The organism is Paraburkholderia steynii, assembly GCF_900100565.1.
GTDB classification, from domain to species: domain Bacteria; phylum Pseudomonadota; class Gammaproteobacteria; order Burkholderiales; family Burkholderiaceae; genus Paraburkholderia; species Paraburkholderia terrae.
In genome coordinates this window covers 154,364-319,055 of the sequence record NZ_FNDI01000009.1, presented here as the reverse complement: position 1 = coordinate 319,055, position 164,692 = coordinate 154,364, and the positions used below count along the sequence as shown (strand labels likewise).

At 62.1% G+C, this 164,692-nt stretch carries 140 protein-coding genes and 3 pseudogenes (1 of these 143 only partly in view); 85 read left to right on the top strand and 58 right to left on the bottom strand.

Annotated features, from left to right (window positions below):
• The 5 genes and pseudogenes from sdhB to BLT65_RS18840 form a co-directional block, all read left to right on the top strand.
• Positions 1–165 (top strand): annotated as a pseudogene (gene sdhB, locus BLT65_RS18860) (succinate dehydrogenase iron-sulfur subunit); the annotation flags it as partial.
• Between the two features lies 1 nt (position 166).
• Positions 167–436: an FAD assembly factor SdhE gene (locus BLT65_RS18855; RefSeq protein ID WP_091779836.1), complete on the top strand. Its 270-nt coding sequence runs from the start codon at positions 167–169 to the stop codon at positions 434–436.
• Between the two features lie 284 nt (positions 437–720).
• Entirely contained in the window at positions 721–2,280 is a 1,560-nt protein-coding gene (locus BLT65_RS18850; protein ID WP_091779834.1) for a methyl-accepting chemotaxis protein, read from the top strand.
• A 128-nt stretch (positions 2,281–2,408) separates the two neighbouring features.
• A complete protein-coding gene (locus BLT65_RS18845; RefSeq protein WP_091779833.1) occupies positions 2,409–2,696 on the top strand; it encodes a hypothetical protein in 288 nt (95 codons plus the stop codon).
• The gene (locus BLT65_RS18840) at positions 2,693–3,622 is read left to right on the top strand and encodes a YncE family protein (RefSeq protein WP_091779831.1); all 930 of its coding nucleotides are present in this window, start codon (positions 2,693–2,695) and stop codon (positions 3,620–3,622) included. The genes BLT65_RS18845 and BLT65_RS18840 overlap by 4 nt, the downstream gene beginning before the upstream one ends.
• Before the next feature lie 16 nt (positions 3,623–3,638).
• On the opposite strand, the gene BLT65_RS18835 is transcribed toward BLT65_RS18840, so the two are convergent.
• Positions 3,639–4,565: a LysR family transcriptional regulator gene (locus BLT65_RS18835; protein ID WP_091779829.1), complete on the bottom strand. Its 927-nt coding sequence runs from the start codon at positions 4,563–4,565 to the stop codon at positions 3,639–3,641.
• Between the two features lie 90 nt (positions 4,566–4,655).
• Complete coding sequence (locus BLT65_RS18830; protein ID WP_091779827.1) at positions 4,656–5,297, bottom strand: cysteine hydrolase family protein; 642 nt, start codon at positions 5,295–5,297, stop codon at positions 4,656–4,658.
• Between the two features lie 451 nt (positions 5,298–5,748).
• Between BLT65_RS18830 and BLT65_RS47635 the strand changes: the two genes are divergently transcribed.
• Together BLT65_RS47635 and BLT65_RS18820 are read left to right on the top strand one after the other, a co-directional pair.
• A complete protein-coding gene (locus tag BLT65_RS47635) occupies positions 5,749–6,033 on the top strand; it encodes a hypothetical protein (protein ID WP_091779825.1) in 285 nt (94 codons plus the stop codon).
• Between the two features lie 124 nt (positions 6,034–6,157).
• Positions 6,158–7,483 (top strand): epoxide hydrolase family protein, encoded by a 1,326-nt coding sequence (locus tag BLT65_RS18820; protein ID WP_091779823.1) that lies wholly within the window; start codon positions 6,158–6,160, stop codon positions 7,481–7,483.
• Between the two features lie 57 nt (positions 7,484–7,540).
• Here BLT65_RS18820 and BLT65_RS18815 read toward each other — a convergent pair whose 3' ends face one another.
• A complete protein-coding gene (locus BLT65_RS18815) occupies positions 7,541–8,524 on the bottom strand; it encodes an aldo/keto reductase (RefSeq protein WP_091779821.1) in 984 nt (327 codons plus the stop codon).
• Between the two features lie 102 nt (positions 8,525–8,626).
• Here BLT65_RS18815 and BLT65_RS18810 point away from each other — a divergent pair, with 102 nt between their 5' ends.
• A complete protein-coding gene (locus BLT65_RS18810) occupies positions 8,627–9,550 on the top strand; it encodes a LysR family transcriptional regulator (RefSeq protein WP_091779819.1) in 924 nt (307 codons plus the stop codon).
• Positions 9,551–9,584: 34 nt separating this feature from the next.
• Here BLT65_RS18810 and BLT65_RS18805 read toward each other — a convergent pair whose 3' ends face one another.
• The gene (locus BLT65_RS18805) at positions 9,585–9,932 is read right to left on the bottom strand and encodes a GFA family protein (protein WP_042313452.1); all 348 of its coding nucleotides are present in this window, start codon (positions 9,930–9,932) and stop codon (positions 9,585–9,587) included.
• A gap of 163 nt (positions 9,933–10,095) precedes the next feature.
• Here BLT65_RS18805 and BLT65_RS18800 point away from each other — a divergent pair, with 163 nt between their 5' ends.
• Positions 10,096–11,784 carry a methyl-accepting chemotaxis protein gene (locus BLT65_RS18800; RefSeq protein ID WP_091779817.1) on the top strand — a complete coding sequence of 563 codons (1,689 nt, stop codon included), beginning with the start codon at positions 10,096–10,098 and terminating at the stop codon, positions 11,782–11,784.
• 46 nt (positions 11,785–11,830) lie between these two features.
• On the top strand, positions 11,831–12,298 hold the full coding sequence (locus BLT65_RS18795) for a nucleoside deaminase (RefSeq protein ID WP_091779815.1): 468 nt from the start codon (positions 11,831–11,833) through the stop codon (positions 12,296–12,298).
• A gap of 80 nt (positions 12,299–12,378) precedes the next feature.
• Here the strand turns inward: BLT65_RS18795 and BLT65_RS18790 are convergent, their stop codons facing one another.
• On the bottom strand, positions 12,379–13,614 hold the full coding sequence (locus BLT65_RS18790) for a citrate/2-methylcitrate synthase (RefSeq protein WP_091779813.1): 1,236 nt from the start codon (positions 13,612–13,614) through the stop codon (positions 12,379–12,381).
• Positions 13,615–13,884: 270 nt separating this feature from the next.
• Here BLT65_RS18790 and BLT65_RS18785 point away from each other — a divergent pair, with 270 nt between their 5' ends.
• The 8 genes from BLT65_RS18785 to BLT65_RS18750 all read left to right on the top strand — a co-directional run bounded on the left by BLT65_RS18785 (position 13,885) and on the right by BLT65_RS18750 (position 22,051).
• The gene (locus BLT65_RS18785) at positions 13,885–15,012 is read left to right on the top strand and encodes a cupin domain-containing protein (protein WP_091779811.1); all 1,128 of its coding nucleotides are present in this window, start codon (positions 13,885–13,887) and stop codon (positions 15,010–15,012) included.
• Between the two features lie 28 nt (positions 15,013–15,040).
• Positions 15,041–15,934: a 4-hydroxy-tetrahydrodipicolinate synthase gene (gene dapA / locus BLT65_RS18780; RefSeq protein WP_091779809.1), complete on the top strand. Its 894-nt coding sequence runs from the start codon at positions 15,041–15,043 to the stop codon at positions 15,932–15,934.
• 41 nt (positions 15,935–15,975) lie between these two features.
• Positions 15,976–16,530: a carboxymuconolactone decarboxylase family protein gene (locus BLT65_RS18775; protein ID WP_091779807.1), complete on the top strand. Its 555-nt coding sequence runs from the start codon at positions 15,976–15,978 to the stop codon at positions 16,528–16,530.
• Positions 16,527–17,516: an ornithine cyclodeaminase family protein gene (locus BLT65_RS18770; protein WP_091779805.1), complete on the top strand. Its 990-nt coding sequence runs from the start codon at positions 16,527–16,529 to the stop codon at positions 17,514–17,516. The genes BLT65_RS18775 and BLT65_RS18770 overlap by 4 nt, the downstream gene beginning before the upstream one ends.
• Positions 17,517–17,655: 139 nt before the next feature.
• On the top strand, positions 17,656–18,717 hold the full coding sequence (locus BLT65_RS18765; protein WP_091779803.1) for a porin: 1,062 nt from the start codon (positions 17,656–17,658) through the stop codon (positions 18,715–18,717).
• A gap of 14 nt (positions 18,718–18,731) precedes the next feature.
• On the top strand, positions 18,732–20,093 hold the full coding sequence (locus BLT65_RS18760; protein WP_091779801.1) for an MFS transporter: 1,362 nt from the start codon (positions 18,732–18,734) through the stop codon (positions 20,091–20,093).
• Positions 20,094–20,127: 34 nt separating this feature from the next.
• Entirely contained in the window at positions 20,128–21,117 is a 990-nt protein-coding gene (locus BLT65_RS18755) for a substrate-binding domain-containing protein (protein ID WP_091779799.1), read from the top strand.
• A gap of 13 nt (positions 21,118–21,130) precedes the next feature.
• Positions 21,131–22,051, top strand: a complete 921-nt coding sequence (locus tag BLT65_RS18750) for an alpha/beta hydrolase (RefSeq protein WP_091779797.1) — start codon at positions 21,131–21,133, stop codon at positions 22,049–22,051.
• 48 nt (positions 22,052–22,099) lie between these two features.
• Here BLT65_RS18750 and BLT65_RS18745 read toward each other — a convergent pair whose 3' ends face one another.
• Positions 22,100–22,738 carry a GNAT family N-acetyltransferase gene (locus BLT65_RS18745; protein ID WP_042313411.1) on the bottom strand — a complete coding sequence of 213 codons (639 nt, stop codon included), beginning with the start codon at positions 22,736–22,738 and terminating at the stop codon, positions 22,100–22,102.
• A gap of 181 nt (positions 22,739–22,919) precedes the next feature.
• On the opposite strand from BLT65_RS18745, the gene BLT65_RS18740 reads away from it, so the two are divergent.
• Complete coding sequence (locus BLT65_RS18740; RefSeq protein WP_091779796.1) at positions 22,920–23,885, top strand: GlxA family transcriptional regulator; 966 nt, start codon at positions 22,920–22,922, stop codon at positions 23,883–23,885.
• A gap of 73 nt (positions 23,886–23,958) precedes the next feature.
• Here BLT65_RS18740 and BLT65_RS18735 read toward each other — a convergent pair whose 3' ends face one another.
• From BLT65_RS18735 to BLT65_RS18720, 4 genes are all read right to left on the bottom strand, one after another.
• Positions 23,959–24,900, bottom strand: coding sequence for an ABC transporter substrate-binding protein (locus BLT65_RS18735; protein WP_091779794.1), 942 nt, complete (start codon positions 24,898–24,900; stop codon positions 23,959–23,961).
• 94 nt (positions 24,901–24,994) lie between these two features.
• A complete protein-coding gene (locus BLT65_RS18730; RefSeq protein ID WP_042313403.1) occupies positions 24,995–26,020 on the bottom strand; it encodes an ABC transporter permease in 1,026 nt (341 codons plus the stop codon).
• 19 nt (positions 26,021–26,039) lie between these two features.
• Positions 26,040–27,551 carry a sugar ABC transporter ATP-binding protein gene (locus tag BLT65_RS18725; protein WP_091779792.1) on the bottom strand — a complete coding sequence of 504 codons (1,512 nt, stop codon included), beginning with the start codon at positions 27,549–27,551 and terminating at the stop codon, positions 26,040–26,042.
• A gap of 45 nt (positions 27,552–27,596) precedes the next feature.
• Positions 27,597–28,358 carry a GntR family transcriptional regulator gene (locus tag BLT65_RS18720; RefSeq protein ID WP_091779790.1) on the bottom strand — a complete coding sequence of 254 codons (762 nt, stop codon included), beginning with the start codon at positions 28,356–28,358 and terminating at the stop codon, positions 27,597–27,599.
• Positions 28,359–28,508: 150 nt separating this feature from the next.
• Between BLT65_RS18720 and BLT65_RS18715 the strand changes: the two genes are divergently transcribed.
• Positions 28,509–29,807 (top strand): L-fuconate dehydratase, encoded by a 1,299-nt coding sequence (locus BLT65_RS18715; RefSeq protein ID WP_091779788.1) that lies wholly within the window; start codon positions 28,509–28,511, stop codon positions 29,805–29,807.
• 31 nt (positions 29,808–29,838) lie between these two features.
• Positions 29,839–30,561: a haloacid dehalogenase type II gene (locus tag BLT65_RS18710; protein ID WP_091779871.1), complete on the top strand. Its 723-nt coding sequence runs from the start codon at positions 29,839–29,841 to the stop codon at positions 30,559–30,561.
• Between the two features lie 53 nt (positions 30,562–30,614).
• On the opposite strand, the gene BLT65_RS18705 is transcribed toward BLT65_RS18710, so the two are convergent.
• The 6 genes from BLT65_RS18705 to BLT65_RS18680 form a co-directional block, all read right to left on the bottom strand.
• Complete coding sequence (locus BLT65_RS18705; RefSeq protein WP_091779786.1) at positions 30,615–31,643, bottom strand: alpha/beta hydrolase; 1,029 nt, start codon at positions 31,641–31,643, stop codon at positions 30,615–30,617.
• Positions 31,644–31,683: 40 nt separating this feature from the next.
• Positions 31,684–32,109: an organic hydroperoxide resistance protein gene (locus tag BLT65_RS18700; protein ID WP_091779784.1), complete on the bottom strand. Its 426-nt coding sequence runs from the start codon at positions 32,107–32,109 to the stop codon at positions 31,684–31,686.
• Positions 32,110–32,289: 180 nt separating this feature from the next.
• Positions 32,290–32,856, bottom strand: a complete 567-nt coding sequence (locus BLT65_RS18695; RefSeq protein ID WP_007739687.1) for a TetR/AcrR family transcriptional regulator — start codon at positions 32,854–32,856, stop codon at positions 32,290–32,292.
• 174 nt (positions 32,857–33,030) lie between these two features.
• A complete protein-coding gene (locus tag BLT65_RS18690; RefSeq protein ID WP_091779782.1) occupies positions 33,031–33,681 on the bottom strand; it encodes an ureidoglycolate lyase in 651 nt (216 codons plus the stop codon).
• Positions 33,682–33,862: 181 nt separating this feature from the next.
• On the bottom strand, positions 33,863–35,092 hold the full coding sequence (locus tag BLT65_RS18685; protein WP_091779780.1) for an MFS transporter: 1,230 nt from the start codon (positions 35,090–35,092) through the stop codon (positions 33,863–33,865).
• A 221-nt stretch (positions 35,093–35,313) separates the two neighbouring features.
• Positions 35,314–36,423: an alkene reductase gene (locus BLT65_RS18680; protein ID WP_091779778.1), complete on the bottom strand. Its 1,110-nt coding sequence runs from the start codon at positions 36,421–36,423 to the stop codon at positions 35,314–35,316.
• 324 nt (positions 36,424–36,747) lie between these two features.
• On the opposite strand from BLT65_RS18680, the gene BLT65_RS18675 reads away from it, so the two are divergent.
• The 14 genes from BLT65_RS18675 (at position 36,748) to BLT65_RS18610 (ending at position 55,083) form a co-directional block, all read left to right on the top strand.
• Positions 36,748–37,737 (top strand): zinc-dependent alcohol dehydrogenase family protein, encoded by a 990-nt coding sequence (locus BLT65_RS18675; protein WP_091779776.1) that lies wholly within the window; start codon positions 36,748–36,750, stop codon positions 37,735–37,737.
• Positions 37,738–37,782: 45 nt separating this feature from the next.
• The gene (locus tag BLT65_RS18670) at positions 37,783–38,901 is read left to right on the top strand and encodes a Gfo/Idh/MocA family protein (RefSeq protein WP_091779774.1); all 1,119 of its coding nucleotides are present in this window, start codon (positions 37,783–37,785) and stop codon (positions 38,899–38,901) included.
• 694 nt (positions 38,902–39,595) lie between these two features.
• Entirely contained in the window at positions 39,596–45,184 is a 5,589-nt protein-coding gene (locus BLT65_RS18665) for a discoidin domain-containing protein (RefSeq protein WP_244186527.1), read from the top strand.
• A gap of 71 nt (positions 45,185–45,255) precedes the next feature.
• On the top strand, positions 45,256–45,720 hold the full coding sequence (gene gspG, locus BLT65_RS18660) for a type II secretion system major pseudopilin GspG (RefSeq protein WP_091779769.1): 465 nt from the start codon (positions 45,256–45,258) through the stop codon (positions 45,718–45,720).
• Positions 45,721–45,784: 64 nt separating this feature from the next.
• Positions 45,785–46,972: a type II secretion system F family protein gene (locus tag BLT65_RS18655; protein WP_007739701.1), complete on the top strand. Its 1,188-nt coding sequence runs from the start codon at positions 45,785–45,787 to the stop codon at positions 46,970–46,972.
• Entirely contained in the window at positions 46,969–48,657 is a 1,689-nt protein-coding gene (locus BLT65_RS18650; RefSeq protein ID WP_091779768.1) for a GspE/PulE family protein, read from the top strand. The genes BLT65_RS18655 and BLT65_RS18650 overlap by 4 nt, the downstream gene beginning before the upstream one ends.
• Positions 48,650–49,447, top strand: a complete 798-nt coding sequence (locus BLT65_RS18645; RefSeq protein ID WP_091779766.1) for a hypothetical protein — start codon at positions 48,650–48,652, stop codon at positions 49,445–49,447. The genes BLT65_RS18650 and BLT65_RS18645 overlap by 8 nt, the downstream gene beginning before the upstream one ends.
• Positions 49,444–49,995 (top strand): PilN domain-containing protein, encoded by a 552-nt coding sequence (locus BLT65_RS18640; protein ID WP_244186526.1) that lies wholly within the window; start codon positions 49,444–49,446, stop codon positions 49,993–49,995. Before BLT65_RS18645 ends, BLT65_RS18640 begins: the two co-directional genes overlap by 4 nt.
• 2 nt (positions 49,996–49,997) lie before the next feature.
• On the top strand, positions 49,998–50,591 hold the full coding sequence (locus BLT65_RS18635; protein ID WP_244186528.1) for a hypothetical protein: 594 nt from the start codon (positions 49,998–50,000) through the stop codon (positions 50,589–50,591).
• Positions 50,588–51,112: a hypothetical protein gene (locus tag BLT65_RS18630; protein ID WP_091779762.1), complete on the top strand. Its 525-nt coding sequence runs from the start codon at positions 50,588–50,590 to the stop codon at positions 51,110–51,112. The genes BLT65_RS18635 and BLT65_RS18630 overlap by 4 nt, the downstream gene beginning before the upstream one ends.
• 26 nt (positions 51,113–51,138) lie before the next feature.
• Positions 51,139–53,661 (top strand): secretin N-terminal domain-containing protein, encoded by a 2,523-nt coding sequence (locus BLT65_RS18625; RefSeq protein WP_244186525.1) that lies wholly within the window; start codon positions 51,139–51,141, stop codon positions 53,659–53,661.
• 17 nt (positions 53,662–53,678) lie between these two features.
• A complete protein-coding gene (locus tag BLT65_RS18620) occupies positions 53,679–54,164 on the top strand; it encodes a type II secretion system protein (protein WP_229516629.1) in 486 nt (161 codons plus the stop codon).
• Complete coding sequence (locus BLT65_RS18615; protein ID WP_091779759.1) at positions 54,158–54,556, top strand: type II secretion system protein; 399 nt, start codon at positions 54,158–54,160, stop codon at positions 54,554–54,556. Before BLT65_RS18620 ends, BLT65_RS18615 begins: the two co-directional genes overlap by 7 nt.
• A 2-nt stretch (positions 54,557–54,558) precedes the next feature.
• Positions 54,559–55,083: a hypothetical protein gene (locus BLT65_RS18610; RefSeq protein ID WP_091779758.1), complete on the top strand. Its 525-nt coding sequence runs from the start codon at positions 54,559–54,561 to the stop codon at positions 55,081–55,083.
• Between the two features lie 41 nt (positions 55,084–55,124).
• On the opposite strand, the gene BLT65_RS18605 is transcribed toward BLT65_RS18610, so the two are convergent.
• From BLT65_RS18605 to BLT65_RS18590, 4 genes are all read right to left on the bottom strand, one after another.
• Positions 55,125–56,255 (bottom strand): amidohydrolase family protein, encoded by a 1,131-nt coding sequence (locus BLT65_RS18605; protein WP_091779756.1) that lies wholly within the window; start codon positions 56,253–56,255, stop codon positions 55,125–55,127.
• A complete protein-coding gene (locus tag BLT65_RS18600; protein ID WP_091779754.1) occupies positions 56,252–57,556 on the bottom strand; it encodes an MFS transporter in 1,305 nt (434 codons plus the stop codon). Before BLT65_RS18600 ends, BLT65_RS18605 begins: the two co-directional genes overlap by 4 nt.
• Positions 57,557–57,641: 85 nt before the next feature.
• Positions 57,642–58,916 (bottom strand): CaiB/BaiF CoA transferase family protein, encoded by a 1,275-nt coding sequence (locus BLT65_RS18595; RefSeq protein ID WP_091779753.1) that lies wholly within the window; start codon positions 58,914–58,916, stop codon positions 57,642–57,644.
• Complete coding sequence (locus BLT65_RS18590) at positions 58,913–59,899, bottom strand: hydroxymethylglutaryl-CoA lyase (RefSeq protein WP_091779751.1); 987 nt, start codon at positions 59,897–59,899, stop codon at positions 58,913–58,915. Before BLT65_RS18590 ends, BLT65_RS18595 begins: the two co-directional genes overlap by 4 nt.
• A gap of 193 nt (positions 59,900–60,092) precedes the next feature.
• Between BLT65_RS18590 and BLT65_RS18585 the strand changes: the two genes are divergently transcribed.
• Positions 60,093–60,869 carry an IclR family transcriptional regulator gene (locus BLT65_RS18585; protein WP_091779749.1) on the top strand — a complete coding sequence of 259 codons (777 nt, stop codon included), beginning with the start codon at positions 60,093–60,095 and terminating at the stop codon, positions 60,867–60,869.
• A 1,150-nt stretch (positions 60,870–62,019) separates the two neighbouring features.
• Here BLT65_RS18585 and BLT65_RS18580 read toward each other — a convergent pair.
• Positions 62,020–63,045: an AraC family transcriptional regulator gene (locus BLT65_RS18580; protein WP_091779865.1), complete on the bottom strand. Its 1,026-nt coding sequence runs from the start codon at positions 63,043–63,045 to the stop codon at positions 62,020–62,022.
• Positions 63,046–63,253: 208 nt separating this feature from the next.
• On the opposite strand from BLT65_RS18580, the gene kce reads away from it, so the two are divergent.
• Genes kce through BLT65_RS18560 form a run of 4 tightly spaced genes read left to right on the top strand, consistent with a single transcriptional unit; the run spans position 63,254 to position 67,190 of the window.
• Positions 63,254–64,192: a 3,5-dioxohexanoate:acetyl-CoA acetone transferase gene (gene kce / locus BLT65_RS18575; protein ID WP_091779747.1), complete on the top strand. Its 939-nt coding sequence runs from the start codon at positions 63,254–63,256 to the stop codon at positions 64,190–64,192.
• 53 nt (positions 64,193–64,245) lie between these two features.
• Positions 64,246–65,592 carry an MFS transporter gene (locus tag BLT65_RS18570; protein WP_042305346.1) on the top strand — a complete coding sequence of 449 codons (1,347 nt, stop codon included), beginning with the start codon at positions 64,246–64,248 and terminating at the stop codon, positions 65,590–65,592.
• Positions 65,593–65,627: 35 nt separating this feature from the next.
• Positions 65,628–66,368: a 3-oxoacyl-ACP reductase FabG gene (gene fabG / locus BLT65_RS18565; protein WP_091779745.1), complete on the top strand. Its 741-nt coding sequence runs from the start codon at positions 65,628–65,630 to the stop codon at positions 66,366–66,368.
• A gap of 30 nt (positions 66,369–66,398) precedes the next feature.
• Positions 66,399–67,190 (top strand): SDR family oxidoreductase, encoded by a 792-nt coding sequence (locus BLT65_RS18560; RefSeq protein ID WP_091779743.1) that lies wholly within the window; start codon positions 66,399–66,401, stop codon positions 67,188–67,190.
• A gap of 39 nt (positions 67,191–67,229) precedes the next feature.
• Here BLT65_RS18560 and BLT65_RS18555 read toward each other — a convergent pair whose 3' ends face one another.
• Positions 67,230–68,063 (bottom strand): oxidoreductase, encoded by an 834-nt coding sequence (locus BLT65_RS18555; RefSeq protein ID WP_091779741.1) that lies wholly within the window; start codon positions 68,061–68,063, stop codon positions 67,230–67,232.
• Positions 68,064–68,201: 138 nt separating this feature from the next.
• On the opposite strand from BLT65_RS18555, the gene BLT65_RS18550 reads away from it, so the two are divergent.
• Positions 68,202–69,113, top strand: coding sequence for an AraC family transcriptional regulator (locus BLT65_RS18550; RefSeq protein ID WP_091779862.1), 912 nt, complete (start codon positions 68,202–68,204; stop codon positions 69,111–69,113).
• 34 nt (positions 69,114–69,147) lie between these two features.
• Here the strand turns inward: BLT65_RS18550 and BLT65_RS18545 are convergent, their stop codons facing one another.
• From BLT65_RS18545 to BLT65_RS18495, 10 genes are all read right to left on the bottom strand, one after another.
• Complete coding sequence (locus tag BLT65_RS18545) at positions 69,148–69,609, bottom strand: ester cyclase (RefSeq protein WP_091779738.1); 462 nt, start codon at positions 69,607–69,609, stop codon at positions 69,148–69,150.
• A 69-nt stretch (positions 69,610–69,678) separates the two neighbouring features.
• Entirely contained in the window at positions 69,679–71,724 is a 2,046-nt protein-coding gene (locus BLT65_RS18540) for an FUSC family protein (protein ID WP_091779736.1), read from the bottom strand.
• Between the two features lie 94 nt (positions 71,725–71,818).
• Complete coding sequence (locus tag BLT65_RS18535) at positions 71,819–73,297, bottom strand: aldehyde dehydrogenase (protein ID WP_091779734.1); 1,479 nt, start codon at positions 73,295–73,297, stop codon at positions 71,819–71,821.
• 81 nt (positions 73,298–73,378) lie between these two features.
• Positions 73,379–73,747, bottom strand: coding sequence for a DUF4148 domain-containing protein (locus BLT65_RS18530; RefSeq protein WP_244186524.1), 369 nt, complete (start codon positions 73,745–73,747; stop codon positions 73,379–73,381).
• A 140-nt stretch (positions 73,748–73,887) separates the two neighbouring features.
• On the bottom strand, positions 73,888–74,742 hold the full coding sequence (locus BLT65_RS18525; protein ID WP_091779732.1) for a LysR family transcriptional regulator: 855 nt from the start codon (positions 74,740–74,742) through the stop codon (positions 73,888–73,890).
• Positions 74,743–74,975: 233 nt separating this feature from the next.
• Positions 74,976–75,974 (bottom strand): transketolase family protein, encoded by a 999-nt coding sequence (locus tag BLT65_RS18515; RefSeq protein ID WP_091779728.1) that lies wholly within the window; start codon positions 75,972–75,974, stop codon positions 74,976–74,978.
• Positions 75,971–76,816: a transketolase gene (locus tag BLT65_RS18510; RefSeq protein ID WP_091779726.1), complete on the bottom strand. Its 846-nt coding sequence runs from the start codon at positions 76,814–76,816 to the stop codon at positions 75,971–75,973. Before BLT65_RS18510 ends, BLT65_RS18515 begins: the two co-directional genes overlap by 4 nt.
• Positions 76,817–76,856: 40 nt before the next feature.
• On the bottom strand, positions 76,857–78,185 hold the full coding sequence (locus tag BLT65_RS18505) for an MFS transporter (RefSeq protein ID WP_091779724.1): 1,329 nt from the start codon (positions 78,183–78,185) through the stop codon (positions 76,857–76,859).
• A gap of 76 nt (positions 78,186–78,261) precedes the next feature.
• Positions 78,262–79,011: an SDR family NAD(P)-dependent oxidoreductase gene (locus tag BLT65_RS18500; RefSeq protein ID WP_042305335.1), complete on the bottom strand. Its 750-nt coding sequence runs from the start codon at positions 79,009–79,011 to the stop codon at positions 78,262–78,264.
• A 173-nt stretch (positions 79,012–79,184) separates the two neighbouring features.
• Complete coding sequence (locus tag BLT65_RS18495; protein WP_091779722.1) at positions 79,185–80,084, bottom strand: LysR substrate-binding domain-containing protein; 900 nt, start codon at positions 80,082–80,084, stop codon at positions 79,185–79,187.
• A 234-nt stretch (positions 80,085–80,318) separates the two neighbouring features.
• Between BLT65_RS18495 and BLT65_RS18490 the strand changes: the two genes are divergently transcribed.
• From BLT65_RS18490 to BLT65_RS18470, 4 genes and pseudogenes are all read left to right on the top strand, one after another.
• A complete protein-coding gene (locus BLT65_RS18490; protein WP_091779720.1) occupies positions 80,319–82,154 on the top strand; it encodes an ABC transporter ATP-binding protein in 1,836 nt (611 codons plus the stop codon).
• 179 nt (positions 82,155–82,333) lie between these two features.
• Positions 82,334–82,858, top strand: coding sequence for a VOC family protein (locus BLT65_RS18485; protein ID WP_042305375.1), 525 nt, complete (start codon positions 82,334–82,336; stop codon positions 82,856–82,858).
• A 53-nt stretch (positions 82,859–82,911) separates the two neighbouring features.
• Positions 82,912–83,139: pseudogene (locus BLT65_RS18480) on the top strand (enoyl-CoA hydratase/isomerase family protein); the annotation flags it as partial.
• A 970-nt stretch (positions 83,140–84,109) separates the two neighbouring features.
• On the top strand, positions 84,110–86,389 hold the full coding sequence (locus BLT65_RS18470) for a glycoside hydrolase family protein (RefSeq protein WP_143036526.1): 2,280 nt from the start codon (positions 84,110–84,112) through the stop codon (positions 86,387–86,389).
• A gap of 56 nt (positions 86,390–86,445) precedes the next feature.
• On the opposite strand, the gene BLT65_RS18465 is transcribed toward BLT65_RS18470, so the two are convergent.
• The 5 genes from BLT65_RS18465 to BLT65_RS18445 all read right to left on the bottom strand — a co-directional run bounded on the left by BLT65_RS18465 (position 86,446) and on the right by BLT65_RS18445 (position 92,806).
• Positions 86,446–87,318 carry an ATP-binding cassette domain-containing protein gene (locus tag BLT65_RS18465; RefSeq protein WP_091779719.1) on the bottom strand — a complete coding sequence of 291 codons (873 nt, stop codon included), beginning with the start codon at positions 87,316–87,318 and terminating at the stop codon, positions 86,446–86,448.
• Positions 87,319–87,329: 11 nt separating this feature from the next.
• A complete protein-coding gene (locus BLT65_RS18460) occupies positions 87,330–88,388 on the bottom strand; it encodes a FecCD family ABC transporter permease (RefSeq protein WP_167306503.1) in 1,059 nt (352 codons plus the stop codon).
• Positions 88,389–88,467: 79 nt separating this feature from the next.
• Entirely contained in the window at positions 88,468–89,364 is an 897-nt protein-coding gene (locus BLT65_RS18455; protein WP_091779715.1) for a heme/hemin ABC transporter substrate-binding protein, read from the bottom strand.
• Positions 89,361–90,464, bottom strand: coding sequence for a hemin-degrading factor (locus BLT65_RS18450; RefSeq protein ID WP_091779713.1), 1,104 nt, complete (start codon positions 90,462–90,464; stop codon positions 89,361–89,363). The genes BLT65_RS18455 and BLT65_RS18450 overlap by 4 nt, the downstream gene beginning before the upstream one ends.
• Positions 90,465–90,481: 17 nt before the next feature.
• Positions 90,482–92,806: a TonB-dependent hemoglobin/transferrin/lactoferrin family receptor gene (locus BLT65_RS18445; RefSeq protein WP_091779711.1), complete on the bottom strand. Its 2,325-nt coding sequence runs from the start codon at positions 92,804–92,806 to the stop codon at positions 90,482–90,484.
• A gap of 400 nt (positions 92,807–93,206) precedes the next feature.
• On the opposite strand from BLT65_RS18445, the gene BLT65_RS18440 reads away from it, so the two are divergent.
• The 3 genes from BLT65_RS18440 (at position 93,207) to BLT65_RS18430 (ending at position 96,347) form a co-directional block, all read left to right on the top strand.
• The gene (locus BLT65_RS18440) at positions 93,207–93,863 is read left to right on the top strand and encodes an O-methyltransferase (RefSeq protein ID WP_091779709.1); all 657 of its coding nucleotides are present in this window, start codon (positions 93,207–93,209) and stop codon (positions 93,861–93,863) included.
• 143 nt (positions 93,864–94,006) lie between these two features.
• Entirely contained in the window at positions 94,007–94,630 is a 624-nt protein-coding gene (locus BLT65_RS18435) for a glutathione S-transferase family protein (protein ID WP_091779707.1), read from the top strand.
• A 259-nt stretch (positions 94,631–94,889) separates the two neighbouring features.
• Positions 94,890–96,347, top strand: coding sequence for a sensor histidine kinase (locus tag BLT65_RS18430; protein ID WP_091779705.1), 1,458 nt, complete (start codon positions 94,890–94,892; stop codon positions 96,345–96,347).
• Here the strand turns inward: BLT65_RS18430 and BLT65_RS18425 are convergent.
• Positions 96,344–96,841 (bottom strand): acyl-CoA thioesterase, encoded by a 498-nt coding sequence (locus BLT65_RS18425; protein ID WP_007747667.1) that lies wholly within the window; start codon positions 96,839–96,841, stop codon positions 96,344–96,346. The two genes, BLT65_RS18430 and BLT65_RS18425, sit on opposite strands and share 4 nt — an antisense overlap.
• A gap of 202 nt (positions 96,842–97,043) precedes the next feature.
• Between BLT65_RS18425 and BLT65_RS18420 the strand changes: the two genes are divergently transcribed.
• The gene (locus BLT65_RS18420) at positions 97,044–97,499 is read left to right on the top strand and encodes a CBS domain-containing protein (RefSeq protein WP_091779703.1); all 456 of its coding nucleotides are present in this window, start codon (positions 97,044–97,046) and stop codon (positions 97,497–97,499) included.
• Between the two features lie 7 nt (positions 97,500–97,506).
• Here the strand turns inward: BLT65_RS18420 and BLT65_RS18415 are convergent, their stop codons facing one another.
• The 5 genes and pseudogenes from BLT65_RS18415 to BLT65_RS18395 form a co-directional block, all read right to left on the bottom strand.
• Positions 97,507–97,980 (bottom strand): helix-turn-helix transcriptional regulator, encoded by a 474-nt coding sequence (locus BLT65_RS18415; RefSeq protein ID WP_244186523.1) that lies wholly within the window; start codon positions 97,978–97,980, stop codon positions 97,507–97,509.
• 374 nt (positions 97,981–98,354) lie between these two features.
• Positions 98,355–100,649 (bottom strand): sigma-54-dependent transcriptional regulator, encoded by a 2,295-nt coding sequence (locus BLT65_RS18410; protein ID WP_091779699.1) that lies wholly within the window; start codon positions 100,647–100,649, stop codon positions 98,355–98,357.
• A 246-nt stretch (positions 100,650–100,895) separates the two neighbouring features.
• The gene (locus BLT65_RS18405) at positions 100,896–101,543 is read right to left on the bottom strand and encodes a glutathione S-transferase family protein (protein WP_091779697.1); all 648 of its coding nucleotides are present in this window, start codon (positions 101,541–101,543) and stop codon (positions 100,896–100,898) included.
• A 76-nt stretch (positions 101,544–101,619) separates the two neighbouring features.
• Positions 101,620–102,366, bottom strand: a complete 747-nt coding sequence (locus BLT65_RS18400; RefSeq protein ID WP_091779695.1) for an SDR family NAD(P)-dependent oxidoreductase — start codon at positions 102,364–102,366, stop codon at positions 101,620–101,622.
• Positions 102,367–102,526: 160 nt separating this feature from the next.
• A pseudogene (locus BLT65_RS18395) lies at positions 102,527–102,646 on the bottom strand (hypothetical protein); the annotation flags it as partial.
• A gap of 6 nt (positions 102,647–102,652) precedes the next feature.
• On the opposite strand from BLT65_RS18395, the gene BLT65_RS18390 reads away from it, so the two are divergent.
• Positions 102,653–103,054: a LysR substrate-binding domain-containing protein gene (locus BLT65_RS18390; RefSeq protein ID WP_244186522.1), complete on the top strand. Its 402-nt coding sequence runs from the start codon at positions 102,653–102,655 to the stop codon at positions 103,052–103,054.
• Between the two features lie 21 nt (positions 103,055–103,075).
• Here the strand turns inward: BLT65_RS18390 and BLT65_RS18385 are convergent, their stop codons facing one another.
• Entirely contained in the window at positions 103,076–103,822 is a 747-nt protein-coding gene (locus tag BLT65_RS18385) for an SDR family NAD(P)-dependent oxidoreductase (protein ID WP_091779693.1), read from the bottom strand.
• A 32-nt stretch (positions 103,823–103,854) separates the two neighbouring features.
• Positions 103,855–104,721 carry an alpha/beta fold hydrolase gene (locus tag BLT65_RS18380; RefSeq protein ID WP_091779691.1) on the bottom strand — a complete coding sequence of 289 codons (867 nt, stop codon included), beginning with the start codon at positions 104,719–104,721 and terminating at the stop codon, positions 103,855–103,857.
• Between the two features lie 529 nt (positions 104,722–105,250).
• On the opposite strand from BLT65_RS18380, the gene BLT65_RS18375 reads away from it, so the two are divergent.
• Positions 105,251–106,696 (top strand): DEAD/DEAH box helicase, encoded by a 1,446-nt coding sequence (locus tag BLT65_RS18375; RefSeq protein ID WP_091779689.1) that lies wholly within the window; start codon positions 105,251–105,253, stop codon positions 106,694–106,696.
• A 106-nt stretch (positions 106,697–106,802) separates the two neighbouring features.
• Here BLT65_RS18375 and BLT65_RS18370 read toward each other — a convergent pair whose 3' ends face one another.
• Together BLT65_RS18370 and BLT65_RS18365 are read right to left on the bottom strand one after the other, a co-directional pair.
• Positions 106,803–107,261 carry a DUF4437 domain-containing protein gene (locus BLT65_RS18370; RefSeq protein WP_091779687.1) on the bottom strand — a complete coding sequence of 153 codons (459 nt, stop codon included), beginning with the start codon at positions 107,259–107,261 and terminating at the stop codon, positions 106,803–106,805.
• 102 nt (positions 107,262–107,363) lie between these two features.
• Positions 107,364–108,068, bottom strand: a complete 705-nt coding sequence (locus BLT65_RS18365; protein WP_091779685.1) for a glutathione binding-like protein — start codon at positions 108,066–108,068, stop codon at positions 107,364–107,366.
• 431 nt (positions 108,069–108,499) lie between these two features.
• On the opposite strand from BLT65_RS18365, the gene BLT65_RS18360 reads away from it, so the two are divergent.
• On the top strand, positions 108,500–109,066 hold the full coding sequence (locus tag BLT65_RS18360; protein ID WP_091779683.1) for a cysteine hydrolase family protein: 567 nt from the start codon (positions 108,500–108,502) through the stop codon (positions 109,064–109,066).
• A gap of 147 nt (positions 109,067–109,213) precedes the next feature.
• On the opposite strand, the gene BLT65_RS18355 is transcribed toward BLT65_RS18360, so the two are convergent.
• From BLT65_RS18355 to BLT65_RS18340, 4 genes are all read right to left on the bottom strand, one after another.
• On the bottom strand, positions 109,214–110,119 hold the full coding sequence (locus BLT65_RS18355; protein WP_091779681.1) for a LysR family transcriptional regulator: 906 nt from the start codon (positions 110,117–110,119) through the stop codon (positions 109,214–109,216).
• Positions 110,120–110,313: 194 nt separating this feature from the next.
• Positions 110,314–110,709: a DUF427 domain-containing protein gene (locus BLT65_RS18350; RefSeq protein WP_091779678.1), complete on the bottom strand. Its 396-nt coding sequence runs from the start codon at positions 110,707–110,709 to the stop codon at positions 110,314–110,316.
• Between the two features lie 15 nt (positions 110,710–110,724).
• Positions 110,725–111,858 carry an alkene reductase gene (locus BLT65_RS18345; RefSeq protein ID WP_091779676.1) on the bottom strand — a complete coding sequence of 378 codons (1,134 nt, stop codon included), beginning with the start codon at positions 111,856–111,858 and terminating at the stop codon, positions 110,725–110,727.
• A gap of 56 nt (positions 111,859–111,914) precedes the next feature.
• A complete protein-coding gene (locus tag BLT65_RS18340; RefSeq protein WP_091779674.1) occupies positions 111,915–112,661 on the bottom strand; it encodes an SDR family NAD(P)-dependent oxidoreductase in 747 nt (248 codons plus the stop codon).
• Between the two features lie 216 nt (positions 112,662–112,877).
• Between BLT65_RS18340 and BLT65_RS18335 the strand changes: the two genes are divergently transcribed.
• Together BLT65_RS18335 and BLT65_RS18330 are read left to right on the top strand one after the other, a co-directional pair.
• Positions 112,878–113,762 carry a LysR family transcriptional regulator gene (locus tag BLT65_RS18335; RefSeq protein WP_086919437.1) on the top strand — a complete coding sequence of 295 codons (885 nt, stop codon included), beginning with the start codon at positions 112,878–112,880 and terminating at the stop codon, positions 113,760–113,762.
• 73 nt (positions 113,763–113,835) lie between these two features.
• The gene (locus tag BLT65_RS18330; protein ID WP_091779672.1) at positions 113,836–114,771 is read left to right on the top strand and encodes a LysR family transcriptional regulator; all 936 of its coding nucleotides are present in this window, start codon (positions 113,836–113,838) and stop codon (positions 114,769–114,771) included.
• A gap of 51 nt (positions 114,772–114,822) precedes the next feature.
• Here the strand turns inward: BLT65_RS18330 and BLT65_RS18325 are convergent, their stop codons facing one another.
• Both BLT65_RS18325 and BLT65_RS18320 read right to left on the bottom strand, forming a co-directional pair.
• Positions 114,823–115,947, bottom strand: a complete 1,125-nt coding sequence (locus BLT65_RS18325; RefSeq protein WP_091779670.1) for an alkene reductase — start codon at positions 115,945–115,947, stop codon at positions 114,823–114,825.
• A 155-nt stretch (positions 115,948–116,102) separates the two neighbouring features.
• Positions 116,103–117,653 (bottom strand): bifunctional AfsR/SARP family transcriptional regulator/alpha/beta hydrolase, encoded by a 1,551-nt coding sequence (locus BLT65_RS18320; RefSeq protein ID WP_091779668.1) that lies wholly within the window; start codon positions 117,651–117,653, stop codon positions 116,103–116,105.
• Positions 117,654–117,770: 117 nt separating this feature from the next.
• Between BLT65_RS18320 and BLT65_RS18315 the strand changes: the two genes are divergently transcribed.
• Both BLT65_RS18315 and BLT65_RS18310 read left to right on the top strand, forming a co-directional pair.
• Positions 117,771–119,153, top strand: a complete 1,383-nt coding sequence (locus BLT65_RS18315; RefSeq protein ID WP_091779666.1) for an FAD-dependent oxidoreductase — start codon at positions 117,771–117,773, stop codon at positions 119,151–119,153.
• A 289-nt stretch (positions 119,154–119,442) separates the two neighbouring features.
• The gene (locus BLT65_RS18310) at positions 119,443–122,181 is read left to right on the top strand and encodes an MGH1-like glycoside hydrolase domain-containing protein (RefSeq protein WP_091779664.1); all 2,739 of its coding nucleotides are present in this window, start codon (positions 119,443–119,445) and stop codon (positions 122,179–122,181) included.
• Positions 122,182–122,235: 54 nt separating this feature from the next.
• Here the strand turns inward: BLT65_RS18310 and BLT65_RS18305 are convergent, their stop codons facing one another.
• Positions 122,236–123,129 carry a LysR family transcriptional regulator gene (locus BLT65_RS18305; RefSeq protein ID WP_091779662.1) on the bottom strand — a complete coding sequence of 298 codons (894 nt, stop codon included), beginning with the start codon at positions 123,127–123,129 and terminating at the stop codon, positions 122,236–122,238.
• A 147-nt stretch (positions 123,130–123,276) separates the two neighbouring features.
• On the opposite strand from BLT65_RS18305, the gene BLT65_RS18300 reads away from it, so the two are divergent.
• The 5 genes from BLT65_RS18300 (at position 123,277) to BLT65_RS18280 (ending at position 128,701) form a co-directional block, all read left to right on the top strand.
• The gene (locus BLT65_RS18300) at positions 123,277–124,050 is read left to right on the top strand and encodes a glucose 1-dehydrogenase (protein WP_035540449.1); all 774 of its coding nucleotides are present in this window, start codon (positions 123,277–123,279) and stop codon (positions 124,048–124,050) included.
• A 51-nt stretch (positions 124,051–124,101) separates the two neighbouring features.
• A complete protein-coding gene (locus BLT65_RS18295) occupies positions 124,102–125,292 on the top strand; it encodes a beta-propeller fold lactonase family protein (RefSeq protein ID WP_091779660.1) in 1,191 nt (396 codons plus the stop codon).
• Positions 125,293–125,324: 32 nt separating this feature from the next.
• The gene (locus tag BLT65_RS18290) at positions 125,325–126,317 is read left to right on the top strand and encodes a 2-hydroxyacid dehydrogenase (RefSeq protein WP_091779658.1); all 993 of its coding nucleotides are present in this window, start codon (positions 125,325–125,327) and stop codon (positions 126,315–126,317) included.
• A 7-nt stretch (positions 126,318–126,324) separates the two neighbouring features.
• Positions 126,325–127,140 (top strand): shikimate dehydrogenase, encoded by an 816-nt coding sequence (aroE, locus tag BLT65_RS18285; RefSeq protein WP_091779656.1) that lies wholly within the window; start codon positions 126,325–126,327, stop codon positions 127,138–127,140.
• Positions 127,141–127,267: 127 nt separating this feature from the next.
• Positions 127,268–128,701 carry an MFS transporter gene (locus tag BLT65_RS18280; protein ID WP_081920777.1) on the top strand — a complete coding sequence of 478 codons (1,434 nt, stop codon included), beginning with the start codon at positions 127,268–127,270 and terminating at the stop codon, positions 128,699–128,701.
• Positions 128,702–128,784: 83 nt separating this feature from the next.
• On the opposite strand, the gene BLT65_RS18275 is transcribed toward BLT65_RS18280, so the two are convergent.
• Positions 128,785–128,976, bottom strand: coding sequence for a hypothetical protein (locus tag BLT65_RS18275; protein WP_007730741.1), 192 nt, complete (start codon positions 128,974–128,976; stop codon positions 128,785–128,787).
• Between the two features lie 455 nt (positions 128,977–129,431).
• On the opposite strand from BLT65_RS18275, the gene BLT65_RS18270 reads away from it, so the two are divergent.
• The 7 genes from BLT65_RS18270 (at position 129,432) to BLT65_RS18240 (ending at position 144,702) form a co-directional block, all read left to right on the top strand.
• On the top strand, positions 129,432–130,991 hold the full coding sequence (locus BLT65_RS18270) for a multicopper oxidase domain-containing protein (protein WP_042305297.1): 1,560 nt from the start codon (positions 129,432–129,434) through the stop codon (positions 130,989–130,991).
• 79 nt (positions 130,992–131,070) lie between these two features.
• Positions 131,071–132,660, top strand: coding sequence for a multicopper oxidase family protein (locus BLT65_RS18265; RefSeq protein WP_091779853.1), 1,590 nt, complete (start codon positions 131,071–131,073; stop codon positions 132,658–132,660).
• Positions 132,661–132,679: 19 nt separating this feature from the next.
• Entirely contained in the window at positions 132,680–140,851 is an 8,172-nt protein-coding gene (locus BLT65_RS18260) for an Ig-like domain-containing protein (protein ID WP_091779654.1), read from the top strand.
• The gene (locus tag BLT65_RS18255) at positions 140,848–141,336 is read left to right on the top strand and encodes a hypothetical protein (protein WP_091779652.1); all 489 of its coding nucleotides are present in this window, start codon (positions 140,848–140,850) and stop codon (positions 141,334–141,336) included. Before BLT65_RS18260 ends, BLT65_RS18255 begins: the two co-directional genes overlap by 4 nt.
• Before the next feature lie 34 nt (positions 141,337–141,370).
• On the top strand, positions 141,371–142,180 hold the full coding sequence (locus BLT65_RS18250; RefSeq protein ID WP_091779851.1) for a LolA-like protein: 810 nt from the start codon (positions 141,371–141,373) through the stop codon (positions 142,178–142,180).
• Between the two features lie 24 nt (positions 142,181–142,204).
• Complete coding sequence (locus BLT65_RS18245) at positions 142,205–143,038, top strand: LolA-like protein (protein WP_042305294.1); 834 nt, start codon at positions 142,205–142,207, stop codon at positions 143,036–143,038.
• Positions 143,039–143,043: 5 nt separating this feature from the next.
• Positions 143,044–144,702 carry a c-type cytochrome gene (locus BLT65_RS18240; protein ID WP_091779650.1) on the top strand — a complete coding sequence of 553 codons (1,659 nt, stop codon included), beginning with the start codon at positions 143,044–143,046 and terminating at the stop codon, positions 144,700–144,702.
• Positions 144,703–144,740: 38 nt separating this feature from the next.
• On the opposite strand, the gene BLT65_RS18235 is transcribed toward BLT65_RS18240, so the two are convergent.
• Positions 144,741–145,379, bottom strand: coding sequence for a lytic transglycosylase domain-containing protein (locus tag BLT65_RS18235; RefSeq protein WP_091779648.1), 639 nt, complete (start codon positions 145,377–145,379; stop codon positions 144,741–144,743).
• Positions 145,380–145,936: 557 nt separating this feature from the next.
• Between BLT65_RS18235 and BLT65_RS18230 the strand changes: the two genes are divergently transcribed.
• Positions 145,937–146,728 (top strand): response regulator, encoded by a 792-nt coding sequence (locus BLT65_RS18230; RefSeq protein ID WP_042305368.1) that lies wholly within the window; start codon positions 145,937–145,939, stop codon positions 146,726–146,728.
• A gap of 42 nt (positions 146,729–146,770) precedes the next feature.
• Here the strand turns inward: BLT65_RS18230 and BLT65_RS18225 are convergent, their stop codons facing one another.
• Complete coding sequence (locus tag BLT65_RS18225) at positions 146,771–147,904, bottom strand: sensor histidine kinase (protein ID WP_091779646.1); 1,134 nt, start codon at positions 147,902–147,904, stop codon at positions 146,771–146,773.
• 697 nt (positions 147,905–148,601) lie between these two features.
• On the opposite strand from BLT65_RS18225, the gene BLT65_RS48725 reads away from it, so the two are divergent.
• From BLT65_RS48725 to BLT65_RS18155, 14 genes are all read left to right on the top strand, one after another.
• On the top strand, positions 148,602–149,192 hold the full coding sequence (locus BLT65_RS48725) for an SCO family protein (RefSeq protein WP_416365640.1): 591 nt from the start codon (positions 148,602–148,604) through the stop codon (positions 149,190–149,192).
• A 23-nt stretch (positions 149,193–149,215) separates the two neighbouring features.
• Entirely contained in the window at positions 149,216–149,908 is a 693-nt protein-coding gene (locus BLT65_RS18215) for a response regulator (protein WP_167306502.1), read from the top strand.
• A gap of 138 nt (positions 149,909–150,046) precedes the next feature.
• The gene (gene gspG, locus BLT65_RS18210; protein WP_042305289.1) at positions 150,047–150,514 is read left to right on the top strand and encodes a type II secretion system major pseudopilin GspG; all 468 of its coding nucleotides are present in this window, start codon (positions 150,047–150,049) and stop codon (positions 150,512–150,514) included.
• Between the two features lie 20 nt (positions 150,515–150,534).
• The gene (locus BLT65_RS18205) at positions 150,535–151,737 is read left to right on the top strand and encodes a type II secretion system F family protein (protein WP_091779640.1); all 1,203 of its coding nucleotides are present in this window, start codon (positions 150,535–150,537) and stop codon (positions 151,735–151,737) included.
• Positions 151,738–151,751: 14 nt separating this feature from the next.
• On the top strand, positions 151,752–153,482 hold the full coding sequence (locus BLT65_RS18200; protein ID WP_042305287.1) for a GspE/PulE family protein: 1,731 nt from the start codon (positions 151,752–151,754) through the stop codon (positions 153,480–153,482).
• The gene (locus BLT65_RS18195) at positions 153,463–154,368 is read left to right on the top strand and encodes a hypothetical protein (RefSeq protein ID WP_091779638.1); all 906 of its coding nucleotides are present in this window, start codon (positions 153,463–153,465) and stop codon (positions 154,366–154,368) included. The genes BLT65_RS18200 and BLT65_RS18195 overlap by 20 nt, the downstream gene beginning before the upstream one ends.
• Entirely contained in the window at positions 154,365–154,895 is a 531-nt protein-coding gene (locus BLT65_RS18190) for a hypothetical protein (RefSeq protein ID WP_091779636.1), read from the top strand. Before BLT65_RS18195 ends, BLT65_RS18190 begins: the two co-directional genes overlap by 4 nt.
• Positions 154,892–155,458, top strand: coding sequence for a hypothetical protein (locus tag BLT65_RS18185; RefSeq protein ID WP_091779635.1), 567 nt, complete (start codon positions 154,892–154,894; stop codon positions 155,456–155,458). Before BLT65_RS18190 ends, BLT65_RS18185 begins: the two co-directional genes overlap by 4 nt.
• Positions 155,455–156,033 carry a hypothetical protein gene (locus BLT65_RS18180; protein ID WP_091779633.1) on the top strand — a complete coding sequence of 193 codons (579 nt, stop codon included), beginning with the start codon at positions 155,455–155,457 and terminating at the stop codon, positions 156,031–156,033. The genes BLT65_RS18185 and BLT65_RS18180 overlap by 4 nt, the downstream gene beginning before the upstream one ends.
• Before the next feature lie 14 nt (positions 156,034–156,047).
• A complete protein-coding gene (locus tag BLT65_RS18175; protein WP_244186520.1) occupies positions 156,048–158,333 on the top strand; it encodes a secretin N-terminal domain-containing protein in 2,286 nt (761 codons plus the stop codon).
• Positions 158,334–158,336: 3 nt separating this feature from the next.
• Positions 158,337–158,882 (top strand): type II secretion system protein, encoded by a 546-nt coding sequence (locus BLT65_RS18170; protein WP_091779631.1) that lies wholly within the window; start codon positions 158,337–158,339, stop codon positions 158,880–158,882.
• 8 nt (positions 158,883–158,890) lie between these two features.
• Entirely contained in the window at positions 158,891–159,283 is a 393-nt protein-coding gene (locus BLT65_RS18165; RefSeq protein ID WP_091779846.1) for a type II secretion system protein, read from the top strand.
• Positions 159,280–159,900, top strand: a complete 621-nt coding sequence (locus tag BLT65_RS18160) for a hypothetical protein (RefSeq protein ID WP_091779629.1) — start codon at positions 159,280–159,282, stop codon at positions 159,898–159,900. Before BLT65_RS18165 ends, BLT65_RS18160 begins: the two co-directional genes overlap by 4 nt.
• A gap of 294 nt (positions 159,901–160,194) precedes the next feature.
• Complete coding sequence (locus BLT65_RS18155; RefSeq protein WP_091779627.1) at positions 160,195–161,580, top strand: sigma-54 dependent transcriptional regulator; 1,386 nt, start codon at positions 160,195–160,197, stop codon at positions 161,578–161,580.
• A gap of 123 nt (positions 161,581–161,703) precedes the next feature.
• Here the strand turns inward: BLT65_RS18155 and BLT65_RS18150 are convergent, their stop codons facing one another.
• A complete protein-coding gene (locus BLT65_RS18150) occupies positions 161,704–162,831 on the bottom strand; it encodes a porin (RefSeq protein ID WP_091779625.1) in 1,128 nt (375 codons plus the stop codon).
• A 439-nt stretch (positions 162,832–163,270) separates the two neighbouring features.
• Between BLT65_RS18150 and BLT65_RS18145 the strand changes: the two genes are divergently transcribed.
• Positions 163,271–164,302, top strand: coding sequence for an ABC transporter substrate-binding protein (locus BLT65_RS18145; protein ID WP_042305278.1), 1,032 nt, complete (start codon positions 163,271–163,273; stop codon positions 164,300–164,302).
• Between the two features lie 3 nt (positions 164,303–164,305).
• Positions 164,306–164,692, top strand: partial view of an ABC transporter ATP-binding protein gene (locus tag BLT65_RS18140; protein WP_091779623.1) — the start only. It continues 447 nt past the right edge of the window; only the first 387 of its 834 coding nucleotides appear in the window; its start codon is at positions 164,306–164,308; its stop codon lies beyond the right edge, outside the window.

Genomic DNA, 164,692 nt, shown 5'->3' with positions numbered 1-164,692 from the left:
AGCCGCGACCAGGCGACGGGCGAGCGGCTGGACAACCTGGAAGATCCGTACCGTCTGTTCCGTTGCCATACGATCATGAACTGCGTCGACGTGTGCCCGAAGGGGCTCAACCCGACGAAGGCGATCGGCAAGATCAAGGAATTGATGGTCCGGCGTGCGGTCTGAGATGGACACGCCGCATCAGTCCGACCCGCTGCGTCGCGCGCGTCTTCGCTGGCGCGCCCGGCGCGGCCTGCTGGAAAACGATCTGATCTTCGAGCGTTTTTTTAGCCGATATGAGCATGATCTCAGTGATGCAGACGTAGGCGCGCTCACGCGCCTGCTCGAACTAAGCGATAACGACCTGATGGACTTGCTGCTCGCCCGCAAGGAACCGGAGGGCGACCTCGCCGACGCCGATGTCGTGCGGGTGCTGGAGATGCTGCGTAACGTGTGAACCACAGTCGCGCAGTAAGCTCTGGCAAAAGCAGCGCCTCTCTTCACGCATTGCTCGCTCGGGCGAGGTCAACCGCCTCCGCCCGACGCGAGATATCTCTCTGCGGCCTTTCACCAACATCGCAATTAACGCGCTCGCGCTGCAATAGCTGGTTCGCGCATCAACACGGATGCGACTGCTCCACTGAACCACTCGATATTTCCCGAATCTCCTAAAGCGTTCCCCGATACTGCCGTTAAGCTGTTGACTCAACTCTTCGCCGGCGCGTGCTGGCATCGATCAGCATGCGCAACATTACGGTACGGGCCAGCCTTCTTGCATTGCTCGTGGTATTCGCGACGATGATTCTGCTCGGCGGCGTGGTCGGCATCGGCGCGCTGAAGATCACCAACGGCAATGCGCAGAATCTGCGGGACATGGCGCGTCAGACCATTCTCGTCAACGATGCGTACAAGGACACGACCCGCACGCGTTCGGCGATGGTGCGCGCTTACTCCGCGCTGAAGGAGCGCAATGACACGGCTACGCGCGACTCGGCGCTGCAAAGCGCGCAACGCTCGCTCGACCTGTCCGTGCGCGAGACGCAGGCATTCGAGAAGTCGGATGCGTTCGACGGCATGGACGCTGCGCTCAAGCAGCAACTGCTCGATTCGGCGACGCAACTTGCCACGACACTCAACCGTGCCGCCGACGCATTGCGCAACGGCGACACGGCGACCTACGCGGCACTCAACGATCGCGACATCACCGCGTCGGGCGCGGCTTATTCGGCGAACGTCGAGAAATTCCAGAAACTCGCCAACCAGCTTTCCGAGGATGCGCTCGCGAGCGGCAATCAGCGTTATCAATGGATCGTCGGCACGGTGATGTTCGGCATCGCGATTGCGGTCGGCCTGATCGTGCTCGCGTACATCGCGTTGCAACGCACGGTCACCACGCCGCTCGCACAGGCGGCCGACGTGCTCGATCGCATTGCCTCCAACGATCTCACGGTGCGCGTGCCCGAAGCGAGCAAGAGCGAGATCGGTCAGTTATTTGCCGCGATGCACCGCATGCAGTCGGGTCTCACACGGACGGTTTCCGGCGTGCGCGAAAGCTGCGAAGCGATTCATACGGCGGCGCGCGAGATCGCGGCGGGCAACCTCGATCTGTCGAGCCGCACGGAAGAGCAGTCGGCGTCGCTCGAAGAAACGGCGGCGAGCATGGAGCAACTGACGTCGACCGTAAAGCAGAACGCCGAGCACGCACGCGAAGCAAACAGGCTCGCCACAAATGCGGCCGATCTCGCGCAGCAGGGCGGCGACGTGGTCGAGCGCGCGGTGCATACGATGGCCGAGATCAGCTCGAGTTCGAGCAAGATTGCGGACATCATCGGCATGATCGACAGCATCGCGTTCCAGACGAATATTCTCGCGCTGAATGCAGCCGTCGAGTCGGCGCGCGCGGGCGAGCAGGGGCGCGGGTTCGCCGTCGTCGCGGGCGAAGTGCGCACGCTCGCGCAGCGCAGCGCGGGCGCCGCACGCGAGATCAAGGCGCTGATCGGCACGTCCATCGATCACGTGCAGAACGGCAATGGACTCGTCGCGCAGGCGGGCGCGACGATGACCGAGATCGTGCGGTCGGTGCGCAATGTCGCGGGCATCATGGGTGAAATCACGATGGCGACAGCCGAGCAGAGCGACGGCATCGAGCAGGTCGGCCACGCGGTAAGCCAGATGGACCAGGTCACGCAGCAGAATGCGGCGCTCGTCGAACAGGCGGCCGCCGCGGCAAGCGCGCTGGAAAGCCAGGCGCAGACGATGCGAGAAGCCGTTTCGGCGTTCCGGCTTGCCAAGGCGTTTTGATCGGCCGCATGACCGCATTTTTCAGGTTCCGTAAAAGAGCCTTTTACGGAACGCCGTCTTTTTCCGCCTGAGCACGCTTCTTAGACTGCACGTGAGTTAAACAACACGTGAAAGTCGAAGGAGTTCTCATGCAATTTCTGTTTGCAATGCGCGTCAAGGAAGACGCCACGCCCGTCACGAACGAGCAGCGCGCGATGGAAGTCGCGTATGTCAAAGAGAAGTACGCGTTGGATACGATTCGTCAGGTCTGGACCCGCGCGGACCTGCCGGGCGCGTGCCTGCTGATCGAAGCGGTGGACGAAAGCGCAGCGCGTGCAACCGTCGAAGCACTGCCGCTGATGCAGGCCGGCAAGCTCGAAATCCAGATGTTCATTCCGCTGCTGCCCTATCGCGGCTTTGCCGTCGCGGGTCAATGATGGAGCACGCGCTTCTGGAAAAGCCCGGCGAGCAGACGGGCGCATCGGATGACATGCGTCTGTACTTTCTCGACCACGGCGGCAATCGCGTGCTTTCGGCGACGAGCGATGGCGGCGGCTTCGAAGTGCTGGTCGACGCTTGCTGTGCGGGGCCGGACGGCATCGCCATCGACACGGCGCGCGGTCATCTCTACTGGACCAACATGGGCGTGCCGTCGCGCAACGACGGTTTCATCATGCGTTGCGATCTCGACGGCGGCGACCTCACGACCATCGTACCGCCAGGATTAACGCACACGCCAAAGCAACTGCTCATCGAGCCACGCGGCGGCCATCTCTACTGGTGCGACCGCGAAGGCATGCGCGTGATGCGTTGCAGGCTCGACGGATCATCACTGGAGACGCTCGTGCAGACGGGCTACGGCGCACATCAACAGGCTGACGCGTGGAACTGGTGTGTCGGACTCGCGCTCGATGTCGAACGTGAGCAGATCTACTGGACGCAAAAGGGCGCGACGAAATCAAACACGGGACGCATCCTGCGCGCGCCGCTGAATCCGCGCCGCAAGAGTGTGTCGCCAGCATCGCGCGACGATATCGAAACTCTGTTCGACCACTTGCCGGAGCCCGTCGATCTCGAACTCGACGCTGCGACGATGACGCTTTACTGGACCGATCGCGGCGCGCCGCCGTTCGGCAACACGTTGAATCGCAGCCGGCTTGAGCAGCGTGGCGAGACGGGCTTGCATGCCGACGTGTTGCTCGACGGCTTCAACGAGGCAATAGGATTGTCCGTGCATCCTTATCGCAACGTCGCTTATGTTAGCGATCTGGGCGGCACAATCCGTCGCGTTTCGCTCGACGGCTCCGACACGCGCGTCGTGCTGCGCGACGCGGGTAATCTGACGGGAATCGTCGCGGTCTGAACGACGTCAAGCGTCCTTACGAAACCAAGGTGGCTTCCTGTGCCGCGAGTCGCGCGCTGAGTTCGTCCTTGAGGAAGTTGACGAACGTACGGATCTTTGCATCGACATAGCGGCGCGAAGCGTAAACCGAATAGACGTTGCGCGTTGGCAACTGGAATTGCGGCAGGACGCGAACCAGTGTGCCTTCGCGAAGATCGTCGATAGCGGAATAGACTGCGAGCGCGCCGATGCCCGCGCCCGCCCGCAGCGCCACGCGCAAAGCCTCGGGATCGTTGATCCTGTAACGTGCCGCCGACGCATTCAGCAGCACGTCGCCGTCCGCGCCTTCGAGTTGCCAGCCATCCGTCGGCGAGGCGGGCGACTGCAGCCGCACGAATGCGTGGCCGTCCAGATCGTCAGGCGAGCGCAGAGGCGCGTGCTTCTCCAGATACGACGGCGCGGCGACCAGCATGCTGTAACTCGTGCCCGTCACCTGGCTGACGTAACCCGAATCGGGCAGCGTTCGCGCCGTCACGACGGACACGTCGAATTGTTCCTCGACGAGCCGCGGCATCGTCGACGACAACACGAGTTCGATCTCGATGTTCGGATAGCGCGCCTGATAGCCGACGATGCACGCGGCGAGATGAGTTTGTCCAAGGCCCGGCATTGCATGTACGCGCAGCGTGCCGTGCGGCTCGTTCATCGCGTTGCCGGCTTCGGCGTCGGCGTAGTCGAGATCGGCGAGAATCTGCTGGCATCGCTCGTAATAGCGGGCGCCTGCATCGGTGAGCGTGATGCGCCGCGTCGTGCGATGAAAGAGCCGCACGCGCAGGTCGTCTTCGAGTTCCGAAACGGCACGCGAGACGCGCGCCACATTGCTGTCGAGTACATTGGCTACGGCAGTGAAACTACCGGTTTCGACGACCCGCGAAAAAACGCGCAGGCTGTGAATCTTGTCCATGAAGCGGTTTCCGTCTGTGGTGATGCGCCGGCATCGAGCCCGCGCTGGCGGGCACTTCCTGCGCGCCGATAAAGAGGCTGCCGGTGAGCGTCATGAGCGGGCTCCCTGTGCTTCAGCCAGCGCGGCGACCAGTTCTGCCGTTCTCAGTATTTCATGCGCGAAAGTAGGGCCGTTCAGTTCGTGGGCCGCGTGCATCATTTCCTTCGTGAAAGCGGCCGTTGCATCGCGCACGAGCGTGACGTGATAGCCCAGTTCCATCGCGAAGCGACACGTCGATTCCATGCAGGTATTCGCCAGCAGTCCGATCGCGATCACATGCGTGACGCCTTGCTGCTTGAGCTGAAAGTCGAGATCGGTGTTGGCGAAACCGCTTTGCGCCCAGTGTTCCTTGATGATGATGTCGCCGGCCTGCGGCTGGAAGTCGGGATGAAACTCGCCGCCCCACGTTCCCTTCTCGAACGTGTGACGTTGCTGCACGAGACGTTGCGTCGGGTTCGGATGATCCCAGTTGTCGTAGTCGCCTGGTTCCCAGCGGCGGTGCGGCACATAGAACACCTGGACGTTCGCCTTGCGTGCGGCAGCGACGGCCGCACGAAGGTTGTCCAGCAATCCGACTTCGGCGGCGATCTCCTTGATCATGGGGAAGACCTTACCGCCTTCCGACAGAAAATCGTTGTACGGATCGACCAGCAGCAAGCCGGTGCGGTCCGCGCGATAAACAGGATTGGACATTGCAGTTCTCCATTCGGAAAGGGTGCGAACTGGGCCACGTCTCGCGGTCGGCGCCGAGCTACTTTTGTCGAACGAATCGTGACGTCTCACAACGTGCATCGCGATGACAGAAAATAGCACTATGATAATCATAGTGTCAAGTGCTGTGTACTTCCTGACGTTGTTCCACGTTCGAATCGGAGCAGCGAGCCATGCTCGAAAGAAACGCCTTTGGAAGTGCCGCAAGCATACGACCGGCTATGAAGTGGCTGCATCGGAAGGGTCATGTGTGCGCATTGGCGCAGTATTCGGGTTATGCGAGGAGAGCGGTGGCGCAACAATCGAGCGCATTTTTTCTGTCGCGGAACAGGCTGCTGCTTGAAAACCGCTTTCAAACAGGCGGGCGAGATGCGAGTTTGCGACCTGGCCAGTTACGACGTGAACGCGGCACTATCGATGCATTCGCGTCACCTTGATTGGAACGCGTGTACTTGCGCTGCGTGACATCGGCAACGTCATTAAGATCACGCATGATCACGAACTCATCACCGTAGTTCAGTCTCCGGACCTTGCCATGTTTTGCACTACTGCCATTCCTGTGCATAGGCGCGGCATCGACTACGAGTTGTTCATCGCCGACACAAGTGTTGTGCCGCCGCTGGTATTTACGTCGAGTGTCCGCATTCACATAATCCGCTCATCTGTTGCGAATCACGAACAACGAATCCTGATTCGCAGCAAAGCGGTGACGATATGAGCTTTGCCGACTGGCTCGACATATGGGCTTCAGGACGGGCAGTGATAAGCGGTATGCCCGGGATATCAAACGCTGCGGCGCTCATCGCTCCACCTACTCGTGCTTATTGCCAACAGGAGCTTCCATGCAAAACGATATCCTTCCCCAAGCCCCGTCGCGTCGCCGCTTTATCGGCGTGGCCGCTGCCGCAATCGCCGCAGGTTCGTTGAGTCGATTCGCCTTTGCGCAAACCAGTCAGGCAGTCACTGAAATCACGCCGGCGGCCGGCGGCGACAAGACGGCCATTCGCAAACTTCGCGTTCACGTGCCGGAATCGCAACTGACCGATCTGCGCCGACGCATCAAGGCGACAAAGTGGCCCGAACGTGAGACCGTCACCGATGCATCACAAGGCGTGCAACTCGCGACGATGCAAAAGCTCGCCACCTACTGGTCGACTAACTACGACTGGCGCAAGGTGGAAGCGAGACTGAATGCGCTGCCGCAATACGTCACTGAAATTGACGGGCTCGACATTCACTTCATCCACGTGCGATCGAAGCAGAAAGATGCTTTGCCGATGATCATCACGCATGGATGGCCCGGCTCGATCATCGAGCAAATGAAGGTCATCGATCCTTTGACCAATCCAACAGCGCACGGCGGCAATGCATCGGATGCTTTCGATGTCGTGATTCCGTCGCTTCCCGGTTACGGGTTCTCCGGCAAGCCGACGACAACAGGTTGGGACCCTGCACGCATCGCACGCGCGTGGGTAGTGTTGATGCAGCGTCTCGGCTACACGCGATACGTCGCGCAAGGCGGCGATTGGGGCAATGCGGTCACCGAGCAGATGGCGCTTCTCACGCCGCCGGGACTGATCGGCATTCATACGAACATGCCCGCCACCGTACCCGACGACATTGCGAATGCGCTGAAGTACGGCAACCCGCCGCCCGCCGGTCTGTCGCCCGATGAACAACATGCGTTCGATCAACTCGACTATTTCTACAAGCACGGTCTGGGTTACGCGCAAGAGATGGCAGGCCGGCCGCAAACGCTGTATGGAATCGAAGATTCGCCTATTGGTCTTGCCGCGTGGATGCTCGATCACGACGCCGCGAGTCAGGCGATGATTGCGCGCGTGTTCAACGGTCAGACGGAAGGACTGTCGCGCGACGACGTACTCGACAACGTCACGCTGTATTGGGTGACGAATACGGGCATCTCGTCGGCGCGTCTCTACTGGGAGAACAAGCTCAACTTCTTTGCGCCGAAGCACGTCACCATTCCCGTCGCGGTCAGCGTGTTCCCGGATGAAATCTACTCGGCGCCCAAGAGCTGGACAGAGAAGGCGTATCCGAAACTGATTCACTACAACCGTTTGCCCAAAGGCGGGCACTTTGCCGCCTGGGAACAACCGCAAGAGTTCACGGACGAAGTACGCGTGAGTTTCCGCTCGCTGCGCTGAGATGAGATGAGGGCACGGACGACGCGATCTCCACGTCGTCCGTATTGCGCCAGCTACTTAGCGGTCAACGCGTTGCTGAAGATGCGCGGGATAACGCTCGCCGACAATCGCGATGCCACGCAACGCCGTATCGATCTGTTGGAGATCTTCCGCCGACAGCACGATCGAAGCCGCGCCGACGTTTTCTTCCAGTCGAGACAGCTTCGTGGTGCCGGGGATCGGCGCCATCCACGGCTTTTGTGCAAGCAACCACGCCAGCGCGATCTGCGCGCGCGTCACCCCTTTGCTATCGGCAATCGCGCCGAGCGCTTCGACGAGTGCCGCATTGGCCTTGCGGTTCTCTTCCGAGAATCGCGGCACGATGTTGCGGAAGTCCGTTTTGTCGAAGGTCGTGCTGGCGTCGATCGCTCCCGTCAGGAAGCCCTTGCCTAGCGGGCTGAACGGCACGAAGCCGATGCCGAGTTCTTCGAGCGTCGGCAGCACGGAGGCTTCCGGCTCGCGCCACCACAACGAGTACTCGCTTTGCACGGCGGCGACGGGTTGCACGGCGTGCGCGCGGCGGATCGTGCTTGCGCCTGCCTCGGACAAACCGAAGTGCAGCACCTTGCCTTCCTTGATGAGATCGCGCACGGTGCCTGCCACGTCTTCGATCGGCACGGCGGGATCGACACGATGCTGGTAAAGCAAATCGATGCGGTCCGTTTTCAGCCGCTTGAGCGATGCTTCGGTGACGGCCCGGATGGTTTCCGGACGGCTGTCGAGACCTTTAGGCGGCTGGCCGTCGATGAAGCCGAACTTGGTGGCGATGACGACCTTGTCGCGATTCGCCGACAGAGCGTTGCCGAGCAAGGTCTCGTTCGTGTGGGGGCCGTAGGCTTCGGCGGTGTCGAAGAAGGTGACGCCCTGGTCGAGCGCCGAGTGAAGCAGACGGATTGCCTGCTGCTCTTCCGTCGCGGGGCCGTATGCGAAACTCAGTCCCATACAGCCCAGTCCGATGGCGGATACCTTGAGACCGGACTTGCCCAGTTCGCGCTGCTGCATGATTTCCTCTTTGATAGTCAGGTGCGGACACACAGAATAGGCTCGATAATTGCGCTCAACAATCCGCCTGGGTTTGCAAGACCTTATGAGAGATTTTCACTAATGCCGCGTCCTGGTCTGTCGGAACTATCGGCCTTCGTTTCCATTGCACAGCACCGCAGCTTCAGCGCCGCTGCGCGCGCGATGGGCGTGACGCCGTCCGCGCTGAGTCACGCCATGCGCGCGTTGGAAGGACGTCTGAACGTGCGGCTGTTTACGCGCACGACGCGATCGATGGCACTGACCGAAGCCGGCGAGCAGTTGTTGCGCCGCGTGAGTCCCGCGATTCGCGATCTCGAAGACGCGGTGGATGAGGCCACGTCGGCGCAGCACCGGCCTTCGGGATCGATTCGTATCAATTGCTCGGAGAATGGCGCAAAAGAAGTGATCCAGCAGGTGCTGCCGACGTTCCTCGAGAAATATCCCGAGATTCATGTGGAGTTCGTGGTGGATACGCGGCTCGTCGATATCGTCGCGGGTGGTTTCGACGCGGGTATCCGCGTGATGGAAGACGTGCCGCGGGACATGATCGCGATCCGCTTCGGACCTGAGTTGCGCTTTTGCGCGGTTGCCTCACCTGAGTACATCGAGCGACATGGCATGCCGCAAAATCCGAACGATTTGCTCGATCACCGCTGCATCCGTTTTCGCTTCGAGAGCGGCGCGCTGTTCCGCTGGGATCTCGAACATCGCGGCCGACGCGTGTCGCTCGATGTCGGCGGTTCTGTCACCCTCGGCAATCTGAATCTGATGGTGTGGGCCGCGCTGTCGGGAGTCGGCATTGCGTGGGTGCCCGAGACGCTGGTGAGCGAGCTGCTTTCGGCAGGCGTGCTGATCGACCTGCTGCCGGCGGCGGGGCCTTCATTCGGGCAATGGTGCCTCTACTACCCGGCGAACCGGCATACGCCGCCCGCGCTGCATCTGTTCGCGAACGCGGTGCGCGAATGGTCGCGCGAGCAGAATGAGCGGACCCCCAATCCCGCCTGACCCTCGCGCGCACACAGCGCCCTGAGCGCGAACGTCAGTGCGAGCGCCCGTCGTAATGCGTGACGGGCAACGCATCGATATCAATATCTTCGAGACAGCGTACGTTGATGGCCGCCATCGGGCGGCCGTCGGGCGCGGTGCCTTCACCGTACGGATGCATGCCGCAAACGGGGCAGAAGCGGTGACGGATCACATGCTTGTTGAAGGTGTACGTGCTGGCGTTTTGCTCGGGTGTCGTGAGATGGAGGTGCTCGAAAGGAACGAACCACATCAACGCGCCTTTGCGCTGGCATATCGAACAGTTGCACGCCATGACGCTGGTTGGCTCGCCTTCGACCTCGAATGCGATGCGTCCGCAATGACAGCTTCCCTTGTGCGACATGGCGATCTCCTGATGTGGATCGAATGATGCCGTCACGCTTCGATGATGGCAACGTACGAACGTCCGTGTTCTATTCTCTTTACGCAGTGTGGCATAAAGCCACCTTCAGCCGCTCGTTGGTTTGCCGTAAACAAGTTGTAACCACCAACGAGGCACGACTGCAATGAACCTGCGCAACCTGAATGTCTCGACCCGCCTGCTTGCCGGATTCGGCTTGTTGACGGGCTTGCTGCTCGCTGTAGCGCTGATCGGTTTCTACGGGCTATGGGCATTGAACGGCAAGCTGGACGAGATCGCGCGCGTCAACGGCACGCAGGCACGTCTCGCCAACGAGCTTCGCGCATCGATTCAGGATCGCGCGATAGCGATGCGCAACATCGTGCTCTACACGACTGTCGCGGACAGGCGAGCCGAAGCCGAACGGATTGCGAAGCAGGGCGAACTCTATGCGGACGCGTATCAGAAGCTCGACCGCATGTTCGCGGAAGAAGCCGGAACCGAGCCGCGCGAGCGTTCGCTGATGGCTGCGCTCAAGCAGGAAGAGTCCGCCGCCGTGCCGCCGATGAGCAAGGTGGTCGAACTCGGTCTCGCGAACGACACGATCGCCGCGACGCAGTTGCTGCTCGAACGCGCCCGGCCGACGCAACGCACGTGGCTTGCGCGCGCGGCGGAGCTGGCGGACTTCGAAGACCAGTCGAATCTCGTCGCGCAGCAGGACGCAATCGCGACCTACTCGCGCATTCGCGTGCTGATCGCGGTGATCGTGGCGGCATCGATTGCGCTTGCGCTGGTCACGGCGACGCTGATTACCCGCAGCATTCTGCGACAGCTGGGCGGCGAGCCGCGCACCGCGCAGGATATCGCCGCGCAGATCGCGCAGGGCAATCTCGCCGTCAAGGTGGATCTCACGAACAGCGATCCCGACAGCCTGATGGGATCGCTGGACACGATGCGCGCGCGGCTCACGTCGATCGTCGCCGACATCAAAAAGTCGGCCGAGTCGATCTCGGTCGCGGCGAGTGAAATCGCGCAAGGCAATACCGATCTGTCGCAGCGCACGGAAGAACAGGCGGCTTCGCTGGAAGAAACGGCGGCGAGCATGGAAGAGCTTACGTCGACGGTCCGGCAGAACACTGAGAACGCTCGCCAGGGCAGCACGCTCGCGAGCAACGCGTCGCAGACGGCGACCACGGGCGGCGATGTGGTACGCAAGGTCGTCGCGACGATGGATGACATTTCATCGAGTTCGTCGCGCGTGTCCGAGATCATTTCGGTGATCGAAGGGATTGCGTTCCAGACGAACATTCTCGCGCTCAATGCCGCCGTCGAAGCGGCGCGCGCTGGCGAAGAGGGGCGCGGCTTCGCAGTCGTCGCGGGCGAGGTCCGCACGCTGGCGCAACGCAGCGCCGCTGCCGCGAAAGAGATCAAGGCGTTGATCGAAACATCCGCTGCACATGTATCGACGGGCTCGACGCTCGTGCATGACGCGGGTGAGACGATGAACGATGTGGTCCGCTCGGTGAAGCGCGTGACGGACATCATGAGCGAAATCGCGGCGGCATCGACGGAACAGTCGACGGGGATCGAGCAGGTCAATACGGCTGTCGCGCAGATGGATCAGGTGACGCAGCAGAATGCCGCGCTCGTCGAGCAGGCAACGGCGGCCGCGCAGGCGATGGCCGATCAGGCCGCGAGCCTCAAGGCGGCGGTGGCGATGTTCAGGCTCGATGGCGGGCAGCAGGGGATGTATGCGACGCCGTCGCCCGCTCGCTCGGTGGCTGCGAAAAAACCTGTCGTGCAACGCGAGCCAGCCGTTCAATCGCGGGCTGAAGTCGACTGGCAGACGTTTTGAATCGTCGTAGCGTAAACTCCTCAGACGTATTCAAGGAGTGACTACCATGACCCCGCAACAACGTTACCTCGCTGAGGCGATCGAACTGGCCTACGGCAATGTCGAAGGCGGCGGGCGGCCGTTTGGCGCCGTGATCGTCAAGGATGGCGAAGTCGTCGCGACAGGCGTGAACGAAATTCTGCATACGAACGATCCGACTTCGCATGCGGAATTGAACGCGATCCGCGCGGCGAGCCAGAAGCTCGGCTCGCCGAACCTCGCGGGATGCACGGTGTATGCGAGCGGTCATCCGTGTCCGATGTGTCTTGCCGCGATGCGGATGGCGGGCATCGGTGAAGTGTTTTATGCGTACTCCAACGAGGATGGCGCGCCTTATGGGCTGTCGACAGCGGCTGTCTATGCCGATCTGGCGAAGCCGTTTGCCGAACAAACCATCAAGATCCAATATGAGCCGGTTCGGCTGGAATCGCATGAGGATCTTTACGCTGACTGGAGGCAGCGGCAGGGCGAGTAGTAACAGCCCTGCTTTACTTCTTCACCCGGCCAGTAGATTGCGCAGCTACAGAGTCCCTCGCGCGTTCGACGCTACAGGCGCTACATCCGCAAAGCCGCAATGTACTTCGCCCGTGGCCGCAGCAGAAAAGCCTGCGCGCGCTGCTCCAGCACATGCGCGACCCAACCCGCGGTACGGCTGATGATCCATAAGGCCGTGGCCGTGCCATCCGGCAGGCCGAGCGCACGTGCAAGGACGACGAGCGCAATCGCCACGCCGGGATGCATCGACAGTTTGTCTCTGGCGAGCGCGAGAAATTCGAGTGTCGGGACCGTCTCCGGCGTCGCATGCTGCAGCGCGCGCACCTGTTCGAGGATCAGATTGGCGCGCACGTCGCCTTCCGGATACAGCGGATGGTTGAAACCGAACAGACTAGCGCCGACCTCGCGAACCATCTGCAGGCGCGGTGCCGTATCCGGATTGGCGACGTCGCGCAACAGCAGGGTTTCGACTTTCTCCGTCGCCGTGCCCGTCGAAAAGCCGACGTGCGAGCCGATTGCCGCCGCGACGCAGTTGTAGAGATCTGCATTCGTCGACGCCGCCACGCGCGCGGCGAAGGTGGCGGGCGCCAGTTCGTTGTCGGCGAGCACGGTCAGCGCGCCGTTGACGGCAAAGACGGCATCGGGCGTACACGTGCCGCCTGCCGCGCGCAGCAGATAGGACGCGAGACTCTCGCCGCGCTCGCGCATCACGAACGCGCGCTCTTTGCTCAGGAATCCGAGACATCCCGCCATCGTCTGCATGATGAGGCGCGCGGCCTGCACCGCGCTGCCATCGGAAATCTCCGCCGCGCCGCGCCCCTGCATGCCGAGCGCGAGCGGCACCATGCCAAGCAGGTTGGCGATATCGCCGCCGTCCAGCTTGCCCGCGTACGCGTCGAAAAGCGGCAGCACGGCTTGCGGCGTGTCGAGTGCGCCCCACGCGGTGACGCCGTCCTGCCAGACGCCCGTCATCAGCAATTGTGAAACCGATTCGAACGAAGAACCTGCCTTCGCCATCTCGACGGCCGACCGGTTGCGATACAGCGGACCTTGCGGCGTGATGTGCGTGATCGCGGAGGCGAGCACGGGCTCGCCCCAACGCATCGTCGATTCAGCCGATGCCGCCTTCGGCATGCGTCCGCGCTTGCGGCTGCCCACCCGTTCGACATCGGCGCGCACGTACAGACTGCGCCGGCCGTCGTCGTGCGGCGCCGTGCCGATCAGGCCGCGGCTTACGTACGAATAGAGGGTGGCCGGCTTGATGTTGAGCCGGGCCAGTACCTCTTCGCGCGTCATCAGATCTCGGGTCGTCATGAAATCAATCTAATCAATATAAATCAACCGAAAAAGGCGTGGCGCCTGAACAATCTGCAGTCTAGCAGAAAGGCTACGGATAATGAGTTTCAATGATTTTGCGTCGCCGCATCGAGCACTTTGAGTGTTTATATTGATTTGAAATATCAATCTTGATCGACAGAGCGCCGGCGAGTAATTTTCAGTCCTCGATTCCATTTTTTGCACCGCGCCGCGAACCGCTTCGGGCGGGTGCCTTGAGGAGACTTTCCGATGCATGACCTGAGACGCGAATTCGGGCCGGCGCAAGCGAGCTTCGTCGATCAGACGGGCCAGCGTCCCCGCGACAATCACTACTGGGCGCCCGTGATCGTGAGCCGCGAACAGATCGACGCGGAAGTGGAGCGCCTTGCCACACTGCCGAGGCCCGCGGACGGCCGCCGCCAATCGTTGATCGTTCATCCGTCCGCGCGCGCTGGCTCGCCCGGACTTGCGCCCGGCATTCAGGTGTCGCTGCAAGTCCTGTTGCCTGGCGAATCGACGGAGCCGATGCGCCACAACGCGACTGAAGTGAACTTCTGCATCCGGGGCGGCGGCTCGACGCGCGTCGCGGGGCGCACCATCGCGTTCCGTCAATACGACGTGTGGAATCACCCCGCCTTCGTCGCCTTCGCGCATACGAACGACACCGACGACATTCAGGTGCGGCTGGTCTACTCGAATACGCCGCTGCTGCAGCACATGGAAGTGTATGTGCCCGAGTTCGGCGTCGAACTGGAAGTGCCGACGCAAACGCTCACCGCGCATGCGAGCGACGACCCGAAGCGCCGCAGTCCGTTCGGCACGTTCCCGATCGGCGAAGACGGCGGTCTGCTGATGCCGTACGAAACGTTGATCAATCCGCAGGTGGTCGAGTCGCGCCCGCTGCACTTCTCGTGGCAACAGGTGAAGGCCGAACTCGACAAGCTCGAGGCGCTGGGCAGTGACTACGTCGGCCGCCGTCTGTACATGATGTACAACCCGGTGACGGGCCGCACCAACGGCATCACGCCGAACTTCTTCGCGACGATGACGATCCGTCCGCCGAAGATCGTCGACCGTCCGCATCGCCACGTATCCGCGGCCATCAACTACTACTTTTCGGGCTCGGGCTACAGCATGGTGGCGGGCAACCGCTACGAGTGGAAGGCCGGCGACCTGATGCTGTCGGCGCCCGGCTGGGCCGTACACAACCACGCGTCCTACGACGACTACGTCTACGAGCTGACCATCCAGGACCAGCCGCTCAACATCTACATGCAGTCGCTGCTGTGGCAGGAGAGCCTGAAGGAGCCGCCTGCGCTGCTTGGCACGCAGACCGGTTTTTCGACCAATCGCACGAATGCTGCCAAGGCTGCGTAAGCCGCTTCATCGACAAGGAATCCAGATCATGCGCGATATCTCCTGGCTGAAGGGGTCGATCACCCCGATCGTGACGCCTTTCCGCAACCAGGCCGTCGATTACGAAACGTATGCACGGCTCGTCGACTGGCAAATCGTCAACGGCGGCCACGGCGTGCTCGTGAACGGCACGACAGCCGAGCCGAGTCTGCTCACCGTAGCCGAGCGCAACCGCCTCGTCGACGTGGCCGTCGAGGCAGCGGCTGGCCGCGTTCCCGTGCTGGCCGCGACGGGCTCGCAATCGCACGCGGAGACGGTCGAACTGACGCAGCACGCCGACAAGGCCGGCGTCGATGCGATGCTGGTCGTCACGCCTTACTACATCCGTCCGCCGCAGCGCGGGCTGGTCGAGTACTACGCGGACATCGCCGCGCGCACCGATCGGCCGCTGCTGATCTATCACATCCCGGGGCGTGCGGCCGTCAGCATGGACCTTGCCACCGTCAAGTCGATCCGCGAGCGTGCGCCGAACCTCGTGGGCATGAAGCACGCGGTCAACGACATGGCTTTCGTCACGCACATGCTCGATGCGTTCGGGCCCGAGTGGCGCGTGTTCGTCGGTCTCGAAGAGTTGAGCTATCCGATGCTCGCAGTCGGCGCCTGCGGGCTGATGAACGCGGTCGGCAATCTGGCGCCGCGCAAGGTCGCCGATCTCGTCGAAGCCGTCGAACGCGGCGACTACGCGGCCGCGCGCAAGCTGCATTTCGCGCTGTTCGAACTGAATCAGTCCGTGTTCTACGACACGAATCCGATCCCCATCAAATACATGATGAAGCGCATGGGCCTGATCCCCGCGAACGAACATCGCTTGCCGATGATGCCCGCCACCCGCGAACTCGAAGCGCGGCTCGATGGCGTGCTGGATCGCGCGGGTCTGCTCTGAGCGCCCGCGACGATCCGAACGACAACGAAACGGAGACCCTGATGAGCGACAGGATTCCACGGCTGGAGATGGCCGACATGCGGACCGATCTGGCCGCCTATCTGACGCCGCGCGTCGAGCGCTTGCGCTATCTCGGCGAACTGTTCAAGTGCGCGGGCCATGCGCCCGATGTGCTCCTGCAATTCATGCATTTCACCGACGCGCTGAAGCACGCGTTGCCCGACCGTCTCACGGAACTCGGCGCGCTGACGGTGGCGAGTTTCATGGAGAACCGTTACGAGCGTCACCAGCATGAACGCCTGAGCGTGAAGCTTGGTTTTCCGCGCACCTGGATCGCGCAGGTCAACCGGCTCGATCCTGCTGCCGCGACGGAACTGAGCGACGCGGAGAAAGCCGCGCAAGCCTATGCGCTGAAGGCATTGCGTACGCGCGGCCTCGAAGCGCAGGCAGAGTTCGACGCGTTTGCGAGCCTCGTGACGCCCGCTGAAGCAATGGCTTTCGTGATGCTGATCGGCCGCTACGTCACGCATGCGATCGCCGTCAATACGCTGCGGCTCGAACCGCCCGTAGCGTCGATTTTCGAGGATGAGCAATGAACGCGGTCAGCACACCCGTGTGGATTTCCGAGCAGCAAATCGTCTCGCTGATGAATCTCTCGGGCGCCATCGAAGCGCTCGAAGCAGGCCTCGCCCAACAGGCGAGCGGCGCGGCGCGCAACATGGGCAAGACGCATGTCGCGTGGGGACACAGCAATCTGCACGCGATCGGCGCGGCGTTTCAGGATGCCGGCATCGTCGGGACCAAGACGTGGGCGCATACGGAAGGCGGCGCGTGTCCGCTGCTGATTCTGTTCGATAGCGCGAACGGCCATCTCAAGGCGATTCTCGAAGCGTTCGCGCTCGGCCAGATGCGCACGGGCGGCATCTCCGGCGTGGCGACGAAGTGGCTCGCGCGACCCGATGCGGACGTGCTCGCGCTGATCGGTACGGGCAAGCAGGCGCTCGCGCAACTCGCTGCCGTTGCTGCCGTGCGCCGCCTGAAGCTGGTGCGCGTGTACAGCCCGACGCCGGACAAGCGGCGTGCATTCGTCGAGCGGGCGCGCGAGAAGTTCGACATCGAGATCGTCGAGGCGCCGTCGGTGGAAGCCGCCGTCGCCGATGCGCCGATCGTCACGACCGTGACGCGCGCCACGGAAGCATTTCTGCCCGCATCCGCGCTGGCCTATGGCACGCACGTGAACGCGGTAGGCGCAATCACGGAAGAGCGAATCGAACTCGCCGACGATGTGTTCGTCCGTTGCACGCGCGCCGTGGTCGACGATCTCGGCGCGGCGAAACGCCTGTCGACCGAGTTCGTGCGTGCGTACGGCGCGCGCGATGCATGGAACGAGGTGACGCCCCTATGCGACGTGATTGCCGAGGGACGCGCCCGCACGGCATCCGACGACATCACGGTCTTCAAGGCAATGGGCATGGGCGTATCGGATCTCGCGCTCGGCTTGCGCCTGTATGCGCTCGCGAGCGAGGCAGGACTCGGCGCGCCCTTGCCGCAGCCTCGCCGTGAGCCGCCGCGCCTGAACTGATACGCAACTCATCGCAGCAGTATCGCCCGTGGCTTCACGGGCGGGTTTGTCCGCGCCCGGCACCGCGCGTGCCGCCATGCCGGGCGGACAAGCCGAATCAACACATACACACGAATACAAAAACTTTGGAGACACTCTAGTGAAGAGACGCCACACTCTCGCCGCGTTCGGTCTGACATGCGCCGCCACCTCTTGCGCGTATGCGCAAGGTTCGGTGACGCTCTATGGCATCACCGATGTCGGCGTCGAAGTCGCCAATCACGTGCCCGGTCCGAACGGCACGTCCGGCACGGTTGTACGCATGGAGTCCGGCAGCCTTGCCGGTTCGCGCTGGGGCTTGCGCGGCACGGAAGAACTCGGCGGCGGCCTGAAGGCCATCTTCGTGCTCGAGAACGGCTACTCGATCAATAACGGAACGCTCGGGCAGGGTGGTCGCCTGTTCGGACGCAAGGCATATGTCGGGCTGAGCACGCCGTACGGCGACGTGACGCTCGGCCGGCAATACAACCTGCTGTACGACCTGATGTACGTGTACGACGCGCTTCAGTTCAATCCGAGTTATTCGGCTCAAGGTTACGATGCAACACTCGTGGGACGTGCCGACAATGCGGTCCGCTACACGGCGCGTTTCTCCGGCGTGACTGTCGCGGCGCTGTATAGCACCGGGTTCGATTCGACGATCCCCAACGGCGCGCAGGTGCCGGGCCATTCGAAGGTCGGGCGCGAATACAGTTTCGCGCTGCAGTACGCAAACGGCTCTGCCAACGTCGGCGTTGCCTATGATCAGATGCAAGGGACTTCGATCGCCACGCAAGATGCCACGCAGATGCGCGTGGTCGGCGGTGCGACGTATACGTTCGGACCTGTGAGGGCGTATATCGGGACGCGCTGGCTCAACATCCGTAACACGACGGCGCTGCAAGGCTCGCTGCTGTACTGGCTGGGCGCGTCGTGGCAGGCCACCTCGCCGCTGATCTTTTCGCTTGGCGGGTATCAGGAGCGCATTCATGGCACGGGACAAAAGGCCACCAGCGGCGTGCTGCTGGCTGACTACTTTCTGTCCAAGCGCACGGATCTCTACGCCGAAGTATCGTACGTCACCAACTCGAACGGGCTGAACGTCGGTGTGCGCGCGACGGGCGACGTGACGACGGGCGGCAACCAGACGGGTGCCATGGTCGGCATCAAACATACCTTCTGACAGTGGAGAACATCATGGCCCAACACAAAGTGTCGATGCCTGCGGGGCGCATCGACGTTCGCCAGGAACTGGAGGAAGCGCCGCTTGGCGGCTTTCACATCCGGCTCGGCGTCCTGATCGCGATGATCCTGCTGTTCGACGGCTACGACCTGTACAACTCGGCGTATATCGTCCATTACGTGGCAGGTCCGTGGGGACTGTCGCCGACGCGCATCGGCATCATGCTGTCGAGCGGGCTGGCGGGTTTCGCCGCGGGGTCGGCCGTCAGCGGGCTGCTCGGCGATCGCTTCGGCCGTCGCAGCATTCTGCTGCTAGGCTGCTGGGGTTCCGGCGTGATGAGTCTGGCGATCGCGCTGTTCGCGCACAGTCTCGCGTCATACATCGCGTTGCGCGTGACGATGGGGCTGGCGCTCGGGCTGCTGATGCCGCTCGCGATCACCTATATCAACGAGATCGCGCCGAAGCGTTCGTCGAATGTGTTCACGAGCCTGTTCTTCTCGCTTGGCTGGGTGAGCGGCTCGTCGTCGGCAGGGTTGATCGCGGCATGGCTCACGCCGCATTACGGCTGGCAGAGTCTTTATTACGTCGGCGGCGTCGCGCTCGTGTTCGCGCTTGCGATCCAATTGTGGTTGCCCGAATCGCCGCGCTTTCTCGCCAGCCGCGGACGTTGGGAAGAGGTCAAGCCGTTGCTGTACCGCTTGCGTCCGGACCGCGCAGCAGCCTACGACGCGGGCCAGTTCGCCACGGGCGGCGCGATCTCGCACAGAAGTCCGCTCGGTCTGCTGCTGTCGCGCGACTACCGGCTGCGCACGTTGAGCTTCTGGGCCGCTGGCGCGTTGAGCCTGTTTTCGGCCTACGGCCTGTCGGGCTGGCTGCCGACCATCATGCTCAAGCGCGGCGAGAACCTGTCGTCGAGCTTTGCGTATGGCTCGCTGTTCGCCGGCATGGCCGTGGCGGGCGGATTGATCTCGGGCTTTATCGCTGATCGCGTGGGCGACCGCCGTCGCGTGATCTCGGCGTCGTACGTGCTCGGCGCAGCGATGGTCGCGCTGCTCGCCTGGGCGACCGACCGCACCACGACGCTGATTGCGGTCGCTGGCGCGGGCGCTTTCGTCGTCGGCTCGCAGATCGTGCTCAACAACCTGGTTGCAGCCACTTACCCGACTGAAATGCGCGGCACGGGGGTCGGCGTGTTCCTGGGGCTGTCGCGTGTCGGCGCGATGTTCGGGCCGGCCGTGGCGGGTGTTTTGCAGCAGTGGTCGGGCGGACCGGGCATCATGTTCGCAGCGATCGGCGCCGCGGTGCTGACGACAGCGATGCTGGTGCTGACCGTTGGTCCATCGCAGCCGCATGTGGTTGTCACCAATGCACACTGAAGCCCACTGAATTTCCGTTTCGAAGAGAACCATTATGTCGAGATTAACGCTCAGCCTCGCTGTCAGCGACTATGACCATGTGCGCGACCTGGTAAGCGGGCGCGTGCAACCCGAAGGCATCGAGTTGGTGCCGTCGGTGCTCAATGTCGAAGAGATCTTTTATCGCACGACGCATTTCCAGGAGTGGGACATTTCGGAAATGTCGTTCGGCAAGTATTCGTCGCTGCGCTCGCAGGGCGATGACCGGCTCGTCGGATTGCCAGTGTTTCCGTCGCGCTCGTTCCGCCAGTCCTCGCTCTATGTGCGACGCGATGGACGCGTCCAGCGTCCCGAGGATTTGCGCGGCAAACGCATTGGCATTCCCGAGTGGGCGCAAACGGCCGCGATCTACTCGCGCGGCTGGATTGCCCATTCGCTCGGCATTCCGCTGTCCGAAATCGAATGGGTGCAGGGCGGCGTGAATCAGGCGGGCCGCAAGGAGAAGGTGAAGGTGCGCGTGCCTGAGGGCGTGTCGTATCGTTCGGAGCCCGAGCGCTCGCTGACGTCGCTGCTGCTCGACGGCGAGATCGACGCAGTACTGAGCGCGCGTCCGCCCGAGCCGGGCCACGAACGCGCGGATGAGATCGTGCGGCTCTTTTCGCGCTTTGCCGATACGGAACGCGACTACTACGAGGCGACGCGCATCTTCCCCATCATGCATCTGATCGTGTTGCGCCGCGAGACGTTTGAAAAGCATCGGTGGATTGCGGGCAATCTGTTGAAGGCCTTCGAAGAAGCCAAGCGCAATAGCCTTCACCGGCTGAGCGATATCACGTGCTCGCACTTCCCGCTGCCGTGGATGCCGGCGCGTGTTGCCGAAGCACAGGCGCTCTTCGGCGCGGACATCTGGCCGTACGGACTGGAACCGAACCGCACGACGCTCGAGGCTTTCCTGAAGTTCGGCTATGAACAGGGCGTGTGCCATCGCCTGCTCAAGCCGGAGGAACTGTTTCCGGCCGAAACCCTCAGTGCGGTGCGCGTGTGATTAGGGATCGCCGATGATCACGCTTCGGAAGACAGGCAGTTTCTTCGTCGGCGGACGGCGCGTGAACGTCAGGGGCCAAGCGCCGTATCGCGTCACGCTTTCGTCGACGTCGACGCGTGACTACGATCCGAACGGCACGTACTGGATCGAAGCGGCCTACGTGCAGTACTTTCTGCAGGCCACGCCGCGCTATGCGGTGCCGCTCGTGCTGATGCATGGCGGCGGACTGACGGGCGCGATGTGGGAAGACACGCCGGACGGCAGGCCCGGCTGGCTTCAGCGGCTGCTCGAAGCGGGTGTGTCGGTGTATGTGGTGGACAATGTCGAACGCGGGCGTGCCGGCTTCTGCGCGCTCGACGGTATCTGGCCCGACCGTCCGTTATCGCGCAGCGATGAAGAGTCCGCGAAGATCTATCGCTTTGGTTATGCCGGTCACCGCTTTCCACTCGACGCGATGCAAGGCCTGTCGGCGCAAACCGTGCCGCGCTGGCCGGGTACGAGCGCGCTGCAAAGACAGGCGTTGATCGATGTGGTGCGGCGGATCGGCCCGTGCGCCTTGCTCGGTTTCAGTCAGGGCGGTGGTCTCGTTTTCGATGCAGCCGACGCGGTGCGCGATCTCGTGCGAGCGTGCATCGCGCTTGAACCGCACGGCGTGCCTGCTTCGTTCGATGCCGGTTTGCCGGGCACGTCCGCGCTCGTCGTGTTCGGCGATTTCATCGAGGAAGACCGAGCGTGGCGCGCGCATGCAACTCGCGCGAGTGCGTCGATTGACGCGTGGAATGCTGCAGGCGGAGAGGGCGAGCGTATCGATCTGCCAGCGCTCGGCATGCGCGGCAACACGCACATGATGATGATGGATGAGAACAGCGACGACGTATTGCGTGTCGTGCTCGACTGGCTGGATCGTTGCGCGGGGATGCGTTTGATGCGTTAAGCGACACAGCACGCAGCCAGCTACGACTCCGTTCTCCAAATATGATTTTCACGCCGCAAAGCGAACAAGGCGCGCGCCCGGCAACGCGATCTGATGCGTCCACGCGGCCAGCGTGCGCGCGACGACGGGCGCTTTGCTGAGAATTGCGCTGTCGTACACCTTGCCTGTGAAGCGGATCGCGTCAACGATGCGGAAGCCTTGTCCGCGATAGAAGGCAACGAGATGCGCAGCCGGATACGGCGTATCGAGCGCCAACTCCGCATAACCGCGCGTTGCGGCCCAGTGCTCGGCAAACGCCAACATAGATTTACCGATGCCGCGGTTCTGCCACGAAGGATCGATAGCCAGTTGGCGAATCGTCGCGACATCGTGCCGGTGATAATGCCCGCAGAGCGAGTCGCTGTCGCTCGCATAAAGCGTCATCGTGCCGATGATCTTTCCACCGCTGACCATCACGAAGCAGTCACCACTTTGAGCGCGTCTCATCGTGACAGCGACATCCTGATCCACACACGTGCAGTTCAACCCCATCATGCCGAGCCGTGCAAACGCGCGATGCAGCATTGTCGTGAGTTGCTCGTACGAGTCGCGCGACGGATCGAAGCGTCGTAGCACCACGCTGCCGGTGCTCCGCTCGCTATAAGCGTGGGGCGTGTGCTGTTCGATTGTCGCGCATCGTTTCGACATGTTGTCTCTCCGGGCTTCCTGACTTGTGTGAAGTCTAGAATTGGCCATTACGAGCCACAAGAAAAAATGTCGTAAAAATCGCGAGGTTCTCTTTATGCGTGCGCGCGGACACTGCGCGCAATAACGCTCATCGGGAAAATGCGGTATCGTCGCATATGACAACGTTAGGGTCATTTACGCCATGCGCATTACCGTGCTCGCACTCGATGGACTGTTCGATACAGGGCTCGCCGTTACGCTCGACGCGCTCGGCGCCGCGAACAAGCTCGCTTCCCGCATGATGGGCGGAACGCCGAAATTCAACGTGACGGTCGTAGGCGTGCGCAAGCGCGTACGCTCGGGGCAGGGCTTCACGATTCCCGTGCAGGCGATCACGCCGGACCTGAAGCCGGACTGGGTCATCGTCCCCGCGCTCGGCAAGACCACGCCGGATGAACTGATTCCCGCGCTGGATCGAGCGGACGTGAAGCAGGCCACCGCGCAGTTGCTGAAGTGGCGTGCTGAAGGCGCTTTAATCGCAGCTTCCTGCATCGGCACGTTTCTGCTCGCCGAAGCCGGTCTGCTCGACAATCGCGAAGCGACGTCGACCTGGTCGCTTGCGCCGCTCTTCAGGCAACGCTATCCGAAGGTCTCGCTCGACGAATCGCGCATGCTCGTCGCGACCGATATCGGCGTGACGGCGGGCGCCGCACTAGGGCATCTCGACCTCACGCTCTGGTTGATCCGCAAGGCAAGTCCGGAACTAGCGACGCTCGTTTCGCGTTACCTGCTCGCGGATATCCGCTCATTGCAGGCGCCGTACATCATCCCCAATCATCTGGCGCTGGCGGACCCGTTGATGCAGCGTTTCGAACGATGGGCGCGGGATCATCTGAAAGAGGGTTTCTCGCTGCAAGACGCCGCCGGCGCACTGGCGACGAGCGCGCGCACGTTGCAGCGCCGCTGCCAGGAAGTGCTCGGGAAATCGCCGCTCGCGTACTTTCAGGACTTGCGCGTCGAGCGCGCGCAATCGCTGCTTCACGGCAGCGGGCTCGATCTCGAAGCGATTGCGTCCGAAGTGGGTTATGTCGACGGCGCGACGTTGAGAACGCTGTTGCGGCAGCGTTTGGGACGCGGCGTGCGTGAGTTGCGCGCGGATTTGCGGTAATAGCGACGTGTGCGGCGTTCGATAAAAACGAAAGAGGAAAGGTCTCAACCCTTCCTCTTTCATCGCACGTTACTTAGTCATAGAGTACAGCAGCGATCTTCGGATCTTTTATATTCGTCTTGTCGTACCAGTAAAAGCCGGTATCGACTTTCTTCGGCAACTTCTCGCCCTTCAGTGCTTTCACGGCCGAATCGATCACGCATTTGCCGATGCCCACCGGGTTTTGCGTAATCGCGCCCGCCATCAGGCCGGACATGATGTCCTCTTTCTGTTCCTTGCCTGAGTCGTAGCCGATCAGCACCAGCTTCTTGCCCGATTCCTTCACGCCGATTGCCGCGCCTTCCGCCGAACCTTCGTTGGCGCCGAAAATGCCCTTGATGTTCGGATTGGCTTGAATCATCGCCTTGGCGATCTCCGCCGACTTCAGGTGATCGCCGCCACCGTATTGCACCGAAACGATCTTGACGTTCGGATGCTTCGACTTCATTTCGTTCAGGAAACCGTCGCGGCGGTCGATACCCGTGCGGCTCGTCTGGTCATGCACGATGACGCCGACTTCGCCCGAATTGCCGATCATCCCGGCCATCTTGTCCGCGGCGAGCGCAGCAGCTGCGAGATTATCCGTCGCGCACGTCGTCAGCGGAATATCGCTGTCGACGCCCGAGTCGAACGCGATGACGGGAATCTTGCTGGACTGTGCCCGCTTGAGCAACGGAATGGCCGCCTTGCTGTCGAGCGCGGCAATGCCGAGTGCCTGCGGTTTCTTCGCGAGTGCGGCCGACAACATGTCGATCTGTTTATCGACCATCGCCTCCGTTTCCGGGCCTTCGAACGTGATACGCACGTTGTTTTCCTTCGCGGATTGCTCCGCGCCCGATTTCACGGCCTGCCAGAACTGATGCTGGAAGCCTTTCGAAATGAGCGGAATGTACGGCTCGTCCGCGTACGCCAGACTGCTTGCACCGACGAGTGTGCCGACACCGATCGCGATACTGAGTACTTTTCTTTTCAACATGGTTTTCTCCTCCTAAGGTGGGCTATTGACCTCCAGCCGTTGAGAGAGCCTTTCGGTACTCTCCTTTCTTTGATTTCTATTGTCGTGTGCAGGCTCAGCGCTTTCGGCGTCGCAAGATATCGGCGTACACGGCGAGAATGATGATGAGACCTGTCACCACGATCTGCCATTCCTGTGCAACCGACATGATGCGCAAGCCGTTGGTCAGCACGCTCATGATGAACGCGCCGATGATGGTGCCGAGTATCGTGCCCGAGCCGCCGCTCAACGACGTGCCGCCAATCACCACAGCCGCAATCGCTTCGAGTTCATAGCCCTGGCCGAGGGCCGGTTGCGCCGAATTCAGACGCGATGCGATCAGCAATCCAGCGATGCCGCAAATCGCGCCACCCAGGCCGTAAATCGCGATCTTCCATCTGTCGACGTTCACGCCCGAAAGACGCACGGCTTCTTCATTGCTGCCGAGCGCGAACGTGTAGCGGCCGAGCGCCGTGCGATTCAGTGTGATCGAACTCACGATGGCGAGCACGAACAGAATAAGGACGGCATTTGGTACGGGCACGCCCGGCAAGAAATATGCAATCAGAGAATCCTGCGAGATCATGTAGAAGTTCTCTGTATCGGTGAAATAGATTGGCTTATCGACCGACACGACGAGCGAAAGCCCTTTGAGCAGCAGCATCATGCCAAGCGTGGCAATGAACGGCGGTATTTTCATTTTCGCCGTCAACGTGCCCGAAATCGTGCCGCACAGTGCGCCCGTCACGATGGCGGCAAGCACGCCCATCCACATCGGCAAATGCCAGTAGGTCAGGAACACGCCGCAGATGACAGCCGTAAACGTCATCAGCGTGCCGACGGACAAATCGATGCCGCCCGTGATAATGACGAAAGTACTGGCAATGGCCAGCACGCCATTGACGGCCGTCGCCTGCAGAATGCCGAGGATGTTGTCCATCTGCATGAATGCGGGCGACGCGAAGCTGAAAAAGATCAGCAGCAATATCAGGCTTGTGAACGCGAGCAGCTTTTGCAAAGCCGTTGGCGAAAAGAGACGGGCTCTGAAACCCGATAACCTTCCTTCGTTGGACAGTGCCGCTGTATCCGATTGCGATGTCATTGATCCGACCTCTTCAGGCTCATGCTGTTTTCAAGGATTCGCGCTGCGTCGCCAGATGCATGATGCTTTCCTGCGTGGCCTCGCTGGCGGAAAGCTCGCCAGTGATACGGCCTTCGCACATCACCACGATACGGTCGCTCATACGCAGAATTTCCGGCAATTCCGACGAGATCATCACGATCGCCTTGCCTTGCGCCGCGAGTGAGCGCAACAGTTTGTAGATCTCGCTCTTTGCGCCGACATCGATGCCCCGTGTCGGCTCGTCGAAGAACAGTACGTCGCAGTCGCGCTCCAGCCATTTCGCAATGACGATCTTCTGCTGGTTGCCGCCCGACAGCAGCCTGACAGGCTGTGTCGGTGAAGGCGTGCGGATCGCGAGCAGATTGATGAAATGCGAAGCTCGCTTGCGTATCTGCGCGCGGCGGAGAAACACACGCAGCGACAGGAACTTGCCGAGATCCGACATCACGATGTTCGATTCGACGTCCATACCCGTCGCGAGACCGAAGCGTTTGCGGTCCTCTGAGAGATAGCCGATGCTATGCGCGACGGCATTACAGGGTCTCTTGATGAGCGCCTTTACGCCTTTCACGAATATTTCGCCTGACTCGATCGGGTCCGCGCCGAATACCGCGCGCGCGACTTCCGTGCGGCCCGCGCCCATTAGGCCTGCAAAGCCCAATATCTCGCCTTTGCGCAGCGTAAAGCTCACGTCCTTGACGAGTGGGCCGGCGTTCAGATGCTTCACTTCGAGCGCGATGTCGCCCGTGCATTCGGCGCCTTGATACGGCGTGACGTCGGCGAGCGTGCGGCCCACCATCATGCCGATGATCACGGGCACGGTCGTATCGGCTGTCGACACGGTGGCCACATATTCACCATCGCGCATCACGGTGACGCGGTCGGAAATCTGCTTGAGCTCATCCATCTTGTGCGAGATGTAGATGATGCCGACACCGCGTTCCTTCAGTTGACGGATGATACGGAAAAGCTCGGCAATCTCCGCGTCGTTGAGCGCGGAGGTCGGTTCGTCCATGATGAGCACGCGCGAATCGAACGACAGCGCTTTCGCGATCTCGACCATCTGCTGGCTCGCGACCGTGAGCGACTCGACGACGGTACGCGGATCGAGATTCACATGCATGCGCGCGAGGATCTCGCGAGCTTGCGCGTTGAGTTTGTCTTCATCGAGAAACAGGCCCAGGCGTCCACGCGGCTCGCGGCCAATGAACATGTTCTGCGCGACGGTCAGATGATTCATCAGCTGAAGTTCCTGATGAATGATGCCGATGCCTGCCGCCTGTGCTTCGCGTGGGCTGGTGAAATCGACGGGCTTGCCGTCGTAGAGCATTTCGCCGGAATCGCGCGTGTAGACGCCGGCGAGAATCTTCATCAGCGTGGACTTGCCTGCGCCGTTCTCGCCCATCAACGCATGCACTTCACCCGCCATGAGCTCAAACTGCACTTCGTGCAGCGCCCTCACGCCCGGAAAGCTCTTGTTGAGCTTGCTGACGGAAATGAGTGGAGTCATGGCGCGGCAGTCATGCAAAGAGAAGCCAGAGACATTGCCTTGTCCTTAAGGTGCGAAAAGATCTGGTCTTTCTTTCGCGGACCGGTGCAGTTCGGCGACCACCTCGTCGAGATGATCGTGCATTGCTTTTGCAGCCGTATCGGCGTTTCCCACGCGGATAGCCGCGAAGATGCGCTCGTGCTCGTCGAGCGTATGCGCGAGCCGCTCCGGACTTGCTAACAGTTGTCTTGCGCGATCCAGTGCATTGCGCGATACAGCGACGATTTCCTTCACACGCGGCAAATTCACCGCGTCGAGCATGATTTCGTGAAAAGCCAGATCGAGTACATGAAACGTCAAACGCTCCCCGTTGCCGGCTACGTCGCGCTGCTGATCGAGATTGACGGCGAGCGCGTCGATTGTCGCGCTGTCACGCATCAGCGCGACGGCGCGCACGGTTTCGACTTCCAGCGCGCTGCGTATGAACAGATGCTGGCTTATGTCGTGAAGCGCAATGGGTTTGACGCGTGTGCCGCGCTGCGGCAAAACTTCGACGAGGCCTGCATGCTCGAGCCGCGCCAATGCAGCGGAAACCGGAAAGCGCGATACCCCCATGCGCTCGCACACGGCCAGCTTGTCGATCATCATTCCGGGTTCCAGCACCAATGTCACGATCGCTTCTCTCAGCGCCAGTTCCACCGCGTCGGTCAGGCTGCCACGCTCGCCGCCTTTGACCTTTTGCAGTGCGACATACGGATTACTGACGGCATTCGCTACATCTGACGAAGAGCTCACGGCACGCTTGATTTCCAGAAGACATGCTAGCATGCTAGGAAGTGGATTGAGCGTTGTCAACGCGTGCAAACGCCTGGTAGGTCTTATCAGGGTGTACCCGTATCTACCGTTTTGACGAACGCACCAGGCGGTTCCTCTTCGCTAGCAGGTCAATGCCGGTAGCCATCCCTGGAGGGTGCTCAGATGACCACGATTACGAGGCTGTCCGTTCGCGACATTCGTTTCCCCACTTCTCGTTCTCTCGATGGCTCCGACGCAATGAATGCCGCGCCGGACTATTCCGCCACTTATGTCACGCTCGAAACCGACTCGCCGCAAAAGCTCACCGGCCACGGATTGACCTTTACCATCGGGCGCGGGAATGAAATCTGTGTGACAGCGGTGAATGCGTTGACGCCGCTGATCGTCGGCAAGACCCTCGAAGATATCGTTGCGAATATGGGGGCATTCTGGCGCGCCTTTACTTCGGATAGTCAGTTGCGCTGGATCGGTCCCGACAAAGGTGCAATTCATCTGGCTACGGCCGCTGTGGTGAATGCCGTGTGGGATCTGTGGGCGAAATCGGTTGGCAAGCCTGTGTGGAAGCTGCTTGTCGACATGAGCCCGGAAGAACTCGTGCGCTGTCTGGACTTTCGTTACGTGACGGACGCGATCACGCCTTACGAAGCGCTAGCGCTGCTGAATCGCCACGCGAAGACAAAAGGTGAGCGTGAAAAGGAAATGCTCGCACAAGGCTATCCCGCGTATACGACATCGGCGGGATGGCTTGGTTATGACGACGACAAGATCCGCCGGCTTGCGCGCGAAGGCGTTGCGCAAGGGTGGACGCATTTCAAGCAGAAAGTTGGCGGCAATCTCGAAGAAGATGTAAGACGCGCCCGCATTTTGCGCGAGGAGATCGGCGAGAACCTGAAGCTGATGATGGATGCGAACCAGGTGTGGGACGTCGACGAAGCCGTCGCGAACATGCGGCGTCTTGCGGAGTTCGACCCATGGTGGATCGAAGAGCCCACAAGCCCCGACGATGTACTCGGTCACGCGGCTATTCGTCAGCGGCTGGGATCGATCGGTGTGGCGACGGGCGAGCACTGCCAGAACCGTGTGATGTTCAAGCAGTTGCTGCAAGCCAAGGCAATCGATTTCTGCCAGGTCGATAGTTGTCGTCTGGGCGGACTGAACGAAGTACTCGTCGTGCTGCTGATGGCGGCGAAGTTCGGCGTGCCCGTATGTCCGCATGCGGGCGGAGTCGGATTGTGCGAGTACGTGCAGCACATTTCGCTATTCGACTATATCTGCGTGTCGGCGTCGCTGGAAAATCGCGTGCTGGAATATGTCGATCATCTGCACGAGCATTTCGTCGATCCCGTTGTTATTCGCAATGGCCGCTATATGCCGCCGCAAAAGCCGGGATATAGCATCGAAATGAAAGCGCCGTCACTCGAAACGTATGTCTTCCCCGATGGCGAGGCATGGCAGCCTTGAGGCCGTCGAGTCACTGCAACAGGATTTCGACATGGCAACAACTGACGTAAAGGCCTGCGTATTCGATGTTTTCGGCACGCTCGTCGATTGGCGAGGCGGTGTCGCGCGTGAAGTGGCTGCATTTCTGCAGAGTCATGGACGAAACGCGCAGGAAGCCGACGCATTCGCGGATGCCTGGCGCGCGCAATATCAGCCCGCGATGCAACGGGTCCGCAGTGGCGAGCGTCCGTTCACGAAGCTCGATGTATTGCACCGTGAGAATCTCGAAGTGGTGCTGCGCGAGTTCGGTATCGACGCCGAACAGGTCCAGGCTTCAGAACTCGACGATCTCAATCTGGCGTGGCATCGGCTCGATCCATGGCCGGATACCGTCGATGGACTCGCGCGGCTCAAGTCGCAATACATCATTGCGCCACTGTCGAACGGCAATGTCAGGCTGATGATCGATATGGCAAAGCATGGCGGCTTGCCGTGGGACGCGATTCTCGGCGCGGAGGTCGCGCAAGCCTATAAGCCATCGCCTGAAGCGTATTTGCGCACGGCAGAGATTCTGGCGTTGTCGCCGGGAGAGGTGTGCATGGTCGCCGCGCACAATAGCGATCTTGCAGCGGCGCAGAAGTGCGGGTTGAGAACCGCGTTCATCCCACGTTCCCATGAACACGGCGCGTCGCAAACAACCGATCTACAGCCGGAAGGGAATTGGGATTGGGTCGCAAAGGACCTTGTGGATCTTGCGAAGCAACTTGGCGTGTAACTAAAACACGGCATGAAGGCGCAAGGCCATCATGCCGTTGAATGAAACTACGATTACTTCAGGCGCGTCTTGATCTCATTCGCGAGTTGCTTCGTCGCGGCCTGTGTCGGCGCGTCGGCAGCGAGGGCATTGAGCAGACCGAAATCGTGGATCGTGCCGTTGTAGCGCGTCGTCGTGACTTCGTTGCCCGCTGCATCGAGCTTGCGACCGTATGCCTCGCCTTCGTCGCGCAGCACGTCGAATTGCGCAACCTGGATCAACGCGGGCGGCAGACCCTTCAACTCTTCTTCAGACGCACGCAACGGCGATGCGTAAATCTGCGCGCGCTGTGCGGGGTCCTTCGTGTACGCGTCCCAGAACCATTGCATCATCGCGCGGGTCAGGAAATGCTTGTCGCGATACGCGAGGTACGAACCGTCGTTGAAGTTGGCATCCGTGACGGGCCACATCAAGCCCTGGAAGCGGATTTGCGGACCATGCTTGTCCTTCGCCATCAAGCTGACGACGGCGGCCATATTCCCGCCCACACTGTTGCCCACCACGGCGAGGCGGCTGCCGTCCACGCCGATGTCGTTGCCGTGCTCCGCGACCCACTTCGTCGCGGCATACGCCTGATTGATCGCGACAGGATAACGAGCCTCGGGCGACGGCGTGTAGTTCACGAACACGGCCACTGCGCCGGACTGCACGACGAGGTCGCGTACCAGGCGTTCGTGGGTCTGGAAGTCACCCAAGATCCAACCACCGCCGTGGAAAAACATGAACACCGGCAGCGTGCCCGTCGCGCCTTGCGGACGCACGATGGTAATCGGTACGCTGATACCGTCCTCTTCGATGGTGCGGTTCGACACGTCGATACCGGACAAGTCGACTTTCACGCCGTTCTGCGCATCGACCAGCACCTGACGCGCCTTCGCGGGCGGCAGCGTGTTGAGGGCGGGACCCGTGCCGCTGTTGAGCTGCTTGAGGAATCCCGTGGTGACGCGATCGGGCGTCGGTTGCGTAGCAGGCGTTGCGGCGGCGGCAATCACGGCGTTCGCTGCAAGAACGGCGGCAAGGACGAGTGGCTTCAGGGCTTTCATTTTTTTACGCTCCAGTGTTCTGTCTATGAGGCGAAGTCGATCAAACCAGCGTCAACGTGACGTCAATGTTGCCGCGCGTTGCATTCGAGTACGGGCACACGATGTGAGCCTTGTCGATCAGTGCCTGAGCGGCGTCGCGCGGCATGCCGGGCAGCGAAATCTTCAGTTCCACTTCAATGCCGAAGCCGTTCGGAATCGCGCCGATGCCAACGCCGCCGTCGATCGATACGTCCGCCGGAATCGCCGTCTTGTCGCGCGCCGCGACGAACTTCATCGCGCCGAGGAAACAGGCGCTGTAGCCCGCCGCGAACAGCTGTTCCGGATTCGCGCCTTCGCCGCCCGCGCCGCCGAGTTCACGCGGCGTGACCAGTTTGAAATCGAGCTTGCCTTCGGGGACGACGGCGCGGCCGTCGCGGCCTCCCGTGGCGTGAGCGTGGGCGCGGTACAGAACTTTTTCGATCGACATGATGTAACTCCTGACTGGCAATAGTTGAGTGAACTGCATTTTGCTATCTACTACTAGATAGACAGCCGGGCAAACCGCTGTGTTTCAACGACATCTCTCTCTACATCCGCTATTTATCTACTAGAAGATAGATAACCGGGTCCAACAAAAGGCGGTCTACAGCAACCGCCTCGAATACCGTTACTTCGAAACCTTCCATGAAGCCTCGACATCTTCCAGCCGAGCCTTCGTCCTGAACAGCCGGCTTGCCAGCACGCTGCCCTGGTAAGCGGCGTACAGCGCTCGCGCCGCGTTTTCGGGCTTGCCGTTGACGTGCAACGTGCGCTCCTTGACGCCTTGAGCCAGTACCTTCGCGAGCCAGCTTTCGTTGGCCTTGAAGAATGCCTGCACGGCTGTGCGCACGTTATCGGGCAATGCCTCGATATCCGCGGCGAGCATGCCGCACAGGCAGATCTGGTCGCCTTCGCCAAGGGTTCTGCCGAACAGCTTCGTGTACTTGCCGAGCTTCTGATCCGCCGGAAGAGAAGACTCAATGGAACCGAGCGCGCCGAGTATCTCGTTGCTGTACTGGCTGACGGCTTCGAGCACCAGGTCGTCTTTCGACGGGAAGTAATAATGGATGCTCGAAGTCTTCACCCCAACCAGCTCCGACAGATCGCGGTAGCTAAACCCGTTGTAGCCGCGCAGCATCATCAACGTGATGGCGTGCTCCAGAATCTGATCGCGAACGGTAGTGGTCGGTTCCATGGGTTGAACTTTATCTACTACTAGATAGACAGTCAAGCACTTTTTTAGCGGGTTCATGAAGGGTTCCGTCGACGTGCTGACGCGTTCGCTCCATCGACGTTGCGGGCGGTCGTCTGGTCTTCCAGTACACCGGTGGTTCGTCGCGAACCGCCCGCTCGATCTAGCGTTCAAGCCTTACGGATAGACGATAGGCGCTTCGAGCAGACAACCGAACTCTCGCGCGAACTCGACCGACACGCGTGCATGAACCGCGCCCTGCTCGTCGAAGAAGCGCTGTGTCCCGCCAAGTGTGAACACGCCTTCGTGCCAGATGTTCGGATGAATATAAAGCCCCTGCCGGCCATCGAAGCGAAAGCACACGAACTTCTCGGGTGTCACATCGTCGCCGGGCAAGGCCAGCGGAACATAGAACGGCCGGTGATCGAGAGGGAAGAACAACTGTCCGCCGTCCGGGTGGTAGTTCGCGTGCCAGAGCAGCATGCGTTCGGGCGGCGCGGCGTTGTCTTCGCGCGCTTCGTCAGGCTCTGTCGCGTACGCCAGGACATAGTGACCGCCCACCGCCTCGTTGCGACCGTAGAGGATGTCGCCGCGCCATTCGCTGACGAAGACGCCTTTCGTCGTCCCCGCCTCGTCGCCCGTGCCGGGATCGATCGGCCTCGATCCCATCGCGGGCCATTGCACGATTTCGACCTGGCATTCGTTCGGGTCGTCTACGAGCCTGCCATAGCCGTCGAGTGTCGCCGGGGTCGCGTCGACGACGGGCATGGTCACGCGCCGAAGCCCCTCAGGTAGCGCCGGGTTCAGATAGTCGATCGGTGTGGACATCGTCAAAGCCTTTCAGGAGTCGGAGTAGTGGGGCATTGCGCGAAGATGATACTCGAACACTGTTTCGCCTGATTCCTGGTGCAAGATTTCTTTGCGCGCAAACAGTCGTGATAGCCCCGACACACACACCTCATTCAAACGAGCGACCGGCCGAAGAACAATCGTGCGGCGGGAAAGGCACTCATTCTTCGAGCACGCTTACCAATGTGCGCCGTGTCGTTGCGAACGATGCGAGCACCGCAAGCCCCAATGCCGACAGCAGCACGCCAAGATGCATCGCGCCTGTTGCACCCGCGTGATCGACAGCCACGCCGCCCGCAAGCGAACCCGCGGCGATGGCGGTCTGCACGGCGCTGACGAACAGCGCCGATGCGGCTTCCGGTTGCTTCGGCGAAGTCATCTGCATCCACACGCTCAGGCCCAGCGGAATCGCGCCGTAGGCGATGCCCCAAGCGAGCACACCAGCGACGACCGCGCCGTGCGTGTGCGCAAACGCAGGGAGCGCTACGAGCGCCACCATCACGAGCGCAGTCATCGCGAACAGCGACAGCCGCGGATGCGATGTCACGAACGCCGACGCGACGAAGTTCGACATGAAGCCGACGATGCCGAAGCCGAGCAGCAGCGCCGTCACCCATGTTGCGCCGAGCGACGCGTTGTCTTCCAGAAAGGGCGCGATATACGTGTACGCGCAGAAGTGGGCACCAAACAGCAAGGCAACGAGCAGCAGGCTGCGCATCACCGTCCCGCGCGTGAGCATGCGGCCGAAGTCGGCGAGGCGAGCAGCCGCGCGCGGCGGCAGATCGGGCAGCAGCGTCGCCTGCATCAGCAGCGCTGCGAGCGCGAGTGCGGCCGTCGCGAAGAACGAGACGCGCCACGACGACAGTTCGGCAATGAATGTCCCGAGCGGCACGCCGATGACCGTCGCGAGCGTGATGCCCATGAAGATCGTCGCACTGGCTTTGGCGCTTTCTTCTTCCGCGACGATCTGTCCGGAGACGCCGAGTGCGACGGTCCAGAATCCGCCAAGGCTGATGCCGAGCAACGCGCGTCCAACAAGCATCGTCGCGAAGTTGGTTGCGAGCGCTGCGACGAGGTTAGACGCGACCAGCGCGACCGACAGCAACAGCAGAATCGAGCGCCGGTTCAGGCGACCCGCGGCGAGCAGCAGCATCGGCGCGGAGATGGCCGCGATGAGTCCGGGCGTGGTCGTCATCAGACCTGCCGTGCCGGGCGTGACGCCGAGGTCTGCGGCGATCTTCGGCAGTACGCCGACGGGCAGATATTCCGTCGTCACGAAAGCGAACGAGCCGAGCGCGATGGAGAACACCGCGAGCCAGCGTCGATGGCTCGTGGTGGATGATGACAATATGGGCGCATCGGCGAGCGACGCGGATTGATCGGTGCTCATGTGAAAAGCTCCAGCAAACGGGCAGCCATCGACGCGCGCGAAGCGGATCGTGCGTGGCGGCTGCGAAGTGCAATGAGAAGAAAACTGAGGAAATGAAGAGGCAGGGTCAATTGAGGCAATTGACGCGCACTATCGGTGGCGATTGACGCCGGAAGCGACCATGCGTGGACGCATGATCGCTTCCGGCTGCGCTACGAATCAGTTGTTACAGCCCCCACATCTCACGCTGCGACAGCGGCCTCGTCGTGGAATGCATAGTCGGTGTAACCCACGTCCGTGCCACCGAAAAACGTCGCGCGGTCGTACGGGGTCAGCGGCAGACCTTTGCGCAGCCGCTCCGGCAGGTCCGGATTCGCGATGAAATGGCGTCCGAATGCAACGAGATCGGCATCGCCCGATTGCAGGATTGCTTCGGCGCTTTTGCCGTCGAAGCCGCCCGCCGCGATGATCGGCCCATGAAAATGCGCACGCAGCGACTTCGCGGCGACGGGTTGCTGGTCTCGCGCTTCGTCCTCGACGTTGCCCGCGATGCGCGGCTCGATCAGATGCAGATACGCAATGCCAAGTTTGTCGAGTTCGTCGGCCACATACGTGAACAACGCTTCCGGGTTGCTGTCGGACATGTCGCCCCACGAGCCGCTCGGTCCGAGACGCACTGCAACCTTGTTCGCGCCCCACACGGAAATCACGGCACGCGTCGCATCGAGCAGCAAGCGAGCGCGGTTGGCGATCGAGCCGCCATACTCGTCCGTGCGCTTGTTGCTGCCGTCCTGCAGGAACTGATCGAACAGATAGCCGTTCGCGCCGTGCAATTCAACGCCGTCGAAGCCTGCCTTCACGCCGCGCTCGGCGGCCGCGCGGAAGCTCTCGACGATGCCCGCGATTTCAGCCGTTTCCAACGCGCGGTTCGGCGTGTTGGGGACCCAGCCCGCTTCCGTGTACGCGACGCCGCCGTGCGGCACTTCGGAAGGTCCGACGGGGCGGCCGCCATCGGGCTGCAACTGTGCATTCGATTGACGGCCCGCGTGATAAAGCTGAAGAAAGATCTTGCCGCCTTTCGCATGCACCGCATTGGTGACGGCTTTCCAGCCGGCGATCTGGCTGTCGTCGTACAGGCCGGGTGCGCCGAGATAGCCATTGCCGTTCGGCGCGGCGATCGTGGCTTCGCCGATCAGAAGCGCTCCCTGCGACGTACGCTGCGCATAGTATTCAGCCATCAGCGGGCCGGGGCGCGCGCCGCTTTCGGCACGCATGCGGGTGAGGGGGGCGAGGACCACGCGGTGCGCGATGTCGTGCGAACCGACCGTGACTTTCGAAAACAGTTTGGACATTTCAATCTCCACAATCCAGTGATTCAGGGAAGCTGCTGCGCAATGCCGGTGATCGGCGACGCTTGACGCTAATGTAGATGCGGGGATGCGCCAGAAAAACAGCCCATGGGTTCGCTCACTTTGGACACCTGTGTCCGCAATCGCTCGAGCGTTGCTGCACGGGGCTTCGCCCGTCGAAAAGGGGATTGTTGGCGGCAAAAGAACAGTGATGTCGGCGATGCCGCATTTATCCTGCAAAGGGCGATTCCGATAATCCGAACCACTTGAAGGGGCGTTTCGTTTCGAGGCGCCTGTAATGAATGGATTGAACGAAAGGAACGAGTCATGGCTAAAGTCATTACCTTCGCGCAGCACGGCGGTCCCGAGGTTTTCGAGTACACGGAAATCGGCACGCCCGAACCTGGCGCTAACGAAGTGCGTATTCGTGTGAAGGCCATCGGCCTGAATCGCGCGGAGTCGATGTGGCGACGCGGCGAGTATGTCGAGGCGGCGAAGCTTCCCGCGCGGGTCGGTTATGAAGCGTCCGGCGTGGTGGATGCCGTTGGTGCGAACGTCACGCATGTGGCCGTTGGCGATAACGTCAGTACGGTGCCTTCGTTTTCGATGAACGATTACGGCGTGTACGGCGAACTTGTGCTGGCGCCCGCGCACGCTGTCGTGAAGAGTCCCGCGTGGCTTTCGCACGAAGACGCGGTGGCGATCTGGAACGTGTTCATCACGCCCTACGCTGCATTCACGGAAAACGAACGAGTCAAACCTGGCGATGTCGTGCTGATTCCCGCGGCGTCGAGCGGGGTGGGCATCGGCGCGATTCAGGTGGCGAAGCGTCTGGGCGCGACGGCCGTCGCGCTCACCCGAACGCGTGAGAAACGCGACGCGCTTGTCGCGCTCGGAGCCGACCACATAATCGTCACCGACGAAGAAGATCTCGTCGAAGCAGTGCAACGCATCACCGAGGGACGCGGCGCGGACCTCGTATTTGATCCTGTCGGCGGCAAGACCTTTGCGCGTCTGATCGACGCGACGCGGCCCGGCGGCACGATCCTGCTCTATGGCGCGTTGAGTCCCGACGACACCGTATTGCCCGTGTTGCCGCTACTCTATAAGCGCATCACCGTGCATGGATACAACCTCTTTTCGACGACCACGGACGCGCAACGCCAGGCCGACGCAGCGGCGTTCATCTTCGACGGATTGCAGTCGGGCGCGCTCAAGACGGTAATCGCGCATCGCTTTGCGTTCGAGCAGATCGCGCAGGCGCATACGGTGCTCGAACGCAACGAGCACTTTGGACGCATCGTGGTGTCGGTGTGACACGCGTGCCATCACCGTCTGTCATTCACTGGAGAATTCAGAATCATGGAAGCATCGCTTAATGTGCCATTGCGCGTTGGCGTGATCGGCGTCGGCAACTGGGCGAGGCACGGTCATTTGCGCGTGCTCGATCTGTTGCCGCAATACACGCTGCAAGCTATCTATAGCCATCGGCGCGAAGCCGCCGAAGCAGCGGCACGCGAATATCGGATCGGCCGCGTGGCTGAGTCGATCGACGAACTCGTCGAAAGTCCCGACATCGATCTCGTGGTCGTGCTGAACACAGCGCCGCAGCATGCGCAGACGGTCAAGCGTGTGATCGCCGCGGGCAAGCATGTGTACTGCGAATGGCCGTTGACGACCACGCTCGCTGAATCAGAAGAACTTTTGCGACTGGCCGAGGAACGCGGCGTGCGTCATGTCGTCGGCTTGCAAAGGCGTCTTGCGCCGCATAACCGCTATGTGCGCGACCTGATTCAGCAAGGTTACGTCGGCGAACTGCGTTCGGTACGCATGCATGTGAGCATGAACTACTTTCAGGCGACGCGTTCGCGCGCGCTCGAATGGACCGTTCCGTTGGAGAACTTTTCATCTGTTGTTTCGATCTATGGCGGACACTTTCTCGACATGCTCTTTTCGGGAACCGGCTGGCCTGTTTCCATCGCGGCACTTACGCCTAACCAGTTTCCGTCGGTGACGATTCGGGAGACAGGTGTTTCGATACCGACATCGACACCCGATCAACTCGTACTCGCCGGCATGTTGAACGACAGGGCGGTGGTGTCCGTTCATATCGAAGGCGGCAAGCGCAACGGCTCAGGCGTGCAGATCGACATCACCGGGACCGAAGGCGATTTGCGGATCACGAACGCATCGGCTTTCGGCGATGTGGGCGACGACTATGCAATCTTCGGCGCGCACGGCGACAAGCAGCCGCTCGAACCGCTTGAAGTGCCTACAAGCTATTTGCGCCTTCCGGAATCGGATCTGCCTTCCGCCGTATTGGAGCTGGCCGAACTCTATTGGGCTTATGCGCACGACGTGACGAATGGCACGCGCACTGCACCGACTTTCGCGGATGCGGTGCATATGCATCATCTTATCGAGAGCGCACAGAGATCTTTTCTCTCGCGTGAGTTCGCGCAGTTGAATCCCACAATGTAGTTCGCGATTGAAACGGTCGGGTAATGTTGCCCACTATGCAACATGGTGTTGCCTACAATGTTCTTGCATTAGAAATTTGATGAATGTCTAATGCCCGACCGGATGAGTGGCTGTGAGCGGACTGAAAGCTTGTGCTAAATGGAAACTGATTTGAGAACTTTCCATTAGGTGACAGGCTTGGACTTTTGTTGCTCATTTGAAATTGTTCGTAACATCACCGTCATAAAACTAAAGAAAAATGCTGCGCCAACGCCAGGTTCGATCAGAGCACTAGCCATAGCACTGGAACGGGGAACCTCACATTCCATGCGATGCCGATCGGAATCGGGCACCAGGTACTAGAAGAAATAGATCACTACAACTATCACCTTAAGATGAAAAATTAAATAGTGGGATTGGGGCGTCTTTAGACGAGCGTAATCAAATCGAAGAGCAAACGTTTGCCTGGCATTTGAAACGTTCGGCAAAAAATTGAAAAGTGGCGAAGTCGTACTCACCGGTGCAGCAGGCGCATCTCGCGCTAAGGCACCGGCGAGCGCGCGTGCTCGCGCATCGATAACGTTGCGCGAAACGGCGCGAGCGTAAAGCCACATCTATTCAAAGAAAGACCGGGAAGAACGACAAGGAAACCATAATGCGCTATCGCGTTCGGTTGTTTACGGGGCAGCTTGCATGCTGTTTAGTAGTACTTTGGATGATGTTGCTTTGCGTTGCGACTCACGCTGTCGCGAGCGAAGCGCTTCCACCATCCAATCACATCAGGATCAATCTGGGCGCGACGCCCTGGAAGTACGTCAAGGACAATGACGACGCCAACGCGATGCAGCCGGGTTTCAACGACTCGGGCTGGGCGCAGGTTGGCGTCCCGCAGACGCCGTCGGACAACGACACCTTCCTTAACTGGAAGTCGGGTGGCGACCAGGGATATTTGACGGGCAACATCAACTGGTACCGCAAGCACTTCACGCTCGATCCGTCCTTTGCGAACCGCAAGATCTATATCGAGTTCGAGGGCGCGCATACGGGTGCGCAGGTCTATATCAACGGGACGTTGATTCGCGGCAATAGTCAGATCAACAAGGACGCGACGCACGTGCTCGGGTTCATTCCGTTCATCGTCGATATCACGAACTATGTGAAATTCGACGGCACGGACAATGTACTGGCCGTGAAGGTTGCGCGTGGCGACAAGTTCTTCGAGTCGCCCGATTTCGCGGGCGCATTCCGTTTCGGCCAGGACGATACGGGCCTGTTCCGCCCCGTGTGGATGCACATCACGGACCGGGTACACATTCCCGAGAACATCTACGCCGTGCTCAATACGTGGGGCACGTATGTCGCGACGGTCACGGCGAGCACGTCGTCGGCGACGATCCGTGTGCAGACCAATGTACTCAACGAGTACTCGACCGACCAGAAGGTGACGTTGACGACGCAGATCGTCGACGCGGGCGGCACCGTGGTGGTAACTGCGCAGGATACGCGCACCGTGCCCGCCAACGTGCAGCCGGGCTTGCAGCCCACCTTGTTCGATCAGGTGATGACGGTTCCCAATCCGAACCTCTGGTATCCGAACAACAGCATCTACGGCAAGCCGTATCTGTACCGCGTGATTCACTCCGTCAGCATCGACGGTGTGGTCGTCGATACGACGGAGAGCCCGCTCGGTATCCGCACGATCACGTGGGACCAGAACTTCCCGATCATCAACGGACACCCGCACTATCTGTGGGGCGCTTCGGGCCGTTACGACTATCCGGCGCTCGGCTCGGCCGTGCCGCCTGAACTCCAATGGAAAGACCTGAACCTGCTCGCACAGGCGGGCGGCAGTCTGTACCGTCCGGGCCATTCGAGCCAGGGCCGTGATTTTCTCGACGCCGCCGACGCCTACGGCGTGATGATGGTCCAGCCGAGCGGCGAAGGCGAGGGCGGCTTCGCCGTCATCTGCACGGCGGAGACGGCTGCCGGCGTCAAGTGCATGACGCAGAACAACGTCACGCTGAAGACCGAACTGCATCGCGACATGATCGTTCATGATCGCAACCATCCGTCCGTGCTCGCGTGGGAAGCCGATAACGGCGCAACCGACACGGCATTCGCGCAATCGCTGAAGGCGCTGTCGCAGGTGTGGGACCCGATCAATACGCGCGCCCAGGCCGACCGCACGCCGAATCCGAACAACGGCGACATTCTCGGCTGCAGCGGCAACGGCTGCGACATCAACGTCAAGAAGGACTACCCGAATTCACCCGCGTGGGGCTCGGAGTATTGGGGCGACGGCGTCGGTCGATGGAAATACGACTTCGAACTGGCGTTCGCCGTCAAATATCTGAAGACCTGGGTGGAGAGCGTAGCGGGCAAGTCGTTTGGTATTGCGCACTGGTATCTGGCCGATACGCCGGGCGAAATCAACACGCAGACCGACGGAATCGCGCCGGAGGCCGTGCGTGGCAATGGCGCGTCGATGATGGACGCGAACCGTCTTCCGCGCCTGATCTACTACATCTATCAGGCGGCGTGGACGCCGTTCGAGATCAAGCCCGTGGTCAAGCTCGCGCACACGTGGAACCGCGCCGGCACCGTGACCGTCAATGCGTTCAGCAACTGTCCGGCGGTGCGGCTGCGCCTCAATGGCGAACTGATTGGCGGCGACCAGGTGCCGAATCCGACGTCGATGGATCCGACCGATCTGACGCAGAACACGACGACCCTGCCGACGCAGGTTCACTGGGACAACATCAAGTGGGCGCCGGGCACGCTGACGGCGGAGTGTCTCGACAACAACCGCCAGGTTGCAGCGTATGACTCGCTGGTGACGGCAGGCCCGGCCGACCATATCCTGTTGACGGTCGAACCCGAACTCGTCAAGCCGAGCGGCGAATCGTTCGCGCTGACCGCGAACGGCACGGATGCCGCCGTCATCACGGCGACGGTCGTCGACGCGAACAACATTCGCGTGCCGGATGCATCGCAGACCCTGACGTTCAGCGTGAGCGGCCCCGGCACCTATCGCGGCGGCTCCGACCATGACGTGACGCCGAACCAGCCGCTGTCGTATCACGCGCCGGGCGACCCGAACCTGTCGGTCGAAGGCGGCGTGACGCGCATCGCGGTCAAGACGCAATTCACGCCTGGTGCTGTCACGGTCACGGCCACATCGCCCGGCCTCGGCAGCGGCACGGCGACGTTCAACGTCGTGCCGACCAACGCGCAGCAGACCTTCAACGGCAATGCGCTCGTGGTCGGTCCGCAGCCGCCCAGCGCGCTGAAGATCATCACGCAACCGGCCGATCAGATCGTCACGCAAGGGCAGAGCGGGCAGTTCTACGTGCTGTCGGCAGGCGCGGCGCCCATCAGCTATCAATGGATGAAGAACGGCGCGGCCATTCCGGGCGCGACCGGCTACACGTACACGACGCCCGCTGTGCAATCGGTCGACAACGGCGTCACCTACAGCGTCGCCGTGCGCAACGCCAACAGCAGCGTCACGTCACGTGAGGCAAACTTGAAGGTCGTGCAACCGGCTGCGCCGACCATCACCACGCAACCGCTGTCGCTGAGCATCACCAGCGGACAGAGCGCGGAATTCACCGTGGTCGCGGCCGGTTCGCCCGCGCTGTCGTATCAGTGGCTGAAGAATGACGTGGCCATTCCCGGCGCGAACCAGCCCGTGTATGACACGCCCGCGACGCAAACGTCGGATAGCGGCTCGGTCTACAAAGCCGTCGTGACCAACAGCGCGGGTACGGTCACGTCGGCGGACGCAACGCTGACGGTGAGCGTCGCGACGCCGCCCGTCATCGTGTCGCAACCGCACAGCCAGAGCGTGCCGTTTGGTCAGAGCGTGACCTTCAACGTGCTCGCGAGCGGCTCGGCTCCGCTGAAGTATCAATGGACCAAGGATGGCAAGCCGTACGGCACGAACTCGGCAAGCATCGTGATTGCGTCGGCGCAGGGCAGCGATGGCGGCAACTACGCCGTCACGATCACCAACAGCGCAGGCAGCGTCACCAGCGACCCGGCCACGTTGACGGTGAGCGGCGCGGACAACAGCAACCTCGCGCTCAACGCGAAGGCGATGTCGAGCAGCGACCAGAACGGCGGCCTGACGGCGCAGAACGCGGTGGACGGCTCGGTCGCGTCGCGCTGGTCGTCGGCGCCGGAGATCGATCCTTCGTGGATCACCGTCGATCTCGGCTCCATCCAGACCTTCAACAAGGTCGTGCTGATGTGGGAGAACGCGGCTGCGTCGGCCTACAAGCTTCAGGTATCGAACGACAACAGCAACTGGACGAACGTTCTGCCTAACGACCAGATCATCGCGGGTCACGGCGGCACGGAAACGACGGTGTTCCCGAGCACGTCGGCGCGCTATGTTCGCATGCTCGGCTTGCAACGCGCGACGCAGTACGGCTATTCGCTGTTCGAGTTCCAGGTGTTCGACGCGCCGCAATGCGGCAGCGAGACCGAGCGCTTCACGTTGCTGGGCGCGAAGCCGGGCACGTGGACTTCGACGATCGCAGGTCTGCCGTCGGGCCCGTATGTGCCGAACGTGAAGGACAACGTCAGCGGCCTTGTGTGGCAGCAGTACTACACGACGTTCCCGAACCAGGGCGCGCAGTTCACGCAGACGGTCGCGAAGCAGTATTGCGCTGCTATCGGCATGCGCCTGCCGACGCAGAACGAAGCATTGACGGTGGCTCGCTCGAACTTCGCGTCGTGCGCGTTCCCGGCTCCGTGGGGCACGTGGACCACGACGGGTGTGCCGAATGCGTCGACGCAGGCGTATCTCGCGTTCTCGTCGGGTCAGTCGGTTCCCGGCATCATCGACAACACGCCGGGCTGGTCGCTGTGCGTCTCGGGCAATTCGGCCGATGCGCCCATCATCTCGGCGCAACCGGCGAGCGTGAAGGTCAGCGAAGGGCAGGCAGCGCAGTTTTCGGTGGGCGTGACGGGCACGGGTCCGTTCAGCTTCCAGTGGATGCGCGGCACGACGGTGGTGGCGATCACGACCAACCCGACGTACACGACGCCGCCGACCACGGTGGCAGCCGACAACGGCGCCGCGTATAGCGTTGTCGTCAGCAACGGCGGCGGCAGCGCGACGAGCGCGACGGCGATCCTGACCGTGACCGCGGCAACAGGCGGCGACGGCGGTAACGGCGGCGATGGTGGTAACGGTGGTGATGGTGGCAATGGCGGCGACGGTGGCGATGGTGGCAATGGCGGCGTGCCGAGTGCCAACCTCGCGCGCGGCAAGGTCGCGACGTCGAGCGGCGTGCAGGACGACGGCTATGCACCCAAGAATGCTGTCGACGGCAACCTCGGCTCGCGCTGGTCGTCGGACTTCAATGACGACGCATGGATCACGGTCGATCTCGGCCAGCAGACGCAATTCGACCGCGTCGTGCTGAACTGGGAGAACGCTTACGGTAAGGCCTATCTGCTTCAGGCGTCGAACGATAACCAGACGTGGACGAACATCATCCCGCAACGTGCCGGCGCGGGCGGTGTCGAGGATATTTCGCTGCCTGTCACGAATGCACGCTATGTCCGCATGCAGGGTGTCAAGCGCGCGTCGCAGTACGGTTATTCGCTGTTCGAGTTCGAGGTCTACAACTCGGCGGCGACGCCGAAGCTGACGGTCACGGCGAGCAGCAGCGCCAACGGCACGATCAGCCCGTCGGGTGCAGTCGGCGTGATCCAGGGCGGCTCGCAGACCTTCACGGCGCTGCCGGCAGCCGGCTACGGCGTGGGTTCGATGACCGTGGATGGCAAGAACCTCGGCGTGCAGTCGACGTACACGTTCACCAACGTCATCGCGGAGCACAGCATCAGCGTGAACTTCGTGCCGTTGTCGGCAAGCGTGAATCTGGCGCAGAACCGGCCGGCCACGTCGAGCGGCGACGAGAACGACAACACGCCGCCCACGTTGGCTGTGGACGGCAACACGGGCACGCGCTGGTCGTCGAAGTTCATCGACCCGTCGTGGATCGCGATCGATCTCGGCTCGGAGCAGACCTTCAACCGCGTGGTGCTGAACTGGGAGAACGCGCACGCGATTGCGTATCAGATCCAGACCTCGCACGACAACGTCGACTGGTCGAACACCGTCTACACGACGACGGACAGCAAGGGCGGCGTGGAAGACCTGTCGTTCCCGGCTACGACCGCGCGTTACGTGCGTCTCTACGGCACGAAGCGCTCGACGGACTACGGCTACTCGCTGTTCGAGTTCGGCGTGTACAACAACGTCTCGTCGACGCAGCGCGCGCGTCAGTAACGCGCACGCCGTTTTAGCAACGTTGATGGACGCCCGCCTGGCGGGCGTCCAACTTTTTGAAGGAAGTGTCGATGCAGTCAGTCAACCATCGCCGCGCAGCCAACGCGAGAAGATCGCGGCGCGCGCGGCTCAAGAAACAGAGTGGCTTCACGCTGCTCGAACTGCTCGTGGTGCTCGTCATCATCGGCATGCTGGCGGCGCTCGTGGGGCCGCGCTATTTCTCGCAGCTCGGTAAGTCGCAGGCGACTATCGCGCGTGCGCAGATCGATGTCTTCACGAAGTCGATCGATAACTTCCGGCTCGACGTCGGCCGCTATCCGACCGCCGACGAAAACCTGGCCGCGCTTTTCGTCAAGCCCGCGAACGCGGACAAATGGGCCGGTCCGTATCTGAAGAAAGAAGCACCGCTCGATCCGTGGGGACATCCGTATGTGTATCAGGTGCCGGGCACGAAGGGCGACTATGCAGTGATCTCATACGGCCGCGACGGCCAGCCGGGCGGCACGGGAGAAGACGCCGATATCAGCAGTGAATGAAGCGCACATGTAGCGCGCGGCAACGGGGCAGCAGCAGACCACAACAAACCAGTAGCACAGCACTATGCCGTATGAAGTGAGGGCGCTTTCGCCCGACAACCAGATCGTCTCGCTCGTCGTCGATGCGCAGGATGAGGACGACGCGCGCCGCCAGGTCGAGGCGCGCGGCCTGCACGCGACCCAACTGCGCGCGTTGCGCACGCTGCGCTCGTCGAAGGCTTCGCGCGGCGGCATCTCGCTCGTGCTGTTCAGCCAGGAACTGCTCGCGCTATTGATGGCGGGACTGTCGATCGTCGAAGGGCTCGAAGCGCTGGTGGAGCGCGAAGGCAACGCAAGGCTGCGCGGCATTCTCGAACGGCTGCTGGCGGGCTTGCGCGAGGGCAAACGCTTTTCGAGCCTGCTCGCCGAACAGCCGGACGTGTTCCCGCCGCTTTACGTCGGCATCGTGCGCGCAGCGGAGGGCACAAGCGACCTGCCGCGCTCGCTGCAACGCTATGTCGATTACCAGGCGCGCATCGACATGGTGCGCAACAAGCTCATCAGCTCCGCGATCTATCCAAGCATTCTGTTTATCGTGGGCGGCGGTGTGTCGACCTTTCTGATCACCTTCGTGGTGCCGCGCTTCGCGACGATCTATGAAGGTACCGGTCGAAGCTTGCCGTGGATGTCGCAGGCACTGCTCGACTGGGGCAAGTTTGCGTCGGCGCATGGGCTGCCTTTGTTTGCCGCCGCCGTTGCAGTTGCAATCGCAGGCGGCGCGGCCGTGCGAGCCACGATTGCGCGCGTGGGACTCGTCAGTCTGCTGGGCCGCCTTCCGTTGCTCGGTCCGCACTTGCGCATCTATCAGCTTTCGCGGCTCTATCTGACGCTCGGCATGTTGCTCGAAGGCGGCATCCCGATCGTGTCGGCGATGGAGACGGCGGGGGGAACGATTTCGCCCGCGTTGCGCGATGGCTTGCTGCGAGCGCGCGCCGCCGTTCAGGCGGGTGCGCCGCTGTCCAGCTCTTTTCACGCCGAAAATCTCACCACGCCGATTTCGCTGCGCATGCTGCGCGTCGGCGAGCGCTCGGGTGAACTCGGCAACATGCTCACGCAATCTGCGGCGTTTTACGACGGCGAGATCAGCCGCTGGATCGACCGCTTCACGCGCATGTTCGAACCGCTGCTGATGTCGGCGATCGGGCTTGTTGTCGGGACCATCGTCGTGCTGCTCTACATGCCGATCTTCGATCTCGCGGAAGGACTGTCATGAACGCGCCCGAGACCATCGCGCCGTTGTTCGACGCCGATCTGCTGGCGCGCGCCCGCGCGGCAGCGTCAGCCACGCAGCGCCACATCGTCGCCGAACTGGAGACGCTGACGGGCGTCGAGCCGCGCCAGTTGCTGCAGGCGCTTGGGCAATTGCTGGACATGCGCGTCATCGAAACGGCGGACATGCTGGCGCTCAAGCCCGCCTTCGACCGCGTGCCGCTCTCACGCGCGATGCAGCGCCGCTGCGTGCTGCTGCGCGAAGAAGACGCGTCATTCGTCGGCGTCGTGACGAGTCCGTTCGATCTCGATCTGCAAACGTGGCTCGCCGCGCAGGCTAACGCCGCGATCGACATCCGGCTCGCGCTGCCGTCCGATCTTCAGGCGTATCACGCGCGCATGGAAGAATCGACGCGCGCCATCGACAGCCTCGTGACGGGCGGCGTCGAAGCGCAAGCCGAAGGGCGCACGGCGCAGGTGCTGTCGTTCGAGACCGTCAGCGAGGCAGCCAGCCCCGCAGTGAAGCTGGTGAACTCGACGCTCTACGACGCATTGAAAGCGGGCGCCTCCGATATCCACCTCGAAAGCACGCCGAGCGGCCTCGCGCTGAAGTACCGCGTGGACGGCGTGCTCGACGCGGCGGCCACGCTGAACGGCGTCGAGACGGCCGAACAGGTGATCTCGCGCCTCAAGGTGCTCGCTGAACTCGACATCGCCGAGCGGCGCGTGCCGCAGGACGGCAGCTTCCGCGTCGCGGCGGGCGGGCGCGACATCGATTTGCGCGTGTCGATCATGCCGAGCATTCACGGCGAAGATGCCGTGATCCGGATTCTCGACAAGCGCGCGATGATCGAAGCGTACGGCTCGCTGACGCTCGAAGCGCTCGGTTACGACAGCGAATCGCTGGTGGCACTGCGCGCGTTGGCGGAGGAGCCGTACGGCATGCTGCTCGTCACGGGACCGACAGGCTCGGGCAAGACGACGACGCTCTACGCCGCGCTCACGGAAATTCACAACGGCCGCGACAAGATCATCACGATCGAAGACCCCGTCGAATATCAGTTGCCCGGCATTCTGCAGATTCCCGTCAATGAGAAAAAAGGGCTGACGTTCGCGCGCGGCCTGCGCTCGATCCTGCGCCATGATCCGGACAAGATCATGGTCGGCGAGATACGCGACCGCGAAACCGCTGAGATCGCTGTGCAGTCGGCGCTGACGGGCCACCTCGTGCTGACGACTGTACACGCGAACAACGTGTTCGACGTGTTCGGCCGCTTCAGCCATATGGGCATCGATCCGTATGCCTTCGTGTCGGCGCTCAACGGCATCTGGGCGCAGCGTCTGATGCGCGTGAACTGCGCGCACTGCGCCGCGCCGTATATGCCCACCGACGCAGAACTCGCGCGTCTCGGATTGAGCCGCGCCGACGTCGCCGGTTTCGATTTCCGCCAAGGAACGGGTTGCGGCGACTGCCGCGGCACCGGCTACCGTGGACGCCGCGCGATTGCGGAAATCCTGATTCTCGACGACGAGATACGCGACATGGTGGTCGAAAAGCAGCCGATCCGCGCAATCAAGGACGTGGCGCGCAAGAACGGCACGCGCCGCCTGCGCGACGTCGCGTTGAATCTGGTGAAGCGCGGCGAGACGACGCTCGCGGAAGTGAAGCGGGTGACGCTCAATGCGTGACAGGCTGATGCGCATCTGGCCGCGCGGACATTGCCGGGTTCGGCTGTCGCGCGACGCGGTCTCTGTGCTGCGTGTGAGCGGCTCGCGCAAGGCGACGCCCGTTCTTGTCGAACGGCCGTTGCCCGCGCTTGCGGGCGCAGCGTCCGATACGCTCTCTGCGCCCATCGCGGCTGCGCTCGACGCAGCGGGCGGCGCTCGCGTGCCCGTGTACGTGACGATCGACGACGACCTCGTGCGCTACTTCGTCGTCACGCCGCCCGCCAATGGCGGGCGCATGCAGGACTTGCGCGCGGCTGCGGGTGTGCGCTTCCAGGTGTTGTATGGCGAGCCGCTGGCGGACTGGCATCTCGCCGCCGACTGGCAATGCGCTGCGCCGTTTCTGGCCTGCGCGGTTTCTCGACGTCTGCATGTGGCTTTGCGGCTCGCTGTGGATGCGCAGCGAGCAAGCCTCGCTTCGGTAACGCCGAACTTCGTCGCTGCGTGGAATCGCTCGCGCCGTCGCCTTGGAGCCGATACTTGGCTCGCGACGCTCGGCGAGCACGGGCTTACATTGGGTCTCGTCGCTGACGCAAAGAAGCCGCGTCTTGCCGCCGTGCGCACGCTGCCGCTGCCTAAAACGATTCCGTCGATGGCCTGGCTGCGCGATCAGTTGTCACGCGCGGCGCTGCTCGACAATGTGGCCGCGCCTTCCGTGCTGCATATCCACGGTCGTCCGCTTGATGAGTGGCAGCCCGATTCGGCTGCATCCTCTGATGTGGGTTTGAGCGTGCAATGGCATCCGCAACGATGAAACGTCTGCACATCGACCTTGCGCCGTTCGGCTGGCGTCGCACGCTGTATCGCACCCATGCTGTTGTGCGCGTGCTGGCACTCGCCGCGCTGCTGTTGTGCGTGCTCGCTGGCCTTCGCGCGTACAGGCTGGTCGCAAATCTCGATTCGCTCCAGGCCGAAACAGCGCGTCTCGCGTCGCGCACGGAACGTATGGCTCGCGCTTCGGGCGCGTCGTCCGGCGCGCCCATCGATGCGAAGCAGGCGGCAGCCGTCAATGCCGCCGTGACGCGCCTCAATCTGCCGTGGGGCAGCATCCTCGATGCTGTCGAATCCGCCACGCCTTCGCAGGTCGCGTTGCTGTCGATCACGCCCGAACCGGGTCGCGCGCAGCTCAAGATCGAAGCCGAGTGCGGCAGCAGCAAGGACATGATCGACTATCTGACACAGCTGGAGCAGCAACCCTTGTTCGAGCGCGTCACGCTGGTCAGGCACGAACGCATGCGCGACGGCATGGATGGCGTCATCCGCTTTCAGATCGAAGCGCAGTGGCGGAGGGCGCAACCGTGAGCATGCCAAATGTCGCGCGGATGCTGCTGCGTCTGCTGCTCGCGTCGCGTCGATCGGGCGTGGTCGCCGTGCTGGCAGGCGCGCTCGTGCTGGGTGCCGCCGCGTTGTGGTTCGCGCTGTTGCCGGCGCTCGCGTCGCGTATCGATCAGCAGGCGCATGCCGTTGCGCGCGCGCGCTCCGCGCCGCCGCCGAAGCCCATCGTCACCGCGCCGGCGATGGCCGCCGCGCGCCTGTCGGCTTTCTATGCGGCACTCGGCGATGCGGCGCATAGCGAGCAGATCGTCGCCCATCTGTTCGACGCCGCCGACGAGACGGGCGTCACGCTGGACAAAGCCGAGTACAAACCCGCTCGCGATACCGCCGGGCGCTTCGAGACCTACACGATCGTCCTGCCCGTGAAGGGCGACTACGTGCATCTGAGGCGCTTTTGCGAAAAGGTTCTGCTGACGGTTCCGTACGCCGCGCTCGATGACATGCGCTTCAGGCGCAGTTCGGCGAACGACACCGCCGTCGAGGCGAGCTTGCGCTTCACGGTGTTTCTGCGTCCCGCCGCGTTGTCGGATGCGCGTGTCGATGCCGGCGAGGTGCGGCGATGAAGCGCAAGCACATTGTTCTCGCACTGGTGTTTCTGCTCTGCGCGGGGCTGCTCGCATTCGGCCGCACGAATCCGGCGGATCAGGTCGTCGAAGCTGTGCCGCGCGCGAGTGCGCACGCGGCGACGCCATCCGCGCGAGCGGCGGGCGCAGAGACGGTTGGCATTGCGGCGCTGCGCGCGCGCACCGAACTCATCGGCTCGACAACGGGTGAACACCGCGAGCTATTCGGCAGCCGCTCGATGGCGCCGCCGCTACCCTCCGCGGCGCCCGCAGGTGCGGAGATACCGCCGCTGCCGTCGGAACCGGCTGTGCCCAGCCTGCCGTTCACCTATCTCGGCAAGCAGGGCGCCGACGGCAACTGGGAGGTGTATCTGACGCGCGGCGACGAAACGCTGATCGTGCGCGATCAGATGGTGATCGACGGATCGTATCGCGTCGACGCCATCAAGCCGCCGACCATGACGCTCGTCTACTTGCCGCTGAAACTGGTTCAGACGATAGATATCGGCAGCGCCGACTGATGAACGCAACCAAAGGAAGTGAACAGTTGGCTACGCCACTTGCAACATCATTCACGCGACGCGGTCTGTGCCGTTTCGCGGCGCGTCACGCGCGCAAGCTCGCGCTGCTCGTCGCCGTGCCGATCATGCTGACGGGCTGTGCAGCGGAGCGCGCGTATCGCGACGGTAAGGACCTCGTTGCACAGGGCAAGGTCGACGAAGGGCTCGCGAAGCTGCAGCAAGCCGTCACGCAAGATCCGCATGACGCGCATTACCGCGCAGCCTGGCTCGCGGAGCGCGAGAGTGCTGTCGCGCGCTTCGACGAGGAAGGTGACCGCCTCGCGGCAGGCGGCGCGCGCGCGGCGGCGCGCAAGTCGTATCAGCATGCACTGACCATCGACCCCGCCAACGAACGCGCGCTCTCCGGCATCGCCGCACTCGAAGGCGCGGCGCGGATCGATGGACTCGTCGAGCGCGCGGAAATGCTGGCCGCGAAGGATAGCGACAGCGCGCGCGGCCTGATTGCGAAGGTGTTGACGGAAGCGCCCGCGCATCCCCGCGCGCTGGCATTGCAGCGCAAGCTGAACGCCGACACGGGCTTTCTGCGCGTCGAAGCCGCGCTTGCAAGTGCCTATCGCAAGCCGGTCCGGATCGACTTCAAGGATGCGCCGCTCAAGCAGGTGTTCGAAGTGATCTCGCGCAGCGCGGGGCTCAACTTCCTGTTCGACAAGGACGTCAAGACCGATCAGCGTACGTCGATCTATCTGCGCAACAGCACGATCGAAGCAGCCGTGCGTTACGTGCTCGCGACGAATCAGCTTGCGCAGCAGGTGCTCGACGAAAACACGGTGCTGATCTATCCGAACACGCCCGCCAAGCTGAAGGACTATCAGGAACTGGCCGTGCGCACCTTCTTCCTGTCGAATGCGGACGCGAAGACGGTGGCCAACACGCTGAAGACGATCGTCAAGTCGCACGACGTCGTCGCCGATGAAAAGCTCAACGTCGTGATCGTGCGCGACACGCCCGACGCGATCCGGATGGCCGAAAAGCTCGTCGCGTTAGAAGACGTGCCCGAGCCGGAAGTGATGCTGGAAGTCGAAGTGCTGGAAGTGCAGCGCAACAGCATGCAGGATCTCGGCATCGCATGGCCGTCGTCCATCACGTTCACGCCGACGGCAGCGGGCAGCGCGTTCGGCGCGATCTCGTCGGGCGGCGGATCGTCCGGCTCGTCGTATGGTTCCTCGTCTTCCGGCGGCTCGGGTTCTTCGCCCGCGCTGTCATTGCACGATCTGCTGAATCAGACTTCGCGCACGGTCGGCGTCTCGTCGCTGCAGGCGACCGTGAACGCGAACCGCCAGGATTCGAACGCGAAGCTGTTGACCAACCCGCGCATCCGCGTGCGCAATCACGAGAAGGCGAAGATCCTGATCGGCGAGCGCGTGCCGAACATCACGTCGACGGCGACATCAACGGGCTTCGTCTCGCAGTCGATCAACTATCTCGACATCGGCCTGACGCTGAACGTCGAGCCGACCATCTATCTGGACGACACGGTCGGCATCAAGGTTGCGCTCGAAGTCAGCAGCCTGCTCAACCAGGTCACGGGTTCGTCGGGCACGACCGCTTACGAGATCGGCACGCGCACGGCCAGCACCGTGCTGCAGTTGAAGAACGGCGAGACGGATGTGCTGGCGGGTTTGATCGACAGTCAGGAACGCACTTCCGGCAACAAGATTCCTGGCCTCGGACAGATGCCCGTGCTGGGCCGCCTGTTCGGTGCGACTACCGATGACGACAAGAACACCGAAATCGTCCTATCGATCACGCCGCACCTGGTTCGCAATATCCGGCACCCGGATGCGTCGCTGGCGTACTTCACGTCCGGCACGGAGACGAACATGCAGAGCATGATCAAGTCGAACGGAATCGTTACGCCCGCGCCTTCCAACGGTTCATCGTCCAACACGCAGGCTGCGGACTTTGGCACGTCCGGCCAGCGCGGCGGATCGAACACGCCGCAAACGGGCGCGTATGGCGCTTATGGATCATCCGGCGCGTACGGCGCGGGATCGAACGCATACGGTGCAGGAGCGGGCGCCTATCTCGGCGGCGACACGACGCCGCTCGTCGGCGGCGCGGGCACGCCTGGCACGGCCGAAATGTCGATCCAGGGGCCGCCGCAGGTGAAGACGGGCGACTCGGTCACCGTCGCGTTGCTGATGCAGGCCGATCAGCCCGTGACGAGCGCGTCCGCGACCGTGAGCTACGACGTGTCGAAATTGCAGTTCACGGGCGTGACGGAAGGCGACTTCCTCAAACAGGGCGGCGCGCAGACGAGCTTCTCGAACCGCGTCGCGCAGGGCGGCCAGCTGATTCTGGCCGACTCGTCGCCGGGCGGCACGGGCGGCTCCGCACAGGCCACCTTCGCCGTGCTGAGCTTCAAGGCGCTGGCGCCCGCCGCGCAGACGTCGATCCAGGTCCAACCCGGCTCCGTGCTCGGCGTAAGCGGCCAGACAGTCACGATGCCGCCGCCGTCCGCGTACAGCCTGAGCGTGGGGGCGCGATGACGCACGACGTCGCGCGTATGACAGCACGTCGGAAGGCAACGGGCGGCTTCACGCTGATCGAGCTGCTCGTCACGCTTGCGATTCTCGGCGTGCTCGCCTGCATGACGGTGCCCGTTGCGCAAGTCATGCGTCAACGCGAGCGCGAGCAGGAACTGCGCGTCGCGCTGCACGAAATTCGCAACGCCATCGATGCGTACAAGTCCGCGAGCAAGGAAGGGCGCATCGCCAAAGAGGCGGGCGCGACGGGCTATCCGACGGGCCTCGATGTACTCGTCGACGGCGTGAAAGACCAGACCGATCCGAAAGGACACAAGCTGTACTTCCTGCGACGCATTCCGCGCGATCCGATGAACCCCGACGCGCAACTCGGCGACGCGGCCACGTGGGGCAAGCGCGCCTACGCGAGCGAAGCCGACGATCCGCAGGAAGGCGACGACGTGTACGACGTCTATTCGACTTCCACGGGCATCGGACTCAATGGCATTGCCTACCGCAAATGGTGACGTCGATGACCGCACGCGTGCGTATCGCAAAGGGCTTTACGCTGATCGAACTGCTGATCGTGCTGTCGGTGATCGCGTTGATGCTCACGATCGCGTTGCCGAACTACTTCCATTCGATCGACGCATCGAAAGAAAAGATCCTCGCGCAGAATCTGCTCGCGACGCGCGATGCGATCGACCGGTTTTATGGCGATGCCGGGCGTTATCCGGACTCGCTGGAAGAACTCGTCGAGAAACACTATTTGCGTTCGCTGCCCATCGATCCCATCACCGACAGCGCGACGACCTGGCACATCGTGCCACCCGACGAGCCGTTTCCCGGCAAGGTCTACGACATCAAAAGCGGCGCGCAGGGCGCGGATAGCAACGGCAAGCCATACGAGGCGCAATAGCGATGCGAAGGGGAAGAGTTCGCAGGCGGCGCAATGCGCAACAGGGTTACGCGTATCTCGCGCTGCTGATCCTGATCTCGATCATCGGCGTGGCGGCTGCCGCTACGGCGCAGCTTGGTGCCGTCTATCAGCGGCGCGTGGCCGAACAGGAACTGCTGTTCGTCGGCGGCGAGTTTCAGCGCGCGTTGCTGAGCTATGCATTGGCGACGCCCGTGGGTCAGCCGAACCAGCCGCGCACGCTCGACGACCTCGTGCGCGACCCGCGTTATCCCAACGTCGTGCGGCACCTGCGCAAGCTGTATGCGGACCCGATGACGGGCAAGGCCGACTGGGAACTCGTCAGGTCGCCGGATGGACAGACCATTGTCGGCGTTCATAGCGTGTCTCATGCGCGACCCATTCAGATCGCGCATTTTCCAGGTGAATTTCGCGGTTTCAACGACGCGAAAACCTATATGGATTGGGTGTTCGTCGCCCGTCTTCCCGTCGCGGTGCGGGACGGCGGGCCTTCGGCAGGTACGCCGTAGTCGCTCTGCGCGCCAAAGTCTGAATCGACTCGCGGCCACGATCAGCCAAGGCGATACACGTTGCTCACCGTACACCGGAACAACGCTTCGCGCTCGCCGTGGCTCGCCTGCGCTGTCAATCGTTTGAATGCGTTCCAGCCGTTGCTGTACGGGTACGAGCCCTTGTCGACCGGGAAGTTGCTCTCGAACATGCATCGATTCACGCCGAACAGTTCGATGCAAGTGTGCATCCACGGCTTCCACGCTTCGGCAAGTTGGATTGACGACGGTGGCCGCTCCCCCTTCTCGAAGTCAAAGCCGTTGATCCGCATCCCCAGCCCGCCGACCTTGACGTACACGTTAGGCAGTTGCGCCAGCTTGCGCATGGACTGGGACCAGCTTTCGAACACCTCTTTCTGCTTATCCTCGTAGCTGGCAATCCGCACGACGCCGCCGCAATGATTGATGATGACGGGCACGTCGGGATAAGCCTTCGCAAGGTCGAATAACTCGGGAAGCTGCGGGAAAAAAAGCCATGCGTCATACGACAGACCCAGCGGCCCCAACTGCGCCACGCCCGCGCGGTAGTCCCGGTCGAGCAGCAATCCACGCGGCGCCGCCGAGACAGGATTCACCAGTGTCTGGTCAGCGTCCCACGTCACGAGATGCCGTACGCCCCTGAACCGTCCCTGTCCGGCCTGGAGATGCGCTTCGAGCACATCGCGCACGGCAGCACCGCGACGAAGATCGGCATAGCCGACGATGCCCTTTGCGACCTGTGGCCGGCCGCCCTGCGTCGGCGCGGTTGCGGCTGTCACGTATTCCACCTCGCCGACCGGCCTCAATGCGTCGGGGCCCGACTGCCTGTAACGGGTGAGTGCCTGCATGTACACGGACGCCGTGATGTTATGCCCGGACTGTGCGTCGCGAAGGTACTCGTCGAGCAGATAGGTCCAGCCCGGACGATCATAGAAGTGATGATGCGCGTCGATGATCGGCATGTCCGGTTCAAGTGCCGCTTCCGTTCCCGAGGCGAGCCATTCGGATCGAACGGGCAGATAGTTGTTGGTCGGATTCATGGGACGCGTCTGTTCGTTGGCGATTGCATGTTTGGCCAGGACGGGGATGGCGATCGATGCAGCGGCGGCACGAAGCAACTGGCGGCGCATCGGCGAATCAATCGTTACTGTCATCGCTCACCCCGATTGAAGGCATAAAGGGAGAGCGTCAGCAACGTCGTCAACCCGAGCACGACAGCGAGACCAAACATCCCGGCCGTGTAGGTTCCAAAGCTGTCCTTCAGATAGCCGACCAGATAAGGACCCGCGAAGCCCCCAAGTGCGCCGATCGAATTGATCAGCGCGAGTCCGCCTGCCGCTGCCTGACCGGACAGGAATCGGGCCGGCAGCGTGTAGAAAATCGTGCGGCCAGCAATCGTGCCGATCAGTGCCAGCGTGATGCCGGTCATCGCGGGCAACAGTTGATGAAAGTATGTCGAGACACCGAGCGCGACCGCGCCGATCAGCAGACCCGCAGCGAGGTTTGCAATATGGCCGCCGCGACGATCGACCCGTTTCGCCCACCAGAGCAACGCGATGGTGGCAAAGAAGTACGGCACGGCAGAGACCCAGCCGGTTTGCGTCACACTCATGCCGTGCGCCTTGAGCATCTGGGGCAACCAGATGCCGATGCCGTAAGAGCCCATCGTAAAGCCAAACGAGATCATCGCCAGGAGATAGACGCGCACGTCCTTGAGCGCCGCGCGAAAATCCTTCTTCTTCTGACCGGATGAACCCTCGCGATCGAATGCGCTTTGCAGTGCGAGCCGCTCTTCCGGCGAAAGCCATGTGGCATCGGCGGGCTTGTCCGCAAGCATTTTCAGCACGAGGTATCCGAGCACGCACGCCGGGAGACCTTCGACGATGAACATCCACTTCCAGCCTGCCAGACCGAGTAAGCCATCCATGTGAAGCAGCCACGACGACAACGGACCGCCGACGAGCGAAGACAGCGGAGTCGAGACAGTGAACCATGCAAGCACACGGGTGCGGTAGCTGGCGGGGAACCAGACGGCAAGGAAGAATATGACGCCCGGAAAGAAGCCGGCTTCGCCGATGCCGAGCAGCAGACGGATCACGTAGAAGCTGGTCGGTCCGGCGGCGAGTGCCGTGGCTGCGGCCAACAGCCCCCACGTAATCATGATGCGGGCCAGCCAGCGCCGCGCGCCGAAGCGGTATAGCGCCAGATTGCTGGGCACCTCGCAGAGGCAATAGCCGGCAAACATGATCCCGGCTCCCCAGCCGAACTGCGTTGCAGTCAGCCCAAGGTCGCGGTTCATCGTCAGCGCGGCAAAACCGACGCTCGTACGATCCAGATAGTTGAAGAAGTAGGCGAGTGCGAGCAGCGGGATAAAGCGCCATGCAGCTTTTCTGACCGCCTGCTGTTCGAGGCTGGCGGGGGTGTCAGCCGTCATGCTCGATGAAATGGATGTCATTGTCGTCTCCAGACAATTCACTGGCCGGGCCTGACCGCAAGGCGGTCGGCGCGGTGCTGTGTTTCTGCGCGATGGGGGGCCGACGTCAGGCGCTGGCAAGCTCATTGGGCGAAGGACTCGACGCGTCGCCCGACGGGCGGTTCTGGCATCCGACGACACCGGCATCGACCAGTTGTCTGAGTTCGTCATCGGTATAGCCGAGCTGCGACAGCAGCGACTGTGTGTCCTGCCCGAGCGCGGGCGGCGCTGCGCGAAGCCGCAAGCGCTCACCCGCTAACGTCAGCGGCAGCAATGCAGTGCGCGTGGAGACCGGCTCACCCGCTCCGCTTGCATCGGGCGGCAACGTCACTTCGGCGAGGCCGCCCGTCGCGAGCAGATGGGGATCGTCGAACAGGTCTTGCGGCTTGGTAATCGGCGCATAGGGCAAGCCGATGCGTTCGAAAATGGCGCTGATCTCAGCCGCGCTGAACGCCTCCATGTGCTGGCGCAATCGCGGCAGCAACCAGTCGCGGGCCTGGACCCGTTGATTGTTGGTGGCAATCCGTTCGTCCGACTTCAGTTCGGCAAGACCAAATGCATCGCAGAACAGGGCCCATTGCGTGTCCGACACTACCGCCAGAAAAATCTGCTCGCCGTCCCTGACGGAAAAGACGTCGTACACGGCCCATGCGGATATACGGCTCGGCATCGGCGACGCAGCCTGCCCCGTCACTGCGTACTGCATCATGTGCTGCGCGACGAGGAACACGTTGTTTTCGAACAGTGCGCTCTGGACTTCCTGTCCCCTGCCTGTGCGCTCACGCTGCGCAAGTGCCGCCATCGCACCGATAGCGCCGAACATGCCGCCCATGATGTCGTTGACGCTGGTGCCCGCACGCAGCGGCCGCCCCTCGGGCCCCGTCATGTACGCGAGGCCACCCATCATCTGCACGACTTCGTCGAGCGCGGTTCGATGGTCGTACGGACCGGGAAGAAAGCCCTTGTGCGAGACATAGATCAAACGCGGATTGAGCTTCGACAGCGCTGCGTATCCGAGCCCGAGTCTGTCCATCGTGCCGCTCTTGAAGTTCTCGCTGAAGATGTCGGCGCTCGCGAGCAGCTTGTGGACGATTTCAATCCCGCGAGGATCTTTTACGTCGACGGCAATGCTTTTCTTGTTCCGGTTGAACGTGCTGAAAAAGCCTGCGCCTGATCCACGCAGGGAACGCGTGCTGTCGCCTGCAATCGGCTCGACCTTGATGACTTCCGCGCCAAGATCCGCCAGCACCATACCGCAGGTCGGTCCCATCACCATGTGCGTCATTTCGATCACGCGCACGCCGCTGTAGGGCAGGGATTGATTCGATTGATTCGAACTCATTGCGCAACTCCCAGCAAACATCCTTCTGGTTGCGGCGCGCTCGGTGTACGCCCATCTGCGTAGCCGAATCCCTTCGGCAACCCCGCGTCCGGCACATGCCCGTACAACGCTTCGCCCGGCAGCGCTTCCGCGAGAATTGCGCGGGCAGCGACGAGCGCGTCAATGTCGATACCCGTGTCGTAGCCCATTGCTTCGAGCAGGAAGGCAAGGTCTTCCGTGACGATGTTGCCGGTCGCGCCCGGCGCGTAGGGACAGCCGCCCAGACCCGCCTGGCTTGCGTCGATGGTTGTCACGCCTGCATCGAGCGCAGCGACGACGTTCGCCAGTCCCTGACCGCGCGTGTTGTGGAAGTGGGCGCCGCCTGCCCTGGTGCCAAGTTCGGTTTGCAAGCGCCGGAACAGACGGCGGACCTGCGTGGGGTTTGCATAGCCGCTGGTATCGGACAAGCCCACTTCGTCCACACCGCACGCGGCCATCGCGACACACATTCGCATTGTCTGGTCGTCGCTCACCGCGCCCGCGATCGTGCAACCGAACGCGACGGATACGCCCGCTTCGATCTGCACACCAGGGAACTGCGCGTTGCGTAACGCGACGATCTCGCGCACCTCGTCGATCATCTGTGCGGTCGTCTTGCGGATGTTGGCCATCGAATGCTCGTCGGTCACCGACACCGGCAACGTGAGCTTATGCACGCCGGCTTCGAAGGCGCTTTGCGATCCGCGAAGGTTTGGCGCAAGCACGGCGACGTGAAGACCGGGGATGGTGAGTGCATGAGCCACGACTTCACGAATGTCGGCCATCTGGGGAAGCAGTTTTGGCGGCACGAAAGAGCCGACCTCGATCTCCTTCAGCCCCGCGGCGGCCAGCGCGGAAATCCAGCGAAGCTTCGCAGCGGTCGGCATCACGCGCCTGATGCTCTGGAGGCCGTCGCGCGGGCCCACTTCGCTGACAAGGACCGTGGGAGCGGGGGAAGTGTTCAAGGTGAATTCCTTTCGAGTGTTCTGTTAGACGGAATGATGTTCTGTCAAATAGAACTATAGGAGCAAAAACAGGGCAATTTAAGGTGGGTAAACCCGGAAATTTGCGGATTTATGAAACTTGCGTTCTGCGTGATAGAACGATACAGTCGATTCAACGCAAAGACCTGATAAGGAAACGGCCGTGCCCAGCGAAATGCAGGAAGCGTCACCATCGGAGGCTGTCGCCCCAAACGACGGGTCCAGCGGTGTGGCGGTACTCGATCGCGCGTTCGCGATTCTCAACGCCTTCGGGCCGACCGATGACCGGTTGTCGCTCGCAGAACTCTCACGTCGCACCGATCTGTACAAGAGCACGGTACTGCGTCTGCTTGGCGCACTGGAACACGGTGGATTCATCCGCAGACTGAGCGACGGACAGTACGCGATTGGGCCGCAGCCATTGCGGCTCGCGGCGCTCTACCAGCGCTCGTTTCAGGTGGGACCGGTTATCGAGCCGATTCTTCAGCAACTGAGCCGGGACCTCGGGGAGACCGCGTCTTTGTATGTGCGGCAGGGCAACCGGAGGCTGGTGCTGTTCCGTGTTGAACCTGCGCGCGCAGTGCGCGTGTCGATTCGTGTCGGCGAAGAGTTTCCGATCGACAAGGGGGCGTCGGGCAAAGTTCTGCTGGCGTTCACGGATACGCTCGATCCTCGTTGGGAGGAGGTGCGTGAGCGGTTGTGGGCTGTCTCCCATGGAGAGCGTGATCCTGAAACGGCGTCGGTGTCGGTTCCTGTTTTTGGGGCATCGGGAGAATTGGTGGGAGCGCTGGCGTTGTCTGGGCCTAAAGCGCGGTTTGACATGGCGTCGACTATTACCGGGGCATTGGTTGCCTTGCTTGAATGCGCAAAGCGCGCGACGGTGGCGCTCGGTGGTATGGGCGGTCGGTATGATGTGACGATCGAGAAAACTTCTCGGGAAGGGTTTTTGTAGGGCGGGAAGTCGGGTGGTGCGGGACTTTTTCGCCGGCATCCGCGATTTGTCTTCGTGCTGAATGTGTTGCCGCTGTGCCGGGCGGTAGGTACTTTGTCTGCGACGGCCGGTTGGTTTGCTTCGGGTTTTCGCTGGCATCCGCGCTACGGTGTTTGCCGTTCAAGCGTCGCCCCTGTGCGGGGCGGCACCTACTTTTCTTTGCCGCCGCAAAGAAAAGTAGGCAAAAGAAAGCGGCTAACACCGCCAGTTCTAGTGTTTGCCTGAGGGCCCCCACAGGGTCTTACGCCTCACACGGCAACCTTTCTGTTTGCGTGCGTTGCCAACGCTTCGAATAAGCGCCTCACCCACTTCAAACACCTGCACAACGGCTAGCGGCAGCGAATGGTATGTGCCGCCCAGGTGGCAAACTGTGTGTAGGTTGTCGCGTCGTATAGCCTGACGCTCTTACAGGGTGGAACGCGTGCGTAATCGGGTCCGAAGTGAGGCGTGTGTGGCGCTACGGCCTACACACAGTTTGCCACCTGGGCGGCGTTGGCATAACTGACACGGCATGGTGAAGCGTGGGTGCGTGAAGCGGGTGAGGCGCACCCCAAGAGCGTTGGCAACGAATATGGGTCATGTGGTTGCCGAGTGAAGCGTAAGAACCTTTGGGGGCCCTCAGGCAAGAAGAAATGTTGGCGGTGTGAGCCGCTTTCTTTTGCCTACTTTTCTTTGCGGCGGCAAAGAAAAGTAGGTGCCGCCCCGCACAGGGGCGACGCATGAAGCACGAAGGCATAACGCGGATGCCAGCAAAACCCGAAGCAAACCAACCGGCCGTCGCAGACAAAGTAGTTGCCGCCCCGCACAGGGGCGACGCTTGAAGCACGCTAACGAATCGCGGATGCCAGCGAAACCGGAAGCAAACCAACCGGCCGTCGCAGGCAAAGTAGTTGCCGCCCCGCACAGGGGCGACGCTTGAAGCACGCTAACAAAACGCGGATGCCAGCGAAAACCCGAAGCAAACCAACCGGCCGTCGCAGACAAAGTACCTACCGCCCCGCACAGGGCCAACGCGTGCATCGCAAAGACCGTAACGCGGATGCCAGCGCAAAGCCCAGCACAATCAACCCAGCCGTCGCAGACAAAGACACGCCGGACAGCGCGCGAACAGCTACTTCCTCAACTCCCCCGGCCCTTTCCCCGTCCAGCGCTTCAACGCTCGGCGAAAATTAGCGGCATCGCTAAACCCTAGAAGCATTGCGACATCATCGGTGCTCATTTTCGTCGATTGCAGATACTCCAGCGCGAGCGAGCAACGCACATCATCGACGATTGCAACGAAAGAAGTTCCTTCCGCTTCAAGATGCCTCCGCAAGGTCCGGCTCGTCATGTTGAGCCGCGTTGCCACTTCTTCCATGCCGGGAAAAACGCCAGGCGTGCTCATGAGAACCTGATAGACCTCGCCAGACGTCCCGACGGAAGTCTTTGCCTGCCCGATCAAACGATCGCACGTATCCTGCAACAGCGTCGCCGTCAGCTTATGTGCAAGCTGCGGCTTCTGGTTCAGTATCGCGCTGTCGTAAACAAGCTCGCATTGCGGCGCATCGAAGAAACACGGACAGCCCAGATACTGCGGATAAAGATCAGCATGCGCAGGCGCCGGATAAGAAAAGCACGCCATGACCGGCGGACAGCTATGACCCGCGACATCCTGAAGATGCGTAACGTGCTGCGTGAATTGCTGCTCGATGATGAACTCGCGCAACTCGCGCGACGGGCTCGAAACGAACGCATCGGGAAACGACCACACGGCGCGATCCGGATACTCGGTCCAATCGATGGTCACCGTCGGCGTTGCAAGCCGATGATATTTGACGCCAAGCCGGAAGTAGTCGCGCAACGAAAGACACGACATCAGCGCATAGCCATACATGCCATACGCGGACAAATGCAGCCGCGAGCCGGTCTTGAACGGCGTGGCCGGATCGGTCGACAGCAGCACCGCGTTGCGGGCCACGATCGCGTATTGACGCACCGACGTCATCACCGAAGCGTCGTTGAGTTGATCGACGCTCAGGCCACTGCCCTTCAGGCTATCTTCGGGCGCAATGCCTTGCTCCGCGAGCACTTCAACCAGTGCGGCGATTTTGTACGGCGCGTAACTGCGCTCGTTGATCAGGGGGCGAGTCGATGCCAAGAATTGCTCCACAGAATGTCCTTCGAAGACATCCTCGTGTCCGTAAATGACCTTACGGGCGCCATCGTATCCCACTACTATCGGTATCACAAGCGCTGCGTCCGCGGACTGCCAGCGCATCGATACCACCTCGGAGACAGCGTGCGCGGCGTCCTTTCATGGCGCAGGGACGAAGCGCCGCGCACGCCGAACAGATCAGGATTTCCCAATGAGCGACACCAGCCGCAAGGTCATCATTTCGTGTGCGATCACGGGCGCAACCCATGTGCCGTCGATGTCCGAACATCTCCCCATCACGCCCGCGCAAATCCGGGACCAGGCCATCGAAGCAGCTGAAGCCGGGGCCGCGATCATCCATCTGCACGCACGTGATCCCAATGACGGCCGCCCCACGCCGAGCCCGGAGATCTTCAAGGCTTTCGTGCCTGCAATCGCCGAAGCGACGGACGCCGTCATCAACATCACGACAGGCGGCAGCACGCGCATGACGCTCGCAGAACGTCTCGCGTATCCGCGACTCGCAAAGCCCGAAATGTGTTCGTTGAACATGGGCTCGATGAACTTCTCGATTCATCCCGTTGCCGCGAAGATTTCGTCGTGGCGCTATGGCTGGGAGAAGGATTACGTCGAAGGCATGGAAGACATGATCTTCCGCAATACCTTCAAGGACATTCGCAACATTCTTCTGGAATTGGGAGACAACGGCACGCGCTTCGAATTCGAGTGCTATGACGTGGGGCATCTGTACAACCTTGCGCATTTCGTCGAGCAAGGGCTCGTTAAGCCGCCGTTCTTCATTCAATCGGTATTCGGCATTCTGGGCGGGTTGGGCACGGACCCGGAAAACATGGTCGTGATGCGCTCCACGGCAGACAGGTTGTTTGGCCGCGAGAACTATCAATTCTCGGTTCTCGGCGCGGGCCGTCACCAGATGCCGCTCGTGACCATGAGCGCGATCCTGGGCGGCAACGTACGCGTGGGTCTTGAAGACAGCGTGTATCTCTCGAAGGGTGTGAAGGCGGAGACCAACGCGCAACAGGTCCGTAAAATCCGCCGCATTCTCGAAGAACTGTCGTTCGAGATCGCGACGCCCACGGACGCGCGCAAGATGCTCGGACTGAAAGGCGCCGACCAGGTAACGCTCTAGGCTGACGCTAACAAAAGAACAGACCCGTTCAAAAAAATATTGGAGACGACGTCATGGACACTACTTCCATCGACCATCGCGTTGAACAGCTGCATCGCATTGCCACGCACAAGGCGATGCTCAGGCTGATCCCGCTGATGTGCGCGATCTACTTCATGTCCTTTCTCGATCGCACGAATGTTGCGCTCGCGAAGATGCAGCTCGCGGCAGATGTCGGCATCAGTGCCGCCGCCTACGGTTTCGGCTCGGGCATTTTCTTTCTCGGCTATGCATTGCTCGAAGTGCCGAGCAACCTGGCGGCACACCGTGTCGGCCCGCGACGCTGGATCGCGCGCATTGCGGTGACGTGGGGCATCCTGTCGACCGCGATGATGTTCGTGCAGGGCACGTCATCGTTCTATGTGTTGCGCGTTCTGCTGGGCATCGCGGAAGCGGGGCTTTTCCCCGCGCTGATGTATATGGTGACGCTGTGGTTCGCGCCGCATGACCGGCCTGTCGTGGTCGGCTGGATCTACATTGCGCCCGCGCTCGCACTGATGCTCGGCAATCCGCTCGGCGGCGCGCTGATGCAACTGGATGGATTCGGCGGACTGCATGGCTGGCAATGGATGTTCATGATCGAAGGCATTCCGAGCGTGATCGTTGGCATCGTGCTGTTCTTTGCGATGCCGGAGCGGCCGCGAGACGCACGGTGGCTGTCTGCGGCCGAGCGCGACGTGCTAGAAGCGCATGCTGTCATCGACGTACATGGAAGTGCGGAGTACTCGTCCGCAAACTGGATTGCCGCGCTCAAACGGCCCACTACCGTACTGATCGGTTTGATCTATTTTCTGAATCAGGTGGCGTTCGTGGGGCTGTACTTTTTTGCACCTGCCATCGTCCACCAGATGCATGTCGATTCGCCGCTTGTGATCGGCTTTCTGGCCGCAAGCGTCGGACTCGGCTTTCTGCTTGGCGTGCTGATTCTGCCGCGCATCCACCGGCGCGTGAATAGCGATTGCGTGTTTCTCGGCGTGCTCACGGCAGGGCTTGTCGTAGGCGCTTGCGTTTATCTCGCGGTGACGACTCCTGCTGCGCGTATCTGCCTGCTTACGGTGACTGCATTCTTCGGCGGCGGCGTGTTGCCGTCCTATTGGGCCATCGCGATGAAGCGTCTGCAAGGCATCCAGGCTGCAGCGGGTCTCGCGTTCATCAACACGATCGGTTTGATCGGCGGGTTTGTTGGACCGTATCTGTTCGGAATGGCGGAAACGTCGTCCGGCCGAAGCGATGCCGGCTTCACGGTGATCCTGGTCGCAGCAGTGCTCGGCCTTGCACTGGTGCCATTGCTGGCGAGAGCGATTCGCGGCGAGGATCGTGTAGAGTCGTCGCGCGAGCCGGCCGCACAGATGAAGTCATAGTCGGGTTTGCGTTTTCTGGAAGGAATAAACCAACAATGAAGTTGAACGGAAAAGTTGCGATCATCACGGGCGCGGGGCAGGGGATCGGTGCAGCAACCGCATTGAAGTTCGCGCGCGAAGGCGCCGTCGTGATCGCGTGCGACATGAATCTCGATGCTGTCGAGACTGTCGCGCATATGTGTCGGGAAGCGGGTGCCAAGGCGGGCGCTTTCGCCGTCGATGTCACGCAACGTGCGCAAGTCGATCAGATGGTTGCCAAAGTGCGCGACACATATGGCCGCGTCGACGTCGTCGTGAACAATGCGGGCATCACACGCGATGCGCGCTTGCAGAAGATGACGTTGCAGCAGTTCGAAGATGTGATCGACGTCAACCTTCGCGGTGTCTTTCATACCGCCCAGGCCGTCGTCGATTCGATGATCGCGCAAGGTTCCGGCGTCATCCTGAACGCAAGCTCTGTCGTGGGCATTTACGGTAACTACGGGCAGACGAACTATGCAGCGGCCAAGTTCGGCGTGATCGGTTTCACGAAAACGTGGAGTCGCGAGCTGGGTCCGAAGGGTATCCGTGTCAACGCGGTTGCGCCTGGCTTCATCGACACGCCTATTCTCAAGACCATTCCTGAAGACGTGCTCGCGAAGATGCGCGAAGACGTGCCGCTGCGCCGGCTCGGCAAGCCCGAAGAAATCGCGAATATTTACGCGTTTCTGGCAAGCGACGAAGCAAGCTATATCAACGGCGCAGTGATCGAAGCGACGGGCGGATTGACCTTGTGATCCGTTTGCAAATAGTGAAGAGGTAGCGGCATGAATATCATTGATCTCCTGAAACCTCGCGCCGGGCTGCGTGTATTTGTATCGGCGGGCGCGGCGGGAATTGGCGCGGCAATCTCCGAAGCATTCGTACAGGCGCAGGCGAAGGTTTATATCTGCGACGTGAATGCGGCGGCTGTCGCTAGCGTCAAATCCCGGTTGCCTGACCTTCACGCGGGTATCGCCGACGTGTCGGACCGGGCGCAAGTCGATGCCGTCATCGACGATGCGCGGCAGAAACTCGGTGGACTCGATGTGCTCGTCAATAACGCGGGCATTGCGGGACCGACGGGCGCAGTCGAAGATCTCGATCCTGCGCAGTGGGAAAACACTGTGTCCACCAATCTCAACAGCCAGTTCTATTTTCTGCGCAAGGCGGTGCCCGTTTTGAAGGAGACATCGGACTGCGCGAGCATCATCGCGATGTCTTCGGTGGCGGGACGTCTTGGCTATCCGTTTCGAACGCCGTATGCATCGACGAAATGGGCGATCGTAGGATTGGTGAAATCTTTGGCGGCCGAATTGGGCCCGAGCAATATTCGTGTGAACGCGATTTTGCCGGGCGTGGTGGAAGGCGAGCGGATGAGCAAGGTGATCGCCGCGCGCGCCGACGCGCTCGGTATTTCGTTCGATGCGATGCGCGACGAGTACCTGAAGAAGATTTCGTTGCGCCGGATGGTCACGGTCGATGATATTGCCGCGATGACCCTGTTCCTTGCGTCGCCGGCTGGCGGCAATATTACCGGGCAGGCGATCAGTGTCGACGGGAATGTCGAATACTTGTGAGATCGACACCTTGCGAGCAAGCCGGCACGACGACACACCCTAGCCGTCCGTCGATCGGCTGACAGCCTCCCACACGTCGATTTCCCCGCCGATGGTCGAGAGTTTCTCACGCACGAGGCCAAGCGCATCACTGCCTAGCAGCAGATGCGCCGGCGGATTGTCGCTATCAATCACCGATAGCATCGCGCGCGCCGCCTTCGCAGGATCGCCCAACTGCTTGCCGCTTTTTTCTTCGCGCGCTTTTCTGATTGGATCGAAGAGCGGGTCATAGTCCGGGATCGAACGCGGCGTCCGGACCATCGACCGGCCTGCCCAATCGGTCCGGAACGATCCCGGCGCGACGGCGGTGACGAAGATGCCCAAGGCCCGGACTTCCTTGCCGAGCGCCTCGGAGATGCCTTCCAGCGCAAACTTGCTGCCGCAGTAGTAGGTAATGCCGGGCATCGTGATGTGGCCGCCCATCGACGTGATGTTGAGAATATGGCCGCTCCGCCTTTTGCGCATGCCCGGGATCACAGCCTTCATCATCGCGACGGCGCCGAACACATTGACGTCGAACTGCCTTCGCATCTCGTCCAGCGACGATTCCTCCATCACGCCCTCGTGACCGTACCCGGCGTTGTTGACGAGTACGTCGATCGGCCCGACCGTTGCCTCGATTTCGGCGACGACGCCGTCGATAGCTTCAAAGGCGGTCACATCGAGCACACGACCCACGGATTGGCCTGGCGCCAGTGCTTCGAACGTATTCCTTGCCTGTTCGCTTCGGACCGTACCGATCACGCGGTGACCTGCGGCGAGTGCTTCTTCGGCCAGCGCGCGTCCGAAGCCGCTGCTGACACCGGTAATGAGGAGAGTTTTGACGGATGACATGCGCACCTCGAAAGAGAAGAGAGACGACTGCATAATATTCTTTCGCACTTGTACGATTCAGGTCTTATAGTCTCGACTTATTGCCTATTCCTATGACAACGGTGAAGCGTGGTGAGAAAGATCGACGGGCAGCAAACGATGATTGCGTTGTTGAAAGCGCTCGCGCCCAATGAGGGATACAACCTCACGGCGTTGCCGGATGTGCGCATTCTGCGGTCGGATCGCGCGTTGTCCCGCACGCCCGTTCTCTATGATCCCGGCATCGTGATTGTTTGCCAGGGAACCAAGCGAGGCTATTTCGGCGATCAGGTCTACGTGTACGACGAGCAGCAGTATCTCGCGGTCGCCGTGCCGGTGCCGTTCACGATGGAAACCGACGCTACGCCGCAACGCCCGCTGCTGGCTATTTACCTGCATCTGGATTTTGCGGTGGCGGCCGAACTGATGCTGGAGATCGACCGTCATCATGCTCCCGTTCACGAGTACACGCCGCAAAGCATGATGTCCAGTCCGATGGATCCCGCACTTCGGATGTCCGTGTTGCGGTTTCTGGAAGCGATGAGCCGGCCGCTCGACGCGTCCATCCTCGGGCCGGCGTTGAAGCGCGAACTGTACTTCCGCGTACTGACGGGCGCGCAAGGCAACGCGATGCGCGCGGCTTTGGCGATGCAAGGGCAGTTCGGCAAGATCGGCAAGGCGTTGCGTCGCATCCACGCGACCTATGCGCAGCCGCTCGACGTCTCGCAGCTTGCGAGCGACGCGGGTATGAGCGTGCCGACATTTCACAGCCACTTCAAGGCGATCACGCAAACATCGCCTATGCAATATGTGAAATCGGCGCGCCTGCACCAGGCTCGACTGTTGATGCTGCGTCAAGGCATCACTGCCGAAGCCGCGTGTCACGCTGTGGGCTACACAAGCGCGTCGCAGTTCAATCGCGAGTTCAAGCGTCTATTTGGCGCGACGCCCGCGGCGGAGACGAAGCGCATGCGCGAGACGTTTTCGATGCCGCCGGCGTTTGCTGATTCCGATTACGTGTCTTCGCACTGACATGTTCGAATGACTTTCGACAGTGCGCAAACGCTTATCGGCCTGACTCGCTTGACGCCGGCTCCGCCTGCACAACGATGCCATTTCGCGTAGCCACACTGCGCAGAACTTCCAGCGCACTACGTTCTACCCAGTTGTGCCGCAGCAGTCCGTCCTCGCCAACGTGCAGGACCGCCGTTCCCGTCATGTCGATCGGTAAGCCCGATGGTTCTGAACCCATGAAGCCGTTGTTCTTTCCCGTAACCCGCCATCGACTGACCACCCGGTCGCCTGTTTCGTTCTGAAACGTCTCGATCACATCGAACTTGAACTCAGCGATGCTGGCGAGGAATGCAGCAACCCACTTCTTGAACGTTTCGCGTGACTTGATCTCGACTCCGCCCGAGGTGACCGTGAAGTCGTCAGAGACCAGATGGTCTGCCGCGTGCGGATTGCGCAATTGCCACACTTCACGCCAAAACTTCTCGGCGAGCTGGACTGAATTCTGCCTTGCCATTTCAAATCTCCTGTTTATCTACAACAAAAAAATTCCAAGTGCTTGACCCTGTTCTGGCTTCGGGACGTTTCATTGCGCCGGTGCAATTCCCGCTGCAGCTACGTGTTTCAGCAACGAGACGATTTCAGCAATCCTCGCGCGCATTGCGAGTACTGTTTGATCTGTGTGCTGCGTGTGATGAAGTTCAGCATCGGCAGCGATGAGCCGCGCGTGCCACGCATGAGGCTCGATATCTCTGAGATCCGCGAGCAATTGGCCCAGTGTCTTTCGCGCGTCTGATGAAAGCGGTCCGGCATCGGTGTGCGAAGCATTGTGTAGTTCGAGCAGTTCCGCTCCTATCTCGATCCACGACATGCATTCATCCACTTCCTGCGCGGATGCTGCGGGCAAAGCGATCCGCACGAGCGCGTCGATGCTTCGGCTTTGCCACGCGTGATGCGTCACGGCCGTTCGCCGCCCGACGGGCGAAGCAATCAAGGTCCGAATCGTGTCAGCGATCCGTTTCAGACTGCGTTTGCGCCACCGGCTCTCGCGTCCACGTGATGGAACGAGATGGAATGCGAACGCGGCGAGCGCGGAGCCCGCGATCACACCTGTCGCATTGCCGCTCAGCGCGCTCGCCGTCATATGAGCAATGGCTGCCGGATCGGACACGACAAGGAACACCAGGCAGAAACCCGACGCCCAGAAACTATTCGAAAGCAGGGACGACAGCACAATGGCCAGAAAAACGACGCAGCCTTCCGCGAGCGCAACGCCCGCAGGATGCGCAATGTGCGACGCAACCGTTACGCAGAACAACAGCGCAGCGCCCGCGCCCACTGCGCCCGAAGTCAGAAAGTGAATTGCCGTATGTCGCGGGTTGGGCCGGATCGCGAAGAGGGCTATCGCGATAGCCGTGAATGCGACGAACAGCGGCCCGCCTTGCCAGCCGGTGTTCATCCAGACCGCTCCAGCGAGCAGCAATGCAATCGCAGCGCGTAACGCAGCGACTACCGCGTAAGTACGGTCGCGTGTATAGACGGGCGCGGGACAGCTTTCGGTGTCGTCATTTCGACTTTCATCGGCCCCTGTCAAACGGGCTGACACTCGCAGCGCCCCTTCCGTCGCACCGAGGAGCGCAGAGACGAGATCGATGCGTCGGCGTTCGACGACAGTTTTTGCCTGAATTGATGCAAGCGTGACGCGCAATGCGTGCAACTGCGAGCAAAAGACGGACGTCTTTCCGGGTTCGGTTGCGCAATCGCCACGCAGTTCGCGAGCGATCGACATAAGCAACCGCGATGCTTCGACAACGACCGCCCCGATCTCGTCTCTGATTGCATTCCCTTTGGACGTCGCTTCTTCCAAGTTCCGCTCGATGCCTCGCGATACCACAAGCAAACTGAGCAGCGCCGACACGACGCCGCGCAGACGGCCCGTACGGGTCCACAGCGCTGGCGATTCAGCAGCCGCGCTCAGCACCGCGCCGTCAAGCGCGAGGATATCGCTCAATTGCCGGCGCAGCCGTTGTGGGCCAGTGCCGTCGATGGCCCGTGGGCGCGGCAAACCTGCAAGCCGGTCTGCACTCCACGCGCATGCTGCGCCTATCGCATGTCGGATGCGCCGGGTTGCATGTCCGCTGTGCATAGCGTCGCGCGAAAAAACGATGACGAGCAACGCGCATGCAATACCGATGAGCACCCCGAAGCAGCGGTCCTTGCCGACCTCGAACAACTGTGCGGATTCGCCCGGCAACGACATCGCGATGATGACCGCGCTATAACCCGCCAGCACGGCACCATATGCGCGGTAATTGCGCAGTGAGGCGCCCGCATAGACACACGCCGCGAGCCATGCCGCCAGCAGGCCGACCAGCACCGGCTCGCTGCCGTGTGCAACCAGAACCAGCAGCACGCCGACGGGCGCGCCGACAGCCGTGCCGAGCGCGCGATCGAGCGATTTCAACAGACTGTCTCCGCGTGCCGGAATCGCCAGCGAGACGACTGTCCACGCCGCCCAATGCGGCTCATGAAGGCCAGCCAGGCTGGAGCAGAGCAGGCCGAGCGCAGCCGACAGCGCGGTGCGGCCAGCGAACATCACAAGGCCGCGAGAAGGTATCCACGTCGAACGCATAGTCTTGACTCGCCTGCTTGTTCACGAAGGTTAAGCGGTGAGCGATCGTCGGCGCCCCATCACGCCGACCATCGTCATCACCAGTCGCTGCTGCCTAGCCCAGCACGAACGGGTTGTCGACACCCGGCGTCGGATTGATGAACACGCTCTTTGCTTCGAGGTATTCATAAACCGCGCGAATCCCGTTTTCGCGGCCGATTCCCGAGGCCTTCACGCCGCCGAACGGTGCGAGATAGCTGACGAGGCGATAGGCATTGACCCACACGCTGCCCGCTTCCAGCCGCTTCGGCACCGTCATCGCGCGGCGAAGGTCGCGCGTCCAGACGCCGGCGGCGAGACCATAGTTGCTGTCGTTGGCAATGGCGATCGCTTCCTCTTCCGTGTCGAACTTGATGACGGCCACGACCGGTCCGAACACTTCTTCCTGGGCGATGCGCATGTCGTTACGCACGTCGACGAAAATGGTCGGCTCGACAAAGAGCCCTTTTTCCGTGCCAGGTCGCGTCGAACGATGACCGCCCAACACGAGACGTGCGCCTTCCTGTTTCGCCACATCGATGTAGTACAGCGTCTTTTCGAGTTGCGGCTGGGTCGATACGGGTCCGATGTTCGTATCCGGCGACATCGGATCGCCAAGCCGTACGTCCTTCATGAAATTCACCAGCCGTTCGACGAACTCGTCATGGATGCTCGAATGCACGAGCAGGCGCGATCCCGCCATGCAGCTTTGGCCTGTCGCCGAAAAAATGGCGGTGACGGCGCCTTTCACGGCATCGTCGAGGTTGGCATCCTCGAAGACGATGTTGGCCGACTTGCCGCCCAGTTCGAGCGAAACACGCTTGAACGAACGCGCCGCATTCTCGTAGACATGGCGGCCGCCGCCTTCGCTGCCGGTGAAAGCGACGCGCGCGACGAGCGGATGCCCGACCAGCGGTTCGCCGACTTCCTTGCCGAAGCCGGTCACGATATTGACGACGCCGTCCGGCACGCCCGCCTCTTCGCAGAGCTTTGCAAACAGGATGGAAGATGCCGACGAGAATTCGGATGGCTTGATGACGACCGTATTGCCGGCCGCGAGCGCCGGCGCGATTTTCCACACTGCGAGCAGCAGCGGAGAATTCCATGGTGCGATCGTCGCGACTACACCGAGCGGTTCGAACGTGCTGTAGTGAAAAATCCCGGCTTTATCGAACGGCGTGACATCGCCCTGGATCTTGTCGGCGAGACCGCCGTAGTAGTAGAACCATTGCGGCAGATATTGCATCTGCTTCAGCATTTCGGCTTTCAGCTTGCCGTTGTCCTTGACCTCCAGATCGGCGAGTTCCTCTGCATGCGCGGCGATCGCATCGCCGATCTTGTGAAGCGCCATGCCACGCTGGCTCGCGGTCATCGTGGTCCACGGGCCGCTCCTGAATGCAGCATGAGCCGCGCGCACGGCCGCATCGACATCGTCGGCCGTGCCGCGCGGCACCTCCGCCCAGACTTCGCCGTTGTAGGGGTTGGTACTTTCGAAGGTCCGGCCATCGCTCGCACCGCGCCACTCGCTGCCGATGCGCATCTTGAACTGTTCCATCACGGTACTCCTTGACTGTCTAACGTGTGCCGGCAGCGGCCTGGCTCTGCGGCGGCTGTCGGCGTAGTTTTGGATTGACGGTCATTGACCGAAATAGATGCTGTCCCGTGCTTCCGGCGCGGTCACGGTGCGGCGCCCGCTTTCCGAGCGGCCCGTCACGGCGCCGCCCACGGAAGAGGTGCCCGCGTTCCCGGCGTTCGTGTTGGCGTTCTGCAGCGCGGCGGCTGCGCGCAGTTGAGCGGTGGGGTAGGTGGCATCGGGCGCGTCGAACGCGCCTGCTTCGCGGGCCTGAACGAGTTCGGCCCGAACTTCTTCGCGGGTCTTGCCGTGCGTGGCCGGTTCGGCGAACACAGACGACGATACGATTGCGCCGGCAATCATGGCTGGGATCAGAAAGCGTTTCATTTCGTGCTCCTTGGGCGGATAGTTGAGAAGCTGTTCGACGATCAAGCGGCTAGTCTGCGATCTGCCGTTTGCCTGTTCGTCGATCGGTGAATGCATTATTGCCACCGGCCTTCTATCCGCCAATTCCCGAAATGTGCGTACCGTCCAGGAGAAAATGCACAAGCTGTTGCGGCGCGCTGTCTGCGTTATCCGTTGCCAGGAAAGCAGCTTGCAATGAACTGCATGACACTGCGGATCGCCGGAGCGTGCCGCAGATCGTTGTGAATGGAGAGCCATATCTCGCGCTGCAATGGCTGGCCCGGCCCTTCGACGATGCTCAGACTCTCGTCCCAATCCCCGAGGAAGTAGGGCAAGATGGCCACCCCGACACCCGCCCGCGCGGCGGCTGCCTGCACGTCGAGACTATTGCTGCGCAGAACGACGGGACGTGACTTCGCCTGCGTGTCCAGCCAGATCTGTTGAGCGGAGCCGTCGAGACTATCGTCATATCCGATGAATTCGTAGTCTTCGGGCGCATGAGACGCCAGATAGTCCGGTGACGCGTAAAACGCGAACGGAACCACGCCGATCTTGCGCGCGACGAGATCGGCCTCGGTTGGCCGGCTCAGGCGAACGGCAATATCCGCTTCCCTTCGTATCAACGACACATTGCGTGTGTCGGCGATCAGGCGGACGCGCAGCGCTGGATGCTGCACGCGCAGCTTGCCTAAGTGAGGTGCGATGACACTGCTCGACATCGACGGGGGCGCGCTGATCACCACCTCGCCGCTCACGACTTCCTGTCCGCCGACCGACATCCGCTCCACGGCAAACGACTCTTCCTGCATGCGCCGGCCCCGTTCGGCGATACGTTCGCCGTCCGCCGTCAGCACATAGGCGCGTGGGCGGCGATCAACCAGCTTCAGTTCCAGGGACTGTTCGAGCGACGCGATTCTGCGCGCGACGGTCGCATGATCGACCTTCAGATGCCGTGCGGCTTTCGCGAGCGATTGTTCCTGACTGAACGCAACGAAGTGGCGTAAATCCTCCCAGTCGAACATGATCTCTCTCCTTGTCGCTTTGGTCGTTGCAAATCCCGGGGTGGGACAACTGGACAAGGATATTAGAAGCGAACACGACAAACCTCACAGAAATTGCGTTGTGAAGGTTATGTGCATTGGTGCATATGGGCTCTGCATCTTTGCGGAATCGAATGACCGCATCCTCCAGGTTTGCGGTCATTCCGGGCAATAACGGTCGCCGTGCGGTTACGGGTCGATTGGAATTCGATCCGTTACCCGAGCCACGTCTTGATACTGGCGGCCATGGTGTCAGTCGAGATGCCATAACGGTCGTGCAGCGTCGGCAGGGCGCCGGCGGCGAGGAACTCGTCGGGCAGTGCGATCTGGCGGAACGGCGGCGTCACGCCCGCGCCCAGCAGCGTGCGCGCCACCGCTTCGCCGAGCCCGCCGATCACCGTATGGTTCTCCGCGACGATCACCATCCGTCCCGAGCGCTTTGCTTCGCGCAGGATCGTCGCCGTATCGAGCGGCTTGATGGTCGGCACGTGCAGCACGCCGACGCCGATGTTGTCCGCCTCCAGCGCCTTGGCCACTTCCAGAGAACGCATGGTCATGATCCCCGACGAGATCAGCAGCACGTCGTTGCCGTCGCGCAGCAGCTTCGCCTTGCCGAGTTCGAACTTGTAGTCGTATTCATCGAGCACGGCGGGCACGTTGCCACGCAACAGGCGTGCGTAGACGGGGCCTTTGTGAGCGGCGATCGCGGGCACCATCTGCTCGATATCGAGCGCATCGCACGGATCGATCACGGTCATATTCGGCATCGCGCGCATCAGCGCGAGGTCTTCGGCGGCCTGGTGGCTCGGGCCGTAGCCTGTCGTGAGACCGGGCAGTGCGGCGACGATCTTCACGTCGAGGTTGTCTTCGGCGATCGCCTGATGGATGAAGTCGTAGGCGCGACGCGTGGCGAACACCGCGTAGGTCGTGACAAAGGGCTGTGCGCCTTCATGCGCGAAACCTGCCGCTGCGCCCATTAGCAACTGTTCGGCCATGCCCATCTGGTAGTACCGATCGGGAAACTCTTTACCGAAGATGTGCAGGTCGGTGTACTTGCCGAGATCGGCCGTCATACCGATCACGTTGCTCTTCGAGCGTGCAAGTTCAACAAGTGCGTGGCCGAACGGCGCGGAACGGGTTACCTGACCTTCACCCGCGATCGACGCGATCATCGCGGACGTTTTCAGCTTCGGCTTCCTGGCGACGGTGCTCATGCTTGTCTCCCTGCTTTGAGTGCTTCGAGCGCGAGTTGCCACTCGTGCGCATCGACGCGGATGAAATGGTTCTTCTCGCGTTCTTCGAGGAACGGCACGCCGCAGCCCATCTTCGTATCGCAAACGATGATGCGCGGCTGCGGCTTGACGTGAGTGCGGGCATTGTCGAACGCCTGCTTGACGGCATCGATGTCGTTGCCGTTCACGCGTTGCGTGTACCAGCCGAATGCTTCGAGCTTTTCGACGAGCGGCTCAAAGGCCATGATCTGCGTCGACGGGCCATCGGCCTGCTGGTTGTTCACGTCGACGATTGCGATCAGGTTGTCGAGCTTCCAGTGCGCAGCGGACATCAGGCCTTCCCAGATCGCGCCTTCGTCGAGTTCGCCATCGGAGAAAAGCGTGTAGACGAATGCGTCCGAGTTCTTGCGCTTCAGTCCGAGGCAACGGCCGACGGCAATCGTCAGACCGTGGCCGAGCGACCCACCCGACATCTCCATGCCAGGCGTGTAGCTCGCCATGCCGGACATGGGCAGACGGCTTTCATCGCTGCCATAGGTTTCGAGTTCATCGGCGGGCAGGATGCCGGCTTCGAAGAGCGCGGCGTACAGCGCAATCGCGTAGTGACCGTTCGACAGCAGGAAGCGGTCGCGGCCTTCCCAGTCGGGGTCTTCGGGGCGGTAGCGCATGGCGCCGAAGTAGGCGACGGCGAGTGCGTCGGCAATGTCGAGCGCCTGGCCGATATAGCCCTGGCCTTGTACTTCGCCCATCAGCAGCGCGTTGCGGCGGATACGGTAGGCGCGCTCGGCGAGCGTGACCGTATCGTTGACGGTATCAGTGTCCATCGATAGCTCCAGTGTTCAAACGAAAAGGTTGCGAAGCGAATTAGCGGTTGACGGATCGGGCAGGCACCAGAAAAACGAGCGCTGCGCCGAGCGTGACCGCGACAGAGATGAAGATCAGCCCGGCCGTGGACTTGCCCGTCAGATCGTTCAGCCAGCCGACGATCGCCGGGGAGAAGAAGCCCGCCAGGTTGGCGAAGCAGTTCACGGCGGCGATGCCCGCTGCCGCCGACATGCCGCCCAGCAAGGCTGTCGGCAGCGACCAGAACTGCGACGACGACGCGAGAATGCCCGCAGCCGCAATGCTCAGACAGACGATCGACGCACCCACGCTGCCGAGCATCGGCAAGGTCGCAAAGCCTGCAGCGGCGACCAGCATCGGAATGGCGAGGTGAAAGCGGCGCTCGCGTCGACGGTCCGCGCTCATGCCGACCAGCGGCAACGCGATGATTGCGCACAGATACGGAATGGCCGTGAAGGCGCCCACCCACAGCGGATCGGCGACACCCGCCTTGCGGATGATGGTCGGCAGCCAGAAGGTCAGGCCGTATTGCCCCAGCACGACGCAGAAGTAGATGGAGGCCATCAGCCACAAACGGCGGTCGCCGATGAATGCTCGGATCGATACGTGCGCCGTTTTATGTTCGGCATCGGCGGCGACGTTGCGTGCGAGCAGCGCTTTTTCGGAATCGTTCAGCCACTTCGCCTGCTTGATGCCGTCGTCGAGATACAGCAGGATCGCGAAGCCGAGTACGAGCGACGGCAAGGCTTCGAGCAGGAACAGCCACTTCCAGCCGGCCATCGACATCGCGCCTTGCAGCGAGTGCATGATCCAGCCCGACAGCGGGCCGCCGATCATGCCTGCCAGCGGTATCGCCATGAAGAACAGCGACAGTGCCTTCGCGCGGCGCTCGGACGGAAACCAGTACGTGAGATAGAGAATCACGCCGGGCGCAAAGCCCGCTTCCGCGACGCCGAGTAAAAACCGCAGCGCGTAGAAGGCTGTCGGTGACTTGACGAACACGAAGCTCGCCGAGATGACGGCCCACGTCAGCATGATGCGCGCAAGCCATCGGCGCGCGCCGACGCGGTGCAGGATCACATTGCTCGGCACTTCGAACAGGAAGTAGCCAAGAAAGAAAATGCCCGCGCCCATGCCATAGACGGTTTCGCTGAAACGCAGATCACTGAGCATCTGCAGCTTCGCAAAGCCCACGTTGACCCGGTCCAGATAGGCGCCGAGATAGCACAGCATCAGAAAGGGGATCAGCCGGCGGCCGACCTTTGCGTACGTCTTCGCTTCAAAAGTCTGCGAATCGTTGCGCGGCAGTACATCACCCGTAACCGGGGACGTGGTGTACTTCGCTTTCATGGAATGTCTCCTGCCATGTTCGCCCCGGTTTTCCCGGGTGCGTCGATTGTGCCGCCTGCTGGCGGCGGCGCGGTTCTCAGTGGATCAGCATCCCGCCATTGACGTCGAGCGTGATGCCCGTCAGGTAGGTCGACAGATCGCTCAAGAGGAACAGGCACGCGTTGGCGACATCGGCGGCATCGCCGAGCCGGCCGAGCGGAATGCCCTTGATGATGTCTTCACGCATCGTGGGCGTCAGCTTGTCGCCCGTGATGTCGGTCTGGATCAGGCCCGGCGTGATCGAGTTGATGCGGATGCGGTTCGGGCCGAATTCGCGCGCCATCGCTTTCGCGAGGCCCAGCACGCCCGCTTTCGCGGCACTGTAGTGCGGGCCGCCGAAGATCCCGCCGCCGCGTTGCGCGGACACCGACGACATGCAGACGATGCTGCCACCGTTCTGTTCCTGCATCGCCGGAATCACCGCTTGCGACATGTACAGCGTGCCGCGCAGATTCACGTCGACGATCGCGTCGAAGTCCTTGCCTGTGATGTCCATCGTGCGAACCGGCTGTGTGATGCCGGCGTTGTTCACGAGTCCGTCGATGCGTCCATAGCGTTCGAGCGTGATGCGCGCGGCCGCGACGCAGGCGTCTTTGTCAGTGACGTTGCAGGCAAGGCCGAGGTGTCCGGCGCCGAGGTCGGCGGCGGCGGCTTCCGCGTCTTCCTTGCGCAGATCGAGGATCACGACGCGCGCGCCCTGCGCAACGAGTGCGTTGGCCGTCGCCCTGCCAATGCCTCGCGGCGAGGCCGCGCCCGTTACGATGACGATCCTGTTCTCGAGCAGCATGAGTTTGTCTCCTGTGTGTTGATGTGTGCCCAGAGTGTCGGCTGACGGGGCTCGCGCATCAACGCGGAAACGCTCAACAATGGCTGAGAAAAATTCAGATGAAGTTCGCAGGCGGGATGGCTGCGATTCGCTGCAGCGCAATAAAACCCTGCCGATGCGCTGCCTCACCGCGCCTACGACTGGCGCGGATGCTCCGTAGCGGCCTCGCGCTCGATCCACGCGAGAAAGCGCGCCACGCGTGGCAGCTCGGCGTTTTGCGCCGGATAGACGAGGTGATGCGCGCCGACTTCGACGGCATAGCTGTCATCGAAAACGGGCACCAGCAAGCCTTCGCGAATCTTCACCGACGCCAGCATCACGCTTTCGAGCGCAATGCCCAAGCCGAGCGCCGCCGTTTCTAGCGACATGTACGAGCGGTCGAACGAGAAATCGAAGGTTTTGTGCGCTGCGGATACGCCTGTTCTGCCGAACCATTGTTTCCATTGCACGAGCGGCGACTCCGAATAGATCAGCCGGTGCGCCAACAAATCCTCAGGCGTATTCACGGGATGACGCGCAAGGTACGCGGGAGAAGCGAGCGGTGCAATGAACTCGCCGCGCACGGTCTTCACTTCGACGTTGCTCCAGTTGCCGTAGCCGTGCCGCACGTCGATATCGTAGAAGCCATTCGAAAACGAGACATTCTCGTACGAACACGCGAGGTTCAACTGGATGTCGTCGTTCGCTTCCTGAAACGACGACAGCCTCGGCATCAGCCACATGAGGCCAAAGCTCGGGCTCGAATGCACGCGCAGGATGTCAACCTCGGTGCGGCTGGACGCGCGCTCAGTGGCGCGGCTCAGATCCGCGAGCGAACCCGTTACGTCGGACAGATAGCGCTCGCCCGTCGGCGTCAGCACGAGACCGCGGCCCGAGCGCTGGAAGAGCGGCTGCCCGATGATCGACTCGAGGTTGCTCAACTGATGGCTGACGGCGGATGCCGTCAAACCCAGCTCATCAGCCGCGCGATTCACGCTCCGGGTTCGGGCGACACTTTCGAACGCGATGATCGCCTTGAGCGGTGGAATACGCATAGTGAGTTTGTTTTCAGGTGTAGTTGAACGAAACCGCCTTGTTTATGGATTATCCGTTTTTCCCGCGCACCAGGACCATGCCTTGCTGCAAATCCCATTGTTTCGCCGCTCGTGCCAAGGCGCGGGAACAGCGTATGCTTGATCGATTCGTCGCCTGGTCGGCAAACGAGTCCTTTGACTGGTATTGCGTTCGACGATTCGTTTCATCGGGGCGAAACACCGGAGCGGTCACCAATGGGTATGCCGAGTTCAAAGGCTGCGGGCGCCGCGCCAGCCGGGCGCACGCGCGGGCGGCGCGCACAGGAACTTGCGGGTTACGCGTCCAGTCCCGTGAGCCTGTTGTTCCGCTATGTTCGCCTGCATCCGGCACAACACGCGGTGATTCTCTTCGGCATCGTTGCCGCTGTCGGGTGCTCGCTAGGGTCTCAGTTCGCGATCAGGAACCTGGTCGACGCGCTGCCCACCGGCCGCGCGCATCCCGCAAACGTCGTCCACGCGTTTCTTGTCATCATTGCGCTGCTGTTCGCCGACAATCTGTTCTGGCGCATCGCGGGCTGGGTAAGCGTGCGGACCTTCGTCGAGGTCACGGGCGACGTGCGGCGCGAACTGTTCGGGTATCTGGTCGGTCATTCGACGGACTATTTCTCGAACGTGCAGCCCGGCACGCTCGCAAGCCGTATCTCCGCGACGGCCAATGCCGTATTCACGATCGAGAATCTGACAGCGTGGAATGCGCTGCCGCCGCTGCTTTCGGTCATCGGGTCCGTTGTGCTGATTGGCTGGATCAGCGTGTGGATGGCGCTTGCGCTTGTCGTCATTTCCGTCTGCATGACTGCCTTCCTGTTCTGGCTCGCGAAGCGCGGCGGCGAGCGTCATGTGAACTTTGCGTCGCGCGCCGCGTCTGTCGACGGCGAGATGGTGGACGTGATAGGCAATATGTCGACTGTGCGGACCTTTGTGGCGACGGCGCGCGAGTGTCTGCGTATCGGGCGCTTCCTCGAGCAGGAAATGGCGTCCCGCGAAGCGAGTCTGCGGCACCTCGAAAAACTCAGACTGGTACACGCGGTCATTACGGTAGTGCTGTCGTGCTGCCTGCTCGGCTGGGTGTTGTGGCTCTGGTCGCAGGAGCGTGCGACGACGGGTGACGTGGTGCTGGTCAGCTCGCTCGGCTTCGCGATTCTGCATGGCACGCGTGATCTTGCCGTGGCGCTTGTTGGCATGATCCAGCATCTGGCGCGGCTGGCCGAGGCAGCGCAATCGCTGCTCGTGCCGCGCGAGATGGAAGAGGCGGTCGATGTCCCGAGCTTGCAGATCCGCGACGCGAATATCGACTTCGAGAACGTGACGTTCTCGTACCCCGGGCGCCGCCGCGTGCTGGATCATTTCAGTCTTCACGTCGACGCGGGCCAGCGTGTCGGTCTGGTCGGACCATCGGGTGCGGGCAAGACCACTATCCTGGCGTTACTGCAACGCTCATTCGATCCGCCGCCTGGCCTGGGAGCCGTGTGCATTTCGGGCCAGCGTCTTAGCGATATCAGTCTGGGCAGTCTGCACGATGCGGTCGGCGTCGTGCCGCAGGACATCTCACTGTTCAATCGTTCGTTGCTCGACAACCTGCGTTACGGCCGTCCCAACGCGACGGAAGACGAAGTGCTGCAAGCCTGTGAAAACGCGAATAGCCTCGACCTGATCCGCTCGTTGCCGGACGGCTTGCAAACCAATGTTGGCGAGCGCGGGATGCGGCTATCAGGCGGGCAGCGGCAGCGCATCGCGATTGCACGCGCGTTCCTGAAAAACGCGCCCATTCTGCTGCTCGACGAGGCAACGTCGGCGCTCGACAGCGAATCGGAAGCGAAGATTCAGGACGCGTTGGACCGGCTGATGAAGGGGCGCACCGTGGTGGCGATCGCGCATCGCTTGTCGACGTTGCAGAATTTCGATCGCATCGTGGTCATTCAGCACGGGCGGCTGGTCGATGATGGCGCGCCCCAGGAGCTTGCATGCCGGCCTGGCATTTACCGCGACGTACTGCTGCGTCAGGAGCGTCGCACGGTGGGTGTACACGCGTGATCGTGCCTATGCCCCCGTATCGCGCACGCCTGTCTCTGTCGATTCATTCCCCGCGAACAGTTCCGCCCGCCGCTAATACCATGGTATTAGCGACAAGCCGGTGCTTTGGCGACTACATTGCATTTCGATAGATCGCGCAATTCACGCCAACCGGTTTCAACATGTTCACGGAGCAAGCCATGAGCATCAGTTTCGACATGAAGATCGAAATCGTCGTCCTTCCCGTCTCTGATGTCGATCGCGCAAAGCGCTTCTATGGCGAGCTGGGCTGGCGGCTCGATCTCGACTTCACATCCAGCGAGGGTGACTATCGCGTGATCCAGTTCACGCCGCCCGGCTCCGGATGTTCGATCATGTTCGGCAAGAACATGACGGCGGCAACACCTGGCTCGGTACAAGGGATTCATCTCGTCGTGTCGGACATCGTGGCTGCGCGGAGCGAACTGATGGGTCGTGGCATCGAGGTCAGCCAGCCGTTTCATGACGTAGGCGGCGTGTTCCATCATGCCGACGGAAAATGCCAGGAGGCTGGGCTGAATCCAGACCGGAAGAGCTACGCATCGTACGCGTCGTTTAGCGATCCCGACGGCAACGGCTGGCTGCTGCAGGAAGTGACCGCGCGATTGTCGGCAGACCTCGAGTTGAACGACCCGAGATTCACCCGCGAGGTGCTCGCCGCCATTCATGGCGGAACGACGGCTTGAAGCGGACGGTCGTTGCGAGCGCAACGTCAATTTGCTGACCGATATGTCCGAGCGAAATCGGCGCGGGCTTCGTGCCGGGCGGCGGACCGATGGCGCGTCTTCCGCGCCTGATGGGGCGTGGCCGTGCGCTGGAAATACTGTTGAGCGGCAACGATATCAATGGCGATCTCGCGGAGCGATATGGCTATGTGAATCGCTCGCTGCCGGATGCGCAACTCGGGCCGTTCGTCGATACGTTGGCGCGGCGTATCGCATCGTTCGACAAGCAGTCGCTTGCAGCGTGTGCAGGAACCAGTGACGTCGCCTTTCGAACTTGCGCAAGCCCGGTATGGAAGAAAAGGAAACGATGAAAGCCTGCGCGCTCAGGCGCGCAATAATCAATGAGCCGGATGCGCCCCATTTAATCAGGGTGGTGCATTTTCATATAATCGGCCGATATTTCGATAATCGGGATCGATCATTTTCCCCATTATCGTGCGCACTGAAAATTAAAACGCATAAATGGCGCATTTGTATTACGAAAAAGCTAAAAAAATATCCATATCGATCATGAATTTACTTTTTCCGGGCGTTCACGGGTGAATCTTCCCTGATCAATCATGCTTCACGAAAGCATATCTCAAAATTTCTCCAAAATTACCGGCGACATTACCTTTTGGCTTTTTTTCGGGCGACGTTACACGAATGAAACGTTTATAATTCGTCTGCCTTGAAATGTTCTGTAATTAATACTTGGTAGGGATCGAGTAGAAGTAATTACTACCTAAGGCGCTTGCGCATAGAGGTGCTGTTTCGTCTCGTTCAGGCGCGTGCTCGCAGGTTACGCGTAGATATCTACCGCGGAAATGTGACGTTCGTTCGTGCCTGTATCACGTAGATGTACATCGATTTCGTCGAACCGAAAGGGTTCGCGGCGGCATGCTGCTGTCAAAACGCGCAAGACGACTCAGCCGTAGTTAAGGATTCCTGATCTGCAGGGATCGGCTCGACTCGTCTATCAATTCATCTGATCTGACATCAGATGCGTATTGGGAACTCTATCCGCGCTAGCGCGGGGTCTCTGCACGTTCCCGGTCATCGAAAGCGAGATTGCATGAATGCGTGTCCTGCTCATGCCCGGACACTATAGTAAGTAATCCGTAATAAATATCCGATGCCGGTTTCTTTATTCGAAAACGCCACAGCAAGACGATCTGTCAACGATCTTGCTGGACTTTCGGGGAAAACTGATTTCAGCGGGATCAACGAACAATGATGAGTTATTGGAAACTATTGGGAGTTGCCTCGGCAACCGTGCTGGCTTCGTTTGGTGCAGAGCAGGCGTACGCCCAGGCATCGACGATTACCGTCGCAGGACAGTCGTACACGCTGTGCGGCAAAGAGAATGGCAACTGCTCGTTCCTCGGAACGGGCTCTGTCGTGTTCGGCGCTGTGCCGCCTAACGCGCCGTCGGTGATGCTGACGGCGCCGCGTACGTTTACGAATGGCGTTGGCTGCTATGTCGGCGCGGTTTCGAATACGGACCCTGCGTACGGCTACGGAAAAGCATGTTGGGTGCGTGCGGTCGCGGCCGGTGCGCCGACGCCGACTCCGACGCCGACTCCTACACCGACGCCGACTCCTACACCGACGCCGACTCCCACGCCGACGCCGACTCCCACACCGACGCCGACCCCCACACCGACGCCGACCCCCACGCCGACGCCGACGCCGACCCCCACACCGACGCCCGCACCCGCACCGTCACCTTCGTCCAGCGCAGCGCTCTCATGCGGAACGCCGGTGCAAAAGGCTGGCGGCACGGCAAACGGTCTGATTACGGCCGACACGCCGACCACCGACGGCCTGCGCGTGTTCCAGAACAACGCACCGTTCAACCTCACGGTCACGACGAACGCGCCGAACGCGGATACCGTGATCTGGTCGATCGCCGATTCGAATGGCGCGATCAAGACGCAAGGCAGTTTCCCGGTCAGCGCTGGCGTGCAGACCAACACGATCTCGTGCAAGTCGACATGGTCGGGCTATGGCGCGATCACGGCCACGCTGCGCGCGAATGGCGGCACGCTGCCCCATAGCGGCACGCGCCCGACGGGTATCGCGACGTTCGGCGTGCTGCCGAATCTCACGTCGGCACTCGGCACGGTCACGTATGCGCACCAGGACCAGCACCGCTTCGGCATGCAAGGTTTCAACGGCAACATCGCGGCACTGCGCGCGCTGGGCATCACGTGGACGATCGACAATCGTCAGCAGTCGCAGATGGAGCCGAACGGTCCGAACACGTACACGCCCAACGTGAACGATCTCGATCCGTTCTATAAGGCCAATCCTGATCAGATGCGTATCGTGCGGCTCGACGGCATTCCTGCGTGGAATTCGAAGACGGGCCAGTTCACCGACAGCTATTACGCACCGAAGGATCTGACCGAGTACCAGAACTTCATGGCGAAGGTCGGTACGGACACGAGCCTGATCCGTGCGGCGAACTACCCGAACCAGCAGAAGAACTACTATCAGGTGACGTGGGAGCCGAGTCTCGGCTGGGCCGATAGCGATGCGAACTTCGTCGCGATGTACAAGGCTGCCTATGAAGGCATCCACTCGACCGATCCGAACGCGGTCGTGATGGGCACGGGCAATCCGTTCGCAGCGAACTGCACGACCTGCACGACGGGTTATCTGCAGAAGTTCGGCGCGCTCGGGCTGTGGAATTACATCGATGCCGTCTCGACTCACGGTTACTGGAATGCGGGTACGTACCCGGCGCATCCGCCGGAGCAATACGATTCGGACCCGAGTCCCGCGAACCAGGCCAATGCGCTCGACAATCAGATGACGCAGTTGCGTCAGGTGATGCAGAACGGCAAGCCGAACATGAAGCTGTTCTTCACGGAAGCCGGCACCAGCTACGATCCGGGTCTGGCGTATGGTCCCACCGTGCCGTCGCAGAACCAGCTGTTTGCGCATGCGGCCGTTGGGGTGCGCTCGCACATCATCGTGCTGGGCGGCGGCGCGCAACTCACGACGCTGTTCTACGGTGCCGACTATCCGGGCGAAGTGGGCTACGGTTCGTTCTTCGACCTGAACAATCCGCAGGGCGCGTTCGGTGCGTCGAACCTCTCGCCGAAGCCGGAAGCGATGGCGTTTGCCACGATGACGCGTGTGCTCGACGGCACCAATACGCTGGGCCGCGTGAAGAACACGCCTTCGGGCACGTTCGTATACGACTTCCAGCAGTTGAACAACGGCAAGGTCGTGACGGCCGCGTGGACGCACAACAACAGCCAGTGGCCCGCCAATGGCGTGTATAGCACGACCTATTCGACGAGCTATTCGCTGCAGGTCGATAACGCGGGTACGTCGGGCAACGTGACGAAGATCGACGGTTACGGCAACGTCACGACGCTTCCGTATTCGAACGGCCAGGTGTCATTGACGCTGACGGAAGTACCGCAGTACATCGTGTCGAACAACGCGACGGTCGCGAAGAACAATTCGACCGTGCCGGTTGGATACACGGGACAGTAAGCGTCGAAGCTAGCTGTCTGCAAAGGACCCAGGAGGGCAACTTCCTGGGTCTTTTTTTATGTCGGAAAAGACGTCGAATTCACAGCGGCCGTGGACTGTTCGCTCGGCACGACCAGAACACCACCGCGATTGGGATCGTGCAAGATATCGACCTTCACGCCATAGCACTGTTCCAGAAGATCGGAGCGTATGACTTCGTCCGCTGTACCTGCCGCGACGATCTTGCCATCCGCCAGTAGCACGAGCCGGTCGGCGTAACGAGCCGCGAGCGTGCAGTCGTGTGAAATCGCGAGTGCGCCGAGGTGCCATTCGCGTGTGAGTCGCGCGACAGTCGAAAAGAGACTGTGCTGGTGTACGAGATCCAGTGCTGCCGTCGGCTCGTCGAGCAATAGATAGCGAGGCGCGGCGCGTTGCGGTGAATGTCCGCTCGCTGATGGCCAGACCTGCGCGAGTGCGCGAGCGAACTGCACGCGCGCATACTCGCCACCCGATAACGTCGTGACATCGCGTTCTGCCAGACGAGCGGCGCCCGCCAGCGTGAGCGCGTGGCTCACTACGTCTTCCACGAATTGCGGACTCTCCGGTGCTCCCGCGTCAACGTGCGGATAGCGCCCGAGCCTGACGAGCTGCGCAGCATGAAGCGGATAGTTGTTGGCGGTGCTTTGCGAGTAGACCGCGCGCAGACGTGCGAGCCGCTTCGAATCCATTCCGTCCACACATTCGCCATTGATCGACAGATCTGCGCGATATGTAGCCCCCGTCTTGCCGTGCAACGCGAAGTCGCCCGCTAGCGCCTTGAGCAGCGTGCTTTTCCCCGCTCCGTTGCGACCGAGCACGACGACGAATTCGCCCGGTCGAATCGATAAGGACACGTCTTGAAGGATCGCGTTGTCGCGCCACGCGACCTGCAGGTTTTTTATCGACAGCATGTTGTTTTTGGTCAGTCGCCGAGCAGACGTCGTTGACGCACGATCAGCAGCAGGAAGAACGGCGCGCCGATCATCGCGGTCAGAATGCCGAGCGGCAACTCCGCGGGCGCCGCGATGGTGCGCGCAGCGAGATCGGCGAGTACTGTGAGAATGGCGCCCAGCAAGGCCGAGGCGGGCAGCACGCGTCGCTGGTCGGGACCCCATGCGAGCCGCACGCAGTGTGGCGCAACGAGACCAATGAAGCCGATTTGCCCCGCACAGGAAACAAGCGCGCCGACGACCAGCGCAGCCGCGAGCAACGTGATCCGCTTCACGCGACGCACGCGGACGCCGAGATAATGCGCTTCGCTTTCCCCAAGCTGCATCAGGTTGAGCGTCTGCGCGTTCATCGCGATCAACGCGATTCCGGCCGCCACGAACGGCGCGATTGCGCCGAGCGTTCGCCACTGGGCTGAGCCGAGGCTGCCGAGGCTCCAGAACGTGAGCGAGCGAAGCTGCGCATCGGAGGCAACGTAGCTCAACATGCCGATGATCGCGCCAGCCAGCGCGTTGGCCGCAATGCCCGAAAGCAGCAACACGGACAACTGCACGCGTCCTTGCGATGAACCAAGCCGATATACGAGCACCGTGACGGTCATTGCGCCGAGGAACGCCGCACACGCGATGGCCTCGTCAGCGCGCGTACCGAAGCGCGCAAACAGCGTCGATCCCGAGACGATCATCAGCGATGCACCGAGCGCCGCGCCGCTCGAAACACCGATCAATCCCGGGTCGGCGAGCGGGTTTCGAAACAGCGCCTGCAGCGCGCTGCCGACTGCGCCGAAGCCCGCTCCGACCATCACGGCGAGCGCGACGCGCGGCGCGCGCAACTGCACCAGCACCGCGACGGCGCGGTCCGTTGACGAAGACGCCGACAGGCTGTCCCACAGTATCGCGGGCGAGATCGGATAGGCGCCGAAGCAGAGCGCCGCGAGCACGGCAACAGCGAGCACGAGCAACAGCGCGGCCATGCCTGCATACGTGATGACGTGTGGCCTCGCGCGTCTGAACGTGGCGAATGCGCGGCGCATTCGATGGCCATGGGCATGTTGGAAATGCCTGTCGATTTCATGAGACATGGATGCTGCAGAGCGCTGTGGGCGGTTCGGTTCAGGAAGTGAACAATCGGCGATGGAGTTCGGCTACGGCATCAGGCAGACGTGGACCGAATCCCAGCAGGAACAGCGTATCGAGCGAAACGACGCAGCCGTTACGGCCTGCGGGCGTCAACTGGAACCCCGCGCCCGCCAGCAGATTCTGCTTGCCACCCGACGCCTGCAAGGTGTCGTCGGTGGTCAGCACCACGTCGGGCTGACATGCGGCGAGCGCTTCCGGCGACAAGGCCCGGTATCCGGCGAAGTCCTGGATCGCGTTGGTTGCGCCCGCATACGTCAGCATTGCATCGGCGGCTGTGTGCCGACCTGCGACCATCGGTTGATTGCCGCCTGGATTGAGCAGGAACAACACGCGCAAGGGCTTGCGCTGAGCCTGGGCGATGCGTTGCACCGTCTGCGTCCACTGGCTGTCGAAGCGTTCGAGCAAGGTCTGTCCGGCGGCTGCTGCATCGAGCGCACGCGCCGTGCCCTGGATCTTGTTACGCACGGACGCTACATCATGCGACTCGGCAAAGCTGACGATCCGCACACCCATCCTGCTCGCCTGATCGAGAGCCGATGGCGGCCCTGCCTCCGTCGACGCGAGAATCAGCGTCGGCTGGAAGGAGAGCAGTCCTTCGGCCGACAGCGTGCGCTGATAGCCGACCTTCGGCAGCGCCAGCGCCTGCGATGGAAACGTGCATGTCGTATCGGTGGCGACGAGCGTTTGTGCCTTGCCGAGCGCATAGATAACTTCCGCAATCGCGCCGCCAACGACGATCACGCGTTGCGCGCTGCTTCCCACGCGAGTCGTTTCAGCGGACCGCGCAGGTCGCGCGAACGATGCAAGCGTCAGCGCGCCGAGACCGGCCATCAGCTTTCGCCGGTCTGCGTTGAAGCGGTCGTTGCTCATGCTTCGCAGGCTCCCGCAGTCGCATCTGTCGTTTCGTCGCGCGTCAGTGTGTCGACGAGCGCGCGCCATGCGGGCAGTTCCGGATTGCCGGGTTTGCGCGCGCCGAACAGCAACGCGATGTTCTCGCCCTGCGCGTCGTAAAGCTCAACGGAGGTGACGATGCCGTCGCTGGTCGGCTTGCGCACGACCCAGATGCTGTCGATCAGATCGGTACGCAGATGCAGATTAAAGTCGGGGTCGAGCACATTGAGCCATGGGCCCATCGTGCGTATCGTCGAAACCGGGCCGGTGTGAATCTGGATCGTCCCGCCATTGCCGACGAACACCATGATGGGCAGCGACGTCTGCGCCGCCGACGTCAGCAGCGTGCCAATCGAATCCTTGCCGACGCGCCACGCGTAATCGGGCGGCGCGAACCGCAGCGCCTGCGTGCGTCCGACATTGAATTTGCGCAGCAGCGGAAAGAACTGATGCGTGTCCGTCATTGACGTCCACGCGTGGCGGAACGCGTCGACGTCGATCTGTTCGTCGGGCGTGGTCGCAGCGGGCGGTTGTGCCGGCGCGACCACGAGACCTGGCGTCTGCACGGAAGCCTTGTGCCGCTCGACGAGCGCATCGAACGCATGATGGTCGCTGTGCCCGCGCAAATAGATCTTCGTGACGGCGCGGCCCTGTGCATCGAAAACCTGGATGCTATGACGCGTGCCTTGTTCGAGCGGCTCGCGCACCGCGAATGCCGAGGCCCACTTGCTGTAGAACATCCGCAGATCGATCGCGCTGCCGAGCGCAAGTCCTGTCGGGCCTTCATGGCTCATCTTTTCGAAGGCGCCGTCCTTTTCGTGTACGGCGGCTTCGTTGCGCGTCAGGATCATCACGGCGCCGAGCGTCGGCATCGATTCGAATAGCTCGATCAATCTGTCGTCGAGGCGTACGACGTGTTCGCCGACGAAAGCGGCCAGCGCTTCGCCTTCGCTCACACCGAGCGCCGCAGCGGCTTCACGTTGACGCAGCTTCTGGGTCGCGCGAACGTGGAGGAAGTCGTGCCGAAGCGTGGCGAGCGAAGCGGCGTCGGTCGTATAGCGTTGCTGTGTAGCGTTCATTGTCGTGTCCTTGGTGTTCAGAAATCGATCTTCATGCCGACGTTGAAATTGCGGCCCGGCGCGGTGAGCGCGCTGATCTTCGCGTAGCCGTCGCTGTCGGCGAGGCCGCGCACGTCGTTCCAGATCCAGTATTTGCGGTCGAACAGGTTGTCGATGCCCGCAGTCACGCTCACGTGCTTCGTGATCTTGTAGCCCGCGTGAAGGTCGAAAATGGTGTAAGAGGGCGTCGAGTAATAGCTCGAGCTCGACATGTCCGACTTGTCCTTGCGCGAGTTGTAGATCATGTCCGCGCCGACGAACCAGCGCTCGCCATGCGTGTAGTTGACGCCTAGCACGACGGCGAGCGGTGGTACCGTGTCGAGGCCGGTGGTCGTGTCGTCGTTGGTTTCCGTGCCCTTGATCCAGGCCATCCCGCCTTTCACTTCGAGGCTGTCGTTGACGATCCAGTCCGCTTTCGCTTCGACGCCGTGAATCGACGCCTTCGAGTAGTTCACGTACTGCACGGTGTACGGATTGGTCGCCGACGTCATGCTGCCGCCAACCACCTTGGTATCGATGAAGTTCTTGTATCGACCTGCAAACGCGGCCGTGCTGTAGGTGACCTGGCCGTGGCCGACGCCGAGCTTGCCGCGCAGGCCGGCTTCGATGGAGTTGCTCGTTTCGGGCTTCAGGTTGGGATTGCCGACCTGCTGGTAATAGAGGCCATACGAGCCGACCGGGTTGTAATAGCTATTGACCTGATAGGCGGACGGCGCGCGGAATCCATGTGCGTATTGCACATACGGCACGAAGGCGGGCGTGACTTCATACAGCAGCGCGAGACGCGGCGAAACGGCATTGCCGCTCGACGTGGTGGTCGGTTCGGTCGAGCCTGCGCTGGCAGCGTCATACGTGGCGTCGGGATGCGGCGTCATCCGGTAATAGTCGAAGCGCAGGCCCGGCACGATGCTCAGCTTGTTCCAGCGTATTTCGTCTTGCGCAAAGATGCCGAGATTGGTTTGCGTCGTCTTCGGGAACGCTTCCGGATAACCATCCGTCGACGTCCATTCGGAGCCCGCGGAACTGGACGTGCTGTAGTGCGACACGCTGGCGTCGATGCCATACGTCAGGCGATGTTGCAGAACGCCCGTCCTGAATGCGCTATCCGCCGCGACGCTGCCGCCGACGATGTTGTCGCCATAGTTGTTGACGCGTGTGCGGCTTGCCGACGCGCCTGCCGTATTGGTGCCGTCGATGTCGAGCGTCTGCCGTGTGGCTGCGTTGCGGTAGTAGAGCGACGCGTGGAGCTGCTGGAACCACGGGTTCGTTGCATCGTGGTGATCGTAGTCGAGCTGAACGCGGTTGCTCGTCACCTCGTTTTCCGTGTAGTAACGGTTGGCGGTGTAGCCGCTCCAGGTGTAGGCGCCGTTCAGTTGCGAGAGGCCGTCGCTGGAGTTCGCGTTGTTGAGCGTTTCGGCCGTGAGCTTGAACGTGTCGCGGCTCGTCGGCTTGATGACGATCTTGCCGAGCGCGCTGCGATTGTTGTACGTCAGCGGATCGGGCGTCGAGCGGGTGGCGCCCAGCGTATTGCTGGTGCCCATGTTGTCGGTCTCGTGACCGTGGCGACCGCTCAGCGCGACGAGGCCCTGAATCGTCTCGCCGCCGAACGCGGCCATGGCCGTCGAACCCCAACTGCGGTCGGTCGAGTCGTAGCCCGACTTGAGCGAGAAGTAAGTCGGCTTGTTGTAGATGGAGAGCAGGTCATCGGGATCTTTGGTGACGAAGTTGACCGCGCCTGTCAGGCCGTCGCTGCCATAGAGCGCCGAAGTCGGGCCGCGCAACACTTCGATACGTTGATACAGGTCGGTGTTCAGATAGTCCGCGCGTCCCGCCGAGCCCGAGCCGAAGGCATACGATTGCGGCAGCGGAATGCCGTCTTCGAGCAGCAACACCTGGTTGCCTTCCAGGCCGCGGATGTTGATGCCTTCATTGCCCGCGCGCCCCGACGACCCGGTGATGCCCGATGGCCGATATGCCTGGCGCCGCACTTCGACGCCCGGCTCATACTTGAGTGCTTCCTTGACGTCCTTTGCGTTGGTGTCGTCGATATCGTCGCTGGTGATGACGGAAACAGTGGCGGCCGTCCGGTTCAGGTCCGCTGTGCCGAGGCGGTTCGCCGTGACGCTCACCGCCTTGAGGGCTTCGTCGCGGCGCGCCGCGCTGGTCTTGTCCGTGTTTTCGTTGTGCTGCGACGACGGGTCGGCCGTGGCCTGATCGGCGAGCGCGAGGCTTGCATAAGCCCCGCAGGTTTTGGCGATGACAGCCGGCACGACGTATTTGACGAGACATCGTTTGAAACGCATTCCATTCCCCGTGTTGGTTCGATGTTGGATGTTTGTTGCCAAACCGAAAGCGGGTGAATGCTATCTGTAGATGCGAATGATTCTCGATAACCATGCTAGTTGTAATTTTTTCGGTGTATTACGAAGGTGGAAGACCGAAGATCGCGAAGATTCGAGCGTACGAGGCGGTTTGTAGGGGGCGGCGGGCGCCAGATGGCGTGTCTGCGCGTGAATAGCGCCGCTTACGAGGTTGGATCGGATGACAGTGCGCCGTAAGGATCAGTAAGCCGCACGCGGGGAACAAGGCTCGAAAATCGAAGCCAGTCCACTGTGTGCGGAGTGCGCGCACGCTTCCCTATGCAATCCGATCGCGATGGCGCCGCCTGATGCGCGCTGCCGCGATCCATCAAGGAGCCGTTTCATGAGAGACATGCCTGTATCCACATCGCCCGTCAGTCCCATCAAGGACGAACGCGTCAATCAGGTGCTGCAGCGGTTGAACGCGTCGCGCCGCTTTCCTCGCAGCGAGGCGTTCGGCGGGCCGTCGGGCAACGATCCCGAGGCTTTCGCCGACTACGGCTTTTCGATTCATCCCGATCAGGGCGAGTTGATGTACGTGCTCTGTCGCGGGATGCGCGCCACGCGAGTCGTTGACTTTGCAACTTCAATCGGCATGTCCGCGCTGTATCTGGCGGCGGCCATGCGCGACAACGGCGGCGGGCTGGTGATCGGATCGGAGCTGGTTGCTTCGAAGGCGGAGATCGCGCGTCAGAATCTGACTGAGGCAGGGCTCGCGCAATATGCCGATATCCGTGTCGGCGATGCGCGGCAAACGCTGCGCGACGTCGGCGGTCCGATCGACTTCGCGTTGATCGACGGCTGGCCGCTGCCGGATGGGCCGTCGCTCGCGCGCACGGTGGTCGAACTGATCGCGCCGCAATTGCGCGTCGGCGGATACATCCTGAACGACAATGCCGAGCCCGATTTCCTCGAGTACATTCGTGACCCGGCCAACGGATTCATTTCGATTACTCTGCCGATCAAGCGCGGAACCGAACTGGCGCTGAAAATAAGTTGAGGCACCACGCTTCAAACTGTGGACGCGAAAGGCCGTGAGCGATGACAACGCAAAGTGGAACGGGGCTCGTTCATCAAACTGTGTCTTGAACCGTACATTGCACTGAGCCTAGACTCATCGCACTCAAACCCCTTTACTTTCGCATGCTCAAGATCCTTGGAAAGGCGTCATCCATTAACGTTCGAAAGGTGCTGTGGACTTGCGCCGAACTGAATCTTCCGTTCGAGCGGGAGGATTGGGGAACCGGGTTCCTGTCCACGCAGACCCCAGAGTTTCTCTCGTTGAACCCAAACGGTCTGGTGCCCGTCATCAAGGACGCAGACCTCGTTCTCTGGGAGTCGAACACCATCATCCGCTACCTCGCGTCGCGCTACGGCGGTGCGCATCTCTATCCGGCAGATCCACTGATGCGCGCGCCCGTCGATCAATGGATGGACTGGCAGGCAACGGATCTCAACCGCTCGTGGAGCTACGCGTTTCTCGCGCTGGTCCGGCAGTCGGCTGCGCATCAGGCGGAGAAGGAAGTCGCGACGTCGATCGCCAGCTGGACGGCGCACATGCGCATATTGAACGGGCAGTTGCTGGCAACCGGCGCATTCGTTGCCGGAACGCAGTTCTCGCTCGCTGACATTCCCGTGGGATTGTCCGTTAACCGCTGGTTCAGCACGCCTTTCGAACACGCGCAATTCCCGGCCGTATCGGAGTACTTCGAGCGTTTGAGCGACCGTCCGGGCTTCGAAGCCTATTGCGCAAACGGGTTGCCATAACCGGCGCGGAGCAGGGTAAATGTTGCGCTAAAATCGTGGCACCGCGGGAACGAAAAAGCGCCAGCGGTCTGGTACGAACACTGCTGCCAGTGCGACCGAGAACAACAACGCCGCTGTGCTGATGGGGAACGCGAGTCGCTTGACGACATTCAGGCAAACGTTGTCGGCCTGTTGGCTGAGCTTGCTAACTGAGCTTGTTTCAACCCGACCCGTCCAGCCTGCCGAGGAACAATCAGCGGCGAAACACACATAAGGCTTTATGTATTCGACCTTGCCAGCGTTCGTATCCGCGCTGTTCCTGGGCTTCGGTGTCTACGTCCTGTTGACTGAAGGCGTGACGCGTCTGTCGACGCCGTTCGCGCTGATGTGCATGGCGACCTTCGCGTGGCAGGGCACGTGGGCGTTCCTGTTTCAGACCACGAGCCCCGAAACGGCCGGCATACTGGTCAAGGCGGGCTACTTCTTCATCCTGTTCCTGCCAACCACGTTCTATCACTTCGTGACCGAACTCGTCGAACGGCGCGACGAGCGGCCTCTGCTGATGGCGTCGTATGCGTTGTGCGTAATCCTCGCGGTGTTGCTGGTGACGAGCGACGAGGTGGTCGCCGGTTTCGGCGTTCATTTCTTCGGCGACTATCCGCGTGCAGGGCGACTGCACCCAGTACACGTGATGCAGACCGTTCTGCTCGCCGCGCGCAGCGGATGGCTGCTGATCGTATCGAGGCGTCAGGCGCGTGCCCGTCACAGACGGCGCCTGCTGGGTCTCTGTCTCGTGAGCCTGTGCCTCTATTCTTTAGCGGCGAGCGACTATGCCGTCAATTACGGCTATGTGTTCTATCCGCCCGGCGTCATCTTTATTGCCATCAGTCTGGGTATTCTCGCCATCACCATTGTCCGGCATGGCTTGATGCGGCAGTACTTTCTCGCCGCGACGGTCGCGCAAGAAGTCGCGATGCCGCTCGAAGTGATCGGCATGCATGCCGATGAACTCGGCAACGCGCTGCCGGAATTGTTGCGCGGATATCAGCTGGCCGTGCGGCACCAGTTGCTCGTCAACGGGCTTTATCCGGGGCAGTCCGAGCGACTGCCCACGCTCACCCGGGCGATTCGCCGTCAGATCGACAGCACGAGTACCGTGGTCGAGATGTCGCTGGCGTCGTTCACACTGGACCGGCTCGATCGCCGGAGCTTCGGCCCGCAGTCGATCAGACACTGCGTCGAGTCGGCACTGGACCGCTATCCGTTCGTGCCGGGCGAGCGCGCTCGCGTCTCCGTTCTCCCGATCGACCCGCAGTTGCGTTTCTCCGGCACGGACTCGCTGTTCGTCTTCGTCATTTTCAACCTGTTGAAAAATGCGTTGTACTCGATCGAGTCGAGCGGCTCGGGCAGCATCACGATCAGCGCGGGGCGCGACGGAGGCTTTTGCGTCGTTCACTTCAACGATACCGGTCCGGGTATCGCGGCCGACGTGCTGCCGCATATCTTCGATCCGTTCTATTCGACCAAGCCGCATGGACACGCAGGCGGCATGGGACTCGATTTCTGCCGGCGCGTGTGCGACGCGTTCGGCGGCACGATCTCGTGTGCGTCGACACCGGGCGTGCTGACCACGTTCACGCTCAGATTGCCGGAGCCGGGTTCGGCGGCGGACCGCGCAATACACGATCCGCCGCCACGGGCCCGGCGCTCGCGCGCCGGGCAGGGTGGAATCAATTAGTTCGTGACGGACGGCAGGATCACTTCATATTCCTTGACCCGCTCGATGATTCCTTCCGGGAAACGCCGGATCCGCTTGTCCATTCCGGCAAACAGAATCTGCTGATATCCGTGCGACACAGGCCGTCCGTCCACGCAGAAACGGAACAGCAGATACGCCGAACATTGCCGAACCTGGAATGTGTTCAGGTAGCAGTCGACGCGCTGGAACGGAAACGTCTCCTGCACGTATTCCTGATGCGCGCGTTTCGTGACAAAGGTGCCCCCTGCGGCCAGCAGATTGTTGTGAATGCACTCATGGAACCAGCGTTCCCGACAGACGCCCTGCCACTCGAAGTAACGGGCGAAATACGTATTCATGAAGGCATTGGAATCCTTGAGATAGATGTCGATGACATGGTGAAAGGTTTTCTGGGGCGCTCCCTCCAGGTTATCGGCGGACAACAGTTCGGAAGTACGCGACAGAACTTGAGGGATGGCTTCGCGAGTCAACATGCATTGCTCCTTGGGATGCCGCTGGCGGCGGCCACGCATTCCTCCTGCATGAAGGAACGCCCCAATTCTGGCCCCTCGACTGGAGTTTCCATTTCGGCTGCCGTTAATCGACTAGTGGGACGGTACACCGGCGACAGTCGACTGGCGCGGGCGCGCGGTTCCATGCCGCATCCGTTTCCCCGCAATAACAGAGAGTTCAGCGATGAAAGTAGAAGATCTGATGACGAAGCGCGTCGTAACCGTCGGTTTCGACGACACGCTCGAAACCGTCAAGGACATATTTGAGCAATCCGGGTTTCATCATCTGCTTGTCGTTGAGGACAGGGAACTGCAAGGCGTGGTGTCCGACCGCGATCTGTTGCGCGCGTTGAGTCCGTTTATCGACAGTGTCGTCGAGACCCAGCGGGATATCGGCACGCTGAGCCGGCGCGTGCATCAGATCATGAGCCGCAAGCCCATTACGCTGCGCCCGGATGCCGACGTGAGCGAGGCTATCCAGTTGTTTCTGGCGCATCCCATTTCGTGTATTCCGATTGTCGACGGCGGGTCGAGGCCGGTGGGAATCGTCAGCTGGCGCGATGTACTGAAGGTCTGTTCGGAGATGCTGAAGTCGCCCGTCGATGAAGGCGGCGGCGTTGAGCCCGAAGCGCGCGCCTAGCCTTAATTCATTTGCAAGCCAAAGCGCGATATTCCTGCGGCGCCATCCCATAAGCGCGCCGGAACGCACGCGTAAAGACGGACGCGCTTTTGAAGCCCAGGCCGAAGGCAATCTCCAGCACCAGCGCGTGCGGATAGCGGATGAGGTCATCGGCCGCATGGCGCAGCCTGAGATCGCGGATGTAAGCGCCGAGGCCGCCCTCATGCTGAAACAGCCGATACAACGTCGAGCGCGGAAGCTGTAGCGCGCTCAATACGCTTTCGGGCGAGAGTTGATCGTCGCACAGATGCGCGTCGACATAGCGATGCACCCGCTTGACCATGGCGGCTTGCGATTCCGTGCAGGTGTCGTCGCGCGCCAGGCTTCGCGGCACGTAGCAAGCATCAAATGTGGTAGCGCAGTGGTCCATGCGGAATTGTTCTTTGCCGGAGCACCTCCGGAAGCTTCGGGGTGAAGCGACGCGCTTCTCTCTGGAAGCCATTCGTCGCCACCTGCATCTACAGCTACAACAACAGCACGGCCCTATCGATTGGGTGCTCGGACGCTGAAAATCAGCCCACCTTTTCAGCAAGCGTTGTGCCATGCAGCCAAAGCCAATGGCAGCGGGAAAACCCCCGTGCTCGATGCGAAGGAGTGGACGATTCCGGCCAGCGATCGAAATGGAGATGGACGATTTCGGCCAATGGGCGATCGTGGCCACGGTGATGCGTCGATATCGTCCATGCGCAAGGCGAGTCGGCAGGCGAGCGCCGTCAACCGGACGAAGCCGTCCGGCAGAGCGGGCAAGGAAAGGAGTCCGGCGGCACGGCCTACTGAGCTGTGCCGGATCGAAGCGCAGAGGCCGCAGCGCGCCGGTTACGCGTTGCCGAGAGAAACCTCGTGACGCAGTTCGGAAAGCAACGCCACCGCGCTGGCAATCCGGCTGGTCCGGTCCGTGGGCAACGCGCGCAATCCGCGTTCGAGCGTGTCGATTGCTTCCGCGCGGCGTCCCGTCGATCGAAGCAGGTCCGCAAGATAGCGCGCGGCATCGACGCGCGCCGGCACGGAGCCGAACGCGAGCGCCGTCGATAGCGCGGTGCGCAGACCCTGTTCCGCAGCCGTCAGATCGCCGAGCGCCCACTGCGCACGCGCCCGCGTGACCAGCAGTTCGCCGAGATAGACGCGTTCCTGGCGGGCCAGCGTTTCATCGACGGCGCCGGCGAGCATTGCCTCGCAGGATTGCGCGCGGCCCGCGCGCAGCAGCAGTTCGCCGTGCTGCCACGCCATGAACGAATAGAACAGCGCACCGCCATTGCAGACGACGTGATTGTCGTAACCGTCGAGCATGATGGTTTCCGCTTCATCCGAATGACCGAGCGTGCTGAGATGACAGGCACGCAGTATCTGGCCCACACCGCGATAGAACGCGAAGCCGTTTGCGATCGACACCGATTCGAGTTCGCTCGACAGACTCCCGAGCCGGTCCGCGTCATCGAACAGACACGCGAGCCACGAAGCGCCCTGCAGGTTGACGGCATGTGCGAACGCATGCGGACCCGGTTCCGACGAACGCAGGATCAGCATTTCCATCGCGCGCCGCGCCTGCCCGAATGCGCCGATCTGATACGCGGCGAGTCCTTCGAAAGTCAGCGCAAGACTGGCGAGGTCGATCCCCTGTGAGCCGGTGCGCGTGTCGTTGCGCCCCACACCGAGCAGATCGCCGCGCGCGAGACAGGCCAGCGCTTCCTCGCTGTCGCCGAGCCAGAACAGCGTGTTGGTCATCGCGACGTGGGCTTCGTCGAGCGAAACGCGGTCGCGGCTGTTCTGCGCACGCTGCAGCATGTCCTGCGCGGTGGCGCGCGCCTGTTTGAGTTGCAGCGTCGTCAGTTGCGTCGTCCAGACGCCGAACTGGATCGCGGCGATTTCGGCCGGTTCGCAGATGCCTTCGCCGATCGACAGCGCGGCCGCATAGCATGCGGTGGCTTCCGCATAGAGCCAGCCATGCACGCTGCGCAGACTCATGCCGAGCAGCCGGTAAGCATCGAACTGCAAGCGGCGCACCGAGTCCTGATCGGGGTTGGCCTGCAGCACGTCGAGGCAGCGGCGCAAAGGCGGAATGGCTTCCGCGAAGCGCGACTCCTCGATCAGCGCAGTCGCATGTTCGAGACACTTACGGGCCTCGCGATGATGCTCCTCACGCGATTTCAGTCGCCGCTCGATAGTCTTGCGGCCGACGCCGAGCAAAGCGGCGGCGGCGCTCTTGTTGCCCGCCGTCCTTTCGAGCGCGCGGTCGATCAGCAGATCTTCTGCGGCGGCCAGCTTGTCGCGTCCGTCGAGTTGCAGCAGCATGTCGGCGAGGCTCGCGCGCGAGACGGGCCCGGAGGCTTCGTTTGCGAGAAACGGTTCGAGCGTGTCGACGTCGATCAGGGTATTTTCGGCCAGCACACTCAACTGGCTGATCAGATTGCGCAACTGCCGGATGTGGCCGGGCCACGCGTGCTGGCTGAGCCGCCGCACTGCAGCGGGCGAAAACTCCAGATGCCGCGCCTGTTGCGAAGCGAAATGCGCAACGAGCGCGGGTATGTCCTCGACGCGCTGTTCGAGTCCGGGCACGGCGAGCACGAAGACGGCGAGCCGGTAGAACAGATCTTCGCGGAAACGACCTTCGCGCGAGAGTTCGCGCAGGTCGCGGTGAGTCGACGCGACGACGCGCCCTTCGAAACGAAGATTGGTCGAAGAACCAATCGGACGGAAGGTGCGCGTTTCGAGCACGCGCAACAGTTTCGGCTGAAGGGCGAGCGGCAACTCGCCAATTTCATCGAGCAGCAGCGTGCCTTTGCCGACCTGCTGAAAGAGTCCCTGACGGTTTTCCGCGGCGCCCGTGAAGGCGCCTTTCACATGCCCGAACAATTCTGCTTCGACGAGATGCTCGGGAATCGCGCCGCAGTTCACGTCGACGAACGGCTGGTCGTGACGCGCGCTGCGTATGTGTACGCGGCGTGCAACCAGTTCCTTGCCTGAACCTGTCGGGCCGAAGATGAGCAGCGCGTGATCGGTCGGTGCAACGCGATCGATCAGGCGGACCAGTTGGCGAAATGCAGGCGCGGCGCCGATGAACCCGCCGGAATTCGTCTTGTTTTGGGCGAACGGGATGACCGGGGAAGAACTCATTGGCAACTGGGCTCCAGATAAATCCGCGCATGGGGTGCCGGGACCGTCCGCGGCGAAGATGGAAGTATGACGGGTTGTTGGAGGTCTGGTGCTTTTGAAATTAAACGTTATGCCCGTGTGTGGCGGCGCGTTGCTGTTAACGGCATTGATTCGACTACGCTTTAGTGCCTGAGAATTAGCATGCTATGACGGTGCCTGAAAGCTCAGACACCGCCACTACGACCCGAAAAGTACTTACACAGTTCTCTAAGCTTTCGAAGAAGAACGTGTCGACACCTTGTCGTACCACGCCTGCAGCGCGTCGAATTCCGCGGGAATGGTCATCTTCATGCCGCCCGCCGCAAAGTCGATCGTCACGAGCGTCGTGATGTCGGCCGCCGAGAATTCGTCACCCGCGACGAACGGCACTTGCTTGAGACGATCGTTGAAGTCGGCAAAGAAGTTGGCAACACGCAGCTGGCTGCGTTCGACGATCTCAGGAATCTGCTCGTAAGCATGCGGACCTGACAACGCGCGACCTTTCAGGCCGGCCACGGCATTGCGCACACCTTCCATCACTGCCGTAAATCCGTCGAGTTCGGCGCGTCGTTCCCACATTGCAATCAGCGCTTTCTGTTGTGGTGTCGTACCAAGCAAAGCGGGCTTCGCAGGATACGCTTCTTCGACGTAGCGCCAGATTGCCGGGACTTCACCAATCGTCGTGCCGTCTTGCAGAACGAGCGCGGGAACCTGACGACGAGGATTGATCGCTACGTACGCAGCTGAGAATTGCTCTTTCTCGCCAAGGTTCACTGTTTTAGTCGGAATCTCGAGGCCCTTCTCGGCAAGAAAAATACGCACGCGGCGAGAGTTCGGAGAAGCCTTTGATTCGTAAAGCGTGAGTTCGGTATTCATGTTCTGTCCAATCAGATAGAAAGTACTGGACCCGCCCTCGAAGGTTTAAGCCTGAGGGCGAGTGACCTGGCGGAATTCAGCCCGCCGTTTTGCCGCCGTCGACGGTAAGGATCTGGCCGGTGACGAACGCGGCGCCTTCGGCTGCGAGATAGAGGACGGCTGCGGCGATGTCATCGGGTTTGCCGATGCGCGCAAGCGGCACCTTGGACGCGAGCGCGGCCTTGTTTTCCGGTGTGCTGGTGAAGCGGTCGAGCATGCCCGTGTCGGTTGGACCTGGCGCGACGGCATTCACACGAACGCCCGTCGAAGCAACCTCAAGCGCGGCCGACTTCGTGATGCCCTCGACCGCGTGCTTGCTGCCCGCATACACCGACGCGAACGCCGCGCCTTCGTGACCGTAGGTCGATGAAATATTGACGATGCTGCCTGCGCGCTGCGCCGTCATCACGCGCAACTCGTGCTTGAGGCTCAGCAGCGTGCCGAGGACGTTGGTGTCGAACGTGTCGGCATAACTGTCGGCCGTCTGCTCGACCACGGGACCCGGCCGACCTTCCGTTCCAGCATTGTTGACGGCTACATCCAGCCTGCCGTATCGCGCGACGGTCTGGTCGACCAGGTTGCGGACTTCTTCATCGTGGCGCACATCCGCCTTCACGAAGAGGGCTTCCGCGCCCGCTTCGCGCAATGCGGCTTCGAGCGCTGCGCCTTCTGCGGCGCGACGGCCCGACACGACGAGGCGCGCTCCGGCACGAGCGAACGCAAAGGCGGTTGCACGACCGATGCCCGTCAGGGCACCTGTGATAAGGACGACGGGTTGATTCATTTGAGGCTCCAGTCAGGTACGTGTACGACACAACGCTTGTGTCGTTCTGCTCGGTGAGCATGATGGAGCCAACTTTAGCCGTCGCTTGCGGCTATGAAAAAGACTTTCCAGGCTGGAGGGCATGCCTGTCGAGCATGCCGTGTCGAAGAGTCAGGCAGCTTCAGTCTGCCGCTTCGCGATACTTCGCAAACCTCGAAGTCTGCCCGATGCCTGGATTGAAGCAATTGCACGGATCGAGCTTTTGATAGAACGCCGCGAGCGCGGGCTTCGCGTAGACATGCTTGTCGTGCTGCCCGAAGGCCAGCGTCTGAACCGGCGGCGCGTCGATCTTGCGGATCTGGCCGGCGATCCGTTCATCATCTTTCCGCGAACGATTGGCCCCGATCTTTACGATTCGCTTATCGGCCCGTGTCATGCAACTGGTTTTGCGCCTTCGATCAGCATGGAGTCGCCGCAGATTTCGTCGGCGGCGAACCTGGTGTCAGCAGGGTTTGGTGTCGCGGTGGTGCCGTCTTCGATGCGACAGGTGCAGGTCGAAGGCGTCTCGTACCACGAGCTTCAGGGCAAGCCGCTCGCAACGGGTATTGCGTTGATCCATCGGCAGCGCGAAGGGTCGCCAGCCGTGACGAATTTCGTCAGGATCGTGCGGCAGTATCGTGCGGCGGCGCGGCGTTCGTCGGGACAATGACGATCGCCGCGAAAGGATCGATCAGAGCTTCGATCCGCCATCCACACGCAGCGTGTCGCCTGTGATCCAGCGTGCGTCGTCGGAGGCGAGGAACACGGCGGCGCCCGCGATATCGTCAGGCTGCGCGACGCGCTTGAGCGCCTGCATGCCCAACGTGAAGTCGCGGCCGGCGTCCGTCCTCGCGAAGTTCGACATATCCGTTTCGACGACACCCGGCGCGATCGCATTGACGCGAATGCCGCGTTCGCCGAGCGCGGACGCGAAGTGACGCACGAGCGTGTCGACAGCGCCTTTGGTCGCTGCGTACGCGGACAGGTTGTTGACGGACGCGCGCGCCGCAAGCGACGACAGCAACACGACGCTGCTGCCTTCACCCAGCACGGGCAGCAACTGCTGCACGAGGAAGAACGGCGCGCGCACGTTGACGGCGAACAGGTTGTCGAAATCTTCGACGGTCGTTTCTTCGATCGGCGCGGCCTTCGAGATGCCCGCATTCGCGACAAGGATGTCGAGACGATCGCCCGTCAGCGACCGCACGCGCTTCGCAAGTTCGTGCGGCCCGTTCGCGTCGCGCAGATCGGCGGCGACCTTGTCGGCCTGTCCGCCCGCTGAGCGGATCGCTTCGACCACGGCGTCGGCGGCCTGCTCTGCGCTGCTGTAGTGGACCAGCACGCGTGCGCCTGCTTGTGCGAGCGCGATGGCCGTGGCGCGGCCGATGCCGCGGGAAGCGCCTGTCACGAGCGCGGTCTTGCCTGTCAGCTTGTTCATGATGAGATTCCGTTGAATGTGATGAGAGCGCGTTACGCGTTGCGTGCGCCGGCTTCCGAGAGAAACTGATCGACGTGTGCGACGAAGCGTTCGGGGTACTGGTACAGCGAGCCGTGATTGGCGTCCGGATAGATGATCAGTTGCGCGTTCGGGATGTGCTGCTGCAGGATCCACGAGTTGATCGAATAGATGATCACGTCGTTGTCGCCGTTGATGACGAGCGTCGGCTGCCTGAGCGCGTCGAGATAGTCGTACGGGTTCTCGCGCGGCGCGCCCCACTTCGCGAGCGCGGCGAGTTGCGCGGGCGCGACCTGGTCGCTGGCTTCGGGGTCGCGGTTCTCCGTGCGCAGACGGAAGCGCTCGACGAAGCCACGGCCCGCTGCCTGGCTCGCTTCGGACGGTGCAAAGTGAACGCGCAGCCACAAGTCATCAGGATGCGCATACGATGCGCCGAAGATCTCCTGCGCTTCGGGCGTGAGCGACACCATGCCTTCGCCGCTGCGCGGACCTGTGCCGACGAGGATCACCTTGCGCACCAGTTGCGGCTTCGTAATCGCGAGTTCCTGCGCGATCAGGCCGCCCATCGAAAAGCCGAGCACGTCGACCTGCTTCAGCCCAAGCGCTTCGACGAACGCAGCAGCATTGGCGGCCATTTCTTCGATCGACTCCGGTACGGCGCCCGAGCTGCTGGAAATCCCGGCGTTGTTGAACAGGATCACTTCGCGGTTTTGCGCGAGGCCGTCGGTGACGGCAGGGTCCCAATGGTCCATCGTGCCCGTGAAGTGAATGTTCATCACGAGCGGCACAGTATTCGGGTTGCCGAAGCGGCGATATGCGAAACGGACGCCGTTGGCCTCGACGAACTGGGTCGGCGCGGTTTGATGAGTATGGCGGGTCATGGCGGTTGTCCTTTGGGAAATCCGTTGCAGTTCATTGCGGCGTGATATAGCTGAAACGTATGGGATACCGCTGGTGTGCTGCCGCTGTCCCGTCCGTATGCGCTTCGTGTATCGCCGTCCTGCAACGTAATGTAGGCGCGTCGAACTCTTTCGAAAAAGACTTTGTAGGCTGTGCGGCATGCCTAAAAAGCATGGCTCAGGGCGCTGTCCGGCCACCGTTCACGCGCAGCACCCGTCAGGCCTTCGCGACGGCATGCTTGCGGGCGTGATAGATGCCCGCTTTCGTTTTCACATACGAACTCGGAGATCAGTTATCCGTATCAGCCGGCGGCCAGGAATGGACGGTGACGGGCCGCCTGAGATCGTCGACAATGCCGACATTCCTGGATCGGTAGGTAGTAGAAAAATGCGCGTTATCGGCGGGCGAGGGTCCAGGGCGATGACGGTGAGTTGTATCCTGCGCAGCCTTGATCTGCGCGCCGCAATCAGGCGGAACCGCTAGAATTGCGGTTTTAGCCGGAATTCGCCCATGTCTTTTGCCTCGCTTGGCCTGATCGATCCCTTGCTGCGTAATGTGCAGGACCTCAATTACCAGACACCTACGCCGGTGCAGGCCAAGGCGATTCCTGCTGTGCTCAGTGGCAAGGACGTCATGGCTGGGGCACAGACGGGCACTGGCAAAACGGCGGGTTTTGCGCTGCCGCTGTTGCAACGGCTAGTGCAACACGGCCCGGCGGTGTCCAGCAACCGCGCACGTGTTCTGGTGCTGGTGCCCACGCGTGAACTGGCCGAACAGGTGCTGCAAAGCTTTATCGCTTACGGCAAAGGCCTCGACTTACGATTTCTGGCCGCCTACGGTGGTGTGAGTATCAACCCGCAGATGATGAAGTTGCGCAAAGGCGTGGATGTGCTCGTTGCCACGCCGGGCCGTTTGCTCGATCTCAATCGCCAGAACGCAGTGCAGTTTGACCAGGTGCAAACGCTGGTGCTGGATGAAGCCGACCGCATGCTGGATCTGGGTTTTGCGCGCGAACTCAACGCCGTCTTTGCTGCCTTGCCCGCTCAGCGCCAGACCCTGCTGTTCTCTGCCACGTTTTCCGACGATATCCGCGCCATGGCGGCGGGCATTCTGCGCGGCCCCGTCCATATCAGTGTCAGCCCGCCCAATGCCACGGCCAGCAAGATCAAGCAGTGGGTGGTGACGGTGGATAAAAAGAACAAGCCCGACCTCTTCATGCACCTTGTGGCTGAGAACAACTGGGAGCACGCGCTGGTGTTCGTCAAAACCCGCAATGGCGTGGATTACCTGGCGGCCATGCTGGATGAAGCGGGCTATGCGGTCGACACCATCCACGGCGACAAACCGCAACCCGCGCGCCTGCGTGCGCTGGAGCGCTTCAAGACGGGCGAAGTCAATATGCTGGTAGCCACCGATGTGGCTGCGCGCGGGCTGGATATCGACGACCTGCCGCTGGTGATCAACGTTGATCTGCCGATCGTGGCGCAAGACTATGTCCACCGTATTGGCCGTACCGGCCGCGCGGGCGCCAGCGGCGTGGCGGTGTCCCTTGTGTGTGCCGATGAAGCGCCGCAACTGGCCGCGATTGAAGCGCTGATCCGGCAAACGCTGCCGCGTGAAGAAGAGCCGGGTTTTGAAGCCGAACACCGCGTGCCGCAAACCAGCGCGACGGGCCAGATCATCAAGAAACCCAAAAAGCCCAAGAAGCCCAAAGTGCCGCAAGCTGCGCCGGGCGCGACGCAGGTGCCCAGCAAAAAACCGCGCCCGCAAAGTGGCGAAAACAGACACAAGCCTGCGGCGCAGCGCGCTGTGGCTGCGGGTAAGGGCACAAGCTTGTCTGGCGGTAACCCATTCAGCGCGCAAAAGCCACGCAGCAAACCCGCCAGCAAGCCTGCTGCGGGTTCGCGTAAGCCGGCTGGCAAACCCGCTGGCGGCCGCGGAAAACGTCAACCCTGATCCGTTGGGATAAGTAACGCCCGCCCTGGAACAGGCTAGTCAGTATGACTTCCGTGAGCCCGGGGCTGGCGCGCCCTGAGGAATCAAACAATCGACCGGTGTCGATTCACCTGGCGGGCAGATAATCGAATGCGCCCTTCGATGTCACGAAGAAGATGCACTCAGTCTGCGAAATGCACTTCGTGACGTGCTGCTCACCGCCCTTCTGGTACCAGTACGATCCTGCCGGCAGCGGGTGATCCTGCTTCGAACCCGGCGGTTCATTGGCAACGACGCCAGCAATGACGACGCCATAGTAGGAGTGGGTGTGCGTGTGTACGCCACTGGCTGTGCCGCCCGGCATCTTGATGTAATTGCTGTGCGCGCCGTTTGCCGGATCGCCCCAACCATTGGCGACCGTCAGGCCTTCCTTGTCCTGATAGAACTTCAGTTCAGTAACCGGCACGACCTTGGAGCTGTCCGCGTAGAGGTCCGGGTTTCCTCCGGCTGCGGCGGCGAGCACGGGGATCGTGGCCACAATCGCAGCGGCGATCGTCATGCGTTTGACCTTGTTCGTAAAAAACATTTTCAGTTCCTTTAAATCTAAGTCGAATAAAATCAGTATTACGAAATTGATGATTGGCAGAAAGATTTGGGCGCGTGTGTCATCCGTCTTATCTTTAGTGAATCATGCTGTCGGCTGCATCTGGGCGTACAACTGCTTGCGATGCTCATCTGTCAGTTGCGCGGGGCGTACTGCTTCAGCCAGCGCATAGGCGCGTTTGACGGCGGGTCGTTCGGCGACGCGTTCTAGCCAACGCGCGACATGTGGAAAGCGATCCATCGCGATTCCCTGCGCGGCATGCTGCGTTACCCATGGATAAACCGCCATATCCGCAATCGAATATTCCCCCGCAATGTACTCACGGTCGGCCAGTCGTTTGTTCAGAACGCCGTAGAGCCGCCCCGCCTCCCTGGTGAACCGTTCGATTGCCAAAGGCAGTTGTTCTGATGCGTACGTACGGAAGAAGACCGTTTGGCCCAAAATCGGCCCGAGACCGCCCATTTGCCAGAACAACCATTGCAGGACTTCGACGCGACCATTCGGGGTGGCAGGAATGAACTGCCCCGTCTTTTCCGCGAGATGCAACAAGATTGCACCGGATTCGAAAACCGATGCGTCGAGTTGACGGTCTACGATGGCCGGCATCCGGTTGTTTGGCGAAATCTTTTCGAAGTCGGCGGTTAGCTGTACTCCTTTGCCGATATCGACGGGGTGTATCTGGTAAGTCACACCGGTTTCTTCGAGGAAGATGGCGACTTTCTGACCGTTTGGCGTGGGCCAATAGTAAAAGTCGATCTCGGTCACGTTGGTGGTCGCTGCAGTAGTCATGGAAATCTCACTGGTGATATTCGAAATCACTTAGTTCGTGATTGATGGCGCCGAGTATGGGCGATCGCCAGGATTCGAGAAACGAGCTCGACCAGAAAAGACCATTCTCGTAACGCGAACGCTGACATGGGCGGGTGGCCGTGTTTTTTTCGGACGAAAGGAGGGCGTTGCTGGAATCTGACTGGCTACGTTCTGTGTCGCCTGTTTCGCACTTCCGACATTGCGGATTCGACAACGCCGATCCACTCATCTCGTTACGCGAACGGTGCATTCTTCATTCGTGTTATTCCGCCAGTTCGATGAATCGGGCAGTATCGGGTTCGTTGCGCCACGGTCACCTTCCATCTGGTCGGGGCTTACATGCGCTGCAGCTACGTATTCGGCCTCCTATGGAGCCCGAATCTTTGTTCACCGTTCGAGGTAGAGGAAACATGACGAAACAAGCACTGATAGTGGTCGATATTCAGAACGATTACTTCGCCGGAGGAAAGTGGATATTGGATGGCGTCGACGCCGCCGCGGATAACGCACGCAACATCATCGAGTCCGCAAGGACGAACTGCGATCTGGTCGTACATATCCGCCATGAAACGCTGTCAAAAGATGCGGCGTTCTTCGTTCCGGATACCGACGGTGCTCAACTTCATCCGAAGACTGCGAATCTGCCTGGCGAACTTGTGATCGTCAAACACCATATGAATCCGTTCCGCGAGACGGACCTGAGGAAGATTCTCGATGCTCAAGGTATCGAGACGGTGGTGGTAGTGGGAAATATGAGCCACATGTGTATCGACGCGGTTACCCGTGCTGCGGTGGACTTTGGCTACAGCACGACGGTGATCCACGATGCCTGCGCCACGCACGCTCTCGAGTTCAACGGGGTAAGTGTGCCGGCATTGCAGGTACATGCGGCGTTTATGGCAGCGTTGAGTTTCGGGTACGCGAAAGTCGTCTCAGCCGCGGACTTTTTGAATGCCGGGCGCCAACGCGCTAATTGACGCAGGCAACACGAGATACCGCACGCTTCCCGTGCGGTTCAATGGAGCCTCGGCTTGTACGAGTAGAAACAAGATGCCGCATCACCTGCGGCGTCGACCTCTGTGTCGATCTGCCGGCAGCCACTCGGCAAGTTCAACTGTGAACCGCTATGCGCGCCACAGGGAAGCCTTCGCCCTGAATGTTTCGATTGCGAGGTCGAGGAATGCGCGCACTTTCCGATTCGCACGTCTGCCTTCGCGGTGCAACACGTGTACGGGGAGCGTCGCAAGCTCATATTCTGGCAGCACGATCCGAAGCCGTCCTTCTGCCAGCTCGGATGAAATCTGACAAGACAGCAGGCACACGATGCCTAGTCCGGACATGGCGGCTGTCATCGCGGAGTCGTTTGTCGTGGTGATCAGGCGTGGCTGGATTGGCACGACAACGGGCTTCCCGTCCACGCGAAAGCGCCACTCAGGGGATGACGTTGAAGGCGTCGACTGGATAGCGACATGAGACATGAGGTCACTGGGACATTGCGGTTCCCCGTGTGCCTCCAGATAGGCGGGCGAGGCGCAGAGTACGCTCCGCACTTTGCCGATTGCGACAGCTTGAAGTGAAGAATTGGGCAGTTCCCCGATACGAATCGCGACATCGACACCTTCGTCGACGAGATTCACAGTTCGATCCAGAAACCAGCAACTCACAGTTACGGCCGGATAGCGCGTTAAATACTCTTGAACGATTGGCGTGACATAGTTCTTTCCGAAGACTACGGGGGCCGTCACTGTCAGTTGGCCGCGCGGTGTGCTGTGTGCGCTGACCGCGGCCAGCTCCGCCGCCTCCACTTTCGCAAGGATGCTACGACAATCTTCGAGAAATTTCTCGCCGGCATCGGTCATTCTGACGATACGGGTTGTGCGGTTCAGCAGGCGCACGCCGAGATGCGCTTCGAGTTCGTTGATCAAGCGACTGATGACGGATGGCGAGATTTTGAGCTTGCGTGCTGCAGAAGCGAAGCCTTCTGTTTCGACGACAGTCACGAACGTCGTCATTGCCTGAAGTCTGTCCATGTTCAAAGAGACTATCGCGAAAGGAAAAAGCGGAGCGTGCAGGTCCGCATCCGGTATCACGGTTTATCGTGACGCCTGCTTATTCGAGAGCGCAGTGTAGTCATACATTGGGCTGGTCAGAATCCCTCGGCAGGTCAATTCATACTTCGCGAAACGAGAACAGTCAGGAATTCTTCTGTCCAAACGTCGATTCCTTATTCACGTTCTTCGATCGAATCGACACGGTCGCTGTAGAACGCGAGGTGCTCGCGAATCGGCTCGACAGCGGGATATGGCAACTCGTAAGTCCAGATCGCGTTGACAGCGCGTTCGCCACCCGACGGGATCGAGAAGTACGCGGCGTCGCCCTTATATGGGCAGTACGTTGAATGTTCCGTGCGTTCGAGCAGCGCGATGTCGACATCCTTTCTCGGGACGTAGAACACGGGCGGATAGTGCGCTTCGCGCAGCGTCAGCGCGTCGCGTGTGTCGGCGATGATGCGGCCCGCGACCGTGACGACGACGCGCGAAGGATTGCGTTCGATGGTGATGGGGTGATCGGGACCGGGAATCTTCACGGTCCTTGTGTTCGGCGTGTTGTTGCTGGACATGTTTAGCTCCTTGAGTCAGACGGTTTCATCGTTCGATGCTTCGGCGGTGGTGTCGTCGTATGCGGGAAAATCGATGTACGCGCGTTCGCCGCCGCCCCAGAACGCGTCACGTTGATAAGGCGCGAGCGGCAGGTGGCGTCGCAGGCGCTCGGGCAAATCCGGATTCGACGAGAACCAGCGGCCGAACGCGACGAGATCGGCGTCGCCGCGTTGCAGGATCTGCTCGGCGCCTGTGCGGTCGAAGCCGCCCGCGGCGATGATCGGGCCGTTGAATATCTTGCGCAGGAACGACGACGCGACGGGCGCCTGGCCTTCGACGAGCGTTTCCGTGCCCATCACACGCGGCTCGATCACGTGCAGATACGCGAGGCCATATGCATTGAGCCGTTCGGCGAAATAGCCGAAGGTTGCTTCGGGGTTGCTGTCGGATATCGCGCCCCAACGGCCGCTCGGTGACACGCGCACGCCGACGCGGTCCGCGCCCCACACGGATGCAAATGCATCGACGAGTTCGAGCGAGAAGCGCGTGCGTTTTTCGATCGTGCCGCCATAGGCGTCCGTGCGCTTGTTGGTGCCGTCCTGAAGAAACGTGTCTGCGAGGTAGCCGTTCGCGTTGTGCAATTCGACGCCGTCGAAACCGGCTGCTTTCGTACGCTCTGCCGCACGTCTGAACGATTCGACGATGGCGGGAATCTCGTTGGTTTCCAACGCGCGATGCGGCGAATTGGGCACCCAGCCGTTCTGCGTGAACACGGTCGTTTCGTACGGCACGACAGACGGCGCAATGGGCGCATTGCCCCAGCTCAGGTCGACGTGCGACTGACGCCCGTCGTGCGCGATCTGCATGAAGATGTGCGCACCTTTCGCGTGAACGGCGTCGGTGATTTTCTTCCAGGCTTCGATATGTTCGTCGGTATAGATACCGGGCGCGCCGAGATAGCCGCGGCTGTCGTAGGAAGGATGCGCGCTTTCCGTGATCAGCAGGCCGCCTTGCGATGCGCGCTGCCGGTAGTACTCGATCATCATCGCGCTCGGGCTGTCGTCCGATTCGGAACGCAGACGCGTCATCGGCGCATGCACGATGCGGTGTGACAATTGTATCGGGCCTACGTTTGTCGGAGAGAACAGTTTCAGATTCTTGTCAGTCATTTTGGATGCCTTATCAATTAGTATGGATCGAATGCGTTGCGTGTGTTGCTTGCTTGTCAGAGCTTCGATCCGCCGTCGACGCGCAGCGTGTCGCCCGTGATCCAGTTCGCCTTGTCGGAAGCAAGGAATGTCACGGCGCCGGCGATGTCGTCGGGCTGCGCGACGCGCTTGAGCGCCTGCAGACTCAGCGTGTAGTCGCGGCCTGCATCGGTTGTCGCGAAGCTCGACATGTCGGTTGCGACGACGCCGGGCGCGATCGCATTCACGCGTACGCCGCGCTCGCCGAGCGCCGATGCGAAGTGCCGCACCAGCGTATCGACGGCACCTTTTGTTGCGGCATAGGCGGCCAGCTCGCCAACCGATGCACGTGCCGCCAGCGACGACAGCAGTACGACGCTGCTGCCTTTGCACAGCATCGGCAGGAGTTGCTGAACGAGGAAGAACGGCGCGCGCACGTTGACGGCAAAGAGTTCGTCGAAATCTTCGACCGTCGTGTCTTCGATGCTTGCAGCCTTGGCGATGCCCGCGTTCGCGACGAGCAAGTCGAGCCGTCCGCCGACGATGGCGCGCACGCGTTGGGCGAGCATGCGCGGGCCGTCGGCGGCGCGCAGGTCGGCGGCGATTTTCTGCGCGTGGCCGCCGGACGCGACGATCCCGGCGACGGTCGAGTCGGCGGCTGCTTCATTGCTGCTGTAATGCACGAGCACCTGCGCACCGGCGCGGCCGAGTGCAAGCGCGATGGCGCGGCCAATGCCACGGGAGGCGCCCGTGACAAGCGCGGTTTTTCCAGCGAGGTCGTTCATGGCAAAGCTCCGGTTAATTGATCGGCGGGATCGTCCCAAAATAACAGGCAGGCATGACTGCAAAACTGTCTCGCCGGCGTCCGCACTGCTCGATGTGACTGCTGGCATGTAATCTAGCCTTCGCTTGCGCAAAGAAAAAAGACTTTGTAGGCTGGCGGGCATGCTCTGGAAGCATGGCTTGTGAAGCGTGCAAAACGGACGAACCCAGGAGGAAGCATGGAGTTACGCCATCTGCGCTATTTCGTTGCCGTAGCGGAAACGGGCAGCCTGACGGTCGCCGCGGAGCAACGGCTGTTCACGTCGCAGCCATCGCTCAGCCGGCAGATCCGCGATCTCGAAGACGAGGTCAAGGCGGAGTTGTTCAGCCGCAGCGCGCGTGGCGTCGAGTTGACCGCGTCGGGCAAGGCGTTCCTCGATCACGCACGGCTTGCGCTCGCACAGGTCGACGCCGCCATCGAAGCCGCGCGTCGCGCGTCGCGTCCGGCCAAACAGGTCTTCGCGCTCGGCTTCCTGACGGGTCAGGAAATGACGTGGCTGCCGCGCGCCATGCAAGTGTTGCGCGACGAGTTGCCGAACATCGACGTGACGGTGTCGAGTGGCTACTCGCCCGATCTCGCCGACGCCGTGGCGCGCGGCAAGCTCGATCTTGCGTTTGTGCGCAGGGAGCCGGGGCTCGATCTCGAGTACCGCGTCGTCTATCGCGAGAAGCTTGTCGTGCTGATGCCGAGCGATCATCGGCTGACGGCGAAGCAGGCGATCCGTCCGTCGGATCTGAAAGGCGAGACGTTCATCATGGCGTCGAACAAGGCGCGCGTGCTGCACGATGTGGTCGCGCGATATCTGCAGGAGAATGGGCTCGATCCGAAGCCTGAGCATGGTGTCGATAACCTTGCGATGGCGATGTCGCTGGTTGCGTCGACGCGCGGACTTTCGTTGATGCCCGAGTACGCGAACAATCTGTTGCCGTGGTCGGTGGTCAGCCGTCCGCTGGTAGGCGAGGCGCCGACCGTCGATCTCGCGATCGGCTACAGTCGATCGAATGCGTCTCCTGTGCTGAAGCTGTTTTTGTCGAGGGCGGATGAACTGGTGGACGTTAGCTGAGCGAGCAGCGGACATATATTGGCAGGATGTGCCGGACATTCACCCGGCTTCGCACAGAACGGGAGTCAGCGCGATGGACCGCCTTGCGGCGATCGAAATCTTTATCCGTGTCGTCGATACAGGTTCTTTTTCGGCTGCGGCGCGACACTTCGATATCGGCCAGCCGGCCGCGTCGAAAGCTGTCGCACAGCTCGAAGAATGGCTCGGCGTCAAGTTGCTGCTGCGCTCGACGCGCGCGCTCACACCGACGGAAGCCGGTCAGAACTTCTATCAGCGCGCGAGACGCGCTGTCGAAGAAGCGGACGAGGCCGTGCTCGCGGCGCGAGGCACGGCAGCGGGGCTGACGGGCAAGCTGAGAGTCTCGGCGGCCGTATGCTTCGCGCGGCTGCACATCGTGCCGCGCTTGCCGGCCTTCCTCGAACAGCATCCGGAGCTCGATCTCGAACTCGTGCTCGACGATCGCAACATCGATCTCGTCGAAGAGGGCATCGACCTCGCGTTGCGCATGGGTGAACTGGCGGACTCGAACATGACGGCGCGCCGCATTGCCGTCGCGCGCCGGCGCGTGCTCGCGACGCCTGCCTATTTCGAACGGCACGGCATGCCGCAAGCGCCCGCCGACCTGCACGCGCATCGCGCTGTCGTCTATACGCGCGACTACGGTGGCGGAGAAGACTGGACCTTTCGCAGGGAAGCGGCGGAGTTGCCCGTGCGGCTGCAGGGCCGCGTACGAATCTCCGCGACAGAGGGTCTTCGTGCGGCCGTCTTTGCGGATATGGGCCTTGCCGTCGCGTCGGAATGGGCCTTTTGGCCTGAACTGAAATCGGGCGCTGTCGTTTCGGTGATGGATGACTGGATGCTGCCGGCCATTCCGTTGTCCGCTGTTTATCCGACGGGACGGCTGGCCAGCAGCAAGGCGCGTCAGTTCACTGCCTTCGTCGAGGAGTGCCTTGCGCCCGAGTTCGCGCCCGAACGCTTCATGGGCCGTGGCAACTCGCAGGCTGCGTGACGCATCCGTTTCGAACCGGGATGTGCGAATGCGTCAGCGTGCGCGGGTTGCTCAGGCGTTCTCTTCGGTACTTTCCAACGCTTGCGACTCTTCATGCGTGAGGAAGTCCGAGTAATCCGCTTCCGTGCCGCCCCAGAACGCTGCGCGCACATACGGCGTGAGCGGCAGGTCATGCTTCAGGCGATACGGCAGATCGGGATTCGATGAGAAGTGGCGGCCGAACGCGACGAGATCGGCATCGCCCGATTCGACCGTCGCAATGGCGCTCGCACGATCGAACCCACCCGCAGCGATGATCGGACCCGAGAAGTGCTTGCGCAGATACTTCGTCGCGACGAGGGGATGGTCGTGATGCAGCGTGTCGTCGCCTTTGACGCGCGGTTCGATCACGTGCAGATAGGCGATCTTGTACGAGTCGAGCAGCCGTGCCACGTAGCTGAACGTCGCTTCGGGATCGCTGTCGGAGATACCGCCCCATTCGCCCGAAGGCGAAATCCGTACGCCGACGCGCTCCGCGCCCCACACCGAGATCAGTACTTCGAGCGTTTCGCGCAGGAAGCGCACGCGGTTTTCGATCGGGCCGCCATATGCGTCCGTCCGCTGGTTGGTGCCGTCCTGGATGAACTGGTCGACGAGATAACCGTTCGCCGCGTGAAGTTCGACACCGTCGAAGCCGGCATCCTTTGCGCGTTGCGCGGCGGCGCGGAAATCCTCGACGATCGCGGGAATTTCTTCGATGCCGAGCGCCCGATGCGGCGAGGCGGGGACGAAACCGTCTTTCGTGAGCGCCACGCCATCGAACGGCACGACGGAAGGCGCCACGGGATCGACGCCGCCCGTCATCTCGACATGGCTTTGACGGCCGCCGTGAATCAGTTGCAGGAACACGCGTCCGCCCTTTGCGTGGACGGCTTTCGCAATGGCGCGCCAGCCTTCCATCTGCCCGTCGTGGTAGATGCTTGCCGCGCCGAGGTACGAGCGCGCCTGCACCGAGACGCTCGCGGCTTCGACGATTTCCAGGCCGCCTTCCGATGCGCGCTGTCCGTAGAAGTCGGCCATCATCGGGCTGGGGATGTCGTCGGGTTGAATGGTGCGCAGACGGGTCATCGGCGCGAGGACCACGCGGTGTGAGAGTGTGTATGCACCTACCTGGATCGGATTGAAGAGCTTCGCCATGATGTTTCCTTGAATGGATTGGAGCATCGGGGGTCCGGTGCTCTCGCGATTGCGTTGATCCGCAATGTATCCATTCCGGTCGGGCGCGGGAACGGGCGGAAAGGGATAGGGGTTATTCCAGACTGGGATAGGTGGCTGAATCGAACGCCTGTCAGCTACTTGGCGAGACTGCCGACAAATCGCCCGATGTGGTCCAGGACGGGCTGCTGATCGCCGGCAAAGGCCCAGTGATCGGCGCCATCGAGTTCGATGAATCGCGCCTGCGCGATGTGACTGGCGAGATGCCGGCCAGCACCGATGCGAACGGCGCGGTCGTCGTGACGATGCAGCACCAGGGTGGGCACGGAAACCCGGCCGAGGAGCTGCCGCACATCCATATCGCGCAACGCTTCGAGCACACCCTTGAGGGCTCCCGGGCTCGACGCGGCCCGAAGCAAGCCCGCCCACCATGCTCTCGCCTGTGGATCGCCAGACAGGCTCGGCGCGAATGTTTCGATGCCTGCAGGTCCGCCCCAGACTGCAATCAGCTGCTGTAGCCACAAGTCATACTGACCAGCCTGAAGTGCATGGGGATAGTCGTGCGTTGCGGTCCCCTTCGCCAACGAGGCGAACAGAATGAGGCCAGCGACACGAGCGGGGTGATCGACGGCAAATTTGATGCATGCCGGTCCGCCCTCGGACGCGCCGAACAGCACGACGCGGCGGCTGCACGCGGCGTCAAGCACGGTGCCGATGTCCTGCGCGGTCGCCTCGACGCTGGGATTGAACCCGACCCGGTCGGAAAGCCCGATGCCGCGACGGTCGAGCAGGATCAGACGGCCCATCCCGGCGAGCGAGGACAGGAACGCCCGGCACCGGGGCTCCTCCCACACCCGTTCGACGTGAGACACGAAACCGGGCAGCAGCAGAACATCGATATGGCCGGCACCGTAGGTCTGGAACGCGAGATGGACGCCGCCTCCGCTGACGTAGCGCGTCGGCGGCGGTGTCTCGATGGGCAAGGTTGCGCCGGCATCCAGCAGCGCGCGAGTCTCGGGCTCGGGTGCCACATCGAACTCGTCGCGAAGTCGCTGCGTCAGGGCCTCGAGATGCCGCTGGGCCCTGGCCCGGTCTCCGGCGAGCAGAAGGTTGCGGATGAGGTGCCGGCCGTACACTTCGCTGAGCGGATCGAGTTCAACGAGACGGCCGGCGTGCGCGGCCGCGGCCGCGTAGTCGCCGGCCGCATTCCTGTCGCGCACCACTCGTTCCAGCGCCTGGATCGCCCGGCCCCGCAGGGCCTCCCGGTGAAAAAAAGCCCATTCGTCGAACTGTGGGCAGTCGCCGGGCGAAAAACCTTCGAGGAAGTCGCCGGGATAATGGCGGCACGCCCGCTCGAACTCGCCGCGGTCGCAGGCTTGCTCGAACAGTTGGGAGTCCACCTCCAATTCGATCGCTGCCGACCATCGAATGGTTGTCCGGTCGGTGGTGAGAACGTCGTCGCCAAGTGTGATCTGGAGGCGATGCAACAGACGCCGCAGCCGCGCCCGTACGACATCTTCAGCGCCCTCCGGCCACAACATCGTAGCGACGGCATCGCGCCCGACGGGGCCCTTCGCTTCAGCCAGGTAGACCAGCAGCGCCACGCCTTTGCGCAAGGCCAGATGGCACAGCCGGCCGTCCTGACGGATCTCCGGAAATCCAAGCGTTCTCACGCTGAACAGAGCCATGGCGAGGCGGCCCTCGATGACGGCGTCCGGGGGACGCTCAGGGGACGAGGCAATCCTACCATTGCCTGCAAGCGATGGTCGCTGGACGCATTGCGATGGATTGAACGGAGGATTGCCATGAAGAAACTGGGTGAACATGCGATCGTGATCGGCGCCGGCATGGGTGGGCTTCTGGCCGCCCGGGTACTGTCGGATTTCTATACTGTCGTCACCGTGCTCGAACGCGATGCGTTTCCGGCAACAGATACGCCGCGCAAGGGCGTGCCGCAGGGTCGCCATACCCATGGGCTCCTTGCACGCGGCAGCGCGATACTCGAGGAATTCTTCCCTGGATACAACATGGAAGTCGTCGCGCAAAGCGGCGGCTTGATCGGCGATGTCGCCAACGATGTGATCTGGATTGGTCGCAACGTCAGGCTTGCTAACGGCACGAGTGACCTGACGGGGCTGCTTGCGAGCCGTCCCGTGCTCGAAGGCCATCTACGGCGGCGGCTGCTGGGCTTGCCGAACGTGCGCACCTTAGAAAGCTGCGCTGTGCGGGGACTTGCCACCGACCCCGTTCGCAAGAGCGTGACGGGTGTGCGTATGTGTGTCGAGGGCCAGCCGGAAGAGACCATCGACGCGGACCTTGTCGTCGATGCGACTGGCCGTGGCTCATCCAGTGCGGCGTGGCTTGAAGAACTCGGCTACCAACCTCCCGCCAATGAGAAGGTCGAGATCGGCATCAGCTACATGACCCGTTCCTATCGGCGCCGGTCGACTGATCTCGATGGCAAGCAGGGTATCGTTGTCGCCGGTAGTGCGCCGAACTGGCGCAACGGCGTCATGCTCGCGCAGGAAGGCGACAGCTGGATCGTCAGTGCCGGCGGTTTTCTTGGCGACGACGCGCCCGACAACGACGATGGCTTTCTCGCCTATCTGGCGACACTGCCGACCATGGAGATTCACGATGTGGTCGCAAGAGCCGAACCGCTAGGCGAATTCCGGCGCTACCGCTACGCTTCCAGCCTGCGCCGGCGGTACGAGAAGCTTGCCCGCTTCCCCGAGAATTACCTGGTTTTCGGTGACGCCATCTGCAGCTTCAATCCCGTCTACGGACAGGGCATGACCGTCGCGGCAGAGGAAGCGCTGACGCTGCAGCAGTGCCTGCGCACGGGCTCGAACGATCTTGCGCGGCGATTCTTCAGGGCGGCCGCGAAGATCGTCGATATTCCGTGGGACATCGCGGTTGGCAACGACCTGCGCCATCCACACGTCAAAGGCGTGCGCCCGCCGATGTTGCGCTTCATCAATTGGTACATCGGCAAGCTTCACCTGGCCGCGACACGCGACAGCACACTGGCGACTGCGTTTCTGAAGGTCGTCAACCTGATGATGCCGCCGTCGACGCTGCTCAGCCCTGCGATCGCCAGGCGGGTCTGGCAGGGCAACCGGAAGCCTGGGCTATCGGTTCCTTCACCTGCAATCGAAGCAGCGAGGCGCAATAGCGCATCGTCATGATCGGGCGTCGCGGTGCGGACCGGCGCAGGCGTCTGGCGCGCATTTCAACATCGTGTTGCCTTGCTTCGTGCTGGCTCCTACATTGTGAAAGTATCCACGGGACGCAGGTCGGCACCGTCGCGTGCTTCGAGAGCAATTCAGCAATACCTCCAAAACGTTCCGCGATCAAGAAGAACACAACGCGCGGAACACCACGCATGCCGATATGCCGCAGTTGCCTCAATCGCGCACGATGATGCGTCTTCGTGCATGTTGAGATCGAGTCCATGCGCCGTTATGGAGGCGAACCATGTGCCCTGCATTCGTCGATGTAGCCGAACAGAAGCGCCTGAACGACGCGCGTACCGCGCAAGTACCTTGGAAGAAGTGGGGGCCGTATCTCAGCGAGCGGCAGTGGGGGACGGTCCGCGAGGACTACAGCAATGACGGCGACGCCTGGAACTATTTCACTCACGATCATGCCCGCTCACGCGCCTACAGATGGGGAGAGGACGGGCTCGGCGGACTGTGCGACGACCGGCAGCAATTGTGCTTTGCCCTTGCACTGTGGAACGAGCGTGACCCGATTCTGAAGGAACGCCTCTTCGGCCTGACCAATAGCGAGGGCAATCATGGGGAGGATGTGAAGGAGTATTACTTCTACGTCGACAGCACGCCCACTCACTCGTACATGAAGTATCTGTACAAGTATCCGCAGCGGGAATACCCGTACCGGGATCTGGTCGAGACCAACCGGAAACGATCACGGGGTGAATTCGAATACGAATTGCTCGATACCGGCGTGTTTAATGAAGACCGGTATTTCGACGTGTTTGTCGAATACGCGAAGGCGGGTCCAGAAGACATCTTCGTGCGCATTTCCGTACACAACCGGGCACGGGAAGAGGCACGGCTTCGGGTCCTGCCAACGCTATGGTTTCGCAATACCTGGTCGTGGGGCCACGACGATCGCAGGCCATCACTATGCGAAGCGGGTCCAGGCGTCATTCGTGCGACGCATCATGAGCTGGGTGAGTACTGGCTTTACTGCGACGGCGCGAGCGAACTGCTCTTCACGGAAAACGATAGCAACGCAGAGCGTCTGTGGAATCAACCGAACGCGTCACCCTATGTGAAGGACGCGTTCCACGCCTACGTCATCGCCGGGCAGCGCGAGGCTGTCAATCCCGCCAGGACGGGAACCAAGGCGGCGCCCCATTACGTGTGTGACGTACCCGGCGGCGGCAACGCCACTATCCGGTTGCGCATGACGGCAGTCGAGCAGTTTAATCCCTTCGACGACTTCGAGAACACCTTCCATTCCCGCATTGCCGATGCGGATGAGTTCTACGAGCGCGTTGCCCCAAAATCGCTGACCGAGGACAAGCGCCGGGTGCATCGTCAGGCTTTGGCGGGCATGCTGTGGAGCAAACAGTACTACTACTTCGATCTCGAACTGTGGCTGCGCGAGCACGGGAGTCATCCATTGCTCGAAGCCGCCCGGCGCGATGTGCGCAATACTGAGTGGTTCCATATGTTGAATGCCGACGTGATTTCCATGCCGGACAAGTGGGAGTACCCGTGGTACGCGGCCTGGGACCTGGCCTTTCATACGATCTCCCTGGCGCTCGTCGATTTCGATTTCGCCAAAGAGCAGTTACTGCTGATGCTGCGCACGCTGTATGTCCACCCGAGTGGCCAGATCCCAGCCTACGAGTGGAACTTCAGTGACGTCAATCCGCCCGTGCATGCCGCCGCCACGCTCTGGCTCTACAAGTATGAGAAAGCGCTGGGACGCGCTGATCCGCGTTTTCTTGAACGCTCGTTTCAGGGGTTGATGCTCAATTTCAACTGGTGGGTGAACCGTAAGGACCCTTCGGGCCGCAATGTCTTCGCCGGTGGCTTTCTGGGACTGGACAACATCGGCGTATTCGATCGCAGCGCGCAGCTTCCGACAGGCGGAACCCTCGAGCAGGCGGACGGAACAGCGTGGATGGCGTTTTATTGCCAGACCATGCTGGAGATGGCAATCATCCTGACTGAGTACGACCCGATATACGAGGAGATCGCCTTCAAGTTCGTCCAGCACTTCATGTGGATTGCCTATGCGATGGACCGGCGCGGCGAACATCCCGACGAGATGTGGGACGAGCAGGACGGATTTTTCTATGATCTGCTGCGTCTCCCGGACGGTCAGACCACGCGTCTGAAGGTGAGGTCGATGGTCGGGTTGCTGCCGCTGTGCGCGTCGACTGTTTTCGAAGCCGACACTGTCTCGCGCTGTCCGAAACTGCTGGAAATGGTCGCGCAATTTCGAAGCCGTTACCCGGAGCTGATTGCCCATGTGGCGCCGACCGATGCCGGCTTCATCGGCCATAAGGAACGCAGGCTGCTGTCGATCCTGAACAAGCGGAAACTCGAGCGCGTGCTCGGATACCTGCTCGACGAGAACGAATTCCTGGGGCCGCACGGCATTCGTTCGCTCTCTCGCTACCATCTCGACCATCCGTATGTACTGAATGTCGGCGGGGTGGATTACAAGGTGCAGTACCTGCCCGCTGAATCGAATACCGGGATGTTCGGCGGAAACTCCAACTGGCGCGGTCCGGTGTGGATGCCGGTGAATCTGCTGATCGTCAGGGCGCTGATGAATCTCTACGGCTTTTTTGGCGATGATTTCAAGGTTCAATGCCCGACAGGCTCGGGGCCGCACATGACGCTGTTTGAGGTGGCGCAAGAGATCGTCAACCGGTTGACCGGTACGTTTCTGCGTGACGCGGATGGACGCCGCCCCGTCTACGGCGGGACGGACAAGTTCCAGGACGACCCGCACTGGCGTGACCTGATCCTGTTCTACGAGTATTTCCACGGCGACAACGGTGCGGGGCTCGGTGCCAGTCACCAGACAGGCTGGACGGGTCTCGTCGCACCGCTGCTGGACCTGTTCGGGCGTATCGACGCTCAAACCGTTCTGGAAAGCGACCGCTGGCGCGTCATGGCCAGCGTCGTCGGGCAGCAAGTGTGGGGAGAACAGATGGACGGGAAGTGAGGGAGGAAAGGCCGCGCACTGAGCTTCATAGCAAGTGTGAAATGGCGGGGCCCATTATTTTTCCTGTGCGTTTCCGAAGCATTGCTGCATCACACCGAGAAGCGCCCGCTTGGCCGGATTATCGAGGTCGGTGTACGCGAGCCCGATGCCAGCCCGGTAACCGCCAAGTTCGAGCGGACGGGCTACGACTTTCGGCGGCAAGGCGATGGCCGCCTCGGCCGGGATCATGCCAATACCCATACCTGCCGCGACGAGCGCCAGCATGGTTGTAAATTCCCCCAGTTCCTGAGCGATATTGAGTTGCGCGCCCTCGCGTTTCAAGGCGACGAGCATCTCGTCGTGAAAGCCCGGCGCGTAACGCCGCGCAAGCACGAACGAAGGATAGTCCCGAAGATCCGCCGGCCGGATCAGCGCCTGGGCGGCTAGCGGATGGTCGTCAGGAAGCGCGACGACAAAGGGTTCCTCGAGCACGACGCAAACTTCAAGTCCCGCGCCCGCAACGGGCAGGCGTATCAGGCCGAAATCGAGCTTGTTGTCGTGAAGGGCGGCAACCTGGTCCGGCGTCGGCATATCCTTCAACTCGAGTGTGATGAGCGGATAGCGCTCGTGCATGTTGCGAATGAGCGTCGGCAAGAGCTTCGGCAGCACCGACGACACGAAGGCGATCCGCAGCGTGCCGATTTCCCCGCGAGCCGACAGCCGCGCGGTTTGCTCCGCGCGTAGTGCCTGATGCAGCGTGGCGCGAGCCTCGGGCAAAAACAGCGTGCCCGTTTCGCTCAATGCGACCTTGTGACGGTCGCGCTCCAGCAGCCGCACGTCGAGTTCATCTTCCAGCGCCTTGATCTGCATGCTCAGCGCAGACTGCACGATGCAAAGCCGCTGCGCGGCTTTGCCGAAATGCAGTTCCTCGGCAAGTACGACGAATGCACGCAGATGCTTCAGTTCCATGACCACTCCCGCTGACGGGCCGTTCGTCCCGTGTAATCACGAATCATGATAACAGCGTCATGAATGATCATTGGCGCAATCGCGGCAATTGGAATGAACTACGGATATCGGAGACAACACGGGCGCGCCTGGCGGGCGCCAGCAAACATGAACGACACATTGAAGCTCTTCAGCCTGAACGGAAGGCGTGCGCTGATCACCGGCTCTGGGCGTGGCATCGGCCTCGCGCTGGCGCGCGGACTGGCAGGCGCGGGCGCGGCTGTCGTCATCAACGATCGCAACGAGCAGAAGGCGGCAGCCGTCGCGGCTCAACTGCGCGACGAAGGCCTCAACGCGGATATCGCGGTTTTTGATGTCACCGAACGCGCGGAAGTTTCCGCAGCGATCGATGCATTCGAGGCGCGCGTCGGCGCAATCGATATTCTCGTCAACAACGCGGGCATCCAGCGCAGGGCACCGCTCGAAACCTTCAGCGCCGACGACTGGAACGACCTGATGCGCGTCAACCTGGACGGCGCGTTCCATGTATCGCAAGCCGTGGCGCGGCACATGTTGCCGCGTGGGCGCGGGAAGATCATCAACATCTGCTCGGTGCAGGGTGAACTGGCGCGGCCGGGCATCGCGCCCTATGCGGCGACCAAGGGCGCCATTCGCATGCTCACCAAGGGTATGTGCGCGGAATGGGCCGGCTCCGGCATTCAGGCCAATGCACTCGCACCCGGCTACTTCGCGACCGATCTGAACCGCGCGCTCGTCGACGATCCCGATTTCTCCGACTGGCTTTGCAAGCGCACGCCGGCGGGGCGCTGGGGCCGAGTGGAAGAGCTATGCGGCGCTGCCGTGTTTCTGGCCTCGTCGGCTTCGGATTTCGTCAACGGACAGACGCTGTTCGTCGATGGCGGCTTGACGAGCGTGGTCTGAGACTGGCGCGCACGCAGTATCACAACAAATCCTGATAAAGGAGACACCGACATGCGTTCACCCAATGCGAAACGGAGCCGCTGCGCGCAAGCGCTTGCCGGTCTGACGATCGCCGTCATGGCCTGCACGTCGTACGGCGCCGACTGGATCGTCTCGGGCAACGACGGGAAATATCAGCGGGTCGAAGGGCGCGATACCTACCCTGACAATCCGAAACCCGACACGCTGACGCTGCTGGACGCAAGTCGCTTTCCGCCGCAGGTCAAGCTGCAGGTGGAGGTCGAAAACGGCATTCAGGGGCCGCCGCAGGCCGTCGCGATCACGCCGGACGCAAACGTCGCCCTGGTCGGTGCGCCGACACGCTACGACTACGCGGCCAAAAAACTGTTGATGGTTTCGTTCGTACAGGTGGTCGATCTGCAGGCTTCGCCGCCCGTCGTCTCCCGGCTCGACATTGGCAGCCATCCGCAAGGCATCGCCATCGACAGAAACGGCCGCCTCGCGCTCGTCGCCTGCGTCGACGGTAGCGTGGCTGTGCTCGGTATCGACGGGAACCGCGTGACGCTTCAGGACACGCTGAAAATTGCACAGAAACGGCTCTCTGGCGTGAGCTTCACGCACGACGGACGGCACGCATTGGTGGCGTTGCGCGACGAGCAGGGCGTGGCCGTCCTGAACGTTGACGACGGTCGCGTGACGGATAGCGGTCTGCGCCTCGCGAGCGGCGTCGCGCCCTACACGATCGACGTATCGAGCGACGGCAAATGGGCCGTCGTCAGCGATGTCGGGCTGGCCGGGCTGCCGTCCTATGCGGGCAAGCTCGCAGGCGATGCCGATGCCGTGACGCTCATCGATGTATCGCGTGAACCGTTTCGCGCGGTCCAGCAGATCACGGTGCCGTCGCTGCCCGAGGGCGTCGCGATCTCGCCCGACGGCAAGTGGATCGGCGTGCAGGCAATGGATGGCTCGAACCTGACGCCGGATAACCCTGGACGCCACGCGCGCGGCAAGGTGGTGCTCTTCGCGATCCGCGACGGTCAGGCCGTGAAGGTTTCCGAGGCGCCGGGCGGAGAGGCGGCGCAGGGCATCGTGTTCACCGCGGACAGCAAGTATCTGATCGTGCAGTTCAACGTCGAAAAGCAGCTTGCGTTCTTCGCCGTCAATGGCGGGCATCTGCGCGATACGGGGCAGAGGATCGCGTTGTCGGGCGGCCCTTCGTCGCTTCGCACCTTGCCGCGCTGAACATCAGCCCCATCAGAAAGAGGACAACGAGCATGTCAACGAACAGCACAGCACGCAGGAACGTCGTGGTCTTTCGCAAGATGCCAGACGATCTGCTCGGGCGAATCCGGACCTTGCACGACGTGACGGTCGCCGATCCAAGACGCGCCGATGAACTGCCGCGCTTTCGCGAGGCGCTGTACGACGCGCACGGCCTGATCGGTTCCAGCTACCGACTGGACGCTGAAGTACTGGCACGCTCGCCGCGTCTGCAGGTGATCTCGAGCATTTCAGTCGGCGTCGACAACTACGACCTCGCGTACCTGAAGCAACGCGGCATCACCCTGTGTCACACACCTGGCGTGCTGACGGAGACCACGGCGGACACCGTATTCGCGCTGATCATCGCCGCGTCGCGGCGTCTGGTCGAACTGTCGAACCATGTGCGCGACGGCCAATGGACGCGCAACATCGGCGAAGACCTGTTCGGCTGGGACGTGCATGGCAAGACGCTAGGCGTGCTGGGCTTCGGCCGCATCGGGCAGGCGGTGGCGAGGCGCGCGGCGCTCGGGTTTGGCATGCCCGTGGTGTTCCACGATCCATTCGACGTGCAGGTGCCGGCATCGCTTGCCGGACACGCGGTGCGCGCATCGTTCGATGAAGTACTGGCGCGCTCGGACATCGTGGCGTTGACGCTGCCGCTTTCCGACGAAACACGCGGTCTGATGGACGCAAAAGCGTTTGCGTCGATGAAGGCGGGTGCGATCTTCGTGAACGGCTCGCGTGGCGCGATCGTGCGCGAGGACGCTCTCGTTGACGCACTCGATAGTGGCCACTTGCGTGCTGCCGCTCTCGACGTGTTTGCCGTCGAACCGCTCGCGCAGGATTCGCCGCTGCGTACGCATCCGAAAGTCACGCCGTTTCCGCACATCGGCTCGGCGACACACGAGACGCGGCGTGCGATGGCCGAACTCGCGACCGACAACTTGCTACGCGTGCTCGATGGTGACGCGGCCATCTCCGCATTCGATCTCTCCAAAGCATAAAGCGACCATGCCACATTCCATTCCATCGCTGTGCGGCTCGCTTGCGGGCCAGCCGTTCACGTTCAACGTCAAGGTACACAACGCGGCCTACCAGGCGCTCGGCGTGGACTACACGTTCGTCAGCTTCGGCGTAGAGAATGCCGCGGGCGCGATCGATGCGATGCGCACGCTCGGCATCCGTGGACTGAACGTGACGATGCCGCACAAGCAGGCCGTCATTGCCCACCTCGACGCACTCGACGAAACCGCGCGCGAAATCGGCGCGGTCAACACGATCCAGAATCGCGACGGGCATCTCACGGGCTACAACACCGACTGCGCGGGCGCCGTGCGTGCGCTCGAAGAGGTGACTTCACTTGTGGGACAGCGCATCGCTTTGCTCGGCGCGGGCGGCGCGGCACGCGCGATTGCGTGGGGCGTGCAGCGCGCGGGCGGCCACGTGACCGTGTTCAATCGCACCGCGTCGCGCGGGCAGGATCTCGCGCGTGATTTCGGCCTCGCTTTCGGCGGCGATCTCGGCGACTTCGATCCTCAAGCATTCGACGGCGTCGTGAACGCGACGGCTGCGGGTTTCCGCGCGCCGGACGTCAATCCCTTACGCGACGAGCAACTGGCGCCGCATCTGTTCGTGATGGATGCGGCCTTCATTCCCGTGCGCACGAAGCTGATCCGCGATGCTGCTGCGTTGGGATGCCGCGTGATCGATGGCACCCGCATGCTGCTGCATCAGTTTTGCGGACAGGTCGAACTTTACACAGGCAAAGCGGCGCCCATCGATGTGATGAGCGCGGCCTTGCTCGACGAGATCGCGCGGGTCGGCTAGGGCGGCGCGCGGGTCGAACAGGCAACACGACGGGCAACACGAAGGGCAACGCAGCCAGCTCCGGCATCTCGCGCCAAGACGAGGACGGGCCGATCGCAACGCAATCGCAGGAACCGGAGGAGACACCATGAAGCACCAGCCAACCATCGCGGCCGCCGAAGGCGGCATCGCGAACAACGCCAGCACTACCCGCAACGAGGTCACGACCGCTGATCTCTATCGCGCCGCATGGGCCGCATCGCTAGGCAGCGCACTCGAGTACTACGACTTCGCGCTGTATAACCTCGCGTCGGCGCTGATCTTCGGGCCGCTGTTCTTCCCGTCGAGCGATCCCGCCATGGGGCTGATCGCGAGCTTTGGCGCGTACTTTCTCGGCTTTGCGATCCGGCCCGTGGGCGGCATCGTCTTCGGTACGCTCGGCGACCGGTATGGACGCAAATTCGTCCTGATGGCGACAATCCTGCTGATGGGCATCGCGAGCACGCTGATCGGCCTGCTGCCCACCTATGCGAGCGCGGGCATCTGGGCGCCCATCCTGCTGGTCGGCTGCCGATTGCTGCAGGGACTCGGAGCGGGCGCGGAGCAGGCGGGAGCCGCCGTGCTGATGGCCGAGTATGCGCCTGCCAAACGTCGTGGATACTTCGCCGCGTTGCCATTCATGGGCGTGTTGCTCGGGACAGTGATGGCGGCTGCGATCTACTTCGCACTGGTGCGTGTCGAGGACATCTCGCAAAGCTGGCTCTGGCGCGTGCCGTTCCTGCTGAGCGTCGTCATCATCGCCGTGGCGATCTGGATTCGCTTGAAGCTCAAGGAGTCGCCCTCCTTCGCCAAGCTCGAAGCGCGTCAACAGGTCAACGATAGTCCGTTGAAGCACCTCATCCGGCATTCGAAACCGACGCTGCTGAAAGTCATCGGCATGCGCATGGCGGAGAACGGTGGTTCGTCGATCTATCAGTCGCTCGCCATCAGTTACATGGTGACCGCGACGGGCCTCAAAGGGCCGATCGGCCCGATTGCGCTACTGCTTGCCGGCGTGTCGGGGGCAGTCATCATTCCGATGACGGGCATGCTGAGCGACCGGTTCGGCCGCGTTCCCGTCTACCGTGCCTTTGCCCTGTATCAACTCCTGCTGGCCTATCCCACCTGGTGGGTGCTGAGCCAGGGCAATGCGGCGGCGAGCATCGCCATGCTGTGCGTCGCGCTGGCCGGCGTTTGGGGCATGTTCGCCACACAAGGCGCGCTGCTTCCTGAACTCTTCGGTGCGCAACATCGCTACGCGGGGGTCGCGGTGGGCCGTGAGGTATCAGCCGTCATCGCTGGCGGTGTGGCACCGCTCATCGGCGCATCGATCATCGCCTGGGCAACTGCGCACTGGGGCGGTGCGGAAGGCAGGGTCATGGCGTGGATTCCGCTTGCGACGTACGTCGCGATCCTGAGTTTGATCGGCGTGGTGACGACCTTCTATACGCCTGAGACGCGCGGCCGTGATCTCGACGATCTACGTGACGCAGCAGAGGATCCCGTAGCCTTGAGTGGGGAACGCGCGGCTAGACCCTCGTAGTTGTTTTGCACGTTGCGAGCAAACGACGCGACTGTGCTGCGGCCCGCTACGAGACCGAGTAACAGGCACAGCAAGTTCGCCGGCTAGCGACGCCCGCTGCGCCCCCACACATAGCGCACCCAGCGTTGCCACCTGGTGCGCTGCGTGGCAACAGTGTTGCGCGATGCCTGTTCCTGGCGGTCGCGCTCCACGCTTTTCTGAACCTGCTCGTGGATCTGACGCAACGTCAAGCCACCGGGGCCTTTCAGCTTGTCGGGATCGGTGTCGTCTGTCATGGGAATGGCCTGGTCTGGATGAGTCGATTCGATCTTGATACAGACGGATAGGCGTGGCAAGCACATAAAAGCAGTCTGCCGCCCGGTGAGTGATTGCATAGGGCAAGTCTTTAGTTTTGTGGTCAGCGGGGTCGTTCGCACACAAAGCTCGCGGCATGCTCGACCAGCCGCACCAGGTCTGTCTGTCGTCGTGTGCGCGTCCCGGCAAAAACAGGGTGGCGCGTTCGCCCGCGCTCGCCCGCATTCACCCGCGGCAGGCGCCCTGCGCGTCGCGTCTACTTCACGTCCCTGTTGGGTCAACCCTACCGCAAGTGTAGGGAGGTGCCCCATCCCGTCGCCCGGTCCTCGTCTGCAAAATTCAAATACGGGACATTGCGACGATGAACCCGCACTCGTCATCGCAGTGTCCGACGGCAGCGCGTCCCCGCGCTGACTGACTCCTCAGCGGAGGTCCTATGTTCAGTACCCTCGCATACCGCAGCGGCGTGGCGGCGCTGTTGCTGTCGTTGTTCGCGTTGCCGTCGTTCGCGCAATCGTTCCGGGTGCAATGTCCACCCACTACCACACAGCATCCGTCAGCCCTGCCGGCAGGCGCGGGCGAGCCTGCCTATACGGGCCCGTCCTTCACGGGGCCGAACTCGCAGGCGACGGGCGTCGTGAACGGCGCGATCAAATGCCAGCAGATTTCGGGTGGTGACGGCTATGCCACCATGGGCGACGGCACGCAGACCTATCTGTTCGCGTTCGGCCCGCTGTCAGGTCTGGCAGATATCAAGAAGGGCCTGCCGGGCACGGAGTTCGCGTCGGTGTTCAATGTCGTCGGCACGGCGGCTGACCCGAACTACAACGGCGCGATCGGCCTCGTGCCCGATCCGGACTCGACGCCGCCCGGCCAGCTGACGGGGCATGTCGATCCGCGCCAGATCATGGACGTCGGCGTGATGAACGGCAACATGCCCGCGCCGACGATGGCCATCGACGAAGACGACGAGTTCTTCCTCACGTTGACCAACGTCGGGATGATCATGCGGCCCGACCTGTTCGAGCAGCACACGGTCCACTTCCACGGCTATCCGAATGCGTCCGCGTTCTATGACGGTGTGCCGGATGCGTCGGTGGCGATCAATATCGGCGCGAGCTTCACGTACTACTACCTTGCGCCCGATGCGGGCACGTACTTCTGGCACTGCCACATCACGCCGCCCGAGCATCTGCAGATGGGCATGGTCGGCCAGATTTTCGTGCGTCCGCGCCAGAACCGCGTGACGAACGGGACGCTGTACCACGCGCTGATCCAGCAGCAGAGCGATCCGCGCACGGCATGCGGCAACGACGTTCTCTGCTCGACGCCCGTGCCGCCGCAGAACAGCGTGCTGCACGTCAAGAACAAGAGCAACACGCCGACGCTGTATGCCTACAACGACGGCGACGGTTCGACGGCTTATGACGTCGAGTATCCCGTGCAGATTCACGGCTTCGATCCGAATTTCCACTTCGTGGGCATGACGTTCAATCCGGAGCCGTTCACCGACATGAAGGACAAGTACTTCATGCTCAATGGCCGCAGCTATCCGGACACCGTGTCGCAAGGTCCGATGCAGACGCCTGTTGCCGACGGCTCGCAGCACTTCTCGCAGCCGCTGCCCGCGCTCATCAATATCCCGGCGGGCGGCAAGGCGCTCCTGCGCATCTCGGATCTCGACGTCAGCGAGTTTCAGACGCTCGCATCGCTTGGCATTCCGATGCATGTGATCGGCGTCAACGCGCGGCTCTTGCGCGATCTCGCCGGCAACGACATGACCTATCTGACCAACTCGATCACGCTCGGCGGCGGCGAGTCGATCGACGTGATTCTCGATGCGAGCGACACGACCCGCTACTCGGCCGGCCAGATTTTCTATCTGTACACGCCGAACCTCGACCACCTGTCGAACGATGCCGAGAACTTCGGCGGATTGATGACCGAGGTCCACATCTGCCATTCGGTGGACCCGACCACGAAGTCCTGCACCTAGGAGATGAGCCGTGGGCAACATCACCGACAACTTCCGACGCACACGCTACGCGCGGCGTGGCTCGGCGCCACGTTTCACGCTGTTCCACGCGCTGCTCTGCGCGGCTGTCGTTGCGCTGCTCTACTGCATCAACGCGCACGCGGCCGCGCCGGGCATCACGGGCACGAATTTCGATCTGTCGGCCGAGGCCAACCGCATCAGCCAGCCTGACGGAACGAGCGTCTACTCTTGGGGCTACGGCTGCCGCACCGCGCCGTCGGGCTTTTCACCCGCCAACATGCCGGGCGCGAACTGCCCGAGCATGCAGGTGCCGGGGCCGACGCTGATCGTCAGGCAAGGCGACAAGGTCACCGTCACGTTGACGAACAACCTGCCCGAAGCGGCGGGCAATACGTCGATCCTGTTTCCGGGCTTCCAGGTCTGCGCCGCCGCGTTGAATCCGGATGGCACGTGTCCAGCGACGCTCACGGGCGTGCCGGGGCTGCTCACGCGCGAGGCGACACACGGCAACAGCGTGACCTACAGCTTCATCGCGTCGACGCCGGGCACGCACAGCTACTACAGCGGCACGCAGAGCGACCTGCAGGTTGAGATGGGCCTGGCGGGCGCGATCATCGTGCTGCCCACGTCGACGCCCAACACGGCGGGCGGCGCGCTCGCCGTCCCCGCCGGCTGTCGCGCGGTTCAGTCGACGCTGCCCGACGGCCAGCCCGACTTTCGCAACGCGGCTGCCGCATACGACCATCCGCTGGCCTGCTACGACCGCGAGTACCTGTTCCAGTTCTCGGAGATGGACCCGCGCATCCATACGCAGGCCGAGCAGGAAGCGAGCAAGCCGTGCTCGCAGGCCACGGGTTGCATGAGCGTCGAAACCGAGCCGTACCGCCCCGCGTACTTCATGATCAATGGCCGCTCGATGCCCGACGACATGGACCCGAACTACGCGCAGCAGTATCCGCATCAGCCCTACAACGGCAATCCGCACATGCATCCGGGCGAACTCGTGTTGCTGCGCGTAATCGGCTCGGGCCGCTGGCAGCATCCGTTCCATGAGCACGGCAACCACGTGCGCGTGCTCGCGCGCGACGGCAATCTGCTGTTGAGCAAGACGGACGCGACGAAGCTCGCCGGACCGCTGCTCTTCACGACGACCACGACGCCCGGCCTCGCGATGGACGGCATCTTCTACTGGACGGGCAGGGGTCTCAACTGGGACGTCTATGGACACACGGCGGGCGACGGCAGCGTCTGCGTTCCGGATGCAAACGGCTACTACACCGTCAACAGCAATCCACCCGCGCCCGCGAACGCGCCGAACTACTACGAGTGGTGCGCCGATCACAACAAGCCACTCGAAGCGCATCCGTTCGGCAATGTCGGCAGCGGCGGCCCCGTGACCTTGCCCGATGCGCGTCTGCTGACTAACGGCCCCTGGTACGGCGGCAGTCCATACCTCGGTCCCGACGCGACGATTCGCGCGACCTCGTTCACGGGCACGACGCCGCCGAGCGGCACGATCGCGAATTCGCCGACATCGGAAGCCGGGTTCGCCTACATGTGGCATTCGCACAATGAGCGCGAGATTACGACGAACAACATCTTCCCAGGCGGAATGATGATGATGATGCTCGTCGATCCGCAGGCGTTCACGATCAACGAAGGCAATTAACGAGACGGGGAGAATCGCGATGAGATCCTGCGATTTCAAAAGGACGCTTGCCGGCCTCGTGAAGGCGGGTGTCGTGGCGTCGATGCTGATGACGGCGAGCGCGATGGTCTGCGCGCAGAGCGTGACGCTGACGGCCAAGGCCCAGACGATTGCACTTCCCGATGGACAGGTCGTGCCGATGTGGGGTTACAACTGCTCGGCCGCAGCCGTCGCGCCCGCCACCTGCGCGGCATCCAATTCCGCCGCGGGCTCGAACTGGTCGCCCGTCGTGATCACGACGCCACCCGGCTCGCTGACGATCAATCTCACGAACAGCCTGCCCACGCCGGTGCCGACGTCGCTCGTGATCGTCGGGCAGCTCGGCGGCGGTCTCGGCAACACGGCGACCACGTCGCCAAGCCCCGTACACGCGACCCAGACGGCAACGACCTGGCCGATTGCCGGCACGGGTAGCGGCGCGAGCTTCACGCCGCCGACGCAAGGCCCGCGCGTGCAGTCATTCTCGAGCGAAGTGAACACGGGCAGTTCGAGCACGCTGACCTGGAACAATCTGCGCCCCGGCACCTATCTGATCGAATCGGGCACGCACCCGTCGATCCAGGGGGCAATGGGTCTGTACGGCGTGCTCGTCGTCACAACGCCGCCCGCGGCCGGTTCGACGCAAGGGCAGGCTTACCCGGGCATCAAATACGATGCGGATCTGCCGCTGGTGCTCAGCGAAATCGACCCTGTGCAGAACCAGGCCGTCGCTACGGCGGTTGCCACGCCGGGCTTCAACGAAACGCGCGTGTGGTCCGGTCTCTCGGGCGGCTGTGGCGATCCCGCATCGGCGACTTACGGAACCTGCTATCCACCCGCGGTGAACTACGACCCGCGCTACTACCTGATCAACGGTGTCGCATTCGACCGGTCGAATGCAAATGGCTCCGCGTTCCCTGTCACGGCCCCCGCTGCAACGGCCAACTCGACGGGCCAGATTCTGGTGCGCTTCGTGAACGCCGGTTTGCGCATGCATGTGCCGTCCGTAGTCGGCGCGCAAACGGGCCTGCCGCCCGTGTCCGGCTTCTCGCTGATCGCGGAGGACGGCAACGTGCTGCCCGGCAATCCGCGCGTGCAGAGCGCCGTGTTTCTGGCCGCCGGCAAAACCTACGACGTGCTGATGAACTCGGTCGCTGCGGGCGCGCTCGCGTTGCCCGTGTTCGACCGTCAGTTGAGCCTGTCGACCAACAACCAGCGCGACGGCGGCATGCAGGGCTACATCAGCGTGAACGGCGGCGCGTTGCCGACCTCCGCGGCGGGCAACGCGAACGCGAAGGCTAACCCGGATTCGTATTTCCTCGTCGCGGGCAATACGCTGACGGTCTCGGACCCTGGCAAGGGGCTGATCGCCAACGACGTGGGTGTCTACGGCGTGCAGATCAAGACGCAGCCGACGGGCGGCACGCTCACGCTGAATCCCAACGGCACCTTCACGTATGTACCGAATGCAGGCACCACAACGGACAGCTTCACCTATCAGGCAAACGGCAACGCCGCGCTGACCGCGACAGTCACGCTTGCCGCATGCTCGGCGGGCTCGAACTGCCTGTCGGGGGCGCCCGTCGCGTCGGATGACGCGTTCAGCAGCAACATCGCGTCGCAGTTGCACATCGGTGCGCCGGGCGTGCTTGGCAACGATCGCGATCCGGCGGGGCTGCCGCTGACGGCTTCGATCGTCGGCAGCGCGTCGGGCGGCACGGTGACGCTCAACGCGGACGGCTCGTTCAACGCCGTGCCGAGCGTGGCACCCGTCGGCAACGCGACGTCAACCGTCACGTTCAAGTACAAGGCCGCAAACTCGCAGAATACGGCGAGCGGGGCCGCGACTGTCACGGTGACCTTCAAGGGCGGCAGCGGTCTCGCCGTCGCCGTGAAGGATGCGAAGACGGGTACGGCAATCAACGACTACCGCTGGATCATCGAAGAAGACCGTACCTTCCAGATCGATCCCGCGTGCCAGGTGAACTCGTCGACGCGGCCCTCGACGTGTCCGCCGCTGCCCGTGCCGAGCCTCGGCACGAGCTTTCACACGAGCTATATGCCTGTCGTCGCGGCGGGATGCGTCGGCACGGTGTCGTGCGAATCGGGGCAGACCGTGTTCGATCCGGGCACGAATACGCACGTGCCCGCCGTGTGCGACGTCGGCAACGGCGTGTGCCGCACGGATTCGGCCCAGCAAACGGCTGTCGATCCCTCGCAGGTCGCGCTCGATCCGACGAAGCACTACTACCTGTCGATCCTTCCTGGCGACGCCGGCAACACCTTCACGAACGGCGCGGGCGCGCCGCAGCCGGTCAATCCTAATAACCCGGACGGTCCGCAACGGCAGTTCGACATTGCGAAGGATTGTCCGTCGGGTCCGGGCGGCGCGGACTTCGCGCCCGGCACGGGCGCCTGCGGCCACGCAATGGGCGGCGCGCCGATCGCGCCAACGCAACACGCCGTCAACGTGCTGCTTCAGCAGACCCCGCTGCAGACGGCGAAAATCTCGGTGTTCGTGTTCGAAGACGATGCACCCGTCAATGGCGAAATCGATGTGAGCGGCGGCTCGGACGGATTCGGCACCGCGCGCGAGCCGGGTCTGGGCGGCTTCGAAATCAAGCTCTTCGACGACGCGGGCGGCACGGGCGACGCCACTGGCCAGATGACCTACGACATGTTCAACATGCCGCTGTCGAATTCACTGCAAGGCACGATCGATCCGAACACCGGCCTCGACGCGTGCCCGATCACGAAGGCGGCAAACGACGGACTGGTCGGCATGATTCCGACCTGCCCGAGGTTCGAGTCGGACGGCAAGACGCTGTCGCCGCTGGTCGGCCAGGCGATCATCGCGAACCTGATGCCGGGACGTTATGGCGTCGTCGCGACGCCTGCGGCGGACCGCATCGCGAAAGGCGAGGAGTGGCTGCAAACCAATACGCTGGACGGCCAGAAAGCGCACGACGCGTTCATCAAGGTGGGCGGGCCTTCGTACTTCCAGGAGTTCGGACCCGCGGGCTTCCACGTGACGATCGGCTTCGCGAATCCGAAGATCATCAATGCGCGGCTGCCGGGCATATGCAAGGGCGTTGCGTGCAACAACGGGATCACGGGCAAAGTCACGAATCTGCACTACAGCCGTCCGCCTAACGAGAACCTCTACAGCAGCGGCTCGCGCGATTCGCTGAGCTTCACGCAATGCTATGTGAGCGTCGGCGATCCCGATCTCGAAGACGTCGCATTCACGAAGTGCAACGCGGACGGCACGTTCAGCATCAACGGCCTGCCGGATGGTCTGTTCCGCATCACGGTGTTCGATCAGTGGAACGACCAGATCGTCGACGGTCTCGCGACGGCGGTGCAGCTCAAAGGCGGACAGACGCAGAACGTCGGCGATCTGGCCGTGCTGCAATGGCACACGAACCTCTACACGCGCAGCTTCATCGATACGAACGGCGATGGCGTGTCGCAGGACAGCGAGCCGGGTCTCGCGCTCGTGCCGACCAATATCCGCTTCCGCGACGGCAGCTATTCGAACTTCAACAACACGGACCTGAACGGTTACGCGTCGTTCAACGAGGTGTTCCCGCTCTTCAACTGGTACATCGCGGAGGCCGACACGACGCGCTACAAACAGACGGGCGTGCATGTCGTCTACGACGCGGGCGGCCCGCCTGACGGCACGCCCGGCGGCGGTGGCTCGTCGATCGCGGCGAACTACGCGAACACGCTGGAATCGTCGACGGCGCATCTGCCGGGCGCGTTGCGTGTGCCGGGCGCGATCTACTGCAACGACGCGGACTGCAATGACCGCACGGGCACCAATCCGTCGACGGGCCGCATCGATCCGCCGTGGGTCACGACGATGGGCTGGCAAGGCTTCTCAGGCCAGAACTCGTTCATCGAATTCGGCAAGGCGCCGTATGGGGCGAACGAGAACGGCGGCATTCATGGCGAAGTGATTTACGCATCGACGCGTCCGTTCGACGATCCCGCTCTGCTGATCCATACGAGCTGGACGCCCGACGTGCCGAACGTGACGGTCAACCTGTACGCCGAAGGCACGGCTGCCGACGGCACGCAGAGCCTCACGCTCGTCGATACGACGAAGACCAGCAGCTGGGACGACTGGGCACAGGGTTTCCGTTCGGATGGCGTACCGAACATGAACTGCCCGGGCCAGGAAACCACCGATCCGTTCTTCTTTACGCTGAAGGACAGCTCGCAATGGCTCGACCCGCAAAGGCGGACGCTGCCCATGCACTCGCAGTTCAAGTGCTATGACGGCATGCACGCGTTCAACCAGCTGCAGCCCGCGCCGTACGACGGGATGTACCAGTTCCCGAGCGTGACGGACCGCGATCCGCAGAAGGGCACGCCGAAGGGTTCGAACTGCACGATCTGCAGCAAGCTCGCCGACGGCTCGTACATGCTGCCTGCGGGCAAGTATGTGGTCGAAATCATCGTGCCGCCGGGCTATGAACTCGTGAAGGAAGAAGACAAGAACATCCTGATCGGCGACAACTACATTGCGCCTGTTACGCAGCAGTTCGGCGGATTGGGCAACATCTTCATCCTGCCCGACCAGGCGGCTGTGAACGCGACGTACAACCGCAACAACGCGCAGAACCCGACCACGGATCTCGGCTCGTCGCCGCGTCACGAAGGCGACACGGGCAGCGTCGAGACGTTCTGGCCGTGCGTCGGCGCGCTGCGTGTGGTGCCGGACTACATCAGCCTGTTCCCGGGCTCGCAGGAAGTCGCGCCGTTCGCGGGCGCTTCGCGGCACCTGTGCGACCGCAAGGAAGTCGTGCTGACCAACCAGATGTCGGCGCTCGCGAAGTTCTGGGTGTTCAGTTCGACGCACGTGGCCGCGCACTTCACGGGCTTCATGCTCGATGACTTCTCGTCGGAGTTCGATCCGTACTCGCCGCAGTTCGGCGAGAAGTTCGCGGTGCCGAACGTGCCCGTTTCGCTGAAGGATTTCGCGGGCAACGAAGTGAGCCGCGTCTATTCGGACCAGTGGGGCATCTTCAACGGGATGAACTATTCGACGTGGGAAGTGAACCCGCCGAACCCGACGGGCTATGCGCCGACGATGATGGTCGCCTGCATGAACGATCCCGACATGCCCGACCCCGCGCATCCGGGGCAGACGATCCGCGATCCGCTGTTCAACCCCGCGTACAGCCAGTTCTGCTATGAGATTCCGTTCATGCCGGGGCAGACGCAGTACATGGATACGCCTGTCGTGCCCGTGTCCGCATTCGCAGATGGCTACAACCCGCCCGATTGCGCGTATCCGGACGCGACGCCCGCGATCTCGTCGGTGACGGGCGACACGAGCAACGGCGGCGCGGGTCCGTGGGTGAGCCAGGCTGGCCATACGCTGACCATCAAGGCGCTGGGCGACCAGCAAGTGCCGAATCATGCCTACGGCGGTCCCGCTGCGACCACGGCGCCCTATAACCAGAAGTTCGTCTCCCGGCACTATGGTTTCGGCGCGTCGCAGGGCACCGGGACGGTGACAGTTGGCGGCGTGAATGCGCACGTGAACTCGTGGTCGGATACACAGATCAACGTCACCGTGCCGACGCTCTCCGCGAACCAGTCGAGCTGCACGATCCAGCAGCGCGGCGTCAATACACAGACGCGCTGCGGCGAACTCGTCATCACGTCGGGCAACGGCAAGAAGTCGATCGATACCGTGACGGTGACGATCGGCGGCAAGGCGCCCGCCTATGTCGGCGGCGAGAACGGGACGAGCAGCGCGATCCAGACGGCCATCGACAAGGCGACGCCGGGCGATCTGATCATCGTCGGTCCGGGCACTTACAACGAGATGCTGCTGATGTGGAAGCCCGTGCGCCTGCAGGGTGTGGGTGCGCCCGCTGTCGTCGTGAACGCCAACACGCATCCGTCCGGCAAGGTCGACCCGTGGCGCAGGCAGATCGATTGCCTGTTCGGCCTCGCGCTCAACGGCGGTGCGATTTCGTCGGGCAATCCGTACGACCCGTCGGGAACATACGCGTGTTCTACCGCGATGCAACGCAAGGTGGACCCGATTCCGCTCGAGCCGACGTTCGGCTGGGACAGCACCCTCAACGGCAATCTCGGCGAGCTGCTGATGGAGCCGACGCTGATGGGCGCGTACGAAGGCGCGGGCATCACGGTGCTCGCCAAGGGTGTGCGCGACGTGCGGGTGGGGGGCGTGCTGCAGCCCGATCCGAACTGCACGGCCAACGGTATCTGTACGCCGCTGACGGCCAGCAACACGGACTGCAACACCTATTCGAGCAACTTCCTGTGCAACCCGTCGCGTGTCGACGGCATCACGTTCACAAACAGCTCGCAGGGCGGCGGCGGCATCTTCCTGCACGGCTGGAATCACTACACGGAGGTATCGAACAACCGTGTGTTCAGCAATGCAGGCACGCTGACAGGCGGGATCACGATCGGCCAGGTCGAAGTGCCCGACGGCACGATCGCCAACGATGGCTTCACGCAGGAGCCGTTTGCGTACAACACGCATGTCAACGTCCACCACAACTCGGTGACGTCGAATGCTTCGTACGGCGACGAGATCAACTCGACGACGCCTTCTTCGGCAGCGGGTGTGACCTTCTGCTCGGGTGCGGACAACTATCACTTCAACTACAACTGGGTCTGCGGCAACATGAGCAGCGGCGACGGCGGCGGCGTCGCGCACTTCGGCTTCAGCTACAACGGCGATCTGTCGCACAACTGGATCCTGTTCAACCAGAGCAACAACCCGACGCTGCCAACCTACGGTGGCGGGCTGATCGCCCAGGGCGTTCCGCCCGACGGCACGTTCTGCGAGAACTCGCCGACCGATATCGACTGCGCGCCGCAGCTCTCCGATGGCGTCGGGCCGGGTCTCGTGATCGACGGCAACCTGATCGTCGGCAATACGGCCGAAAGCGGCAAGGGCGGCGGCCTGCGTCTGCAGAACATCAATGGCACGGACGTGCAGCGCAGCCCGCGCAACCGTAACCGCTGGTACGAGGTGAGCGTGATCAACAACATCATCGCGAACAACGTGGCGGGCTGGTCGGGCGGCGGCGTGTCGGTGCAGGATGCCGTGCGCGTGAACTTCATCAACAACACGGTGGTCTCGAACGACTCCACGGCATCGGCGGGCGTGCTGTTCAACACGGCGCTCGCCGCGCAGGCCAACGTCGGTCCGCCGAACTGCACGACGGTCGGCTCGGAAACGACGTGCAGCCCGATCACGACGTCGACGATGCAGCCTTCCGGCCTCGAAACCGCGAAGCATACGCAGAATTTCCTGTCGGCGTTCACGGCGGGCGGCGCGGGCTGTCCTGCAGGCGAGGACTGCAGCCACTACTCGTTCCCCGTGCTGAGGAACGACGTGTTCTGGCAGAACCGCACGTTCTATATCACCGTGGGCGGGCTGAACCCGAACATCCCGGGATTGCAGAACACCGTCGCGCTGAATCCGACGTTGAACCAGGCGGGTCATCAGACGGGCTACTGCGATCCGAAGGCCGTGTACTGGGATCTCGGTGCCTATGGCGATACGAAGCCTTCGGATCACTCGTCGGGCATGAGGCTCGCGCCGCAGTATTCGATCATCACGGATGCGGGTGACTATCCGAACGCGCACAACAGCTCGGCGAATCCGAATGTGGTGAGCCAGTACTGCAACGGCGCGCGCGTGCCGCCCGAAGGCGGCGGCAACGGCTTCGCGGTGCCGCCCGGCATTGCAGATACCGTGCTACCTAATCCGCTGTTCGGTCTGCTGCCGTCGGCGACGCCGGATGAAGGCAACCAGTGGATCAACATGTCGTACGGACCGCTGTCGCTGTTCAACATGACGGTGAGTTCGGGCAGCACGAACTATGGTGTGCCGCTCGGTAACTACTCGATCAAGACGGGTTCCCCTGCCGTCAATGCGGGCACGAACACGGGCGCACCGAATCACGACTTCTTCGGCACGCAGCGTCCGCAGAGCGGCAGCTACGACATCGGCGCGGTGGAGTTGCCACGCACGGGACTGTTCGCAGGCGGCAACCTGCCGTTCGCGCCGGGCGCGCTGCTCGATCTGCTCAATCAGGTGCTGGGCAGTGGGGCGACGGGCACGGCAGGTCCGCAGGCCAATGCGCCTTCGACGGGAGCGGTGCAATGAGACGCGTAGTCACAGCGGCGACGTGGATTTGCTGTGCCGCATTGCCGGCGATACCGGCAGCGGCGCAGCAGGCACAGCCGGCGGCAGTGCATGGCAGTGCGCCGCACGCGTCGCGCTATGAGCCGATGAAGCTGCCCGCGCACGCGCGCACTTTTTATCAGTCAATGCGGGGCGTCGACAACCTGAGCGTGCGCCGCACCGCGTCGGGCAATCTGCTGCGCTTCAGTTACCGCGTGACGGACCCGGCGCTCGCCAAGCTGCTCGGCGACAAGAGCACGACGCCTTATCTGTACGGCGAAGCCAATCATGTGCTGCTCGAAGTGCCCGTGATGGACAACATCGGCCAGTTGCGGCAGACGGGCGCGCTCGAGGTCGGCCAGCAGTACTGGATGGTGTTTTCCAACAAGGGCAATCTGGTGAAGGCGGGGGATCGCGTCAACGTACTGATCGGCTCGTTCCATATCGATGGGCTGGTCGTTCAATAAGGCGTGTGCGCGGCACGACATTGAGGAGATCGACATGAACCGGGGCTTTCGGATAATTGCTTCGATGACGGGCGTAGTGGCCGCGAGCTTCGCTGCGCACGCCACGCTGGCAGCGGGCGGCGGCGGGATGAGCGCGGCGCAGGTGGTCGAGCGCAACGTGGCCGCGCGTGGCGGATTGCAGGCATGGCGTGCCGTCAACACGATGACGTTGAGCGGACAGATCGACGTGGGTGGCACGAAGCCCGTCAAACTGCCGTACGTCATGACGATGAAGCGGCCGCACAAGAGCCGCTTCGAACTGACCTTCGACAACCAGATCGCCTTCCAGGTCTACGACGGCAGCCAGGGGTGGAAGGTGCGTCCATTCCTTGGCCGCAACGTCGCAGAGCCTTATACGCCTGCCGAGGCGAAATCGGCGGCGGAAACGGCCGATCTCGACGGGCCGCTGGTCGACTATGCTGCCAAGGGCAGTCAGGTCGCGTTGCAGGGTATGGAGACGATCGACGGGCATCGCGCCTACAAACTCCTGCTGACCACCAAAGATCACGCACAACGGCATGTGTGGATCGACGCGTCGAGCTTTCTCGAAGTCAAGGTCGAAGGCGATCCGCGCAAGCTCGATGGACGCATGCATGTCGTTTCCGTCTACTACCGCGATTACCGGCGCGAGGGCGGATTGATGGTGCCGCATCTGCTCGAGACACAGGTGACGGGTGTGAAGCAGAAGCATCAGATGACGATCCAGCATGTCACCGTGAACCAGCCCGCCGACGACGCGCTCTTCGCGAAGCCGCAATTGCCCGCGCAACCGCAATCCGCGCCCGCCAGGGTCGCCGCGAAATGACGCCACGTCGATGAGGTCACGATCATGAAACGCATCGCCTCATGGCTGCTGGCGGGCTGTGTGTCCGCGCTCGCATGGGCGCAGATGCCCGCCGCCGGGCAGCCGCTTACAGTCGACGAGATCATCGCGAAGAACGAGGCCGCGCGCGGCGGCGTGGACGCGTGGCGCAAGGTCCGCACGATGATCTGGATGGGGCATGTCGAAAGCGCGAACGCGCCGACGCCGAATGCGCCGTTCGTGCTGGCGCTGCGGCGGCCCAACAGCACGCGCTTCGAGATCACGGCGATGAACCAGCGGATCGTGCGCGTGTTCGACGGCAAGGAAGGTTGGAAGATTCGGCCTTCGTCGGGCGGCGCGCCTGATGTGCAGCCCTACACGCCCGCAGAAGTCCGTTATGCGCGCGACGAACAGGTGATCGACGGCCCGCTGCTCGATCACGCGGCGAAGGGCATTGCCGTATCGCTCGACGGCATGGATGCCATCGAAGGAAAGGACGCTTACCGGCTTGCCGTCACGCTGCCGTCGGGCGCGCATCGTCATGTATGGGTCGACGCCGCGTCGTTTCTCGACGTTAGATACGATCGCGAGGCGCCGGGTCTGTCGGGCGCGCCTGTGAAGATCGAGGTGACGTATCGCGACTATCGCGAGGTCGACGGCGTGCAGGTGCCGTTCGCGATCGAAAGCGGCGTGGCGGGCGCGGCGAAGAAGGACCGGCTCGTGCTCGAGCGGGTGTCGCTGAATCCGCCGCTCGACGACGCGATGTTCGTCAGGCCGATGGTGCCGGGGCGGCGCGCATCGGTGGCAGTCGGCGCGGGTGGTATGCAGGCGCCGCGTTCCGCATTTGGTCCGGCGCAGTAACGATCATGCCCGGCCTCGTCGCAATGGCCACTGCGTTTCCACGGCGGCTGCTCTTTGCGAGCGCGTTGGCCGCCGCGTTGCTGGTGTCCGCGCATCACGCGCTCGGAGCGCCGCCCGTCGACGTTGGCGAAGCGATCTTTCGCGACGGCATCGCCGGCGACGGCCGCCCCGTCGAAGCGACGCATCAGGGGCAACTTGCGATGCGAGGCGCAACGGCCGCCTGCATGAATTGCCATCGACGCAGCGGGCTTGGCGCGAAGGAAGGCAACACGGTCATTCCGCCCATTGCCGCGCAGTATCTGTTTCATCCGCCCGCGAAAAACCCGGATGAATTGACGGTGCCGTTCATCGACGGCATGCGCACCAGTCGCGAACCATACACGGAAGCGACGCTCGCACGCGCGATCCGCGAAGGCATCGATTCCGAAGGCAAGCCGCTCGGCTACCTGATGCCGCAATTCGATCTGAGCGACGCGGACATGCATGCGCTCATCGGCTATCTGAAGACGCTCGACAGGCGCAGGGCGCTCGGCGTCACCGACACCGTGCTGCACTTCGCAACGATCCTCACGCCCGACGCCGACCCCGTGAAGCGGCGCGGCATGCTCGATGTGATCGAACATTACTTTGCCGACAAGAACGCTTCGCCGTTGGGCGCGACGCCCGCGTTGCGCTCGTCGCGCAAGATGATGTTCATGGTCAACAGGCGCTGGGAACTGCATGTATGGGAACTCCACGGCCCGCCGGAGACGTGGCAGGCGCAGTTGCAGCAGTATCTTGCGAAGCAGCCGGTGTTCGCCGTGCTGTCGGGACTCGGCGGCAGGAACTGGGCACCTGTCCACGATTTCTGCGAGCGAGAACAGGTGCCGTGTCTGTTTCCGAACGTGGAGGTGCCCGTCGAAAGCGAGCACGACTTTTACTCGATGTATTTCTCGCGTGGCGTGCTGCTCGAAGCGGAACTGATCGCGAAACGAATACGCGAGTCCGCCAGATCCGTTTCGGCTCGACCGGTCAAGACAGTGCTGCAGGTTTATCGGGCGGGCGATAGCGGCGAGGCCGCGGCGCAGGCGCTTGCCGCAGATTTGAAGAAGCAGGGCATCGCCGTCGAGAATCACGCGATGCCCGCGAACGCGCGTGTCGCGGCGGCGCTGCGAGGCGCGTCGCACGCAGATGTGCTCGTGCTGTGGCTCAGGCCGCCCGACATCGCCGCGCTCGGCGACGCGCCGGCTGCCTCGGTGGCCGTGTATGTGTCCGGGCTGATGGGCGGGCTCGACCGCGTACCGCTGCCAGCGCACTGGCGTGACAACGCCCGGCTTGCGTATCCCGTCGATCTGCCGCAAGGCCGTCGCGTGCGTGTCGACTATGCGTTTGGATGGTTCGCGATACGGCATATTCCCGTCGTCGACGAGCGTGTGCAGGCCGATACCTATCTGGCGTGCGGGCTGCTCGCCGAAACGCTCAGCCATATGGTCGATGCCTTCGTGCGCGACTACCTCGTCGAACGTATCGACGACATGCTCGAACATCGCATTCTCACCGGCTACTATCCGCGCCTCACGCTCGCACCGGGCCAGCGTTATGCATCGAAGGGCGGGTACATCGTGCGCTTCGCAGAGCCGGACAGACTGCGCGTGGTCGCGGACAGCGACTGGATCGTGCCGTAGCGCGAGGCGCTGAATGCTCGCTATTCGAAGTGATCAACTCAACTGCTCGCAGGCAGCAACCGCCGGTATTTATCGAGCACGCGCGGCACATACGAACGTGTTTCGGGAAACGACGGAATCCTGTAGCCCGCGCGTATCACGGCATTCTCGCCGGCGTTGTACGCGGCGAGCGCCAGTTCCATATCGTCCTTGAAGAGATCGAGCAAAAAGCGCAGATAGCGGGCGCCCGCAAGCACGTTGTCGCGCGGATTGAACATGTCGCCATCGGAGAAGCGGCGCGCCGTGTCCGGCATCAGCTGCATGAGGCCCAGTGCCCCTTTTTCGGAGACGGCGTTGGGGTTGTAGCGCGATTCGACGTCGATGACCGCGCGCAGGAGTTCCGGCTGCAAATGGAAGGTTTCGCTGGCCTCGACGATCACGGGTTCGAATTGCGCGGCGTCGGCATGCGTCGATTGCACAGGCTGTTTCGCGCGGGCTGGTGACGGCGGCGACGCGACGATCAGCGACATGCCCGTCTTGCCCGGCATATCGGTCAGCACGATTGCGCCGCTGCTGTCGACCTTGCCGAAAATATCGGCGTGTGCGGACTGCGCCAGAACCAGACCGAGCACGACGGCCGACAGAACGGATGGCGCGGAGGCTGTAGGTGCCGGTCGTGTCGCTGCATGCACGCGCATGATGGATCTCCGCTCGTGCTCTGATTGTGGTGCGCGGTCCAGAAGGCGGCAATGGGGCGATCTCCCCTTTTTCTGAGGCGGATGCGGAGGGCTTTCACCCACTGTACAGAAACGTTACAGGTGAGGCGGTTGCGGCAAGAGCGAATTCGTCGGGTGTTTTGGCGCGCAGGCACGCGCAAAGAAGGAAACGCAAAGCGGAGCATGCCGCGTGGGTGAAAACTGCCGGATAACGTGCCTCTCGCTGTTGAAAGGGACTTTTTTCGAAATATTACGGGCGCGTGAAACGGAAAGAAACCGATCAGGAATGAAACATTTTTGCGCGCAAAAATTACCGATCTTTGACAGTTTTTAAGTGGTCGGGCATGCCTACAGGTTCCGCGAGGATGGCAAGCTCCTTGCTCCTTCTGAGCCGGACGCAGGCCTGGTAGGGTTTTGCCGCCATGCGTTAGCATAACGAAATATATACGTAATGTTCAAGAAAGTAACAATCGAAAGAAGAAGAATTTTGTGCTCGCCATGTTATGGCACGCACACTTACACGACACGAGGAGCCGACCGTGAACATCAAACATCGCGTGATCATCGCAGAGGACCACGACCTGCTGCGCAACGGGTTGCGCTCGATGCTGTCGGCGCAAAGCGAATATGAAGTCGTGGGCGAGGCGCGTGACGGGAAGGAAGCGTGTCAGCTCGCCATGTCGCTGGCACCTGACCTGATCCTCATGGATCTGTCGATGCGCGGCATGAACGGCATCGACGCGACGGCGGCAATCAAGCGTCGCTCGCCGCTCGTGCATATCATCGCGTTGACCGTGCATCAGAGCGAGGAATATGTGCGCGAGGCGTTGCGTGCGGGTGTCGACGGTTACGTGCTGAAGGATGTCTCGTTCGACGAACTGCTCTTCGCGATGCGCACTGTCATGCAGGGCAAGAAGCATCTGAGCGCGGACGTCTATGGCTTCATGGTCGATTCGTTCGTGACGGGGCGCGAGATCGCCGCGCCGAAGAAAGCATGGGACCTGTTGACGGCCCGCGAACGCAGCGTGTTGAAGCTGATTGCGGAAGGGCGGACGAACCGGCAAGTGGGCCAGTATCTGAACCTGAGTCCGAAAACGATCGAGAAGTATCGCGCGAGCGTGATGCACAAGCTTGCGATCGAGAACGTGACGGAACTCGTGCTTGCTGCGATCAGCATGGGCCTGCTGACTTCACTCGCGTCGAAATGCGCGGAGCCTGAGACGGACGACGGGCTGTATCGTTTGCCCGTTGCCGGCGCGCAGGTGGACGGCGCGGCGGGCGAAGCGGAGAACGCCGCGTTGCCGCGCATGAGCGGCACGACGGCGGCCTAGCCAGGACATGCGTGCGCGCCGCGCGGCATGACATGCGAGGCGCTACAGAGGCCAGCATGCCGAGACTTCGGTGCCGTCGTCCGGGATTGCACTCACGGCGAACGTGCCGCCTTGCGTTTCGACGCGATGCTGCATGCCCGTCAGACCCAGGCCGTTCGAGCGGGCGTCGTCCGTGCGAAGTGGGTGTCCCTCGTAGCCAGTTCCATTGTCGCGTATGGTCAGCAGCAGATGCGATGCATTGCGCTGCAACTCGACGCGAATCTCCGAAGCAGCAGCATGCTTGACGATGTTATTGAGCGCTTCCTGCACCACGCGAAAGATATCCGCCTTCAGATGATCGGGGATTTCGCCGTCTTCGATGCCGCATGAAAACATCACGCGCAGCGTTTCGATGCTTTGCCCGACGCGCCGGCAGAGCGCGCCCAACGCGGCGGGCAGGCCGAGGCGTTCCAGCGCGAGCGGCCTCAGCTCTCCGCATATCTGCCGCATTTCACCGATCGTGTCGCGTATCTGCAGGACGGTTGCATCGAGCAGTTGCGCGGCGTCGTCGGCCTGGCCGCGCCGCAAGCGCATGCGCGCGTCTTCCACCATCAGCTTGATCAACGTCAGCGCCTGACCCATGCCGTCGTGAAGCTCGGCGGCGAGACGCTCGCGTTCACGCTGCTGGCCCATCATGAGCCAGGTTGTTGGTTTGCGCGCGTCGTCCGCAGGTGGCTGGGCGCTTTGGGACTTCTTCCTTCCCAGCGACGCGAGCGGCTCGGCGAGCAACATCAGCCGGAGCAGTGCGCCGCCGTGGCTCGGTGCAAAAGCCTGCTGGTACACATGCAATGGCATTCGATGGCCGGTTCGGCCCGTGAGCGTGACGTCGAACGTGTGGAACACATGGTCTGCGGTGTCGTGCAGTTGCTGTTCGACGGCCGCGTGATCTTCTTCATGCGCGAGGTCCGCGAGAGGCTTGCCGGCGAGATCGGCACTCGCATAACCGAGCAGCGCGGCGGCGCTGCGATTCGTGCTGACGATCGCGCCTTCGGCGGTCGTCAAGGCGAGCGCGGCGCCGCGCGCGTCGCTGATGTGCGCCGTCTGCTGCGTGTCGCGCATGGCGTTGCCCAGCTTGCGCATCGCGTCGATCAGATCGCGCAGCTTGACGGGCGGTTCAGGCGACGTAGTGGCATGCATGGGCGCTCCCGTCTGGTTGACCCGAAAAACTCTGAAGCCGCTGTGGGATTGTAGGCCGCGCGCCGCGCGCACGGCAACGGGGCACGTGCTGCGTTTCGCACGGGGAACACCCGTACCGTCTGGCGCGGGGTATTACGCAGGTGGAACTCCCCTACTGTGCTTTGGGGAGCTTCATCCAATGACGTCCCACAGACGATTGACGAGACTGGTCGAGCAAGGGCGAATTGCGCGCCGTGCCCTGGTTCGCAGCCCGTTGCTTCATGAAGAGGAGGTCGCGATGAACACCCACAGGCTCGTAATCGGAGCGCTCATTCTGACGGGCGCGGGATTCACGGCGCTACCCGCGTTGAGCGCCGAGGACGAACAGGCGCCCGCAGCCGATGCGGCGATGGCGGCGCAACATCACGACGCCTCGATGAACATGGACGAGGCAAAAAGCGATGACCCGATCGCGGAGACGGCTGCAAAGGCAGCACAAGACAACGCGCCGACCAGTGCCGAGCTGCAAGGCATGACGGCAAAGCAGCGCGTGATGAAGGAAGCGGCAGCAGCGCAGGCAGCAGCGAAAGCCACGGAAGAAAAAGACGTCGCGACGGAAGAGGCGCCCGCGCACGATGCCCACGCGATGCCGGCCGACATGCCGATGGACAACATGCCGATGCCCGCCGCGCATGACACGGCCGCGCCCGCGGACGCCATGCCCCCGCACGACGAACAGTCGAAAGACAAGCTTCACTCCATGTCCGGCGAGCACGAGATGCACACGCATCATCACGACATGGCGCCAGGCACGACACGCACCACGGTGGACTACGCGTTGCCGCCCATCACGCTGGTGCGCGACGACGGCGAGTCCGTTTCGCTCGTCGACGAACTGAACGACGGCCGCCCCGTGGTGTTGACGTTCATCTACACGTCATGCACGACGATCTGCCCGATGGTCAGTCAGACCTTCGAGCAATTGCAGGAGGAACTCGGCAGCGAGCGCGACAACGTGCATATGGTGTCGATCTCGATCGATCCCGAAGAGGACACGCCCGCGCGCCTCAAGGCCTACGCTGAGCGCTTCGGTGCGGGCCCGGAGTGGCAATACTACACGGGCACGGTGGAAGCGAGCGTCGCCGCGCAGCGCGCGTTCAACGTCTATCGCGGCGACAAGATGAACCACACGGCCGTCGCGTTCTTCCGCGCCGCGCCGGGCAAGCCGTGGCTGCGCCTGGATGGTCTCGCGACTCCCGACGAACTGTTGAGCGCCTATCACGAGATCGTCGCCCGCAACGGTTCGTGAACGCACCGCGCGGAGGTGTCAACGTGGAGAAGATCCACCGGGTGCTGATCGCCGAAGACCAGCCGCTGCTGCGCGGGGGGCTGTGCTCGATGGTCCGCGCGTTGCAGCACTACAGCGTCGCGGGCGAGGCGGGCGACGGCGTCGAGGCGTGCAGCCTCGCCGTGACGCTGATGCCCGACCTGATCCTGATGGACCTGTCGATGCCCGGCAGAAGCGGCGTCGAAGCGATCGCGCACATCAAGCGGCAAGCGCCGCAGATCAGGATCATCGCGCTGACCATCCACGCGAGCGATATGCATATGCGCGAGGCGCTGGCGGCAGGTGTCGATGGCTATGTGCTCAAGGACGCGGCGTTCGACGAGCTTGTCGAGGCGATGCGTCTGGTCATGCTCGGCCAGCGCAACGCGACGCTCGACGAATATGGCGCGCGACAGGGCGAGCCGCGCGGCCAGCCTCCGAACGGGCAGCATGCGCAGATGTGGAGCGCGCTGACCTGCCGCGAGCGCGTCGTGCTGCGTCTCGTTGCCGAGGGCTGCACCAATCGCGAAGTGGGCGAGCAGTTGCGCCTGAGTCCCAAAACCATCGAGAAACATCGCGCCAGCCTGATGCGCAAGCTCGGCGTATCGAATGCGGCGGGACTCGTGCATGCGGCGCTCGATCTCGGCGTGCTCGCGCTGCCCGAAGACACGGGCAATGGGTTGAACTACTTCGTTTGAACGGTAAAGAACGGGAGGGTCTTTACCCATCTGTTTGCACGAGTCTCCCTACTTCGCGCGCGTGCGGGCCTGAACAACAATTCACACAGGCGTGCGGCCTGCGCGACACGCGCGGCATTCCACAGGGAGGACCACACCGTGAGCGACATTCTGTTCACGTCCACATGCGGCAGACGCATCGATACGCATGCACGGCAAGCTGCGCGCGAGCGAGGCTTCACGCTGCTCGAACTGCTGGTGGTCATGGTCATCATCGGATTGCTGGCGGGTCTCGTCGCTCCGCGCTATTTCGAGCAGATCGGCAAGTCGAACACGAAGATCGCGCGCGCGCAGATCGAATCGCTCGGCAAGGCGCTTGATCAATACAGGCTCGATGTCGGCGCATACCCGACTACGGAAGAGGGCCTGCAGGCGCTGATGACAAAGCCGCAGGACGCGCCGCACTGGAGCGGTCCCTATCTGCAGAAGGCCGTGCCGCCTGACCCGTGGGATCGCCCCTATCAGTACCGGTCTCCCGGCGAGCATGGCGACTACGACCTGTATTCGTACGGCAAGGGCGGTCAGCCAGGCGGCTCGGGCGAGAACGCGACCGTGTCGTCCTGGTGAACGGTGCGAGGAGAAGCGACGTGAAGTATGTGCTGCGGGTCTTCGATACGAACGGGGCGGTGCAGACAGTGCGCGTCGAGAGCGATTCGACGGCAGCGGCCGCGTCTCTCGCTCGCGCGCGCGGGCTGCGTGTCGTATCGGTGCGCGGCGAGCGCGGCAGCGCGCGTTTGCGTCTGCGCACACCCGCGCTCGCGCGCGGCAAGTTCAATGTCGAACTCTTCGCGCGCGAACTCGCGGCGCTGCTCTCGGCGGGCGTCGGCGTGGTCGATGCGTTGCGCACGCTCGCGAGCAACGAGCGCCGCGAACGCTCCGCCGCCGTGTATCGCGGGCTGTTGCGGCGGCTCGAAGAAGGCCAGTCGTTGTCGGCGGCGCTCGAACAGGCCAGCGACGTTTTCCCCGCCGTGCTCGTCGCCTGCGTGAAAGCGAGCGAGCAGACGGGCGGTCTCGCAGACAGTCTCACGCGCTATTCGCGCAACAGCGCGATGCTGCATGAACTGCGGGGGCGGGTCGTGTCCGCGGCGATCTATCCGACGGTGCTACTGGTGGTTGGCGCGGTAGTCGTGCTCTTTCTGTTGGGCTTCGTCGTCCCGCGCTTCGCGACGCTGCTCGAACATAGCGGGCGCGAACTACCGCTTCTTTCTCAACTGCTGATCGCGTGGGGCAGCATGGTTCACGCGCATGGCAAGGAACTCGCAATCGCCTTCGCCGTGCTCGCGTTCGCTGCGTCGATCGTGCTGCGCCGCCCTTCCGCGCGCGACTGGATTGCCGACCGCATGCTCGCGTTGCCGGGCATCGGCGAATACTTTCGGGTGTTCCGTCAATCGCAGTTCTTCCGCACCACGGCGATGCTGGTCGACGGCGGCATCCCGGCCATCCGTGCGTTCGATCTTGCGCGTGGGCTCGTGGGTCGTTCCGATCAGGCATCGCTTGCGCGTGCGCTCGATCAGGTGCGCAACGGCGCAAAGATTTCGGACGCGTTCCAGCAGGCGTCGCTGGCTGATGCGATCACGTACCGGCTATTGACCGTCGCGGAGAAAACGGGCGGTCTCGGGCCCGTGCTCGACCGGATAGCGGCGTTTCAGGAATCACAGGTGGCGCGCGCAATCGATCTGATCTCACGGCTGATCGAGCCTGCGATGATGATCTTCATTGGCATCGTGATCGGCGGCATTGTCGTGCTGATGTACATGCCGATCTTCGAAATCGCATCGAGCGTTCAATAGCAGGCGAGGATGTCATGGACACGGCGAGCATGGCGAACGGCATCGGCGGAACGGGCGGCGTCGATCTGCGCGATGCGCTGCGCACTCTCGCCGAGCGTCATGGATCGGGCCTGCGCGCGCTCGAAGATCTGCTTACGCAAATGCCCGTCAGCCCCGACGAAGTGCTCGCGCAACTCGCCGTGCAATGTCACATGCAGCCGATCACGATGCATGCGCTGAACGCGCTGCAACCGGATTTCGACGTCGTACCGTTCGTCGAGGCGACGACCCGGCTGTGCATATGCTTTCGCGATACCGAAGATTCCGCGGCGGGACGCGGCCTGTTGTTCGTGATCGCCGATCCGCTCGACCGGCGCACGCGCGGCAGTATCGAGCAACGCATGCGCGCGCGGCCTGCCGTGCCGTATCGCTGGGCGCTCGCGAGTATCGGCGACATCACCGCGTGGCTGGCGGTGCGCGAGAAGGACGTGCGCGCGATGGACTCGCTAGCGTTCGACCAGACCACCCAGCATGCCGCTGATCCCGCGTCGCTGGCGCTGACGCTGCAGGGCATCAGCAACGACGACAGCGCCGTTGTGCGCCTGCTGAATTCGACGATCTACGACGCCCTCAAAATGATGGCGAGCGACATCCACCTCGAATGCCGCGCGCATGGGCTGATGATCAAATGCCGTGTCGACGGCGTGCTGACGGTGGTGGGGCGCGTCGAAGGGCGCGACGTCGCGGATCAGGTGCTGTCGCGCGTGAAAGTCATTTCCGAACTCGACATTGCCGAGCGCCGCGTGCCGCAGGACGGCCGTTTCAAGGCCGTCTATGCGGGCCGTGAGATTGATTTTCGCGTGTCGATCATGCCGAACCAGTTCGGCGAAGACGCGGTGCTGCGGATTCTGGATCGCTATCAGCTGTCGCAGGCGTCGGGAGGACTCACGCTCGAAGCGCTCGGTTTCCAGCAGGAAGACACGCGCTTCATGCGCACGGTCGCCGCGATGCCGTACGGCATGCTCCTCGTCACGGGGCCGACGGGCAGCGGCAAGACGACGACGCTCTACGCGATCCTCACGGAGATCAACGACGGACTTGAAAAGATCGTGACCATCGAAGACCCGGTCGAGTACCAGCTGGGCGACATTCTGCAGATTCCCGTCAACGAGGCAAAAGGGCTGACATTCGCGCGCGGCCTTCGCTCGATCCTGCGCCACGATCCAGACAAGATCATGGTCGGTGAAATCCGCGATCCGGAGACGGCGCAGATTGCGGTGCAGGCGGCATTGACGGGCCACCAGGTCTTCACGACCGTACACGCGAACAATGTGTTCGACGTGATCGGCCGCTTCACGAACATGGACGTCGACCCGTACAGCTTCGTGTCGGCATTGAACGGCGTGATCGCGCAACGGCTCTTGCGCCAGTGCTGCCCGGACTGTGTCGCGGAAGATACCGTCGATGCCGATGCGCTCGCGCGATCGGGCATCGATCCGGATGCGGCGGGCGGCTATCTGTTCCGGCGCGGCATGGGATGCGCAGCCTGCCGCGGTAGCGGCTATCGCGGACGGCGCGCCGTCGCGGAAGCGTTGCGCATGGACGACGAACTGCGGCAACTGCTGTCCGAACGCGCGCCGCTTACGCAGATCAAGGCGGCCGCATTCCGGCAGGGCATGAAGACGCTGCGAAGTGCGGCGATCAAGCTCGTGCGGCAGGGCGAGACGACCCTCGAGGAGATCAACCGTGTCACCATGGTCGATTGATTCGCCCGTCGCGGACATCAACATCGGCATCGGCACGCGCGAGGTCGCCGTGGGGCCGCGCCGGCCGCACTGGACGCCGGCGCGCAAGCCCACTTCGCCCGCCGGGCCGCGCAGCGTGCCGATGCCCGAAACGCAATGGTTCACGCAAGCGGGTGTATTCGACGCACTTCGCGCAGCGCTCGAACCCACGCCGGATGGCGTCGTGCCGCAAGCGCCTTCCCGAACGCGCGGCGTCCATATCGTGCTCGACGACTTCTGGGGCAACCACGCGATACTGCGTGGCGACTTCCGCACGTTGCGCGCGCGAGAAGTCGACGAGATCGCGCGTGCGCATTTCGTCGATACGTATGGTGTCGATGGAGAGACCATCGTTGTGCGCGCGTGCGTACAGCGTGGCGGACGCGCTATGTTTGCCAGCGCGTTGCCGCGCGCGCTGGTGGATGGGATGGGCGAGGCGAGTGCGTCGGCCGGCGCCCGCATGCTGGCGCTGAAACTGTGCCTGCCTGAAATGCTCAACCGGACGCTGCCCAGCATGCCTCGCGCCAACGCGATGATCGTGTTCGCCGCCGACGCATTGATCCAGGCTGTGCTGATAGAAGCGGGCTGCTGGGCCTGTTATGACGTGCAGCGCCTTTTCGCAGGCGACGCATGCGATCCATCAAAAGTCACGCTACTCGCGGAACAGGCGTTCGAGCGCTGCGCGGAACGCACGACGCTCAGACGCGAGGATTGCGCGCTGGGCTTCTACGGCCCCGGCAATGCAATCGATCTCGCCGCGCTGCAAGCGCGCTTTGCGAGCGTGACTACGCTGGCTCCGCCGAATGCCTGTGATGAACTCGAGGGCGGCGAGAGCTTCGCGCGCCATCTGCTGGAGTACGCGCAATGATCCAGCGGCTCGACATCGACTTCGCTCGCCGCCGGCCGCGCCTCGCGCCAGCGGGACTCATCGTGCTGTGCATCGCGATTTGCGCGCTGCTTGCGAGCGGCGTGCGGCTGTGGCAGGCATTCGATGGCAACGAGCAGGCGCAGGAACGGCTGGACGAGGCGCGTCATCGTGTGCTCGCCAAAGCGCATCTCGTCAGGGCGCAACCAACGCCTGCAGCGATGCATGCGGAAAAGCAGAGTCTTGCGGTGCTGAGTGAACTGACGGTGCCGTGGCAAGACCTGTTGTCGATTGTCGAGGACTATCCGGACCATGATGTCGCGCTGATCGGCATCGATCAGAATCCGGTGCAGAGCCAGATTCGCATTACGGCAGAAGCGAAGAACTTCGACGCGATGATCGCGTATCTGCGCTATCTGCAATCGAGCAAGCTGTTGCGCGAGGCCGTGCTCAACGATCACGAGATCGAAGCCAATGTTCCGGGCACGCCCGTCCGGTTTCAGGTTACCGCCGTGTGGAGCCGCTCATGAACGTCGAGCTTCTGCGCGAGCGCTGCCTGACCTTGCGTTTCGAATTGATGCGGCGCTTCGGTATAGCGGGGCTCACAGGCATCGCGTTGTTGTGTGCTGCTGTCGTCGTGGCCGATAGCGCGATACGCATGCAAAGGGACACGATCGCGCTGTCGAACGAGGTTCGGCCTGCGCGTGCCGCGAAGACGGCAGACGTTGCCCGCGACACGGGCTCGTACGCGGATACCGCCGTGCTCGCGAGCTTGCCCGATCTGTTTCCGCGTTTCGCGCATAGCGCGGACGATATCGCGGCGATACTCGCGCACGCCCGCGACAGCAATCTGGCAGTCGGCTCGGCGGAATACGTCATCGTTGCCGATCCGGGTGGACGTTACGTGCGCTATCAGATGCTGCTGCCCGTCAAGGATCAGTACGTCACGATTCGCCGGTTTCTTGCGTCGGTGCTCAACAGCGTGCCGAATGCGGCGTTGCGTGAGATTCACGTCGAACGGCCCGCCGTGGACGGCAGCGTGCTCGATGCGCGCGTCCGGTTCGAACTCGTCTACGGGACGGCGCGGCCATGAGTTCCGTTTTCGTTCGCCGCTCCCTGCTGGGCATGTGCCTGATCGCGACGATTGCGCTTTCGGTGAAGGCGTGGCGCGCTCCGGAAGGAACGTCGGCGATGGCGGCTGTGAGTGTCGCGCGTCATGACGCCGCGTTGACGGCTTCTTCGGGTCGCGCTGCGGCAAAACACGACCGCGCGACATCGCCCGGCAAAGCAACGCAGGCAGCGAGCGAAAAGACCGCGAACGAAAAGCTCGCGGCATTGCGCAAGCCCATGTCGCTCGAATCGCGTAACAACCCGTTTGCCGCGTCGTCGTGGCTGCCGCCTCCGCCCCCACCCGTACAGGCCGCGCCCGAGCCTCCGCCGCCGCCGACCGCGCCGCCCGTGCCGTATGTGTACCTGGGGAAACTGGACGGCTCGACGCTCAAGCCACGTGTCTTCCTGAGCAGTGGCGATCAGTTGGTGATCGTGTCTCAGGGCGAAGTGCTCGATGGACAGTATCGCGTCGAGTCGATCTCCGACGCCGACATCGTGCTGATGTATCTGCCGTTGAACCAGAGGCAGGTCATATCCATGCAAAGCGAAGGAAAATGAGCGAAGGAACATAAATGACAGCCGCATGCAGCCGCGATCGGAGCCGCAACGGGGACAGCGGCTCATCTACGCGCTATCCACCGCATTCCGCGCCCCTCACGCATGGCTCGCCCCGCGTGCTGCTCACGAAGCGCCAGGCCGCGTGCATCGCGTTGGCCGTGCTGGCGTTGGGCGGTTGCGTGACACCGCCCGCTACGCGCCAGAACGATCCCACCAACGCGCAATTGCAGATCGACTATCTGCATGATCGCGACGCGCGCGTGAATGCATTGCTCGACGATGCGGACGCGTACCGCGCGAGCTATCAGTATGACCTCGCGGTCCAGGCGCTTGGCCAGGCTTACCAGATCGACCCGACGAGCGAGCGCGGCCGCAAGATCGGCGCCGCGCTCGACCGTGACCGGCGCGACCTCACGAGTTTGCAGGAAGCGGACCGCATGATGCAGCGCGGCTCGTATGCGCTCGCGGAAGAGCGCGTGCATCGGGTGCTGGCGCAGAACCCGACCAATCCGATGGCGCAGCAGATGCTCAGGAATATCCAGGACAAACGTAATCAGCAGCGCGCGCTGAAGGAGGAAAAGATCACCGCGTCGTCCATCATGCGAACGCCTGTCACGCTGCAGTTTCGCGACGCCAATGTGCGGATGGTGTTTGAAGCGCTGTCGAAAACGACGGGGCTCAACGTGATTTTCGATCGTGACGTGCGCGCCGACCTGAAGACGACCATCTTCGTGACGAACGCGACGCTGCAGGACACCGTCGACATGATCCTGATGCAGAGCCAGCTCGACAAGAAGCAACTGAACGCGAATACGCTCTTCATCTATCCGGCGACGCCGGCGAAGGAACTGGAGTATCAGGAACTGAAGGTGCGCACGTTCCAGCTGTCGAATGTCGATGCGAAGCAGATTCAGGGCTTGCTGAAGAGCCTGCTGAAGCTGAAGGAAGTGGTGGTCGACGAACGGTCGAACACCGTCACGATACGCGGCACGCCGGATACGATCCGCGTGGCCGAGGAAATGATCGCCGCGCAGGACATTCCCGAGCCTGAAGTGATGATGGAGGTTCAGGTACTGGAAGTCTCGCACGATCGCATGACTGACCTTGGCATCGAATGGCCGAACACGTTCACCATGTCGACACCCGCCACGGCCAATACCTGGGGCGAGTTGCACCATCTGCCTATCAATGCGCTCAACGTGAGCGGCCTGTCAGCGACGGCCAATTTCAAGCTGAGCGACACCGATGCCAACCTGCTCGCCAGTCCGCGCATTCGCGCGCGCAACAAGGAGAAGGCGCGCATCCTGATCGGCGACAAGGTGCCCGTGATTTCGAGTTCGAGCACGCCGAGCACGAGTGGACCTTCCTATACGCAGATGGTCCAGTACCTCGACGTCGGCATCAAGCTCGAAGTCGAGCCGCAGGTCTATCGGGACGGCGATGTCGGCATCAAGCTGAATCTGGAAGTGAGCAACATCACCAAGGTTATCCAGAGTGACAGTTCGCAGGCAGGGCTGACGACACTTGCTTATCAGATCGGCACGCGTAACGCGTCGACGAGTCTGCGTTTGCGCGACGGCGAAACGCAGATTCTCGGTGGCCTGATTTCCGATCAGGACAGAACGACGGCTGACAAGGTGCCGGGCCTCGGCCAGTTGCCCGTGCTCGGTCGGCTCTTCTCCAATCACAACGGCGACCACGTGAAGACGGAGATCGTGCTGCAGATCACACCGCATATCGTGCGCCCGCAGATCGCCGCTGACGCGGATACGCAGGAAGTCTGGTCGGGCACGGACGTCAACGTACACTCGGAGCAGTTGCGGCTCGACCCGGTCGTCGCGGAACTGGAACCGGCGGTGCCGCGTCCCGTCGTCCGTACGCCCGGCAGCGTGGGCGGCGGCACGACGGGTGGTGCGGCCTCCACGCCGCACAGCAGCACGCAGGGCCGGCCAACAACCCAGCCGCCCGCGAGCGCGTTCGGTCAGTTGCCTCCGGCGCCACGCACGGCGCCGCCGCAGCAACCGTACGGCGGCCGCTATTCGACCTTGCCTGCGCCGCCCGCTAACGGCGTCACGCCGCCTGTCGATCAAGGGGCCGCCGAGGCGCAGTCGAACGGCGAGAACGGCAACGGCAGCACGCCACAGACCCCGTCCGCAGCACCCGGTGCGCAGATGGCGCCTCCGCCTCCGCCCGCACCCGCGCTGTCAGCGCCGACCGCACCTCCGTCGAATCTCGTGATGCCGCCAGGCGACATGCCGAGCGACAACCCGCTGCGTCCGATCCAGAACGGCGGGTACTGAACGATGTCTCGCCTTGTGCGTCCAGACCGTTGCCGCATCGCGCGCCGTGCGAGGCCGCGTGGCTTCACGCTGGTCGAACTCGTGATCACGCTTGCGCTCGTCGGCATTCTGGCGCTTGCTGTCGTGCCTTTTTCACAATTGATCGTGCAGCGCGAAAAGGAACAGCAACTAAGCGGCGCATTGCGCGAGATTCGTACCGCCCTCGACGCGTACAAGGAAGCGAGCGACGCCGGTCTTGTCGAGCGGGAAGCGGAAGCTTCCGGCTATCCGCCATCGCTTGCGGTGCTGGTGGACGGCGTGAAGAACGTGAAGGACCCGAAGGGCGGCCTGCTGATGTTCCTGCGCCGCGTGCCGCGCGACCCGTTCTTCGCAGGCGACGCCGATACACCGCCCGAAGACACCTGGAGCCTGCGCGCGTTCGGCGACCCGCCCGCGCATGCCGACGGCAGCGATGCTTCGGAACGCGGCAACGCGGGGAAGGACGTATTCGACGTTACGTCGAAGTCGGATCGCGTCGGTATCAATGGCATTCCCTATCGACAGTGGTGAGCGCGACCATGAAACGCATCGATACGCGCCGGCGCGATGCCGGCTTCACGCTGATCGAACTGGTGGTCGTGATGGCGATCATCGGGCTGTTGCTGACCATCGCGCTGCCGAGTTACATGCACAGCATCGATCGCGGCAAGGAGCAGGTGCGCGCGCAGAATCTCGCTGTGATGCGCGATGCGATCGACAAGTACTACGGTGACAACGCTGCCTATCCTGATACGCTCGACGAACTTGTGACGCGCCACTATCTGCGCACGATTCCCGTCGATCCCGTCAACGGTGACGACAAATGGGCGGTCGTCGCGTCGCCGGATGACACGAAGCCGGGTGTCTACGATATCGTGCCTGCCAGCAGCCCGCAGGGCGCGGCTTCGGGTGACGCGGGAGCAGGCAAATGAGGTTCGGCGCAGCGTGTGGCCGCCGAATGACTGCGCATGTCGGGCATGTCGCGCGCGATCGCGGTCTCGTGATGTTGACGTTGCTGATCGCGTTGATGCTGCTCTCCGTCGCGCTGATGGGCGCGCTCGATGTCTGGTCGCTGCAACGCAAACACGAAAACGAACAGCAACTGCTGTTTGTCGGCAACCAGTACCGGCTCGCGATATTGCGCTACTACCGCGCTGGGCGCACGCTGCCCGCTTCCGTCGATGAACTGCTCAACGACACGCGTGTTCCCGAGTCGCTGCATCATCTGCGGCGCGCGTATGCCGATCCCATCACCGGGCAGAACGATTGGGTCTATATTTATCAGGCGGGACGGTTGGCGGGCTTGCACAGCAATTCGATGGATGCGCCGATCAAGCGTGCCAACTTTCCCCGGCAGTTCGAAGACTTCGAAGGGCAGCAGACCTACGCAGGCTGGCAGTTCTTCTATTTGCCGCCGATGCAGCGCGGCTATTCCAACAGCGATACCCCGGCGAAGCCAGCGAGACCGGGTACAGCAGGCGCGCCATTCGATCCGATGAACGACGGATTGACGCACTACACGCCCCGTCCCTTCGGCGCATCGCATTGACGATCAGTATCAAGCCGACTGAAATCCACCTGTTTGCATCTTCATCGTTGCAGGTCCAACGTCAAGGTTGTGTCATTGATTCTCATTACCTGGATGTTCACTGCGGCTTATGAGGTGTACCGCACACATGGCGAATGATTGATACGCAAAAGAGCCGTCGTCTTCTGAATAGAAAACAGATCTTAAGGCGTTCTTAAGCTGCACTCGCCGACACTTCCATTACGGTGCAATTTCGCTTCCTTGTCAGGGCGATCAGCTTTTCTTTCGAATCAGAATCAAACAGAGAGGCTTCATATGGACTCTGTGACGAGGAAGCTCTATCACGTTTGCCGCGTGAACCGCGCGCTGCCGGATGCGCTGCTGCCGACAAAGGGATGGGCGATCGACCGGATCGACATGAGTGCGCGGACGAAGCATCGGACACGGCTTGCTGCGGGCGCAGGTGGATTGCTCGATATTGCGTCGATGAAGTTTCCGCGCGACATGGAGCCGCTCTCGGAGGTGCTGGCGACGCGGGACGTAGGCTGGGTCGCGGCGCTTCAGCAGGGGCAACTGGAAGATGCCACCATCCGTTCTGTTGTGCGTAGTCACTGCATCAGCTACATCACGCTACCGACGACGGCCGTCGAACTCGGACATGCCGTGGGTCACGCGCGCGGCATGTGCTCACTGGGCGGAACCACGACGGCTGAATCGTTGACCGTTGTCGATGGTGACATGATCGGCTCGTGCGATGCGATGCTCCAGCTATTTCGCACGATGCGCAAGGTCGCGATGTGCAACGCACCCGTTCTTATCCAGGGGGAGTCGGGTACGGGCAAGGAACTGACTGCATTCGCCATTCACCGGCACTCGGATCGACACCATGGGCCGTTTGTCGCGATCAACTGCGGCGCGATCCCTGTACATCTCGTTACTTCGGAACTCTTCGGCTATGAGCGTGGCGCCTTCACGGGGGCGAATGAGCGGAAGACGGGACGCATTGAGTCGGCGAATGGCGGTACGGTGTTTCTCGACGAAATTGCCGATCTGCCGATGGAAAGCCAGGTGACGCTCCTGCGTTTTCTGCAGGAGCACAGCATCGAACGACTCGGAGGCCTGTGCTCGGTCGATGTGGACGTGAGAATCGTTTGTGCGACGAACGTCGATCTCGAACGCGCGGCGCGTGAAGGACGGTTTCGCGAGGATCTTTATCACAGGCTGAGTGTGCTCCAGATCGAAGAGCCGCCGCTGCGGGCACGAGGTGCCGACGTCGAGCTTTTGGCGCGGCATCTGCTTGATCAGTTGCGCGTGGATTCGCGCCGCCGGATTCGCGGCTTTTCCGACGACGCGATTCGGGCACTGCGTGCGCACGACTGGCCCGGCAATGTCCGCGAATTGAGGAATCGCGTGTGGCGTGCGGTTGTACTGTTCGACAACTCTGTCATCACGGCAAGTGACCTTGGCCTTGCGCACTATGTCGATGCGCGCACGATGTCGCTCGACCAGGTGCGGCGGCGTGCGGAGCAACAGGCAGTTGAAAGGGCCTTGCTGCGTCATCGCGGCAGAGTCGCGGACGCGGCGCGCGATCTTGGTATTTCGCGCGTCACGCTGTACCGGCTGCTCGAGTCGTATGGGTTCGATATTGCTTCGTTTCTGAGGGGCTTGCGCACCGATCGCTCGCTAACGGTGGTTCGCTAGGTTGCGCCGATGCATACCTGCGCCGAACGGCAGCCGCGAGCGTCTCGCCAACGACTTGCGATGACGCAGCGTATCCCTCCGGGCGCTGGAAGCAACACCTGCGGATCACAGGCACCCTCCCTTTTACCAACGATGCCGTAGACCTATCACGGCCGAGACTTGTGATTTAGTGGTCGATGGCGAAAGCGTATAGATCTGGGCGAATTTTGCATCGCCTGCGGCTTTCTGATAAATGCCAACCAGATACACATCCGTCCGCTTGCTCAGGAAGTAAATTGCGCCAGCGTTGACCTGATGCCATTTCGGACTTGTTTCCTGGGGACGGTATTGTCCCGTAGTGAAGACATATGCCGCCCCGAGCATCAGGTCCGGAAGAACATAATCGGTCAATGAGACTTCGAAGTTCTGCAGCGTCAGTCTGGATTCGTCGAGATATTCGAAGCGCGCGTTCGTATAGAGCAGCGACAGGTTCGCATTTCCAAACGCGTAGGCGCCACCTGTGCCGAACATTCGCTGCTTACTCACGCCTGCATTGGTCGCAGGGTTGGTAATGAACGGTGAAGTGAAGCCGTAGTCCCCGACCACCGCGCCATTGGGATTGGCGGGGTCATTCGGCATTTTGACCTGAAGGTAGGCTACTCCGAAGGAGAACGGTCCCCTGTGATATTGAGCAGCTGCGCTGATGGCGTTGTTGTCCGAGAAATCCCCAGCCTTGTTCGAAAAACCGTAGAGCCCTTCGAACTGGAATCCACCATATTCGACGCTCTTGTACTGCACCGCATTGTTAATGCGGAAAGTATCGAACACATTGTCGCTGTCGCCGATATGCGCGCCATATGCGGCAAACTGGCAGGCCGACGAAAAAATGCACAGCGTGACGGCCTCGTCATACTGGCGGCCGATCGTGACCGTACCCAGACTGTTCGATGACAAGCCTACGAAGGCTTGCCGTCCGAACAACCGCCCGCCTTGCGACAGGGCGCCAGTGCCGATGCTGTAACCGCCTTCCAGCGTAAAGATGGTCTTGAGTCCCCCGCCAAGGTCTTCGACCCCTCTCATGCCCCAACGCGGCGTCTGCATCGGTCCGCTTGCGAACTGCCAGGTCGAATGCCCCTGTTTGTCGGCTCCCTTCTGGTTGTTCGCATACACGATTCCGCTTGAGATCAAACCGTAGAGCGTTACGCTGCTTTGGGCGAATGCCGTCTGACAGGCGAGAGCGGTTGCCGCAATGACGATAGCGCGTCGAATCATGATTTCCTTGAGTGCTGGCTGATTGTTTGAAGTACAGCTCGATTAATTTAGGAAAACGAATTGGATGGTCTGCATGACGGACCTTGACGTACCGGCATGACGGATCTGACACGGATTGCATGAGCGAGGCCGTCTCTTGCCTGCCTCACTAGCGACCGATTCTTGCGGAACAAAAATCGCGTCGGCTAGCACTTAATTTGACCCGCAGTGAGCGAATTTTCAGAGCGGGTGATCGTGCAACGTGCGCGTCAGGTGCGCAGTGGAGATGTTGCACCATATCGGTGCATTCCGATGGGGTGAGCTAAAATCGGCATCACTCGTCTTCAAAATTGATGCTTGCGGGGACACTTTCGGCTGCTGAGAATGCACTTAGCCGGCAGCACTCGGAAAGCAACAGACCGGTTCCCCCTTGAATCCAGGACCATCGGAGGAGTGAAACATGTCAGTAGTCGAGAATGCGGGGCGCAGGCGTTTGCTGCGAATGACGCTCGCGGCGGGCGGCATGGCGGCGACAGGCGCACTGCTTTCGGTGCGCGCCCTAGCAGGTGAGAAATCGACCGTCAATATGCAGTTGGGATGGGTCCCGGGCGGCAATCAGGTTGGTGAGGTGGTCGCGAAGAGACTGGGTTTTTACCAGCAGGAAGGCATCGATTTCCAGATTCAACCAGGTGGCCCCAATATCGATGGCGTTGCGATCGTCGCCTCGGGGCGCTTTGAGACGGGCGAAATTTCATCGAGCCCATCGATCATGCTGGCCGTCTCGGAAGGGCTGCCGATCAAATGCATCGCCGCCGGACTGCAGCAGCATCCGTACACATTTTTCTCGTTGAAGAAGAACCCGATTCGCACGCCGCACGACATGATCGGCAAGCGCATTGGCATTCAGGCGACGGGAATGGTACTGCTCAAGGCGTTGCTGACCAAGAACAAGATTCCCGAAAGCCAGGTCAACATCGTGCCGATCGGCGCTGACATGATGCCGCTTCTGAGCGGGCAGGTGGATGCCGTCACCGGCTGGCAGACCAATACCACTGCGCTCAAGCCGCTTGGTGCGGATCGCGTCGATCTGCGGCTGTGGGACACGGGCGTGCGCCTCTATGCATTGCCGTACTACACGACAACGGCGACGCTGAAGGATCATCCCGATACGGTCAGCCGCTTCATGCGCGCAACGGCACGCGGATGGATTTATGCGAACACCCATCGCGATCAGGCCGTCGATTTGCTCATCAAGGAATACCCGAATCTGAATCATGCGGATGAGCGCATCGCGATCGATTCTTTGATGAGCTACGCCTTCAACCAGACAACGCAGACGCAAGGCTGGGGAGCGATGGACCCGAAGGTCTGGGAAGAACAGATCTCGACCTACGGACAGCTCGGCCAGTTCAGGGCGCATCAACCCAAGGTAGAGGACGTCATGACGATGGACGTGCTCAACGCTACCCGTTCCTCACGACTTCTGGTGTAACCCATGCAAGCTGCCACCTTCAATCCGCCGCGCGCGGAGCGGGCAAACTCGCCCATTGCGGCGCCGAACGCCGGCGCCTTGTCAATCAGCTGCCGGAATATCAATGTCCGTTTCTTCACCGACCGGCGCAGCGTCACTGCGATCGAAGGCCTGAGTCTGGACGTTGCGTCGGGTGAATTCCTGACGCTTCTGGGACCCTCCGGTTGTGGCAAGTCGACGTTCCTGCGCGTCGTCGCCGATCTGGTCAAGCCAAGCCGGGGCGAGATCAGCGTGCTCGGCTCGCCACCCAATGTCGCGCGGGAACGACGCGATATCGGTTTCGTGTTTCAGGACGCGGCGCTCCTGCCCTGGCGCACGGCACTGCAGAACGTGCAGCTGCCGCTGCAAGTG

What these genes read in the sequence shown, in the direction of transcription:
- BLT65_RS18700 (WP_091779784.1), bottom strand. Translation starts at nt 32,109, where the DNA reads ATGTCGATCGAAAAAGTTCTGTACCGCGCCCACGCTCACGCCACGGGA.
- BLT65_RS18330 (WP_091779672.1), top strand. Translation starts at nt 113,836, where the DNA reads ATGGACCGCCTTGCGGCGATCGAAATCTTTATCCGTGTCGTCGATACA.
- BLT65_RS18845 (WP_091779833.1), top strand. Translation starts at nt 2,409, where the DNA reads ATGCAATTTCTGTTTGCAATGCGCGTCAAGGAAGACGCCACGCCCGTC.
- BLT65_RS18500 (WP_042305335.1), bottom strand. Translation starts at nt 79,011, where the DNA reads ATGCTGCTCGAGAACAGGATCGTCATCGTAACGGGCGCGGCCTCGCCG.
- BLT65_RS18375 (WP_091779689.1), top strand. Translation starts at nt 105,251, where the DNA reads ATGTCTTTTGCCTCGCTTGGCCTGATCGATCCCTTGCTGCGTAATGTG.
- BLT65_RS18470 (WP_143036526.1), top strand. Translation starts at nt 84,110, where the DNA reads ATGATGAGTTATTGGAAACTATTGGGAGTTGCCTCGGCAACCGTGCTG.
- BLT65_RS48725 (WP_416365640.1), top strand. Translation starts at nt 148,602, where the DNA reads ATGCCCCCGCACGACGAACAGTCGAAAGACAAGCTTCACTCCATGTCC.
- BLT65_RS18745 (WP_042313411.1), bottom strand. Translation starts at nt 22,738, where the DNA reads ATGTCGAAACGATGCGCGACAATCGAACAGCACACGCCCCACGCTTAT.
- BLT65_RS18250 (WP_091779851.1), top strand. Translation starts at nt 141,371, where the DNA reads ATGAACCGGGGCTTTCGGATAATTGCTTCGATGACGGGCGTAGTGGCC.
- BLT65_RS18180 (WP_091779633.1), top strand. Translation starts at nt 155,455, where the DNA reads ATGAGTTCCGTTTTCGTTCGCCGCTCCCTGCTGGGCATGTGCCTGATC.
- BLT65_RS18690 (WP_091779782.1), bottom strand. Translation starts at nt 33,681, where the DNA reads ATGTCCACACCGATCGACTATCTGAACCCGGCGCTACCTGAGGGGCTT.
- BLT65_RS18680 (WP_091779778.1), bottom strand. Translation starts at nt 36,423, where the DNA reads ATGTCCAAACTGTTTTCGAAAGTCACGGTCGGTTCGCACGACATCGCG.
- BLT65_RS18270 (WP_042305297.1), top strand. Translation starts at nt 129,432, where the DNA reads ATGTTCAGTACCCTCGCATACCGCAGCGGCGTGGCGGCGCTGTTGCTG.
- BLT65_RS18795 (WP_091779815.1), top strand. Translation starts at nt 11,831, where the DNA reads ATGACCCCGCAACAACGTTACCTCGCTGAGGCGATCGAACTGGCCTAC.
- BLT65_RS18490 (WP_091779720.1), top strand. Translation starts at nt 80,319, where the DNA reads ATGGGTATGCCGAGTTCAAAGGCTGCGGGCGCCGCGCCAGCCGGGCGC.
- BLT65_RS18305 (WP_091779662.1), bottom strand. Translation starts at nt 123,129, where the DNA reads ATGGAACTGAAGCATCTGCGTGCATTCGTCGTACTTGCCGAGGAACTG.
- BLT65_RS18730 (WP_042313403.1), bottom strand. Translation starts at nt 26,020, where the DNA reads ATGACATCGCAATCGGATACAGCGGCACTGTCCAACGAAGGAAGGTTA.
- BLT65_RS18720 (WP_091779790.1), bottom strand. Translation starts at nt 28,358, where the DNA reads ATGCTAGCATGTCTTCTGGAAATCAAGCGTGCCGTGAGCTCTTCGTCA.
- BLT65_RS18615 (WP_091779759.1), top strand. Translation starts at nt 54,158, where the DNA reads ATGGTGACGTCGATGACCGCACGCGTGCGTATCGCAAAGGGCTTTACG.
- BLT65_RS18775 (WP_091779807.1), top strand. Translation starts at nt 15,976, where the DNA reads ATGAGCGACAGGATTCCACGGCTGGAGATGGCCGACATGCGGACCGAT.
- BLT65_RS18255 (WP_091779652.1), top strand. Translation starts at nt 140,848, where the DNA reads ATGAGACGCGTAGTCACAGCGGCGACGTGGATTTGCTGTGCCGCATTG.
- BLT65_RS18770 (WP_091779805.1), top strand. Translation starts at nt 16,527, where the DNA reads ATGAACGCGGTCAGCACACCCGTGTGGATTTCCGAGCAGCAAATCGTC.
- BLT65_RS18790 (WP_091779813.1), bottom strand. Translation starts at nt 13,614, where the DNA reads ATGACGCGCGAAGAGGTACTGGCCCGGCTCAACATCAAGCCGGCCACC.
- BLT65_RS18260 (WP_091779654.1), top strand. Translation starts at nt 132,680, where the DNA reads ATGAGATCCTGCGATTTCAAAAGGACGCTTGCCGGCCTCGTGAAGGCG.
- BLT65_RS18380 (WP_091779691.1), bottom strand. Translation starts at nt 104,721, where the DNA reads ATGACCCGCCATACTCATCAAACCGCGCCGACCCAGTTCGTCGAGGCC.
- BLT65_RS18245 (WP_042305294.1), top strand. Translation starts at nt 142,205, where the DNA reads ATGAAACGCATCGCCTCATGGCTGCTGGCGGGCTGTGTGTCCGCGCTC.
- BLT65_RS18545 (WP_091779738.1), bottom strand. Translation starts at nt 69,609, where the DNA reads ATGGCAAGGCAGAATTCAGTCCAGCTCGCCGAGAAGTTTTGGCGTGAA.
- BLT65_RS18830 (WP_091779827.1), bottom strand. Translation starts at nt 5,297, where the DNA reads ATGTCCAATCCTGTTTATCGCGCGGACCGCACCGGCTTGCTGCTGGTC.
- BLT65_RS18600 (WP_091779754.1), bottom strand. Translation starts at nt 57,556, where the DNA reads ATGACATCCATTTCATCGAGCATGACGGCTGACACCCCCGCCAGCCTC.
- BLT65_RS18620 (WP_229516629.1), top strand. Translation starts at nt 53,679, where the DNA reads ATGACAGCACGTCGGAAGGCAACGGGCGGCTTCACGCTGATCGAGCTG.
- BLT65_RS18145 (WP_042305278.1), top strand. Translation starts at nt 163,271, where the DNA reads ATGTCAGTAGTCGAGAATGCGGGGCGCAGGCGTTTGCTGCGAATGACG.
- BLT65_RS18225 (WP_091779646.1), bottom strand. Translation starts at nt 147,904, where the DNA reads ATGCATGCCACTACGTCGCCTGAACCGCCCGTCAAGCTGCGCGATCTG.
- BLT65_RS18290 (WP_091779658.1), top strand. Translation starts at nt 125,325, where the DNA reads ATGTCAACGAACAGCACAGCACGCAGGAACGTCGTGGTCTTTCGCAAG.
- BLT65_RS18785 (WP_091779811.1), top strand. Translation starts at nt 13,885, where the DNA reads ATGCATGACCTGAGACGCGAATTCGGGCCGGCGCAAGCGAGCTTCGTC.
- BLT65_RS18510 (WP_091779726.1), bottom strand. Translation starts at nt 76,816, where the DNA reads ATGGACACTGATACCGTCAACGATACGGTCACGCTCGCCGAGCGCGCC.
- BLT65_RS18630 (WP_091779762.1), top strand. Translation starts at nt 50,588, where the DNA reads ATGAAGCGCAAGCACATTGTTCTCGCACTGGTGTTTCTGCTCTGCGCG.
- BLT65_RS18430 (WP_091779705.1), top strand. Translation starts at nt 94,890, where the DNA reads ATGTATTCGACCTTGCCAGCGTTCGTATCCGCGCTGTTCCTGGGCTTC.
- BLT65_RS18725 (WP_091779792.1), bottom strand. Translation starts at nt 27,551, where the DNA reads ATGACTCCACTCATTTCCGTCAGCAAGCTCAACAAGAGCTTTCCGGGC.
- BLT65_RS18840 (WP_091779831.1), top strand. Translation starts at nt 2,693, where the DNA reads ATGATGGAGCACGCGCTTCTGGAAAAGCCCGGCGAGCAGACGGGCGCA.
- BLT65_RS18460 (WP_167306503.1), bottom strand. Translation starts at nt 88,388, where the DNA reads ATGCGCCGCGCATTCGCCACGTTCAGACGCGCGAGGCCACACGTCATC.
- BLT65_RS18570 (WP_042305346.1), top strand. Translation starts at nt 64,246, where the DNA reads ATGGACACTACTTCCATCGACCATCGCGTTGAACAGCTGCATCGCATT.
- BLT65_RS18760 (WP_091779801.1), top strand. Translation starts at nt 18,732, where the DNA reads ATGGCCCAACACAAAGTGTCGATGCCTGCGGGGCGCATCGACGTTCGC.
- BLT65_RS18300 (WP_035540449.1), top strand. Translation starts at nt 123,277, where the DNA reads ATGAACGACACATTGAAGCTCTTCAGCCTGAACGGAAGGCGTGCGCTG.
- BLT65_RS18315 (WP_091779666.1), top strand. Translation starts at nt 117,771, where the DNA reads ATGAAGAAACTGGGTGAACATGCGATCGTGATCGGCGCCGGCATGGGT.
- BLT65_RS18820 (WP_091779823.1), top strand. Translation starts at nt 6,158, where the DNA reads ATGCAAAACGATATCCTTCCCCAAGCCCCGTCGCGTCGCCGCTTTATC.
- BLT65_RS18360 (WP_091779683.1), top strand. Translation starts at nt 108,500, where the DNA reads ATGACGAAACAAGCACTGATAGTGGTCGATATTCAGAACGATTACTTC.
- BLT65_RS18495 (WP_091779722.1), bottom strand. Translation starts at nt 80,084, where the DNA reads ATGCGTATTCCACCGCTCAAGGCGATCATCGCGTTCGAAAGTGTCGCC.
- BLT65_RS18170 (WP_091779631.1), top strand. Translation starts at nt 158,337, where the DNA reads ATGTCTCGCCTTGTGCGTCCAGACCGTTGCCGCATCGCGCGCCGTGCG.
- BLT65_RS18365 (WP_091779685.1), bottom strand. Translation starts at nt 108,068, where the DNA reads ATGACTACTGCAGCGACCACCAACGTGACCGAGATCGACTTTTACTAT.
- dapA (WP_091779809.1), top strand. Translation starts at nt 15,041, where the DNA reads ATGCGCGATATCTCCTGGCTGAAGGGGTCGATCACCCCGATCGTGACG.
- BLT65_RS18525 (WP_091779732.1), bottom strand. Translation starts at nt 74,742, where the DNA reads ATGTTCGACTGGGAGGATTTACGCCACTTCGTTGCGTTCAGTCAGGAA.
- BLT65_RS18610 (WP_091779758.1), top strand. Translation starts at nt 54,559, where the DNA reads ATGCGAAGGGGAAGAGTTCGCAGGCGGCGCAATGCGCAACAGGGTTAC.
- BLT65_RS18175 (WP_244186520.1), top strand. Translation starts at nt 156,048, where the DNA reads ATGACAGCCGCATGCAGCCGCGATCGGAGCCGCAACGGGGACAGCGGC.
- BLT65_RS18355 (WP_091779681.1), bottom strand. Translation starts at nt 110,119, where the DNA reads ATGGACAGACTTCAGGCAATGACGACGTTCGTGACTGTCGTCGAAACA.
- BLT65_RS18665 (WP_244186527.1), top strand. Translation starts at nt 39,596, where the DNA reads ATGATGTTGCTTTGCGTTGCGACTCACGCTGTCGCGAGCGAAGCGCTT.
- BLT65_RS18150 (WP_091779625.1), bottom strand. Translation starts at nt 162,831, where the DNA reads ATGATTCGACGCGCTATCGTCATTGCGGCAACCGCTCTCGCCTGTCAG.
- BLT65_RS18740 (WP_091779796.1), top strand. Translation starts at nt 22,920, where the DNA reads ATGCGCATTACCGTGCTCGCACTCGATGGACTGTTCGATACAGGGCTC.
- BLT65_RS18670 (WP_091779774.1), top strand. Translation starts at nt 37,783, where the DNA reads ATGGAAGCATCGCTTAATGTGCCATTGCGCGTTGGCGTGATCGGCGTC.
- BLT65_RS18805 (WP_042313452.1), bottom strand. Translation starts at nt 9,932, where the DNA reads ATGTCGCACAAGGGAAGCTGTCATTGCGGACGCATCGCATTCGAGGTC.
- BLT65_RS18320 (WP_091779668.1), bottom strand. Translation starts at nt 117,653, where the DNA reads ATGGCTCTGTTCAGCGTGAGAACGCTTGGATTTCCGGAGATCCGTCAG.
- BLT65_RS18635 (WP_244186528.1), top strand. Translation starts at nt 49,998, where the DNA reads ATGCCAAATGTCGCGCGGATGCTGCTGCGTCTGCTGCTCGCGTCGCGT.
- BLT65_RS18715 (WP_091779788.1), top strand. Translation starts at nt 28,509, where the DNA reads ATGACCACGATTACGAGGCTGTCCGTTCGCGACATTCGTTTCCCCACT.
- BLT65_RS18310 (WP_091779664.1), top strand. Translation starts at nt 119,443, where the DNA reads ATGTGCCCTGCATTCGTCGATGTAGCCGAACAGAAGCGCCTGAACGAC.
- BLT65_RS18335 (WP_086919437.1), top strand. Translation starts at nt 112,878, where the DNA reads ATGGAGTTACGCCATCTGCGCTATTTCGTTGCCGTAGCGGAAACGGGC.
- BLT65_RS18655 (WP_007739701.1), top strand. Translation starts at nt 45,785, where the DNA reads ATGCCGTATGAAGTGAGGGCGCTTTCGCCCGACAACCAGATCGTCTCG.
- BLT65_RS18345 (WP_091779676.1), bottom strand. Translation starts at nt 111,858, where the DNA reads ATGACTGACAAGAATCTGAAACTGTTCTCTCCGACAAACGTAGGCCCG.
- BLT65_RS18485 (WP_042305375.1), top strand. Translation starts at nt 82,334, where the DNA reads ATGAGCATCAGTTTCGACATGAAGATCGAAATCGTCGTCCTTCCCGTC.
- BLT65_RS18455 (WP_091779715.1), bottom strand. Translation starts at nt 89,364, where the DNA reads ATGAGCAACGACCGCTTCAACGCAGACCGGCGAAAGCTGATGGCCGGT.
- BLT65_RS18445 (WP_091779711.1), bottom strand. Translation starts at nt 92,806, where the DNA reads ATGCGTTTCAAACGATGTCTCGTCAAATACGTCGTGCCGGCTGTCATC.
- BLT65_RS18640 (WP_244186526.1), top strand. Translation starts at nt 49,444, where the DNA reads ATGAAACGTCTGCACATCGACCTTGCGCCGTTCGGCTGGCGTCGCACG.
- BLT65_RS18515 (WP_091779728.1), bottom strand. Translation starts at nt 75,974, where the DNA reads ATGAGCACCGTCGCCAGGAAGCCGAAGCTGAAAACGTCCGCGATGATC.
- BLT65_RS18710 (WP_091779871.1), top strand. Translation starts at nt 29,839, where the DNA reads ATGGCAACAACTGACGTAAAGGCCTGCGTATTCGATGTTTTCGGCACG.
- BLT65_RS18200 (WP_042305287.1), top strand. Translation starts at nt 151,752, where the DNA reads ATGGACACGGCGAGCATGGCGAACGGCATCGGCGGAACGGGCGGCGTC.
- BLT65_RS18850 (WP_091779834.1), top strand. Translation starts at nt 721, where the DNA reads ATGCGCAACATTACGGTACGGGCCAGCCTTCTTGCATTGCTCGTGGTA.
- gspG (WP_091779769.1), top strand. Translation starts at nt 45,256, where the DNA reads ATGCAGTCAGTCAACCATCGCCGCGCAGCCAACGCGAGAAGATCGCGG.
- BLT65_RS18605 (WP_091779756.1), bottom strand. Translation starts at nt 56,255, where the DNA reads ATGACAGTAACGATTGATTCGCCGATGCGCCGCCAGTTGCTTCGTGCC.
- BLT65_RS18465 (WP_091779719.1), bottom strand. Translation starts at nt 87,318, where the DNA reads ATGCTGTCGATAAAAAACCTGCAGGTCGCGTGGCGCGACAACGCGATC.
- BLT65_RS18440 (WP_091779709.1), top strand. Translation starts at nt 93,207, where the DNA reads ATGAGAGACATGCCTGTATCCACATCGCCCGTCAGTCCCATCAAGGAC.
- BLT65_RS18835 (WP_091779829.1), bottom strand. Translation starts at nt 4,565, where the DNA reads ATGGACAAGATTCACAGCCTGCGCGTTTTTTCGCGGGTCGTCGAAACC.
- BLT65_RS18450 (WP_091779713.1), bottom strand. Translation starts at nt 90,464, where the DNA reads ATGAACGCTACACAGCAACGCTATACGACCGACGCCGCTTCGCTCGCC.
- BLT65_RS18420 (WP_091779703.1), top strand. Translation starts at nt 97,044, where the DNA reads ATGAAAGTAGAAGATCTGATGACGAAGCGCGTCGTAACCGTCGGTTTC.
- BLT65_RS18370 (WP_091779687.1), bottom strand. Translation starts at nt 107,261, where the DNA reads ATGTTTTTTACGAACAAGGTCAAACGCATGACGATCGCCGCTGCGATT.
- BLT65_RS18705 (WP_091779786.1), bottom strand. Translation starts at nt 31,643, where the DNA reads ATGAAAGCCCTGAAGCCACTCGTCCTTGCCGCCGTTCTTGCAGCGAAC.
- BLT65_RS18550 (WP_091779862.1), top strand. Translation starts at nt 68,202, where the DNA reads ATGATTGCGTTGTTGAAAGCGCTCGCGCCCAATGAGGGATACAACCTC.
- BLT65_RS18350 (WP_091779678.1), bottom strand. Translation starts at nt 110,709, where the DNA reads ATGTCCAGCAACAACACGCCGAACACAAGGACCGTGAAGATTCCCGGT.
- BLT65_RS18415 (WP_244186523.1), bottom strand. Translation starts at nt 97,980, where the DNA reads ATGGCTTCCAGAGAGAAGCGCGTCGCTTCACCCCGAAGCTTCCGGAGG.
- aroE (WP_091779656.1), top strand. Translation starts at nt 126,325, where the DNA reads ATGCCACATTCCATTCCATCGCTGTGCGGCTCGCTTGCGGGCCAGCCG.
- BLT65_RS18340 (WP_091779674.1), bottom strand. Translation starts at nt 112,661, where the DNA reads ATGAACGACCTCGCTGGAAAAACCGCGCTTGTCACGGGCGCCTCCCGT.
- BLT65_RS18235 (WP_091779648.1), bottom strand. Translation starts at nt 145,379, where the DNA reads ATGCGCGTGCATGCAGCGACACGACCGGCACCTACAGCCTCCGCGCCA.
- BLT65_RS18165 (WP_091779846.1), top strand. Translation starts at nt 158,891, where the DNA reads ATGAAACGCATCGATACGCGCCGGCGCGATGCCGGCTTCACGCTGATC.
- BLT65_RS18280 (WP_081920777.1), top strand. Translation starts at nt 127,268, where the DNA reads ATGAAGCACCAGCCAACCATCGCGGCCGCCGAAGGCGGCATCGCGAAC.
- BLT65_RS18685 (WP_091779780.1), bottom strand. Translation starts at nt 35,092, where the DNA reads ATGAGCACCGATCAATCCGCGTCGCTCGCCGATGCGCCCATATTGTCA.
- BLT65_RS18585 (WP_091779749.1), top strand. Translation starts at nt 60,093, where the DNA reads ATGCAGGAAGCGTCACCATCGGAGGCTGTCGCCCCAAACGACGGGTCC.
- BLT65_RS18755 (WP_091779799.1), top strand. Translation starts at nt 20,128, where the DNA reads ATGTCGAGATTAACGCTCAGCCTCGCTGTCAGCGACTATGACCATGTG.
- BLT65_RS18400 (WP_091779695.1), bottom strand. Translation starts at nt 102,366, where the DNA reads ATGAATCAACCCGTCGTCCTTATCACAGGTGCCCTGACGGGCATCGGT.
- BLT65_RS18405 (WP_091779697.1), bottom strand. Translation starts at nt 101,543, where the DNA reads ATGAATACCGAACTCACGCTTTACGAATCAAAGGCTTCTCCGAACTCT.
- kce (WP_091779747.1), top strand. Translation starts at nt 63,254, where the DNA reads ATGAGCGACACCAGCCGCAAGGTCATCATTTCGTGTGCGATCACGGGC.
- BLT65_RS18735 (WP_091779794.1), bottom strand. Translation starts at nt 24,900, where the DNA reads ATGTTGAAAAGAAAAGTACTCAGTATCGCGATCGGTGTCGGCACACTC.
- BLT65_RS18385 (WP_091779693.1), bottom strand. Translation starts at nt 103,822, where the DNA reads ATGAACAAGCTGACAGGCAAGACCGCGCTCGTGACAGGCGCTTCCCGC.
- BLT65_RS18185 (WP_091779635.1), top strand. Translation starts at nt 154,892, where the DNA reads ATGAACGTCGAGCTTCTGCGCGAGCGCTGCCTGACCTTGCGTTTCGAA.
- BLT65_RS18750 (WP_091779797.1), top strand. Translation starts at nt 21,131, where the DNA reads ATGATCACGCTTCGGAAGACAGGCAGTTTCTTCGTCGGCGGACGGCGC.
- fabG (WP_091779745.1), top strand. Translation starts at nt 65,628, where the DNA reads ATGAAGTTGAACGGAAAAGTTGCGATCATCACGGGCGCGGGGCAGGGG.
- BLT65_RS18160 (WP_091779629.1), top strand. Translation starts at nt 159,280, where the DNA reads ATGAGGTTCGGCGCAGCGTGTGGCCGCCGAATGACTGCGCATGTCGGG.
- BLT65_RS18275 (WP_007730741.1), bottom strand. Translation starts at nt 128,976, where the DNA reads ATGACAGACGACACCGATCCCGACAAGCTGAAAGGCCCCGGTGGCTTG.
- BLT65_RS18675 (WP_091779776.1), top strand. Translation starts at nt 36,748, where the DNA reads ATGGCTAAAGTCATTACCTTCGCGCAGCACGGCGGTCCCGAGGTTTTC.
- BLT65_RS18190 (WP_091779636.1), top strand. Translation starts at nt 154,365, where the DNA reads ATGATCCAGCGGCTCGACATCGACTTCGCTCGCCGCCGGCCGCGCCTC.
- BLT65_RS18155 (WP_091779627.1), top strand. Translation starts at nt 160,195, where the DNA reads ATGGACTCTGTGACGAGGAAGCTCTATCACGTTTGCCGCGTGAACCGC.
- BLT65_RS18800 (WP_091779817.1), top strand. Translation starts at nt 10,096, where the DNA reads ATGAACCTGCGCAACCTGAATGTCTCGACCCGCCTGCTTGCCGGATTC.
- BLT65_RS18695 (WP_007739687.1), bottom strand. Translation starts at nt 32,856, where the DNA reads ATGGAACCGACCACTACCGTTCGCGATCAGATTCTGGAGCACGCCATC.
- BLT65_RS18540 (WP_091779736.1), bottom strand. Translation starts at nt 71,724, where the DNA reads ATGCGTTCGACGTGGATACCTTCTCGCGGCCTTGTGATGTTCGCTGGC.
- BLT65_RS18425 (WP_007747667.1), bottom strand. Translation starts at nt 96,841, where the DNA reads ATGTTGACTCGCGAAGCCATCCCTCAAGTTCTGTCGCGTACTTCCGAA.
- BLT65_RS18325 (WP_091779670.1), bottom strand. Translation starts at nt 115,947, where the DNA reads ATGGCGAAGCTCTTCAATCCGATCCAGGTAGGTGCATACACACTCTCA.
- BLT65_RS18505 (WP_091779724.1), bottom strand. Translation starts at nt 78,185, where the DNA reads ATGAAAGCGAAGTACACCACGTCCCCGGTTACGGGTGATGTACTGCCG.
- BLT65_RS18555 (WP_091779741.1), bottom strand. Translation starts at nt 68,063, where the DNA reads ATGTCATCCGTCAAAACTCTCCTCATTACCGGTGTCAGCAGCGGCTTC.
- BLT65_RS18240 (WP_091779650.1), top strand. Translation starts at nt 143,044, where the DNA reads ATGCCCGGCCTCGTCGCAATGGCCACTGCGTTTCCACGGCGGCTGCTC.
- BLT65_RS18650 (WP_091779768.1), top strand. Translation starts at nt 46,969, where the DNA reads ATGAACGCGCCCGAGACCATCGCGCCGTTGTTCGACGCCGATCTGCTG.
- BLT65_RS18810 (WP_091779819.1), top strand. Translation starts at nt 8,627, where the DNA reads ATGCCGCGTCCTGGTCTGTCGGAACTATCGGCCTTCGTTTCCATTGCA.
- BLT65_RS18645 (WP_091779766.1), top strand. Translation starts at nt 48,650, where the DNA reads ATGCGTGACAGGCTGATGCGCATCTGGCCGCGCGGACATTGCCGGGTT.
- BLT65_RS18295 (WP_091779660.1), top strand. Translation starts at nt 124,102, where the DNA reads ATGCGTTCACCCAATGCGAAACGGAGCCGCTGCGCGCAAGCGCTTGCC.
- BLT65_RS18815 (WP_091779821.1), bottom strand. Translation starts at nt 8,524, where the DNA reads ATGCAGCAGCGCGAACTGGGCAAGTCCGGTCTCAAGGTATCCGCCATC.
- BLT65_RS18560 (WP_091779743.1), top strand. Translation starts at nt 66,399, where the DNA reads ATGAATATCATTGATCTCCTGAAACCTCGCGCCGGGCTGCGTGTATTT.
- BLT65_RS18855 (WP_091779836.1), top strand. Translation starts at nt 167, where the DNA reads ATGGACACGCCGCATCAGTCCGACCCGCTGCGTCGCGCGCGTCTTCGC.
- BLT65_RS18535 (WP_091779734.1), bottom strand. Translation starts at nt 73,297, where the DNA reads ATGGAACAGTTCAAGATGCGCATCGGCAGCGAGTGGCGCGGTGCGAGC.
- BLT65_RS18410 (WP_091779699.1), bottom strand. Translation starts at nt 100,649, where the DNA reads ATGAGTTCTTCCCCGGTCATCCCGTTCGCCCAAAACAAGACGAATTCC.
- BLT65_RS18595 (WP_091779753.1), bottom strand. Translation starts at nt 58,916, where the DNA reads ATGAGTTCGAATCAATCGAATCAATCCCTGCCCTACAGCGGCGTGCGC.
- BLT65_RS18435 (WP_091779707.1), top strand. Translation starts at nt 94,007, where the DNA reads ATGCTCAAGATCCTTGGAAAGGCGTCATCCATTAACGTTCGAAAGGTG.